217 protein-coding genes, 1 other RNA gene, 3 pseudogenes and 1 riboswitch (1 of these 222 only partly in view) are annotated in these 221833 nt (G+C 66.9%); of the genes and pseudogenes, 108 read left to right on the top strand and 113 right to left on the bottom strand.

Annotated features, from left to right (window positions below; translation table 11 throughout):
• The first annotated feature begins 107 nt into the window (after positions 1-107).
• The 7 genes from cpaB to ACWIEX_RS21100 all read left to right on the top strand — a co-directional run bounded on the left by cpaB (position 108) and on the right by ACWIEX_RS21100 (position 7886).
• Positions 108-881: a Flp pilus assembly protein CpaB gene (gene cpaB, locus ACWIEX_RS21070; RefSeq protein ID WP_454034910.1), complete on the top strand. Its 774-nt coding sequence runs from the start codon at positions 108-110 to the stop codon at positions 879-881.
• Positions 878-2317: a type II and III secretion system protein family protein gene (locus ACWIEX_RS21075; RefSeq protein WP_454034911.1), complete on the top strand. Its 1440-nt coding sequence runs from the start codon at positions 878-880 to the stop codon at positions 2315-2317. Before cpaB ends, ACWIEX_RS21075 begins: the two co-directional genes overlap by 4 nt.
• Before the next feature lie 34 nt (positions 2318-2351).
• Positions 2352-3098, top strand: a complete 747-nt coding sequence (locus tag ACWIEX_RS21080; RefSeq protein ID WP_454034912.1) for a CpaD family pilus assembly protein — start codon at positions 2352-2354, stop codon at positions 3096-3098.
• On the top strand, positions 3098-4363 hold the full coding sequence (locus ACWIEX_RS21085; RefSeq protein WP_454034913.1) for a CpaE/TadZ family protein: 1266 nt from the start codon (positions 3098-3100) through the stop codon (positions 4361-4363). The genes ACWIEX_RS21080 and ACWIEX_RS21085 overlap by 1 nt, the downstream gene beginning before the upstream one ends.
• 80 nt (positions 4364-4443) lie before the next feature.
• Complete coding sequence (locus ACWIEX_RS21090) at positions 4444-5895, top strand: CpaF family protein (RefSeq protein WP_454034914.1); 1452 nt, start codon at positions 4444-4446, stop codon at positions 5893-5895.
• A 27-nt stretch (positions 5896-5922) separates the two neighbouring features.
• On the top strand, positions 5923-6900 hold the full coding sequence (locus ACWIEX_RS21095) for a type II secretion system F family protein (RefSeq protein WP_454034915.1): 978 nt from the start codon (positions 5923-5925) through the stop codon (positions 6898-6900).
• Between the two features lie 8 nt (positions 6901-6908).
• Entirely contained in the window at positions 6909-7886 is a 978-nt protein-coding gene (locus ACWIEX_RS21100) for a type II secretion system F family protein (protein ID WP_454034916.1), read from the top strand.
• A gap of 194 nt (positions 7887-8080) precedes the next feature.
• Here the strand turns inward: ACWIEX_RS21100 and ACWIEX_RS21105 are convergent, their stop codons facing one another.
• A complete protein-coding gene (locus ACWIEX_RS21105) occupies positions 8081-8998 on the bottom strand; it encodes a tetratricopeptide repeat protein (RefSeq protein WP_454034917.1) in 918 nt (305 codons plus the stop codon).
• Between the two features lie 176 nt (positions 8999-9174).
• On the opposite strand from ACWIEX_RS21105, the gene ACWIEX_RS21110 reads away from it, so the two are divergent.
• The 3 genes from ACWIEX_RS21110 (at position 9175) to ACWIEX_RS21120 (ending at position 11940) form a co-directional block, all read left to right on the top strand.
• Complete coding sequence (locus tag ACWIEX_RS21110) at positions 9175-10545, top strand: leucyl aminopeptidase family protein (protein ID WP_454034918.1); 1371 nt, start codon at positions 9175-9177, stop codon at positions 10543-10545.
• 142 nt (positions 10546-10687) lie between these two features.
• Entirely contained in the window at positions 10688-11041 is a 354-nt protein-coding gene (locus ACWIEX_RS21115) for a MarR family winged helix-turn-helix transcriptional regulator (protein ID WP_061971679.1), read from the top strand.
• Positions 11042-11082: 41 nt separating this feature from the next.
• The gene (locus ACWIEX_RS21120; RefSeq protein WP_454034919.1) at positions 11083-11940 is read left to right on the top strand and encodes a C40 family peptidase; all 858 of its coding nucleotides are present in this window, start codon (positions 11083-11085) and stop codon (positions 11938-11940) included.
• Positions 11941-12101: 161 nt separating this feature from the next.
• Here ACWIEX_RS21120 and mutS read toward each other — a convergent pair whose 3' ends face one another.
• A complete protein-coding gene (gene mutS / locus ACWIEX_RS21125) occupies positions 12102-14825 on the bottom strand; it encodes a DNA mismatch repair protein MutS (RefSeq protein WP_454034920.1) in 2724 nt (907 codons plus the stop codon).
• Positions 14826-14928: 103 nt separating this feature from the next.
• Here mutS and ACWIEX_RS21130 point away from each other — a divergent pair, with 103 nt between their 5' ends.
• The 3 genes from ACWIEX_RS21130 (at position 14929) to ACWIEX_RS21140 (ending at position 20301) form a co-directional block, all read left to right on the top strand.
• Positions 14929-16761 carry a methyl-accepting chemotaxis protein gene (locus tag ACWIEX_RS21130; RefSeq protein ID WP_454034921.1) on the top strand — a complete coding sequence of 611 codons (1833 nt, stop codon included), beginning with the start codon at positions 14929-14931 and terminating at the stop codon, positions 16759-16761.
• Between the two features lie 122 nt (positions 16762-16883).
• A complete protein-coding gene (locus tag ACWIEX_RS21135) occupies positions 16884-19169 on the top strand; it encodes an NADP-dependent malic enzyme (protein ID WP_454034922.1) in 2286 nt (761 codons plus the stop codon).
• A 184-nt stretch (positions 19170-19353) separates the two neighbouring features.
• The gene (locus tag ACWIEX_RS21140; protein WP_061971670.1) at positions 19354-20301 is read left to right on the top strand and encodes a lysylphosphatidylglycerol synthase domain-containing protein; all 948 of its coding nucleotides are present in this window, start codon (positions 19354-19356) and stop codon (positions 20299-20301) included.
• A 217-nt stretch (positions 20302-20518) separates the two neighbouring features.
• Here ACWIEX_RS21140 and ACWIEX_RS21145 read toward each other — a convergent pair whose 3' ends face one another.
• A complete protein-coding gene (locus tag ACWIEX_RS21145; protein ID WP_454034923.1) occupies positions 20519-21268 on the bottom strand; it encodes a hypothetical protein in 750 nt (249 codons plus the stop codon).
• A 127-nt stretch (positions 21269-21395) separates the two neighbouring features.
• On the opposite strand from ACWIEX_RS21145, the gene ACWIEX_RS21150 reads away from it, so the two are divergent.
• Both ACWIEX_RS21150 and ACWIEX_RS21155 read left to right on the top strand, forming a co-directional pair.
• Positions 21396-22031, top strand: a complete 636-nt coding sequence (locus ACWIEX_RS21150; RefSeq protein ID WP_454034924.1) for a glutathione S-transferase family protein — start codon at positions 21396-21398, stop codon at positions 22029-22031.
• 148 nt (positions 22032-22179) lie between these two features.
• Positions 22180-23409, top strand: a complete 1230-nt coding sequence (locus tag ACWIEX_RS21155; protein WP_454034925.1) for a multidrug effflux MFS transporter — start codon at positions 22180-22182, stop codon at positions 23407-23409.
• Positions 23410-23612: 203 nt separating this feature from the next.
• On the opposite strand, the gene ACWIEX_RS21160 is transcribed toward ACWIEX_RS21155, so the two are convergent.
• On the bottom strand, positions 23613-23822 hold the full coding sequence (locus ACWIEX_RS21160; RefSeq protein WP_061971665.1) for a cold-shock protein: 210 nt from the start codon (positions 23820-23822) through the stop codon (positions 23613-23615).
• Between the two features lie 216 nt (positions 23823-24038).
• On the opposite strand from ACWIEX_RS21160, the gene ACWIEX_RS21165 reads away from it, so the two are divergent.
• Entirely contained in the window at positions 24039-24725 is a 687-nt protein-coding gene (locus tag ACWIEX_RS21165; protein WP_454034926.1) for a fumarylacetoacetate hydrolase family protein, read from the top strand.
• A gap of 128 nt (positions 24726-24853) precedes the next feature.
• Positions 24854-25783 carry a dihydrodipicolinate synthase family protein gene (locus ACWIEX_RS21170; protein WP_454034927.1) on the top strand — a complete coding sequence of 310 codons (930 nt, stop codon included), beginning with the start codon at positions 24854-24856 and terminating at the stop codon, positions 25781-25783.
• Positions 25784-25913: 130 nt separating this feature from the next.
• Here the strand turns inward: ACWIEX_RS21170 and ACWIEX_RS21175 are convergent, their stop codons facing one another.
• Both ACWIEX_RS21175 and ACWIEX_RS21180 read right to left on the bottom strand, forming a co-directional pair.
• On the bottom strand, positions 25914-26393 hold the full coding sequence (locus tag ACWIEX_RS21175) for a copper chaperone PCu(A)C (RefSeq protein WP_113586355.1): 480 nt from the start codon (positions 26391-26393) through the stop codon (positions 25914-25916).
• A gap of 110 nt (positions 26394-26503) precedes the next feature.
• Positions 26504-26881, bottom strand: coding sequence for a hypothetical protein (locus tag ACWIEX_RS21180; protein WP_454034928.1), 378 nt, complete (start codon positions 26879-26881; stop codon positions 26504-26506).
• A 413-nt stretch (positions 26882-27294) separates the two neighbouring features.
• Here ACWIEX_RS21180 and ACWIEX_RS21185 point away from each other — a divergent pair, with 413 nt between their 5' ends.
• From ACWIEX_RS21185 to ACWIEX_RS21205, 5 genes are read left to right on the top strand one after another with little or no spacing between them, the layout of a single operon-like run.
• Entirely contained in the window at positions 27295-27543 is a 249-nt protein-coding gene (locus ACWIEX_RS21185) for a hypothetical protein (protein WP_454034929.1), read from the top strand.
• A gap of 7 nt (positions 27544-27550) precedes the next feature.
• On the top strand, positions 27551-27724 hold the full coding sequence (locus ACWIEX_RS21190; protein WP_454034930.1) for a hypothetical protein: 174 nt from the start codon (positions 27551-27553) through the stop codon (positions 27722-27724).
• A gap of 7 nt (positions 27725-27731) precedes the next feature.
• Positions 27732-28850, top strand: coding sequence for a methionine ABC transporter ATP-binding protein (locus ACWIEX_RS21195; RefSeq protein WP_454034931.1), 1119 nt, complete (start codon positions 27732-27734; stop codon positions 28848-28850).
• Positions 28840-29505: a methionine ABC transporter permease gene (locus ACWIEX_RS21200; RefSeq protein WP_454034932.1), complete on the top strand. Its 666-nt coding sequence runs from the start codon at positions 28840-28842 to the stop codon at positions 29503-29505. The genes ACWIEX_RS21195 and ACWIEX_RS21200 overlap by 11 nt, the downstream gene beginning before the upstream one ends.
• 42 nt (positions 29506-29547) lie before the next feature.
• The gene (locus ACWIEX_RS21205) at positions 29548-30348 is read left to right on the top strand and encodes a MetQ/NlpA family ABC transporter substrate-binding protein (protein WP_454034933.1); all 801 of its coding nucleotides are present in this window, start codon (positions 29548-29550) and stop codon (positions 30346-30348) included.
• Positions 30349-30433: 85 nt separating this feature from the next.
• Here the strand turns inward: ACWIEX_RS21205 and ACWIEX_RS21210 are convergent, their stop codons facing one another.
• Together ACWIEX_RS21210 and ACWIEX_RS21215 are read right to left on the bottom strand one after the other, a co-directional pair.
• On the bottom strand, positions 30434-32635 hold the full coding sequence (locus ACWIEX_RS21210) for an esterase-like activity of phytase family protein (RefSeq protein ID WP_454034934.1): 2202 nt from the start codon (positions 32633-32635) through the stop codon (positions 30434-30436).
• Positions 32636-32705: 70 nt separating this feature from the next.
• A complete protein-coding gene (locus ACWIEX_RS21215) occupies positions 32706-33131 on the bottom strand; it encodes a hypothetical protein (RefSeq protein ID WP_454034935.1) in 426 nt (141 codons plus the stop codon).
• Between the two features lie 129 nt (positions 33132-33260).
• On the opposite strand from ACWIEX_RS21215, the gene ACWIEX_RS21220 reads away from it, so the two are divergent.
• Together ACWIEX_RS21220 and ACWIEX_RS21225 are read left to right on the top strand one after the other, a co-directional pair.
• Complete coding sequence (locus ACWIEX_RS21220; RefSeq protein ID WP_454034936.1) at positions 33261-34076, top strand: helix-turn-helix domain-containing protein; 816 nt, start codon at positions 33261-33263, stop codon at positions 34074-34076.
• Between the two features lie 78 nt (positions 34077-34154).
• On the top strand, positions 34155-34346 hold the full coding sequence (locus tag ACWIEX_RS21225; protein ID WP_454034937.1) for a CsbD family protein: 192 nt from the start codon (positions 34155-34157) through the stop codon (positions 34344-34346).
• 217 nt (positions 34347-34563) lie between these two features.
• Here the strand turns inward: ACWIEX_RS21225 and dnaJ are convergent, their stop codons facing one another.
• A complete protein-coding gene (dnaJ, locus tag ACWIEX_RS21230) occupies positions 34564-35697 on the bottom strand; it encodes a molecular chaperone DnaJ (RefSeq protein WP_454034938.1) in 1134 nt (377 codons plus the stop codon).
• 134 nt (positions 35698-35831) lie between these two features.
• The gene (dnaK, locus tag ACWIEX_RS21235) at positions 35832-37748 is read right to left on the bottom strand and encodes a molecular chaperone DnaK (RefSeq protein WP_454034939.1); all 1917 of its coding nucleotides are present in this window, start codon (positions 37746-37748) and stop codon (positions 35832-35834) included.
• Positions 37749-38081: 333 nt separating this feature from the next.
• Here dnaK and ACWIEX_RS21240 point away from each other — a divergent pair, with 333 nt between their 5' ends.
• Complete coding sequence (locus ACWIEX_RS21240; protein ID WP_454034940.1) at positions 38082-38942, top strand: hypothetical protein; 861 nt, start codon at positions 38082-38084, stop codon at positions 38940-38942.
• 209 nt (positions 38943-39151) lie between these two features.
• On the opposite strand, the gene ACWIEX_RS21245 is transcribed toward ACWIEX_RS21240, so the two are convergent.
• From ACWIEX_RS21245 to ACWIEX_RS21290, 10 genes are all read right to left on the bottom strand, one after another.
• Complete coding sequence (locus ACWIEX_RS21245; protein WP_454034941.1) at positions 39152-39892, bottom strand: hydroxyethylthiazole kinase; 741 nt, start codon at positions 39890-39892, stop codon at positions 39152-39154.
• Positions 39889-41766 (bottom strand): phosphomethylpyrimidine synthase ThiC, encoded by a 1878-nt coding sequence (thiC, locus tag ACWIEX_RS21250; protein ID WP_454034942.1) that lies wholly within the window; start codon positions 41764-41766, stop codon positions 39889-39891. The genes ACWIEX_RS21245 and thiC overlap by 4 nt, the downstream gene beginning before the upstream one ends.
• A 79-nt stretch (positions 41767-41845) precedes the next feature.
• A riboswitch (TPP riboswitch) is annotated at positions 41846-41950 on the bottom strand.
• A gap of 70 nt (positions 41951-42020) precedes the next feature.
• Entirely contained in the window at positions 42021-42218 is a 198-nt protein-coding gene (locus tag ACWIEX_RS21255; protein ID WP_454034943.1) for a hypothetical protein, read from the bottom strand.
• A 48-nt stretch (positions 42219-42266) separates the two neighbouring features.
• Positions 42267-42539: a hypothetical protein gene (locus tag ACWIEX_RS21260; protein ID WP_454034944.1), complete on the bottom strand. Its 273-nt coding sequence runs from the start codon at positions 42537-42539 to the stop codon at positions 42267-42269.
• A 173-nt stretch (positions 42540-42712) separates the two neighbouring features.
• Positions 42713-43795: an OmpA family protein gene (locus ACWIEX_RS21265; RefSeq protein ID WP_454034945.1), complete on the bottom strand. Its 1083-nt coding sequence runs from the start codon at positions 43793-43795 to the stop codon at positions 42713-42715.
• 1036 nt (positions 43796-44831) lie between these two features.
• A complete protein-coding gene (locus tag ACWIEX_RS21270) occupies positions 44832-45734 on the bottom strand; it encodes a polysaccharide deacetylase family protein (protein ID WP_061971631.1) in 903 nt (300 codons plus the stop codon).
• 11 nt (positions 45735-45745) lie between these two features.
• A complete protein-coding gene (locus ACWIEX_RS21275; protein WP_454034946.1) occupies positions 45746-47458 on the bottom strand; it encodes a dipeptide ABC transporter ATP-binding protein in 1713 nt (570 codons plus the stop codon).
• Complete coding sequence (locus ACWIEX_RS21280; protein ID WP_454034947.1) at positions 47455-48333, bottom strand: ABC transporter permease; 879 nt, start codon at positions 48331-48333, stop codon at positions 47455-47457. The genes ACWIEX_RS21275 and ACWIEX_RS21280 overlap by 4 nt, the downstream gene beginning before the upstream one ends.
• A complete protein-coding gene (locus tag ACWIEX_RS21285; protein WP_454034948.1) occupies positions 48330-49304 on the bottom strand; it encodes an ABC transporter permease in 975 nt (324 codons plus the stop codon). Before ACWIEX_RS21285 ends, ACWIEX_RS21280 begins: the two co-directional genes overlap by 4 nt.
• A gap of 22 nt (positions 49305-49326) precedes the next feature.
• Positions 49327-50028 (bottom strand): creatininase family protein, encoded by a 702-nt coding sequence (locus tag ACWIEX_RS21290; RefSeq protein WP_454034949.1) that lies wholly within the window; start codon positions 50026-50028, stop codon positions 49327-49329.
• 139 nt (positions 50029-50167) lie between these two features.
• Here ACWIEX_RS21290 and ACWIEX_RS21295 point away from each other — a divergent pair, with 139 nt between their 5' ends.
• From ACWIEX_RS21295 to ACWIEX_RS21315, 5 genes are all read left to right on the top strand, one after another.
• A complete protein-coding gene (locus tag ACWIEX_RS21295; protein WP_454034950.1) occupies positions 50168-50734 on the top strand; it encodes a MarR family winged helix-turn-helix transcriptional regulator in 567 nt (188 codons plus the stop codon).
• Entirely contained in the window at positions 50731-52323 is a 1593-nt protein-coding gene (locus ACWIEX_RS21300; protein ID WP_061971622.1) for an ABC transporter substrate-binding protein, read from the top strand. Before ACWIEX_RS21295 ends, ACWIEX_RS21300 begins: the two co-directional genes overlap by 4 nt.
• A 76-nt stretch (positions 52324-52399) precedes the next feature.
• On the top strand, positions 52400-53347 hold the full coding sequence (locus ACWIEX_RS21305) for an isoaspartyl peptidase/L-asparaginase family protein (protein ID WP_454034951.1): 948 nt from the start codon (positions 52400-52402) through the stop codon (positions 53345-53347).
• Entirely contained in the window at positions 53344-54381 is a 1038-nt protein-coding gene (locus ACWIEX_RS21310; protein WP_454034952.1) for a ketopantoate reductase family protein, read from the top strand. Before ACWIEX_RS21305 ends, ACWIEX_RS21310 begins: the two co-directional genes overlap by 4 nt.
• A complete protein-coding gene (locus ACWIEX_RS21315) occupies positions 54354-55109 on the top strand; it encodes an SDR family NAD(P)-dependent oxidoreductase (protein ID WP_454034953.1) in 756 nt (251 codons plus the stop codon). Before ACWIEX_RS21310 ends, ACWIEX_RS21315 begins: the two co-directional genes overlap by 28 nt.
• Before the next feature lie 311 nt (positions 55110-55420).
• Here ACWIEX_RS21315 and ACWIEX_RS21320 read toward each other — a convergent pair whose 3' ends face one another.
• From ACWIEX_RS21320 to ACWIEX_RS21335, 4 genes are read right to left on the bottom strand one after another with little or no spacing between them, the layout of a single operon-like run.
• Positions 55421-55855, bottom strand: coding sequence for a VOC family protein (locus ACWIEX_RS21320; protein WP_454034954.1), 435 nt, complete (start codon positions 55853-55855; stop codon positions 55421-55423).
• Positions 55856-55886: 31 nt separating this feature from the next.
• Positions 55887-56369, bottom strand: a complete 483-nt coding sequence (locus ACWIEX_RS21325; RefSeq protein WP_454034955.1) for a DUF1579 domain-containing protein — start codon at positions 56367-56369, stop codon at positions 55887-55889.
• 53 nt (positions 56370-56422) lie between these two features.
• On the bottom strand, positions 56423-56968 hold the full coding sequence (locus tag ACWIEX_RS21330; protein WP_454034956.1) for an SRPBCC family protein: 546 nt from the start codon (positions 56966-56968) through the stop codon (positions 56423-56425).
• A 40-nt stretch (positions 56969-57008) separates the two neighbouring features.
• Complete coding sequence (locus ACWIEX_RS21335; protein WP_454034957.1) at positions 57009-57356, bottom strand: ArsR/SmtB family transcription factor; 348 nt, start codon at positions 57354-57356, stop codon at positions 57009-57011.
• Between the two features lie 156 nt (positions 57357-57512).
• On the opposite strand from ACWIEX_RS21335, the gene ACWIEX_RS21340 reads away from it, so the two are divergent.
• A complete protein-coding gene (locus ACWIEX_RS21340; protein WP_454034958.1) occupies positions 57513-58967 on the top strand; it encodes an AMP nucleosidase in 1455 nt (484 codons plus the stop codon).
• Positions 58968-59092: 125 nt separating this feature from the next.
• Here the strand turns inward: ACWIEX_RS21340 and ubiB are convergent, their stop codons facing one another.
• Together ubiB and ubiE are read right to left on the bottom strand one after the other, a co-directional pair.
• Positions 59093-60649, bottom strand: coding sequence for a 2-polyprenylphenol 6-hydroxylase (gene ubiB, locus ACWIEX_RS21345; RefSeq protein WP_454034959.1), 1557 nt, complete (start codon positions 60647-60649; stop codon positions 59093-59095).
• Between the two features lie 16 nt (positions 60650-60665).
• The gene (ubiE, locus tag ACWIEX_RS21350) at positions 60666-61427 is read right to left on the bottom strand and encodes a bifunctional demethylmenaquinone methyltransferase/2-methoxy-6-polyprenyl-1,4-benzoquinol methylase UbiE (RefSeq protein WP_454034960.1); all 762 of its coding nucleotides are present in this window, start codon (positions 61425-61427) and stop codon (positions 60666-60668) included.
• 113 nt (positions 61428-61540) lie between these two features.
• Here ubiE and mutM point away from each other — a divergent pair, with 113 nt between their 5' ends.
• Positions 61541-62437 carry a bifunctional DNA-formamidopyrimidine glycosylase/DNA-(apurinic or apyrimidinic site) lyase gene (mutM, locus tag ACWIEX_RS21355; protein WP_454034961.1) on the top strand — a complete coding sequence of 299 codons (897 nt, stop codon included), beginning with the start codon at positions 61541-61543 and terminating at the stop codon, positions 62435-62437.
• Positions 62438-62471: 34 nt separating this feature from the next.
• Here mutM and ACWIEX_RS21360 read toward each other — a convergent pair whose 3' ends face one another.
• The 4 genes from ACWIEX_RS21360 to ACWIEX_RS21375 form a co-directional block, all read right to left on the bottom strand.
• The gene (locus tag ACWIEX_RS21360; protein ID WP_454034962.1) at positions 62472-62942 is read right to left on the bottom strand and encodes a hypothetical protein; all 471 of its coding nucleotides are present in this window, start codon (positions 62940-62942) and stop codon (positions 62472-62474) included.
• A 233-nt stretch (positions 62943-63175) separates the two neighbouring features.
• Positions 63176-63769, bottom strand: a complete 594-nt coding sequence (locus tag ACWIEX_RS21365) for a class I SAM-dependent methyltransferase (RefSeq protein WP_454034963.1) — start codon at positions 63767-63769, stop codon at positions 63176-63178.
• 177 nt (positions 63770-63946) lie between these two features.
• Complete coding sequence (locus ACWIEX_RS21370; RefSeq protein WP_454034964.1) at positions 63947-65140, bottom strand: HlyD family secretion protein; 1194 nt, start codon at positions 65138-65140, stop codon at positions 63947-63949.
• Complete coding sequence (locus ACWIEX_RS21375; protein ID WP_454034965.1) at positions 65137-65574, bottom strand: hypothetical protein; 438 nt, start codon at positions 65572-65574, stop codon at positions 65137-65139. Before ACWIEX_RS21375 ends, ACWIEX_RS21370 begins: the two co-directional genes overlap by 4 nt.
• Positions 65575-66071: 497 nt before the next feature.
• On the opposite strand from ACWIEX_RS21375, the gene ACWIEX_RS21380 reads away from it, so the two are divergent.
• The 12 genes from ACWIEX_RS21380 to ACWIEX_RS21435 all read left to right on the top strand — a co-directional run bounded on the left by ACWIEX_RS21380 (position 66072) and on the right by ACWIEX_RS21435 (position 81286).
• Positions 66072-66845 carry an enoyl-CoA hydratase gene (locus ACWIEX_RS21380; protein WP_454034966.1) on the top strand — a complete coding sequence of 258 codons (774 nt, stop codon included), beginning with the start codon at positions 66072-66074 and terminating at the stop codon, positions 66843-66845.
• Between the two features lie 300 nt (positions 66846-67145).
• Positions 67146-68126 carry a threo-3-hydroxy-L-aspartate ammonia-lyase gene (locus ACWIEX_RS21385; RefSeq protein ID WP_454034967.1) on the top strand — a complete coding sequence of 327 codons (981 nt, stop codon included), beginning with the start codon at positions 67146-67148 and terminating at the stop codon, positions 68124-68126.
• A gap of 181 nt (positions 68127-68307) precedes the next feature.
• Positions 68308-68574: a 30S ribosomal protein S20 gene (gene rpsT / locus ACWIEX_RS21390; RefSeq protein ID WP_061970750.1), complete on the top strand. Its 267-nt coding sequence runs from the start codon at positions 68308-68310 to the stop codon at positions 68572-68574.
• A 779-nt stretch (positions 68575-69353) separates the two neighbouring features.
• Complete coding sequence (gene dnaA / locus ACWIEX_RS21395; RefSeq protein WP_454034968.1) at positions 69354-70874, top strand: chromosomal replication initiator protein DnaA; 1521 nt, start codon at positions 69354-69356, stop codon at positions 70872-70874.
• 152 nt (positions 70875-71026) lie between these two features.
• Positions 71027-72142, top strand: coding sequence for a DNA polymerase III subunit beta (gene dnaN / locus ACWIEX_RS21400; protein WP_454034969.1), 1116 nt, complete (start codon positions 71027-71029; stop codon positions 72140-72142).
• 10 nt (positions 72143-72152) lie between these two features.
• A complete protein-coding gene (gene recF / locus ACWIEX_RS21405; RefSeq protein WP_454034970.1) occupies positions 72153-73280 on the top strand; it encodes a DNA replication/repair protein RecF in 1128 nt (375 codons plus the stop codon).
• Positions 73281-73354: 74 nt separating this feature from the next.
• Positions 73355-73969: a LysE family translocator gene (locus ACWIEX_RS21410; protein WP_454034971.1), complete on the top strand. Its 615-nt coding sequence runs from the start codon at positions 73355-73357 to the stop codon at positions 73967-73969.
• A 6-nt stretch (positions 73970-73975) separates the two neighbouring features.
• Entirely contained in the window at positions 73976-74329 is a 354-nt protein-coding gene (locus ACWIEX_RS21415; protein WP_454034972.1) for a hypothetical protein, read from the top strand.
• Between the two features lie 200 nt (positions 74330-74529).
• Entirely contained in the window at positions 74530-76368 is a 1839-nt protein-coding gene (recQ, locus tag ACWIEX_RS21420; RefSeq protein WP_454034973.1) for a DNA helicase RecQ, read from the top strand.
• Between the two features lie 284 nt (positions 76369-76652).
• Positions 76653-79091: a DNA topoisomerase (ATP-hydrolyzing) subunit B gene (gyrB, locus tag ACWIEX_RS21425; protein WP_454034974.1), complete on the top strand. Its 2439-nt coding sequence runs from the start codon at positions 76653-76655 to the stop codon at positions 79089-79091.
• A gap of 19 nt (positions 79092-79110) precedes the next feature.
• Entirely contained in the window at positions 79111-79584 is a 474-nt protein-coding gene (gene ybaK, locus ACWIEX_RS21430; protein ID WP_454034975.1) for a Cys-tRNA(Pro) deacylase, read from the top strand.
• A gap of 79 nt (positions 79585-79663) precedes the next feature.
• Positions 79664-81286 (top strand): ABC-F family ATP-binding cassette domain-containing protein, encoded by a 1623-nt coding sequence (locus ACWIEX_RS21435; RefSeq protein WP_454034976.1) that lies wholly within the window; start codon positions 79664-79666, stop codon positions 81284-81286.
• Between the two features lie 7 nt (positions 81287-81293).
• Here the strand turns inward: ACWIEX_RS21435 and ACWIEX_RS21440 are convergent, their stop codons facing one another.
• Complete coding sequence (locus tag ACWIEX_RS21440; RefSeq protein WP_454034977.1) at positions 81294-82223, bottom strand: glutaminase; 930 nt, start codon at positions 82221-82223, stop codon at positions 81294-81296.
• Between the two features lie 137 nt (positions 82224-82360).
• On the opposite strand from ACWIEX_RS21440, the gene ACWIEX_RS21445 reads away from it, so the two are divergent.
• Positions 82361-82876: a hypothetical protein gene (locus ACWIEX_RS21445; protein WP_454034978.1), complete on the top strand. Its 516-nt coding sequence runs from the start codon at positions 82361-82363 to the stop codon at positions 82874-82876.
• Positions 82877-82879: 3 nt separating this feature from the next.
• On the opposite strand, the gene ACWIEX_RS21450 is transcribed toward ACWIEX_RS21445, so the two are convergent.
• The 3 genes from ACWIEX_RS21450 to ACWIEX_RS21460 form a co-directional block, all read right to left on the bottom strand.
• Entirely contained in the window at positions 82880-84073 is a 1194-nt protein-coding gene (locus ACWIEX_RS21450; protein ID WP_454034979.1) for a GGDEF domain-containing protein, read from the bottom strand.
• Positions 84074-84216: 143 nt separating this feature from the next.
• A complete protein-coding gene (locus ACWIEX_RS21455; RefSeq protein ID WP_454034980.1) occupies positions 84217-85011 on the bottom strand; it encodes a class I SAM-dependent methyltransferase in 795 nt (264 codons plus the stop codon).
• Between the two features lie 120 nt (positions 85012-85131).
• Entirely contained in the window at positions 85132-85887 is a 756-nt protein-coding gene (locus ACWIEX_RS21460; RefSeq protein WP_454034981.1) for a Crp/Fnr family transcriptional regulator, read from the bottom strand.
• 183 nt (positions 85888-86070) lie between these two features.
• On the opposite strand from ACWIEX_RS21460, the gene ACWIEX_RS21465 reads away from it, so the two are divergent.
• Positions 86071-86352, top strand: coding sequence for a hypothetical protein (locus ACWIEX_RS21465; RefSeq protein WP_454034982.1), 282 nt, complete (start codon positions 86071-86073; stop codon positions 86350-86352).
• Positions 86353-86449: 97 nt separating this feature from the next.
• Here ACWIEX_RS21465 and ACWIEX_RS21470 read toward each other — a convergent pair whose 3' ends face one another.
• From ACWIEX_RS21470 to ACWIEX_RS21480, 3 genes are read right to left on the bottom strand one after another with little or no spacing between them, the layout of a single operon-like run.
• Positions 86450-88102 (bottom strand): histidine kinase dimerization/phosphoacceptor domain -containing protein, encoded by a 1653-nt coding sequence (locus ACWIEX_RS21470; RefSeq protein ID WP_454034983.1) that lies wholly within the window; start codon positions 88100-88102, stop codon positions 86450-86452.
• On the bottom strand, positions 88102-88716 hold the full coding sequence (locus ACWIEX_RS21475; protein ID WP_454034984.1) for a sigma-70 family RNA polymerase sigma factor: 615 nt from the start codon (positions 88714-88716) through the stop codon (positions 88102-88104). Before ACWIEX_RS21475 ends, ACWIEX_RS21470 begins: the two co-directional genes overlap by 1 nt.
• A complete protein-coding gene (locus ACWIEX_RS21480; protein WP_061970855.1) occupies positions 88703-88924 on the bottom strand; it encodes a NepR family anti-sigma factor in 222 nt (73 codons plus the stop codon). The genes ACWIEX_RS21475 and ACWIEX_RS21480 overlap by 14 nt, the downstream gene beginning before the upstream one ends.
• Before the next feature lie 237 nt (positions 88925-89161).
• Between ACWIEX_RS21480 and ACWIEX_RS21485 the strand changes: the two genes are divergently transcribed.
• From ACWIEX_RS21485 to ACWIEX_RS21495, 3 genes are all read left to right on the top strand, one after another.
• Positions 89162-89956, top strand: a complete 795-nt coding sequence (locus ACWIEX_RS21485; protein ID WP_454034985.1) for a response regulator — start codon at positions 89162-89164, stop codon at positions 89954-89956.
• 141 nt (positions 89957-90097) lie between these two features.
• Positions 90098-90262 carry a hypothetical protein gene (locus tag ACWIEX_RS21490; protein WP_162260137.1) on the top strand — a complete coding sequence of 55 codons (165 nt, stop codon included), beginning with the start codon at positions 90098-90100 and terminating at the stop codon, positions 90260-90262.
• A gap of 194 nt (positions 90263-90456) precedes the next feature.
• Positions 90457-91137, top strand: coding sequence for an extensin-like domain-containing protein (locus tag ACWIEX_RS21495; RefSeq protein WP_454035264.1), 681 nt, complete (start codon positions 90457-90459; stop codon positions 91135-91137).
• Positions 91138-91143: 6 nt separating this feature from the next.
• Here ACWIEX_RS21495 and ACWIEX_RS21500 read toward each other — a convergent pair whose 3' ends face one another.
• The gene (locus ACWIEX_RS21500) at positions 91144-91410 is read right to left on the bottom strand and encodes a hypothetical protein (RefSeq protein ID WP_454034986.1); all 267 of its coding nucleotides are present in this window, start codon (positions 91408-91410) and stop codon (positions 91144-91146) included.
• 145 nt (positions 91411-91555) lie between these two features.
• Between ACWIEX_RS21500 and ACWIEX_RS21505 the strand changes: the two genes are divergently transcribed.
• Positions 91556-91990 (top strand): DUF992 domain-containing protein, encoded by a 435-nt coding sequence (locus ACWIEX_RS21505; RefSeq protein WP_454034987.1) that lies wholly within the window; start codon positions 91556-91558, stop codon positions 91988-91990.
• 164 nt (positions 91991-92154) lie between these two features.
• Positions 92155-92535 (top strand): aminotransferase class I/II-fold pyridoxal phosphate-dependent enzyme, encoded by a 381-nt coding sequence (locus ACWIEX_RS21510; RefSeq protein ID WP_454034988.1) that lies wholly within the window; start codon positions 92155-92157, stop codon positions 92533-92535.
• A 10-nt stretch (positions 92536-92545) separates the two neighbouring features.
• Here ACWIEX_RS21510 and ACWIEX_RS21515 read toward each other — a convergent pair whose 3' ends face one another.
• The 5 genes from ACWIEX_RS21515 to polA all read right to left on the bottom strand — a co-directional run bounded on the left by ACWIEX_RS21515 (position 92546) and on the right by polA (position 99193).
• Positions 92546-93937: a sensor histidine kinase gene (locus ACWIEX_RS21515; protein WP_454034989.1), complete on the bottom strand. Its 1392-nt coding sequence runs from the start codon at positions 93935-93937 to the stop codon at positions 92546-92548.
• A 78-nt stretch (positions 93938-94015) separates the two neighbouring features.
• Positions 94016-94441, bottom strand: coding sequence for a hypothetical protein (locus ACWIEX_RS21520; protein ID WP_454034990.1), 426 nt, complete (start codon positions 94439-94441; stop codon positions 94016-94018).
• Positions 94442-94443: 2 nt separating this feature from the next.
• Positions 94444-94803, bottom strand: a complete 360-nt coding sequence (locus ACWIEX_RS21525; protein WP_454034991.1) for a glycine zipper domain-containing protein — start codon at positions 94801-94803, stop codon at positions 94444-94446.
• Positions 94804-94922: 119 nt separating this feature from the next.
• Positions 94923-96056, bottom strand: a complete 1134-nt coding sequence (locus tag ACWIEX_RS21530) for an AI-2E family transporter (RefSeq protein ID WP_454034992.1) — start codon at positions 96054-96056, stop codon at positions 94923-94925.
• Positions 96057-96148: 92 nt separating this feature from the next.
• Positions 96149-99193: a DNA polymerase I gene (gene polA, locus ACWIEX_RS21535; protein ID WP_454034993.1), complete on the bottom strand. Its 3045-nt coding sequence runs from the start codon at positions 99191-99193 to the stop codon at positions 96149-96151.
• A 94-nt stretch (positions 99194-99287) separates the two neighbouring features.
• Here polA and ACWIEX_RS21540 point away from each other — a divergent pair, with 94 nt between their 5' ends.
• Complete coding sequence (locus ACWIEX_RS21540) at positions 99288-99953, top strand: nitroreductase family protein (protein WP_454034994.1); 666 nt, start codon at positions 99288-99290, stop codon at positions 99951-99953.
• Between the two features lie 80 nt (positions 99954-100033).
• Here the strand turns inward: ACWIEX_RS21540 and ACWIEX_RS21545 are convergent, their stop codons facing one another.
• The 3 genes from ACWIEX_RS21545 to ACWIEX_RS21555 form a co-directional block, all read right to left on the bottom strand.
• Positions 100034-100972: an aldo/keto reductase gene (locus ACWIEX_RS21545; RefSeq protein ID WP_454034995.1), complete on the bottom strand. Its 939-nt coding sequence runs from the start codon at positions 100970-100972 to the stop codon at positions 100034-100036.
• Between the two features lie 140 nt (positions 100973-101112).
• Positions 101113-102936 (bottom strand): translational GTPase TypA, encoded by a 1824-nt coding sequence (typA, locus tag ACWIEX_RS21550; protein ID WP_454034996.1) that lies wholly within the window; start codon positions 102934-102936, stop codon positions 101113-101115.
• A 154-nt stretch (positions 102937-103090) separates the two neighbouring features.
• On the bottom strand, positions 103091-104392 hold the full coding sequence (locus ACWIEX_RS21555) for a TAXI family TRAP transporter solute-binding subunit (protein WP_454034997.1): 1302 nt from the start codon (positions 104390-104392) through the stop codon (positions 103091-103093).
• 197 nt (positions 104393-104589) lie between these two features.
• On the opposite strand from ACWIEX_RS21555, the gene ACWIEX_RS21560 reads away from it, so the two are divergent.
• The 3 genes from ACWIEX_RS21560 (at position 104590) to ACWIEX_RS21570 (ending at position 108483) form a co-directional block, all read left to right on the top strand.
• Positions 104590-105273 carry a phosphoribosylanthranilate isomerase gene (locus ACWIEX_RS21560; protein ID WP_454034998.1) on the top strand — a complete coding sequence of 228 codons (684 nt, stop codon included), beginning with the start codon at positions 104590-104592 and terminating at the stop codon, positions 105271-105273.
• The gene (gene trpB / locus ACWIEX_RS21565) at positions 105270-106487 is read left to right on the top strand and encodes a tryptophan synthase subunit beta (RefSeq protein ID WP_454034999.1); all 1218 of its coding nucleotides are present in this window, start codon (positions 105270-105272) and stop codon (positions 106485-106487) included. The genes ACWIEX_RS21560 and trpB overlap by 4 nt, the downstream gene beginning before the upstream one ends.
• Before the next feature lie 124 nt (positions 106488-106611).
• Entirely contained in the window at positions 106612-108483 is a 1872-nt protein-coding gene (locus ACWIEX_RS21570) for a glycosyltransferase family 2 protein (protein ID WP_454035000.1), read from the top strand.
• Here ACWIEX_RS21570 and ACWIEX_RS21575 read toward each other — a convergent pair.
• The 7 genes from ACWIEX_RS21575 to ACWIEX_RS21605 form a co-directional block, all read right to left on the bottom strand.
• A complete protein-coding gene (locus ACWIEX_RS21575; protein WP_454035001.1) occupies positions 108474-109073 on the bottom strand; it encodes an SCO family protein in 600 nt (199 codons plus the stop codon). The two genes, ACWIEX_RS21570 and ACWIEX_RS21575, sit on opposite strands and share 10 nt — an antisense overlap.
• 95 nt (positions 109074-109168) lie before the next feature.
• Positions 109169-109345, bottom strand: a complete 177-nt coding sequence (locus ACWIEX_RS21580; protein ID WP_156367053.1) for a hypothetical protein — start codon at positions 109343-109345, stop codon at positions 109169-109171.
• 118 nt (positions 109346-109463) lie between these two features.
• On the bottom strand, positions 109464-110897 hold the full coding sequence (locus ACWIEX_RS21585) for an amidohydrolase family protein (RefSeq protein WP_454035002.1): 1434 nt from the start codon (positions 110895-110897) through the stop codon (positions 109464-109466).
• 70 nt (positions 110898-110967) lie between these two features.
• Complete coding sequence (locus tag ACWIEX_RS21590; RefSeq protein ID WP_454035003.1) at positions 110968-112557, bottom strand: ABC transporter substrate-binding protein; 1590 nt, start codon at positions 112555-112557, stop codon at positions 110968-110970.
• Between the two features lie 42 nt (positions 112558-112599).
• A complete protein-coding gene (locus tag ACWIEX_RS21595) occupies positions 112600-113511 on the bottom strand; it encodes an ABC transporter permease (RefSeq protein WP_454035004.1) in 912 nt (303 codons plus the stop codon).
• An 11-nt stretch (positions 113512-113522) separates the two neighbouring features.
• Positions 113523-114464 carry an ABC transporter permease gene (locus tag ACWIEX_RS21600; protein ID WP_454035005.1) on the bottom strand — a complete coding sequence of 314 codons (942 nt, stop codon included), beginning with the start codon at positions 114462-114464 and terminating at the stop codon, positions 113523-113525.
• Positions 114465-114476: 12 nt separating this feature from the next.
• The gene (locus ACWIEX_RS21605) at positions 114477-116123 is read right to left on the bottom strand and encodes an amidohydrolase (RefSeq protein WP_454035006.1); all 1647 of its coding nucleotides are present in this window, start codon (positions 116121-116123) and stop codon (positions 114477-114479) included.
• A gap of 323 nt (positions 116124-116446) precedes the next feature.
• On the opposite strand from ACWIEX_RS21605, the gene ACWIEX_RS21610 reads away from it, so the two are divergent.
• From ACWIEX_RS21610 to ACWIEX_RS21635, 6 genes are all read left to right on the top strand, one after another.
• The gene (locus ACWIEX_RS21610) at positions 116447-117025 is read left to right on the top strand and encodes a cupin domain-containing protein (protein ID WP_454035007.1); all 579 of its coding nucleotides are present in this window, start codon (positions 116447-116449) and stop codon (positions 117023-117025) included.
• A gap of 132 nt (positions 117026-117157) precedes the next feature.
• Complete coding sequence (locus ACWIEX_RS21615; RefSeq protein WP_454035008.1) at positions 117158-118021, top strand: helix-turn-helix transcriptional regulator; 864 nt, start codon at positions 117158-117160, stop codon at positions 118019-118021.
• A 164-nt stretch (positions 118022-118185) separates the two neighbouring features.
• Positions 118186-120378, top strand: coding sequence for a TonB-dependent siderophore receptor (locus tag ACWIEX_RS21620; RefSeq protein ID WP_454035009.1), 2193 nt, complete (start codon positions 118186-118188; stop codon positions 120376-120378).
• An 8-nt stretch (positions 120379-120386) separates the two neighbouring features.
• Complete coding sequence (locus ACWIEX_RS21625) at positions 120387-121226, top strand: alpha/beta hydrolase (RefSeq protein WP_454035010.1); 840 nt, start codon at positions 120387-120389, stop codon at positions 121224-121226.
• A complete protein-coding gene (locus ACWIEX_RS21630; protein WP_454035011.1) occupies positions 121223-122335 on the top strand; it encodes an ABC transporter substrate-binding protein in 1113 nt (370 codons plus the stop codon). The genes ACWIEX_RS21625 and ACWIEX_RS21630 overlap by 4 nt, the downstream gene beginning before the upstream one ends.
• Positions 122336-122346: 11 nt before the next feature.
• Positions 122347-123453: a DUF2218 domain-containing protein gene (locus tag ACWIEX_RS21635; protein WP_454035012.1), complete on the top strand. Its 1107-nt coding sequence runs from the start codon at positions 122347-122349 to the stop codon at positions 123451-123453.
• 171 nt (positions 123454-123624) lie between these two features.
• On the opposite strand, the gene tam is transcribed toward ACWIEX_RS21635, so the two are convergent.
• From tam to ACWIEX_RS21680, 9 genes are all read right to left on the bottom strand, one after another.
• On the bottom strand, positions 123625-124410 hold the full coding sequence (gene tam / locus ACWIEX_RS21640) for a trans-aconitate 2-methyltransferase (RefSeq protein WP_454035013.1): 786 nt from the start codon (positions 124408-124410) through the stop codon (positions 123625-123627).
• A 53-nt stretch (positions 124411-124463) separates the two neighbouring features.
• Entirely contained in the window at positions 124464-125258 is a 795-nt protein-coding gene (locus tag ACWIEX_RS21645; protein ID WP_454035014.1) for a class I SAM-dependent methyltransferase, read from the bottom strand.
• Between the two features lie 3 nt (positions 125259-125261).
• Positions 125262-126044 (bottom strand): ABC transporter ATP-binding protein, encoded by a 783-nt coding sequence (locus ACWIEX_RS21650; RefSeq protein ID WP_454035015.1) that lies wholly within the window; start codon positions 126042-126044, stop codon positions 125262-125264.
• A gap of 3 nt (positions 126045-126047) precedes the next feature.
• Complete coding sequence (locus ACWIEX_RS21655) at positions 126048-127091, bottom strand: FecCD family ABC transporter permease (RefSeq protein WP_454035016.1); 1044 nt, start codon at positions 127089-127091, stop codon at positions 126048-126050.
• A 35-nt stretch (positions 127092-127126) separates the two neighbouring features.
• Complete coding sequence (locus ACWIEX_RS21660) at positions 127127-128263, bottom strand: ABC transporter substrate-binding protein (protein ID WP_454035017.1); 1137 nt, start codon at positions 128261-128263, stop codon at positions 127127-127129.
• 287 nt (positions 128264-128550) lie between these two features.
• Positions 128551-129588: a phosphotransferase family protein gene (locus ACWIEX_RS21665; RefSeq protein ID WP_454035018.1), complete on the bottom strand. Its 1038-nt coding sequence runs from the start codon at positions 129586-129588 to the stop codon at positions 128551-128553.
• A 4-nt stretch (positions 129589-129592) separates the two neighbouring features.
• On the bottom strand, positions 129593-130810 hold the full coding sequence (locus tag ACWIEX_RS21670; RefSeq protein ID WP_454035019.1) for an acyl-CoA dehydrogenase family protein: 1218 nt from the start codon (positions 130808-130810) through the stop codon (positions 129593-129595).
• An 8-nt stretch (positions 130811-130818) separates the two neighbouring features.
• Positions 130819-131565, bottom strand: coding sequence for an SDR family NAD(P)-dependent oxidoreductase (locus ACWIEX_RS21675; RefSeq protein WP_454035020.1), 747 nt, complete (start codon positions 131563-131565; stop codon positions 130819-130821).
• Positions 131566-131698: 133 nt separating this feature from the next.
• Positions 131699-131905 carry a CsbD family protein gene (locus ACWIEX_RS21680; RefSeq protein WP_454035021.1) on the bottom strand — a complete coding sequence of 69 codons (207 nt, stop codon included), beginning with the start codon at positions 131903-131905 and terminating at the stop codon, positions 131699-131701.
• Between the two features lie 134 nt (positions 131906-132039).
• Between ACWIEX_RS21680 and ACWIEX_RS21685 the strand changes: the two genes are divergently transcribed.
• Together ACWIEX_RS21685 and ACWIEX_RS21690 are read left to right on the top strand one after the other, a co-directional pair.
• Positions 132040-132381, top strand: coding sequence for a hypothetical protein (locus ACWIEX_RS21685; RefSeq protein ID WP_454035022.1), 342 nt, complete (start codon positions 132040-132042; stop codon positions 132379-132381).
• Between the two features lie 89 nt (positions 132382-132470).
• Positions 132471-132806, top strand: coding sequence for a GIY-YIG nuclease family protein (locus tag ACWIEX_RS21690; protein ID WP_454035023.1), 336 nt, complete (start codon positions 132471-132473; stop codon positions 132804-132806).
• A gap of 179 nt (positions 132807-132985) precedes the next feature.
• On the opposite strand, the gene lepA is transcribed toward ACWIEX_RS21690, so the two are convergent.
• Entirely contained in the window at positions 132986-134791 is a 1806-nt protein-coding gene (gene lepA / locus ACWIEX_RS21695) for a translation elongation factor 4 (protein ID WP_454035024.1), read from the bottom strand.
• A gap of 260 nt (positions 134792-135051) precedes the next feature.
• Between lepA and ACWIEX_RS21700 the strand changes: the two genes are divergently transcribed.
• Positions 135052-135651 (top strand): helix-turn-helix domain-containing protein, encoded by a 600-nt coding sequence (locus ACWIEX_RS21700; protein ID WP_454035025.1) that lies wholly within the window; start codon positions 135052-135054, stop codon positions 135649-135651.
• Positions 135648-136184 carry a GNAT family N-acetyltransferase gene (locus ACWIEX_RS21705; protein WP_454035026.1) on the top strand — a complete coding sequence of 179 codons (537 nt, stop codon included), beginning with the start codon at positions 135648-135650 and terminating at the stop codon, positions 136182-136184. Before ACWIEX_RS21700 ends, ACWIEX_RS21705 begins: the two co-directional genes overlap by 4 nt.
• A 147-nt stretch (positions 136185-136331) precedes the next feature.
• On the opposite strand, the gene ACWIEX_RS21710 is transcribed toward ACWIEX_RS21705, so the two are convergent.
• Both ACWIEX_RS21710 and hrcA read right to left on the bottom strand, forming a co-directional pair.
• Complete coding sequence (locus tag ACWIEX_RS21710; protein WP_061970923.1) at positions 136332-136580, bottom strand: DUF3297 family protein; 249 nt, start codon at positions 136578-136580, stop codon at positions 136332-136334.
• A gap of 88 nt (positions 136581-136668) precedes the next feature.
• On the bottom strand, positions 136669-137754 hold the full coding sequence (gene hrcA / locus ACWIEX_RS21715; RefSeq protein ID WP_454035027.1) for a heat-inducible transcriptional repressor HrcA: 1086 nt from the start codon (positions 137752-137754) through the stop codon (positions 136669-136671).
• 144 nt (positions 137755-137898) lie between these two features.
• On the opposite strand from hrcA, the gene rph reads away from it, so the two are divergent.
• From rph to hemW, 3 genes are read left to right on the top strand one after another with little or no spacing between them, the layout of a single operon-like run.
• Complete coding sequence (rph, locus tag ACWIEX_RS21720; protein ID WP_061970926.1) at positions 137899-138615, top strand: ribonuclease PH; 717 nt, start codon at positions 137899-137901, stop codon at positions 138613-138615.
• Positions 138616-138617: 2 nt separating this feature from the next.
• Positions 138618-139265: an RdgB/HAM1 family non-canonical purine NTP pyrophosphatase gene (gene rdgB, locus ACWIEX_RS21725; RefSeq protein ID WP_454035028.1), complete on the top strand. Its 648-nt coding sequence runs from the start codon at positions 138618-138620 to the stop codon at positions 139263-139265.
• Positions 139262-140461, top strand: a complete 1200-nt coding sequence (gene hemW / locus ACWIEX_RS21730) for a radical SAM family heme chaperone HemW (protein WP_454035029.1) — start codon at positions 139262-139264, stop codon at positions 140459-140461. Before rdgB ends, hemW begins: the two co-directional genes overlap by 4 nt.
• A gap of 131 nt (positions 140462-140592) precedes the next feature.
• Here the strand turns inward: hemW and ACWIEX_RS21735 are convergent, their stop codons facing one another.
• The 6 genes from ACWIEX_RS21735 to ugpB form a co-directional block, all read right to left on the bottom strand.
• A complete protein-coding gene (locus ACWIEX_RS21735; protein ID WP_454035030.1) occupies positions 140593-141672 on the bottom strand; it encodes a sn-glycerol-3-phosphate import ATP-binding protein UgpC in 1080 nt (359 codons plus the stop codon).
• Between the two features lie 7 nt (positions 141673-141679).
• Complete coding sequence (ugpE, locus tag ACWIEX_RS21740) at positions 141680-142528, bottom strand: sn-glycerol-3-phosphate ABC transporter permease UgpE (protein ID WP_454035031.1); 849 nt, start codon at positions 142526-142528, stop codon at positions 141680-141682.
• On the bottom strand, positions 142528-143286 hold the full coding sequence (locus ACWIEX_RS21745) for a creatininase family protein (RefSeq protein WP_454035032.1): 759 nt from the start codon (positions 143284-143286) through the stop codon (positions 142528-142530). Before ACWIEX_RS21745 ends, ugpE begins: the two co-directional genes overlap by 1 nt.
• Positions 143283-143813, bottom strand: a complete 531-nt coding sequence (locus tag ACWIEX_RS21750) for a hypothetical protein (protein WP_454035033.1) — start codon at positions 143811-143813, stop codon at positions 143283-143285. Before ACWIEX_RS21750 ends, ACWIEX_RS21745 begins: the two co-directional genes overlap by 4 nt.
• Entirely contained in the window at positions 143813-144694 is an 882-nt protein-coding gene (gene ugpA, locus ACWIEX_RS21755; RefSeq protein WP_454035034.1) for a sn-glycerol-3-phosphate ABC transporter permease UgpA, read from the bottom strand. The genes ACWIEX_RS21750 and ugpA overlap by 1 nt, the downstream gene beginning before the upstream one ends.
• A 70-nt stretch (positions 144695-144764) precedes the next feature.
• Positions 144765-146090, bottom strand: coding sequence for a sn-glycerol-3-phosphate ABC transporter substrate-binding protein UgpB (ugpB, locus tag ACWIEX_RS21760; RefSeq protein ID WP_454035035.1), 1326 nt, complete (start codon positions 146088-146090; stop codon positions 144765-144767).
• A 228-nt stretch (positions 146091-146318) separates the two neighbouring features.
• Between ugpB and ACWIEX_RS21765 the strand changes: the two genes are divergently transcribed.
• Both ACWIEX_RS21765 and ACWIEX_RS21770 read left to right on the top strand, forming a co-directional pair.
• Entirely contained in the window at positions 146319-147497 is a 1179-nt protein-coding gene (locus tag ACWIEX_RS21765) for a fumarylacetoacetate hydrolase family protein (RefSeq protein WP_454035036.1), read from the top strand.
• A gap of 143 nt (positions 147498-147640) precedes the next feature.
• Complete coding sequence (locus ACWIEX_RS21770) at positions 147641-149362, top strand: hypothetical protein (RefSeq protein WP_454035037.1); 1722 nt, start codon at positions 147641-147643, stop codon at positions 149360-149362.
• 133 nt (positions 149363-149495) lie between these two features.
• On the opposite strand, the gene ACWIEX_RS21775 is transcribed toward ACWIEX_RS21770, so the two are convergent.
• Positions 149496-150392 (bottom strand): methylated-DNA--[protein]-cysteine S-methyltransferase, encoded by an 897-nt coding sequence (locus tag ACWIEX_RS21775; RefSeq protein WP_454035265.1) that lies wholly within the window; start codon positions 150390-150392, stop codon positions 149496-149498.
• Positions 150393-150765: 373 nt separating this feature from the next.
• Between ACWIEX_RS21775 and ACWIEX_RS21780 the strand changes: the two genes are divergently transcribed.
• Positions 150766-151380, top strand: coding sequence for a class I SAM-dependent DNA methyltransferase (locus tag ACWIEX_RS21780; RefSeq protein ID WP_454035038.1), 615 nt, complete (start codon positions 150766-150768; stop codon positions 151378-151380).
• Here ACWIEX_RS21780 and ACWIEX_RS21785 read toward each other — a convergent pair.
• Positions 151365-151907 carry a DUF2244 domain-containing protein gene (locus ACWIEX_RS21785; protein ID WP_454035039.1) on the bottom strand — a complete coding sequence of 181 codons (543 nt, stop codon included), beginning with the start codon at positions 151905-151907 and terminating at the stop codon, positions 151365-151367. The two genes, ACWIEX_RS21780 and ACWIEX_RS21785, sit on opposite strands and share 16 nt — an antisense overlap.
• Before the next feature lie 20 nt (positions 151908-151927).
• On the opposite strand from ACWIEX_RS21785, the gene nth reads away from it, so the two are divergent.
• Entirely contained in the window at positions 151928-152629 is a 702-nt protein-coding gene (gene nth, locus ACWIEX_RS21790) for an endonuclease III (RefSeq protein ID WP_454035040.1), read from the top strand.
• Positions 152630-152632: 3 nt separating this feature from the next.
• Here the strand turns inward: nth and ACWIEX_RS21795 are convergent, their stop codons facing one another.
• The 9 genes from ACWIEX_RS21795 to ACWIEX_RS21835 form a co-directional block, all read right to left on the bottom strand.
• Complete coding sequence (locus ACWIEX_RS21795) at positions 152633-153577, bottom strand: 2-hydroxyacid dehydrogenase (protein ID WP_454035041.1); 945 nt, start codon at positions 153575-153577, stop codon at positions 152633-152635.
• Positions 153574-154899 carry a thymidine phosphorylase gene (gene deoA, locus ACWIEX_RS21800; protein WP_454035042.1) on the bottom strand — a complete coding sequence of 442 codons (1326 nt, stop codon included), beginning with the start codon at positions 154897-154899 and terminating at the stop codon, positions 153574-153576. The genes ACWIEX_RS21795 and deoA overlap by 4 nt, the downstream gene beginning before the upstream one ends.
• Positions 154899-155660, bottom strand: a complete 762-nt coding sequence (gene deoC / locus ACWIEX_RS21805) for a deoxyribose-phosphate aldolase (RefSeq protein ID WP_454035043.1) — start codon at positions 155658-155660, stop codon at positions 154899-154901. The genes deoA and deoC overlap by 1 nt, the downstream gene beginning before the upstream one ends.
• 3 nt (positions 155661-155663) lie before the next feature.
• Positions 155664-156473 carry a purine-nucleoside phosphorylase gene (locus ACWIEX_RS21810; protein ID WP_454035044.1) on the bottom strand — a complete coding sequence of 270 codons (810 nt, stop codon included), beginning with the start codon at positions 156471-156473 and terminating at the stop codon, positions 155664-155666.
• A gap of 36 nt (positions 156474-156509) precedes the next feature.
• A complete protein-coding gene (locus ACWIEX_RS21815; RefSeq protein ID WP_454035045.1) occupies positions 156510-156920 on the bottom strand; it encodes a cytidine deaminase in 411 nt (136 codons plus the stop codon).
• Position 156921: 1 nt separating this feature from the next.
• A complete protein-coding gene (locus ACWIEX_RS21820; protein WP_454035046.1) occupies positions 156922-157896 on the bottom strand; it encodes an ABC transporter permease in 975 nt (324 codons plus the stop codon).
• A 163-nt stretch (positions 157897-158059) separates the two neighbouring features.
• Positions 158060-159160, bottom strand: coding sequence for an ABC transporter permease (locus ACWIEX_RS21825; RefSeq protein ID WP_454035047.1), 1101 nt, complete (start codon positions 159158-159160; stop codon positions 158060-158062).
• Complete coding sequence (locus ACWIEX_RS21830; protein WP_454035048.1) at positions 159157-160695, bottom strand: ABC transporter ATP-binding protein; 1539 nt, start codon at positions 160693-160695, stop codon at positions 159157-159159. Before ACWIEX_RS21830 ends, ACWIEX_RS21825 begins: the two co-directional genes overlap by 4 nt.
• 265 nt (positions 160696-160960) lie before the next feature.
• Entirely contained in the window at positions 160961-161965 is a 1005-nt protein-coding gene (locus ACWIEX_RS21835) for a BMP family lipoprotein (RefSeq protein ID WP_454035049.1), read from the bottom strand.
• A 171-nt stretch (positions 161966-162136) separates the two neighbouring features.
• On the opposite strand from ACWIEX_RS21835, the gene ACWIEX_RS21840 reads away from it, so the two are divergent.
• Positions 162137-162928, top strand: coding sequence for a HesA/MoeB/ThiF family protein (locus ACWIEX_RS21840; RefSeq protein ID WP_454035050.1), 792 nt, complete (start codon positions 162137-162139; stop codon positions 162926-162928).
• Between the two features lie 47 nt (positions 162929-162975).
• Positions 162976-164691 carry a hypothetical protein gene (locus ACWIEX_RS21845; RefSeq protein WP_454035051.1) on the top strand — a complete coding sequence of 572 codons (1716 nt, stop codon included), beginning with the start codon at positions 162976-162978 and terminating at the stop codon, positions 164689-164691.
• Here the strand turns inward: ACWIEX_RS21845 and gshB are convergent.
• From gshB to rsmI, 3 genes are all read right to left on the bottom strand, one after another.
• The gene (gene gshB, locus ACWIEX_RS21850; protein WP_454035052.1) at positions 164688-165632 is read right to left on the bottom strand and encodes a glutathione synthase; all 945 of its coding nucleotides are present in this window, start codon (positions 165630-165632) and stop codon (positions 164688-164690) included. The genes ACWIEX_RS21845 and gshB overlap by 4 nt on opposite strands.
• Positions 165633-165812: 180 nt before the next feature.
• Entirely contained in the window at positions 165813-166208 is a 396-nt protein-coding gene (locus tag ACWIEX_RS21855; RefSeq protein WP_454035053.1) for a YraN family protein, read from the bottom strand.
• Entirely contained in the window at positions 166205-167116 is a 912-nt protein-coding gene (gene rsmI, locus ACWIEX_RS21860) for a 16S rRNA (cytidine(1402)-2'-O)-methyltransferase (protein ID WP_454035054.1), read from the bottom strand. Before rsmI ends, ACWIEX_RS21855 begins: the two co-directional genes overlap by 4 nt.
• A gap of 185 nt (positions 167117-167301) precedes the next feature.
• Between rsmI and ACWIEX_RS21865 the strand changes: the two genes are divergently transcribed.
• A complete protein-coding gene (locus ACWIEX_RS21865) occupies positions 167302-168510 on the top strand; it encodes a penicillin-binding protein activator (RefSeq protein WP_454035055.1) in 1209 nt (402 codons plus the stop codon).
• A 63-nt stretch (positions 168511-168573) separates the two neighbouring features.
• Here the strand turns inward: ACWIEX_RS21865 and ACWIEX_RS21870 are convergent, their stop codons facing one another.
• From ACWIEX_RS21870 to ACWIEX_RS21890, 5 genes are all read right to left on the bottom strand, one after another.
• Positions 168574-169209, bottom strand: coding sequence for a thioredoxin family protein (locus ACWIEX_RS21870; RefSeq protein ID WP_454035056.1), 636 nt, complete (start codon positions 169207-169209; stop codon positions 168574-168576).
• Between the two features lie 29 nt (positions 169210-169238).
• Positions 169239-171404: a protein-disulfide reductase DsbD family protein gene (locus tag ACWIEX_RS21875; protein ID WP_454035057.1), complete on the bottom strand. Its 2166-nt coding sequence runs from the start codon at positions 171402-171404 to the stop codon at positions 169239-169241.
• 253 nt (positions 171405-171657) lie between these two features.
• Positions 171658-172434, bottom strand: a complete 777-nt coding sequence (locus tag ACWIEX_RS21880) for an ABC transporter ATP-binding protein (protein ID WP_454035058.1) — start codon at positions 172432-172434, stop codon at positions 171658-171660.
• Positions 172410-173162 (bottom strand): ABC transporter permease, encoded by a 753-nt coding sequence (locus ACWIEX_RS21885; protein ID WP_454035059.1) that lies wholly within the window; start codon positions 173160-173162, stop codon positions 172410-172412. The genes ACWIEX_RS21880 and ACWIEX_RS21885 overlap by 25 nt, the downstream gene beginning before the upstream one ends.
• A 4-nt stretch (positions 173163-173166) precedes the next feature.
• Positions 173167-174192, bottom strand: coding sequence for an ABC transporter substrate-binding protein (locus ACWIEX_RS21890; RefSeq protein WP_454035060.1), 1026 nt, complete (start codon positions 174190-174192; stop codon positions 173167-173169).
• Between the two features lie 160 nt (positions 174193-174352).
• On the opposite strand from ACWIEX_RS21890, the gene ACWIEX_RS21895 reads away from it, so the two are divergent.
• The 3 genes and pseudogenes from ACWIEX_RS21895 to dut (ACWIEX_RS21905) form a co-directional block, all read left to right on the top strand.
• Complete coding sequence (locus tag ACWIEX_RS21895; protein ID WP_454035061.1) at positions 174353-174820, top strand: Lrp/AsnC family transcriptional regulator; 468 nt, start codon at positions 174353-174355, stop codon at positions 174818-174820.
• 92 nt (positions 174821-174912) lie between these two features.
• Complete coding sequence (locus tag ACWIEX_RS21900; RefSeq protein ID WP_454035062.1) at positions 174913-176187, top strand: phosphopantothenoylcysteine decarboxylase domain-containing protein; 1275 nt, start codon at positions 174913-174915, stop codon at positions 176185-176187.
• A 2-nt stretch (positions 176188-176189) separates the two neighbouring features.
• A pseudogene (dut, locus tag ACWIEX_RS21905) lies at positions 176190-176453 on the top strand (dUTP diphosphatase); the annotation flags it as partial.
• Between the two features lie 64 nt (positions 176454-176517).
• Here dut (ACWIEX_RS21905) and ACWIEX_RS21910 read toward each other — a convergent pair.
• The 7 genes from ACWIEX_RS21910 to ACWIEX_RS21940 form a co-directional block, all read right to left on the bottom strand.
• A complete protein-coding gene (locus ACWIEX_RS21910) occupies positions 176518-177948 on the bottom strand; it encodes an NAD(P)-binding domain-containing protein (RefSeq protein WP_454035063.1) in 1431 nt (476 codons plus the stop codon).
• A gap of 56 nt (positions 177949-178004) precedes the next feature.
• Positions 178005-178322: an ArsR/SmtB family transcription factor gene (locus ACWIEX_RS21915; protein ID WP_173043012.1), complete on the bottom strand. Its 318-nt coding sequence runs from the start codon at positions 178320-178322 to the stop codon at positions 178005-178007.
• A gap of 59 nt (positions 178323-178381) precedes the next feature.
• Complete coding sequence (gene arsB / locus ACWIEX_RS21920) at positions 178382-179434, bottom strand: ACR3 family arsenite efflux transporter (RefSeq protein ID WP_454035064.1); 1053 nt, start codon at positions 179432-179434, stop codon at positions 178382-178384.
• Positions 179435-179441: 7 nt separating this feature from the next.
• Positions 179442-179867, bottom strand: a complete 426-nt coding sequence (arsC, locus tag ACWIEX_RS21925) for an arsenate reductase (glutaredoxin) (protein WP_454035065.1) — start codon at positions 179865-179867, stop codon at positions 179442-179444.
• A complete protein-coding gene (locus ACWIEX_RS21930; protein WP_454035066.1) occupies positions 179867-180394 on the bottom strand; it encodes an arsenate reductase ArsC in 528 nt (175 codons plus the stop codon). Before ACWIEX_RS21930 ends, arsC begins: the two co-directional genes overlap by 1 nt.
• Complete coding sequence (locus tag ACWIEX_RS21935; protein WP_454035067.1) at positions 180387-180743, bottom strand: ArsR/SmtB family transcription factor; 357 nt, start codon at positions 180741-180743, stop codon at positions 180387-180389. The genes ACWIEX_RS21930 and ACWIEX_RS21935 overlap by 8 nt, the downstream gene beginning before the upstream one ends.
• A gap of 644 nt (positions 180744-181387) precedes the next feature.
• Positions 181388-182758: an MFS transporter gene (locus ACWIEX_RS21940; protein WP_454035068.1), complete on the bottom strand. Its 1371-nt coding sequence runs from the start codon at positions 182756-182758 to the stop codon at positions 181388-181390.
• Positions 182759-182849: 91 nt separating this feature from the next.
• Between ACWIEX_RS21940 and ACWIEX_RS21945 the strand changes: the two genes are divergently transcribed.
• Positions 182850-183746: a LysR family transcriptional regulator gene (locus ACWIEX_RS21945; RefSeq protein ID WP_454035266.1), complete on the top strand. Its 897-nt coding sequence runs from the start codon at positions 182850-182852 to the stop codon at positions 183744-183746.
• Positions 183747-184157: 411 nt separating this feature from the next.
• On the opposite strand, the gene ACWIEX_RS21950 is transcribed toward ACWIEX_RS21945, so the two are convergent.
• The 7 genes from ACWIEX_RS21950 to ACWIEX_RS21980 all read right to left on the bottom strand — a co-directional run bounded on the left by ACWIEX_RS21950 (position 184158) and on the right by ACWIEX_RS21980 (position 190857).
• On the bottom strand, positions 184158-184925 hold the full coding sequence (locus ACWIEX_RS21950) for an anti-sigma factor family protein (protein WP_454035069.1): 768 nt from the start codon (positions 184923-184925) through the stop codon (positions 184158-184160).
• Positions 184922-185437: an RNA polymerase sigma factor gene (locus ACWIEX_RS21955; RefSeq protein WP_454035070.1), complete on the bottom strand. Its 516-nt coding sequence runs from the start codon at positions 185435-185437 to the stop codon at positions 184922-184924. Before ACWIEX_RS21955 ends, ACWIEX_RS21950 begins: the two co-directional genes overlap by 4 nt.
• A 1-nt stretch (position 185438) precedes the next feature.
• Positions 185439-185879 (bottom strand): DUF305 domain-containing protein, encoded by a 441-nt coding sequence (locus ACWIEX_RS21960; protein WP_454035071.1) that lies wholly within the window; start codon positions 185877-185879, stop codon positions 185439-185441.
• A 12-nt stretch (positions 185880-185891) separates the two neighbouring features.
• Complete coding sequence (locus ACWIEX_RS21965; protein ID WP_454035072.1) at positions 185892-187277, bottom strand: YncE family protein; 1386 nt, start codon at positions 187275-187277, stop codon at positions 185892-185894.
• 766 nt (positions 187278-188043) lie between these two features.
• On the bottom strand, positions 188044-188919 hold the full coding sequence (locus ACWIEX_RS21970) for a flagellar motor protein MotB (RefSeq protein ID WP_454035073.1): 876 nt from the start codon (positions 188917-188919) through the stop codon (positions 188044-188046).
• A gap of 28 nt (positions 188920-188947) precedes the next feature.
• On the bottom strand, positions 188948-189805 hold the full coding sequence (motA, locus tag ACWIEX_RS21975; protein WP_454035074.1) for a flagellar motor stator protein MotA: 858 nt from the start codon (positions 189803-189805) through the stop codon (positions 188948-188950).
• Between the two features lie 488 nt (positions 189806-190293).
• Positions 190294-190857: a sigma factor-like helix-turn-helix DNA-binding protein gene (locus ACWIEX_RS21980; RefSeq protein ID WP_454035075.1), complete on the bottom strand. Its 564-nt coding sequence runs from the start codon at positions 190855-190857 to the stop codon at positions 190294-190296.
• Between the two features lie 101 nt (positions 190858-190958).
• Between ACWIEX_RS21980 and ACWIEX_RS21985 the strand changes: the two are divergent.
• A pseudogene (locus tag ACWIEX_RS21985) lies at positions 190959-191279 on the top strand (cupin domain-containing protein); the annotation flags it as partial.
• Positions 191280-191432: 153 nt separating this feature from the next.
• Here ACWIEX_RS21985 and ACWIEX_RS21990 read toward each other — a convergent pair.
• Positions 191433-192032 carry a hypothetical protein gene (locus tag ACWIEX_RS21990; protein ID WP_454035076.1) on the bottom strand — a complete coding sequence of 200 codons (600 nt, stop codon included), beginning with the start codon at positions 192030-192032 and terminating at the stop codon, positions 191433-191435.
• Between the two features lie 635 nt (positions 192033-192667).
• Here ACWIEX_RS21990 and ACWIEX_RS21995 point away from each other — a divergent pair.
• The 6 genes and pseudogenes from ACWIEX_RS21995 (at position 192668) to ACWIEX_RS22020 (ending at position 195852) form a co-directional block, all read left to right on the top strand.
• Positions 192668-192895 carry a helix-turn-helix domain-containing protein gene (locus ACWIEX_RS21995; RefSeq protein ID WP_454035077.1) on the top strand — a complete coding sequence of 76 codons (228 nt, stop codon included), beginning with the start codon at positions 192668-192670 and terminating at the stop codon, positions 192893-192895.
• A 99-nt stretch (positions 192896-192994) separates the two neighbouring features.
• Positions 192995-193489, top strand: coding sequence for a dUTP diphosphatase (dut, locus tag ACWIEX_RS22000; protein WP_454035078.1), 495 nt, complete (start codon positions 192995-192997; stop codon positions 193487-193489).
• Between the two features lie 184 nt (positions 193490-193673).
• Positions 193674-193895, top strand: a pseudogene (locus tag ACWIEX_RS22005) (dUTP diphosphatase); the annotation flags it as partial.
• Positions 193892-194344, top strand: a complete 453-nt coding sequence (locus ACWIEX_RS22010) for an RrF2 family transcriptional regulator (protein ID WP_454035079.1) — start codon at positions 193892-193894, stop codon at positions 194342-194344. The pseudogene ACWIEX_RS22005 and the gene ACWIEX_RS22010, both read left to right, overlap by 4 nt.
• Before the next feature lie 87 nt (positions 194345-194431).
• Positions 194432-195403 (top strand): cysteine synthase A, encoded by a 972-nt coding sequence (cysK, locus tag ACWIEX_RS22015; protein ID WP_454035080.1) that lies wholly within the window; start codon positions 194432-194434, stop codon positions 195401-195403.
• Positions 195400-195852: a GNAT family N-acetyltransferase gene (locus ACWIEX_RS22020; RefSeq protein WP_454035081.1), complete on the top strand. Its 453-nt coding sequence runs from the start codon at positions 195400-195402 to the stop codon at positions 195850-195852. Before cysK ends, ACWIEX_RS22020 begins: the two co-directional genes overlap by 4 nt.
• A gap of 7 nt (positions 195853-195859) precedes the next feature.
• On the opposite strand, the gene ACWIEX_RS22025 is transcribed toward ACWIEX_RS22020, so the two are convergent.
• From ACWIEX_RS22025 to ACWIEX_RS22035, 3 genes are all read right to left on the bottom strand, one after another.
• The gene (locus ACWIEX_RS22025; protein ID WP_454035082.1) at positions 195860-196732 is read right to left on the bottom strand and encodes a VOC family protein; all 873 of its coding nucleotides are present in this window, start codon (positions 196730-196732) and stop codon (positions 195860-195862) included.
• 119 nt (positions 196733-196851) lie between these two features.
• The gene (locus ACWIEX_RS22030) at positions 196852-198087 is read right to left on the bottom strand and encodes an NAD(P)/FAD-dependent oxidoreductase (protein ID WP_454035083.1); all 1236 of its coding nucleotides are present in this window, start codon (positions 198085-198087) and stop codon (positions 196852-196854) included.
• Complete coding sequence (locus ACWIEX_RS22035; RefSeq protein WP_454035084.1) at positions 198087-199136, bottom strand: YihY/virulence factor BrkB family protein; 1050 nt, start codon at positions 199134-199136, stop codon at positions 198087-198089. Before ACWIEX_RS22035 ends, ACWIEX_RS22030 begins: the two co-directional genes overlap by 1 nt.
• A 180-nt stretch (positions 199137-199316) precedes the next feature.
• Between ACWIEX_RS22035 and ACWIEX_RS22040 the strand changes: the two genes are divergently transcribed.
• Entirely contained in the window at positions 199317-200021 is a 705-nt protein-coding gene (locus tag ACWIEX_RS22040; protein ID WP_454035085.1) for an outer membrane protein, read from the top strand.
• A 127-nt stretch (positions 200022-200148) separates the two neighbouring features.
• Here ACWIEX_RS22040 and recR read toward each other — a convergent pair whose 3' ends face one another.
• The 4 genes from recR to ffs form a co-directional block, all read right to left on the bottom strand.
• On the bottom strand, positions 200149-200754 hold the full coding sequence (recR, locus tag ACWIEX_RS22045) for a recombination mediator RecR (RefSeq protein ID WP_454035086.1): 606 nt from the start codon (positions 200752-200754) through the stop codon (positions 200149-200151).
• Between the two features lie 162 nt (positions 200755-200916).
• Complete coding sequence (locus tag ACWIEX_RS22050; RefSeq protein WP_454035087.1) at positions 200917-201237, bottom strand: YbaB/EbfC family nucleoid-associated protein; 321 nt, start codon at positions 201235-201237, stop codon at positions 200917-200919.
• Between the two features lie 21 nt (positions 201238-201258).
• Positions 201259-203130, bottom strand: a complete 1872-nt coding sequence (locus ACWIEX_RS22055) for a DNA polymerase III subunit gamma/tau (protein ID WP_454035088.1) — start codon at positions 203128-203130, stop codon at positions 201259-201261.
• 87 nt (positions 203131-203217) lie between these two features.
• Positions 203218-203314, bottom strand: an RNA gene (gene ffs, locus ACWIEX_RS22060) — signal recognition particle sRNA small type.
• A gap of 244 nt (positions 203315-203558) precedes the next feature.
• Between ffs and rpmH the strand changes: the two genes are divergently transcribed.
• The 19 genes from rpmH to ACWIEX_RS22155 all read left to right on the top strand — a co-directional run bounded on the left by rpmH (position 203559) and on the right by ACWIEX_RS22155 (position 218297).
• Positions 203559-203693, top strand: a complete 135-nt coding sequence (rpmH, locus tag ACWIEX_RS22065; RefSeq protein ID WP_038364779.1) for a 50S ribosomal protein L34 — start codon at positions 203559-203561, stop codon at positions 203691-203693.
• Between the two features lie 54 nt (positions 203694-203747).
• Positions 203748-204176 carry a ribonuclease P protein component gene (gene rnpA / locus ACWIEX_RS22070; RefSeq protein ID WP_454035089.1) on the top strand — a complete coding sequence of 143 codons (429 nt, stop codon included), beginning with the start codon at positions 203748-203750 and terminating at the stop codon, positions 204174-204176.
• Positions 204177-204223: 47 nt separating this feature from the next.
• Positions 204224-206092: a membrane protein insertase YidC gene (yidC, locus tag ACWIEX_RS22075; RefSeq protein ID WP_454035267.1), complete on the top strand. Its 1869-nt coding sequence runs from the start codon at positions 204224-204226 to the stop codon at positions 206090-206092.
• A 52-nt stretch (positions 206093-206144) separates the two neighbouring features.
• Positions 206145-206777, top strand: coding sequence for a CatB-related O-acetyltransferase (locus ACWIEX_RS22080; protein WP_454035090.1), 633 nt, complete (start codon positions 206145-206147; stop codon positions 206775-206777).
• Positions 206778-206787: 10 nt separating this feature from the next.
• Positions 206788-207522 carry a GTP-binding protein gene (locus tag ACWIEX_RS22085; RefSeq protein ID WP_454035091.1) on the top strand — a complete coding sequence of 245 codons (735 nt, stop codon included), beginning with the start codon at positions 206788-206790 and terminating at the stop codon, positions 207520-207522.
• A gap of 5 nt (positions 207523-207527) precedes the next feature.
• Positions 207528-207899 (top strand): DUF423 domain-containing protein, encoded by a 372-nt coding sequence (locus tag ACWIEX_RS22090; protein WP_454035268.1) that lies wholly within the window; start codon positions 207528-207530, stop codon positions 207897-207899.
• 84 nt (positions 207900-207983) lie between these two features.
• Positions 207984-208880 carry an acetylglutamate kinase gene (argB, locus tag ACWIEX_RS22095; RefSeq protein WP_265057111.1) on the top strand — a complete coding sequence of 299 codons (897 nt, stop codon included), beginning with the start codon at positions 207984-207986 and terminating at the stop codon, positions 208878-208880.
• 176 nt (positions 208881-209056) lie between these two features.
• Positions 209057-209797 carry a pyrimidine 5'-nucleotidase gene (locus ACWIEX_RS22100; RefSeq protein ID WP_091857458.1) on the top strand — a complete coding sequence of 247 codons (741 nt, stop codon included), beginning with the start codon at positions 209057-209059 and terminating at the stop codon, positions 209795-209797.
• A gap of 116 nt (positions 209798-209913) precedes the next feature.
• On the top strand, positions 209914-211110 hold the full coding sequence (metZ, locus tag ACWIEX_RS22105; protein WP_454035092.1) for an O-succinylhomoserine sulfhydrylase: 1197 nt from the start codon (positions 209914-209916) through the stop codon (positions 211108-211110).
• Between the two features lie 187 nt (positions 211111-211297).
• On the top strand, positions 211298-211885 hold the full coding sequence (hisB, locus tag ACWIEX_RS22110) for an imidazoleglycerol-phosphate dehydratase HisB (RefSeq protein WP_454035093.1): 588 nt from the start codon (positions 211298-211300) through the stop codon (positions 211883-211885).
• A gap of 9 nt (positions 211886-211894) precedes the next feature.
• Positions 211895-212383 (top strand): DUF2628 domain-containing protein, encoded by a 489-nt coding sequence (locus ACWIEX_RS22115; RefSeq protein WP_454035094.1) that lies wholly within the window; start codon positions 211895-211897, stop codon positions 212381-212383.
• A complete protein-coding gene (hisH, locus tag ACWIEX_RS22120; RefSeq protein WP_454035095.1) occupies positions 212380-213036 on the top strand; it encodes an imidazole glycerol phosphate synthase subunit HisH in 657 nt (218 codons plus the stop codon). Before ACWIEX_RS22115 ends, hisH begins: the two co-directional genes overlap by 4 nt.
• Positions 213033-213779 carry a 1-(5-phosphoribosyl)-5-[(5-phosphoribosylamino)methylideneamino]imidazole-4-carboxamide isomerase gene (gene hisA, locus ACWIEX_RS22125; RefSeq protein ID WP_454035096.1) on the top strand — a complete coding sequence of 249 codons (747 nt, stop codon included), beginning with the start codon at positions 213033-213035 and terminating at the stop codon, positions 213777-213779. Before hisH ends, hisA begins: the two co-directional genes overlap by 4 nt.
• Complete coding sequence (hisF, locus tag ACWIEX_RS22130) at positions 213776-214540, top strand: imidazole glycerol phosphate synthase subunit HisF (RefSeq protein ID WP_454035097.1); 765 nt, start codon at positions 213776-213778, stop codon at positions 214538-214540. The genes hisA and hisF overlap by 4 nt, the downstream gene beginning before the upstream one ends.
• A 1-nt stretch (position 214541) precedes the next feature.
• Positions 214542-214862: a phosphoribosyl-ATP diphosphatase gene (locus tag ACWIEX_RS22135; RefSeq protein WP_454035098.1), complete on the top strand. Its 321-nt coding sequence runs from the start codon at positions 214542-214544 to the stop codon at positions 214860-214862.
• Positions 214863-214938: 76 nt separating this feature from the next.
• Positions 214939-215910 (top strand): type I pantothenate kinase, encoded by a 972-nt coding sequence (gene coaA / locus ACWIEX_RS22140; RefSeq protein WP_454035269.1) that lies wholly within the window; start codon positions 214939-214941, stop codon positions 215908-215910.
• Positions 215910-216356, top strand: coding sequence for a YqaA family protein (locus ACWIEX_RS22145; protein ID WP_454035099.1), 447 nt, complete (start codon positions 215910-215912; stop codon positions 216354-216356). The genes coaA and ACWIEX_RS22145 overlap by 1 nt, the downstream gene beginning before the upstream one ends.
• Before the next feature lie 128 nt (positions 216357-216484).
• Positions 216485-216835, top strand: coding sequence for a RidA family protein (locus ACWIEX_RS22150; protein ID WP_454035100.1), 351 nt, complete (start codon positions 216485-216487; stop codon positions 216833-216835).
• A 37-nt stretch (positions 216836-216872) separates the two neighbouring features.
• Positions 216873-218297, top strand: coding sequence for a hypothetical protein (locus ACWIEX_RS22155; RefSeq protein WP_454035101.1), 1425 nt, complete (start codon positions 216873-216875; stop codon positions 218295-218297).
• A gap of 18 nt (positions 218298-218315) precedes the next feature.
• Here the strand turns inward: ACWIEX_RS22155 and ACWIEX_RS22160 are convergent, their stop codons facing one another.
• Positions 218316-219464, bottom strand: coding sequence for an aminotransferase (locus ACWIEX_RS22160; RefSeq protein ID WP_454035102.1), 1149 nt, complete (start codon positions 219462-219464; stop codon positions 218316-218318).
• Between the two features lie 350 nt (positions 219465-219814).
• On the opposite strand from ACWIEX_RS22160, the gene ACWIEX_RS22165 reads away from it, so the two are divergent.
• Together ACWIEX_RS22165 and ACWIEX_RS22170 are read left to right on the top strand one after the other, a co-directional pair.
• On the top strand, positions 219815-221296 hold the full coding sequence (locus ACWIEX_RS22165; protein WP_454035103.1) for a cobyric acid synthase: 1482 nt from the start codon (positions 219815-219817) through the stop codon (positions 221294-221296).
• A gap of 174 nt (positions 221297-221470) precedes the next feature.
• On the top strand, positions 221471-221833 hold the 5' portion of the coding sequence (locus ACWIEX_RS22170; protein WP_454035104.1) for a TetR/AcrR family transcriptional regulator. Its footprint extends 234 nt past the window's final position; only the first 363 of its 597 coding nucleotides appear in the window; it begins with the start codon at positions 221471-221473; its stop codon lies beyond the right edge, outside the window.

Consider the following 221833-nt stretch of genomic DNA (forward strand, 5'->3'; position numbering starts at 1 on the left):
AACGGAAGCGAATTTCAAAAATATACGTCCAGTTAACCATAAGTTGACGTTTCCAGGCGACGATCCGGGACGAGAGCCAATCACGCTTGGCTGAGGGTCGACCGTCAATGAGTCCCGCACGCATCATCATTCTTGTGGTCGCGCTCCTGGCAGGGCTGGGTGCAGCGCTGCTTGTCCAGAGCCCCAAGGCTCCCGCACCCGTCGCTAAGATCCAGCCGGCGCCGACAGTGCCGGTCCTGGTCGCGGCCGCCGACATTCCCGTCGGCAATACGGTGACGGCCAACGACCTGCGCTGGCTCGACTGGCCGCTGGCCAGCGTACCGGCCGGCGTCATCCGCAAGGATGAAGCGCCCGAAGCCGAGAAGGAGATCATCGGGCAGGTGTCGCGCTACGCCACCCTCGGCGCCGAGCCGATCCGCCGCGAGAAGCTGATCAAGACGGACGGAACCGGCTTTCTCTCGGCCGTCCTGCCAGCGGGCATGCGCGCCGTCGCGATCTCGACCGACAGCCGCGGCGCCAACACTGCCGGCGGCTTCATCCTTCCCAACGACCGCGTCGACGTGATCTCCACCGAGCGCGGCGAAGCGGCGGGCGGCCAGGAATCCTACGCCAGCGAAGTCATCCTGCGGAATATCCGCGTGCTGGCCATCGGCCAGAACGTGCAGGAGCGCAACGGCGAGAAGGTCGTGGTCGGCGAAACCGCCACGCTGCAAGTCGAGCCCGGGCAGGTCGAGAGCCTGGTCCAGGCCCAGAAGACAGGCACGCTCTCACTCGCCCTGCGCAGCCTCAAGGATGCCAACGAAACCGCGCCGCCGACCCAGGCAGACAACTCCATGACGCTCGTGCGCTACGGTGTGACCTCGAAGAGCGTGAAGCCATGATCAGATCTTCTCTCCGCATCGCGACGGCTCTCGCGCTCGCCCTCGCCGCCGGCAGCGTCGCCGCCCAGTCGAGCAGGAGCGGCCCCGCTCCCGTCATCAATGTCGGCTCGAGCGAGAACGCGATCTCCCGCAAGCTCGACCTCTCGATCGGCCGCTCGCTCATCGTCGAGCTGCCGCGCGACGCCAAGGAGGTCTTCGTCGCCAACCCGAAGGTCGCCAACGCGGTCGTCCGGACGGCGCGCAAGCTGTTCGTGATCGGGATCGCCGACGGCGCGACCTCGATGTTCGTGATGGATGGCGACGGCCAGCAGATCACCGCGCTCGACATCAATGTCGGGCGCGACCTCAACGTTCTCAGGCAGACGCTGCGCACGGCGCTGCCGAACGCGCAGATCGAGATCAAGCCGGCGGGCGATTCGATCCTGCTCGTCGGGACAGTGCCCGATGCCTCGGATGCGACCCAGGCCGTCGACATCGCCAAGGCCTTCGTCGGCAGCGACTCGACAGGAAAGAGCGGGACGGTGATCAACTCGCTGACCATCCGCGACCGCGACCAGGTGATGGTGAAGGTCACGGTGTCCGAGATCTCGCGCAAGGCGATCAAGCAGCTCGGCATCAATTCCAGCGGCGAATGGAAGCTCGGCAACTTCTCCATCACGCCCTCGATCGACAACCCGTTCTCGCTCTCGCCGCAGGCCTTGTCCGCCTCGGCGATCGGCGCCGGCATCGGCAATTCCCAGAACTTCACGCTGCGCGCCCTTGAACGGGCCGGCATGGCGCGCGTCCTCGCCGAACCGACGGTGACCGCGATCTCGGGCGAGAGCGCGAAATTCACGGCCGGCGGCGAGGTCCCGATCCCGACCGGCTACACCTGCGACCCGTCCAAGGCCGTCTGCTCGCTCGGCGTCTCCTACAAGCCCATCGGCGTCGCCCTGAACTTCACGCCGATCGTGCTCTCGGCCAACAAGATCAGCATGCGCATCGCGACCGAGGTCACCGAACTCGACTTCGAGAACCAGATCGTGCTCCAGGGCGGCGCCGGCCAGCCGACCGTCACCGTCCCCGCCTTCCGCGTGCGCAAGTCCGACACCACGGTCGAGCTGCCATCCGGCGGCACGCTGGCCACCGCCGGCCTGATCCAGCGCGTCTCCAAGAGCTCGATCAACGGCCTGCCCGGCCTGATGAACCTGCCGATCATCGGCGTGCTGTTCCGCTCGCGCGACTACCAGCGCGAGGAGACCGAGCTGATGATCACGGTCACGCCCTACATCGCCAAGCCGATGCAGCCGACCGAGGTCCAGCGGCCCGATGACGGCTTCGTCGAAACGCACGACTCCCAGGCGATCCTGCTCGGCCGCCTGAACAAGATCTACGGCAGCGGCGGCGGCCCGATTCCCCAGGCCTACAAGGGCCGCGTCGGCTTCATCGCCGACTGAGCGCCCGGCGACAACGATGATGGATGGCCCGACCATGACGGTTTCCCACCGGAACGACTCGACAGGACCGCGCCTGATCGTCGCCGTGCTGGCGCTCGGCGCCATCCTCGGCGGCTGCGCCAAGCGAACGGCGGAGAGCGACACGCTCGCCTTCGGGCCGGACGACGTGCGCGAGCGGCACCCGATCGTCCTGCGCGATGCCCCCCGTTCGCTCGACGTCTTCGTCGGGCGTTCCGGCGGCAGACTCGATATCAGGCAGGCCGAGGATGTCGCCAGCTTCGCCCGCGAGTTCCGCCGCTCCGGCAAGGGTGGCCTGGTGGCCGAGGTCCCGACCGGCGCCCGCCGCGACCATGCGGCCCAGGAAACGCTGAACGGCATCCGGGCGGCCTTGTCGCGCGGCGGCGTCTCGCCCGGCATCCTCAGCGTCCGCAGCTACCCGGTTCAGGACCCGGGCCTGGCCTCGCCGATCCGCCTGACCTTCGCCTCGCTCCAGGCGAGCGTGCCGCATCGCTGCGGACAATGGCCGACAGACCTGGGCAGCTCCGAGTTCAGGTTCTCGTCCTCGAACGCACCCTACTGGAATCTCGGCTGCTCCTCGCAGGCGACGCTGGCCGCACAGGTGGCCGATCCGATCGATCTCGTCCGGTCGCGCGACGAAGGCCGCCCCGACATCGTCAAGCGCATGGGCGCCATCACGAAGATCCGCGAAGGCAAGGACCCCTCGACCCAGTACCGGCAGGCGACGCCTCAGATCAACTCCACGGTCGGAGGCGGCAACTGATGCATTCCGAAATCCGCGAGAATTCGGCGATCGAGCTGCCAAGCGACGAGACCATCGCGCCGTTGCCGCGCATCACGCTGCAGGCCTTCTGCGAAACGCCGGCGATTGCCGCGACCATGCAGGCCGCGGTCGCCGACCGGCGCATGGACAAGGCGCATGCCCGCGTCCAGATGGGCGGCCCGGCTGCCGCCGTCGAGGCCTTCCGCTCGGCCCCGACGCCCAACATCATCGTGCTCGAAGCCGTGGCAGACCCGGCGACGCTGGTCTCGCATCTCGAATCGCTGTCCGAAAGCTGCGACGCCGGCACCAAGGTCGTCGTGATCGGCCATGTCAACGACGTCCAGCTCTATCGCGACCTGATCCGGCGCGGCGTCAGCGAGTACCTGATCGCGCCGCTGGAGCCCCTCGACGTCCTGCGCACCCTATCGGAGCTCTATGTCGCCCCGGAGGCCCGCAATCTCGGCCGCGTCATCGCGGTGATGGGCGCCAAGGGCGGCGTCGGCGCTTCGACGGTCGCGCACAACGTCTCCTGGGCGATCGCCCGCAATCTCGACGCCTCGACCGTCATCGTCGATCTCGACATCGCGTTCGGCACGGCCGGCCTGAACTTCAACCAGGACCCGCCGCAAGGCATCGCCGAAGCCGTGTTCGCACCCGAACGCCTCGATTCCAACCTGCTTGACCGGCTGCTCTCGCGCTGCAGCGACAACCTCGCGCTGCTCGCCGCCCCGGCGGTGCTGGACCGGACGATCGATCTCGACGAGGAGGCGCTCGAACAGCTCCTCGAATTGCTGCGCGCCAGCGTGCCCTGCATCATCCTCGACGTGCCGCACCAGTGGGGCGCCTGGGTGAAGCGCACGGTGCTCAGCGCCGACGAGATCGTCATCGTCGCCGAGCCGGAGCTTGCCTCGCTGCGCAACGCCAAGAACCTGGTCGACCTGTCGCGGGCGACGCGGCCGAACGATGCCGTCGCCCGGCTCGTCCTCAACCGGGTCGGCGTCCCGAAGCGGCCGGAGATCAATGCCGGGGAGTTCTCGAAGGCGCTCGGCATCGATGTGCTCAGCACGATCCCGTTCGACGCCCACCTGTTCGGCACGGCCGCCAACAACGGCCAGATGATCGCCGAGGTACAGGCCGGGAGTAAGGCGACCGAGGCCTTCACCCAGATCGCCAGCGCCCTGACCGGGCGCGGCGAAGCCAAGCGGGGCCGGCGCAGCCTGCTCGAACCGTTCGTCGCGAAGCTGAAGCGCCGCAAGGCGTCGTGACGGGCAGGAACCAACGATGACGGGACGATGCCCGCTCACCAGGCAAGAGACCGGCCCGGACCGGGCGGGAGAGTGACGAGATGTTCGGCAAGCGATCCGCAGGCGCAGGTCACGCGCCCAATCTGAGCGCAAGGTCGCCCGCAGCCATGCCGGCTGCGCCGCGCAGCAAGCCCGAGCCGGTTCAGGCCGCCGCGGAAGACCGCAGGATCACGCCGGTCGCCGAGACGACCCCGCGATCCGAAGACTACTACCAGATGAAGAGCACGATCTTCGGGGCGCTGATCGAGGCCATCGATCTGTCGCAGCTCGCGAAGCTCGACGCCGAATCCGCCCGCGAGGAAATCCGCGACATCATCAACGAGATCATCTCGCTGAAGAATGTCGTTCTGTCGATCGCGGAGCAGGAGGAACTGCTCGACGACATCTGCAACGACGTGCTCGGCTACGGACCGCTCGAACCCCTGCTGGCACGCGACGACATCGCCGACATCATGGTCAACGGCGCCGGCCGGACCTTCATCGAAACCGCCGGCAAGATCCAGCTCACCAACATCCGCTTCCGCGACAACGCCCAGCTGATGAACATCTGCCAGCGCATCGTCAGCCAGGTCGGCCGCCGCGTCGACGAAAGCTCGCCGATCTGCGATGCGCGCCTCGCCGACGGCTCGCGCGTCAACGTCATCGCCCCGCCGCTGGCAATCGACGGCCCAGCCCTCACCATCCGCAAGTTCAAGAAGGACAAGCTGACGCTCGACCAGCTCGTCAAGTTCGGCGCGATCTCGCCGCCGGGCGCCGAGCTTCTCAAGATCATCGGGCGCGTCCGCTGCAACATCGTCATCTCCGGCGGCACGGGCTCGGGCAAGACGACGCTGCTCAACTGCCTGACCAACTATATCGACCATGACGAGCGGGTCATCACCTGCGAGGACGCCGCCGAGCTCCAGCTCCAGCAGCCGCATGTGGTGCGGCTCGAAACCCGCCCGCCCAATCTCGAAGGCACAGGCGCGGTGACGATGCGCGACCTCGTCAAGAACTGCCTGCGCATGCGCCCCGAGCGCATCATCGTCGGCGAGGTGCGCGGCCCCGAGGCCTTCGACCTGCTCCAGGCGATGAACACCGGCCATGACGGCTCGATGGGCACATTGCACGCCAACTCGCCGCGCGAGTGCCTGAGCCGTATCGAATCGATGATCACCATGGGCGGGTTCTCGCTGCCGTCGAAGACGCTGCGCGAGATGATCTGCTCGTCGATCGACGTCATCATCCAGGCCCAGCGCCTGCGCGACGGGTCGCGCCGCATCACGCACATCACCGAGGTGATGGGCATGGAGGGCGAGGTGATCACGACGCAGGACCTGATGCTCTACGATATCGTCGGCGAGGATGCCGCCGGCAAGCTCATCGGCCGGCACCGCGCCACCGGTGTCGGACGGCCGCGTTTCTGGGAGCGCGCGCGCTATTTCAACGAGGACCAGCGCCTCGCCGCCGCTCTCGACCAACTCGAAGACGCAGGCGTCAGCAATGCCGTCTGAGCGGAAGGCCTTACCGGGAGGCGGGGCATGAACACCAGCACGCTCGCCGTCGCCCTGCTCGCCATGTTCGCCGTCGGCGGCGTGGTCTATGCGCTTTTGTATCCGACGTTGAGCGGCCAGAAGCGCGCCGAAAAGCGGCGCAAGGAATTCGCCGGGCCGAGCATGGTTCGCGGCATCGACCGGGAGGCACAGGCGCGCCAGAAGCGCGGCCAGGTCGCGCAGAGCCTCAAGGAGCTCGAGGACCGCGAGAACGCGCGCAACAAGGTCCCGCTCGAGCAGCGCATCGCCCAGGCCGGACTGACCTGGACCGCCAGGAAATATTACGTGATCAGCGCGGGCGTCGCAGCCGTGCTCGGGCTCACGCTGTGGCTTGCGAGCGGAACCTGGGTCCTCGGTCTCGCCGGTCTCTTCATCGGCGGCTTCGGCATCCCCGCCTGGTTCCTGAAACGCTGCAAGATCAAGCGACTGAAGAAGTTCGGGGCCGAGTTCCCCAACGCGCTCGACGTCATCGTGCGTGGCATCAAGGCGGGCCTGCCCGTCAACGACTGCCTGCGCATCATCGCCAACGAGGCGGTGGAGCCGGTGAAGAGCGAGTTCAGAATGATCATCGAGGGACAGGCGCTGGGCCTGCCGCTGTCGGAGGCCACGGTCAAGCTGTTCGAGCGGATGCCCTGTGCCGAAGCCAATTTCTTCGGAATCGTCATCGCCATCCAGCAGAAGACCGGTGGCAACCTGTCCGAAACCCTCGGGAACCTCTCGCGCGTGCTGCGCGAACGCCGCAAGATGCGCGACAAAATCCAGGCCGTGTCGACGGAGGCGAAGGCCTCGGCGGCGATCATCGGATCGCTGCCCCCGATCGTGGCATTCCTCGTCTGGCTCACCACCCCGAAATATATCGAGCTTCTCTGGATCACCAATTCCGGCAAGGTCGCGCTGGTCGCGAGCGGCCTGTGGATGCTGATCGGCATCCTGGTCATGCGCAAGATGATCAACTTCGAGATCTGAGGCGGACGATGATTTCCCAGATCGCCAGCGCCGTCACCAATCCGCAGTTCATGCTGGGCCTGCTGGCGGCCATCGCGGCAGCCGCGACCGTGCTGACGATCGCGATTCCGCTGACCGAGGGCAACAGCCTCCAGAAGCGGATGAAGAACGTCGCAACGGAACGCGAGAAGATCCGCGCCCGCGAGCGCGAACGGCTCAACCGGCAGAACGAGAAGGTCTCGCTGCGTCAGGAGCCGAAAGCCTACATGCGGCGCATCGTGGAGCGGTTCAAGCTCGGCGACTGGCTCGGCACCGAAAACGCCAAGAAGCAGCTCGCCATGGCCGGCTATCGCGGCCCCCAGGCCGAGGTCACCTTCCTTTTCTTCCGCCTCGCCGTGCCGGTCGGGCTGTTCCTGCTGACACTGTTCTACGTCTTCGCCATCAACGGTTTCGGCCAGCCCTTCGCGGTCAAGATCGCCATGGCCATCGCCGGCGCCTATATCGGCATCAAGGCGCCGGAGGTCTTCCTGACGAACCAGGCCGGCAAGCGGCAGGCATCGATGCGCCAGGCCTTTCCGGATGCGCTCGACCTGCTGCTGATCTGCGTGGAAGCCGGCATGTCGATCGAGCATGCCTTCCGGAAGGTCTCGGGCGAGATCGGCAACCAGTCGGTTCCGCTGGCGGAGGAATTCGCGCTGTGCACCGCAGAGCTCTCCTATCTCTCCGACCGCCGCATCGCCTACGAGAACCTCGCGCTCCGCACCGGCCTCGAAAGCGTCCGCTCGGTCTCGACGGCCCTGATCCAGGCCGAGCGCTACGGCACGCCGCTGGGAACCGCGCTGCGCACGCTCGCACAGGAAAGCCGCGACCAGCGCATGAACGCGGCCGAGAAGAAGGCGGCCGCGCTGCCGCCCAAACTCACGGTGCCGATGATCCTGTTCTTCCTGCCGGTGCTGTTCGTCATCATCATGACGCCCGCGCTGATTCAGGTCTTCAAGTGGAAGTAAGGGCGACGCGGTCGCCATCTGTGCGACCTGGGCGCGCGGCGGCGATCCAGAACAATTCCTGGGATCCCGGAATTGCTCTGACCTCCCCGTTTCAGCATCGGGCCCGATGACGAAGAAGGCCGGAGCCCTGGGGCTCCGGCCTTCTTCGCTGCGGCGCGGATTTTGTCGAGCGCGCCGATCCCTAAAATGGCGGTTCAGGCGGACGGGGCTGCGGCCGGCGGCGAACCCGCTCCGCGCACCGGCGGCGGCTGCCTGGCGGGCGACTGGGCCTGGCCCGACTGGACTTGGCCCGACGGGGCCTGGCCATTCTTGCCACCCTTCAGCATCTCCCAGCTGTTGCGCTGGCTGACGCTGCGCTTGAGATAGGCGATCGTCTGGGCGGCTTCGGCCGGGCTCTGGTCGCGTCGCGCCCAGGTCTCCGCCTCCCCGAAGCGGCCCTGCAGGCCGAGGACCAGGACGAGGTTCTGACGGACGCGGGCATCGGCGCGCTCGGAGGCCGCGGCCTCGGCGAGGACGCGCTCGGCCTCCGGCAGGTTGCGCGAGAGGGCGAGCGACAGCCCGTAATTCGACATGATCGTCGGCTCGTTGGGCGCGAGCTTCAGCGCCGACTGGTAGATCTGCTGGGCGCGGGTGTGATCGCCCAACTGGTCGGCGACCGTGCCTTGCGCCGACAGGATGCGCCAGTCCGGACGCTCGGGCGAATGCGCGCGCGAGAGAACGTCGTCCGCCTCCCGCAGGCGCCCGTTATCGGCGAGCGAACGGCCATAGGCGCCAAGAAGCTCGCGATCGTTCTGGTGGATGAGGACGGCGCCCTGAAGCACAGCCAGGGCCTGCGCGTTCTGGTCGAGGCTGCGCAGCGCGCGCGCATAGTAGAAGGCGGCGTCCCGGGCCTTCGGATTGGCGTCGTAGCGCTTCGCCCAGGTTTCGCGCTCGGCCTGCCAGTCCGACGCGGTGCGCGGCTGGCTCGCCTGGCTGCGGCCGATCGAGCCGGTGATGTCGCCCGGGCCGCCGCGCCCCTGGCAACCCGCCAGGACGAGCGCCGCAAGACAGACCGCGAGGCCGAGGCCGGCCCGCGAGCCGCGACGGGCCTCGGGAGCGGACAGGGGCTGCACCGAGGCTGCAAGGCGGACTGAGGAATGGGGCCGTGCTGAAGAAGACATGGGCTGGATCGCCTCCCGAACACGGGTCGTCTGGATGGGTTTGTCTGGTCGATCCGGTGATAAAGCGTTAACCCTAATGCATTCTTAATCGCCGCCCCGATGCTCCCGCTCGAAATCGAACACCGCTCGTGCACAGCCTCCTGACCGCCACCGCCGCAGGCACTCCCGTTCACGCCGTCTCGACCGGCACATGGCCCACCCTTCAGGACCAGTTGTCGCCGGCCAACCGCAGCTTTGCCCTCGCCCAGGGTTTCGCCGGCCGTGCCGGCCAGCACTGCCTGCTGCCGGATCCGCAAGGGGCCATCGCGGCCGTCCTGCTCGGCGTCGACACCACCGGGCGCCGGCCCGATCCGTTCGCGCCGGGTCGCCTCGCCGCAGTGCTGCCGGCCGGCGACTACGCGCTGTCCGGCGCTATCGACGATCCGGCGCTGGCAACGCTGAGCTGGCTGCTGCAGGGCTACCGCTTCGACCGCTACCGCAAGCCGAATCCGGCGCGCGCCCGGCTGGTCGTGCCCGACGGCGTCGACGGCGAGGAGGTCAGCCTGATCGCCGAATCCGCGATGCTGGCACGCGACCTCGTCAATACCCCCGCCAACGAGCTGGGACCGGGCGAGATCGAGGCGGCAATCCGCGGGCTCGCGGCCGAATGCGGCGCGGCGGTCGCCAGCATCGTCGGCGACGACCTGATCGCCCGCAATTTCCCGATGATCCACGCGGTCGGCCGCGCCTCGACACGCGCGCCGCGGCTCGTCGACCTGGTCTGGGGCGACCCTGCCCATCCCAAGGTCACGCTCGTCGGCAAGGGCGTCGCCTTCGACACGGGCGGTCTCAACCTCAAGCCCGACGCCTCGATGCTGCTGATGAAGAAGGACATGGGCGGCGCGGCGGCGGCGATCGCGGCGGCGCGGATGATCATGCTGGCGAAGCTGCCGGTGCGGCTGCGGCTGCTGGTGCCGGCCGTCGAGAATTCCGTGTCCGGGAACGCCTTCCGGCCCGGCGACGTGCTGGCGAGCCGCAAGGGCCTCTCGGTCGAGATCGGCAACACCGATGCCGAAGGCCGGCTGATCCTGGCCGATGCGCTGACGCTGGCCGATGAGGAGGCACCCGAGCTGCTCGTCGATTTCGCGACGCTGACCGGCGCCGCACGGACCGCGCTCGGCCCGGACCTGCCGCCGTTCTACACGCATGACGAGAGCCTCGCCGCCGAGATCGCGCGCCTCGGCATGGCCGTGAACGACCCGGTCTGGCGGCTGCCGCTCTGGCCGCCCTATGACGGCCTGCTCGATTCCAAGATCGCCGACGTCAACCATATCTCCACTGGCGGCATGGCCGGCTCGGTCACGGCGGCCCTGTTCCTCAACCGCTTCGTCGAGAAGACGCAATCCTATGTCCATTTCGACATCTATGCTTGGAATCCCTCGGCCAAGCCGGGGCGGCCGGAGGGCGGCGAATGCCAGGGCGCGCGGCTGATCCATGCGCTGGTGAAACAGCGTTTTTGATCCCGCATCGGCTGGTCCGAAAACCGGTCTCCTCTTTTCGGGCCGATGCTTCATCCGCGCGGTTAAGGCTGATCGGCAAAGGCGATTGCGCGGCAGCCCCGCCGGGATAATGATACGGGTCCGTAACGATCTGGACCCGTTCATGCCCCTGGAGATCAGGCCTTCGCAGGCGCTCAAGCTGTGGCGGCAGGTGCATCTCGATCTGGTGCGGGATCACGATGCCGATCTCTCGGCCCGCCAGACCGCGATCCTGCTCACCGTCTATCTCGAATTGCCGCCGCATACGGTGCGAGGTCTCGCCCAGCAGCTCGGCGTGACCAAGCCAGTGATCACCCGCGCCCTCGATACGCTCGGCAAGCTCGGCCTGCTGACGCGCAAGCGCGACGAGGCCGACCGTCGCAATGTCGTGATCCAGCGCACCGTCGCCGGGGCGCTCGCCGTCGAGCGTCTGGCTGACCTCGTGACCGAGCATGCCAAGGAGATCGGCGGAAGCTGAGGCCTCTCCCGAACCGTCTCCCGCCACGCTAGATTGCCGCCATGACAGCGATTCTCGACCGCCGCATCCATGCCTTCCGTCCCGATCTCGCCGCGCGTGCGCTGACGGGCCAGGTGGAGGCCACCCGCTTCGCCGACCCGCAGGCGATGCGCATCGTCGCGGCCTCGGCCCCGGTGCGTCGCGAGCCGCGCCCGGACGCCGCGCTCGATACCGAGGCGCTCGCGGGCGAGCTGGTGCAGGTCTATGAGCGCGAGGAAGGCTGGGCGTGGGCACAGCTCGCCGATGACGGCTATGTCGGCTACATCCCCGACGATGCCTTGCGCCCCGACCAGCAGGCACCGACGCATCGCGTCGCGGGCTTGCGGACCTTCGTCTATCCCGGCCCCTCGATCAAACTGCCGCCGCTGACGGCGCTGTCGCTTGGCGCGAGCATCACTGTGGTCGAGAGCAAGGGCGATTTCGCCGTGCTGGCCGATGGCGGCCATGTCTTCGCCGCCCATCTCGCGCCGCTCGACCAGCCCGAGCCGGATTTCGTAGCGGTCGCTGAGCGCTTCGTCGGCGTGCCCTATCTCTGGGGCGGCAAGACCAGCCTCGGGCTCGACTGCTCGGGGCTGGCCCAGCTCAGCCTGGCGGCAGCCGGCATCGCCGCGCCGCGCGATTCCGACATGATGGAAGCGACGCTTGGCCGGCCGGTCGAACTGCGCGAGGACCTGTCGGGGCTCCAGCGCGGCGATCTCGTCTTCTGGAAGGGCCATGTCGGCATCCTGACAGCCCCTGACACGCTGCTCCATGCCAGCGGGCATGTGATGAGCGTCTATCGCGAGCCCCTGCGCGAGGCGCGCGACCGCATCCGCGCCAGGAGCTTCGGCGAGATCACCAGCATCAGGCGGCTGGCCTAGCATCCGGATCTACAAAAACGCCCGTCATCCCGGGCGTAGCGAAGCGCAGATCCGGGATCCATTCCTGAACCTTTATTGGAGGCGCTCCGGCATGGATCCCGGATCGGCGCCGCTATCGCGGCTTGTCCGGGATGACAGCCGCCCTTTGTAAGGCCTGAAATTCAGGCCATCCCCTTCAGACGATAAAGCGCTTCCAGCGCCTCGCGCGGGGTCATCTCGTCCGGCTCGATCCCTGCGAGCGCCTCGCGCAGGCCGTCCGGCTCGCCCTCGTCGACGACCGGCGCCGGCCGGCGCTGCGGCACGGCGAAGAGCGGGAGGTCGTCGACCAGCGAAGCCACCGGCTTCTCGCGCTCGGTCTTCTCCAATTCGCCGAGGATGGCACGCGCACGCTCGACCACCGCCGGGGGGAGGCCTGCGAGCTTGGCGACCTGGATGCCGTAGGAGCGATCGGCCGCGCCCGGCACGACCTCGTGCAGGAAGACGACCTCGCCCTTCCATTCGGTGACGCGGACGGTCGCATTGGCGACGCGGTCGAGCCGGTCTCCGAGCGCGGTCAGCTCGTGATAATGCGTCGCGAACAGGCTGCGGCAGCGATTGATCTCGTGGAGGTGCTCGATCGCCGCCCAGGCGATGGAGAGGCCGTCGAAGGTCGCGGTGCCGCGCCCGATCTCGTCGAGGATGACCAGCGCGCGCGGGCCGGCCTGGTTCAGGATCGCGGCGGTCTCGACCATCTCGACCATGAAGGTCGAACGGCCACGGGCGAGATCGTCGGCGGCGCCGACGCGCGAGAACAGCCGGTCGACGATGCCGATATGCGCAGAGGTCGCCGGCACGAAGGAGCCCATCTGGGCGAGCACGGCGATCAGCGCATTCTGGCGCAGGAAGGTCGACTTACCGGCCATGTTCGGACCGGTGATCAGGCAGATGCGCCCGCCCTTGGCCTCGCTGGCCGGCGGCGACAATTCGGTTTCGTTGGCGACGAAGGGTTTGCCGTCGCGCTTCAGCGCCGCCTCGACCACCGGATGGCGGCCGCGTTCGATGGTGAAGGCCACGCCGTCATCGACCTGCGGACGGCTCCAGCCCTCGCGGGTGGCGAGATCGGCCAGCGCGGCGGCGACGTCGAGCTCGGCCAGCGCCAGAGCGGCGGCCTTGATCGGCTCGGCCTGGGCGAGCACGGCCTCGCTGAGCGCGGCGAAGATCGCGAGCTCGAGCTTCAGCGCCCGATCGGCAGCGGAGGCGATCTTGGCTTCGAGCTCGCCGAGCTCGACCGAGGAGAAGCGCATCGCGTCCGACATGGTCTGGCGATGCACGAAGGTCGCGCGCCAGGGATCGCGCAGGAATTCCTCGCCGGCCGCCTGCGGCACCTCGACGAAATAGCCGAGCATGGCGTTGTGCTTGATGCGCAAAGTCCGGCAGTTGGTCTCGGCAGCGTAGCGCGCCTGCAATTGCGCGATGACCTTGCGCGAGTCGATCTGGAGCAGGCGCAATTCGTCGAGCGCGGCGTCAAAGCCCTCGCGCACGAAGCGGCCGTCGCGGCGGTTGAGCGGCAATTCGTCCGCTAGCGTCGCATTGAGGCGAACCGGCAGGTCGGGATCGCTTTCGCCGAGAGCCCGCATGGCGCGCGCAAGCTCGACCGGCAATTCGCCGCGCCGGACCAGCAAGGCGGCAATCGCGCGGGCCGCATCGAGCCCGGCGCCGAGCGCCGCGAGATCGCGCGGGCCGCCACGGTCGAGCGAGAGGCGCGCCAGTGCGCGGGCGACATCCGGCACCTTCTCCAGGGCGGAACGCAGATCCTCGCGTAAGCCGGCATCCGCGACGAGCAGCTCGACCGCATCATGACGCGCCGCGATGGCAGCGGGGTCGGTCAATGGGCCGGCGAGGCGTTCGGCCAAGAGGCGCGCACCGCCCGGCGTCACCGTGCGGTCGATCGTGGCGAGCAGGCTGCCCTGGCGCTCGCCGCCGAGCGTCCGCGTCAGCTCCAGATTGGCGCGGGTCGCGGCATCGATCAACATCGTCGCCGAGCCGGCATCGCGCACCGGGGCCGAAAGCGGCGGGCGGGCGCCGAGCTGGGTGCGCTCGACATAGGCCAGCGCCGCACCGGCCGCCGCGATCTCGGCCCGCGTGAAGGCGCCGAAGGCATCGAGCGTGGCGACGCCGAAGAACTCCTTCAGGCGGCGTTCGGCCGAGGCCGCATCGAGCCCGTCGCGCGCCAGCGGCGTCACCGGCACCGAAATCTCGCGCCAGAATTCCTTAAGCTCGGGATCGTCATGGATGGCATCCGGGCAGACGATCTCGCGCGGCTCCAGGCGGGAGAACTCGATTCCGAGCCGCTCCTGCGGCGTCTCCATCACGGTGAAGCGGCCGGTCGAGATGTCGATCGCGGCGAGCCCGTAGAGCGAGGCCGCCTCGCCGGTCTTGCGGCGCGCGACAGCGACCAGCAGGCTGGCCCGGCCGGGTTCGAGCAACCGTTCCTCGGTGATGGTGCCGGGCGTGACGAGGCGCACGACATCGCGCTTCACCACCGATTTGTTGCCGCGCTTCCTGGCCTCGGCCGGGTCCTCGGTCTGCTCGCAGACGGCGACGCGATGGCCGGCGGCGATCAGGCGCTGGAGATAGTCGTCGGCACGCTCGACCGGCACGCCGCACATCGGAATGTCGTCGCCCTGATGCTTGCCGCGCTTGGTCAGGACGATGCCGAGCGTGCGCGAGGCGATCTCCGCGTCCGTGAAGAACAATTCGTAGAAATCGCCCATCCGGTAGAACAGCAGGCAGTCCGGGTTGGCGGCCTTGATCTCGACGTACTGCGCCATCATCGGCGTGACGCGGTCGGCGGCCGCAGCCGGGGGGGCGGGACGGGCTGGTTCGGAAGAGGAATTCTGGCGCATTGCGCGGCACGCTAGCAAAATGCCCGGGCAAGGCCATCCGTTAGGACGGCTTTCAACAATTGAAAGCAATATTCAGGCGCCGAATCAGGCCAGGGCCTCCACATTGCTGCTGATCAATCTCGCCGAGAGCCTGTTCTTCCTGCTGCTGGCGGGATTGCTGCTGACCGTCGCCACGCCCCGGCTCGGCAATCGGGCCTGGCTGCGTCAGGTCATCGTCGGCATTCTGTTCGCGGCCGGCGCCCTGGTCAGCATGGGCAATCCTTTCGAGCTCCAGCCCGGGCTCGTGGTCGATTCCCGCAACAGCTTCGCGATCCTCGCCGGCCCGGTCGGCGGCCCGATCGCCTCCGTCCTGACGGCTGCGCCGCTCGTCGTGATGCGTTATCTCGGCGGCGGCGTCGGCATGGTGACGGGCATCACCGGCATCCTCGCCCGCGCCCTGATCGGCATCGCCTATGCGCTGTGGCTGGCGCGCCGCCGGCGGCCGCTCGGCATCAGTGACCTCGCCGCGCTGAGCGTCATCGACGCCCTCATCCTGATCGCCTCGGTGGGCTTCATCCCCGGCGCGGCCGGCGAACGCTTCCTGCGCGAAGCCGTTCCGGTGATGATCCTGGTCGGGACCATCGGCATCTTCCTGACCGGCATCATCGTCATCAACGACAGCGAAAGGCGGGAGACGGCCTATCGCCTGCGCACGCTGATCGACCGCGCCCCGGGCACGCTCTACCAGCGGGTCGTGCGGCCGGACGGCACGCTGACCTATCAGTTCGCCTCCTTCGCCATCGACAAGTTGCTCGGCATCACCAGGGAAGAGGTCGAGCGCGATCCCGAGACCTGGCTCGGCAAGCTCCTGCCCGAGGACCGGGCCCGCTTCGAGCAGCAGCGGCGCGACCAGCAGGACACCGAGACGCTCTGGCGCTTCGAGGGACGCTATCACGCGCCCGATGGCGGCATCGTCTGGCTGCGCAGTGAATCGACCAAACGCCGCCTGCGTGACGGAACGCTGGTCTGGGACGGCATCCTGCTCGACATCACCGCCGAAAAGACGCTGGAAACCCGCCGCGGTGAGATCGAGACGCTGCGCAAGACGACCCTCGACGCGCTGGCTGGCGATCTGGAGCGGACCGTCGGCAAGGCGCTCGGCGATGTCGGCGCCTCGCTGCGCGGCATGCATGAGGCTGCCGGCCAGATGGTCGAGAACGCCAACAAGACGACCCAGCGCGCCGAAAGCGTGACGCAGGAGGCCGGCAGCGCCTCGCGCCGGATCGGCAGCGTCGCGGTCGCGGCCGAGGAGATCGAGGCCTCGATCCGCGAACTGACCCAGCAGACCAGCCATGCCGACGACACCGTGCGCGCCGCCGCATCCTACGTCCGCAGCACGCGCAGCGACGTCGCCGGGCTGACGGAGGCCGCCGACAAGGTCCGCGCCGTGCTCGACTTCATCGAGGAGATCGCCGCCCGCACCAATCTGCTCGCCCTCAACGCGACGATCGAGGCGGCCCGCGCCGGGGCGGCCGGACGCGGCTTCGCGGTGGTGGCCGGCGAGGTCAAGACGCTGGCCGAGCAGACACAGAAGGCGACCCGCGACATCGCGGAGACGCTTGCCGATATCCGCGGCGCCGCGGCGACCGCCTTCGAGGCCGTCGCCCATATCGAGGGCACGATGACGACGATCGAGCAGACCTCGGGCGCGATCGCCGCCGTCGTCAGCCGCCAGGCCGGCATCGCCTCGACCATCGCCGCCGATGCGCAGGCCGTTGCATTGAGCGCCGATGCCGTCACCGTCAATGTCGGTGCCGTCGGTGTCGAGGCGCGCGTCACCGGCGATGCCGCGATCCATGTCGCCGATGCCGCCCGCAAGGTCGACGAGGAAACCGAGGCACTCGACCGCTATGTCGCGGATTTCGTGCGCAGCATGCGCACGGCCTCGCGCGCCTGACCCGCGCGGGATATCGTTCGGCTACGACAAGGGTTCTGTGAAGCACTCGCCGCTTGTGATCCCGGGCGCCGCCGCCTTATGGTCGGTACCCCTCGAGGAAACGCACAAGAAAAGACGCTTCGATGAACGACCGTCCGACGACCAAGCGCGCCCGCCCGACCTTCACCGACCAGGAGGCCCTGCTGTTCCACTCGCAGGGACGGCCCGGCAAGCTGGAAATCGTGCCGACCAAGCCGATGGCGACGCAGCGCGACCTCTCGCTCGCCTATTCGCCCGGCGTGGCCGTACCGGTGCTGGCGATCGCCGAGGACCCGTCGCGCGCCTATGACTACACGACGCGCTCGAACCTCGTCGCCGTGATCACCAACGGCACTGCGATCCTCGGCCTCGGCAATCTCGGCGCGCTCGCCTCGAAGCCGGTGATGGAGGGCAAGTCGGTCCTGTTCAAGCGCTTCGCCGATGTCGACTCGATCGATCTCGAGGTCGATACCGAGGACCCGGACAAGTTCATCGACGCCGTGCGCTATCTCGGCCCGTCCTTCGGCGGCATCAATCTCGAGGACATCAAGGCGCCTGAGTGCTTCATCATCGAGCAGCGCCTGCGCGAATTGATGGACATCCCGGTCTTCCATGACGACCAGCACGGCACCGCGATCATCGCCGCCGCCGGCCTGATCAACGCGCTCGACATCACCGAGCGCGACATCAAGTCGACCAGGCTCGTCATCAACGGTGCCGGCGCCGCCGCCATCGCCTGCATCGAATTGCTGAAGGCGATGGGCTTCAAGCCCGACAACGTCATCCTCTGCGACACCAAGGGCGTGATCTACCAGGGCCGCACCGAGGGCATGAACCAGTGGAAATCGGCCCATGCCGCCGTCACCGACCGGCGCACGCTGGCCCAGGCGCTGGACGGGGCCGACGCCTTCTTCGGCCTGTCGCAAAAGGGCGCGGTGACCCCGGAGATGGTGGCCTCGATGGCGCCGAACCCGATCATCTTCGCCATGGCCAATCCCGATCCGGAGATCACGCCGGAGGAGGTCCACGCCATCCGCGACGACGCGATCATGGCGACCGGCCGCTCGGACTATCCGAACCAGGTCAACAACGTGCTGGGCTTCCCCTTCATCTTCCGTGGCGCGCTCGACGTGCGCGCGACCACGATCAACATGGAAATGAAGATTGCGGCGGCCGAATCCCTGGCGATGCTGGCGCGCGAGGACGTGCCCGACGAGGTCGCCGCCGCCTATCAGGGCGCGCGTCCGCGCTACGGCAAGGACTACATCATCCCGGTGCCGTTCGATCCGCGCCTGATCCATGTCGTGCCGATGGCCGTCGCGAAGGCCGCGATGGATTCAGGCGTGGCCGGCAAGCCGATCGTCGACACCACCGCCTACAAGGCGCAGCTCTCGGCAAGGCGCGACCCGATCGCCGGCACGCTCAACCGCATCTTCGAACGCGTGCGGCGCTATCCCAAGCGCGTCGTCTTCGCCGAGGGCGAGGAGGAGCAGGTCATCCGCGCCGCGGCTTCCTTCGTGGCGCAGGGGCTTGGCCATGCCATCCTGGTCGGCCGCGAGGACCGCATCACCGAGGCCGCGACCTTCCTCGGCGTCGACCTCGAAGCCAAGGGCATCTCGATCCAGAATGCCCGGCTCTCGCACCGCAATGCCGCCTATGCGCAGTATCTCTACGAGCGGCTGCAGCGGCAGGGCTATCTGTTCCGCGACTGCCAGCGCCTGATCAACCAGGACCGCAACCATTTCGCCGCGGCGATGGTGGCGCTCGGCGATGCCGACGCGATGGTGACCGGCGTCACCCGCAACTACTCGATCGCGCTGGAAGAGGTCCGCCGCGTCATCGACGAGAAGCCGGGCCACCGGGTGATCGGCATCTCGGTCGTGATCTCGCGGGACCGCACCGTCCTCGTGGCGGATACCGCGATCACCGAGATGCCGACCGCGCGGCAGCTCTCGGAAATCGCGATCGAGGCCGCCGGCGTCGCGCGACGCCTGGGCTATGAGCCGAAGGTCGCGATGCTCGCCTTCTCGACCTTTGGGCATCCGGCCGGCGAGCGTTCCGAGAAGGTGCGCGAGGCCGTGGCGCTGCTCGACGGCCAGCGCGTCGATTTCGAGTATGACGGCGAGATGGCGGCCGATGTCGCGCTCAATCGCGAGGTGATGAGCCAATACCCGTTCTGCCGCCTCTCGGGGCCGGCGAACGTGCTGGTGATGCCGGCCTTCCACTCGGCCTCGATCTCGACCAAGCTGCTGCAGGAGCTTGGCGGCGCGACCGTGATCGGCCCGCTGATCGTCGGCCTCGACAAGCCGATCCAGATCGTGCCGCTCGGCGCCAAGGATTCCGACATCGTCAACATGGCCGCGCTCGCCGCCTTCAATATCGGCGGCTGACCGACGGACACTTCTGCCGGGTTCCTCATGGGGCCTATTCGCCGCAGCGGCTTGTGCATTGCCACTGAGGCGCTATCTGTCGGGCGGAGCTTGAACCCGAGCCCCGCCCGCCACCGCGCCGCCGCGACCCCGCAGCGTCGCGCAACCCCGAGAGCGCATGTCGTTCGGCCCGCATGAGCCAGGAATGCCCCTGCGCAAGCGCAGCCGCTGGTGGTGGCTCGGCCCGCTGGCGAGCTTCGTCATCTTCGGCGCCTCGCTGGTCGTGCTCTGGCATATCATCAGCGGGATGGAGCCGGGCCAGCTTGCCGGCGCCTTCGCCAATGCCAGCCTGCGCCAGCTCGGCCTCGCCGTCGCCTTCACCGCGCTGAGCTATCTGCTGCTGACCGGCTACGACAAGCTGGCGCTGCGCCGGCTCGGCCTCTCGATCCCCTATCGCACCACCGCGCTCGCCTCCTTCACCAGCTACTCCGTCTCGTTCACGCTCGGCTTCCCGATCGTGACCGGCGGCACGGTGCGCTACTGGATCTATTCGCCGAAGGGGGTGCGCGCCTCCGAGGTGGCGAGCCTGACCGTGATCGCCGGCATCACCTTCTGGCTCGGGCTCGGCGCCATCCTCTGCGCCAGCCTGATCTATTCGGCCGATGCGGTGGCGATGCTGGCCCGGACCTCGCCGCTGGTCGTCCAGATCGTCGGCGGGCTCGTGGGCCTCGGCATCCTCGGCTATCTCGCCTGGATCGCGACCGACGAACGCACGATCCGCGTGCGCGGCTGGAACCTGCACCTGCCCGGCCTGGGCACCACGCTCGGCCAGATGGCGCTCGGCGCCTGCGAGGTCTGCGCGGCCGCCGCCGTGCTCTTCGTGCTGCTGCCCGGCGGCTACGGCCTGGAATATCCGACCTTCCTGGCCGCCTATATCTTCGCCTGCCTGATCGGCATCGCCAGCCATGCGCCGGGCGGGCTCGGCGTGTTCGAGGCGACGATGCTCGTCGCACTCAACCGCTTCCCCTACGAGCATGTGCTGGGCGCGCTGCTGATCTTCCGGGTGGTCTACTACATCCTGCCCTTCATCCTGGCGCTGGTGCTGCTGGCGCTGAACGAGATGATCCGCCGCATCCGCCGCCACGAGCCCTAGGCGGTTGCCGGCTTGGTCCTGGCCAGCCCCTTTGTCATTCCGGGGCTTCGCGCAGCGAAGAACCCGGAACCCACGACTGGGTAGACCGCCTGCAACCCGACATTGGGTATCTCACCCAGTCGTGGGTTCCGGGTTCGCGCCTTCGGCGCGCCCCGGAATGACAACCGTTTCGCTCGAAACCGCTCCGATCAAACGGCCGCAGCACCCAGATGCTTCCCTACTTCACCGCCACGATGATCAGCAGGAAGGCCAGCATCAGCAGGAGCAGCCGGAAGCTCCAGTTGATTTTGCCAAGCTGCTCGGCAGCGGTTTCCGGCCAGTCATCCTCGGTCTCATGGGCGGGAGCCGGCACGGGATCGGGGGTCGGCGCGGTCTCGATGGCGACCGGATGTTCGCGAGGCCGCCACTCGATCGTCTCGATGAAGCCGTGCGCGGGCTGGGCCGAGCGCCCATCGGCGTCGAGGCCGAGATACCAGTCGAGCGGCTCGCCATTCCTGCGCCCGCGATCCTCCTCGCGGATCCAGAGGCTCGTCGTGGCGCTGAGCGAGATCTTCTGCGCCAATCCGGAAAGCAGGTCGGCTTTCAGCGCCTCAAACACGGCGGGTGCCAGAAAGGCCTCGGCGAAGGGCTGCGAGGCGCCGTCCTCGTCGCGATAGCCGAGCATCAGGAGGAGACGTGGCTGCTCGCCAGCCTGCGACAGCGGGCGCAAAGTCAGGGCGATCGGACCGGCCTCGCCCTCGAGTCCGGCGCGGCGCAGGCCGCCATCGACAACCGCAGCCTCGGCGAGGAAGCGCCGGCTTTCCTGCAGACGGCCGTCGCGGCTCTCGAAGCCGCCGACGAAACGCAGGCCCGAAGCCGTCAGGCGGAAGCGCCGCGCCGCATCCTGGACATAGCGGGTCGCCAGACCCTCGATCGCCATCCGCCCGTCGCTGACGGAGACGCTGCGCGCCACGCCTGATTCGTTCATGTTTCCGTCCTGTTTCGCCGCGACGATAACAGCTCAGACTGCCCGCGTCAGGCGACGGGCTCCTGACAGCGTCACGCCGATGCCGCAGGATAAATGCATCCTCGAACCATCACGGAGGCAAAAGACGATGGCCGACGAACTCGTGCTCTACACCAACCCGATGTCGCGCGGACGTATCGCCCGCTGGATGATGGAGGAGATCGGCCAGCCCTACCGCGCCGAGATCGTCGGCTTCGGCACGCCAATGAAGAGCGCGGACTACAAGGCCCTGAACCCGATGGGCAAGGTGCCGACGCTGGTCCATGGCGACACGGTCGTCACGGAATGCGCCGCGATCTGCGCCTATATGGCCGATGCCTTTCCGCAGGCCGGGCTCGCGCCCGCGCCGAACAGCCGGCTGCGCGGTCCCTATTATCGCTGGCTGTTCTTCGCTGCCGGACCTATCGAGGCTGCCGTCGCCAGTAAGGCCTTCGGCCTGGAAGTGCCACCCGACCGGGCGCGGGCTATCGGCTACGGCACCTATGCCGATGCGATGGACACGCTCGAATACGCGGTGACCCGCGGCGAGTACCTGGCCGGCGAGCGTTTCAGCGCCGCCGACGTCTATGTCGGCTCGCAGGTCCTGTGGGGGCTGCAATTCGGCACGATCGAGAAACGGCCGGCCTTCGAGGCCTATGGCGCCCGCATCTCCGCGCGGCCGGCGGCAAAGCGCGCCGTCGAAATCGACGATGCGCTGATGGCCGAGATGCAGAAACAGGGGTGAACGCGCCCGGTGCATGGCGCATGGCCGATTGGACCGGTTGCCGCGCGGGACCGACGGGGCTAATGCTGCGGGCAGAATCTCGCCCGCCGCCGCCGGATGACCGCAGCCGCCGGGTCTAGCAGCAAACCTCGCGATCGCCATGAATGACATGTCCGTCCCAGCCCGGCCGCGCCACGGCATGGGCTTCTACCCCTTCGTCGGCCTGACCGCCGCCTTGATGGCGACGAATGCGCTCGCCATCGATTCGATGTTGCCGGCCCTGCCGCAGATGGCCGAGGCGCTCGGCATCGCCGAGGCCAACCAGCGGCAATGGATCATTACCGCCTATCTGCTCGGCTTCGGCGTCTCGCAGATCTTCTACGGCACGATCTCCGACCGCTTCGGCCGGCGCCCGGTGCTGCTGACGGGTCTGGCGATCTACGTCATCGCCAGCATCGCTGCCGCCTTCGCCGGCTCGTTCGAAGCGATGATGGTGGCGCGGGTCGTGCAGGGCATCGGTGCCGCCGCGACGCGCGTGCTCGTCGTCTCGATCGTGCGCGACTGCTATTCCGGCCGTGAGATGGCGCGCGTCATGTCGCTGGCAATGATCGTCTTCCTGGCCGTGCCGATCCTGGCACCCTCGATCGGGCAGGCGATCCTCTGGGTCGCGCCCTGGCGCTGGATCTTCGGTGTGCTGACCAGCTTCGGCGCCATCGTGATGATCTGGGTCCTGCTCAAGCTGCCTGAGACCCAGCATCCGGAGGACCGCAAGCCGATCGAGCCGGCGAGCGTGCTCGCCTCCTTCCGGACGACGCTGACCAGCCGCATCGGTGTCGGCTACATGCTCGCCATGGCCTTCGTGCTCGGCGGGCTGTTCGGCTTCATCAACTCGGCGCAGCAGGTCTTCGTCGACGTCTTCCATGCGCCGGAATTGTTCACCACCATCTTCGCGCTGATCGCGATGTTCATGGCGGCGTCCTCGCTGCTGAATTCGCGCATCGTCGGCCGGCTCGGCATGCGCCGCGTCTCGCATGGTGCCTTGCTCGGCTATATCGCGCTGACCGGCATCCATGCGCTGGTCGCGCTGGCGGGCCATGAATCGCTCTGGAGCTTTGCGATCCTGCAGGGCGGGGCGATGTTCTGCTTCGGGCTGATCGGCCCGAATTTCGGGGCGATGGCGATGGAGCCGCTCGGCCATGTCGCCGGCACGGCCTCCTCGGTGCAGGGCTTCGTCACCACCGTGATCGGCGCGCTGCTCGGCTTCTATATCGGCCAGCATTTCAACGGCACGGTCGTGCCGCTGACGCTCGGCTTCGCGCTCTGCGGCATCGCGGCGCTCGTCGTCGTGCTGATCGTGGAGAGAGGCCGGCTGTTCCATCCGGCACCGGGCCGGGTCTGAGAAGGCCTTAGACCATTGTCATCGCATCCGGTTTTTCCGAAAAGTGGGATCCACTTTTCGGCCCGATGCTTTCTCCTTCTCACCGCCGCCTGCGGCGACGGGAATGCCTGGAATCCGCTTCGGTCCGACCTGGACCGAGAGCGGTCCGCCCTAGGCTCGGGAAAGGCGCCGCCACCGCCTTCCCGCAGAACGCAGAGACGCGCTCAGGTCGTCTGCAGGTTCACGGCCGAGTTCTTGCCGGTCTTGCGATCGGGCTCGAGATCATAGCTGACCTTCTGCCCCTCGTTCAGACCGCGCAGACCCGCGCGCGTCACCGCGCTGACATGGACGAAGACATCATTGCCGCCGCCATCCGGGGTGATGAAGCCGTAACCCTTGGTCTCGTTGAACCATTTCACGGTTCCCGTACTCACATGCCGTTCCTTCCATAGGCTCGCCGGTTCCCCCGGCGGGGTAATGTAAGGAGCAAATCGTTCCACTTGCAACGACGCGCCGCACAACCCGTGCCGCGCCTGCGAAAAGCGTGCCGCAATGCCTCTCGTGCAGGCCTGCCGCCGACGCAAGCCGCTTGCGGTCCGGGCGCCGCTCGCCCATGAACGGCGCAAGCTTGTGATCAAGGGAGCAGCAGGATGAGCAATTTTGTGATCGACCCGCCGGCCGTGACGGCCGTACCGGTCGCGGGTGGCGGCTCCTTCCCGGTGCGCCGCGTCTTCTGCGTCGGCCGCAACTATGCCGAACATGCCCGCGAGATGGGCCATGATCCCGATCGCGAGGACCCGTTCTTCTTCACCAAGCCGGCCGATGCGCTGCTGATCAACGGCGCCGACATGCCCTATCCGAGCAAGACCAGCGACCTCCACCACGAGATGGAGCTCGTCGTCGCCATCGGCACCGGCGGCAAGGACATCCCCGAAGCCGAGGCGCTGGCCCATGTCTACGGCTATGCCGCCGGGCTCGACATGACCCGCCGCGACCTCCAGAACGTCGCCAAGAAGGCCGGGCGCCCCTGGGACATGGCCAAGGGCTTCGATCTCTCCGGGCCGATCGGCGAGATCGTGCCGGCGAGCCATGCCGGCCATCCCAGCGCCGGCAAGATCGAGCTCACCGTCAACGGCGTCGTGCGCCAGACCTCCGACCTCGCCAAGCAGATCTGGAATGTCGAGGAGACGATCGCCTATCTCTCCGGCCTCGTCGAACTGAAGCCTGGCGACCTGATCTTCACGGGCACGCCGGAAGGCGTCGCCGCCGTCAGCAAGGGCGACGTGCTCGAAGGCGAGATCGCCGGCGTCGGCACCGTCCGCACCCGCATCGCCTGATAAGACAACTTAGAACACCGGACTGAACATAATTCAGCCCGGTGTTCTAAGATTTTGATTTTGCATCGGCTTTTTCCGAAAACCGCAATCCACTTTTCGGGCCGATGCGCTAGGACAAGGACCGCATCATGCGCTTGACCCCCGACGCTTCCGGCGTCTTCCCGATCGCGCCGACCCCGTTCAATCCTGATGGCAGCATCGACTGGGCCTCGGCCGACCGGCTGTTCCAGTTCTATCACGACATCGGCTCGGACGGCGTCACCGTGCTCGGCATCATGGGCGAGGCGCCCAAGCTCGAGCCCGAGGAATCGGTCGAGCTGGTCAAGCGCTGCGTCGCCCGGATGGGCGGAAAGCCGATCATCGTCGGCGTCTCGGCGCCCGGCTTCGCGGCCATGCGCTCGCTCGCCCGGCAGGTGATGGATCTCGGCGCCGGCGGCGTGATGATCGCCCCGCCGCCGTCCCTGCGCACCGACGACCAGATCACCGGCTATTATGCGCAGGCGGTCGAAGCGATCGGCAGCGACATCCCCTTCGTCATTCAGGACTATCCGCTGACGCTCTCGGTGGTGATGACGCCGGCGGTGATCCGCAAGATCGTCATGGACAACCCGTCCTGCGTGATGCTGAAGCACGAGGACTGGCCGGGGCTTGAGAAGATCTCGACGCTGCGCAAGTTCCAGAAGGAAGGCTCGCTGCGCCCGATCTCGATCGTGACCGGCAATGGCGGGCTCTTCCTCGATTTCGAGATGGAGCGCGGCGCCGACGGCGCCAATACCGGCTATGCCTTCCCGGAGCTGCTGATCGATGTCGTGCGCCTGCAGAAGGCCGGCAAGCGCGACGAGGCCCATGACATCTTCGACGCGCATCTGCCGCTGATGCGTTACGAGCAGCAGCAGGGCGTCGGCCTTGCCGTGCGCAAATACACGATGATGAAGCGCGGCATCCTCAGCCACGACGCCCAGCGCAAGCCGGGCGCGGCGCTCAGCGCCGCCGCCAAGACCGAGGTGGATTATCTGCTGTCCCGCATCGCCAAGCACGATCCGCGCGCGAAGCTCTGAGGGCGCCACCTGCCCCCTCTCCCCTTGGGGGAGAGGATTGGGGTGAGGTGTCTCGCAACGCTATCCGTCATCCGGCCCTTCGGGCCACCTTCTCCCGCAAGGGGAGAAGGGAAGAGTCGCCGCCTGAAGCTCAGTGCCCCTTGTGCTCGCCCTCGCCGCCCTTGGCGGCGATCGAATCGACCTTGAACTCGACATCGACGGTCCCGGCCTTCTCGAAGGTCAGCGTGCCCTTCATCATCTCGCCCTGCTTGAGCTGCTGCTTCAGGTCCATGAACATGATGTGGTAGCCGCCGGGCTTGAATTCGACCTTGGCGCCGGCCGGAACATCGACGCCATTATCCAGCGGGCGCATCGTCATGATGCCGTCCTTGACCGCCATCTCATGGACCTCCGCGCGGGCCGCGAAGGGAACGGACACCGAAACCAGCCGGTCCGCGACCGTGCCGGTGTTCTCGATCGAGAGATAGCCACCGCCGACCTTGGCGCCAGCCGGCGTGGCGCGCGACCAGGGATGGCCGATCTTGAGCGGACCCGCCTTGAATTCATGGGCGGTGGCGAAGCCGGCCGAGAGCAGGAGAGCCGCGGCGGCGAGCGAATAGGAAAGCTTCATGATGGATATCCTGGATGAACGGGGCGCTGACGCAGCCTCGTGAAGACGTGCCCTCGCTCCCAAACGAAGCGGACAGGCCGGAATTGGATGTGGATGGGCAGGCTGAGGTTTCAGCCCAGCGGCGGCGCGCGCGATTGCGCGAGCCCGGCCGCGAAACGATGCGGCAAACCCTCGCCCCATAGCTCGGGCGCGGCAAGACGCGTGGCGAGCCGCCCCGGCACCGGAGCAGCCTCGACCGGCGGACCCGCGAGAACCGGATTGAGCGGGCAGCCCTTGCAATGGATGAGATCGCCCAGTGGAACCGGCTGGCCATCGTCAGGAACCGGCGCACCGGAGCAAAGCACGACACCGTCATGGCCACTCAGCGTCGCCAAGGCCGGCGCCGGTGCGAGCGCCAGGGCCATGACGCAAAGCGCATAGGCCATCGCCAGCCAGGCTCCGAGCCCGGAGCGGCGAAGACGATCGAGAAGGGCGGCGCGAGCCTGCATAGGCGCAAATGGCGCCGCTTGCCCGGCTTCGTCAAGCCGCGCATTGCCGCATCCTTGGCCGGGCGCAAAGAGCGCGCGGAGAAAATTATTCTCTGCTGTTTGGTTTCTTTAAAAGAACGATCCGGTTGACAAAGAGGACGACCTCCATCAGATTGCAGATCGTTCCTTGAGCGATCGGGGAGCCGCGGAGATTTGAGCAGCAGCTTGCGCCGCGTCACCAAACGCTAAAGCGCCACGACTGGGTCGTGGGCTCCAGATCGAGGAGACTGACATGACCATCGCGAAAACGAGCCGAAGCCAATCCCGCTTCCGCCGAATGCACTGCCGCTGTCGACGCTGAGATCGCAAGGCCGAGAGGTCCTTCCAATCCGTTCGTTCCGACGCATGCCGCATAGGCGGCAGAAGGCAGTTCCATGTCCCAGATTCATTCCCTTCCCAGCCGGGCCCGCCCGGCGCAGCAAGCCTATGTCATCGAGCTCGGCGAGGCCCAGATCGGGCTGGTGAGCCGCCGCGCCGACGAGCGCGACTTTACCTTCGTCTCGGCCTCCGCCGCCTTCCGGGCGCTCGATGGGCAGCGTTTCGCGACGCCCGGCGCCGCCGAGACAGCCGCGCGCCGGCTGTCCCGCTCGCAGCGGCGCTCGCCGCTGCTGCTGGCTTCGTGAGGCGGCGATGCAGCTTCTTTCCGCTCTCTGGAACGGTATCGCGAACTGGTTCGCCCAAGCCGTCCCTGCCACTTTCGACCCGCTCGACGCCGCGACCACGGATGACCAGCGCCGCTCGGTCCATGACGTGACCATCGAGCAGCTCGGCATCGCCCACTGGTCCTGCCACACGCATTTCTGAGGACATGATGAACGCCCCCATCAGACCCGGCACGCTCAGTGCCGGCGTCACTTCTGTTTCCTTGCCCCTTTCGTTGCCCGATCCGGCGATCCGCTTCGAGCGCGTCGGCAAGACCTATCCGGGCCGCCGCGGCCAGCAGCCTGTCGGCGCGCTTGCCGGCATCGATCTCGACGTGCCCGCCGGCACCATCCTCGGCGTGATCGGCCGCTCCGGCGCCGGCAAGTCGACGCTGATCCGCCTCGTCAACGGGCTGGAACGCGCCACGGAAGGGCGCATCCTGATCGAAGGTCAGGACGTCACGGGCCTGACCGAATCCGGCTGGCGCCAGCAGCGCCGGCGGATCGGCATGATCTTCCAGCACTTCAACCTGCTGTCCTCGCGCACGGTCTTCGACAATGTCGCGCTGCCGCTGGAGATCGCGGGCGCTGGCAAGGCCGAGATCACCGCCAAGGTCGAGCGCCTGCTCGCGCTGGTCGGCCTCTCCGACAAGAGCGCGCGCTATCCAGCCGAGCTCTCGGGCGGGCAGAAGCAGCGCGTCGGCATTGCCCGAGCGCTCGCCACCGATCCCAAGGTGCTGCTCTGCGACGAGGCGACCTCGGCGCTCGATCCCGAGACCACGCGCTCGATCCTCGCCCTGCTGAAGCAGGTCAATCGCGAGCTCGGCATCACCATCCTGCTGATCACCCACGAGATCCCCGTGATCAAGGAGATCTGCGACCGGGTCGCGGTGATCGAGGGCGGGCGCATCGTCGAGCAGGGCGAGACCTTCTCCGTCTTCACCAACCCGCAGCATCCGACGACGGCGTGCTTCGTCGAGACAGTCACCGGCGTCGAACTGCCCGAACACCTCGCCCACCGCATCCGCAAAGACGCGCGCCCCGGCGACAATATCGTGCTGCGCATCACCTTCCTCGGCGAAAACGCGACGGCGCCGGTGATCAGCCGGCTCAGCGCCATCGTCGGCGTCGACGTCAACATCCTGGCCGGGCGGATCGACGCCATCGCCGGCCAGCCCTTCGGCAGCCTGCTCGTCTCGGTGCCCTCGCGCGCACCGGAAAGCGACGCGGTGCTCGGCGCCCTCAGAAGCCTCGGACTCAAGGCGGAGGTGATCGGCCATGTCTCCTGAAATCATCCGCCTGATCGCGCAGTCGACGCTCGACACGCTGGCCATGGTCGCGGTCGCGGCCGGCATCGGCACGCTGCTCGGGCTGCCGCTCGGCGTCTTCCTGGCCACCAGCAAACGCGGCGAATTGTTCGCCGCGCCGGCCGCCAACCTGCTCCTCGGCACGCTGGTCAACGCCACGCGCTCGACGCCCTTCATCATCCTGGTCGTCGCGATCATCCCGTTCACCCGCCTGATCGCCGGCACCTCGATCGGCACGGCCGCCGCGATCGTGCCACTCACCGTCGCGGCGACGCCGTTCATCGCCCGCCTGATCGAGGGCGCCGTGCGCGAGGTCGATCAGGGGCTGGTCGAGGCCGCCCGCGCCATGGGCGCCACGCCCGTCCAGATCGTACGGAAGGTGCTGGTACCCGAGGCGCTGCCGGCGATCGTGCTCGGCCTGACGCTGGCCCTGGTCAGCCTGATCGGCTTCTCGGCCATGGTCGGCGCGGTCGGCGGTGGTGGGCTCGGCGATCTCGGCATCCGCTACGGCTACCAGCGCTTCATGCCGGACGTGATGGCGGCGGTCGTCGCCGTGCTCATCGTCCTCGTCCAGCTCGTCCAGAGCATCGGCGACCGGCTCGCCCGCCATCTCAACAAGCGCCTGCGCCACGCCTGACGCTTCCAAATTCATCCCCATCCGACTGAAGGAAACGACATCATGACGACCATCTTCAACCGCCGCGCCGCGCTGCTCGCAGGCTTCGCCCTGACGCTCGCCGCCGTCCCCGCGCTCGCCCAGCAGAACCAGGTGATCCGCATCGGCGTCTCACCCGGCCCGCATGCCGAGATCCTGGAGAAGGTGAAGCCTGTCCTCGCCAAGAAGGGCATCGAGCTCAAGATCATCGAGTTCTCCGACTATGTCGTGCCGAACCAGGCGCTCGATGCCGGCGAGCTGGAGGCCAATTCCTTCCAGAACCAGCCCTATCTCGACAACCAGGTGAAGGATCGCGGCTTCAAGATCGAGAGCGCCGGCCTGACCGTGAACTTCCCGCTCGGCATCTACTCCGCCAAGTACAGGGACTGGTCGCAGGTGCCGGATGGTTCGACCGTCGCGATCCAGAACGACCCGACCAATGGCGGCCGCTCGCTGCTGCTGCTGCAGGACAAGGGCGTGATCAAGCTGAAGGACGGCGTCGGCTTCAAGCCGAGCCCGGCCGATATCGTCGGCAACCCGAAGAAGCTCAAGATCATCGAGATCGAGGCCGCACAGACCCCGCGCTCGCTGGCTGATGTCGCCGCCGCCGCGATCAACACCAACTACGCCGTCGATGCCAAGATCGATCCGGCCTCGGCGATCCTGCGCGAGGACGCCAAGGGCCCCTATGTCAACCTGATCGCCGTGCGCAGCGCCGACAAGGACAAGCCCTGGGTCAAGACGCTGGTCGAAAGCTACCACACGCCCGAGATCAAGGCCTTCGTCGCCGAGCGCTTCAAGGGCGCCGTCCTCGCTGGCTGGTAACCGCTCCTCCCACCTGGCTCTCCAATCTTAAGCCAGGCGCCTTGCCCCGGATGCGACCCGCATCCGGGGCTTTTCTTTGGCCTGATCAGCGCGGCAGCGGGCCGAAGGCGAAGAACTGGGTCTCGCCGGAGGAATCGTCGACGCCGTCATTATCGGTGACGACGAAGAGATGGCCGGCCTTGTCGACCGTCATGCCCTCGACCTTGTCGAGGCCGTAGCCGCCGGCCTTCATCAGGTCGGGCGTCAGGTCCCGCAGCAGGGTTTTGGTCACGGTCGGGATCTCCGCCGCACCGATCGCCGCCGGCTTCAGGCCCTTGACCGAGAAGGTCTGGAGCGTCTTCACCGCCTTGGCGCCGAAGCCGTTGTCGCGCTCGATCACGGCGAAGCGGTCATCCCCGAGGGAAACAAGCTCGGAAAGGCCCATCCAGAAGCCTGCGGCCGCTTGCGACAGCGGGTAGTGCAGCACGCCCCACTCCTTGGTCGCCGGCTTGTAGGAGAGGAGCTTGGCCTTGCCCTTGGGATCGTCCTTCCATTCGCGCTGCACGGCGAGCCAGACGGTCTCGTCCGCGCCCGTGCCCGTCACCGCCACGCCCTCGAAGCCGAAGCGGACCGCGTGCTTCGCCAGCGCTTCCGGCAGGCGAATCTCCTCCTCGACCTCGCCCTTGGCCGAGACGCGCAGCAGGATATCGGCGAGCGGCGCATCCTTCTTCTCGGGATTGCCCTCGGAAGCCAGCCAGAAGCCGCCGCCCTCGCGGGTCGCGATGCCCTCGAGATCGTAGGATGCGGGCTTGCCGTCCTTGGTCACGGTGATGGCGCCGGTGATCTTCACCGGCTTCTGCGTCGCGTCGATCTGAAGGAGGCGCGAGGGCGTATAGGCACTGTCGGTGATCGCGAAGAGATTGCCGGATGCCGCGCGATCGGCCGTGAGGCCCGAGAGCGCGCCCCAGCCGATCGGCAGGCCGTTCTCATCGGCGGACTGGATCGTCGGGTAGGCAGCCGCCTGCTCGGCGCGGCGATAGATCATCACGGCCGAACGCGCGCCACCCTTCTCGCCGACATCGGTCTCGGAGGCCGAGACGAAGAGGTCGCGCTGCGGGATGGCGAGCAGGCCTTCCGGGCCGATGCCGGTCGGCAGCGCCTGCAGGAAGCGTGGCGCTTTGCCTGCGCCCTCGTCCTTGTAGACCAGCACCAGCGAGGCGCGCTCCAGCCCGACGAAGATCAGGCGGTCGTTGCCATAGCTCGCAACCTCGATGCCCTCGGGCTCGCTGCCCTTCGCGCCCGAGCGCTTCTCGGGGTAATGGCCCAGCCGCATGGCAATGTGGTCGACGTTGGAGCCGGAATCGAACTCGACCGAGCCGTCCTTGCGGAAGATCGTGAAGCCGCGCGAGCCGCCCTTCCAGTCGCCCTCGTTTGCGGTGACGAAGCGGTCATTGTCGAGCCAGCGCAGGGCGTCGGGCTCGCGGGCGACGCTCTTCAAGTCCTCGGTCGGGCTGATCTTGCCGTCGCGGGTCTTGTCGATGTTCTTGAGATCGACAGAGCCTGCGGAAAAATGCGTCACGACCTTGCCGGTCCTGGAATCGACGATGGCGAGGTGGTTGTTCTCCTGCAGCGTCACCACGACGAGCCCGTCCTGGTTGACGTCGACGAATTCCGGCTCCGGATCGGTCGGCTCGACGGCGGCGATGCCGGTGAGCTCGACGACCTGGCGGGTGGCGCAGTCGATGGCGCCGTCCTTGATGCCGATCAGGGTGAGGTTGCCGGCAGGGAGCTGCGGCAGGGCGCCCTTGTTGAGCTTCTCGTCACGCTCGTTCTCGATGGCGATGACGATCTTGCCCTTGTCCTTGGTCAGCGTGACCGAGTCGGGCTGGCCGCCAAGATCGCATTTCGCCACGACCTGCTTGGTCTTGAGGTCGACGGTGGCGAGATGGCCGGCCGGTTCCTTGAAATTGTCGCCGGAGGTGACGACCGCGACGAAGGCCTTGTCGCCGAGGATGGTGACCGAGGTGGATTCGCCTTCGAGCGGCACGAAACCGGCGGGCTTGGGATGGGCGGGGTCGGCGATGTCGATGATCCCGAGCGCCTTCTGCTCCGCGTCGGTATAGGCGAGCAAGGTGCCGTCGCCATTGGCGGCGATGATCTCGGAGACGGTCTTCTTCTTGGGATCGCGATCGGCCGGCAGGTTCTGCGGCACGGAGAAGGTGGCGATCCGGTTGAAGAGCGGCTCGGCCATGGCCGTGCCGCTGAGCAGGACAGCGGCAAGAGCCGCGAGGACGAGAGGCTGGCGCATGGGATCTCACCGCTGACGGGAACAGAGACCCGTCGGCTAGTCAGCCCATGCGACAGTCAGATGACGGTTTTCACCGAAGGGCAGCCGCGTCGCCGGAAGGCAGGGCCGCGCCCGAGCGCTTGAAGCCGATGACTTCGAGTTCTGTCACGATCGCGACGGCCGCCGCCTGAGCCAGGACGAAGGCGATGCCGAGCCCGGTCGGCGCGAACCAGCCCATCAGCAGGATCGCGATGCTCTCGGCGATCCAGAGCAGGTTGACGCCGATCACGGCATAGACCGCCAGACGCGGCAGGGTCTTACGGCCTGCGAACCAGCCGAGCAGCGCCGCGCAAGGCAGCAGCACGAGGCCGGCGCCGCGCAGGAACTCCGCGGGCAGGCCAAGCGGGGCAGCGAGCGGCCCGGCCGCAGCGGCGAGGATGAGGCCCATACCGCCGCAAGCCGCGGCATCGAGGGCGAGAGCGTTGCGCAGCAGGGGCGAAGACTGGATGAGCGACATGGCATTCTCCTTGGCGGTTCTGGGCCTCAAGCCCGTTTCGATGAGGGGAATGCTGACGGAACCGCGTCGGCCGGTCGATTAAGCGGGAGGTAATTGGAACGGCCCGCCGGGATCGCTAGCTTCTCCGTCATGAACACACATCAACCTCCCCCGATCGGCGCATTGCTGCGCGACTGGCGCCAGCTCCGCCGCTTCAGCCAGCTCGATCTCGCGCTCGAAGCCGAGATCTCGCAGAAGCATCTCAGCTTCATCGAAAGCGGCCGCTCGCGCCCCAGCCGCGAGATGGTCCTGCTCTTGGCCGAGCATCTCGGCGTGCCGCTGCGCGAGCGCAACGCGCTGCTTCTGGCGGCCGGCTATGCCCCGATCTATCCGGAGCGCTCGCTCGAAGACCCCTCGCTCGACGCCGCCCGCAGCGCGATCGATCTGATCCTCAGGGGACACGAGCCCTATCCGGCCGTCGCCATCGACCGGCACTGGACGCTGCTGGCCTATAACAACGCAGTGACGCGATTGCTCGGTCTCGTCACCGACGCGCAACTGCTGAAGCCGCCCGTCAATGTGCTGCGCCTGTCATTGCATCCGCAGGGGCTTGCGCCCTTCATCCTCAACCTCGCGGAATGGCGCGCCCATCTGCTGGCAAGGCTGCGCCAGCAGGTCCGGGCGACAGCCGATGTGAAGCTCGGCGAATTGCTGGGCGAGCTGATGAGCTACTCCCATCCGGGCGCGGGCGCGCGCCATGAAGCCGAGACGGAGGCGGCCATCGTCGTGCCCATGCAGTTGCGGCTCGGCGAGACCACGCTGTCGCTGATCTCGACGACGACCGTGTTCGGCACGCCTGTCGATGTCACTCTCTCGGAGCTGGCGCTGGAGACTTTCTTCCCGGCCGACGCGGAAACGGCCGAAGCCTTGCGGGCGCTCGCCTCACCGGCAGAAGACGCGGCCTGAGAGCCGGAACCTTTCCCCGCCGTGCCGGTTCTTTCTGCGGAAAACGGCTGGGGGCCGACCTTTCAGGAGTCAAGCGCGATGGGCAGCACGACCGACAAGATCAAGGGCATGGCCAACGAGGCCGCCGGCAACGTCAAGCAGGCCGCCGGCAAGGCGATGAACAAGCCGGAGTGGGAGGCCGAGGGCAAGGTCCAGGAGCTGAAGGGCGAAGCCCAGCAGGCGCTTGGCAAAGGCAAGGACGCGGTCAAGAAGGCCGTCGACAAGGTCTGAGGCATCCGCCTCCATCGACATGGAAAGGGCCGCCCATCGGGCGGCCCTTTTTCATGTTTCAAAATGCGAAACCACGGTGTCATCCCGGAGGCAGCGAAGCGGAGATCCGGGATCCATTCCGGAGCGCTTCCGCGAGAGGTTCAGGCATGGATCCCGGGTCTCCCTCCGGTCGCCCGGGATGACCCGCGCTTGTTGGAGGGCTGGCCCCACCAAGGGCTCAGGCCGTGCCGCCGAAGCCGCCGAGGAAATCCTTGACCCGGCCAAAGAAGCCGGCCGTCTCCGGGTGGTTGTTGTGCGAGCTCTCGCGCTCGAATTCCTCCAGCAACTCGCGCTGGCGCGCCGTCAGCTTCTGCGGCGTCTCAACCACGACCTGGATGTAGAGGTCTCCGACATCGCGCGAGCGCAGCACGCTCATGCCCTTGGCCTTCAAACGGAACTGCTTGCCGGTCTGGGTGCCCTCGGGAATCTTGACCCGTGCCTGCTCGCCCGAAAGCGTCGGCACCTCGATCTCGCCGCCGAGCGCGGCGGAAGCCAGCCCGATCGGCACGCGGCAGAACAGGTCGGCGCCGTCGCGCTGGAAGATCGCGTGCGGCTTGATCGAGAGGAAGATGTAGAGATCGCCTGCAGGCCCGCCGCGCAGGCCCGCTTCGCCCTCGCCGGCGAGGCGGATGCGTGTGCCGTCCTCGACACCGGCGGGAATGTTGACGGAGAGCGTGCGCTCGCGGGTGACGCGGCCGGCGCCCTGGCAGTTCTTGCAGGGATCGTCGATGACCTCGCCGCGGCCCGAGCAGGTCGGGCAGGTGCGCTCGACCGAGAAGAAGCCCTGATTGGCGCGGACGCGGCCATGGCCGCCACAGGTCGGGCACTGGCGCGATTTCGAGCCGGGCTTGGCGCCGGCGCCGGAGCAGGAGTCGCAGGAGATCGAGGTCGGCACCCGGATCGACTCGTTCTTGCCGGTGAACGCCTCTTCCAGCCCGATCTCGAGATTGTAGCGCAGGTCGGCGCCGCGCTCGCGGCCATTGGCGCCGCGGGCGCCGCCACGCCGGGCATCGCCGAAGAAGGAATCGAAGATATCCGACATGAAGTCGGAGAAATCGGCATTGCCGCCGGGGCCACCGCCGCCGTTCTCGAAGGCCTGATGGCCGAAGCGGTCATAGGCCGAGCGCTTCTGGCCGTCCGAAAGGACCTGATAGGCCTCGTTGATTTCCTTGAACTTGATCTCGGCTTCCTTGTTGCCGGGATTCTTGTCGGGATGGTGCTGCATCGCGAGCTTGCGGAAGGAGCCCTTGAGCTCGACCTCCGTCACGGTTCGGCTGACGCCGAGAATCTCGTAGTAATCGCGTTTCGACATCGAAATGTCTGTCCCCGCAGCTTTGACGCGGCATGGCCGGGCAGCGAGCCCGGCCATCCGTACAGCATGCAATTCCCGGACGCGTTGGCCGGGTCAAGCCCGGCCAAAACGTCGCTTGCGTTACGAGCGCGCGATCACGCGCTCTTCTTCTTGTCGTCCGAGACGTCCTTGAAGTCGGCGTCGATGACGTCGTCCTTCTTGGCTTCCTCAGTCGGCTCGCCCTCGGCGGTGGCGGCGCCCTCGGCCTGGCTCGCCGCATACATGGCTTCGCCGAGCTTCATCGAAGCCTGCATCAGCTCGTTGGTGCGGGCCGTGATGGCCTCGGCGTCCTCGCCGGTCAGCGCGGTCTTGAGCGCCTCGACCGCGGTCTCGATCGCCGCCTTGTCGGCTTCGGAAACCTTGTCGCCATAGTCGTTCAGCGACTTCTCGGTCGAATGCACCAGGCTCTCGCCCTGGTTCTTGGCCTCGACCACCTCGCGGCGCTTCTTGTCCTCGGCGGCGTTCGCCTCGGCATCCTTCACCATCTTCTGGATATCGGCCTCGCTGAGGCCGCCCGAAGCCTGGATCTTGATCTGCTGCTCCTTGTTGGTGGCCTTGTCCTTCGCCGTCACGGAAACGATGCCGTTGGCGTCGATGTCGAAGGTCACCTCGATCTGCGGCATGCCGCGCGGCGACGGCGGAATCCCCATCAGATCGAACTGGCCGAGCAGCTTGTTGTCGGCGGCCATCTCGCGCTCGCCCTGGAAGACCCGGATCGTCACCGCGTTCTGGTTGTCCTCGGCGGTGGAGAAGACCTGGCTCTTCTTGGTCGGGATCGTGGTGTTGCGGTCGATCAGACGCGTAAAGACACCACCCAGCGTCTCGATGCCGAGCGACAGCGGGGTCACGTCGAGCAGCAGCACGTCCTTGACGTCGCCCTGCAGCACGCCGGCCTGAACCGCAGCGCCGATGGCGACGACTTCGTCAGGATTGACGCCCTTGTGCGGCTCCTTGCCGAAGAACTGCTTCACGACCTCCTGCACCTTCGGCATGCGGGTCATGCCGCCGACGAGGACGACCTCGTCGATCTGGCCCGCCGACAGGCCGGCATCCTTGAGCGCCTTCTTGCAGGGCTCGATGGTGCGCTGGATCAGATCGTCGACCAGGCTCTCGAACTTGGCGCGCGACAGCTTGATGGCAAGGTGCTTCGGGCCCGAGGCATCCGCCGTGATATAGGGCAGGTTGATCTCGGTCTGGGCCGTGGTCGAGAGCTCGATCTTGGCCTTCTCCGCCGCTTCCTTCAGGCGCTGGAGGGCGAGCTTGTCCTTCTTCAGGTCGATGCCCTGCTCGCGCTTGAACTCGTCCGCGAGGTACTCGACCAGGCGCATGTCGAAGTCTTCGCCGCCGAGGAAGGTGTCGCCATTGGTCGACTTCACCTCGAAGACGCCGTCGCCGATCTCGAGGATCGAGACGTCGAAGGTGCCGCCGCCGAGGTCATAGACCGCGATGGTGCCGGCCTGCTTCTTGTCGAGGCCATAGGCCAGCGCCGCCGCGGTCGGCTCGTTGATGATGCGCAGCACCTCGAGGCCGGCGATGCGGCCGGCATCCTTCGTCGCCTGGCGCTGGGCGTCGTTGAAATAGGCGGGAACCGTGATGACGGCCTGGGTGACGGGCTGGCCGAGATAGGCCTCCGCCGTCTCCTTCATCTTGGTCAGCGTGAAGGCCGAGATCTGCGACGGCGAATAGTCCTTGCCGTCGGCTTCCACCCAGGCGTCGCCCGAGGAGGCCTTCTTGATCTTGTAGGGAACGAGCTTCAGGTCCTTCTGCGTCATCGGATCGTCGAAGGTCCGGCCGATGAGGCGCTTGATGGCGAAGAAGGTGCGCTCCGGGTTGGTGACGGCCTGGCGCTTCGCAGGCTGGCCGACAAGGCGTTCGCCGTCATCCGTGATGGCGACGATGGAGGGCGTGGTGCGCGCGCCTTCCGAATTCTCGATGACCTTGGGCGTCGAGCCTTCCATCACTGCAACGCAGCTGTTGGTCGTGCCGAGGTCGATACCAATGACTTTACCCATGGATGGGATCCCTTTCGATTGAGCAGATCGCCGACCTGCGGCGCTTGTGCACCGCCTGCCGGCCCATGGACCGGATCGCCCCCGCTTCAGCGGCGAACGAAACCGGCATTCCACGTTTGACGGTGGTTAAACCGCCCCTTGGCGGCGTATATAGTGAGGGTGTTCCACCCCTTGCAAGACAGGCGAGCCGATTAAGCAACGGGGAGCACCGGCCGGGCGGCCCGCGAAACGCGCTTTCCGGCCGGGTGTGGCCTTCCCGTCCTTGTCTAACCCGGCTCGCGCCTGCATGCAGAAAGGCCGTTCAGGCTTCACTGGGCCGCCATGACACGACCGATGCGCCTCATCCTGGCCTCGATAGCCCTCGCCACAGCCGCAACCGTGGCGCATGCGCAGCCGCTGCAATTGCCCGGCGCCCAGCCGTTCAACGCGCCCGGAACCCAGCAGGCAGCGCCCTCCCGGCCCGGCGCCCCGACAGCGCCGCGCCCGCCCAGCATGTCCGCCATCAAGGTCGCCGGGGAGGATGCCATCATCGGCAAGACCTTGCACCGCCACGGCCATCACGGCGAGGCAGTCTTCTCGAAGACGGCGACCGGCTACGGCCTCAAGCTCAATCTCGACGGGTTCCAGAGCACCAATCTGGTCGAGCCCTGCGCCATCTCCTTCGGCGACGCGCCTCTCCCCGTCACGGCGCTCGGGCGCCCGGCCGGCGTGCCGCGCTACCGGCTGGAGGCGCCGATCTGCCCGATCGTCTTCGACGTGCTCGACGGCGCCTTCCTCGTGGTCGAACCGACGGAGCCCTGCGTCGTCCAGGCCGCGCAATGCCGGATCGACCCGCGCGGGCTGTGGGGCCCCGATGCGCGTACCGTTGCCGGGCAGGCCAAGGAGATCGAGAAGGCACGCGGCAGCGCCGAACGCGCCGTGCGCGAGGGCTACCGGACGCTGACCGCCAAATCCGACGCTGTCGAGCAGCGCGTGATCGCGCGCGAGCAGGCCGGCTTCTCGGCCGAGCGCGAGATGATCTGCCGGGATTTCCAGCGCGAGGGCCAGTTCGGCTTCTGCGGCGCGCGGGTGACGGAGGCGCGGGCCGCCTCGCTGCGCGCCCGGCTCGGCCTCAACACCGAGCCCAAGCCTGCCGCGGCCAGGCCGAGGCCACGCCCGAAGCCCGCGCCGCTCTCGCTGACGCCGACGCAGTAGCGGGGCAGAGCGCAGTCACAGAGCGCTGTCATCCCGTGCGCGCTGCGGCACGCAGTGCTGCTGCGCAGACACGGGACCGCATGACGAGAGGACGCCTTTTTTGACCGAAAGTGCGCGCCCTGCATGACAGGCGCCTCTTCTTGCGCACGGTCCCGTGTCTGCGTCGCAGCACTGCGTACTGCAACGCGCACGGGATGACAGCGCGAACCTCAGCCCATCCGGGTCGCGAGCGCGGCCTCGTCGAGCCCAGCCAACGCATCGACCAGATGCATCGCGAAGCTACCGGGACCGGCGGCACGCTCGGCCGCGATCTCGCCAGCGATGCCATAGGCGGTGAGCGCTGCCGCGGCCGCGATCACCGGATCGGGCTCGACCGCCCGGCACGCCGCGACCAGCGCGCTCGATGCGCAGCCGAGCCCGGTCACCTTGCTCATCCATTCATGGCCATGCGCGACCGACAGGCTGCGATCCTCCGTCTCGATGCGATCGACCGCGCCGGTGGTGACGCGCACAATGTCGCGCCTGAGCGCAAAAAGCGGCTCCAGTACCGCCATTTCGGTGGCATTGCCGCGCACCAGCACATCGAACAGCGCCAGCACGTCGCCGACCAGCCGCAGCCGCAAGGGCGAAAGCTCGACGAAGACCGGGTCGAGCACCAGCGGGATGCGGCGCTCGTGCGCGACGCCGACGAGCTTGGGAATGGCGCGCTCGCCTTCGAGGCTGAGCGTGCCGAGATTGATCAAGATCGCGCCCGCTCCGGCCGCAACGGCCTCGACCTCGTCGGGATGACTTGCCATCGAGGGTACGGCCCCGAAAGCCAGCAGCATGTTGGCGGTGACGTTCTGCGCCACCGTATTGGTCAGGCAATGAATGCGCGGGCGGCGCCGGGCCACCCGCGCGAGGATCGATGCGACGCTGGCCGCATCGAGCTTTTCGTCGAAACCGCTCATTCAGCAGCAGGTAGATAAATGCTGCCGCCCTTGTCGAGGAATTCCTTCGACTTGGCGGCCATGCCCTCGTCTGCAAGCGCTTCCAGCGCCTTGCGCTCGTTGTCGCTCATCGCCAGCACCTCGGCGCGCAGATCCTGCGTGATCTTCATCGAGCAGAATTTCGGCCCGCACATCGAGCAGAAATGCGCGACCTTGTGGGCATCCTTGGGCAAGGTCTCGTCGTGGAATTCCCGCGCCGTGTCGGGATCCAGCGCCAGATTGAACTGGTCCTCCCAGCGGAAGTCGAAGCGCGCACGGCTGACCGCGTCGTCCCGGATCTTCGCGGCCGGATGGCCCTTGGCGAGATCGGCGGCATGGGCCGCGATGCGATAGGTGATGACGCCGGTCTTGACGTCGTCGCGGTTCGGCAGGCCGAGATGCTCCTTCGGCGTGACGTAGCAGAGCATGGCGCAGCCATACCAGCCGATCATCGCCGCGCCGATGCCGGAGGTGATGTGATCGTAACCCGGCGCGATATCGGTGGTTAGCGGTCCGAGCGTGTAGAAGGGCGCCTCGCCGCATTCGCGCAATTGCTTGTCCATGTTCTCCTTGATCTTGTGCATCGGCACGTGGCCGGGCCCCTCGATCATCACCTGACAGCCCTTGTCCCAGGCGATCTTGGTGAGCTCGCCCAAGGTCTCCAGCTCGGCGAACTGCGCGCGGTCATTGGCATCGGCGATCGAGCCCGGACGCAGGCCGTCGCCCAGCGAGAACGAGACGTCGTAGCGGCGCATGATCTCGCAGATCTCGTCGAAGCGCTCGTAGAGGAAGCTTTCGCGGTGATGCGCGAGGCACCAGCGCGCCATGATCGAGCCGCCACGCGAGACGATGCCGGTGACGCGGTTCGCCGTCAGCGGCACGTAAGGCAGCCTCACCCCGGCATGGATGGTGAAATAGTCGACGCCCTGCTCGGCCTGCTCGATCAGCGTGTCCTTGAACACCTCCCAGTCGAGCTTGATCGGATCGCCGCCGACCTTCTCCAGCGCCTGGTAGATCGGCACGGTGCCGATCGGGACCGGCGAATTCCTGAGGATCCAGGAGCGGATGTTGTGGATGTTGCGGCCGGTGGAGAGGTCCATCACCGTGTCGGCACCCCAGCGGATCGCCCAGACCAGTTTCTCGACCTCCTCGGCCGCGCCCGAGGTGACGGCAGAGTTGCCGATATTGGCGTTGATCTTGACCAGGAAATTGCGGCCGATCGCCATCGGCTCCAGCTCGGGATGGTTGATATTGGCCGGGATGATGGCGCGGCCCCGCGCGATCTCGTCGCGGACGAATTCCGGCGTGACGAATTCCGGCACGCTCGCCCCGAAGCTCTCGCCATCGGCATGACGCTCCTTCGTGCCTTCCAGCATGGCGGCACGGCCGAGATTCTCGCGATGGGCGACATAGATCATCTCGGGGGTGACGATGCCGGCCTTCGCGAACTCGTACTGCGTCGTCAGCTGGCCCCGCTTCGCTTCGAGGATCGGGCGCTCGGCCGGGCAGGCGGGAACGAGCTGCGCTTCGCTGATATGGCCGTTATCCGCAGCCGTCACAGCGCGTCCGGGCACGGTCTGGAAGCCACGCGCATCGAGCCAGGCGCGGCGCGGCTGGGCGAGACCGGCATTCAGATCGATCTTCGCATCGGTCTCGGTGAAGGGGCCGGAGGGGTCGTAGAGGCGCACCGGCGGCTCGGCATCGGTCGTCAGCACGACCTCGCGGAAGGGCACGCGCATCTCAGGATGCTCGGGCGCCGCGACATAGATCTTGCGCGAGCCGATGATCGGCCCGGTCGTCACGCTCTGGGGAGCGGTCTTGACGCTGTTCTTCTGGGGTTTCGCGTGGGCATTCATAAGGGGATCTCCTCCTTGGTACAGGTCAGGAGATCCGGCGTCGAAGCGGTTCAAGCGCTGTGATGCGGGTGCAGGCCAAGGCTGCACCGCGTTCCAGTCCCTCCGCCGGTATGACCCGGATCAGGTTCGATGGGTTCAGCTTCGAAAGCCGTCTCAGCCCTTGCGGGCACCCCTCGGAACGCGGACGAGGTTAGGCGTAGCGCCGCCGCTTGGCAACGGGCTGTGCAAAGATCTGATCGGATAGGAAGGAAGGCTCAGACAGTCAGGTCGACCAACGCGCCCTGCCCGGCCGGCAGCGTCGCTTGCGTCTGCTCGGCGCTCTGCTGGAGCATGGCGACCAGAGCCTGATCGGCCTGTGCATTCTGCCTGAGCATCTCGACGGACAGCGCCTGCTGGGTCGAGGCGGCCTGCATCGTGACGATGCTCTGGGCAAGGGAAACGGTGTCGCTCATGGCGGGCACCCTAGCCGGGCAATCCTACCAAATCCTCAACCCGGTTGCTCAAGGTGCGATGATCGAGGGCACCGGCTTGGGCATCGGCGGATCGCGCTCCGGCCGGACCTGCGCCTTGTCCTCGCCGGTGCCGCGCTTTTCGTCGCGGGGCGCCACAGTGTTGGGCGTCGTCGGGCGAGCCGCCTCTCCCGATCGCGGCGCCGGCAGCACGCCGGGAGCCTGCGGCCTTGGCGGAGGCGGTACTGTCTGGGCCTGCGCCGACACTGCACCGGGCAGGCTGACGGCCAGCAATCCAGCCAGAACCGGAACGAACTTTCTCATGGCGACATCTCCCTTCGGCCTAGACCCTTGCTTGTCGCATTTTCTTCACGCGAACCGGTGCCCACTTCGCTCGAAAATGCTCTGTCCTCCGCCAATGAAACAGGCGCAGGGAACGGGTGTTCCCTGCGCCTGCGGAAGAGCGGGGCTGCCTGGAAAGCCGCCCCGCCCGCGTGTCACTGGTTCTGGCCGTTGAGCAGCGGCGTGATGCGCCGGAGCGTGACGCGCCGGTTCTCGCGCGAAGCCTCCTGCGTGTTCAGCTTGAGGTACTGCTCGCCATAGCCCTGGGTCGTCAGGTTCTCCGGCGGGATCTGGAAATCGCGCGTCAGGATTTCCGCGACCGACTGCGCCCGGCGATCGGAGAGCGAGAGATTGTCGACATCGGCGCCGACGGCGTCGGTGTGGCCCTCGACGAGGAAGACCTCGTTGGGCGAGCGCTGCAGGGCGCGCTTCACCGAATCCGCAAGCACGGAGAGACGCCGCGCCTGATCCTGCCCGACCTGCCAGGAGCCGGTCTCGAAATTGATCGTATCGATATCGACGCTGCGCATGCGGGCGCGCAGGTCCGGCGAGTAGCGCACCTCGTCCAGCGTGTAGCGGCGCGGGATCGCGGCGATCGGCGGCGCCGTGATCGTCTCGTAGATCAACGCCTCGTCAGCCTGGTCCGCGTCGACGATATAGCGCTCGCGCGGCATCGGCAGCGGCGGTGGCGGCAGCACGACGACATCGTCGGCGAAGCGCCCCGGACGGCCCCGCAGCGTGTTGTCGATGATGATCACCTCGCGGTCGTCGCGGTCGATGCGGGTGCGGCGGATCAGCCGGCCCTGCTCGTCCGTGACCGTGACGATCCGCGTGCCGTCGGGGCGCTCGAAGATCGTGCGGTTCTCGTCGCCACGGCGTTCGGAGCGGCCCTGCCAGCCGAGATCGCGGAAGCGCTGGTCCTCGTCGCGGCGGATGATGGCGCGGCCGTCATCGTCGCGGATGATGGTGCGGCCGGGCTCGCGGATGATGGTGAGGTCGCCCTCGCGCTGCTCCCGCCGCTCGCGGCGGATGTCGTCGAAGCGCTCGGCGCCCTGCGTCGCCATGATGCCGCCGAGGACACCGGCGCCGAGGCCGATCGCACCGGCCACGCCCGGCGAGATGCCGCCACGGCGGCCCTCACGCTGGGGCGGCTGGCCGGGAGGTCCGGCTGGCGGCTGGCCCGGAGCGGCGCCTGGCTGCGCCGGAGCGGCCGTTCCCGGTGCTCCCCCGGAAGGCATGCCGGGAGCCGTGCGTCCCGGTTGGGCCGGCGTGGCACCTGCGGGCGGCGTCGGGACGGCGGCGCCCGGCTGTGCGGGAACCGGAGCGCCCGGCGTTCCGGCCGGAGGCGTTCCCGGAGCCGGGCGCGAAGGCCGCGCCGGAGCAGCCCCTGCAGGCGGCGTCGGAACGGTCGCATCCGGCTGGACGGGAGTACCGGGCTGCGGCGCTGCTGCGGGCGGTCGTTGCCGGGAAGGCGAAGCCGAAGGCGGAACAGCCGGACCGCCACGCGGAACCGCAGAGGGCGGCGCGCCGGCGCCGGGCTGGGACGGAGCGGCCGGCGCCGTCGCAGGTGGCGTTCCCGGCGGGCGGGGCTGGGTCGGCGCAGCCGAGGGCGGAACAGCCGGGCCGCCACGCGGCGCGGCTGCCGGCGGCGCTGCAACCGGGGGCGCGGAAGGTTTGGGAGCCGCGCGCGGCGGCGCCGGCGCAGTCGGCTCGGCCGGCGGGCGCGGCGCTGTCGGGCGGGCGGCCGGGGCCTCCCGGGGAGATGGCGCGGCATTCGGCGCGGGGCGAGGCGCAGCAGGCGCCTCACGCGGCATCGCCGGGCGCTCGGGCTGCGGACGCGCGGCCGGCGGCTCGGCGCGCGGCGGCTGCGAAGGCATGGCGGGAGGCTGCGGCCGCGGTGCCGCCGGAGCGGGCTGCGTCTGCGGCGGGCGCGGTGCCTGTGGCTGGGCGGGGGCGCTCGGGGCAGCGGGGCGCTCCGGGCCACGCTGACCGGGCTGCGCGCCTGGCTGCTGCGGGCGCCGCGGCCCGCGCGGATCATCCTTGTCTCCCGCGGCGGGGGCCTGTGCGACCCGGTATCCGGCCTCGGCGAAGGCCTGTCCGGCTTGCGAAAGGACGAGGGCCGGCAGGACGGTCCCGACCAGCAACCAGCGTTTCGTGCGCATCTTTATTCCCGTCGTTCTGTTTCAACGTGCGGGTATCAGGCCCCTCATGGCCTGAACCCCCGATGAAGCGAAAACGGCAGGAATCGGGCAGCGGTTCCGCCGCCCTGCCGATTTAGATGCCGGCCTCAGCCTTCACATAGGCCGCGATCTCGGCATGGGTCGCGAACCAGCAATCGCCCTTCGCCTTGGCCAGCCGGACCAGCTCCTCGAGGATCCAGAAGCGTGAGCGATAGGTGATGACATGCGGATGCATGGTCAGCAGGAAGAGGCCGCCATCCGCATAGGCGCCCTCGAACTCGCGGCGGAAGATGTCGAAGACCGCTTCCGGCGACGTATAGGGCCGGAGCGCCTGGAAGCGGTTCATGCTGAGATAGGGTGCGTCGTCGCGGATCCACTCGACCGGCAGTTCGACGATGCCGGTCGCCTCGCCCTTCTCGACAATCTCGTAGGGATCGTCATCGGCGAAGAGCGAGCTGTCGTAGAGCAGGCCTAGCTCGCGCTCGATCGCGAGCGTCACCTCGGAAAAGTCCCAGGACGGGGTGCGCATGCCGACCGGGCGGATGCCGGTGATCTTCTCCAGCGTATCGGCCGAGCGCAGATGCAGTTCGCGCTCGTTTGCGGGCGGCACCGCCGTGTTGACCTCGTGAATCCAGCCGTGAAGGCCGATCTCATGGCCGGCGCCGACGATGCGGCGCTGCTCTTCGGGATAGAGCAGGGCGGTGACGGCCGGCACGAAAAAGCTCGCCGGGATATCGTGCCGCTTCAGCAGATCGAGGATGCGCGGCACGCCGACGCGGTTGCCGTACTGGCCCCAGGAGAGGCGCCCGACCGACTTGCCGCCATCGCGCAGCTCGTTGGTCTCGTGATCGACGTCGAAGGAGAGGGCGACGGCGCAGCGGGCGCCGTTCTTCCACCTGGCCGGCTTCAGGTTGCGGCCGGCGCGGACCTGCTCGACCTTGCCGCGCCAGATCTCTTCCGGCCATTGCCAGGGCAGGAGTTCGTTGGCGTCGGTCATGGCAGCTCTCCTCAGGTCGTAGCAGTGCCCGGCAGCACCGGCACCGCGGCGAGCAGGCGCTTGGTGTAATCGTGCTGCGGGTGATCGTAGACCGCGCCGGCCGGGCCGCTCTCGACGATCCGGCCGCGATACATGATCGCGACGCGGTCGCAGAGATGGCGGACGACCGAGAGGTCGTGCGAGATGAAGATCAGCGTCAGGTCGAGTTCCTGCCGGAGGCGGATCAGCAGGTTGATGATCTGCGCCTGGATCGAAACATCGAGCGAGGCGACCGGCTCGTCGCAGACGACGACATCGGGCTGCATCGCGAGAGCGCGGGCAATGGCGACGCGCTGGCGCTGGCCGCCCGAGAACTGATGCGGATAGCGGGCGGCGAAATCCGGATCGAGTCCGACCGCCGCCAGCCATTGCCGGACATAGGTCTTGGCCTGAGCGCGCGCGATCAAGCCATGGGCCAGCGGCCCCTCGGCGATGCTGTCGCCCACGGTCATGCGTGGGTTGAGCGAGGCGAAAGGGTCCTGGAAGATGGTCTGGACGCGGGTCGTGACCTTGTGCGGGTTGTCGCCCGCGCTCATCACGGCTGAGCCGTCGATGCGGACGAGACCCTGATCCGGGGCATAGATGCCGGCCGCGACGCGCCCCAGCGTCGACTTGCCCGAGCCGGATTCGCCGACGAGGCCGAGCGCCTCGCCGCGTTTCAGCACCAGCGTGACATCGTCGACCGCCTGCACCACGGCCGGCGCCTTGGACAGGCCGGCCTTCTGGGCCAGCTTGCGGAACAGGCCGGGCGTCTGGGTGAAGCGCTTGGCGACATGCTCGATGCGGACGTAATGCACGGGATCGGCGACGGCAGGCGGCGCCTGCCGGGCGAGGCGCGGCGGCGGCGCGATGTCGGAGCCGACGCCGCCGGCCAGCAATTTTCCGGGCTCGGAGCGCGAGGGCAGGGCGTCGAGCAGGGCTTGCGTGTAGGGATGCTGCGGATGGGTCAGCACCGTGAGCGTCGGCCCGGCCTCGACGATCCTGCCGTGGCGCATCACGCAGACATGGTCGGCGAGCGATGCGACGACGGCGAGGTCGTGGCTGATCCAGATCAGCGCCGTGCCGAGCTCGGCGACCAGCTCCTTCATCTCGGCGAGGATCTCGGCCTGCACGGAAACGTCGAGCGCGGTCGTCGGCTCGTCGCAGATGATCAGCTTCGGCCGGTGCAGCAGGGCAATCGCGATGGCGACGCGCTGGCGCATGCCGCCCGAGAACTGATGCGGGTAGAAATCGACCTTGGCTTCCGCGTCGGGAATGCGGACCTGCGCCAGCGCCGCGATAGCGCGGCGGCGCGCCTCGGCGCCCGAGACCGTCTCATGCGCTTCCAGGGCGAGCCTGATCTGCGTCCCGATGGTCAGCATCGGGTTCAGCGTCATCATCGGGTCCTGGAAGACCATCGAGATCTGCTTGCCGCGGATTTTTCGCAGATCCGATGGCGCCAGCCCGACGAGCTCGCGCCCCTCCAGCTTCACCGAGGAGCCTGCCTCGACGCGGCCCGGCTGGTCGATCAGCCCGATGATCGAGAAGCCGGTGATGCTCTTGCCCGAGCCGGATTCGCCGACAAGCCCCATCACCTCGCCGCGCTTCAGCGCAAAGGAGACGCCGTCGACCGCCTTCACCACGCCGGCGCGGGTGTGGAAATGGGTTGTGAGATCGGTCACTTCGAGGAGAGGCGCGTCGCTCATCGCTTCAGCCTCGGATTGACCTGGTCGCGGATGCGGTCGCCGACAAGGTTGATCGCGACGATCAGCACGATCAGCGCGATGCCGGGATAGATCGAGATCCAGTAGCGGCCCGAGAGCATGTACTGGAAGCCGTTCGCAATCAGCATGCCGAGCGAGGGTTCGGTCACCGGCAGGCCGACGCCGAGGAAGGAGAGCGTCGCCTCCAGTGCGATGGCGTTCGCCACCTGGACGGTCGCGACCACGATCAGGGGCGGCAGGCAGTTCGGGAAGATGTGGCGCAGGACGACGCGCCAGCCCGGCAGCGGCGTCGAGAGCACGGCCTCGACATAGTCCTTGCCGCGCTCGGCCGAGGCCGCGCCATGAGCGGTGCGGGCGAAATAGGCGTATTGCGCAGCGGCGAGCGCGACGATGAGCTGCATCTTGCCCTGACCGAGCGAAGCCGAGAGCACGAGCGCCAACAGGATCGCCGGGAAGGCGAGCTGCAGGTCAATGACGCGCATGATGAAGGCTTCCCAGCGCCCGCCGACATAGGCCGCGCCGATGCCGAGCGAGACACCGAGAACGAAGGCGAAGGCGCCGGCGACGAGCCCCATCTGCAGGGAGATGCGCAGGCCGTAGAGGATGGCCGAGAGCAGGTCGCGCCCCTGCGCATCGGTGCCGAGCCAATGGGTGTAGCCGCCTTCGCCGACGAAACCGGGCGGGCGGCGCGCATCGGACAGCGAGAGATTGGCGAGGTCGTAAGGGTCCTGCGGCGCGACCAGCGGCGCCAGCAAGGCGATGCCGATCATCAGGACGACGACGGCGAGCGCGATGACAGCGGTCCTGCTCTCGCGGAACTCGGCCCAGAAGCGGGCGGCGGGGGAAGCGTCCTTCATCGCGCGCCTCCCTTCCGCAGCCGCGGATCGAGCCCGACATAGGCGAGATCGACGAGGAAGTTGATGGTGATGAAGACGAAGGCGACGAGCATCAGGTAGGCGACCATCACCGGCCGGTCGAGCGACTGGATGGAGTCGATGATCAGCTTGCCGATGCCGGGCCAGGAAAAGATCGTCTCGGTGACCACGGCGAAGGCCAGCGTCGAGCCGAATTCGAGGCCGAAAACGGTGACGAGCGGGATCGCGATCAGCCTGAGCACATGGCGGCGCAGCACCGTCCATTCGGACAAGCCGGCGGCGCGGGCGAATTTCACGGTGTCGGAGAGCATGGTCTCGCGCGTGCCGGCGCGGGCGAGCCGCGTCATCAGGGCGAGCTTGAAGAAGGCGAGATTCAGCGCCGGCAGCAGCAGATGGCTCAAGCCGTTCAGAGTGAGGAAGCTCCACTCGACGCCGAAGAGCGAGACGGTCTCGCCGCGTCCGCCCGCCGGCAGCCATTGCAGTTCGACGGCGAAGGCCATGATCAGCACGAGGCCGATCCAGAAGGTGGGCACGGAAAAGCCGAGGATCGAGACCGTCATGATCAGCTTTGAGGCGACGCTGTCCGGCCTATAGCCGGCATAGATTCCAGCGGGAATGCCGATCAGCGCCGCGCCGCAGACCGCGGCCAGCGTCAGCTCCAGCGTCGCCGGCAGGCGCGACAGGATCAGGTCCATCACCGGCATGCCGAAGACGAAGGAGCGGCCAAAATCGCCATGCAGCACGCGGCCGAGGAAGGTCAGGTACTGCTCCCAGAGCGGCCGGTCGAGCCCGTAATGGGCGATGGTCTGGAGGCGCAGTTCCTGGCTGACATCGGGGCCGATCAGCACGTCGATCGGGTTGCCGATGGCGTAGACGCCGACGAAGACCAGCACCGACATGACGAGCATGACGACGAGCGCCTGCGCCAACCGGCTGGCGATGTAGCCTAGCATCGGTGAAGCTTTCGGCGCGGCATCACGGCCAGTTCTCGACCATCACGGCCCGCGTCTCCTCGACGCCGACCTGCCAAAGCTTCAGCATCTCCTCGTCCGGCCGCTGGTAGAGACCGTGGAAATTGCCGTCGCCGAGGATTTCGCGGCGCTTCGCGGGGCTCGCCGCCTGGTATTCGGCCGCGTTGAAGGGCGGCTTCAGCGTGTCCGGCATCGCAACGCCGGCGAGCCGCGTCCAGGGGAAGTTCTCCATCCAGGACGCGTGCGAAGCGGCCGGATCGACGGCCTTCACCGCCGCCTGGAATTGCGGCGCCGCCCACCAATTGTGCAGGCGGATGCTCGCATCGGGGTGCTTATCCAGCCATTCGGTGGCGAAGTTCAGGGCCGGCGAATTGCCGCCATGGCCGTTGACCAGAATGATGCGACGGAAGCCCGAGCGGTAGAAGCCGTCGAAGATGTCGCCGAGCAGGGCGGCATAGGTGCTCAACTTGAGTGAGATGCTGCCGGGGAAATTCAGGAAACCCGGCGTCAGGCCATAGGCGAGCACCGGAAAGACCGGAATGCCCAGGGGTTCGGCCGCCTCCTGCGCCACGCGCTCGGACAGGATCACGTCGGTCGCGAGGCTCAGGTAGGCGTGCTGCTCGACGCTGCCGAGCGGCAGCACGCAACGGTCGTCCCGCCTGGCCTGGGCCTCGATCTGCATCCAGTTCAAGTCGGCGACACGCACGGCGCGATCCTTGCTTCGTTCAGACAAGCGGTAGACAATCCCGGCAGGCGGCACGGGCTGCCCGCCACGGCCATCCTTGACTCCGGGGTCCGGGAGCGTCAAGTTCCATTTGGAACTAAATCCGCCGAGAGATTTCCTGATGCGGCGCGCGCCGACCTCTCCTTCCCGCGTCGACCCGGAGCGCGAAGCCGCGCTGGCCGATCTCGACCCGCTGACCGTGACCAAGCTCTGGGACAATCCCTGCTGGCTGTCCTTCCGGCTGAACTTCATCGCCTTCCGCTTCAACGACCCGGTCTATCGCTGGATCGAGACCCGCTACGGGCTCGTGCGCCCCGAATTCGTCGCGCTCTATGCGGTCGGCTTGAGGGAGGGCGTCGCCGCCAAGAACATCGTCGCCTCCTCCGGCCTGCCGAAGAACACGCTCTCGCGCGCGGTGCAGAAGCTGCTGCAGCGGCGGCTGCTCAAGCGCGAGACAGACCCGGCCGACCTGCGCAGCTACGTGCTCCATCTCACGCCGGCCGGCCGCAGCATCTTCGACGAGACCATGGGACCGATGACCGAGCACCAGACGACCATGCTCGCCGGGCTCAGCGGGGACGAGCAGCGGCAGCTCTGCGTCCTGATGGACAAGCTCGTCATCGCCTCGCCCACCTGGCCTCAGGAACTCCAGCCAGAACCACACAAAACAACAGGGGATCTCGCATGAAACTCGCACAAGGCTTCCGCCTCGCCGCCTTCGCCGCCCTGCTCGGCGCCGCCGTCTCGACCGGCGCGCTCGCCCAGACCCTGACCATCGGCGTCCGCGCCGGCCCGGAATCGATCGACCCGCATTACACCGCGACCGGCACCCATGCCGAAGCGCTGAAGCAGGTCTTCGACACGCTGATCTGGTCCGGCGACAAGCTGCAGCTCGAGCCGCGGCTGGCGACGAGCTGGAAGGCGGTCTCGCCCGATGTCTGGGAGTTCAAGCTGCGCCCCGGCGTCAAATTCCATGACGGCTCTGACTTCACGGCAGAGGACGTCAAATTCTCGATCGAGCGCATCCCGGTCGTCGCCGGCCCGAACCCGACGACGATCTATGTCCGCCGCGTCAAGGAGGTGAAGATCGTCGATCCGCTGACCGTCAGGGTCACCACCGACGGGCCGGCGCCGAACCTGCCGAACGACTTCATCCGGCTCTTCATCGTCTCGCATAAGGCGGCGGCCGGCCTGACCAAGGACAATGCCAACGAGGCCTTCAATTCCGGCAAGGCCGCGATCGGCACGGGCCCCTACAAGTTCGTCTCCTGGACGCCGAAGGACCAGCTCCTCCTCGAGCGCTTCGACGGCTTCTGGGGCGAGAAGGAGCCCTGGGCCAAGGTCGTGCGCAAGGAGCTGCCCAACGATGCCGCTCGCGTCGCGCAGCTCAAGGCGGGGCAGGTCGACATCATCGTGCGCGCACCGGCCTCGGACGTGCCGACGCTGAAGCGCGACCCGAAGCTTTCCGTCGCAACGGTCGAGACCGTCTACCTCTTCAACATGGAGCTCGACCTGCGCGACAAGCCCCCGCAGATCACCGCCAAGGACGGCTCCGCCCTGCCGAAGAACCCGCTGCAGGATGTCCGGGTGCGCGAGGCGATCGATCTCGCCATCAACCGGCCGGCGCTTGCTGAAATCGCCATGGAAGGGCTTGGCGCCGCCGCGAACCAGCTGGTCACTCCCACGATCGCCGGCTTCAACAAGGACCTGCCCGCGATCAAGGCGGATACCGCCAAGGCGAAGAAGTTGATGACGGATGCGGGATATCCCGACGGGTTCAAGGTCACCTTCTCCTTCACCAGCGACCGCCTGCCCGGCGACCGGCAGGTCGGCACCTCGATCGCCCAGATGCTCGCCCGCATCGGCATCGAGGCGGTGGCGAACGCCCAGCCGGCCGCCGTCTTCTTCCCGGCGCGCGCCCGTTCCGAATACTCGATGGCGATGTCGGGCTGGGGCACGCTGACCGGCGAGGCCAACTACACCCTCTCCTCGCTGGTCCACTCCAACGAGCCCGCCAAGAAGCTCGGCGCCTTCAACCTGCTCGGCTACAAGAACGCCGAGGTCGACAAGCTGATCGAGGACGCCTCGGTCGAGATGGACGAGGCGAAGCGCAACAAGATGCTCTCCGACGTCGCGGCGATCGTCGCCAAGGACAGGCCGCGCATCGCCGTCACCTCGATCGGCTCGGCCTGGGCGATGCAGAAGGACAAGGTGACGATCTCGCCGCGCGTCGACGAGGACACCCTCGCGATGGACATCAAGCCCGTTAAGAAGTAACGCGGCCGCCTTCCACGTCACGGCCGCTCGTCCGGCCGTGGCGGATCACGCTTTCAAGACCCGACAGGATACCGATATGACCCTCGCGCTTGCCATCCACGGCGGCTGCGGCACGCTGCCGAAGGCCGAGATGACGGAGGGCGAATGGGCCCAGGCCCGGTCCGACCTCGCCGGCGCGCTCCGCGCCGGCTGGGCGATCCTCAGCAAGGGCGGCGCGGCGGTCGACGCCGTGGAGGCGGCCGTGCGGGTGATGGAGGATTCCCCGGTCTTCAACGCCGGCCATGGTGCAGCCTTCAACAGCGAGGGCGAGCACGAGCTCGACGCCTCGATCATGGACGGGGCGACGCTGGCTGCCGGCGCGATCTGCGGGGCCAGGCGCATCCGCAATCCGATCAGCGCCGCCAAGGCGCTGATGCTGCGCGGCGACCCGCTGATGCTCGCCGGCCCCGCCGCCGACGACTTCGCCGAGCATGACGGCGTCGACACCGTCGAGAACGAGCATTTCTCGACCGAGCGGCGGCGCAAGAACCTCGCCTCGATGAAGCTGCGCGAGATCGTCGGCACCGCCGCCGAGGCGAGCGAGGCCGAGAAGCACGGCACGGTCGGCGCCGTCGCCTGCGACGCGCAGGGCCATCTTGCCGCCGCGACCTCGACCGGCGGCTATACCAACAAGCCGGTCGGCCGCGTCGGCGATTCCCCGATCATCGGCGCCGGCACCTATGCCCGCGACGGGCGCTGTGCCGTCTCCGGCACCGGCAAGGGCGAGTATTTCATCCGCTATTGCGTCGGCCACGAGATCGCGTCGCTGATCGCCTATAAGGGCCTCTCGCTGGAAGCGGCGACGGACGCGGTCCTGGCCGAACTGTCCGAGCACAGGATTGGCGCCGGGCTGGTCGCGGTCGGTGCCGACGGCACGGTCGTCGCGCCCTACAACACCGAGGGCATGTATCGGGGCTGGGTGACGGCGGACGGGCTCGTCCATGTCGCGACCCACGACCATGTCGAATTGGCGGGGCAGGCGTGAGCGAACCCATCCTGATCTGGGGCGCAGGCGCCATCGGCGGCACGCTCGGCGCCTATTGGGCGCGGGCCGGCGTGCCGGTCCTGCTGGTCGACATCGTGCCCGAGCATGTCGAGGCGTGCAGGACCAAGGGGCTCGCCATTTCCGGGCCGGTCGAGGCCTTTACGCAGGTTGTCCCGGCTGCGACGCCAGCCGAGTTGACCGGCCGCTACAGCCGCATCGTGCTCGCCGTGAAGGCTGGCGCGACGGAAGCCGCGCTCGCCGCGCTGAAGCCGCACCTGACTGACGACGGCTTCGTGCTCTCCGCCCAGAACGGCCTGAACGAACTCGCCATCGCCAAAGCGGTCGGCGAGCGGCGCACGATGGGCTGCTTCGTGAATTTCGGCGCCGACTGGCTCGGGCCGGGCGAAATCCTCTACGGCAATCGCGGTGCGACGGTCGTCGGCGAGCTCGACGGCTCGATCAGTGAACGCGCCGTCGAGATGCACCGGCTGATGAGGCTGTTCGAGCCGGACGCGATCCTGACCGACAACATCTTCGGTTATTTGTGGGGCAAGCTCGCCTATGGCGCCATGCTGTTCGCCACCGCCCTGACCGACGATTCCATGTCGGCGAACTTTTCGGACCCGGAACGGCTGCCGGTCTGGCTCGCGCTCGGGCGCGAGGTCGGAGCGGTCGCGGCCAAGCGCGGCGTGACCTCGCTCGGCTTCGGCGAGTTCGATCCGATGGTGTTCGCGCCGGGACGACCGGAAGGCCCCCAGGTCGAGACGATCCGCTGGCTCGCGCATTACACTTCGCAAACCGCCAAGACCCATTCCGGCATCTGGCGCGATCTCGCCGTGCGCAAGCGGAAGACCGAAGTCGATCCGCAGATCGGCGTCATCGCCACGCTCGGCCGCGAGGTCGGCATCGCGACGCCCGCGATCGAGACGCTGGTCTCGCTGATCCACGACATCGAGGACGGCCGTCGTCCGATGGCCTTCGAGACGCTCAAGGTACTGATCGACCAATGCAGATCCGCTTCGACAACCGCGTAGCCCTCGTCACCGGCGCAGCCCAGGGCATCGGGCGCGCGATCGCCGTCGCGCTGGCCGAGGCCGGGGCGCGGGTCCACCTCGCCGATATCGATGCGGCGGGGGTGCAGGCCACCGCGAAGGAGATCGGCGCGACCGGGCACGCGGCCGATCTCGGCTCGCCCGATGCGGCGCAGGCGCTGGTGCGCGCGATCGTGGCGGCCGATGGCAAGCTCGACCTTCTCGTCCATGCCGCCGGCGGCGTGCGCGGGCAGGTCGGCGGGGCGATCGAGGCGGTTTCCGAGGAAGACTGGCGCGTGATCTTCGCTGCCAATGTCGATGCGGCCTTCTTCCTGGCGCAGGCGGCAGCGCCCGTGATGAAGCAGGCCGGCTATGGGCGGATCGTGACGATCTCGTCGGGCGCGGGCCTGAGGCCGAGCCTCACCGGCATCCAGGCCTATGCCAGTGCCAAGCACGCGCTGGTCGGATTGACCAAGCAGCTCGCCTGGGAGTTCGGGCCGCACGGCGTCACGGTGAATTCGGTGGCGCCGGGCTTCGTGCGCTCCAACCCCGCGACCGAGCGGCAATGGCAGAGCTACGGGCCGGAAGGGCAGAAGAAGCTGGTCGAGAGCATCCATACCCGCCGGCTCGGCACGCCCCAGGATATCGCCAACGCCACGCTGTTCTTCCTGAGCGAGCAGGCCGGCTGGATTTCCGGGCAGGTGCTCTCGGTGGATGGCGGGCGGTCGTAGGGGAGGCGCCATTCGCGGAACGCCGCACCGACGACGAGAAAAGCGCGTCATCCCGTGCGCGCTGCAGCATGCCAATGCTGCTGCGCAGACACGGGACCGCCCTCGGAAAAGGGCGTCTTTTCTGCGCGCGCTCCAGAGAGGCGCCTTTTCCTGCACGCGATCCCGTGTCTGCGCAGCGGCACTGCGCGCCGCAGCGCGCACGGGAAGACAGCGGTGGTACGGCCGCCCGGTCGGCACTGGTCGAAGGACCTACACCTCACCCCTGCCCCTCTCGCTCTGATCTCGGCTGTTGCCGAGAGCCCCGAAAGCCGTCAGCCGCAGTTCATCTTGTCGGCCGGCATCTCGGCGCCGATCATCCAGCTCGTGCCGAAACGGTCGGTCAGCATGCCGAAGCGCGGCGACCAGAAGGTCTCGGCCATCGGCATCATGATCTTGGCGGCGCCTTCGGAGAGTCCGGCGAAGATGCGGTCTGCCTCTTCCGGCGTCGCAACGCCGACGCTGACCGAGACCGAGCGCATCGGCCCGTCCGAACGATCCGGCGGCGCGTCGGAAGCCATCAGCATCTGGCCCTCGATCTCCAGGCAGGCATGCAGGATCTTGTCCCGCCATTCCGCCGGGACATGCTCCTCGGCCGGCGTGCCCTTGTGGTCCATCATGGCGAGCATCCTGCCGCCCAGCACCTTCTCGTAATGGGTAAAGGCCTCGCGGCAATTGCCGTCGAACATCAGATAGGTCGAGAGTTTCATCGCGTGTCCTCCTGGATGCGGTGGAAAGCGTTCAGCGCTTGCGGTGGTATTGGGCGGCCATGAACTCGGCCCACTGGCCGTCGGGCCCAAGCACGCGCGAGGTCAGGGTGCGGTGGTCCGGCGACAGGAAGGTGATGACGTCCTGATACTTCGCCATCGAGCCGTCGCCCGCCATGCTGGGCCCCTCGGTGTCGAGGACCAGCGACTTGCCGTCTTCGGAAATGACACCATCATAGGTCCACATCATCGTCATCATCGAGGCGACGAAGCTGCCGACGAAGCGGCCCTTGGCCGGATCGAAGCCGAGCGTCATCAGGCTGGTGACCGGCTTGCCCTCAGGCCCTTCACCCTGCCCCTCGCCCAGCGTCCAGAGCCCGCCGAGCGAGCGCACGCTCTCCGTGCCCTTCGAGGCTGACGGCGGTTGATCCGGTCCCATCGAGCAGTTCATCTCGGCGGTCCAGTCACCGACCAGCTGGTGGAGCCACTCATGCTCCTTCTGCGGTTCGCCCATCATGGTTTCTCTCCTCTCGTGTTGTTGTTTTCGGGGATCGGGGTTGATGCGCCGCCTCAGGCGGCGCGCTCGGCCGCAGCCTTCATGGCCTTGAGTCCGGTCTCGAAATCGCCGCCGACCATGCGGTCCATATCCATGAAGACATGCATGATCTTGCCGATGAACGGGGTCGGGCCGGTCATGATCCAGGTCACGTTCGTCTGCTGGCCCTGCGGCGTCAGCGCGAAGACGACGTCGTTATGCGCCTCGAAGGGCTTGAGGAAATCGAGCTTGAGCGCGAGCTTGCCCGGCACTTGGGCCTCGGTGATGCGCATGCTGCCCTCGCCGACATTCTTGTCGCCGGCCCAGGCATAGGTCGCGCCGACGCCGGTCTCGGGGCCGCCGAAGGTGCGCTTCATCGCCGGGTCCTTCTTCTCCCAGGGCGACCAGGCGTTCCAAGCCCGGAAATCGGCGATCAGCGGATAGATGCGCTCCGGCGCGGCATTGATCGCGATGGAGCGGGTGACCTGGAAGGTATCGGGCTTGCGGGCGGCCAGGATGAGCACGACGACGATGCCGGTCGCGAGAAGGCCGAGCAGGCCGAGAAGAATGGTCTTGAGCATGACGAACACCTGAAACTGAATTGAAGGAATGGCTTTGGCGTCAAACGCCCGGCTTATCGGGTGGTTTCGCCTTGATCGCGCGGAGCATCTCGTCCAGCCGCCCCAGGCTCTGGTCCCAGAAACGGCTGTAATGCTCCAGCCATTGCGAGACGTCCTGCAGTGGGCCGGGGTCGAGCCGGCAAGGTCGCCACTGGGCTTCCTTCCCCCGCGTGATCAGCCCGGCGCGCTCCAGCACCTTCAGGTGCTTGGAGACCGCCGGCAGGCTCATCGCGAAGGGCTCTGCCAGCTCCTTCACGGAACTCTCGCCTTGCGACAGCCGGGCCAGGATGGCGCGGCGCGTCGGGTCGGCGAGGGCTGCGAAGGTCAGGCTGAGCGGGTCCGTCGACATCGTATGAAACCGATAAGTTAATTAACTGATCAGTTTACTAATCACATTCCTCCTGCCTGTCAACCGGGCTGGGCCACAAGCTGGCGCGGGCCACCGCCGGTTGTTGTCAGGAGCGCGGACACGCGGCTAGAACCGGAGAGAGAACGAGGAGGGTTCATGAGCTTCGAGACCGCAGCGACACCGGAAGCCGCCGTGGACCGGCTCGAACGGCTCTATGACGAGGCACGCTCGGCCCTGCGCGGCGATCTGCAGCGCTTCTTCGATACCGGCGAGGCGCCGACGGCGGATGACCGGGAGCGCTATCGCTACCCGATGCTGCGCGTGACCTACGAGCCGTCGAAGCTGCCGGCAGCAACGCGGCGCGGCTATGCCAAATTCGCGGTGCCCGGCATCTACTCGACCACGGTGACGCAGCCGGCGGAGTTCCGCGCCTATCTGCTCGACCAGCTCAAGCCGCTGGTCGCCGAATATGGCGCGACGATCGAGACCGGCGTCAGCACCCAGGAAATCCCCTACCCCTATGCGCTCGAAGGCGGCGACGAGCTCGGGCGCGGCAAGATCACCGCCGCCGAGCTGGCGCGCTATTTCCCGACGCCGCTGCTGGCGCTGGTCGGCGACGAGATCGCCGATGGCAGCTACGAGCTGATCGAGGGCGAGCCGCGCCCGCTCTCGCTGTTCGACGCGGTCCGGGTCGATTACTCGCTGCGGCGGCTGGTGCACTACACCGGCACGGACTGGCGGGCGGTGCAGCCCTGGGTGCTGCTGACCAACTACCACCGCTATGTCGACCAGTTCGTGCGGCTCGGCCTGGCCGAGATCGAGGCGGGCACGGCGGAGGCTCTGATCGCGCCAGGCGGCATTCGCATCGACCGTGACGGCATCGACGTCTCCGCCGCGGAGCGGGTGATGTCGGCGCCCTGGCACCGCTTCCAGATGCCGGCCTATCACCTGATCCGGACCGGCGGCGAGGGCGTGACGCTGGTCAATATCGGCGTCGGCCCTTCCAACGCAAAGAACATCACCGACCATCTCGCGGTGCTCCGGCCGAATTGCTGGCTGATGGTCGGCCATTGCGGCGGCCTGCGCCAGACCCAGATCATCGGCGACTACGTGCTGGCCCATGCCTATCTCCGGCAGGACCGCATCCTCGACGATCTCGTGCCGCCGGATATTCCGATTCCCGCGCTGGCCGAAGTGCAGGTCGCCTTGCAGCAGGCGGCAGCCGACATCACCGGCGAAAAGGGCGACCGGCTGAAGCAGCGCCTGCGCACCGGCACCGTCGTGACCCAGGACGATCGCAACTGGGAACTGCAATGGACCAAGGAGCGGCGGCGCATCAACCTGTCACGCGCCATCGCGGTCGATATGGAATCCGGCACGATCGCGGCTCAAGGGTATCGCCTCAGGGTGCCCTACGGCACCTTGCTCTGCGTCTCCGACAAACCGCTGCATGGCGAGATCAAGCTGCCGGGCGCGGCGAACGCGTTCTATGAGCGCGCGGTGGGCGAACATCTGCGCATCGGGCTCGACGCGCTGGAGAAGCTGAAGGTCACGGGCTCGGCGATCCATTCGCGCAAGCTCAGGAGCTTCGACGAGCCGCCGTTCCGGTAGATACTCGCCGTCATTGCGAGGAGCGAAGCGACGAAGCAATCCAGGGGGATTGAGCTGAAGCTCCCAACCCAGTCCCCCTGGATTGCTTCGCTACGCTCGCAATGACGGCTAGGGCGGCGCTCGCCTCAGCCGAAGACGCCGTAGGCCAAGAGCCCCGCGATCACCCAGAGCGCGATATTGCCCCAGCGGTTGCGCCGGGCTTCGGCCCGGCCGATCGCCTCGACGCTGCGCTCGTCGAGCGAGAAGCCGTGGCGCGAGGCGTCCTCGAGCTGGCCGAGCACGCGCTCGGCGCGGACGACGGTGTCCGGCAGCGTCGCGAGCGAGCCGAGCAGGGAGCGGGCGCCGCGCCCGGCTTCCTCCAGCCTGCCGATCGGGCCGAGATTATGGGTGATCCAACTCCGCACCACCGGATCGGCCGTGCCCCACATGTCGAGATGGGGATCGAGCGTACGGGCGACGCCCTCGACCACCACCATGGTCTTCTGAAGCATGACGAGCTCGGTGCGGGTCGCCATGTCGAACATGCCGGTGATCTCGAAGAGCAGGGTCAGGACCTTGGCCATCGAGATCTGGTCGGCGCTCTTGTCGTGGATCGGCTCGCCGACCGCGCGGATCGCCTGGGCGAAATCCGCGACGTCGTGATGGGCCGGGACATAGCCCGCCTCGAAATGCACCTGCGCGACGCGGGTATAGTCGCGGGTGATGAAGCCGAGCAGGATTTCGGCGAGGAAGCGCCGCTCCTTCAGGCCGAGCCGGCCCATGATGCCGCCATCGACCGCGACGAGGCGCCCCTCCGCATCGACGAAGAGGTTCCCGGGATGCATGTCGGCATGGAAGAAGCCGTCGCGGATCGCGTGCTTCAGGAAGGACTGGATGATGTTGCGCGCCAGCTCCGGCAGATCATGGCCGGCAGCACGCAGGCCCTCGACATCGGAGAGACGGACGCCGTCGATCCATTCGTCGACCAGCATTTCGCGCGCGGTGAGCTGCCAGTCCGGCTCCGGCACGCGGAAATCGGTGTCGCCTTTGGTATTCTCGGCAAATTCGGACAGCGCGGCGGCTTCGAGCCGGAGATCCATCTCCATCGCCACCGAGCGCGCCAGAGTCTCGACCACGCCGGTGAAGCGCAGGCGACGGGCCTCGGGTGAACGCGCCTCGGCCATCTCGGCACCGAAGCGCATCGCGGCGAGATCGCGGTTGAAGCGGTCGCGGATACCGGGGCGCAGTATCTTCACCGCGACCTCGCGGCCATCCTTCAGCCGGGCGCGGTGGACCTGGGCGATCGAGGCGGCGGCGACCGGCTCGCTGAATTCGGGGAACAGCGTCTCCAGCTTCACGCCATGCGCGGCTTCGACGATGGCGCGGGCTTCCGCCATCGGGAAGGCGGGCATGCGGTCCTGCAGGGCCGAGAGATCCTCCGCGATCTTCATGCCGACGACATCGGGCCGCGTCGCCAGGAACTGGCCGAACTTCACATAAGACGGGCCGAGCCGGGTCATCGCCGCCGCGAGGCGGGTCGCGGAAGAGCCGGCGCCGCGCCGCTCGATCAGGCGGCCGACGCGGATCAGCCCGCGCGCCAGCGGCGGCAGCACGGAGGGGTCGACCAGCGCCAGCGCCCCCTCGCGCGCCAGCACGAAGCCGACGCGCGCGCCGCGCAGCATGTGAAAGAAGGAGGAGATCATGCCGCCGCAGCCAGCATCACAGCTTCCAGCCGGAATGCAGCGCCACGACGCCGCCGGTCATCGGGGTAAACTTCGCCCGGCGGAAGCCGGCATCCTCGATCATCCCCGCGAAAGCCTGCGGCTTCGGGAACTTGCGGATCGACTCGACGAGATACTGGTAGGGCTCGGCCTCGCCGGTGACCATGCGGCCCATCGGCGGGATGACCTTGAAGGAATAGGTCTCGTAGATCTTGTCGAGCAAGGGCACGTCGACATGGCTGAATTCGAGGCAGAGGAAACGCCCGCCGCGCTTCAGCACGCGATAGGCCTCGGCCAAAGCCTTGTCGATGCGCGGCACGTTCCGGATACCGAAGGCGATGGTGTAGCAGTCGAAATGATTGTCGGGCAGGCCGAGCTCTTCGGCATTGCCCTGGACGAAGCGGATGCGATCATTGTCCGGGAAGCGCTTGTCGGCGCGCTCGCGCCCGACGCGCAGCATGTCGGCATTGATGTCGAGCACGGTGACATCGGTCTCAGGGCCACCGGCCTCCAGCACCGAGAAGGCGACGTCGCCCGTGCCGCCGGCCACGTCGAGATGATGGAAAGGCCGATCCTTCGCAGGATTGATCGCGGTCAGCAGCGCGCTTTTCCAGACCCGGTGCAGCCCGCCCGACATCAGGTCGTTCATCAGGTCGTAGCGGTTGGCGACCTTGTGGAAGACGTCGTCGACCTTGGCCTGCTTCTCGGCGAGCTTCACCGTCTCGAAGCCGAAATGGGTGGTGTCGGAAGCTGCTGTCACGGTCGGGCCGGCCTTGTGCAAATCTGTCTTGTATTCGCTTGTGCCGATCAATAGCCAAAGGCGGCGGGCTTGTCGCGGCCCGTCTCGACGCAGGCTTTACGAAGGTCGTTGATATGCCGGAGCTACCCGAGGTCGAAACCGTCCGGCGCGGGCTGGAGCCCGCCCTGCTGGGCGAGCGCTTCCAGCGCGTCGAGCTGCGCCGGCCGGACCTGCGCTTTCCCCTGCCCGAGCGCTTCGCCGAGCGGCTGACCGGGCGGCGAATCGAGGCCCTGTCGCGGCGGGCGAAATACCTGATCGCCGATCTCGACGACGGCGCGGCGCTCGTGATGCATCTGGGCATGAGCGGGCGCTTCATCGTCGAGGCGCCGGGCACGCCACCGACCGAGCCCGGCTCCTATTATAATGAGATCGGCCGGCACCTGATCCATGACCATGTCGTGTTCGAGATGGGGACCGGCGCGCGCGTCACCTATAACGACGTGCGTCGCTTCGGCTTCATGGACATTCTGCCGCGCAACGAGCTCGAGACCTGCAGACACTTCGCCGGGATGGGCATCGAGCCGCTCGGCAACGAACTCTCCGGCGAAACGCTGGCGAAGCTGTTCGCGGGCAAGTTCGCGCCCCTGAAGGCCGCGCTGCTCGACCAGCGGCTCGTGGCGGGCCTCGGCAATATCTATGTCTGCGAGGCCTTGTTCCGGGCCGGGCTGCATCCGGAAGCGGAAGCAGGGACGATCGCGACCCCGACGGGGCGGCCGCGCGAGACCGCGCATGAGCTCGCCCGCATCATCCGCGAGGTGCTGGAGGAGGCGGTCGCGGCCGGCGGCTCGACGCTGCGCGACTTCGCCCATGCCGACGGCTCGCTCGGCTATTTCCAGCACCGCTTCAAGGTCTATGATCGCGAGGGTGAGGTTTGCGTCACGCCGGGTTGCGGAAAGCTGGTGAAGCGGCTGGTGCAGTCGGGACGCTCGACGTTTTATTGCGAGAGCTGCCAGAAGCGGGCCGTTCGCTAGCAGTCCGATGTCCGCTTAGGGTCGCAAGCTGACATCACCGCATCGGTTCGGGCTTTGCGCGGAAAGGAAGCGTCAGGACCGCGCAGAGCATACTCCCCAACGCAAAGCAGGCGATCAGCTTTGGGCCCGCCTGAAACCAGAACTCGCTGTGGAAGATGTGAGGCCCTGGCAGCGGAAAAACTAGAGCTACAATTGCCCCGATTAAGCAAGAAGCACCTATATAAGCTGTATTTCTGACGATTGATGGCGAGAGAAGCGCGACAAAGCACCCCGCCAGCAGGGCATGAACAAAGCCGCCAAAATAAAATATGCTCAATCTTGCGACGAGAAGAACACCAAGCATTCCATACAATTCATGCGCATGTAGCAGCCAAGAAAAATTGAGCAATAAATCGTATGAGAATAATGTTAAAAGCGGTCCGAGCGCTGCATAAGTTGCAATCGTCAGTGCAGATCGGACGATTCTCATCCGAACGTGCCGGAAATCAATGGTGTCGTCAGGCATGCCGCTTGGCCAAGGTGAGGTTCAGCCTGACCCTAGACCGCAGATGATTTCACGACAATGCGAAGGGACACACAAGATTAACGGCGGATCGAGCGACGAAGTCCAACCTCGGTCGTCCGACGCGGTGCGGTCGCGGCCATGACAGTGCGGAATGTCCGCAACGGGTCGGGAGCGGAAGTCGATCGCAGCACCTACCCCTTCTCCGAGGACCTCATTTCCGAGGCACCCTGAGCTCACGATATCAACTTGTCGTAACCGACAAACGTGAACATGCGTTCGCCCAGCACGAGAGGGGAGGGCTTTCCCCGAAACTGGTGGACCCCGACTGCCAACTCTGTCTCGGGGGCAGATAGCCAATGTTGTTCGAAGTCTAGCCCTTCGAACCGTCGACAAATCATGGGCACCCGATCCGGCTTTCGGCGGTGGCGGGTCCAGATAACGCGCCCACCGGTTGCGCACAGATGCGGACAGCGGTCGATCGTGCGCTCGATATCACCATCATGGATGTTGCCGAACACGCCGCAGATCAGCACGAGATGCGCTGGCGTCATGCCGCGATAATGATCGCTGATCGACGCGTCAGCGGTCATGACCTCGATCTGATGAAGCCCGCTGGAGAAGGCGAGCCGCTCGGCAAACTCCGTATTTCGACGGTCCAGCTCGACAAGGCGGGCCTGAACGTCATTCCGGCGCGGATGACCCTGCAGGACCTCGAGCAAATCCCGGCCTTGGCCTGCGCATAGGCTGATTACGCGGATCGGACCCGGATCGCAGCTGTTGAGAGCAAGGTCGATTTGCGCTTGAACAGTCCGCAGTCGCTCGGCCATCCGTGAGTGGGGAGTGTCGTATTTGCTGTGCCAAGTTTGCCAATCCACAACGGCCTCGGGTCAAAACGTCGCCTCACACAGAGTAGCCCCTGTACGATGTCTGCAATGGGTCGGCAGCCGACATTGGCGTCCGCCCGGCAATGCACCAGCCAACGCTCGGGTCGACGCGAGCGTCGGCTAGTGGCCGCCTCCGGCAAGACCGATTCCGGCGATCAGTGCGCCCCACACCTTCAGGCGCAAGCCGACAGCCTTGATCACGCCTGTGGCCGCGATCAGGTGCCCCGTGAATCCGCCAAGATCGTTGGTGTAGGCCTGAACGATGCAGCCGGTACCGTCGACCATGATCTTCTCTTGTTCCTTATGCTCAAGCTCCAGATAGACCAGAAGCGATCCGCGCGGGGCTCGCTGACTGAGATCGATCAGTTGCCCTCCCGGCACGATCTGGCCGGCCGCTATCGCCGGCTGGATGTGACGGACCCGTGCGGGGAGGACCGTGTTGCTGAAGCTCAGGCCGATATTGGTGTCGCAGGAAATTTCCGCAGGCATCCCTTCGTAGAGGGATGTGCGCGCGACCTGGGGAAAGCCCGCCGTGATTCTGAGCGGAAGATCGTTCGGGCGGTCGGGAATGATCACCATGGCGGGGCTCAATATCAGCGTGGACGCGGGACTTCCCGCGCTCATGGCCAATTGGGTCACGACACCATCGGTGAACGAGCGCACCTCGGTCATCCCCAACGCAACCTTGGCGCTTTCCAGAGCAGCCTCGGCAGCTTTCCGCTGCGCCGGGATGGTTTGGGAAATCTCGGCCCGAGCCAGGCTTTGTTGCGCCTGCGCCGACGCCAGATTGGCCTCGCCGATCGCGACGGAAGACTCCGCCAGGCGCACGGCTTCCCTTGTACCGGAGTTCCTGGCGGCCAGAGCCTGCGCGTTTTCGAGGTCGCCTCTCAGCTTCTCCAGCGAAGCGCTCGACACGGCCACGCTCGCCTCCGCGACCTTCAGGGTGTCAGAGGCTTTGGCCGCGGCGGCCGTGATCTTGTCGAATTCGGCCTCCGCCTGCTTCAGCGCCGCCTTCTGGGTGTTGTTCTCGATCCGGAAAAGCAGATCGCCGACAGAAACCTTCTGCATGTTCCTGACGGCAACCTCCGTCACCGGGCCGCTCGTCTGCGCGACGATCGATACGGTGCGGTAAGGCAGGAGGCCGGAATAGGACTTCGGATGGAAATAGAAAATCGTGACGAACAGGAAGAATGCGAGCAAGGCCCAGAGGAACACCGCCGTGCGCATGTTCCAAACGGTCATGGCTTCGCCACGACGCTTCAACTGGTAGTAGCGGAAAATCGCCGGAAAGGAGGTCAGAAGGAGTTCGATCACTTCTGTCCCCCTTCGGCCGGAGCAGGGGCAGCGACGACCGCAACGTCGGAAGATCCCGCGCCGACGGCCACCGGCAAGACGACGGCTTGCTCGTCGCCCTCGCCTTCACCTTCGTGAATTCGCGGAACGTGGAAGCGTGACCAGTCCGCCATCAGGGCGAGAAGGATTGCGCTCAGCGGAAGGAGAACGTGGAAATGCTCGAGCGGAAAGACTTCGTAGAGCAGGGCGATTGCCAACAATGTCGGGATTGTCTTTGCAAGCGGGGTGCCCTTCGAGCTGTGTTCGGCCCAACGGTCGAATGCCGCATAGAGCGTCACGATCCCGTACAATGCGAGGCAGATGACGGCCAAAGCCACCCATGCCAACGTGTCCGTATCGCCCGGAGCGGTGAACCAGGATGGGCTTGAATGCCCGAGACTGGCTTCTGTCGCCATGGAACAATCCCTCAGCAAGTAATCAGCGGTAGCCTATCGGGCGTTCGTATACGAACTGCGAACTGTAAGCGCGTTGGGCAAGAACATGTCGAGGCTAGGTCACCAGCAGACATTGCCCGGAAACCAAGCCCCGCCCTTCATGCCGCCTTTATCCTCGTTCCACCTGATCCCGAGAACCCTTCTCCCCCTGCGGGAGAAGGTGGTCCGGCGTAGCCGGGACGGATGAGGGGTCTCGCGGTGCCTCGGCATGTCAATGTCTGACAAAGGGCAAACGATATCAGACAATGCGACCCCTCACCCCAACCCTCTTCCGCAGGGGAGAGGGGTGCCGCGAGGTTCTCGCACACCCTCCGCCACGAGATGACCGGAACAAGCCCGACCATGACGACAGGCGGCGGCGGGGAGGCAGCGCGAATGCGCGGATGCGTGCGACGCGCATGGACCACTCTCCCGCCGCCCGCTAAAGCTGGCGGCACAGGAGCATCCGGGAGGCCGCCATGGCTTATGAGACCATTCTCGTCGAGACGAAGGGCAAGGTCGGGCTGATCACGCTCAACCGCCCGCAGGCGCTGAACGCGCTGAACGGCCAGCTCATCGGCGAGATCAACCAGGCGCTCGACGGCTTCGAGAAGGATGCCGAGATCGGCTGCGTCGTCCTCACCGGCTCGGAAAAGGCCTTCGCCGCCGGCGCCGACATCAAGGAGATGCAGAGCCGCATCTTCCCCGGCACCTATCTCGACGACAAGTTCGAGGACTGGGACCGGATCGGCCGGCGCCGCAAGCCGATCGTCGCGGCGGTCGCGGGCTTCGCGCTCGGCGGCGGCTGCGAGCTCGCCATGATGTGCGACTTCATCATCGCCGCCGACAATGCGAAATTCGGCCAGCCCGAGATCAATCTCGGCGTCATCCCCGGTGCCGGCGGCACGCAACGCCTGACCAAGGCGGTGGGCAAGGCCAAGGCGATGGACCTGTGCCTGACGGGCCGGATGATGAATGCCGAGGAAGCCGAGCGCTCCGGCCTCGTCGCCCGCGTCGTGCCGCTGGCCGACCTCCTGACCGAGACGCTGAAGGCGGCCGAGGCGATCGCATCGAAATCGCTGCCCTCCGTGATGATGGCGAAGGAATCGGTCGAGCGCGCCTTCGAGGTAACCCTTCAGGAGGGGTTGCGCTTCGAGCGCCGCGTCTTCTCCTCGCTCTTCGCGACCGCCGACCAGAAGGAGGGCATGTCCGCCTTTGCCGAGAAGCGGAAGCCCGATTTCAAGAACGCTTGACAGGTTTGACGCGAGCCGAAAAGGCGCGGGGAACCCTCTCCCGGAGGGAGAGGGCAGGGTGAGGGGTCGGCCGCTCCCCGCGTTTGCCGTGAGGTGGTCGCTGCGCAACCGTGAGGCGATACCTTACTGGTCCAGGGGCCTACACCTCACCCCTACCCCTCTCCTTACAGGAGAGGGGATCCCGCGCAGATGGCTGCCATCGTCTCGTATTCGGAAACGCAACACCGGCCTGCTTCTGCAAGGCTTGACCATCGAGCGGGCGCGGACACCATGCCCGCAACGTAGCGCAGGATCCGCATCATGACCGCCAGCAGCCCCGCCCTCCCGACCTATGCCGATGTCGAGGCCGCGGCAGGGCGGCTCCAGGGCATCGCCCATCACACGCCGGCGATGAGCTCGGCCACCGCCAACCGGCGGACGAATGCCAGCCTCGTCTTCAAGCCCGAGAACCTGCAGCGCATGGGCGCCTTCAAGTTCCGCGGCGGCTACAATGCGATCGCTTCGCTCTCGGCCGAACAGAAGAAGGCCGGCGTCGTCACCTATTCCTCCGGCAACCATGCCCAGGCCATCGCCTATGCCGGCCAGCTCCTGGGCGTACCGACCACGATCATCATGCCGAACGATGCCCCGGCCGCGAAGGTCGCGGCGACCGAGGGCTATGGCGGGCAGGTCGTGCGTTATGACCGCTATAAGGAGAACCGGCTCGAGATCGGCAACAAGCTCTCCACCGAGCGTGGGCTGACGATCATCCCGCCTTACGACCATCCTGACGTCATCGCCGGACAGGGCACCGCGACCAAGGAGCTGATCGAGGATGCCGGCCCGCTCGACATCCTGCTCGTGCCGCTCGGTGGCGGCGGCCTGCTCGCCGGCGCGGCGCTCGTCGCCAAGGCGCTGAACCCGGGCTGCCGCGTCTTCGGCGTCGAGCCGGAGGCCGGCAATGACGGACAGCAATCCCTGCGCAAGGGCGAGATCGTCACGATCGGCGTGCCCAAGACCATCGCCGATGGCGCCCAGACCGCCTTCCTCGGCGACCTGACCTTCCCGATCATCCAGCGCGAGGTCGAGGATATCGTCACCGTCAGCGACGCAGCGCTCGTCGACGCGATGCGCTTCTTCGCCGAGCGGATGAAGCTCGTGGTCGAGCCGACCGGCTGCCTCGCCGCTGCGGCCGCCTTCACCGGCTCCGTGCCGGTCGCCGGCAAGCGGGTCGGCATCATCCTCTCCGGCGGCAATGTCGATCTGGCGAGTTTCGCGGCCTTCATCGCGCCGTCCGCCTGAGATCGGTAGGCTTGCGGCGATTCCGGCGTTGACGTAGCGCCGGCAAGCGACTATAGCCCCACCACTCGCGGCGGCCCGCGCAAGCTCGGCCGCCGCGCACGTTTTTCCAGCAAGGATGCGGCCAGCCCCGCCGGCAATGACGCCAGGCGACCGGTCGCGATGAAGAGACGAGGACGTTTCGATGGCCAATACGACGTCGGCCAAGAAGGCTACGCGCAAGATCGCTCGCCGCACCGAGGTCAACAAGGCGCGCCGCTCGCGGATGCGCACCTTCCTGCGCAAGGTCGAGGAGGCGATCGCCTCCGGCGACAAGGCCAGCGCTGCCGAGGCCCTGAAGGCCGCCCAGCCGGAAATCATGCGCGCCGCGCAGAAGGGCGTGGTTCACAAGAACACCGCCTCGCGCAAGGTTTCGCGCCTCGCGCACCGGATCGGCGCGCTGGCTTCCTGAGCCTAAAGTCTTAATCGTTTCGACGACGGAAAGCCCGGCCGCAAGGCCGGGCTTTTTCGTTGGCTTCGTGGCCTCTGTGGCGCCCTCGCCACAGGCTCCGACGGAACAAAACAAAGCTGCTTTCAAGCGATTTTCGCAAGCTTTCCACGGTCTTGCGTACTTGACTCTCGGGCGCCGTTCAGGGCGCGAAGTCGCCCTCCGAGGCGGACTTGGCCGCTCATAAAAAGATGTTATTTTTCATCATCTTAGCAGGCAAAGGATTTTGGAAGACGGAATCGCGGCGACTCTGTGGCGGGCTTTCCGGGGGCTTGTAAAAAAAGATTCGGCCGCCCGCGAAAGGGGGAGCGTGAAGAAAATCTTAAGTTCCCCAACCAATTGCGGCGGACTGCCCCATGGTCAGGAACAGCCGCCGCGCCGCGAGTCTCGGAAGCCGGCTGAAAGGGGTGTTGCAGCCCGTCGAGAGCGCCTTGTAAGGTCCCTCCATCGCCGGGCGGACAGCAATGACCGCCACGGGATTTCCAGAGATGATCAGCGTTTTGGCTCGCGACCATGGAGGTTGGAGGATGTGACCCTTTGTCTTTTGTGATCGAGATGAAGGGTGGCGTCGTCTCAAGGCGAGCCTTCCAAGCGTAATCAACATAAGCGGGACCGGAACCTGCCGCGGCGTCATGCGCCCGCCGGGACCGGAGCCATTTTGACCAGACAGCAGCGCCGGGACGGTGGCCAGGAGGCGACCGCCGAACCCGAGCTATGCACATTTTCAAAGAACGGGGCCATTGATGTTCGAGCGGCAGGATTTCGGAGACATGGTCGAGACGACGCCGGTGGTGGTGACGATCGCTGCGGAAGAGACCGCCGTCATCCGGGCGGAGGAGGCATCGATTCAGGACGCATGGGAGCGCGTGCGCCGGCGCCTGCGGGCGGAGCTCGGCGAGGATGTCTTCTCGAGCTGGTTCGGGCGGCTTGAGATCGCCGGCATCGTCGAGGGCGTGGCCTATCTCACGGTTCCCACCCGCTTCCTGAAGAGCTGGCTCGAGGCGCATTACACCGAGCGCCTGCGGGTGAACTGCATCGCCGAGCTGCCGGCCCCGAACGGCGTGCTGCTCTCGGTGCGCACCGTGTCGCGCGACCCTTCCGCCGTGCCGCAGATCGACGCCCTGCGCAGCCGCCCCACGGCCGCGGCCAGCCCGGCACCGAGCGAAGCCGGCCGCCCCGCCGTCGCGAGCCCTCCGCGGCCCGGTGATAGCGACCTCGTCGATGCCTGCGGCACCGGGCTCGACCGGCGCATGAGCTTCCAGAGCTTCGTCGTCGGCAAGTCGAACCAGCTCGCCTTCGCCGCGGCCGAGCGCATTGCGGCTGCGCCCGCGGGCCAGAGCCCCTATAACCCGCTCTACCTTCATGCCGGCGTCGGCCTCGGCAAGACGCATCTCCTGCAGGCGATCGCGCAGGATGCGCGCCGCCAGGGCAAGCGCGTCGCCTATTTCACCGCCGATCGTTTCATGTACGGCTTCGTCGCGGCGCTGAAGTCGCAAACGGCGCTCGCCTTCAAGGAGAAGCTGCGCGGCATCGACCTGCTCATCGTCGACGACGTGCAATTCATCCAGGGCAAGTCGATCCAGCAGGAATTCGGCCACACGATCAACGCCCTGCTCGATGCCGGCAAGCAGATCGTCGTCGCCGGCGACCGCCTCGCCGGAGAACTCGAAGCGCTCGACGAGCGCATCCGCTCGCGGCTCGGCGGCGGCCTGGTGGTCGAAGTCGGAGAACTCGACGAGACCCTGCGCGCCACGATCCTGTCCAGCCGGCTGGAGGCGCTGCAGGCGACCCACCCGAACTTCCGGGTCAGCCCCGACGTCGTCGCCTATGTCTCGCGCGTCGTCGCGACCAATGGCCGCGACCTCGACGGCGCCGCCAACCGCCTGCTCGCCCATGCCACGCTGTCCGGCCAGCTCGTGACGCTGGAGACGGCGGAAGCGGCCATCCGCGATCTCGTCCGCACCCGCGAGCCGCGCCGGGTCAAGATCGAGGATATCCAGAAGCTCGTTGCGACGCGCTACAATGTCAGCCGCGCCGACATCCTCTCGGAGCGCCGCACCGCGGCCGTGGTAAAACCGCGCCAGATCGCGATGTATCTGTCGAAAGCGCTGACGCCGCGCTCGCTGCCCGAAATCGGCCGCCGCTTCGGCGGGCGCGACCACACGACGGTGCTGCACGCCGTGCGGAAGATCGAGAAGGCGATCAGCGAGGACCGCTCGCTGCATGACGAGGTCGACCTGCTGAAACGCATGCTGCAGGAGTGAGCCTGGAAAGCGTTCGCCACGCCCGTGAAATGGTTGTGGTTGCCCGGGCGGGCAGGCCTTGCGCCCCCGCCCGGTGTCCTGCAATGTCGCTGGCCATTCATTCGGCTCGCGCCCTGGCGCGCGGGCGGCCAGCGCCAGAAGACTAGACAATCATGAAGGTCACGGTCGAACGTTCCACGCTGCTCAAGTCGCTCAGTCACGTCCATCGCGTGGTGGAGCGCCGCAACACGATCCCGATCCTGTCGAACCTGCTGCTCAGTGCCTCCGAGAACGGCCTGCGGCTGAAGGCGACCGATCTCGATATCGAGGTGGTGGAGACGATTCCCGCCGATGCGGCCGAGCCCGGCGCCACGACCGTTCCCGCGCATACCCTCTACGACATCGTCCGCAAGCTGCCCGATGGCGCCCAGGTCTCGCTGGAAACCACCGGCGATAGCGGCCTCGTGCTGCGCTCGGGCCGTTCGCGCTTCCAGCTCCAGACCCTGCCGGAAAGCGATTTCCCGGATATCACCGCGGGCGACATGGCCCATCGCTTCGTGCTGCCGGCCGGCGAGCTGAAACGCCTGATCGACAAGACCCAGTTCGCGATCTCCACCGAGGAGACGCGCTACTACCTCAACGGCATCTATCTCCACACCATCGATGTCGACGGCCGCCCGGTGCTGCGTGCGGTCGCGACCGACGGCCACCGCCTCGCCCGCGTCGACACCGCGGCCCCGCAGGGTTCGGTCGGCATGCCCGGCGTGATCGTGCCGCGCAAGGCCGTCTCCGAGATCCAGAAGCTGCTGGAAGACGGCGAGAGCGAGGTCGCGGTCGAGTTGTCCGGCTCGAAGATCCGCGTCGCCACCGCCGATGTCGTGCTGACCTCGAAGCTGATCGACGGCACCTTCCCCGACTACCAGCGCGTCATCCCCAGCGGAAACGACAAGCGGCTCACCGTCGACAGGGGCGATTTCGCCGCGTCGGTCGACCGCGTCTCGACGATCTCGTCCGAGCGCGGCCGCGCCGTGAAGCTCTCGATGGCCGAGGGGCGGATGACACTCTCGGTCACCAACCCGGATTCCGGCTCGGCGACCGAAGAGATCGAGGTCGATTACGAAGCGAGCCCGCTCGATATCGGCTTCAATGCCCGCTACCTGATGGACATCGCCGCCCAGCTCGACGGCGACACCGCCCTGCTCAAGCTCGCCGATCCCGGCTCGCCGACCGTGATCCAGGATCGCGAAGGGGCCTCCGCGCTCTATGTGCTGATGCCGATGCGCGTCTAGCAGCTGGCTCATGGCCGCCGTCGCGCGCCTGATCCTGCAGGATTTCCGTTCCTACGAGGCCCTAGATCTCCCGGTCGAGAGCCAAATCGTTGCGCTCGCAGGCGAGAACGGAGCCGGCAAGACCAATATCCTCGAAGCGCTCTCGCTGTTCACGCCGGGGCGGGGCCTGCGTCGCGCCGAGATCACGGCCATGGCGCGGCAGGGCGGTGACGGCTCCTTCGCCGCCTCGATAACCCTTGCCGATGAGGCGGGCCGGCTCGGCATCGGATTGGGTGCGCTCGATGCGGAGGGGCGCCGGCCGCGTCTTGCCCGGATCGACGGGGCCAATGTCGGCTCGGCGCTCGCCTTCAGCGATTATCTGCGCGTGGTCTGGCTGACGCCCGATCTCGACGGATTGTTCCGGGGCGCGGCCGGCGACAGGCGTCGCTTCCTCGACCGGCTGGTGCTGGCGATCGACCCGAGCCATGCGACGCGCTCGAACGCGCTGGAGCGAGCCTTGCGCTCGCGCAATCGCATCCTGGAAGAAAGCCCCAATCAGGGCCAATGGCTCGACGCGGTGGAGCGCGAGGTCGCCGAGCTGGGCGTCGCGGTTGCCGCCGCCCGAGCCGAGACCGTGGCGCGGCTTTCCGCGATCATCGCCGAGACGCGCGACGAGGCCTCACCCTTCCCCTTCGCCGATATCGCGCTCTCCGGCGAGCTCGACGCGCTCGTCGCCCGCCTGCCGGCCGTCGATGCGGAGGACACCTATCGCGACCTGCTGCGCCAGAGCCGCCATCGCGACCGGGCCGCGGGGCGCACGCTCACAGGACCGCAGGCTTCCGACCTCGAAGTCCGGCACGGGCCGAAGGATATCCCCGCAGGCCAGGGCTCGACCGGCGAGCAGAAGGCGCTGTTGATCGGGCTCGTGCTCGCCCATGCCCGGCTGGTCGCGGCGATGAGCGGGATCGCTCCGCTCGTCCTGCTCGATGAGATCGCAGCCCATCTCGATCCACGCCGGCGTGGCGCACTCTACGAAGGGCTGACCGGGCTCGGCTGTCAGGTCTGGATGACCGGAGCGGATGCCGCCCTGTTCGGCGACCTGCCGGCCGGCGCACAGCGTTTCGCGGTGACGCCGGGGCGGATCGATCCGCTCGATTGATCGGTCAGGCCACGGCTTGCGATGGGACGCCTGCCGGCGTTCCTGCTAATCTCCGGCATCTTCGGAGGCTTTCCATGGATATCTCCAGCCTTGCCCTGTTCGCCGGCGTGTATTTCCTCGCCGTCGCCTCGCCCGGACCGGCGATCGCGGCCCTAGTTGCGCGCTCGCTGTCCTCGGGCTTCCGGCGCTCGCTGCCCTTCCTCGCCGGCATCGTCGCGGGCGATCTGGTCTGGTTCACGCTCACGGCGCTGGGCCTCAGCGTCCTCATGCAGAGCTTCCACGGCGTCTTCGTCGCGATCAAATATGCCGGCTGCGCCTATCTCGTCTTCCTCGCCTACAAGGCTTGGACGGCGCCGGCCGAGGCGCCGAAACCTTCCGCTGCCGCGCGCGGCGAGGGCCTGCGCCTCTTCCTCGGCGGCATTGCGCTGACGCTCGGCAATCCCAAGGTCATGGTCTTCTTCCTCTCGATCCTGCCGCTGGTCATCGACCTCAACGCGATGAGCACGCTCGCCTTCGTCGAGGTTGCCGCACTGATCGCGCCGATCATCACGGGGACGCTGATGGCCTATGCCTATGCGGCCGACCGGGCGCGGCGCCTCGTCGCGAGCCCCCGCGCGATGCGCTGGATCAACCGGACGACCGGCGGCGTGATGGCGGGCGCGGCGGCCGCGATCGCGACGCGGAGCTGAGCGGCCTTGGCGCTGGCGGCGGGGCTCATCGATCTCGGCTTCGCGCTGTTCCATGCCGCGTTCCGGCGGCTGTTCGGCTGGCCGGAACGGCTGGCCCCCTCCGGCAGCCTGAACACGGCGATCACGCAGACGCTGAACGCGATGCTGATCTTCGTCTTCCTCGCCTATGGCGCGGCCTTGATCTGGCTGGCCGGGCAGGGAAGCGTGCATCCGGTATTGCCACTGGTAGGAGCCGCCTTCTGGGGTCTGCGGCTCGCGCTGCAATTCATCTGGTTCGACCTGAAGCCCTGGCCCTCGAAGCTGATCGCGGCGGTTTTTGCGCTGGCGATCGCGATCCATCTGCTCGCTATCAAAATCTGAAGCCCCGCAAACCTTCACGCTGTTATCCCGGACGCAGCGAAGCGGAGATCCGGGATCCATGCCTGAACCTTCTTCGGACGCGCTCCGGAATGGATCCCGGGTCAAGCCCGGGATGACGGCGTGTTTTCGTGGGGCATCGATACCGGCTTCAGGTCCGAAAGGCTGGCCAAGCGGCCCCGCCTGCGGCACATCCCTTGTTCATGTCGCCATCCCGCGAATCAGATGCCCGCGCGATCCTCAAATCGGTGTGGGGCTATGACGATTTCCGCCCCGGCCAGTGGGAGGTGATCGCAGCCGCATTGTCCGGCGAGGATGTCTTCGCGGTGATGCCGACCGGCTCCGGCAAGTCGATGTGCTACCAGCTCCCGGCGCTGGTCGCGGGCGGCCTGACGCTGGTCGTCTCGCCGCTGATCGCCCTGATGCGCGATCAGGTCGGGCAGCTCGTGCGAGCCGGTGTACCGGCCGCCTCGCTCAACTCGATGAATACGGAGGAAGAGGCGGCGCAGGCCTGGGACCGGCTGAACTCCGGCGATCTCCGGCTGCTCTTCGTCTCGCCGGAACGCCTGGCCGGCGAGGGGCTGGTTTCACGGCTGAAGCGCCTCGGCGTGAACCGGCTCGCCATCGACGAGGCGCATTGCGTCTCGCAATGGGGGCATGATTTCCGCCCGGAATACCGCCTGCTCGCCAAGACGCGCGAGGCGCTCGGCGGCGTGCCGGTGACGGCGCTGACCGCGACCGCCGACCGGCAGACCCAGGCCGATATCGCCCAGCAATTGTTCCCGCAGCCGCCGCATATGGTGGTGCATTCCTTCGACCGGCCGAACCTGAAGCTCGCCTTCGCGCCGAAGGAACAGCCGCGCCGGCAGATCGACGACTTCCTGCGCCGGCACCGCAACGGCTCCGGCATCGTCTACTGCTCCTCGCGCAGCAAGACCGAGCGCCTCGCCACCGCCCTGAGCGAAAAGGGCTGGAACGCCCTGCCCTATCATGCCGGGTTGGAACAGGAGACGCGCAACCGCAACCAGGACATCTTCCTGCAGGAGGACGGTGTCGTCGTCTGCGCCACCATCGCCTTCGGCATGGGCATCAACAAGCCGGATGTGCGCTTCGTCGTCCATGCCGATATGCCCGGCTCGATCGAGGGCTATTACCAGGAGATCGGCCGCGCCGGGCGCGACGGCCTGCCGGCGGATACGCTGACGCTCTACGGCGTCGACGACATGTCGCTCAGGCGCCGCCAGATCGACGAAAAGCAGATCGACGACGAGCGCCGGCGCATCGAGCACAAGCGCCTCAACGCGATGATCGATCTCTGTGAGAACGCGCTCTGCCGGCGCAGCGCGCTGCTCGCCTATTTCGGCGAGGAAACGCCGCCTTGCCGGCATGGCAACGCGCCGTTCCGCTGCGATCTCTGTAGCGCGGAGGCACCTGCCCTGCAGGACGCGACGCTCGATGCGCGAAAGCTGCTCTCGGCCGTGATCCGCTCCGGCCAGCGCTTCGGCGCGGGACATCTCGCCGATATCCTAACGGGGACGACGACTGAGGTCGTCCGCCGCCAGAACCATGATGGCTTGAAGACCTTCGGCGTCGGCTCCGACAAGCCGAAAGCCGCCTGGATGGGGCTGACGCGCAAGCTCTTCGCGGCGGGTGCGCTGGCCGAAGCCAGCGTCGAGCATGGCGGGTTCTGCCTGACAGCGAAAGGCGAGGACATCCTGTTCGGCCGCGAGAGCATCGCGCTGCGGGCCGATCCTTTCGCGGAGAAGCGTTCCCGCCGCTCCGAGCGCGATGCGGCCCGCGCCGACGGGCTCGACGAGGGCACCGCCGGCCTGTTCGAGCACCTGCGCAAGCTCAGGCTCCAGATCGCCCGCGAGGAGGGTGTGGCGGCCTATATCATCTTCACCGATCGGACCCTGATCGCGATGGCGCGCGAACGGCCGCTGGGCCTGGACGAGATGCGGGCGATCGAAGGCGTCGGCGAGCGCAAGCTCGCGCAGTACGGCGAGGCCTTCGTCGAGGCGATCTCGGAGTTCCGGGGGTAGGCGGACTGCTGTTCGTTCCCCGCGAGGTCATCCCGGCCGGAGCGAAGCGAAGAGCCGGGATCCATGCCTGAACCTTTTCGGGAATGCTCCGGCATGGATCCCGGGTCTCCCTTCGGTCGCCCGGGATGACGGCGTGGTTCCCATACCCCGACTTTGGAGTGTCAAAGCGACAGCTTCTCGCGCACGCACGCGTAGGCGCGTGAAAAAGCCATCGTCTCACCCTATATTGTCGTTTCGAATCAGGATCATCGCGGGCGCCGGCTCGCCCGTTCAGGAACCACTTCATGACCGATGCCGCGCTCAGCGCCCAGCCCGACGACTACGGCGCCGATTCCATCAAGGTTCTCAAGGGCCTGGACGCGGTGCGCAAGCGGCCCGGCATGTATATCGGCGACACCGATGACGGCTCCGGCCTGCATCACATGGTCTACGAGGTCGTCGATAACGCGATCGACGAGGCGCTGGCCGGCCATGCCGACCTCGTCACGGTGACGCTGAACGCCGAGGGTTCGGTCACCGTGACCGATAACGGCCGCGGTATCCCGACCGATATCCACAGCGAGGAAGGCATCTCGGCGGCCGAGGTCATCATGACCCAGCTCCATGCCGGCGGTAAGTTCGACCAGAACTCCTACAAGGTCTCGGGCGGCCTGCACGGCGTCGGCGTCTCCGTCGTCAACGCGCTCTCGGTCTCGCTCAAGCTGCGCATCTGGCGCGGCGGCAGCGAGCACTACATGGAATTCCGCCATGGCGACGCGGTTGCCCCGCTCGCCGTCGTCGGCCCGCAGGGCGACAAGCGCGGCACCGAGGTGACCTTCCTGCCCTCGCAGGAGACCTTCACCATGGTGGAGTTCGACTACAAGACGCTGGAGCACCGCCTGCGCGAGCTCGCCTTCCTGAACTCGGGCGTGCGCATCGTCCTGACCGATGCCCGCCATGCCGAGATCGTCCGCGAAGAGCTGATGTATGACGGCGGCGTCGAGGCCTTCGTACGCTATCTCGACCGCGCCAAGTCTTCCGTGATCGAGAAGCCGATCATGCTGACCTCGGAGAAGGACGGCATCACGGTGGACGTCGCGCTGTGGTGGAACGACAGCTACCACGAGAACGTGCTCTGCTTCACCAACAACATCCCGCAGCGCGACGGCGGCACCCACCTCGCCGGCTTCCGCGCCGCGCTGACGCGCCAGATCACCGGCTATGCCGAGAGCTCCGGCATCTCCAAGAAGGAGAAGGTCTCGCTCACCGGCGACGATTGCCGCGAGGGCCTGACCGCGATCGTTTCGGTCAAGGTGCCCGATCCGAAATTCTCCTCGCAGACCAAGGACAAGCTGGTCTCATCGGAAGTCCGCCCCGTCGTCGAGAACGTCGTCAACCAGGCGCTGTCGGAGTGGCTGGAGGAGCATCCGGGCGAGGCCAAGACCATCGTCGGCAAGGTGGCGGAAGCCGCCGCCGCCCGCGAGGCCGCCCGCAAGGCGCGCGACCTCACCCGCCGCAAGGGCGCGCTCGATATCGCCTCGTTGCCGGGCAAGCTCGCGGATTGCCAGGAGCGCGATCCCGCCAAGTCCGAACTCTTCATCGTCGAGGGTGACTCGGCCGGTGGCTCCGCCAAGCAGGGCCGCGCCCGCGAATACCAGGCCGTGCTGCCGCTGCGCGGCAAGATCCTGAACGTCGAGCGGGCGCGCTTCGACAAGATGCTCTCGTCGGACCAGGTCGGCACGCTGATCACGGCGCTCGGCGCCGGCATCGGACGCGCCGAGGCCGATCAGGGCGGCTTCAACCTGGCGAAGCTGCGCTACCACAAGATCATCATCATGACCGACGCCGACGTCGACGGCGCCCATATCCGGACCCTGCTGCTGACCTTCTTCTACCGGCAGATGCCGGAATTAATCGATGCCGGCCATCTCTTCATCGCCCAGCCGCCGCTCTACAAGGCGGCGCGCGGCAAGAGCCATGTCTATCTCAAGGACGAGCGGGCGCTGGAGGAGTATCTGGTCGACTCGACGCTGGACGGCGCGACCTTCCGCACCAGCGAGGGCGTCGAGCGCGGCGGCGCCGACCTGCGCGTCCTGATCGAGGAGGCCCGCAACGTCCGCAACGCATTGGCGCAACTGCATTCGCGCTATGACCGCCGCGTCGTCGAGCAGATGGCGATCGCCGGTGTGCTGCACCCGATCAGCGAGGACGACGAAGCCAAGGCGAGCGAGGCGGCGGCCACGATCGCGCGTCGGCTCGACGCGATCTCCGACGAGTTGGAGCGCGGCTGGGAGGGCAAGGTCAGCGAAGGCGGCTTCGTCTTCTCGCGGATGATCCGCGGCGTAAAGCAGGCCGCCACGATCGATGCCGGCCTGCTCGCCAGCGCGGAAGCGCGCAAGCTCGACGCCGCCGCAGCCTCTCTCCAAGAGGCCTATGCGAAGCCCGGCGTGCTCAGCCGCAAGGGCGATACCTTCACGGTCAACGGCCCGAGCGACCTGTTCGATGCGGTCTCGACCATCGGCAAGAAGGGCGTCTCGCTGCAGCGCTACAAAGGCCTGGGCGAGATGAACCCGGACCAGCTCTGGGAAACGACGCTCGACCGCGACGTGCGCTCGCTGCTGCGTGTCAAGAACGACCAGAACGACGAGGCCGACGATCTCTTCGTCAAGCTGATGGGCGATGTGGTCGAGCCGCGGCGCGAGTTCATCCAGACCAATGCGCTGAACGCGACGGTCGATATCTGATCGTCGCGGCCGCGGGACAATGGCCCAGACGACCCCCGCCACGCTGGCGCTGAAGCAGCTCGGAATCCGTTTCGAGCTGCACGGCTACACCTACGATCCGAATGCCGAGCGCGTCGGGTTGCAGGCGGCAGACGCGCTCGGCGAGCCGCCCCAGCGCGTGCTCAAGACATTGATCGCGCAGGTCGACGGCAAGCCGGTCTGCATCGTGCTCGCCTCCGATCGCGAGGCCAGCATGAAGAAGGTCGCGGCGGCTTTCGGCGGCAAGGCGGCGGCGATGATGCCGGTGCCCGATGCCGAGCGCCTGACCGGCTACAAGGTCGGCGGGGTCAGCCCCTTCGGGCAGAAGCGCAAATTGCCGACGATCGTGGACGAGCCGGCTTCTTCCGAGGCGCTGGTCTATGTCAATGGCGGCCAGCGCGGCTTGCAGATCGCGCTCGCGCCCGCCGATCTCCTGAGCGCGGCCAATGCCCGCAGCGCCGTCATCTCGGCCTGATACCAACCTTCCCGAGCTTTCCCGATACGCCCCGATGCCTTAGTGGCGCGGGAGCATTCCTCCAAGGTTCCCCATTTCCATGATCCGCCTCGAGAACATCAGCAAGCAGAACGGAAAGCAGATCGTCTTCATCGAGGCCTCGGCAGGGCTTCTGAAGGGCGAGAAGGTCGGGCTCGTCGGGCCGAACGGCGCCGGCAAGACCACGCTGTTCCGGATGATCACTGGCGAGGAGGCGCCCGACGAAGGCGTGGTCTCGACCGATCGCGGCATCACCATCGGCTATTTCAGCCAGGATGTCGGCGAGATGGCCGGGCGCAGCGCCGTCGCCGAGGTGATGGACGGGGCAGGCCCCGTCAGCACGGTCGCGGCCGAGCTCGCCGAGCTTGAAGCCGCCATGGTCGATCCCGACCGGGCCGACGAGATGGAAGAGATCATCACCCGCTATGGCGAGGTGCAGGGCCGCTTCGAGGAGCTCGACGGCTATGCTCTGGACGGCCGCGCACGCGAGGTGCTCGCAGGCCTCGGCTTCAGCGAAGAGATGATGGAGGGCGATGTCGGCGGCCTCTCCGGCGGCTGGAAGATGCGCGTCGCGCTCGCCCGCATCCTGCTGATGCGCCCCGATGCGATGCTGCTCGACGAGCCGTCGAACCATCTCGACCTCGAAAGCCTGATCTGGCTGGAATCCTTCCTCAAGAACTACGATGGCGCCGTGCTGATGACCTCGCATGATCGCGAGTTCATGAACCGCATCGTCGGCAAGATCATCGAGATCGATGGCGGCGCGCTGACCAGCTATTCCGGCGATTACGAGTTCTACCAGCAGCAGCGGGCGCTGGCCGAGAAGCAGATGCAGGCGCAGTTCGAGCGCCAGCAGGCGATGCTGGCCAAGGAGATCGCCTTCATCGAGCGCTTCAAGGCGCGCGCCTCCCACGCCGCGCAGGTGCAGAGCCGGGTCAAGAAGCTCGACAAGATCGAGCGCGTCGAGCCGCCGCGGCGGCGCCAGAGCGTTGCCTTCGAGTTCCAGCCGGCGCCGCGCTCCGGCGACGACGTCGTCAGCATCAAGAACGTGAACAAGGCCTATGGCAGCCGCAGCATCTATGACGGGCTGAACTTCCAGATCCAGCGCAAGGAGCGCTGGTGCGTGCTCGGCGTCAACGGCGCCGGCAAGTCGACCCTCCTGAAGCTCGTCACCGGCACGACCGAGGCTGACACCGGCACGGTCAATATCGGCGCCAGCGTCAAACTCGGCTATTTCGCCCAGCACGCCATGGAGGTGCTCGACGGCGAGCGCACCGTGTTCGAGACGCTGGAGGACCGCTTCCCGCAGGCCGGGCAGGGGTCGCTTAGGTCGCTGGCCGGCTGCTTCGGCTTCTCGGGCGACGATGTCGAGAAGCGCTGCCGCGTGCTGTCGGGCGGCGAGAAGGCGCGGCTGGTCATGGCGATGATGCTCTATGATCCGCCGAATTTCCTGGTGCTGGACGAGCCGACTAACCACCTGGATATCGCCACCAAGGAAATGCTGATCACCGCGCTCTCGAACTACGAGGGCACGATGCTCTTCGTCAGCCACGACCGGCATTTCCTCGCCGCGCTCTCCAACCGCCTGCTGGAGCTGACGCCGGACGGCGTGCACGCCTATGGCGGCGGCTATACCGAGTACGTCGCCCGCACCGGGCAGGAAGCGCCGGGGTTGCGGAGCTGACGCTCCGCTACCGCGCGAAGACCGACCAGCCCGTCGCTTCGGTCAGGCGCTCCAGCGCCAGCGTGCCGAGCAGGGAGTTGCCGTTGGCGTTGAGGCCGGGCGACCAGACCGCGATCGCGGCCTTGCCGGGCGCAATCGCCAGGATGCCGCCGCCGACACCGGACTTGCCGGGCAGGCCTACCCGGAAGGCGAAGTCGCCGGAGGCGTCGTAATGGCCGCAGGTCAGCATCAGCGCGTTGATGCGCCGCGCCCGCTGGCCTGAGACGACGCGCGGCCCGCCGGGCTCGTAATAGCCGCCATGCATCAGGAAGCGCCCGGCCATGGCAAGCTGGCGACAGCTCATCGCGATGGCGCATTGGTGGAAATAGACGCCGAGCGTCAGCTCCGGCGGATGGATGATGTTGCCGAAGGCCTTCATGTAATTGGCCAGCGCGATATTGCGGAAGCCGGTCGCCTGCTCGGCCCGCGCCACCGCCTCGTCGATGATGATGGTGTCGTCATCGGCGAGATAGCGCATGAAGCGCAGCAATTCGCCGATGGCGACGCGCGGCTCATGGCCAGCGAGGTTGATATCGGCGACGACGAGGGCGCCGGCATTGATGAAGGGATTGCGCGGCACGCCCTCCTCGCGCTCGAGCTGGACGATCGAATTGAACGGCGTGCCGGAGGGCTCGCGCCCGACCCGGCGCCAGAGCGTGTCGCCGACCTTGCCGAGCGCCTGGGTCAGCGCGAAGACCTTCGAGACGCTCTGGATCGAGAAGGGCTCCTCGCTGTCGCCGGCGGCATGGACCTCGCCGTCCGCCGTCACGACACAGAGCCCGAACTGGCGCGGATCGATGCGGGCGAGCGGCGGGATATAGGTCGCGACCTCGCCGCGCTCCTCGGCGCCGCGCATCTCGTCAGCGATGTCGCGGACCAGCCGCCCGATATCCGTCACGCTTCCCGCCCTGGCTGTTCCATCCCGGCGCGACAGCCAAGCCCCAGCGCGCGCTCGCGGTCAAGCACCGAGCGAAAACCGTTGCAACCTGCCTGAAACTGCGGTGACCTGAGGCTCCGAAGCCGGGGACCCTCAGAATGCGCCGCGCCGCCGTCGTTTCCGCCCTGCTGGTCGCCGCCCTGCCGGCCACCGCCCGGCCGCTCGAAAGCGAGCTTCCCCCGAAGCGGGACGCCTGCTGGGAGCGCTCTTACGACGAGGCCCATCTCAGGGCGCATCCGCAGCAGAAGGTCGCGAAGATCCGCCTGGTCCACAAGCCCGGCAACTGGCAGGCCGAGCCGCATGCGGCGGTCTATGTCGTGCTCTATTTCAACCTGAGGCAGCGCACGACCACGCACCGCTTCGACTACCAGCTCGGCGGGTTCTGCAAACAACAGAGCAAGGGCCTGCGCTGCGTGCCGGAATGGGATGCCGGAAGCTGGCGCCTGGAGAGCGGGCCGCAGGGCGCGCTCGATATCCGCAATGGCGGGATCACCGCCAACCCGAACCCCTACGATGCCGAGGAGATCGCCGACGGCGCGGTGAAAATCCCGGCGAAACCCGATGACGGGCTCTGGCGCCTGATGCCCGCGAGCGACGCCTGCGAAATCGAATAGGCCCTACTGCAACCGCGGATGGCGCCCGCTCGAAACGCGCGCATCCAGGACGGAGCGCTGCCCGGCGATGACGCAGAGCGACTTGCCGCGCGACTTCGCCTGGTAGAGCGCCGCATCGGCCGCCGACATCAGGCTGTTCATGTCGCGGCCATGCTCGGGCGCAAGCGCAATGCCGACCGACGCGCCGATGGTGAGCTGGTGGCCGCTGTCGAGCTCATAGGGCTCCGAAATCTCGCGCACGATCCGCTCGCCGAAGCGCTGAAGCTGCGTCCGCTCGGTCTGTTCGGAGAGCACGACGAATTCATCCCCGCCGATGCGCGCCGCGATATCCGAACTGCGGACGAGGCCGCGCAAGCGCTCGGCGACGAGCTGGAGCAAAGCATCGCCCGCCATATGGCCATGATTGTCGTTGACCGCCTTGAAACCATCGAGATCGAGATAGACCAGTGCGAGCCCGCGCGGCGCCGTCTCGCTCTCGAAGCGCGTCGTGAAGGCCTTGGCCAGGCCGGCCCGGTTCGAGAGGCCGGTGAGCACGTCATGGCGCGCGTGAAAGGCGTTCTCGCGCTCGGCCCGCATGGTCGAGATCAGCATGGCGTTCAGCTTGTAGGCCGCGACCGCCATGCTGAAGAGATAGAAGGGAATCTGCATGAAGGTGATCAGCATGATCGGCTCGGACAGGAACGGTGCCGCGAGCACGCAAGGCCCCAGCGTCAACCCGATCATCAGGCCGGCCATGCGCGGCGCGGCGAAATTCCGGAAGCAGATGCCGCCGACCATCGCGGCGGCGGAAAGGCAGGCCAGCGTGGCCACGACCCAGTCGCCACTCGTCAGGCTGAGGAAGGTGCCGGCGCCGATGCCGGCCGCCCAGGCGACCCCGAGCAGGAGATAGAGATCGGTCGGCGTCGAAGCACCGCGCGCGGCCCGGCGGCGGGCGTAGATCAGGACGACCAGGCGGATACCGCAGCAGAGCACCTCGAAGGCGCACCAGAGGGCAAATGGCAGGGTCGGGATGCGCCAGGCGATCAGGAAGGAGACCGCGAGCGAGTTGATGACGCCGCCGGCGAAGATCGGCAGCGTGCCGTAGAGACTGGCGATCAGCGCGACCCGAATATCGGGCGGGACATCCGGGCCGGCATCCGCCAGCCAGCGCGTCACGCGCCAGCGGGGCAAACTGTAACGGAGGACGGCGCCACTCATCGGCTGTTAGGCTCCTCGCTGGCGAGCAAGCCGGCAGGCACCTGATCGCGAGCGCTGCCTAACAGGGAGGTCTTACGATTTCGTGTGGAAACGGCCGAAATCCGCGGCACATCGCAATGACGTAGCGTCAACAACGCCAAAAATCAGCGAATCTGGCGATAAACCCAGACTCGCGCCGGTGGGATGTTGCGGAGCACCCAGTCGGACACGAAGGCCTTGAGTCCGGAACCCTTGCGCGGGATCGGCGAGATCACCGAATAAGTGAACTGAATGAAGGGAGCGCCCTCGACCAGAAGCGGAAAGGCTTCGCGCGCCAGCGCCGAACGGGTCGCCGGCGGGCGGTTGAACAGCGGCAGGCTGGAGACCAGTGCGATCGCCTTTTCCGGAAGGTGGCCTGACAGCGTTGCCGACAGAGCATAGGCGTCGCCCTGCACCACCGTCGCCCGCGGGAAGCGCTTGCGCAGCAACTCGCAGAATTCGGGGCTGTATTCGACCAGGATCAGCCGGCTCTCGTCGATGCCGCGCTCGATCAGCGCTTCAGTGACCGGGCCGGTGCCGGGACCGATCTCGACGACCGGGCCAGGCTGCGCGGGATCGACGAAAGAGGCCATGCGCCGGGCGAGCGCCGGGCTCGACGGCGTGACCGAGCCGGTCCGGCGGGGATCGTCGATCCAGGACTTGATGAAGCGCGCCTCGTCGCCGAGCTTCGCCTTGGCGTCACTGACGCGGCTTTTGAATTTCTCCGCCGTGCTGCGGACCTCGCCCTCGACCTTGTAGCGGACGGCGGCGACCTTGAGCTTCGCCTCGGCCACGCAATCGACGAGATCGGCGGCGGTGACGCGCACCTCGCCCTCGATCCGCGTCGCGACGCGGGACTGCCCGAGACGGGCCGCCAGCGAGGCGGCTCGCGGTGGGCGATGACGAATCGTCGAAGACATGACACCCCTTGAACGCCGCGGAGACGACGCGTCTGACGCAAATCACGTTACCTGCGCGGCATATGGGGTCAAGAGCAGGCTCTCGCCAAGCCCTTTCCGCATCGGTCACAAGCAAAGCCGTCAGATCAGCGGCCTCGGCGCCGTGATCTGTTCGTAAGCCGCAGCCATCCGCGCGGTCAGACGGGGGTTCAGCAAGGTCAGCCTCCCTCCCGACAGCGCGAACAATCCCTCCCGGCGCAGGCGCGACCAGGTCTTGCTGGTATGGACGAGCGAGAGGCCGAGCGCATCGGCGAGCTGCTGCTGCGAGAGCGGAAAGGCGAAGCTGTCATTGGTGACCAGGCCGAGCGCGTCGATGCGGTGATAGAGCGAGATGATCAGCGCGGCGAGGCGCTCGCCGGCGCTGCGCTGCCCGACCGAGGTGAGATTGTCGTCGATCATGCATTCCTCGCGCGAACCGAGCCAGGCCACCTCATAGGCCAGCGTCGGCATCCGCTCGAAGAGATCCCAGAGGCGCTTGCGCGGGAAGACACAGAGTTCGACATCCGTCAGGGCCTCGATGCCGTGCTCGGCGGCCGACAGCAGCGAAGCCTGCAGCCCGACGAGATCCCCCGGCAAGAGGAAGTTGAGGATCTGGCGGCGCCCGTCCGGCAGGGATTTGTAACGGAAGGCCCAGCCGGAATAGAGGGTGTAGAGTTCGGCATCCTCCTGGCCGGGGTGAATGATGTCGGCTCCGGCGCGCACGGACCGGTGATCGATCTTCATCGTCTGGATGAAGCGGATCTCATCATCGGTCTTGTCCCTGAAAGCCGGCTTCAGCCGCAACGGACAGGCAAGACAGGGCGTGCCGAGGCGCCCGGGCCGGCTGACGATGTTCATGGTCGAATTGATCCCCCGATCGCCGGCAGGGAGCCGGCTTCGAGTCAACGCGGCAAGGGCGCTCCCCGTTCCGTAAAGGCCGGGCTGCCTGCTGGCTGGGCGCGCCAGACGGGAACCGAGGGGCGTTTCCGGCGTTTCCCTCTCGAAAGCCGGTCAGTCGACCGGTCAGCCCTGGAGACATCCATGCCGAAGTCCAGCCTTGCGCCGGCCATGCGCGCCATCGTCTTCTTCGGCCTCATGGGCACGGCCGTATCGGGTCTGACCCTGGGCGCCCGGCTTCAAACGCCTGATGACCAGAGTTCGACCACCATTGCCCTCGCCAGGGGCGAGCGCGGCTATACCGACAGCCTGCAGCTCGCCGCCGTCGACCGCGCCGATCGTTCGCGCAGCGCCGCCAAGCGCGCGATCGCCTCGCCGTCGCAGCAGGCGATGGCCGGCGGACCGGTCACGCATATCGTTCGCTGAACAGTATCGATTCCAGGCAGGACAGCGCCGCCACCCGGCACGCCGCGCCAGCGCGGGCCGGGTGACGGCGCAATTTTTTCATCAGGACGCCGGCGCTTCAGGAGCTGTGGGCGATCCGCCACCGGCCGAGGGTCCGGCCATGAGGCTCCTGCGTCTGTACCGCCTCTATCTGGGTGAGCAGTCCCGCGAAAAGTCGCGGCGGCGCGCTGTGCTGGATGTCCCGATCCGCCACCAGCCCGACTTCGATCGCGGAAGCGTCGACATCGACGACCTCCACGACGATCCGGAGGCCAGGCGTGCTCCGCAGGGCGCGGGATGCAACATCCGCCACGAGAAAGCCGAGCGGGATGATGCGGTCGACGGACAGCGACGCTGCCGTCTCGATCCGGCTCGTCACCCATTGGTCGCGACCGCGGATCAGGTTGGAAATCATGGTGACGACATCGTCGAGGAAGAGGTCGACGCGGACCGGCTGCATCTCGCCGTCGGCGAGGGTGAAGCGATAGGCGGCCGATAGCACGTGCACCCGGCATTCGGCATCGGCCAAAGCCAGCCTCGCCTCGTCGCGGTGATCGCGTTTGCTGAGGCCGATATAGCTCTGAACGACCTGCAGGCTGTTCTTGACCCTGTGATGCAGCTCACGGACGAGGAAGCGGTTGTCGTCCAGTGCGGTCTGGAGGCGGCGCTGACGAATCTCCTGCTCCTCGACCATGTCGTTGAAGGCCTCCGCGACGCTGCGGATATCGCTGGGCATGCCCTCCCCGACCGAGGCCCGCACACGGTTGTTCGAGGTTCTCGACCGGGCGGCAGCCTCGATGCCGCGCAGCCAGCGCAGGCAGTGCCTGTCGATCGCCCGCAGGCAGACCAGACAGAGCAGGGCGAGCGTCAGGAGCGGAGCGAGCAGCAGCACGATGAATTGCAGCCGTGCCGCCTCGACCGGCCGCTCGTCGAAGCTCGCGACGATATAGAAATCCGGCTCGGCGACCATGCGCGCGACGAAGGCGCTGTCCTCTCCGGCCCGGTTCGGCGCCACCCAGCGCGCGAACGTCCCCGGCATGCGATCCGTGCGCGGCAGCCAGGACAGGTCGCGGCCCTCTCCCCGGCTGGCGATGACGCCGGCATCGCGCCCGATCAGCGCGACGTTCAGCGCCTGGCCGTCTTCGCCGAGGTCGAAGACGTTCTCGAGCAGTTCCGGGTCTGTCAGGACGAGCGCCTGCTGCAATCCGCCGTTCGCCGACGGGGGAACCGATGCCAGAACGGCAAGATAGCGCCTGGCTCCGACCGTCACCTGATCGTAACGCATCCGGCCGAGATCAGCGCCGTTCCACATCCCGGTCGAAGGCCGGCCGGCAAGCTGCCGGGTTATGGCTTCCAGCGCCTCGCGGGTGAGGGCGGCATCGAGCGAGCCGGTGCAGACCCGCCCATCCGCATGACGCAGCAGGAAAGCGCGGAAGCCCCCGGCGCGTTCCATGGCCTTGGCGCCGGCATCCGGGCATCCGGCCGTATCGAGCCCAAGCTCGCTCGCCATGGTGCCGAAGGCGAGCAGGGCACGTGACGTGCCGCGATACCAGACGCGGGTGCGCACCGCAAAATCATCGACGGCGCGCGCCTGCGCCGATTCGATCGCGACGACCGCCGACCGATAGGTGGCGTAGGCGGCGAAGGCCGAGGCGCAGGCGATCGGAACGGCGATCGCGACCAGCACAGCCAGCAGGCGGGTCCTGACAGTGCTGAAACGCCGCAACCGCATCAGGAGCCAACGGGTTCGGAACCAACTCTCTGCATCGCAGCCGCACTGGTTCGGCCCGGCCCGAGGTCATCGACGCTGCCGATGGACAACAGTTCCGCCAGTTTCGTGCGAGCGCGATTGACCCGGCTCTTGATCGTGCCGATCGCCACGCCGCAGATCTCGGCGGCTTCCTCATAGGAAAGCCCGGTGGCGCCGACCATGATCAGCACTTCGCGCTGCTCCTCCGGGAGCTTCGCCAGCGCCTTGCGGAAGTCGGCTAGATCGAGATGGCTCTCCTGGTTGCCGTGCGTCGCCATGCGCTCGGCATAGGTCCCTTCGCTGTCCTGAACCTCGCGACCGCGCTTGCGGTACAACGAGTAATAGGTGTTGCGCAGGATGGTGAAGAGCCAGGCACGCAGGCTGGTGCCGGGTTCGAACTTGTCCGAATTGCCCCAGGCCTTCAGCAGCGTGTCCTGCACGAGATCGTCGGCCAGTTGCATGGAGCCCGAGAGCGAAGCGGCGAAGGCGCGCAGATTGGGGATCTCGCGGATCAACCCATCCTTGAAGTCTTCGGTCCTGCGTTCCCGCGCCAGCGCTTCGGTCTGGTTCGCGGGCGCAATATCACTGAGACTCATCGCGCGACACTCCAGCTGCACGCTGCTCGGTCGCCTCAAGCTGCGCGAGCAGCACGAGAAACTTGTCGGGCACGGGCGCGTTCACGATGTCGTCGTAATGGGCCTTGAGGGAGCGGCCTATGGATTCCTGCACCTTCGGATCCAGAACCAGTTCGAAACCTTCGTCGGGATCGTCCGGTTCAGTCATCGCTGCGTCCAACCTGCTCATGTCAGCCCTCGTGCCACCATCGGGCCGGCTTTTCCAGCCGGTCCCGCATAATCCAAATCCTGCCGTCTCTGGCTTGCCATTCCTTGCCGACGATGCCGAAGCCACGCCGCGATAGCGACACCAATACGCCTTAACAACAGGTACCCCGATCAAAGGTTCCATGTCCCGGCAAAAATAAATTCCTTGTTTCCCGCGCGTCCTAAGCCATTATTCCGGCACGCTAAAAGGGACGCGTTCATGTCGATTGCAAAAGAAATTGCGCCTCATCTTCCATACCTGCGCCGCTTTGCGCGGGCGCTCTGCGGCAGCCAGCCAAGCGGCGACGCCTATGTCGTCGCCATGCTGGAAGCCCTGGTCGCTGATCCCTCGGGATTCCCGCGCGACACCGATCCGCGCATCGGCCTGTACAAGACCTTCCTGAAGCTCTGGTCCTCGGCCAGCGTCGATGCGGCCGCCCCGGTCGTCGAACTGTCGCGCGCGCCGGCCGAGCGCAATCTCGAGGCGCTGACCCCGCGCCCGCGCCAGGCCTTCCTGCTGCGGACGGTGGAGGGCTTCCCGCTCGACGACGTCGCCAAGATCATGGACATCACGGCGGCGGATGCCTCCACGCTGATCCAGACCGCCGGGCAGGAAATCGCCGAGCAGGTCGCGACCGAGGTGCTGATCATCGAGGACGAGCCGATCATCGCGCTCGACATCGAGACGATGGTCGAGGAGCTCGGCCACACCGTCACCGGCGTCGCCCGCACCCAGCGCGAGGCGATCGCGCTCGTCGCCAAGAAGCGGCCCGGCCTCGTGCTCGCCGACATCCAGCTCGCCGATGGCAGCTCGGGCCTCGATGCCGTCAACGAGATCCTGTCCTCGATCGACGTGCCGGTGATCTTCATCACCGCCTATCCCGAACGGCTCCTCACGGGGGACCGCCCGGAGCCGGCCTTCCTGATCACCAAACCGTTCCAGCCGGAGGCCGTGAAGGCCGCGATCAGCCAGGCCCTGTTCTTCGACCGCCGCGCCGGCCGCAAGGCTGCCTGACGCTTCGATCCCATTCGAAGACGATCGAGGCTCGCGGCTGACATCTGCGGGCCTTTTTTCTTGCCAATCGGGAACCCGTGCGGAGATGATGCGTTCCGCGTGGAATGACAGTTTCGTTTGCAGTTGGGGAGGGCGTGGATCATGGCGACGACCTGCTTCTCGGCCGCTATCGCGGCACTATCGATCGGGGCTGCATTGTTCACCGGGATCGTGCAACCGGGGGCACCGAGCGCGGAAATCCTCTCGCTCGCGCTTGCCGGCCTGACCGGCATCACGATCGCCAGCGCTTCGGCCCTGGACAGCTAGCCGGCTCTCCGCCCCGCTTCCGCGCGACGCCATTACCGGCCCTCCATCAGGCGCGCCGGGCAAGGCGGAGTCTGGCGACCGCACTGGTTGCCATCGGCCTCGGCCTCATGCCGGGCCTGGGCCTGGCTGCCCCGGTCACGGCGCCGTTCTCCGGGCAGCGTCCACCGCCACGACCGCCTGAACTGCGCCCGTCCATGCCCGACGGAGCTGGAAAGACCGAAACGCGGAGCGCAGTGCCTGCCCCCGCCGCAGTGCCCGCCCCTGCCAAGGCCGACAGCACGCCGTCAGCGGCTGGGCAGAGCTCCTGTCTCTCCGCCCTGGCCGCCATTCCCGGCAACCGGGTTACGCCCTCCGCCCCCGCCACACAGAATAGCGATCCGGCCTGCCAGATCAGCGAGCCCGTTCGGGTCGAGGTCCTCGCCACCCGGGGGCCGGACGGAGCCTTAGCCGTGTCCTTCGAGCCGCCGCCCCTGCTGAGCTGCGCCATGGCCAGGACGCTGGCCGATTGGCTCGACCGCAGCGTCCAGCCACTGGCGCGCGGGCATTTCGAGCGCGACCTGGTGAGCCTGCGGGTCGGCGGGGGCCATGAATGCCGGCGACGAAACCGCGCGACGGCGGGCCCGGTCAGCGAGCATGCCACCGGCAAGGCGCTGGACATCTTCGCCTTCAAGCTGGGGAATGGAAAAGACGCGTTGCAGATCGGGGTCGAGAAGCCGAAGGGCCTGGCAGAGAACCGTTTTCTCGACGCCGTCAGGCAAGCGGCCTGTGGGGCCTTCATGACCACGCTGGGGCCAGGCTCGGACGCGGCCCATGCCAATCACCTGCATGTCGATATTCAGGAGCGCCGCTCGCGCGCCTCCCGCTTCTGCCAGTAGCCGAATTCAGTGAGAGAGATCGGCCGGACCGAAATGCAGCAGCAGGCTCTGCCCTTCAGGGCGCTCTGCGTCGGCCTCGACGAGGCGGGGACCGCTGCGCCGCGCTGCCATCACCGCAAGTGCCGCTGCGCGATCGAGCCCCGTGGCAAGAAGGTCCTCGAGTTCCCAGAACGGCGGCAGCGCCGTCGGGAAATCCGGATCGATTATTGTGGGGGTTTCTCCCCGTGGACGACTCACTGACATCGACATTCCCATGCCAAGATGAAACGCCAACGCTACAAACTCGCCGTGGTTCCCTAGCGTGGAACTGTGGGTTTCTTGGGGCGTTCGTCCCGCCAGTTCACCAGGAGCATTCGCGATGAGCCGAGGGCATTCCCGATCCTGCCTAGCCGCCCTCGCCTTCGCCGGCCTCATAGGAATGCATGAGCCCGCGGCGGCGCAGATCGCGGGTCCGCCGACAGGGCGTCTGTCCTGCACCGTGGGCAGCAATTTCGCCGCCATCGTCAAGTCGCAGCGCCCGACCGAATGCCGCTTCAGGCCGCGCCGCGGACCGACGCAGCATTATACGGGGATCGTCCGCAGCTTCAGCCTCGGCCTCGGTTCGGTCAGGAGCGCGGCCATGGTCTGGCGCGTCTACGGACCCTATGCGCGCGCGCCGCTGGGCGCGCTGAGCGGGTCCTACAAGAGCGGCAGCACGACCGCTCCGTCCACGGTCGGCAATGCGCTCTCGGGCGGCAAGGACAATGAGGCAACGCTGCTGCCGCTGCCGTTCCAGGGCAATCGCGGCATCAATGTCGCTGTCGGTGTCACCGCTCTCGAACTGACGCTCATTGCGCCGGGCCGGCGGCGCTGAAGCCGCGAGGGAGAGACAGAATTACCTTTTGCTAACCTTGACGGCTCAAAATCGACTCAAATCCTGCGCTTTCAGCCATGATAAGGCGCCAGAGCAGGAACATCGCCAATCCTGTCACGTTGAAATCGCGTAACAGAGATTGCAGTGAGTGAGAGAGCCGGTCGATGGCTGATATCCGCGTACTCATCGTCGAAGACGACCCGTTCATCGCGATGGACATCGAAAGCGCCGTGGCCGATCAGCTCGGCGACGGAGTTGAACTGATCGTCGTCCAATCCGTGGCCGAGGCCCGGCGGATGACGGCGAAGCGGCTTGCCTGTGCCCTGCTCGACATCGACGTCGTCGGCGGCAAGACCTTCGATGTCGCGAGCGCGCTGCAGGAAACCGGAACGCCCTTCGCCTTCGTCTCGGGATCGGCGCCGCATGAGGTGCCGGCTGCCCTGCGCAACGCCCGCTTCCTGCGCAAGCCGTTCTCAACCCGTGAGGTCGCGGCCTTCGTGAAAAGCGCCATCGGCACGGCGGTCCTGAAGACCGCGCCGGCCTGATATCGCGGCTTCAGGCCTGAGCCGGAAGACTTTCCCGTTTCGGAAACACGATCGTCACCCGCGTACCCGTACGCCCGGCCTGTTCGGGATGAACCGGCTCGGAGTTCAGGGTCGCCCGCATGCTGCGCAGCAGGCTGGCGATCACGGTCTGGCCCAGGCCCTTGCTCGCGGTTTCCGCGGGCATGCCGACCCCGTCATCCTCGATCGACATGGCAAGGGCGGGTTCCCCTTCGTCCTCTGTCCAGGCGAAGCGGATGACGATCCGCCCCGCCATGCCATCCGGAAAGGCGTGCTTGATGGCGTTGGTGACGAGTTCGTTGACGATGACGACAAAGGACACGGCATCGCGCCCAGGCAACCGGATCGATTCCATATCGAGCTCGATCCGGATCGGCCGGCCCTCGGCCGTCTTGCCGATCTCGGCCAGCAGGTCCTCCATATAGGGGCGGGCGTCGATCTCGTCGGTCTCGATATCGAGGCGCAGGCGTCTCTGGCCGGCCGCGATCGCCTGGATGCGCGACTGAGCCTGCGCCAGCGCCGTCTTGACCGCCGGCTCGCGCGCCTGCCGGCTCTGCACGTTGAGCAGCGCCGAGACCATGGCTAGATTGTTGCCGACGCGGTGATTGACGTCGCGCAGCAGCGCCTCGATGCGCTGGCGCTCGCTTTCGAGCTGGCGGGTGCGCTCGCTCACGATCTGCTCGAGCTCGGCATTGCTGATCGCCAGGGCATTGCTGCGGCGCTGGCGGCGGCGCAATTGCTGCCAGGCGGCGAAAGCCAAGCCCGCCAGCGCGACGACGATGCCGGTGCTGCCCCAGAGGCGGCGGCGCTCCTCCCGGCTGTAGAGCGACCTCAGGCGGATGTTCTCGCTCTGCTGGATCGCCTGGACGGTGTCGCGCAGCCGGTCCATCGCGGCGATGCCATCCTCGCTCCTGACCAGCGCCAGAGCCTCCGGCCTACGGCCTGCGCGCTCCAGCGCGATCGTCCGGTCGAGTTCCGAGAATTTCACGTCCATGTCCGCGCGCAGCTTCGCGACCCGCTCCTTCTGAACGGGATCGGCATCGGCAAGCGCCGCGAGGATGTCGAGCTCAGGCCCGGCAGCGCCCCTGCCCTCGGTGAAGGGGTCGAGATAATCGGCCTGCCCGGTCAGCAGGAAGCCGCGCTGCCCGGTCTCGGCATCGCGCATCCGGCCGAGGAAGCGCTCCGCCCGCTCGCGGATCTCGATGGCGTGGGAAACACGGTCCGCCGTCTGCCGCGCCTGCTGGTTGATCCAGGCCGCCAGCACGACCGCAACCGCGACCACCCCGATCGCGATGATCGTGGTCGTCGCCGAGCGAAGGCGCGCGCCGAAGATCGGAAAAACCGGCAACGGAAAGCGGCTACGGGGCCTCACCTGAGCAGACATGCAGATCTTGTTACGGGACGCATGACGACATCCCTATGTAAAAAGACATGCCTCGTAAATGCCGCCATCTGGCGTGGATCAGGCTTCCGCATCGTCATCGGAGCCGCCCGCGACGATCTGGCGGCCCAGAATTGCGCCGAGGACGACGATGCCGCCCGCGGCCGCCATGCGCCAGCTCAGGCGCGACCCGATGAGCTTGGCGGCAAGCGGCGCGGCGGCCAGAGCCGCGGTTGCGGCGGGGCGCGGCGGCCGGCGGCGATTCTTGACGATCAATGCCATACCCAACGCCAGCAAGGCCGCGAGGAAAAGGCCACCGGCAATCCAGAGGCTGGCGGCGACCGCGCCATAGCGCAGCGCCAGGACGGTATGCAGCGCGTTCAAGGCATAGCCGCCGGCGCAGAGCATGAGCAGCGCCGCGAGGCCGAACAGGCCGTAGACGGTGACATTGCGCCTCACCACCCCGGAGACCTCCGCGGTGATGAAGGATCCGATCCCCCCGAACATGATCAGCGCGCCGACAGGAAGCCGACGAACAGGCCAACCGCCGCCGCAAGGCCGAGCGCACGCAACGGTCGCTCACGGATCTCCGCCTCGATCAGCTGCTGCAATTCGGTGGCCTGCTCCTTGGCGACGTCGACCATCTTGTCGGTGTCGACACCGACGGCGCGCAGGCGCTCGCTGACGGTGGCGGCGATATCCTCGGCGCTGCGCGTCAGGGTATCCTCCAACACGCTCGCCTGGCGCTTGGCGCGGGCTCCGGCCTGACGCGCTTCCGCCGCGACATCCTCGGCGCCGGCCTCGACCCCGGCCTTCGCACGCTTGGCAGCGGCGGCAGCCTGACGTTTCGCGGATGTCGTGGTGGCCATGGCGGTATCGTCCTGTCGCTGATGGAAATTCGGATGGTGGCGAGAAGAGCCGGCAGCCGCAAGGGCCACCGCATGATCGGGCAACGCGGCCGCTCCCGTTCTGTTCCGGGCGCGGACGCTCAGGCAGCCTCGGCTTCGCCGGCCTCTTCGGCCTCCGTCTTGGCTTTCTCGCGGCGATAGCGCGCGAATTCCTCCTGCGCCACCATGGCGACGATGACGATCGGCGTCGAGAGCACCGCGCCGACCGGGCCCCAGAGCCAAAGCCAGAAGATGAAGGCGATGAAGACGAGGAAAGGCGAGATCGTCAATCGGTTGCCGACGAAGACCGGCGTGACCGCGTTGCCCTCGATCAGGTGCAGGACATAATAGGCCGCCGCCGGCCAGAGCGCCGCGAGGATCGAGGGCGCATCGAGCAGCGCGCCGGCCAGAAGCATGATCGCGACGATGATCGGGCCGATGAAAGCGAGGTAGTTGAGCAGGAAGGCGAGCGCCCCCCAGAACACCGGGAAGGGCAGGCCGGCGACCCAGGCGATCGCCATGGTGAGGACGCCCATGCCGAGATTGATCATCGTCACCAGCGCGAAATAGCGCGCCACCCGCGACTCGATCTCCTCGAAGAAGGAGCCGGCCGAGCGGCGAGCGCCCCGGCCGAGGCAGAGCCGGAGCACCCGTGCCTTGAGATGGCGGCGCGTCGCCAGCCAGAAATAGATCGTCGCGACGAAGATCAGCAGGCCGCCAGCCGCCGTCGAGGAGGACATGGCGATGTCGAAGAGCGGATTGCCCTGGGAGACGCTGAGCTCGGCGCCCTTGCCGGTGATCGAGGCGATGCCGCGCTTGAACTCGGCCATGAAGGCGAAGACGCCAGCGAGCTTGCTCTGAAGCGCCGCCATCATGGCCGGAGCCTGGTCGCTCCAGCCCGCAACCGGCACGGCGAGGATGGCGATCGCGCCGAAAAGCAAGCCGATGAAGAGCAGCACCACCAGCGCCGCAGCCGCGTGCTGCGGCACCCGGTGCCGCGCCAGCACGTCGACGAGCGGCCCGAGCACGAGCCCGAAGATCACGCCGGCCGTGACCGGCATGGCGATGACCTTGGTCAGCGCCAGCGAGGCCGTCGCCAGGATGAGAAAGATGCCGACAATGGCATAGCGGACGATGAGATCATGCTCATAGGGCGTGACCTCTTCGGTTTCCTCCGCCGATTCCGGTTCCGCCATATAGCGCGGAAACGGCCGCCAGGCCGATGAGCTGAGCATGGGATGTTTCCAACGCGCGAACCGCGCCCCCCTGGCGCGTCGGAGATAGCAACGCCGGAAGGATCGGCCGGGTTCCGGTTGGTCAGCGGCTCCTAGTGCGCCTCGTCCCAGTTGCCGGCGGCGCGGGCCTCGACCGCGAGTGGCACGCGCAGTTGCACGGCCGGGTGTGGCGCCTCGACCATCACCTTCTCGATGATCGGCAGGGTCTTCTCGACCTCCGCCTCCGGTACCTCGAAGACGAGCTCGTCATGGACCTGGAGCAGCATGCGGGCGCCCAGCCGATTGGCGGCGAGCGCGGCATCCATCCGGATCATCGCCCGGCGGATGATGTCGGCGGCCGAGCCCTGGATCGGCGCGTTGATCGCCTGGCGCTCGACGAAGGCGCGCTCGGACGGATTCTTCGAGGCGACAGCGGGGAAATGGCAGACGCGGCCGAAGATCGTGGTGACCTGAGCATGGGCGCGCACATGGGTCTTGGTCTGGTCCATATAGTCGCGGATGCCGGGAAAGCGCTCGAAATACTTGCGGATATAGGCGCTGGCCTCCTCCCGGCCGATGCCGAGCTGGTTGGCGAGACCGAAAGCCGAGATGCCGTAGATGATGCCGAAATTGATCGCCTTGGCGCGGCGGCGCACCTCGCTTGGCATGCCCTGGACCGGCACCCCGAACATCTCGGACGCCGTCATCGCATGGATGTCGATACCATCGGCAAAGGCTTGCCGGAGCTGCGGGATCTCGGCGATATGGGCGAGCAGGCGCAGTTCGATCTGGCTGTAGTCGGCCGAGACCAGCTTGAAGCCCTTTTCCGGCACGAAAGCGGTGCGGATCTTGCGGCCGGCCTCGGTGCGGATCGGGATATTCTGAAGGTTGGGCTCGGAGGATGAGAGCCGGCCCGTCGTCGTCGCCGCCAGCGCATAGGAGGTGTGAACCCGGTTGGTCTGAGGGTTCACATAGCCCGGCAATGAATCGGTATAGGTCGATTTGAGCTTGGCGAGCTGACGCCATTCCAGAATTTTCGAGGGCAGCGCATGGCCCTGCTCGGCGAGTTCTTCGAGCACGCCGGCACCCGTCGCCCATTGGCCGGTCGCGGTCTTCTTGGCGCCTTCCAGCCCCATCTTGCCGAACAGGATGTCGCCAAGCTGCTTCGGGCTGCCGATCGTGAACTTCTCGCCGGCGGTTTCGTAGATCTCGTCTTCCAGCCGCGCCAAGCCTTGCGCGAAATCGCCGGAGAGGCGGGAGAGGATCTGCCGGTCGATCGCGATGCCGCGCCGCTCCATCCGCGCCAGGACCTCGACCATCGGCCGTTCCAGCACCTCGTAGACCGCGGTCTTCTTCTCGGCGGCGAGGCGGGGTTTCAGCGCAAGCCAGAGCCGGAGCGTGACGTCGGCATCCTCGGCGGCATAGTCGGTGGCGCGGTCGAGCGGCACCTTGTCGAAGGTGACCTGCGCTTTGCCGGTGCCGGCGACCTGCGCATAGGGAATCGTCTCGTGGCCGAGATGCAATTCCGAGAGCCTGTCCATGCCGTGACTGTTGCTGCCGGCATCGAGCGCGTAGGAGATCAGCATGGTGTCCTCGACCGGGGACACGCTGAGCCCGTGGCGCTCCAGCACCAGCAGGTCGTATTTCAGGTTCTGGCCGATCTTGAGCACGCCGGCATCGGCGAGCAGCGGCTTCAGGGCGGCGACAGCCTGCGTCAACGGAATCTGGTCGGCCAGCAGCCCCTCGTCGAAGAGCCCGCCATCTCCGGCGCGATGCTGGAGCGGGATGTAGCAGGCCCGGCCCGGCGCGACCGCGAGCGAGATACCGACGAGATCGGCCTGCATCGCGTCGAGCGAGTTGGTCTCGGTGTCGAGAGCGACATGGCCGACTTCGGAAGCCCAGCCGATCCAGCGCTCGAGATCGGCGAGCGTACGGACACATTCGTATGTGGAGCGGTCGATCTTGCCGGCGATCGCTTCGTTCTTGCGCGCGGCAGCCAGATCGCCCGGCTTCAGCCAGCCGTCCTCGCCATCGGGCGCTCCTGAAGCAGCGGCGGCCGGCGCGGGAGATGCGGCGAGGGCCAGGCCGGGAGCGGCATCCTCGGCGGCATCGGCACCGACATAGAGCGCCTTGAGCTCGGCTGCGCGCGCCCCGCCCGGCGCCAGATCCGGATCGGCGTCGACGGCGCCGACATCGGCCTCGTAGGCCTCGGCGACGCGCTTGGTGATGGTGGTGAACTCCATCGCCTTGAGGAAGGCGATGAGCTTCGCCGGATCGGGCTGCTCCAGCGTCAGGTTCTCCAGCGGCGTCTCGACCTTCACGTCGTCGACGAGGCTGACGAGCTTGTGGGAGATGCGGACCTTCTCGATCACCTCGGGATTGGTCAGCGTCTCCCGGCGCTTCGGCTGCTTGATCTCGCCGGCGCGCGCCAGCAGGGTTTCGAGATCGCCATATTCGCCGATAAGCTGGGCCGCCGTCTTGATGCCGATGCCCGGCGCGCCCGGCACGTTGTCGGTGGCATCGCCGGCCAGCGCCTGAACGTCGGTGACCTTGTCCGGCATGACGCCGAAATACTCGACGACCTCGGGCTCGCCGATGCGGCGCTCGGCGCGGAAGCCGGCGCCCTTCTTCTGGTCGCCGGAAGCTGGATCGTACATCGCGACGCCCGGCTTCACGAGCTGCATCAGGTCCTTGTCGGCGGAGACGATCAGCACGTCGGCGCCGGCCTCGCGGGCCTGTTTCGCATAGGTCGCGATCAGGTCGTCGGCTTCGTAGACATCCTGCTCGACCGGGATCAGCCCGAAGGCGCGCACCGCCTCGCGCATCAGCGGGAACTGGGGGATGAGATCGGGCGGCGGGTCTGAGCGGTTGCCCTTGTAGGCAGGGTAGATCGCCTTGCGGAACGAATTCTCCGACTTGTCGAAGACGATGGCGAGATGGGTCGGCCGGACACCGAGGACGCCCTCGCGCACGAACTGGAAGAGCTTCGTCGCGAAAAGCCGAACCGCGCCGGAGGGCAGCCCGTCGGAGCGGGCATTGTATTTCCGGTCCTGGTTGATCGACTGGAAATAGGCCCGGAAAATGAAGTTCGAGCCGTCGACCAGGAAGAGGTGGTCGCCGGGCTTCAGGGCGGGGGCGGTGGTGGCTTTATCGCTCATGGCGCGGACCATAAGCGGGCGGGCGCGAGCGGTCCATTGCGCCAAGGCTGCAATTCGCAGCAAGCTGGCCAAAACACGTCAGGAGCGAAACGCCGTGAGCCCGTATGTCACCATGCCCCTCGTCTTCGAAGGCGTTCCGGAAGCCGAGATGCAGGGCCGCGCCGATGCCTTCCTCACCCGCATGCGCAAGCGCCGCACCGTGCGTGACTTCTCCGACAGGCCGGTACCGCGGGAGTTGATCGAGACGGCGGTGCGCGTCGCCGGCACGGCTCCCTCCGGCGCCAACCAGCAGCCCTGGAGCTTCGTCTGCATCGCCGATCCCCAGCGCAAGACGCTGATCCGCGAGGGCGCGGAAGAGGAGGAACGCGCCTTCTATGCCGGTCGTGCCGGCGAGGAATGGCTCGATGCGCTTGCCCATCTCGGCACGGACGACCAGAAGCCGTTCCTGGAGACCGCCCCCTGGCTGATCGCGATCTTCGCCCAGCGCTGGGGCATCGATGCCGAGGGCAACCGGATCAAGCACTATTACGTGCCGGAATCGGTGGGCATCGCTACCGGCTTCCTGATCGCGGCGTTGCACGATGCCGGGCTGGCGACGCTGACGCATACGCCGGCGCCGATGAACTTCCTGAACGCGATCTGCGGGCGGCCCGACAACGAGAAGGCGCTGATCCTGCTCGTCGTCGGCTATCCCAAGGAGGATTGCCGCGTCCCCGCCATCGGCAAGAAGCCGCTGGAGGAGATCGCGACCTTCCTGTGAGGTACGCGCTTCAACAAACGCGCCGTCATCCCCGGTCAAGCCCGGGATGACGGCGCGGTTCCGAGAAAACTCGGCACGCCTTACGCGGTGATCTTGTCGATCTCGGCGAGGTCTTCGGCGCTCAGCGCCCAGTCGGCGGCCTTGACGTTGGCCGCGACCTGCTCCGGCTTGGTCGCGCCCGCGATGACGCTGGAGACCACGGGCTGAGCCGCCAGCCAGGAGAAGGCGAGTTCGACAAGGGTATGGCCGCGCTGCTCGGCGAAGGCGGTCAGGCCCTCGATGCGGCGCCAGTTGTCTTCGCTGAAGATCTCGTCGGCGCGCTGCGGCAGCTTGCTGAGGCGCGCGCCTTCCGGCATCGCCGCGCCGCGCTTGTACTTGCCGGTGAGCGCTCCATTGGCGAGCGGGAAATAGGGCAGCAGGCCCACGCCGTAATGGGCGATGGCCGGGATCAGGTCCTTCTCGGCGCCGCGCTTCAGCAGGCTGTACTCGTCCTGCGCCGAGGCGAAGCCGGGAATGCCGAGATCGCGCGCCGTCCAATGCGCATCGGCGACCTGCCAGGCGACGACGTTCGAGCAGCCGACATAGCGGACCTTGCCCTGGCGGACGAGATCGTCGAGGGCGCGCAAGGTCTCGTCGATCGGGGTCAGCGGGTCGGGCCGGTGGAGCTGGTAGAGGTCGAGCCAGTCGGTCTTGAGACGCCGCAGCGAATCCTCGACGGCGTTCATGATGTAGCGGCGCGAGCCGCCCTTCTTCACGCCCTCGGCATCCATGTCCATGCCGAACTTGCTGGCGAGCACGATCTGCTTGCGGCGCGCGCCCAGCACTTCGCCCAAAGCCGTCTCGGAGCCGCCGCGCTCGCCATAGATGTCGGCCGTGTCGAACAGGGTGATGCCATGCTCGATCGCGGCATCGACGACCTTGCGCGTCGCGTCGAGATCGATGCGGCCGCCGAAATTGTTGCAGCCGAGCCCGACGAGCGAGACGCGCAGGCCGGAGCGGCCGAGATTGCGGAATTGCATGGTGGTGATCCTTCCCCTGAGATGCCGGCAGAGGATCAGAGCGCACGCGCAAGGACAATCGGCCGATGCATCATCCGCGGGCTGCGCCCAGCGCAGACCCGGAAACGAAAATGCCCGGGCTCTCGCCCGGGCATCTGAACTCAGGCCACTTCGGCCTTCTGCTTCTGCGAGCGCTTGCGCTCGTTCGGGTCGAGGATGCCCTTGCGCAGGCGGATCGACTTCGGCGTGACCTCGACCAGCTCGTCGTCGTCGATCCAGGCGAGCGAACGCTCCAGCGTCATCCGGATCGGCGGCGTCAGGCGCACCGCCTCGTCCTTCGAGGTCGTGCGGATGTTGGTGAGCTTCTTGCCCTTGAGCACGTTCACCTCGAGATCGTTCTCGCGGGTGTGCTCGCCGACGATCATGCCCTGATAGACCTTCCAGCCCGGCTCGATCATCATCGGGCCGCGATCCTCGAGGTTCCAGAGCGCGTAGGCGACGGCTTCGCCGGTCTCCATCGCGATCAGCACGCCGTTGCGGCGCCCGCCGATCTCGCCCTTGTAGGGCAGGTAGTCGTGGAACAGGCGGTTCATGATCGCGGTGCCGCGCGTGTCGGTCAGCAGTTCGCCCTGATAGCCGATCAGGCCGCGCGTCGGGGCGTGGAAGACTAGGCGCAGGCGATTGCCGCCAGACGGACGCATCTCCAGCATGTCGGCCTTGCGCTCCGACATCTTCTGCACGACGACGCCGGAATGCTCCTCGTCGACGTCGATCACGACCTCTTCGATCGGCTCCAGGAGCTGGCCGTCCTCGCCGCGCTTCAGCACGACGCGGGGACGCGAGACGCCGAGCTCGAAGCCCTCGCGACGCATCGTCTCGATCAGGATCGCGAGCTGCAATTCGCCGCGGCCGGAGACGATGTAGCTGTCCTTGTCGCTAGCCTCTTCGATCTTCAGCGCGACATTGCCCTCGGCCTCCTTGAACAGACGGTCGCGGATGACGCGGGTGGTGACCTTGTCGCCCTCAGTGCCGGCGAGCGGGGAATCGTTGACCATGAAGGTCATCGACACCGTCGGCGGGTCGATCGGCTGGGCCTTGATCGGGTCGGTGACGGCGGGGTCGCAGAAGGTGTCGGCGACGGAACCCTTCACCAGGCCCGCGATCGAGACGATGTCGCCGGCAACCGCTTCCTCGATCGGCTGGCGCTCGAGGCCGCGGAAGGCGAGGATCTTCGAGATGCGGCCGGTCTCGACGGTCGAGCCGTCGCCGGAGAGCACCTTGATCGTCTGGTTCGGCTTGGCCGTGCCCGAGGTGACGCGGCCGGTGATGATACGGCCGAGATAGGGGTTGGCCTCCAGCAGCGTGCCGATCATGCGGAACGGGCCTTCCTCGACCTTGGGCTCCGGCACGTGCGAGAGGATGAGGTCGTACATCGGCGCGAGGCCGTTATCCTGCGGACCTTCCGGGGAATGGGCCATCCAGCCCTGCTTGCCCGAACCGTAGAGGATCGGGAAGTCGAGCTGCTCGTCGGTGGCGTCGAGCGCGGCGAAGAGGTCGAAGACCTCATTGATGACTTCGGTCGTGCGAGCGTCCGGCTTGTCGACCTTGTTGATCGCCACGATCGGGCGAAGGCCGAGCTTCAGCGCCTTGGAAACCACGAACTTGGTCTGCGGCATCGGGCCCTCGGCCGCATCGACCAGCACGATGGCCGAGTCGACCATGTTCAGGATGCGCTCGACCTCGCCGCCGAAATCGGCGTGGCCGGGGGTGTCGACGATGTTGATGCGCGTGTCCTTCCAGACGACCGAGGTCGCCTTGGCCAGGATGGTGATGCCGCGCTCCTTCTCGAGGTCGTTGGAATCCATCACGCGCTCGATGACGCGCTGGTTGTCGCGGTAGGTGCCGGACTGCTGCAAGAGCTTGTCGACGAGCGTGGTCTTGCCATGGTCGACGTGCGCGATGATGGCGATGTTGCGCATGGACATGCGGGTCTGGGCCTTGCTTTCAAGGCCACGAGCCGGTCTGGAGCGATGCCCCGCCGGCGCAGCCTGTTTCACGTGAATCTGGAATTCGTTGCGCTGCACATAAACGCTGGCGGGCTTTTCGGCAACCGCAGACACTGCCGAAAAGTAAATGCGTTCAAGCTTCCGCCAGCGCCCGCTGCCGTTCGGCGACGGCCCGGCCGACCTGATCGATGACGAGGCGATAGGCTGCGAGCGCCGCCGTATCGAGGTCACCCTTGGCGTAGTCGGCCAATACGCGCGTCAGGATGTGGTCGGCCTCGCGGCCGAGCCGGGTCAGTTCGGCCTCGTCCTCGCAGGCGCGGATCACGGCCAGAAGCTCCAGCAATTCGTCGAGGCCCGACATGGCGCGCCGGCGCCGGTTGGCGCTCTCGCACCCGAGCAGCGCAGCGCCGCCCGTGCCCACTGCCGAGAGCGCCATGGCCCCGATATAGAACCAGTCGCCATAGCGATCGAAGAAGGTCTCCTGCTCGCCATCGATATAGGCGGCGGCACCCGAATGGACCGGCAGCGGCGCGTCCTTGTCGGTCGAGGGCGTCTCCAGCGCTTGCACGGCCGGCAGTTCCGCCGCCAGCGTCAGGCGCAGTCCGAGGATGTCCTTGGTCAGCTCGCCGACGAGATTGTCGTCGAGGCTCTGCGCTGCGACGAGGCGCGAAGTGATCGCGATGGTCGGCAGGCTCTCGGCCGGGCGCGGCGGGTCGCCGCCGAGCGCGCCGCGCACGATCTCGCCGGATTCGATGGCACGGTAATGCAGGGCGAGCGCGTCGGCCTCGCGAACCGGGATCAGGACGGGATCGTTGCCCCAGGCTTCGCGCAAACGGCGCAGGCCGCCATTATTGGTATGGGAGCCGACGGCGCTGATCGAGAAGAAGACGTCGATGCGCTTCTCTCTCGCCACCGGCACGATCTCCTCCTGGGTCAGGCCGAGAATCTCGACCTCGTCGGGCCGGACCTCGTATTGCGCCAGCACCCGTTTCAGCAGCGCGACGTTGCCGGCAGGATTGCGTGCGACGCCGATCCTGCGGCCGCGCAGATCGGCGATACGGCTGATCGCGGTCTCGGCCCTGGTGATGAAGAAGGGATAGGTCCGGCGGGTGATCAGCACCGTATCGGCGGTCGAGGGCATGGCAATGTCGGCGCGCAGCATGGCGAGATCGGCCTGGCCTGCATCGATCCGCCTGGCGCTGTCCTCGGAACCTTCCGTCAGGACGAGCCGCAGGCGCACGGAGGCCTTGTCGCGGTTGAGGCCCTGCACGAAGGCCGCGGCCATGCGCGCATCCTCGGAGCCGAGCGGCCCGACGGCGAGGCGCAAGGTCCGCGGCTGGCCGACATAATAGAACGCCGCCGCGACGAGGCCGGAGACGGCGAGCAGCCCCGCCACCATCGCCAGCCCGCGCCTGCCCATGCCAAGCCGGATCAATCAACAGCCCCCTTGTTCGCCCCTGCCAGCATGGCTTCCTTCGCCATCATGTCGCAAGTACGGCATGCACCGGCGAACGGAGCGCTACAGTATCGGACCGGACAGCATCCGGTCCGATACTGTAGCGCTTTGATTTTCCATCGGCTTTCCCGAAAACCGCATTCCACTTTTCGGGCCGATGTTGTAAACGCCGGGCCATGTCCAATGGTTCGCCCTTCCTGATCAAGATCTGCGGTCTCTCGACGCCCGAGACGCTGGAGGCTGCGCTCGCGGCCGGCGCCGACATGATCGGACTCAATTTCCATCCCAAGAGCCCGCGCTATGTCACGCTGGAGCGCGCCAGGGAACTCGCGGAGATCGCGCGCGGCAAGACGGAGATCGTGGCGCTCGTCGTCGACTGGAGCGAAGGGGACGCGGCGGAGCTCGCCGAGGCGCTCAGGCCCGACTGGCTCCAGTTCCACGGTCGCGAGACCCCCGAGCAGACCGCGGCGCTGCGCCGTGCGGTCGGCCGGCCGGTGATGAAGGCGCTCGGCATCGCGACCGCCGAGGACCTGAAAGGCGTCGCCAACTATCGCGATGCCGCCGATCTCATCCTGCTCGACGCCAAGCCGCCGAAGGACGCGGCCTTCCCCGGCGGGCACGGCAAGCCCTTCGACTGGAGCCTGCTCGCCGGCCTCGACCCCTCGCAGCGCTTCATGCTATCGGGCGGGCTCGATCCGGCGAATGTCGCGGAGGCGATCGGCATCGCCAGGCCGGCCGGCGTCGACGTCTCCTCGGGCGTCGAAAGCGCGCCGGGGGTCAAGGACCCCGCCCGGATCGCGGAATTCATCGCGGCGGCCCGCAAGGCCGCGGCGGCAGGACAGGAAAGCTTGAGCGCATGAACGCCCCCGCGAACCCGAACAGCTATCGCAACGGCCCGGACGAGAACGGCCGCTTCGGCCTGTTCGGCGGCCGCTTCGTCGCGGAAACGCTGATGCCGCTGATCCTCGAGCTGGAAGAGGCCTATAATGCGGCCAAGGCCGACCCGGCCTATCACGCCGAGATGACCAGCGGGCTGAAGCACTATGTCGGCCGGCCCTCGCCGCTCTACCTTGCCGAGCGCCTGACCGACCATTTCGGCGGCGCCAAGATCTACCTGAAGCGCGAGGAGCTGAACCATACCGGCTCCCACAAGGTGAACAACGTGCTCGGCCAGATCCTGCTGGCGCGGCGCATGGGCAAGAAGCGCATCATCGCCGAGACCGGCGCCGGCCAGCACGGCGTCGCCACCGCGACGCTCTGCGCCCGCTACGGGCTCGAATGCATCGTCTATATGGGTGCGGTCGACGTCGCCCGGCAGGCGCCGAACGTCTTCCGCATGCAGATGCTCGGTGCCAAGGTGGTGCCCGTCGAATCCGGCACCAAGACGCTGAAGGATGCGATGAACGAGGCGCTGCGCGACTGGGTGACCAATGTCGCGACGACCTTTTACTGCATCGGCACGGTCGCCGGCCCGCATCCCTACCCGGCGATGGTGCGCGACTTCCAGTCGATCATCGGCAAGGAAACCCGCGAGCAGATGCAGGAGGCCGAAGGCCGTCTTCCCGATTCGCTGATCGCCTGCATCGGCGGCGGCTCGAACGCGATGGGGCTGTTCCACCCCTTCCTCGACGACGCATCCGTCGAGATCTACGGCGTCGAGGCGGCCGGCCACGGCATCCCGAGCGGCCAGCATGCGGCCTCGCTGACCGGCGGACGACCCGGCGTGCTGCACGGCAACCGCACCTTCCTGCTGATGGACGACGACGGGCAGATCAAGGACGCCCATTCGATCTCGGCCGGGCTCGACTATCCCGGCATCGGGCCGGAGCATTCCTGGCTGCACGATGTCGGCCGGGCGACCTATCTCTCCGCCACCGACGAGGAGGCGCTGGAGGCGTTCCAGCTGATCTCAAGGTTGGAAGGCATCATTCCGGCGCTGGAGTCCGCGCATGCGCTCGCCCGCGTCGCCGATCTCGCCCCGCAGAAGCCGAAGGACCATCTGATGGTGGTCAATCTCTCCGGCCGCGGCGACAAGGACATCCCGCAGGTCGCGGAGATTCTTGCGGCGCGCTGACGCTCGCATGGACACCTAAAGTTCCAGGCACGCGGCTCTCGACTCTCTGCTCCATAGCAGCAACCATGGGTTGCTTCCGGCGCATCCGCGCCGGGCATCGTCGCATGGAGCGGGACCGGGGCCAGTGGGGGGCAGCGGTAACGACGGCTGTCCGATCGAGCGCGGGCCTGCCTCCGCCGGCCTGCCGATCGAACTCGCCTTCCTGACGCGGCATGGCCTGGCGCCCTCGCTTCTCGCGCGGGCGGCCGAAACGTCCCGCCGCAACCGCAGCGAGCCCGCCCGCGAAGCGATCGCGCTCGGCCTGATCGGCGAAGCCGAGCTTTATCGCGCGCTCGCGGCCGAGCTGGGCCTCGCCTTCCTGTCGCAGCCGCCGCCCCTGCGGCCCGGCGGCGGGCATGATGCGATCCTGCGCCAGGGCATCGCGCCGACCGTCGACGACAGGCGCTTCCGCTTCATCCTCGCGCCCGAGGGCCCGGCGCTGCGGCGGATGCTCGAAGCCGGGCCACGCCATCGCGGCGATATCGCGGTGACGACACCGCGCCGCTTCGCCGGAGCCCTGCGCCACAGCAATGCCGAAACCCTGGCGGAGCATACCGCCGGGCTCGACCCTGCCGGCCTCGCCCGTGAGAGCGCCCGGACCGGCGCCAGTCGCGGCCAGGTGATCGCAGCCGGCGGCGGTGTCGCCGCTGCCGCGCTCGGCGGCATCTTCGCCCCGCTCGAAACCTTTTTCGGGCTCGCGCTCCTGCTCGGCCCGTTCTTCCTCGGCCTCATCCTGCTGCGTCTTGCGACGGCGATCGAACGCGCGGCGCCCGATCTCTGGCGCAGCCACCGCTGGCGGATCGACGAATCCCGCCTGCCCGCCTACACCGTCGCGGTGCCGCTCTACCACGAGCTTTCGGTGCTCCGGCAATTGACGGATGCGCTCGGCGCCCTCGACTACCCCGCAGCCAAGCTCGATATCCGCCTGCTGATCGAAGCCGACGATATGGGGATGCGCAGCACGCTGGCGCGGATGGCGCTACCGCCGCATTTTTCCGTGACGATCGTTCCGCCGGGCTTTCCGCGCACCAAGCCGCGTGCGCTCAACCTCGCCCTGCTCGAAGCGCGCGGCACGTTCTTCACGATCTTCGACGCCGAAGACATCCCCGATCCGCAGCAACTGCGCATGGCAGCGGCGCGCTTCCTCGGTGGCCCGCAGGAACTCGGCTGCCTGCAGGCCAGGCTCGTGATCGACCATGCCGAGGAAGGCGTGCTTCCCGCCCTGTTCGCGCTGGAATATGCGGGGTTGTTCGATGTGCTCAATCCCGGCCTGCTGCAATTCCGGTTGCCGATCATGCTGGGCGGAACCTCGAACCATTTCCGCACGGCGGCGCTGCGCGCGGTCGGCGGCTGGGATGCCTGGAACGTGACGGAGGATGCCGATCTCGGCTTCAGGCTGGTGCGCGCCGGCTATCGCATCGGCGACCTACCCTCGAACACCCGCGAGGAGGCACCCGTCACCATCCCGGCCTGGCTCAAGCAGCGCTCGCGCTGGATCAAGGGCTATATCCAGACGCTGGTGACGCATTCCCGCGCCCCTTTCCGCCTGATGCGCGAAGCCGGCCCGGCTGCGACCTTCGCCTTCCTGTCGCTGGTCTTCGGCACCGTCGCCACGGCGCTCGGCTATCCCGCCTTCGCCGTCGCCGCGCTGATCGCCTATTGGGACGGCTCCCTGTTCGAGCCGGTGGGCACGGTCGCCACCCTGACCTCGACCATCGCGCTCGGCATCTGGATTCTGGGCAGCGTCGCGCTGTTCGTACCGCCGATCGTCGGAGCCCTGCGCCGGGGCGCTCCGGGCCTATTGCTGCTCGTGCCGCTGCTGCCGCTCTATTACGCGCTGGTCTCGGCGGCGGCCTGGATGGCGCTCTACGAGTATTTCAACCACCGTTTCGCCTGGAACAAGACCGAGCACGGGCTGGCGCACCGGCCCGCGCCCATCGAAGCCAATCAGGAGTGACGCAGCCATTCCGCCGCCGCCTGCGCCGGAGGCTGCTCGATATTGAAGGCACCGACGAAACTGCCGTCCTTGCCCATCAGATAGACCAGGGCGGTATGGTCCATCGTGTAGTCGCCGTCCTTGAGCGGCACCTTCTTGGCATAGGCGCGATAGGCCTTGACCACGGCGTCGATCGCCGGGCGATCGCCGCTCAGGCCGACGATGCGCGGATCGAAGGAGCCGAGATAGCTCTTCATCGCATCCGGGGTATCGCGCTCGGGATCGACCGTGATGAAGAGCGCTTTAAGCCCCTTCGCCTTGGCGCCGTCGCCGGCTGCGCGCAGGGCCTCCGAAATCTCGAAGAGTTTTGTCGGGCAGATATCCGGGCAATGGGTGAAGCCGAAGAAGACCAGGAAGGGAGAGCCCTTCAGGTCGGTGTCGGAGAGCGGCTTGCCTTCCTGCGTCGTCAGCGTGAACGGACCGCCGACGCTGGCCGTGCCGCTGCCGCCACTGCCCTGGCGGCCGGGCGAGAAGGTCAGGATCGCGGCGGCTGCGAGCGCGAGCGCCCCGGCCAGGAAGACGACGAGGGGCAGGACGAGACGGCGGTTCACGGAAATATTCCCAGCAGGCGGCCGCAGCCGCGATAGATCGTTTTTCTGCGCATCGGCTGGGTCCGAAAACCGGTTCCCACTTTTCGGGCCGATGCCTAGAAACAAGCCACGATGGCGGCGATCAGCCCGTCGGTGAAGAGCCGGTCGCCTTCGCGCCACCAGAGCAGCAGGCCGGTGAGGAACAGGGCGAAGAAGCCTCCGCCGATCAGCATGAGGCCGAGACGGCTCGAAGAGCCGGCCTCCGTCTGCGTTGTCTCGTCTGCCTGCGACATGAGGCTAACCTAACGCCAGATCACGCCGCCCGGAAGCGGGCGCCGTGACGCAGGGTCTCACGATGCAGCGATGCGCCCCGGGTTGGGCACATCACGGAATTGGCCGGTGCTCAGGGGCTCACTTCACCGGGAAGGTCAGCGGGGAATAATCCGTGACCGGGCGTTTGATCCAGTCATTGCCGGGCGCCGCCGCTTCCGTCCGCTTCTGGCCCTCGTGAAGGCGCAAAGCCGCGGCGGGATAGTCCATCGTCTGAACGGTGCCGTCGCGCACGACGAGCCTGCCGTCGACATAGACGCGGTCGACGGCGCGTTCGGCGGCGGCATAGACCATGCTGCGCACGGGATCGCGACGCGGCTGCATCATCGGGTGCTTGAGGTCGACCATGACGAGGTCGGCCTTGCAGCCCGCTTCCAGCCGCCCGATATCGTCGCGGCCGAGCGCGGCGGCGCCGGCCGTGGTCGCGGCCTCGAAGATGTCGGTGGTGGTGAGCGTGCGCGGGTTCTCCGCCATCATCCGGGCGACGTAGCCGACATGGCGCATCTCCTCAAGCATGTTGTGCGGATAGGTGTCGGTGCCCATGCCGATCCGGACGCCGGCGCGGCGATAACGCCCGAAATCGTCGAGCGCGATGCCGCGGCGCATGAAGACCGTCGGGCAATGGGCGACGACCGTGTCGGTCTCGGCCAGCAGTGCGAGATCGCGGCGGCTGTGCCAGGCGACGCGCGGGTAGTCGTCGAGGAAGATGCCGTGACCAACGATGCTGGTCGCGCCGAGTACGCCGAGCTTCTCCAGCCACTGGATCGGCGTCACGCCATGACGGCGGGTGATCTCGTGAAACTCGACCGTCGACTGGGCCGCATGGATCTGCCAGGGCAGGCCACGGCGTTTGGCTTCGGCAAAGCTGTCCTTGATCAGGCCTTCGCTGCAGGTGTCGATCTGCGCCGGACAGACCATGCCGAAGAGACGGCCTGACGGATGTTTCTGGGCCTGCTCGATGACGTCGAATGCTGTCGCCATGGCCGCGGCGCCAGCCTTCTCGTCCCACTCGTATTCGACGACATGGCCGTTCTTGGTGTACCAGCGGGCCGAGCGGAACATCGGCGAGACGCAGACGCGCAGGCCGCTATTGGCGGCAAGGTCGAGCCAGCCGGGATGGGCGACCGAGAGATCGGCGAGCGTGGTCACGCCGGAGAGCAGCAGTTCCGAATAGGCGACCTGCACGCAGTCCGGCACCGCCTCGGCATCGGGCCGCAGGATCGGCATGAATTCGTAGAGCGAGGAGTTATAGAGCGCAGGCGAGCCGAGCTCGTCGAGAAAGCCCTTGTTCAGCGCCTCGCTCGAGGGGTGAGAATGGATATTGACGAGGCCGGGCATGACCATGCGCCCGCTGCCGTCGACGGTCTCGTCCGCCTGCCCCTCGTAGCGGGGTCCGACGAAGCGCAGCGTGCCGTCCTCGAAGGCGACATCGGCTCCGTGCAGATAGACGTGCCGGGAGGCCTCGGCGTCCCAGGCGACAACGATGTCGGCATTCTTGATGACCGTGATCGTCATGATGTTTCCCTTCCTCCCACAGGCATAGAAAAAGCGCCGCGCGGCTCACACCGCGCGGCGCCCAAGAAACTCAACGCTTCAGCTTGAGATCGAGCCCCTTGTAGAGGCCGGCTCCATACAGGCCGTGGGCACGCACGCCCTCGACCCGGTCGGTCGCGACGACCCAGAGCGGCTGCGAGACCAGCGGCACCCAGACATTCGCTTCGGTGAGCTGGGTCTGGACCTCGGCCAGGGCCTGCTTGCGCTTGTCAGCGTCGGTCGCCGTCGCCGCAGACTTGAGCAGCTCGTCCGTCTTGGGGTTCTTCCAGTTCATCCGGTTCGGCGTCGGAACCTGCTGGCTGCGGAAATAAAGGCTCATCGCCTCCGTCGCCGTCACATAGGGGTAGGACATCAGGAAGGCGTCGAATTCCTGCGTCGCCAGCTTGCCCCAGGCGACGGTCGCGTCCCAGAGCTGGATCTTCATGTCGATGCCGACCTTGCGCAGATCCGCCTGCATGGCCTCGGAAATGCGCGGGTTGGAATCGTTGCGGATGCCGTAGACGGTGAAGGTCGCCTTCTGGCCGTCCTTCTCGCGGATGCCGTCGGCGCCCGGCTTCCAGCCGGCCGCGTCGAGCAGCTTGACGGCGCCGGCCGGGTCATATTTCGGCATCTTGTCGGCCGAGGACTTGTCGTAATCGAGCACGGCCGGGTTCAGCAGCGAAGGCAGGGTCTGTCCCTTGCCGAAGAAGATCGCCTTGGCGATCGCCTCCTTGTTGGTCGCCATGTTGGCGGCCTCGCGGATGGCCTTGTCCTTCGCCACGGGCTTGTCGACCTTGAAGCCCATGAAGACGTCGTAGATGTAGTTGTCCTGCCGCTGCACCGTCATGCCGGGGATGCGCTGCATCGTGTCGAGCGCGATATAGGGCATGTAATAGGTCACGTCGGCCTGCTTCGCCTGGATCGCAGCCATCAGCGTGTTCGACTCGGGGATGACCTTCCAGACGATCTCGTCGATCTGCGGCTTCGGGTCCTTGTAGATCGGCGGGCCCCAGGAATAGTGCGGATTCTTCTTGAGCACGAGTTCCTGGCGCGGGGTCCATTTCGACCAGCAATAGGGGCCGGTGCCGTTGAAGCCCTGGACGCCGAAATTCGGGCCGAGCTTCTCGACGGTCGCCTTGTCGACCACCGAGGCGAAGGAGAGCGCGAGCTGGAACATCAGGTCGCTATAGGGCTCCTTCAGCTCGTAGATCAGCGTGGAATCGCCGTCGGCGCGGATGTCCTTGACCGGGCCGGCGCGGAAGGAGACCGGCGACTTGCTGGCCGGATCGATCCAGCGCTTCAGCGAATAGACGACGTCGTCGACCGTCATCGGCCGGCCGTCGCAGAACTTGACGTCCTTGCGCAGCTTGAAGGTGTAGGTCTTGCCGTCAGGCGAGATCGTCCAGCTCTCGGCCAGGCCGGGCTTGATCGTCTTCATGTCGAAATCGACCGTCACCAGCGTGTCGGCGAGCATGTACATGACCTCGGCCGCCGCGGTCGCGGTCGAGCGGATCGGGTCGTAATTATCGGCATCGATGATGCGCAGGATCGTGAGCGGCGCCTTCTGCTGGGCGACCGCGGGCGCCGTGGCAAAGGTCGCAGCGGCCGCGCCGGCGAGAAGCAGAGTTGACAGTTTCAGCATCGAGCAAATCCCCTTTTTTCGCTTCTTGGTTGATATCCGCTGCTATTTGCGCAGCTTCGGATCGAGGGCGTCCCGCAGGGAATCGCCGAGCACGTTGAAGGCGAGCACCACCGCGAAGATCACCAGGCTCGGCAGGACCGAGACATGCGGCGCGAAGAACAGGAAGTTGCGCCCGTCCGCCGCCATGGCTCCAAGCTCGGCCGTCGGCGGCTGGGCGCCCAGGCCCAGAAAGGACAGCGCTGCACCGAGCAGGATGACCTGGCCGAAGCGCAGGGTGATGAAGACGAACATCGCCGAGAGGCAGTTCGGCAGGACATAGCGCAGGATGATGCGCAGATCGCTGAGACCGAGCGAGCGCGCCGCCTCGATATAGCCCTGCTGCAGCACGACCAGCGCCGAGCCGCGCACCACGCGCGCCATCAGCGGCACGGTCGCGATCGTCAGCGCGATGATGACCGCCGGCAGGCCCGGCCCGAAGATCGCGGCGATGGCGAGGCCGAACAGGATCGCGGGGAAGGACAGCAGGATGTCCATGAACCGCATCAGCACGCCCGACGCCTTCGGATAATAGGCGGCGGAGAAGCCGATGACGCCGCCGATCGTGCAGCCGAAGACGACCGAGGCGAGGCCCATCAGCAAGCTCGTGCGCAGTCCGAAGAGCAGGCGCGTGATCATGTTGCGGCCCTGCCCGTCGGTGCCGAGCAGGCCCATCTCGCCCGGCGGCTTCAGCGTGTTGGCGAGGTCGTTGCCGAAGGGGTCGGTCGGCGCGAGCCAGGGCGCGAAGGCCGCACAGAGGATGGCGAGGACGACGAGCGCCAGCGCGACGCAGGAGCCGGCATCGGAGAGCAGCATCCGGAACACGGTCTTCCGGCGAACGGGCGCGGCGGCGGCAACGCTCACGGCGGCCTCGACCGTCCTGGCGCCGGGCTGGAGCGCATCGCGTTCGAGCTTCATGGGAGAGCCCATCAGGTGCCCCTCACGCGCGGGTCGAGCACGGCATAGAGGACGTCCACCGCGAGATTGACCAGGATGAAGCCGAGCGAGAGCATGATGATCGTGCCCTGCGCCATCGGCAGGTCGCTCGACAGGATGGCGCCGACCGCGAGCCGGCCGATACCCGGCCAGGAGAACACGGTTTCGGTGACGACGGCGCCGCCGAGCAGGAAGCCGATCTGCAGGCCGATCAGCGTGACGACCGGGACGAGCGCATTGCGCAGGGTGTGACGCAGCACGACCCTGGCCTCGCCGAGCCCCTTGGCGCGGGCGGTGCGGACATGATCGGCGCCGAGCTCGTCGAGCACCGAGGTGCGGGTCATGCGGGCGACCGGGCCGACGAAGACGCCGCCCAGCGTGATCGCCGGCAGGATGATCCCCTGCAGCCCTTCCCAGGTCCAGAGCGGGCCCATGCGACCGGTGAAGGGCAGGATCGGGTATTTGAAGCCGAAGAGCCAGATCAGCCCGAGGCCGAGGAAGAAGACCGGCAGCGAGACGCCGGCAACCGAGACCGCCATGATCGCGCGGTCGATCAGCGAGCCCCGGTAATAGGCGCCGACGGTGCCGAGGAACATGCCCAGCGGAATCGCCCAGACCAGCGAGGCCAGCATCAGCTCGAGCGTCGGGCCGATGGTGTTGCCGAGTTCCTGCGTCACCGGGACATTGTTGATGATGGAGACGCCGAGATCGCCCTGCGCCAGGCGCCCGATATAGATCGCGAACTGCTTCCAGAGCGGTTCGTTGAGCCCCAGCTCCTGACGAATGGCCTCGACCACGTCCTGGGTCGCGTTCGGGCCGGCACGGACCTGGGCCGGGTCCGTCGGCACCACCTGCATCAGCAGGAAGCCGATCAGCAGCACGCCGAACAGCACCGGCAGGACCAGCAGCAGCCTTTGCAGCGTATGCCGCAGCATGAGGGCGCCTCCCTATTGCGCGGCGGCTGCGAGCTGGCCGTGACGGTCGAAGACCACCGCACCGCCGAGCAAGGTCAGGTCGCAACGCACGTCGTTCTCGACCTCACCGACAGGGATCGCGAAGATATCGTGCGAGAGCACCGCGATGTCGGCGAGTTGGCCCGGAACGAGCCGGCCGACCCTGTCCTCGGCAAACTGGGTATAGGCGCCGAGCAGCGTATAGGCGTGCACGGCCTCTTCCATGCTCAAGCGCTCCGTGCCGCCGATCTCGGTATGGCGCTTGGTCCGGCGGGTGACCATGGTGAAGAGGTTCTTGAACGGATCGGTGGCGCAGACGGGGGCATCCGAGCTCGCCGCCGCATGCAGGCCGCCATCGAGCCATTTGCGCATCGGATAGGAAGCGCCGGCGCGCTCCTCGCCCAGATTGATCACGTAGAGATCGCCGAATTCGTAGATGAAGGCCGGCTGCGGCACCGGGTCGATGCCGGCGGCAGCCATGCGCGCGAGCTGGCCGTCGGTGAGGAAGCCGCAATGCTCGATGCGGTGGCGGCGCCCCTTGATCGGATGCTCCGGGCTGTCGGCCTTCTCCATGCCGGAGAGCACCTGCTCGATCGCGGCATCGCCGATCGCATGGATCGCGAGCTGGTAGCCGAGCTCGTGGTAGTGCCGGAGATAGCGATGCATGTCGGCATCGGAATAGATGAAGATGCCGCGGTTATCGGGATCGCCGACGCGGTAGGGCTCGCTCATCGCCGCGGTCAGGCCGCCGGCACTACCGTCGCCGAAGACCTTCATCGCGCCATAGCGCAGCAGGCCGGTCTCGCGGCCGAAGCGATAGCCGGCCGCATGGGCCTCGTCGCCGATCCCGTCGGCATTGCCGTAGATGCAGACCCAGGTGCGGACCGGCAGGGTGCCGGCACGCGCGACCTCCTCATAGGCCTCAATCTCGGCCATACCGGCGCCCATGCCGACGCCGGCATCCATCACGCTGGTGAAGCCCTGCGCGAGCATGTAGTGCCCGGCCTTTTCGATCGCGGCCTTCAGTTCGGCAGCGCTGGGGCGCGGCATCGCCTGGACGATCAGGCGCATGGCGCTCTCGGCGAGCAGGCCGGTCAATTTGTTGTCGCGACGCTCGATCAGGCCGCCATCGGGGCTCGGCGTATTGTGGCCGATGCCGGCCGCCGCCATGGCCCGGCTGTTGACGACACCGACATGGCCACAGGTGCGCTTGATATAGACGGGATTGTCCGGCGAAACGCGGTCGAGTTCTTCCGCCGTCGGGTGGCGGGCCTCAGCGAGTTCGTTATGGTCGTAGCCCCGGCCGGTGACCCATTCGCCGGGCCTCTTGCCCTTCACGGCGGCGGCGATGCGGCGCAGGACCTCGTCGATGCTGTTGACGCCCTCCTCGGGGCGCAGATTGACCTCGCTCATGGCGAGACCGAGCGGCAGCAGATGCATATGCGCGTCGTTGAGGCCGGGAATGGCGACGCGGCCGGCGAGGTCCACGACCTTGGTGTCCGGCCCCTGGAATGCGGCGATCTCGGCGGCAGAACCCGCCGCCAGCACCTTGCCGCCACCGATCGCCAGGGCTTCCGCGAAGCCTTCCGCCAAACCGCAGAAGATGCGGCCATTCAACAAAACAGTTTCGGCTTGCGTCATCGACCCGGCTTACCTTGCTTTCCCTGTTGAATTCTCGCCGCGGGGCATTGGCGAAGCGATAGTGTTCGGCAAGCATCTCCCGTCACACGGAAACGGAACACCGCTTCCCTGCAGCCCTATCGTATCGAATGGGGATTTTAGTCTGAACGGTGCGCTCTGATCGCGAAAACTATGCCACTCCGCCAGTTCCCCATGACACTATTTTCTTATGGCTTTCCGGCAGCATTGCTCAGAATATTGAACATGGCAAGGGCCGCGAACAGGCGCGCCCTGCATAACGCGCAGGAAAGACAAGGCGCGCAGAATGGGGAAACGGAGCGACAATGAGTTTTGATGTCGGCGGAAGGCTAAAGGAAATCAGGCTTACGGCCGGGCTTTCCCAGCGCGAACTCGCGGCGCGCTCCGGCGTGACCCATAGCCTGATCTCGCTGATCGAGCAGAACCGGAACAGCCCGTCGGTTGCATCCCTGCGCAAGATCCTCGACGGGATTCCGATGACCATGGTCAATTTTTTTGACGAGGAACGGACGCCGCGCGACAAGGTCTTCTTCGAGGCCTCGGACCTGCTCGACCTGACCTCGCGCCTGCATCAGGTCAATGGCGGCGAGAGCCGGGGCCAGATGTCCTTCCGCCAGGTCGGAGACGCCCAGGCCCATAACCTGCAGATCCTGCACGAGTCCTACGATCCCGGGGCCGATACCGGGGCCGCCATGCTCAAGCATGAATCCCATGAGGGCGGGGTGGTGCTGGCCGGGGAGCTCGAGATCACCGTCGGCGACCAGATCAAGGTGCTGAAACCGGGCGATGCCTATCTCTTCGACAGCCGCATCCCGCATCGCTATCGCAATATCGGGACGGAACGCTGCATCGTGGTCAGCGCCTGCACCCCGCCCTATCTTTGAAATGGCGGCGGCACAGGCTTGCCGATACTTGCGCGGCGATACCGCATGAACCTTAGAATTCATTTAAACTATTGATATTGCTTGATTTTTACTGCAGTGTCGGTTAGGCTTCGCAGCTCAACAGAGGTCGCGATGCACGCCGGTTCCAGCTCAGCCCAGAAATCCGCCACGAGCCTGGAGCTGTTCTCGCGCAATCTCTCGCTCTCGGCCGGCACCTTCCTGATCCAGGAAGGCGAGCGGATCGTCGGGCCGATGCGGCCGGGACTCAAGGTCGCGGTCATGCTCGAAGGCCGTCAGGCGCTGGAGCTCGACGATCGCCCGGCCGTCGTTCTCGACGGACCGGCCGTCCTCATCGCCGCCAATGGCGGCGAGCACATGCAGCAGCGCACCGGCCTTGCAGACGGCACCCTGCGCTGCGCGCTGATACAGTTCGACTTCGATTTCGTCGCGCGCGAATTCGGCCCCCACGTCGCAAAGGCCGCGCGTCTTGCCTGCTCCGACGGGGCGGGTTTCTGGGTGCGCCCGGCCGATGCTCCGATCCGGTCGCTGGCGCTCCAGATGGCGGAATGCCAGGTCGGCGAGGCGCTCCGCCCGCTCTATCTCGCCGGCAAGGCGCTGGAACTCGGCGCGCTTGTGCTGGACCGGATGCTCGGCGAGCGCCCCACCCGCCCGGCCCGGCTCAGCCCGCGCCTGCGCGAGCAGGTCCATGCCGCCCGCGACCGGCTGCTCGAGACCCTGCGCGAACCGCCCGGCCTGGCGGAGTTGGCGCGCGAAAGCGGCCTCAATCCGACGAAGCTCACCTCGGCCTTCCGGGCGGAATTCGGCGCCAGCGTCTTCGAATACCTGCAGGAGCAGCGCCTGCAGCAGGCCTATGCGATGATCGCGAGCGGAGAGACCAGCATCGCCGTCGCAGCCTTCCAGGTCGGCTACAGCCCGGCGCATTTCTCCGGGCTGTTCCGCAAGCGTTTCGGCATCGCGCCCAGCGCCCTGCGCTGATTCCGGCGATGAATCCGCCCTCCCGTTCTTGCTTGGACGCGTTCGAAACGCGACCGAAAGAAATACTGCCGCGATCGAAAGCCAAGCGCGTTGCCGGCTCGACAGCCTTCCTGAAAGAACCCCGGAGACGAGGGTGCGCAGGCGCCAGGGGCAGGATTACGGGCATGATCGGGATCAACGGCAGCAATCGCGCGATGTGGCGGACCGGCGTGGCTTTGGCCGCGCTCGTCGTCGGCGGAGCAGGCACGGCACTGGCGCAGAACGCCGCGCAGCCGGCCAATACGGCGATCGGCCTCGACACCATCGAGGTCCAGGGCGAGCGCGCCAGCGGTCCGGTCAACGGCTATGTCGCCCGCCGCAGCGAGACCGCGACGAAGACCGACACGCCGATCATGGAGACGCCGCAATCGATCACGGTCGTCACCCGCGACCAGATGGACGACCAGGGCGCGACCACGGTCAGCCAGGCCCTGCGCTACAGCGCCGGCGTGCTCGGCGAGACGCGCCTGTCCTCGGGCGGCCGCTATGACAGCGTCTTCATCCGCGGCTTCGGTGGCGCCGGAACCGGCGCCGGCTTCGTCAACAATCTCGACGGCCTGCGCTACCTGCGCGGCGTCAACTTCCTCGTGCCGTCCTTCGAACCCTGGGGGCTGGAACGGGTCGAGGTGCTGCGCGGCCCGTCCTCGGTGGTGTTCGGGCAGGTCAAGCCCGGCGGCCTGATCAACATGGTCAGCAAGCGCCCGCGCGACGAGAAGCACGGCGAGGTCCAGTTCCGCTTCGGCGACCGGCAGCGCGCCGAGATGGCCTTCGATGTCGGCGGGCCGATCGACCCGCAGAAGACCTGGCTCTATCGCGTGGTCGGGCTCGGCCGGACGGCCGACACGCAGGTCGACTACACGCAGGACCAGCGCATCTTCATCGCGCCCTCCCTCACCTACCGGCCCAACGGCGCGACGAGCTTCACGCTGATGGCCTCGTTCCAGCGCGATCCCGAAACCGGCTTCTACGGCTTCATCCCGGCGGTCGGTACCGTCCTGCCGAGCCGAGCCGGCCGCATTCGCAGCGAATTCTTCCCCGGCGAGCCGCGTTTCGAGGGCTATAGCCGCAACCAGGCCAATCTCGGCTGGGCCTTCGAGCATCGCTTCAACGACATCTTCAGCTTCCGCCAGAACGTCCGCGTGTCCGATCTCGAATCGCGGTTCCGGACCGTCGCGGTCGGTGGCATCGCGGCCGACCAGAAGACGTTGACGCGCCGCGTGACGATGTCGAACGAGAAGGCGCGCACCGCCGGCATCGACAACCAGCTCCAGGCCGATTTCCGCACGGGACCGCTGACCCACAAGGTCCTGTTCGGCGTCGACGGCTACTGGACTGATGGTACCGCCTTCACCGGCGCCGGCGGCACGGTGCAGACGCTCGATTTCACCAACCCGATCTATGGCCGCCTGCCCTTCGCCCTGCCCGCGCTGGCCGGCACGAAGCAGACCACGGCCCAGTACGGCATCTACCTGCAGGACCAGATCAAGCTCGACCGGCTCTCGCTGGTCGTCGGCGGGCGCTTCGACCGGGCCGAGGCCCGTACCCGGGCGATGAGCACGGGCGTGCTGACCAAGCAGGACGATACCGCGCGCACCGGCCGCGTCGCGCTGATGTACAATTTCGACAACGGCTTCGCGCCCTATGCCAGCTATTCGACCTCGTTCGATCCGCAGGCAGGCACGACCTTCGCGGGCACGCCGTTCAAGCCGACCGAGGGCGAACAGTTCGAGGCCGGCTTCAAATACGAGCCGCCGGGCGCGAACGCCTTCCTGCAGGCCTCGGTCTACCAGCTGACCCAGACCAATGTTCCGACGACCGACCTCGCCCATCCGACCTTCCAGATCCAGACTGGCGAGGTCCGCGCGCGGGGCATCGAGGTCGAGGCGCGCGCGACCGTGTTCGAGAATCTCGATCTCGTCGCGGCCTATACCTATACCGATGCCGAGGTGACCAAGAGCAGCGGCGTCGACCTGCACAAGCGCCCGACCGTCGTGCCGCGCCATACCGCAGCGCTCTGGGGGCATTACACCTTCCGGACGGGCCTGCTCTCGGGCCTCGGCCTCGGCGCGGGCGTGCGCTATGTCGGCAGCGGCGCCGGCGACCCCGCCAACACCTTCTCGACGCCGGCCTACACGCTGGTCGATGCCGCGATCAGCTACGATCTCGCCGCGGCCAGCCCGGCGCTCAAGGGCTGGAAGGTGCAGGTCAACGCCCAGAACCTGTTCGACAAGGAATATATCTCCGGCTGTTACGGCACGACGCAGTGCTCCTTCGGTCTGCGCCGCACGGTCCTCGCGACATTGTCCTACCGCTGGTGAGGTCGCCGATGCAGCCGGAAAGCCCTCCCGATATCGGCTTCGCTCCCGTCACGCTGCCGCAGGCCTGGCAGCGCGACTTCGAGGCAGGGGACGGCTCACGCTACCGGCTGCTGATCTCCGTGCCGGAAGGCCCTGCACCCGCACGCGGCTTTCCAAGCCTCGTGCTGGTCGACGGCCACGCGCTGTTCCCGGTGGCCGCCACGGCCGCCCGCCTGCAGGCGCAGCGCCCGGAAGCGACCGGCCTCGGTCCCGCCGTCGTCATCGGCATCGGCTATCCCGATGAACGGCCCTTCGATGCGGAGCGGCGCCAGCGCGACCTCCTGCCCGTCACTGGCGGCGCCGACCGCTTTCTCGACATGCTCGTCGGCGAGATCCTGCCTGCCGTCGCGCGGATCGCGCCGCTCGACCCGGCAAGGCGCGCGCTCGCCGGCCATTCCTATGGCGGCCTGTTCGTGCTGCACGCGCTGTTCACGCGACCCGGCCTGTTCGAGGCCCATGTCGCCGGCAGCCCGTCGATCTGGTGGCAGGATCGCGCCATCCTGGCGAGCGAAGAAGCGTTCCGGCGCGGCGGTTCGGCTCCCGCCGGGCGGCTCCTGATCACGGTCGGCAGCCATGAGCAGGTACCCATCCTCGCCGTAACCCCGCAGCGAGCCGAGCGCCTCGCGCGGGCTCGGATGCGTGACAATGCCGCCGAAATGGCGGAGCGCCTGCGGGCCTCGGGCCGCGTCGCCTGCAGCTTCACCGAATTCCCGGGCGAGAACCATGTCTCGGTGATCCTGCCGATGCTCTCGCGCACTGTCGCCTTCGCGCTCGCCGGTACGGCTCAGGACAAGGCGGCGGCAGCATGATGCTCGACAGACGCTCGCTGATCCTGGGCGGCTTGAGCCTGCCGATCCGACCGGCCATGGCCGCCGCGCCGGTCGTCGCCACCGATGTCCTCGGCCGCACCGTCAAGCTCGCCGCGCCGGCCAGGCGTATCTTGCTGGCGCAGGGCCGCCAGCTCAACGCGCTCGGCCTGATCCATCCCGATCCCGTCAGCATCCTCGCCGGCTGGGGCAGCGATCTCGAACGGCAGAACCCGGACGGGCTTGCCCGCTACCGGGCGCGCTTCCCAGCGATCAATGCGCTTCCTCTCGTCGGCGACGGCGGGACGGCTGCCGGGTTTTCGCTGGAAAAGGCGATCGCGCTCGGGCCGGATCTCGTCGTGCTCAGCAAATCGCTCGCCGGCACGCGCCGTGGCCCCGGCGATCTCGTCGAGAAGCTGGAAGCCGCGGGTATCCCGGTCGCGGTCGTGGATTTCTTCCTGGAACCGCTGCGCGACACCGTGCCGAGCCTCAGGGCACTCGGCATCCTCACCGGGCAGCAAGAGCAGGCGGAAAAGCTGATCGCCTTCTATGAAGAGCGGATGAAGCGGATCGCGGGCCGGGTCGCCGACGCGAAACGCCCCTCCGTCTTCATCCACGCCCATGCCGGTGGCTACGATTGCTGCATGACGGCCGGGCAGGGCACGTTCAACGAATTCATTCAGGCCGCGGGCGGGCGCAACATCGCCGCCGCGATGCTGCCGGGCGCGACCGGGCAGATCGGTCTCGAACAGCTGATCGGCGCCGACCCGGACGTCTATATCGCGACCGGCGGCACGCATCTCGCCAAGCTCGGCGGGCTCGTGCTCGGCCTCGGCGTCAGCGAGACCGACGCGGCCGCGAGCTTCGCCAAGCTTCTCTCCACGCCGTCGCTCAAGATGCTCAGCGCTATCGAGAAGCGCCGCGCCTTCGGCTTCTGGCATCTGTTCAACGACACCCCGCTGCATGTCGTCGCGATCGAGGTCCTGGCGAAATGGCTCCATCCGGAGCGCTTCGCCGATATCGACCCCGCCGCGACGCTTGCCGAGGGCGCCCGCTTCTCGGCGATCCCGCTGGACGGGACGCTCTGGATCGCGGCGGCGCCAAAAGCCTGACGGAGACCAGCATGCTCGCTACCTCGACCCGGATCGCGCTCGCCGACCCCGCGGGCGTCCTGAAGCCACTCTGCGAACACCTCGTCGAGCATGAGGCCGTCATCACGGAACAGGGTGGCACGACGCTCATCGCTCTCGACGGCAGCCACGCGCGGATCGAGCTCACGACAGCCGCGCTCGATGTCCATGTCGAGGCGCCTGATCTCTCCACCCTGCTCGGCATGAAGCGGGCCATCGCCAGCCATGTCATCGAGTTCGCCCCGAAGGACGCTGCACCGGAGATGCGCTGGACCGGCGACGGCACCGGTCCTGCCCTGCCACCCGAGTTCCGCATCCTGACGGTCACCGGCGTCGAGCGGATCACGCCGCATATGGCCCGCATCCGCTTCGTGGCTGAGAACCTCGCGCGCTACGATCAGATCGACGCGCTGCATGTGCGGCTCTTCATCCCGCCCGAGGGCGTGGCCGAGCCGAGCTGGCCGATGGTGGGCGATGACGGTCTGCTGCTGCCTTCGCCAGCCGAAACCAAGCCGCTGGTACGCAAATACACGATCCGCGAGATCGACGTCGCTGCGGGCACGCTCGCGCTCGATTTCGTGCTGCATGAGGATGCCGGACCGGGCTCGGCCTTCGCGTTCCGGGCCAAGGTCGGCGACCGGATCGGCATGGCAGGACCCGGCGGACGCGGCCTCAAGCCGGCCGAGCGCTATGTCTTTCTTGCCGACGAGACCGGATTGCCGGCCGTGGCGCGGATGCTGGAGAACCTGCCGGCGGAGGCCAAGGGACAGGTCTTCATCGAGATCGCCGATGCCAGCGAGGAACAACCCCTGCGCCACCCGGCCGGCATGATGCTGACCTGGCTACATCGTGGCGCGGCGGCGCCGGGCAGCCTGCCGCTGCTGCAGGACGCCTTCGCGACGATCGACTGGCCGGCGGACGGGCCCTCGACCTATCTCTGGGCGGCAGCCGAGCATGCCACGTTCAAGGCGATCCGGGCGGCGTCGCGCGGCAAGCTCAGGCCGGAGCGCGACCAGAACCTCGTCGTCAGCTACTGGCGCGCCGGAGCCTCGGACGAGGAGCATGTCGCGGCCAAGAAGGCGGAAGCGGCCCCAAGCTGACCGCTCGGAGCTTGGATATCCTGATTTGACTCGGAACCACGCGGGGTCATCCCGGGCTTGACCCGGGATCCATGCCGGAGCGCTTCCGATCAAGGTTCAGGCATGGATCCCGGATCTCCGCTTCGCTACGTCCGGGATGACTCCGCGTTTCAAAGCAAAAAGTTGCAGGTCCTAGCCTTCGCGCACCACCACGATGAACAGCCGCGGGAAGCGCAGCAGCACCTTGCCGTCACTCTCGACCGGGTAATGCGGCGCGATGCGCTCGAGATAGCGGGCGAAGAAGTCCTTCTGCTCCTCGGCCGCCAAACGGTCGAGATAAGGCTTCAGGCCGGTGCTCTTGAACCATTCGGCGATGGCTTCGCGATTGGCGAGCGCATGGACATAAGTCGTCTGCCAGATATCGACGCGGCAGCCGGCTTCGCCCAGCCAGCGCCGGTAATCGCCGAAGGAGCCGATCGTGGCACGCTCGGCCTTTGCGTTCGCGAGCTTCTCCGCCCAGGGACCTTCGGCCGCGACCTCGCGCATCGCGATATGCGAGGGCTCGTTGAGATTGTTCGGCATCTGTACGGCCAGACAGCCGCCGGATGTCAGCGAGCGCGCCAGACGCGGGAACAGCGCGGCATGATCCGGCAGCCATTGCAGCACGGCATTGGCGAAGATCACGTCGTAGCCCGCCGCATCGGACCATGTGTTTACATCACCAAGGATGAAGGAGAGGTCGGGCAGGCGCTTGCGCGCCTTCTCCAGCATGTCCGGCGAGGAATCGAGGCCTTCATTGACCGCATCGGGGTAGCGGGCCGCGACCAGCTCCGTGCTGTTGCCGGGGCCGCAGCCGAGATCGATGCAGCGCCTGGGCTGGCTCAGCGGCACGCGCGCGAGAAGGTCGGCAGGCGGGCGCGTGCGCTCGTCCTCGAAGCGCAGATATTGCGTGGCGTCCCAATCCGGCTTGGCATTCATCGCTCGCTCCTGTCTCGCAACCCGCGCTGAGAGCAGCAGGCTATCGATCTCTCCTAGCGCGAAACGACTGCGTCGGCAGGCTTGCGCGCAAGGAGAGCGAAACGGGTCGAGGAGGCCAGCCTGATCGCGTCATGCAGCGGCGCCGCGCGCTGCTGCTCGCGCACGACCTGGATGTAATCGGCCGGGACGATGTCGGTGAAGCCGGCGGCCGTCAGCATCGCTTCGAGCTGCTGCCGGCTCAGGCCATCCTTGAAATAGAAGCGGCTGGTGATCGAGGCATGGGTGTCGGCGTCGATCTGGTGGACGGCCGCGCCGCGCTTCGCGCGCAGCCAGGTGCCGAAGCGGTTGACCAGCGCCTGCCAGCGCGTGCGGTTGACCCAGTCGCCATCGATGACCAGCAAGCGGCCGCCGGGACGCAGCACGCGGAACCACTCATTGAGGGCCGCTTCCGGATCGGTCAGCGTCCAGACGAGATGGCGGGTGATCGCTGCGTCGTAGCTCGCGTCCTCGTCGAGCAGGCGCTCGGCATCGCCGAGGCGGAAGCGGGCGGCCTTGCCATGCTTGGCGCGGGCGCGTTCCAGCATCGCCTCGGAGAAGTCGAGCGCGGTGACGCGGTGCTTCAGCGAGAGCAGGGCACGGGTGATCTCGCCGGTGCCGCAGGCGAGATCGAGCACGTCGAGAGGGCCGGGACCGAAGGAATCGCCGATCAGGCGCTGAAAGGCCTTCAGCTCGCGGTCCGATTTGATCGCGTGGCCGAAGGAGAGATCGAAGCTCTCGGCCCGCGCCGACCAATAGGCGCGAATCTCTTCCTTCAGGGTGAAATTGTCATGCGAGGCGGGCGCGGACATCGCTCAGACCTGAATATAGGGCTCGACCAGAAGCGTGCCCCGGGCCGAATGCTCCAGATGCACGCCGACCGCATATGTCTCCGAGACCGCCGGATGTGCAAGCACATCTGCAGGCGCGCCGGCCTGCGCGATGCGCCCGGAGTTCATAACAAGCACCCGGTCGGCAAAGCGCGCCGCGAGCGAGAGATCGTGGATCGCCACCACCGTGACGATGTCGCGCCGGCGCGTCGCCTCGCGGATCGTCGCCATGACGTCGAGCTGGCGGCGCACGTCGAGCGCGCTGGTCGGCTCGTCGAGCAGGAGCACGTCGGGCTCGCGCACCAGCGCCTGGCCGATCGCGGCGAGCTGGCGCTGGCCGCCGGAGAGCGTGGCGATATCGCGCGAGGCGAAGGGCGCGAGGCCGAGCTCCTCGATCACCGCCTCGACGGCGCGGGTGTCCTCCGGAGACGCCGCGAGCGCATAGCCGCGATGCAGGCTCTTGCGGGCGAGCAGGATGATGTCGAAGACCGAGAGCGCGACGCGCGCGCCTGTGTCCTGTGCGAGATAGAACACCTTGCGGGCCCGCTCGCGCTGCGAAAGCACTGACAAGTCATGGCCGTCGAGCGCGACCGTGCCCCTCTCGGCCCGCAGCAGGCCGGCGGCGCAGCGGAACAGGGTCGACTTGCCGGAGCCGTTGGGGCCGACCAGCGCAGCGAGCTCACCGCGCGGCAGGGCTTCGGTGCCCAACCCCTGCAGGATCGGCGTCGCGCCATAGCGGAAATCGAGATCGCGAAGCTGCAATGCCATCGCTCAGACTCCCCGTCCGCGGATCGACATGACCAGGCTGATGAAGAAGGGCACGCCGATCAGCGCCGTGATGATACCGATCGGATAGATCACGCCGGGCGTGATGACCTTGGAGACGGTCGAGGCGAGCGACAGCAGCACGGCGCTGGCGATCGTCGCAGTCGGCAGGAAGAAGCGCTGGTCCTCGCCGACGAGCAGCCGCGCGATATGCGGGCCGACGAGGCCGATGAAGCCGATGCCGCCGACGAAGGAGACCGAGACCGCCGCAAGCAGCGAGGTCGCGACGAGGATTTCCAGGCGCAGGCGATCGACACGGACGCCGAGGCTCTCGGCCCGTTCGTCGCCGAGGCGGAGCGCCGTCAGCGCCCAGCCGCGCATCAGGAAGAACGGCAAGGCGAGCGCGATCAGGAGCGCGGCGACGCCGACCTTCTCCCAGCTCGCGCGGGCGAGGCTGCCCAGCGTCCAGAACACGATCTGGGTGAGCTGCACTTCGTTGGAGCGGTATTGCAGCAGGGCGGTGATGGCGTTGCAGGTGAAGAGCAGGGCGATGCCGACGAGGATCATCGTCTCGGGGCTGACGCCGCGCAGCTTGGTCATGAAGAACAGCACGAGCGAGGCCGACAGCGCGAAGACGAAGGCATTGGCGGTGACGATATAGGGGCCGGCGCCGGGGATGACGCTCCAGCCGAAGACGATCGCTACGGAGGCGCCGACCGTCGCGGCGGCGGAGACGCCGAGCGTGAACGGATCGGCCAGCGGGTTGGCGAGGATGGTCTGCATGCCGGCGCCGCTCAAGCCCAGCATGGCGCCGACGGCCATCGCCATCAGCGCGATCGGCAGGCGCAAATCCCAGACGATGACGGCAAGCCGCGGCGTCGCCGATTGCGGATCGACCAGCGTGCGCAGGACATCCCCGAGCGGGAGATTGCCGGGCCCGATCGAGACATCGAGCGCCAGCGCGACAGCGAGCGCCACGACGCCGATGAGGACGAGCTTCAGCCGGCGCGCATTGCGCCGGCGATAGTCTCCGGTGGCGGTTGCCGTCATGGGCAGGGTTGCGGCCATCGTCGCTCAGGCCAGCGTCACTGGAGCCTGGCCCAGAACACGCCGGAATAGGAGATCGGCAGGAATTTTTCGTGGAACTCCTTGAAGACCGCTTCCGGATCGACGTCCTTGAACCGGTCCGGATAGAACTCCTTCGCCATGGCGAGCTCGGCGATGAAGTAATAGGGCATGTCGTAGAACTGATGGTAAAAGGCCATCACCTTCTTGCCCTGTACGGCCTTGAGCTGCTGGAAGCCCGGGCGGTTCATCAGCGCCACCAGTTGCTTCTGCACCTGCTCCGGCGTCGCGTCATAGCCGAGCGCAACCGCGCTGCTGCCGGGATTGCTGCCGTACCAGTTCGCACCGGTGAGGAAATAGACGTCCGGGTTGTCGGCGAGCACCTTTTCCTGCGCGGCCTGCGCCTGGAAGGCCGAGAAGAACTGGCTGCCCCAGTTGCGCCCGCCGGCCTCCTCGATATAGCGGCCGAAATTGAACGGACCGAAGGTGGCGCAGCAGGGCAGCAGGCCGGCGGCGCGCTCGACGAAGACCATCGGCTTCTGCTTGTCGGGGATCGAACCGACGCGGGCATAGATGCTGCGGGTCTGGCGCAGATAGTAATCAGCGAAGGCGTTCGCCTCCTTTTCGCGGCCGAGGATGCGGCCGAGGAGCTGCACGCTCGGCAGCACGTTCTGGGTCGGGTCCTGGCGGAAATCGACGAAGACCGTGGTGATGCCGGCTTTCTCGAGCTTGGCGAGCAGGCCCGTCTCCTGCGCCTTGAAGTAGTTGGAGAGGTCGAGGATATAGACCTCGGTGCCGAGCGAGGCGATCTTCTCCATGCTGACATCGGCGGCATAGGGGTTGCCCATGTTCGCGACGTCCTTGGCCTTCGGGAACTTCGCGAGATATTTCTGCCAGGCGCCCGGATCGTTCTCGATCAGGTCGTTGCCCCAGCCGACGACGCGCTTGAACGGGTCCTCGCGGTCCAGCATCGCCAGCGTATAGAGCTGGCGGCCTTCGCTGAGCACGATCTTCTGGGGGTCGCGCGTGACATTGACGACGCGGCCGGCGAGATCGGTGACCTCGATCGTCTCGGCGGCGGCGGCGCCGGCAAACAGCATGGATGCACCGAACAGGACGGCGGAAGACAGACGGGCAAGCCAAAGGGGAGCGGGCATCGGAAGAGCATCCTGCCGGGGAAGATGCCCTCGCGCTAACACAGCCCGTCTTGGGACGGCAAAGCAATTCTAACTGTTTTGAATCGATCTAAATTGGAGTTATTTTAGAATAGAGACAGACTTCAAAACAAACAGCTTGTCTTGAACTTACTAAGCCCGGTCAGATCGCGGCGTCATCCCGGACAAGCTGCACAGCAGCGCCGATCCGGGATCCATCATAGAGCGCAGCGCCCTCCGATGGATTCCGGGTCAAGCCCGGAATGACGGCGCGGCTTCGCAGCGGACTCTCAGGACAGCCTCTCCGCGCCCTCCATCGCCTCTCGCGCCCGGATTGCGAAACGGCGGGCGAGCGGCGCGACTTCGGCCGCATTGGCGGCGGCGGCCGTGCCCGTGCGGACCCGATCGGCGATGCCGACGAAGATCACGGCGAAGCGGAACAGCGCGAAGACGAGGTGGAAGCGCAGCAGCGGCGCCGTCGGCACGGCATGGGCATAGTAATGCGCGAGGAATTCGGCCTCGGCGGGAATGCCGAGCGCGGCACGGTCGAGCCCGAGGATGCCGCCATATTCGTCGGGCGCCGTGTGCCAGGGCATGGCGCAATAGCCGAGATCGGCGAGCGGGTGGCCGAGCGTCGACAATTCCCAATCGAGGATGCCGATCACTTCGGACTTCTCGGGATGGAAGAGCAGGTTGCCGAGCCTGAAATCGCCATGGGCGATCGAGACCTGGCCGTCATCGGCCGGCAGATGCGCCGGCAACCACTGGGCGACCGCTTCCAGCTCGGGGATCGGCTCGCCCGGCGATTCCCTGAGCTGCTTGGTCCAGCGCGCGATCTGGCGCTCGAAATAATTGCCCGGCCGGCCGAAATCGCCGAGGCCTACCTCATCGGGCTTCACCGCATGGAGCTTCGCCAGCGCCTCGGCCATGCCGAGATAGAGGCCATGACGCTCGCTCGCCGCGAGACCGGGCAAGGCAGCGTCATGGAAGACGCGGCCTTCCAGCCGCTCCATCAGATAGAAGGGCGTGCCAAGCGGCTCCGGATCGGCATGGAACAGCACGGCGCGCGGCACCGGCACTTGCGTCTGCGACAGGGCTTCGAGCACACGGAACTCGCGGTCGATCGCATGGGCGCCGCGCAGGATCGGCCCGGCCGGCTGCTTGCGCAGCACGAGGCGCCGCGTCCCCCAATCGACGAAATAAGTCGGGTTGGACTGGCCGCCGCCGATGCGTTCGAACTTGAGATCGCCCACACCGAAGCGCTCCCGCAGGAGGTTCGACAAAGCGGCCGGATCGAAATCGATCGAGGCAGGCGCCGGCGCTGCCATCGCCTCAGCCCTGCGCCTCACCGGCCACGGGCCAGTGCCAGAAATCCCGGCCTTCCTGCGTGAGGAAGCGGTTCAGCACCATCTTGTGGACCTCGTCGGCGCCGTCGACCAGGCGGGCCTGCCGGGCGTAGCGGTAGATCCATTCCAGCACGGTGTCCTTCGAATAACCGCGCGCGCCGTTGACCTGGATCGCGACATCGGCGGCGTCGTGCAGGACATTGGCGACCTGGACCTTGGCCATCGAGACCTCCTTGCGGGCGAAGCCGCCGCGATCGAGCTCCCAGGCCGCCTTCATCACCAGGAGCCGGCCGATCTCGATGCGCATGGCGAGGTCACCGAGCTTGAGCTGAATGCTCTCGCGATCGGCAAGGCGCTGGCCGAAGCCGTAGCGCTCGGCGGCATAGGCCTGGGCGATCTCGATGCAGCGTTTGGAGAGGCCGAGCCAGCGCATGCAATGGGTCAGGCGGGCCGGGCCGAGGCGGACCTGCGTCACCTTCATGCCCTTGCCTTCGCCGGCCAGCACGTCCGCGACGGGGATTTCGAGCCCGTCGAATTCGATCTCGCAATGGCCGCCATGCTCCTCCGGCCCCATGATCTCGATGCGGCGCAGGATGCGCCAGCCCGGCTGGTCGGCATGGAAGAGGAAGGCGGTGAGGCCGTTGCGCGGATCGTCCGAGGTGCGGGCGACGAGGATGAAGTGCTTGGCCTCCTCCGCGCCGGTGATGAACCATTTGCGGCCGCTGATCACATACTTGTCGCCGCGCCGCTCTGCCTTCGTTTGGATCATCGAGGGATCGGAGCCGCCGCCCGGATGCGGCTCGGTCATGGCGAAGGCGGAGCGAACCCTGCCCTCGACGATCGGCTTCAGCCAACGCTCCTTCTGATCGGGCGTGCCGAGAGCTTCCAGCACCATCATGTTGCCGTCGTCGGGCGCAGCCGAGTTGAAGACGACCGGGCCGAAGATCGAACGGTTCATCTCCTCGTAGCAAACGGCCATACCCCTCTTGCCCAAGCCTGCGCCGCCGGTTTCGGGCTTGAGCTGCAGGCACCAAAGCCCTGCGACACGCGCCTTGGCGCGCATGGTATCGAGCAGAGGCAGCGCGATATTGCCATGGGCGTCGTAGGAGGACTGGTCCGCTTCGAGCGGCAGGATTTCGCGTTCGACGAAGGCGGCGATCCGCGCGCGATAATCCTCGATGCGGGGAGAAATCTCGAAATCCATGGCCGTGCTCACAGGGACGAAACGAGGTGGCCGCCATCGACCTCGATGGTGGAGCCGGTGATGTAGCTGCCGGCGCTCGATGCAAGCAGCAGCAGGGCGCCGTCGAGTTCCTCCGGCTGTCCGAGCCTGCGCTGCGGGATGCGCTTGATCAGTTGCAGCCCGGCTTCGGTCGCGAAGAAATCGCGATTGATGTCGGTCTCGATATAGCCGGGGCAGAGCGCGTTGACGCGGATGCGATCCCGCGCCCATTCCAGCGCCAGCGCCTTGGTCAACTGGATCACGCCCGCCTTCGAGGCCGCATAGGCGCTGACGCCGCCGGCGACGCGGTGGCCGAGGATCGAGGCGATGTTGACGATGGCGCCACCCTTGCCACCCTCGCGCATACCGCGCGCCACGGCCTGGGCGACGAGGAAGACGCCCTTCAGATTGGTGTCGAGCACCGCATCCCAATCCGCTTCCGAGAGAACAGCGGCAGGCCCGGCGCCGCTGACGCCGGCATTGTTGATGAGGATGTCGAAATGCCGGCCGTCGAGCGCCTCCGAGATCGAAGCGGCATCGCCGACGTCCACCTGGATGGTTTTCGCCGCACCACCCGCTGCGGCGATCTCCGCGCTCGCCTCATCCAACGCGGATTGCCGGCGCGCCGCGAGCGTGACCTCGACACCATGATGCGCGAGCAGCTTCGCGAAATGCAGCCCCAGCCCACCGGACGCCCCCGTCACCAGGGCGCTCTTTCCCGAAAGATCCTCGAACATCAGGCATCCCGCTTCGAACAGCCGTAACTGTCGGCCGGTTACCGCCTGCGATCAAGGCGCCCGCCATGCAAAAAGCCCGGCGCATCGCGCCGGGCTTCTTCCGATTCATGACGAACGGTCGACGGCCGCCCTGTTACTGCCAGGTCTGGCGGCCGTACCAGTCATCGACATCGCTGCGGGCCTTGTCCTTGGCGAGGCCGTAGCGCTCCTGAATCTTACCTTCGAGCTGGTCGCGCTTGCCGGCGATGACGTCGAGATCGTCATCGGTCAGCTTGCCCCACTGCTCCTTGACCTTGCCCTTGATCTGCTTCCAGTTTCCTTCGACGCGGTTCCAGTCCATCGAGACCTCCTCATGCGAGTGTGGATTCTCTAGAACAACGCGCCGGCGGCGCGATTGTTCACCGATCGCCTCATCAGAACGGCGGATGCGCGGCAGAGCGGACGCGATCGATGATGAAGCGAAGGAGATGATCCATGCGCTTCCTCGCCCTGATTTCGCTGGCCGCGACGCTCGCGGGCGGCCTCGTTCCCGCCGCGACCCAATCCCAGCAGCAGCAGAACGTCATGACCCATATCGGGCGTGCCGTGGCGCTCAACAACAAGTGCCCGGCGCTCAAGCCCAACAACCTCATCATCGGCATGGTGACGCGCCAGCACGGCATCGCCATGAACCGCGCGCCCTATAGCGACATCATCGTCGCCAAGGGCGCCGAATACGCCCGCGAGATCGCGGCGCTCGACCGGCAGGCGGCCTGCGATCTCGGGCGGAAGCTCTACGGCCCGCAAGGTGAGAAGGTGCCGAATTTCCTGCGCTGAAGCGGCATCTCATAAACACCCGGATAAAAATCTTGCTTTATTAAAATCCGGGTATTATTAAGCCCCATCGAACAGGATGGGTTGCACCGATGCAGATCGCGGACAGGAAGGCGGCAAGGGCCGCCTACAAGGAGCGGAAGACGGTGGCGGGCATCTTCGCCTTCCATTGCGAGGCGGCCAGGCTGACGTGGGTGGGGCAGGCGCCCGATCTTTCAACGATCGAGAACCGCCTGCGCTTCACCTTGCGCCATGGCAGCCACCGGCAACGCTCCTTGCAAGCCGCCTGGAACGCGCATGGCCCAGAGGCCTTCCGCTTCGAGGCCCTGGAAAGGCTGGAAGACGAGGATATCGCCTATGTCCTGGATCGCGTGCTGAAGGAGCGCCTCACCCATTGGCAGGCGAAGCTCGGCGCGGAAGCGCTTTGATCGAGCACAACTTGCCCCATCCCGCAGGTCATCCCGGGCGGAGCGAAGCGCAGACCCGGGATCCATTCCGGAACGGTTCAGGCATGGATCCCGGATCGGCGCCGCTCACGCGGCTTGTCCGGGATGACCGTACCTTTTCCTGAAGAAAGCAGAGGTGCGGAGGGGCGGCCGCCGTCCGCTCAATCGTCCATCTTGAGGGCGGCGATGAAGGCTTCCTGCGGGATTTCGACCTTGCCGAACTGCCGCATCTTCTTCTTGCCTTCCTTCTGCTTCTCCAGAAGCTTGCGCTTGCGGGTCGCGTCGCCGCCATAGCATTTGGCGGTCACGTCCTTGCGCAGCGCGCGGATGGTCTCGCGGGCGATGATCTTGCCCCCAATGGCCGCCTGAACCGGAATCTGGAACATATGCGGCGGGATCAGCTCCTTGAGCTTCTCGCACATGGCGCGGCCACGGGCGTCAGCACGCGAGCGGTGGACCAGCATCGAGAGCGCATCGACCGGCTCGGCATTGACCAGGATCGACATGCGCACGAGGTCGCCCTCGCGATAATCGGTGATGGCGTAGTCGAAGGAGGCATAACCCTTCGAGATCGACTTGAGCCGGTCGTAGAAATCGAACACCACTTCGTTCAGCGGCAGATCGTAGACGACCTTGGCGCGCGAGCCGACATAGGACAGGTCGGTCTGAATGCCGCGGCGATCCTGGCAGAGCTTCAGGACGGAACCGAGATATTCGTCGGGCGTGAAGATCGTCGCCTTGATCCAGGGCTCCTCGATGAACTCGATCTTCATCACGTCCGGCATGTCGGCCGGGTTGTGCAGCTCCAGCGTCGTGCCGTCGCGCAGCTTGAGATGGTAGACCACCGAGGGTGCGGTCGAGATCAGGTTGAGGTTGAACTCGCGCTCCAGCCGCTCCTGGATGATCTCCAGATGCAAGAGCCCGAGGAAGCCGCAGCGGAAGCCGAAGCCGAGCGCGGCCGAGGTCTCCATCTCGTAGGAGAACGAGGCGTCGTTCAGCCGCAAACGGCTCATGGCTGCGCGCAGCACCTCGAAATCGGCAGCGTCGACCGGGAAGATGCCGCAGAACACCACCGGCTGCACCGGCTTGAAGCCCGGCAGCGGCTCGGCGATCGGCTTCTTCTCGTCGGTGATGGTGTCGCCGACGGCGGTATCCGCGACCTCCTTGATCGAGGCGGTGAAGAAGCCGACCTCGCCGGGGCCGAGCTGCTTGACCTCGGTCATCTTCGGCTTGAACACGCCGACGCGATCGACGCCATAGGAGGCGTTGGCCCGCATCATCCGGATCGTCATGCCCTTCTTCAGCACGCCGTCGATGACGCGCACCAGCACGACGACGCCGAGATAGGCGTCGTACCATGAGTCGACCAGCAGGCACTTGAGCGGCGCATCGGGATCGCCCTTCGGCGCCGGCAGCTTCTCGACGATCGCCTCCAGCACGCCCTCGATGTTGAGGCCGGTCTTGGCCGAGATCGGCACGGCCTCGGAGGCATCGAGCCCGATCACGTCCTCGATCTGCTGCTTGATCCGCTCCGGCTCGGCGGCCGGCAGGTCGATCTTGTTGAGGACGGTGACGATCTCGTGGTTGGCGTCGAGCGCCTGATAGACGTTGGCGAGCGTCTGCGCCTCGACGCCCTGCGAGGCGTCGACGACCAGGAGCGAACCCTCGCAGGCCGCGAGCGAACGCGAGACCTCATAGGCGAAGTCGACATGGCCGGGCGTGTCCATCAGGTTGAGGACATAGTCCTTGCCGTCCTTGGCCCGATAGTCGAGCCGCACCGTCTGCGCCTTGATGGTGATGCCGCGCTCCTTCTCGATATCCATCGAGTCGAGGATCTGGTCGCTCATGTCGCGGGCGGCGACGGTGCCGGTCTGCTGGATCAGACGGTCGGCCAGCGTCGACTTGCCGTGGTCGATATGGGCAACGATCGAGAAGTTGCGGATATTGTCGATGGAACGGGTGCTCATGCGCGCGCCATAGCAGTGAAGGGGCGCGGCGCCAAGCGGTTGCGCGTTCCGAAGCCCGACGGACGACCATTAAACTCTCCTGTCATCCCGGGCGCAGTGCAGCGAAGACCCGGGATCCATTCCGGAACCCTTCCGATAACGGTTCAGGCATGGATCCAGGATCGGCGCCGCTTCGCGGCTTGTCGGGGATGACAGGGAGGTTCTGCCGGTTCTTAAAATCCAACTTGCAATTTCCAATATCTGAGAATTATTCTTCATTCATGGAGTTCGAACACGACACCGAGATCGACCGCGTGCTCGGGCAGCGCCTCAAGGCGGCCCGCCAGCGCCATGGCCTGACGCTCGACGCGCTGGCCGAGCGCAGCGGCGTCAGCCGGGCGATGATCTCCCGCGTCGAGCGTGGCGAATCGAGCCCGACGGCGGCACTGCTGGTCCGGCTCGGCTCCGGACTCGGCCTCTCGCTCTCGGCCCTGCTGGAGGAGAATGCAGGAAGCGGGCCGCTAGCGCGCCGCGACGCCCAGCCGGTCTGGCGCGATCCGGCGAGCGGCTATCTGCGCCGCAACGTCTCGCCGCGCGGGACCGGGTCGGGCTTCGAGATCGTCGAGGTCGAATTGCCTGGTGGAGCCGAAGTGCGGCTCGACAATGCGACCGGAGCGGCGGCGCTCGACCAGCAGGTCTGGGTGCTGCGCGGACAACTCGACCTGATGGTCGAAGGCATCCGCCACGACCTCGCCGAGGGCGACTGCCTGCAGATGCATCTGCGCGGCCCGATCATCTATCGCAATCCGGGCGACGCGCCCGTCCGCTATGCCGTCATCCTCGCCGCGGGAAGCGGCGCCTTTCCGGGACATGTCGCATGAATGCGCACGCTTTCACCCTCGCCATCGAGACGCTCGATGCCGTCGCTGCCGAGGCCGCCATTCCGGCACTGGCCGAGATCCTACGCGACAGCGTCACCAACGGCGCCTCGGTCGGCTTCATGAACTGGAACACATCAGACGATTACGAGCGCTTCTGGCGCGACGTCGCTGCCGGCGTCACGAGCGGGCAGGTCATCCTGCTCGCCGCGCGAAACGAGGACGGCCTCGTCGGCACGGCCCAGCTCCACCTGATAGGAAAGCCGAACCAGCCGCACCGGGCCGAGATCGCCAAGGTGCTGGTCCATTCCCACGCGCGACGGCAAGGCATCGGCGAGGCCTTGATGCAGCGTGCCGAGGCGATCGCGCGGGAGAAGGGGCGCGACCTGCTGGTGCTCGACACGGACGAGCATGGCGCAGCGCGCCGGCTCTATAACCGGCTGGGCTGGACCGAAGCCGGCACGATCCCACGCTATGCGCTGATGCCTGATGGAGCCGATTGCGGCTCGACGTTTTTCTACAAGAGCCTGACTTGAACCACCGTTGTCATTCCGGGGCGCGCCGGAGGCGTGAACCCGGAACCCACGACGGGGTGAGGCATTTGATATCCCACAACGAGCGGCTCGCCCGGTCGTGGATTCCGGGTTCTTCGCTGCGCGAAGCCCCGGAATGACAAGGAAGGCTCAGCCCTCGGCGCTGCCGCGGATGTAGGGCTCGACCGGGCCCTTGAGCGTGATCGTCATCGGGCGGCCGAAGCGGTCCTTGGCGTTGCCGGCGGAGACCTTCACCCAGCCCTCGGAGACGCAATACTCCTCGACATTGGTCTTCTCGACGCCCTTGAAGCGGATGCCGATATCGCGCGCCAGCACCTCTTCATTGTAGAAAGGGCTGTCCGGATTGACAGACAGACGGTCGGGAAGCTGCTCGGACATGGGTCGCACCTGAATTGCGGAAAGTGTTGCTTTGCCCGCTCGATAGCCGCTTCCGCCGGCAAAGCCAACTCAGGGCCTTGGCCAACGCCTAGCGGCTGCCATCGAGCAGGCGACCGACGACCTTGGCGGTATAGTCGACCATCGGAACGATGCGGGCATAGTTCAGGCGCGTCGGGCCGATGATGCCGACGACGCCGACGATGCGCTGCTCCGCGTCGCGGAAAGGCGCGGCGACCATCGAGGAGCCGGACATCGAGAACAGCTTGTTCTCCGAGCCGATGAAGATGCGCACGCCGTCGCCATCCTCGGCCCGGGAGAGCAGATCGATGACGTCGGTCTGCGTCTCCAGATCGCCGAAGAGCATGCGGATGCGTTCGAGATCCTCCTGCGCCCGGAGATCGTCGAGCAGATTGGCCTGGCCGCGCACGATGAGATGGCGGTCGCTGCCGGGGCCGGCCTGGGTCGCGATGCCGCTTTCGACGAGCCGTGCCGTCAGGGCGTCGAGCTCGCGTTCCATCAGGGCGCGCTGCCCGCCGATCTCGCCGCGCAGTTCGGCCAGCGTCTTGCCGAGGATGCGGGCATTGAGGAAGTTCGCGGCCTCGCTCAGCGCCGAGGCCGGCAATCCGGGCGGCAGCGCCAGCAGGCGGTTCTCGACCGTGCCGTCCTCGGAGACCAGCACGACCAGCGCGCGCAGCGGATCGAGCCGGACGAACTCGATATGCTTCAGCCGGACATCGGTCTTGGTGGTGACGACGACGCCGGCGCCCCGCGACAGGCCGGAGAGCAGCGCCGAGGCCTCGGTCAGCGTCTGGTCGAGATTGCGGTTGCTGGCGGCGACCCTGATCTGGGCCTCGATGCGCGAGCGCTCCTCGGTGGTGAGATTGCCGACCTCCATCATCGCATCGACGAAGAAGCGCAGGCCTCTTTCTGTCGGCAGGCGCCCGGCCGAGGTGTGCGGCGCATAGATCAGCCCGGCCATTTCCAAGTCGGTCATGACATTGCGCACCGTCGCCGGCGACAAGGCCATCGGCAGCAGGCGGGCGATGTTGCGCGAGCCGACGGGCTCGCCAGTGGTCAGATACCCGTCGACGATCTGACGAAAAATCTCGCGCGAGCGCTGGTCGGTCTCGACCAGGCCACTGATCGTCTCGGGGCGGGGCGTATGGGCGCTCATGAACCTTTTTCAGGCGAAATGTCGTTCTTGTCCTATTGTCGTCATGCCGGAGGCGCGGATCAAGGGGCAAGCCCGGCCGGCGCCTTGCCGCGCGCGGCGCAAGCGCCTACAAGCCGCCACTTCCCCGCAAGACAGGACAGTTTCATGCGACCCTCCAAACGCGCCGCCGACGAGATGCGCAAGGTCACGCTCGAACGCGGCGTGGTGCGCTATGCCGAGGGCTCCTGCATGGTGACGTTCGGCGAGACCAAGGTGCTCTGCGCCGCGACCGTCGAGGAAAAGGGGCCACCGTGGCTGCGCGGCACCGGCAAAGGCTGGGTCACCGCCGAGTATTCGATGCTGCCGCGCGCCACCCACGAGCGCACGCGCCGCGAGGTCACCTCCGGCAAGCCGTCGGGCCGCACGCAGGAAATCCAGCGCCTGATCGGCCGCTCGCTTCGCGCCGTGGTCGACCTGACTGCGATCGGCGAGCGCCAGATCGTCGTCGATTGCGACGTGCTGCAGGCCGATGGCGGCACCCGCACGGCCTCGATCACCGGCGCCTGGGTCGCGCTGCACGATGCGCTGAAATGGATGGAAGGGCGCGGCCTGCTCAAGGGCACCAACCCGCTGAAGGACCATGTCGCCGCGATCTCCTGCGGCATCGTCGCCGGCAACCCGGTGATCGATCTCGACTATGTCGAGGATTCCGGCGCGCAGACCGACGCGAATTTCGTCATCACCGGCTCGGGCGGCATCGTCGAGGTGCAGGGCACGGCCGAGGGCGCGCCCTTCTCGGAAGAAGAGCTGCTCGCGCTGCTCAAGCTCGCCAAGGGCGGTGTCGCCAAGCTCGTCACGCTGCAGAAGGCGGCGGTGGCCTGAGCATGAGCCCGCATCGCCTTCTCACCGGCAAGGTCGTGATCGCGACCCATAACCAGGGCAAGTTGCGCGAAATGCGCGAGTTGCTGGCGCCCTACGGCATCGAGCTCGTCTCGGCCGGGGAGCTCGGCCTGCCCGAGCCGGTCGAGGATGGCTACATGTTCTCGGAGAACGCGGCGATCAAGGCGGTCGCCGCGGCGAGCGCCAGCGGGCTACCGGCGCTCTCCGACGATTCCGGCATCTGCATCGACGCGCTCGACGGCGCGCCCGGCCTGTTCTCGGCCAACTGGGCGGGGCCGGGCAAGGATTTCGCCCCCGCCATCGGGCGCGTGCAGATGGAATTGGCCAAGCGCGGCGCCACCACGCCCGAGACGCGCAAGGCGCATTTCGTCTCGGCGCTGGTGATCGCCTGGCCGGACGGGCATCAGGAGCTGTTCGAGGGCCGTGTCTTCGGTACGGTGACCGAGCAGGCGCGTGGCGCCGGCGGTTTCGGCTACGATCCGATCTTCCTGCCTGATGACCACGACAAGACCTTTGGCGAGATGACGGCACAGGAGAAGCACGGCATTCCGGCCGATGGCTCGCCCGGCCTGTCGCATCGCGCCCGCGCCTTCCATGAGCTGGCAGCCGCCTGCCTGAGGAAGCCGGCGTGAGCGCCCCGGCCGCCCTTGCAACGCGGCCTTCGATCCTGCATCCGACCGCGGATGCGGGCTTCGCCGTCTATGTGCATTGGCCGTTCTGCCTGGCCAAATGCCCCTATTGCGACTTCAACAGCCATGTCCGGCTGCAGCCGCCGGACCAGCAGCGCTATATCGCCGCCTTCCGCCGCGAGATAGCCCATCGCGCCGCGCTGGTGCCCGGCCGCACAGTCTCCTCGATCTTCTTCGGCGGCGGCACGCCCTCGCTGATGGAAGGCAGCACGGTCGGTGCGATCCTCGATGCGATCGGCGAATACTGGGCGGTCGATCCCAATTGCGAAGTCTCGCTGGAGGCCAACCCGACCAGCGTCGAGGCCGGGCGCTTCCGCGATTTTCGGGCGGCCGGGGTCAACCGCGTCTCGCTCGGCGTGCAGGCGCTGAACGATGCCGATCTCAAGGCGCTGGGACGGATGCATTCCGCCGAGGAGGCGCTCGCCGCCGTCGCGATCGCGCGCCAGTATTTCGAGCGCTATTCCTTCGACCTGATCTATGCCCGCTCGCCCCTGCAGACGCCCGCCTTGTGGCGCGCCGAGCTGGAACTGGCGATCAGCCATGCGGCCGAGCATCTCTCGCTCTACCAGCTCACGATCGAGCCCGGGACCGCGTTCGAGCGCCTGTTCCGTTCCGGCAAGCTCGCCATTCCCGATCATGATGCCGGCGCCGCGCTCTACGAGACGACGCAGGAGATCACGGCGAAGCACGGCCTGCCGGTCTACGAGATCTCGAACCATGCGCGGCCGGGTGCCGAGTGCCGACACAACCTCGTCTACTGGCACTATGGCGAGTATGCCGGCATCGGGCCGGGCGCCCATGGTCGGCTGGTGACGAGTGAAGGCCGCATGGCGCATTCGACCGAGAAGCGGCCGGAGGTCTGGCTGGAACGCGTCGAGGCCGAGGGCCATGCGCTGGTCGAGAACGATCGGCTAACCGAAGAAGCGCAGGGCGACGAATATCTGCTGATGGGGCTGCGTCTCGTCGAGGGCATCGATCCCGGCGTGTTCAGGGCACTGGCCGGGCGCCGGCTCAACGCCAGGCGCGTCGGCAGCCTGATCGAGCAGAAGCTGCTGATGGAACGGGCAGGCGGGCGGCTCGCGGCAACGCCTGATGGCGCGCTGCTGCTCGATGCGCTGGTGGCCGATCTGGCGGCTTGAACTACGCGGAGCTTACAGCGTCATGCTCGCCCTCGTGGCGAGCATCCACGTCTTGAACACGATCTTCGACGAGTGAAGACGTGGATAGTCGGGACAAGCCCGACTATGATGAAGAGCGCGAAATAAATCGCTCAGCCCTTACCTAACCGCGCCCCGGTCTTCGGATCGAAGATGTGGATCTTGTCGGGATCGACCGTGATCCAGAGCCGGCCTTCCTGCGCCGCGACCTCGCCCGTCGCCGCCTGCATCACGAAGGGCTGGCCGGCGAGCTTGCCGTGGAAGAGCTGGGTCGCGCCGAGCTCCTCGATGAACTCGACGTCGAAGGGCAGCGAACCGGCCTGGCCTTCTGAGGCGATCTCGACATCCTCGGGGCGTAAGCCCACCTCGACCGGGACTTGGGCCGCCAGATCCTCGCGGAGATCGCGCACCTCGATGATCGCGTCGCCGAGCGCGACGATGCCGGGGCCGTCGACCATGCCGGGCAGGATGTTCATCGGCGGCGAGCCGATGAAGGTCGCGACGAACTTGCTCGCCGGCTTGCGGTAGACCTCGGCGGGCAGGCCGATCTGCTCGACCTGGCCGGCATTCATCACCACGAGCTTGTCGGAGAGCGTCATCGCCTCGACCTGGTCGTGCGTGACGTAGATCGCGGTGACGCCGAGCGCGCGCTGGAGCTTCTTGATCTCGACGCGCATCTGCACGCGCAGCTTGGCGTCGAGGTTCGAGAGCGGCTCGTCGAAGAGGAAGACCTGCGGCTTGCGCACGATGGCGCGGCCCATGGCAACGCGCTGACGCTGGCCACCGGAGAGCTGGCGCGGCCGGCGCTCCAGGAAGGGCTCGATCGCGAGGATGCGGGCGGCTTCCCGCACGCGCTTGTCGATCTCGTCCTTCGGCGTGCCGCGATTGCGCAGGCCATAGGCCATGTTGTCGTAGATGTTCATATGCGGGTAGAGCGCATAGTTCTGGAACACCATGGCGATGTCGCGGTCGGCCGGCTCGATCTGGTTGACGACGCGGCTGCCGATCGAGACCTCGCCCGACGAGATCGTCTCCAGACCGGCGACCATGCGTAAAAGCGTGGACTTGCCGCAGCCGGAGGGGCCGACGAGCACGCAGAAGCCGCCGTCGGGGATGTCGAAGGAGACGCCCTTCACGGCCTCGACGCCGCCGGCATAGACCTTCTTGACGTTGGTGAGGGTGACCTGAGCCATTCGCGGGTTACTTCTCGGTTTCGACCAGGCCCTTCACGAAGAGCCTCTGCATGGCAATGACGACGAGGACGGGCGGCAGCATCGCCAGCATGGCGGTGGCCATGGCGAGCTGCCATTCCGTCAGGGCGTCGGCGGTGACGATCATCTTCTTGATGGCGATGACGATGGTCTGCATCGAGTCCTTCGTCGTCACCAGCAGCGGCCAGAGATACTGGTTCCAGCCATAGATGAACTGGATCACGAAGAGCGCCGCGATCGTCGTCATCGAGAGCGGGAGCAGCGTGTCCTTGAAGAACCTGAACGGGCCGGCACCGTCGATCTTCGAGGCCTCCAGCAATTCGTCCGGGATCGTCATGAAGAACTGGCGGAAGAGCAGCGTGCCCGTCGCCGAGGCGATCAGCGGGATGGCGAGGCCCTGATAGGTATCGAGCATGTTGAGATCGGAGACGATCTTGAAGGTCGGGAAGATGCGGACCTCGACCGGGAGCATCAGCGTGATGAAGATGATCCAGAACGCCGCCATGCGGAACGGGAAGCGGTAATAGACCACCGCATAGGCCGAGAGCACGGAGATGAAGATCTTTCCGAGCGCGATCGTCATCGCCATGATGAACGAGTTCAGCATCATGTGGATGACCGGCTCGCGCGTCGTGCTCGACGTGCCCACGAACAGGATGCGGTTGTAGTTCTCGAAGAAGTACGGTCCGGGATAGAGCGGCATCTGGCCGTTGATCACGGTCGCGGCGTCCCAGGTCGAGGCGACGAAGGTCAGCCAGACCGGGAAGGCGACGATCAGCACGCCGATCGTCAGGATGACATAGGCGATCAGGTCGCCCAGGCGGCGGTCCTCGACCATCAGGTGGCCCTCTCCATCGCGCGCAGCAGATCGGCCAGCGCATCGGCGCAGGCATCGAGACAGGCCTGGCCCTTCTGCAGCGTGGCGCGGCGGGCATCGCCGACCACGCCGGTCTCGGTCATCTCCCGGAAGGAGCGGTGGCGCGAGACGACCTGCCGACGGGGCGCGCGGTCCAGCGCGCCGAAGGCTTCGGACAGGCGCGGCTCGCGGACCGAGCCCGGCGCCAGCACCATCATCATCGAGGTCTCGACCTCGCAGGCATGCTGGACGCCCTTCTGGTCCTCCAGGAGAGGGCCGAGCGCCGTTTCGGCCAGCATGAAATAGGTGGTCGCCTCGACATGCAGCCGCGTCTCGCGGGCGAAATCGGGCAGGAAGGCGGTGAGCGCTGCAATGTTACCGCCATGGCCGTTGACGATCAGCACGCGGTGGAAGCCATGGCGCTCGATGCTCTTCAGGAAAGACAGCAGCACCGCACGATAAGTCGGGATGTCGAAGGTGAAGGTGCCGCCGAAGGCCATGTGGTGCTCGGCCATGCCGCACCACAGGGTCGGTGCGACGACGACGTCGACATCGTCGGCGCGCTCAGCCGCCGCCTTGCAGACGCCACCGCACAGGATGGTGTCGACACCGACGGGCAGATGCGGGCCGTGCTGCTCGATCGAGGCGACGGGAAGGACGACGATCGCGTCGCCCGCCGCCTTGGCGCGCAGTTCCTCGGCGGTCAGGTCCTGCCAGAGTACGGAAGAGGTTCGGGTCACGGCGCGGGCCTCAGGAGCGGAAAGAAGAAAGCTTCGGTCAGCGTCTTTGCCAGGAAGGGCGCGCGCGCTGCCGCCTCGCCTTCGTTGACGATGATCATCGGCGTATGGTTGAGCACCTTGTAGAGACCATCCTTGCGGCGCGCGGCGAGCGAGCCCTCGGTCAACGAGCGCAGGACGAGGGTGAGATCCCGGCTCTTCAGGCTGCCGGTCGGTGGCGAGACGTCGAAGCGCACATGCAGAAGCCGGAACATGTCCAGCCCCTCGTCCGACGCCCGACGGTCCAGCGTCGCATCGTCGGCGAAGACCGGGACCGCGACGAAAGCGACCTTCGCCTGCTCGGCCTGGCTGCGCATCTCGCCGATCAACCGACTGCAGATGCGCTCCGCCCAGGCCAGCGTCGTGCCCGGCCCGCAGTTGAGCACGATGCCGGACCAGGCATCGATCCGGCGCGCCTGTGCGCCCGCAACTGCCGGGAGCAGCAGGAGGCCGACAACCGCGACGGCAAAGGCGCTGGCCGGCCACGCCATCAGTAGCTCACCTTGCGCTCGATGAAGCGGAACTGCACCGCGGTCAGTCCGATCACCATGATCAGCAGCAGCACCGATTGCGCCGCCGAACCGCCGAGATTGGAGCCGCCCTTGCCGTCGGAGAAGACCTTGTAGACCAGCGTCTCGGTCGCGCCCGAGGGGCCGCCGCCGGTCATGGTGTCGATGATGCCGAAGGTGTCGAAGAAGACGTAGACGATGTTGACGACGAGCAGGAAGAAGGTCGTCGGCGAGAGCAGCGGGAAGACGATGGTCCAGAACCGGCGCATCGGCCGGGCGCCGTCGATCACCGCCGCCTCGATCACGCTCTTGGGGATCGATTGCAGGCCGGCGAGGAAGAACAGGAAATTGTAGCTGATCTGCTTCCAGGTCGCGGCGAGGATGACCAGCAGCATGGCGTGGTTGCCGTTGAGGCGCGGATTCCACGGGATGCCCAGCGATTGCAGGCCACGCGCGAGCATGCCGAGCGAGGGATCGAACATGAAGAGCCAGAGCACGCCGGCGATGGCGGGCGCCACCGCATAGGGCCAGATCAGCAAGGTCTTGTAGATCTCGGCACCGCGGATCTGCCGGTCCGCCATCACGGCGAAGAGCAGCGCGATCGAGAGCGAGAGAACGCAGACGAAAGTGGAAAAGATGGCGGTGTTGATGAAGGCCTTGAGATAGCCGGGATCGGCAAAGAGCGCCTGGTAGTTCTCGAACCAGACGAACTGCGTCGAGATGCCGAAGGCATCCTCGAGCAGGAAGCTCTGCCAGACCGCCTGGCTCGCCGGCCAGTAGAAGAACACGATGGTGATCGCGAGCTGCGGCAGAAGCAGCAGGAAGGGGATCGTCAGCCCCTTGAAATATGCGTTCTTCTGCATCGGCTTCCCTGGAACGAAACGGCCATCCCGAACACATCTGTCCGGGATGGCCTTGGATATGCAAGCGCTATCAGCGGGCCGCGGTGCGCTCGAACTGGCGCAGCATCTGGTTGCCGCGCTCGACCGCGGCGTCCAGCGCCGCCTGCGGCGACTTCTGGCCGTTCAGCGCCGCCTCCAGCTCCTCCGACCAGATGTCGCGGATCTGGACGAGGCTGCCGTAGCGCAGGCCCTTCGAGTTGTCGGTCGGGGGCTTGTTGGTCAGCTCGAGGATCGGGGTCTCGAGATAGGGCTTGTCCTTGTAGAAGCCGGACGCCTTGACCTTCTCATAGGCTGCCTTGGTGATCGGCAGGTAGCCCGACTCGGTATGCAGCTTCACCTGGCGGTCGACATTCGAGAGGAAGGTGAAGAACTTGGCGACGCCCTTGTATTCGTTCGCCTTCTTGCCGCCCATCACCCAGAGCGAAGCACCGCCGATGATCGAGTTCTGCGGAGCGCCCTGCACGTCGGGATAGTACGGCATCGCGGCGTTGGCCCAGTCGAACTTGGCGTTCGCCTTGACGTTTCCGAAGAAGCCGGAGGAGGTCAGGAAGATCGGGCATTCGCCCGAGGTGAAGCGGCCTTCGCCATTATTGGTGCGGCCGGAATAGTCATAGGTCTTGTCCTTCTGCAGCTCGACCAGGTTGGTCCAGTGCTTCAGGAAGGCCGGGCTCTTGTTGAAGTTCAGCACGGCATCGGCGCCGGCCATGCCGTTGACCTTGGTCGAGAGCGCGATGTTGTGCCAGGCCCCGAACTGCTCGATATTGGCCCAGGGCGCCCAGGCGTTCGAGACGCCGCATTTGTCGTAGCCGGCGGCCTTCAGCTTCTTGGCGGCCTCGAAGGTCTCGGGCCAGGTCTTCGGCGGCTTCTCGGGGTCGAGGCCCGCCTTCTTGAAGGCGTCCTTGTTGTACCACATCACCATCGACGAGGAGTTGAACGGCATCGAGAGCATCTCGCCCTTGGCCGTCGAATAATAGCCGCTGATCGCCGGCAGATAGGCGCTCGGATCGAATTTCTCGCCGGCTTCCTTCATCATCTCGTGGACCGGCTTGATCGCGCCCTTGGCCGACATCATCGTGCCGGTGCCGACCTCGAAGACCTGCAGGATATGCGGCGCCTGGCCGGCGCGGAAGGCGGCGATGCCGGCGTTCAGCGTGTCGGGATAGGAGCCCTTGTAGACCGGAACGACCTTGTAATCCTTCTGCGAGGCGTTGAAATCCTCGGAGAGCTTGACGACGACGTCGTTATTGGCGCCGGTCAGCGCGTGCCACCACTGGATTTCGGTCTGCGCGAGGGCCGGCGAGGCGCCGGCCAGCGCAAAGGCCGCGACCGACATCAGGATGCGCGATTTGATGCTCATGGAATATCTCCCTTCCGCGGGCGGGCGCCGCCGCGGTTCTTGTCGTTGGTGCGCAAGCTAGCATGAAGCGCAGGCGACATTTCAATGACAAATCGATGACGACCCGCGCAATCCGCCTATGGTCTCGGTCGGAGGTCCGGCATCGACCGTGACGGCCTCTCGCTTGCACATTCCGACGGAACCGGCTGATCTGCGCTCCCCGATCCGAATCCGCCTGTGGATGCCGCCATGCCCAGCCTCGACCTTGCCGTGACCACGACCCTGCCCGCGGATGCCGAGGCCGCCGCGCTCGCGGGCCGCGTCTGGCGTCCCGATCTCGGCGGGCCAGCCGTAGTGACGCTGCGCGGCGGGCAGGTGATCGATGTCACCGCGAGCTTCGCGACCAGCCGCGACCTCTGCGAGGACGCCGATCCGGCGGCGGCGCTGCGGGCGGCCCAGGGCGAGGCGATCGGTTCGCTCGCCGACATCCTCGCCAACACGCCTGTGGACGGCCGCGACCTTACGCGGCCCTGGCTGCTCTCGCCGCTCGACCTGCAGGCGGTGAAGGCGGCCGGCGTCACCTTCGCGGTCTCGATGCTGGAGCGCGTGATCGAGGAGAAGGCGCGCGGCAACCCGGCCGCCGCCGCGACGATCCGCGAGGAGATCGGCAAGCTCATTGGCGACGATCTCTCCAAGCTGAAGCCCGGCTCGCCCGAGGCGATGCATCTCAAGGAGGTGCTGATCAAGCAGGGCGCCTGGAGCCAGTATCTCGAAGTCGGGATCGGGCCGGATGCCGAGATCTTCACCAAGGCGCCGCCGATGTCGACGGTCGGCACCGGCGCGGATGCCGGCCTGCATCCGGCCTCGAGCTGGAACAATCCCGAGCCGGAGATCGTGCTGATCGTCGCCTCGGATGGACGGATCGTCGGCGCCACGCTCGGCAACGACGTCAACCTGCGCGATGTCGAGGGCCGCTCGGCCCTGCTGCTCGGCAAGGCCAAGGACAACAACGCCGCCGCGGCGGTCGGCCCCTTCATCCGCCTGTTCGATGCCGGCTTCACGCTCGACCATGTCCGCCGGACGACGGTGACGCTGACGGTCGAGGGGCAGGACGGCTTCCGGCTGGAAGGCACCTCCTCGATCGCGAAGATCAGCCGCGACCCGGCCGATCTCGCCGCCCAGATGATCGGCCCGCATCACCAGTATCCGGACGGGGCGGCGCTCTATCTCGGCACCATGTTCGCGCCGATCAAGGATCGCGATGCGCCCGGCGGCGGCTTCACCCATAAATACGGGGACATCGTCACCATCGCCGCGCCCGAGCTCGGCAGCCTGATCAACCGGATGAAGCGCACCGATGAATGCGCACCCTGGACCTATGGCGCCTCGCATCTGATGCGTTACCTCGCCGGGCGCGGGCTGCTCTGACCTGGCGCCGGAACGGGCGAACTGACAGCAAGGAAGCAGCGGAACCGAGGGTTCTTACCGAAATTCGGCGAGAACCTGCCTTTCCGTCAGGCAGCTGGTAAGTTTTTTCTGCCACAGAGCGGGCTGGACCAGGAGGGTTCGGCGTGGCGATGAGCGAAATCGGGAGAGAGAACTCCCCAATCGACGGCAAGGATTTCATCGGCAAGGGAGCAGCGATGCGCTTGGCCAGCTCGCCCCTCGCCTGGATCGTGGCCTTCGCCGCATTGGCCGCCGCGGCACTGATCCTGCCGCTGCGCCTGCCGCTCGGGCCCAATGCCTGGGATACGGTCGTCTATCTCGACGCGATCCAGCGCATCGGTCTCGGGCAGGTCCCGACCATCGATTTCTTCGCGCCGATCGGCCCGCTCGGCTTCTATTTTGCCGCCGGGCTCGACGCCATCTTCCCCGATGCGCAGCCGATGCTGCTGATCAACTGGGCGCTGCTGCCGATCATGCTGCCGGTGCTGGCCCTGCTCGCCGGCGAGGTTGCCCGGCGCTCCCGCCCGCAGGCGCTGGCGCTGGTGCTGCCCTTCCTGCTGTTCGCGGCGCTGCCGATCAACCTGCACGGGCTCTATCCGTCGCCCGGCTTCGACGGGTACGGCTTCTACAACCGCCATGTCGCCTTGCAGCTCTACCTGCTGATCGCGGTCCTCTTGTTCGTGCCGCGGCGCAGCTTGCAGATCGCGCTCGTCGCCGTGCTGATGCTCGCGCTGTTCCTGACAAAGGTCACGGGCGCCGTCTCCGGCACGCTTCTCGTCGGCTATGCCACGCTGAGCGGGCGGATGCGCTTCCGCGATGCGATCATCGCCGCCGGGCTCGTCATCCTCGCACTGGGCGTGCTGGAACTCGCGACCGGTTTGAGCTCGGCCTATCTCATCGACATCCTGACGCTGCTCGGCCTCAACACCGGTACGCTGCTGCCGCGCTTCCTGACCGTGGCCTCGGTCAAGTTCAATGTGATCGGCCCGTCGCTCATCCTGCTCGCCGCGCTCGCCTACGCCTCCTGGCGCGACGGTCTGCCGACGACGCTCGCCGGCTGGCGGGCGCTGGCCGATGCCCCGATCGGCTGGTTCGCAGCCGGCCTGTTCGCGCTTGCCTTCTTCGAGACGCAGAATACCGGCTCGCTCGAATTCATCGGCCTGTGGCCGATCCTCCTGCCGCTGATCCTCGACTGGTGGGAGCGGCGCGACGACCGGATGCGGCCGGTGGTCCTCGTCCTGGCGCTCGCGGTCTCGCTGCCGAGCGCCGTGATCTGCATGGAGCGCGGGATGCGCGCGGTGATGGGTGGAGCGACCTATGTCGCACTCGACGTGCCCGATCTCGGGCCGCTTGGCCGGGTCAGCGTGAAGCCGGACATCGCCGCACGCGCCGCCGCGATGCTCGATCATTACGCGACGCAGCCCGAGGGCTATCGCGACCTGATCCGGCGCGACATCCTGCCGTCCTACATCCTCTATTCGGAGATCGACTATCAGGCGACCTGGATGCTCGAGATCCAGCAGGCGGTGACCGCGATCAAGGCTTGGGAAGCCAACAACAAGCGCGAGCTCAACGGCTTCTTCACCTTCGATTTCGTCGATCCGCTGAACGTCCTGCTGCAGCGCACGCCGCCGCGCATCGTGCCTGTTGGAGTCGATCCCGGCCGCAGCACGCCGGACCTGCAGCCGGGCACCATCGAGGCCCTCAGGCAGACCGACGCGCTCCTGATGCCGAAATGTCCGGTCACGACGCCGCGCGAGATGATCCGCAGCCATTTCGCCGCAGCGCTCGAAGGGCGCGAGCGGATCGCGCTCGCGCCCTGCTGGGACATGTATCTGAGGAAATAAGACCGCTCTGGATCGAGCCAGATCGAAAGCCGTCATTGCGAGGAGCAAAGCGACGAAGCAATCCAGGGGGACGTAGAGCTCTGCCGCCCCTGGATTGCTTCGCTACGCTCGCAATGACGACCGTGCCGACGACTCAGCCGGCCGCCGTCTGCCCGGCTTCCCAGCCGAGGATGGCGCGCTTGCGCGTCAGACCCCAATGGTAGCCGGTCAGCGCGCCGGACTTGCCGATGACGCGGTGGCAGGGCACCACGAAGGAGATCGGGTTCTTGCCGACCGCCATGCCGACGGCCCGCGCCGCGCTGGGCTTGCCGATATGGTTGGCGACCTCGCCATAGGTGGTGGCGCAGCCCACGGGAATCCGGAGCAGCGTCTCCCAGACCCGCACCTCGAAATCGGTGCCGATCAGGACGACACGCAAAGGCGTCTCCGCCGACCAGGCCTTCGGCTCGAAGATGCGGCCGGCATAGGGCGCCGTCAGCATCGGATCGTAGTGATAATCGGCATGGGGCCAGCGCCGCATCATGTCGGCCAGCGCCTCGGCCCTTCCGCCGACGACCTTGCCGCCATCGGCGCTGTTCGAGACCCAGCCGAGACCGGCGAGGCCGCGCTCCGTGATCACCACCAGCGCCTCGCCGAAGGGCGAAGCATGGAAGCCATAGGAGAGCTTCAGCCCCTCGCCGCCGGTCTTCCATTCGCCGGGCGACATCGCCTCATGCGTCACGAAGAGATCGTGCAGGCGACCGGGGCCCGAGAGGCCGACCTCGAGCGCCGTGTCGAGAATGCTGGCCGAGGAGGACAGCAGCCCCTTGGCATGGTCGAGCGTGATCGCCTGCAGGAAAGCCTTCGGCGTCAGGCCGCACCAGCGGCGGAAGAGGTGATGGACATCGGTCGGGGTCGCGCCCGCAGCTTCGGCGATCGCCTCGATCGTCGGCTGCTCGCGCCAGTTATGGGTGATGAAGGAAAGGATACGCCGGACGGTATCGTAGTCCGAGCCGGGCGCGACAGCCGGGAAATCGGCCTCGCTCGGCATCGCATCGGTGGCGCGCGCCAGCACCGCATTGGAGAAGCGCGTCGGGGTCATCGCCGTTTTCATCGGAGCATGAGCGTTCATTGGAACCTCGCATCATCAGTCATGATGCGAATCTAGGGTGCCCACCATGCCGTTCCCACCCGAAAGCTGGCAAGGGCAGGCTTGCGCAGCGCCGCCAAGCATCCGGGATGGAATATCCTATCGAGAATGTGCCGTCATTCCGGGCTTGACCCGGAATCCATCGTAGGATGTCGCGCTTTATGATGGATTCCGGATCGGCGCCGCTGACGCGGCTTGTCCGGAATGACGGCAATGGTTTTACCTCGACCCACAGCGCTCCGGCAGGAGCGACAGATCGTAGAGGCGAATGCGCATGACCTCCCCCGCCGATGCCATCATCGATCTCTACGACCGCCACGCCGCCACCTATGACGGCTTGCGCGGCAAGATACTGATGGAAGGCCCGTGGCTCGCGCGTTTCCGGGCCCTGCTCGCGCCCGATGCCACCATCCTCGATATAGGCTGCGGCACCGGTCAGCCGATCGCCCGCCATTTCATCGAACACGGCCATGCCGTCACCGGCGTCGATTCCGCCCCAGCGATGATCGCGCTGTGCCGGTCGCGCTTTCCGGAGGGCGATTGGCATGTCTGCGACATGCGCCGCCTCGCGCTCGGCCGTCGCTTCGGCGGACTGATCGCCTGGGACTCGTTCTTCCACCTGACGCCGGAGGATCAACGCGGCATGTTCAAGGTCTTCGCGGGCCATGCCGCCCCGGGCGCGGTCCTGATGTTCACCAGCGGCCCGGCGCATGGCGAAGCGATCGGCAGCTTCGAAGGCGAGGCGCTCTATCATGGCAGCCTCGATCCCGGGGAATACCGGGCCCTGCTGGCGGAGAATGGCTTTTCCGTCGTCGACCATGTCGTCGAAGACCAAAGTTGCGGCGGCCATACGATCTGGCTCGCCAGAACGGCTCAGGGCGCGCCGTAATCCGGCCCGCGGCGGGCGCTCGACAGGGCCGAGCCCAGCGCATCGGCGAAGCCGGAACGCTCCTGCGGCGAGAGCGCGGAGGCGATCGCGACGCTCTGCCCGCGCGAGACCAGCGTCAGGCCGAGCAGGCCGTAATCCTCGTCCGTCCGGCGTTCGAGCCGGGTCCAGGCCGGATTGAAGCGCCAGACCGCCTCGCGGCCGTGATGCGAGACCTTGCGCAGGAAGACTTCGAGCGGCGTCACCACGATGCGCTCGAAGGCGCGCGCATGCCGGAAATTGACGTGGAAGGCGACGAAGAGCGCGACGATGTCGAGCCCGAAGAAGCCGGCGACCGGCCAGGCACCGAGCACGACAAAGGGGATCGAGGAGATCACGCTGGCAAGGCAGACCAGCGTCATCACGATGCGGAAGCCGTTCTGGCCGAGCGATCGGTGCGGCGTGATCGTGGCATCGAAGACCGGCCGCTGCGACGCGTCCGCGATCTCGCTGCCAAAGCTATCACTGCCGAGGCTATTGCCGGGTGTCATGCGACGATTATAACGCCGTCATGGATCAGCGGAACAGGCCCCCTCGCACGGCTGCGCCGGCAAAGCGCATCACGTTGCCGCGCGCGCGCAAGCCGGCGGAGATCCGCGAGATCTTCAGCCGCTTTCAGGCCGCCAATCCCGAGCCCAGGGGCGAGTTGGATCATACCAACGCCTTCACGCTGCTGGTCGCCGTCGTGCTGTCGGCGCAGGCGACCGATGCCGGCGTCAACAAGGCCACCCGCGCCCTCTTCGCCATCGCCGATACGCCGGAGAAGATGCTCGCGCTCGGTGAGGAGACGGTGCGCGAGCACGTCAAGACGATCGGGCTCTACCGCACCAAGGCGAAAAACGTGATCGCGCTCTGCGAGAAGCTGATCGCCGAATATGGCGGCGAGGTGCCGGCGACCCGCGAGGCATTGGAGAGCCTGCCCGGCGTCGGCCGCAAGACCGCCAATGTCGTGCTCAACATCGCCTTCGGCGAGATCACCCATGCGGTCGACACCCACGTCTTCCGCATCGCCAACCGCCTGCGCATCGCGCCCGGCAGGAACGTGCTGCAGGTCGAACTCGGGCTGGAGAAGGCGGTGCCGCCCGAATTCGGCCGGCACGCCCATCACTGGCTCATCCTGCACGGGCGCTATACCTGCAAGGCGCTGCGGCCCGAATGCGTCCGCTGCATCCAGAACGACCTCTGCGATTCCGCCGACAAGCGGATCGCCTGAGGCTCAGTAGCCCCGCGCCGGATCGACCAGGTTGAGCAATGGCTCGCCCGCCTCCAGCCGGCCGATCTGCTGGGCAACCGCGGTGGCGATCGCCTCGGGTTCCGACATCGCCGAATTATGCGGCGTCACCGTCACGCCCGGATGGCTCCAGAGGGCCGAGTCCACAGGCAGCGGCTCGGTCTCGAAGACATCGAGCGTCGCGCCCTTGAGCATGCCGGCGTCGAGCGCGGCGAGGATGTCATCCGCGACCTGCAGGCCGCCGCGCCCGGCATTGATCAGGAACGGCCCGCCGAGGCGCCCGCCCTGCGCAAGGCCCGAAAGCAGCGCGGCATTGATGATGCCCCGCGTATCCGGCGTCAGCGGCAGCAGGCTGACGAGGATGTCGGTGCGGGCAAGAAAGGCCTTCATGCCGTCCTCACCGGAGAAGGTCTGCAAGCCCTCGATGGTCTTGGGCGAGCGGCTCCAACCGGCGACGTCGAAACCGATGACGGCTAGCTTGCGGGCCGCGTCCTGACCGAGTTCGCCCAGCCCCATGACGCCGACGCGGACCGAGCGAGCGGCCGGCTGGTTGCGGTCGTCGTCCCAGATCGCCTCGCGCTGCTGGCGGTCGTAACGGCGCTGCTGGCGCAGATAGATCAGGCAATGCAGGACGATATATTCGCTCATCCGCGTCGTCAGGTCCGGATCGACGATGCGCGCGATCGGTGCCGCCGGCAATTTGTCATCGGCGAAGAGGAAATCGACGCCGGCCCCGAGCGAGAAGATCGCGGCGAGGTTGGGCAGACCGGTCAGGCTGCCGGGCGGGTGCTTCCAGCTCGCGACGTAATGCACGGCGCGGCGGTCGAAGGGCTCGCCGAGGACGACGACGGGCATATCCGGCAGCAGCGCCTGGAAGCGCGCGCGCCAATCCTCGACATGCCAGCCGGTCATGGCCAGAAGCAAACTCATCCCGACGCCCTCTCCGTAATCCGTTCAGCGACCAGCGGGCCGCGCGCCGCACCCTCTCCGATCCGGTAGGCCTTGCGCAAGCGCTCGCTTGCCGCAGCATAGCCGGCGTCGTTGCGGGCATGGACGATGCCGAGCGGCCGGTCGGGCCCGACATCGTCGCCGATACCTGCCAGCGCGACGACGCCAACGGCATGGTCGATCGGGTCCTGCGGCCGCACCCGGCCGCCGCCGAGCGCGACGACGGCAAGCCCGATCGCGCGCGTGTCGACGGAAGCGACGGTTCCGGCCGTTTCGGCATAGACCGGCTTGACGACCGGAGCGGCAGCAAGATGCTTCTGCGGCGCCTCCAGCAGATCGGCCGGGCCGCCGAGCGCCACGACCATCCGGGCGAAGCGCTCCGCCGCTGCGCCGGAGGCGAAGGCCTGCTCGATCTTCGTACGGGCGGTGTCGAGATCCGGGGCGAGCTTGCCGAGCAACAGCATCTCGGCGGCGAGCGCGACCGTGACCTCGTGGAAGCGGGGCTCGCGCCGGCGCCCGGTCAGATGATCGAGCGCATAGGCGACCTCGAGCGCGTTGCCGGCGGCAGAGGCGAGCGGTTCGCTCATGTCGGTGAGCAGCGCATTCGTCGGCAGGCCGGCGCCGTTGGCGACGCCGACCAAGGCCTGCGCCAAGGCCTGCGCCTTGCCGTAATCCGGCAGGAAGGCGCCGGAGCCGAATTTCACGTCCATGGCGAGGCCGTGCAGGCCGGCAGCGAGCTTCTTCGACAGGATCGAGGAAACCAGCAGCGGAATCGTTTCGACCGTCGCGGTGACGTCGCGGATCGCATAGAGGCGCTTGTCGGCCGGGGCGAGATCGGCGGTCTGGCCGATGATGGCGCAGCCGGCTTCCCGCACCACCTTGCGGAAAAGGTTGATGCCGGGCTGGGTGACATAGCCCGGTACGGCGTCGAGCTTGTCGAGCGTGCCGCCGGTATGGCCAAGGCCGCGGCCGGAGATCATCGGGACATGGCCGCCGCAGGCCGCAACCGCCGCCGCCAATGGCAGGCTGACCGTATCGCCGACGCCGCCGGTCGAGTGCTTGTCGAGAGCGGGCCCCGGCAGGTCGTCCCAGCGCAGCACCGTTCCGGAATCCCGCATGGCGAGCGTCAGCGCGACGCGCTCGCGCTCGCTCATGCCGTTGAAATAGACTGCCATGGCGAAGGCCGCGGCCTGCCCCTCGCTGACAGAGCCATCAGGCAAGCCGGCGATGAGCTGGCGGATATCGGCGTCGGACAGTTCCGCACCGTCGCGCTTGGCGGCGATGATCTCCTGGGTCAGGCGCATCAATAGCCCCCACGCGGCGCGGCATCGGGCGCGACGCCATCAATGGCCTCGACGAGCGCGCCATAGAGGCCGCTGGCGCCGAAGCGGAAGGTCGTGGGCGTCGCCCAATCCTCTCCCATGATTGCATCGGCGAGATCGAGATAGCGCGTGGCGTCGGCCAGCGTCCTGATTCCGCCGGACGGCTTCAGCCCGACGGGGCGGCCCATTTCCGCGATGACGCTGAGCATCACGCGCGCTGCCGGAATGCTGGCCGAATTCGCGGTCTTGCCGGTCGAGGTCTTGATGAAATCGGCGCCAGCGGCGATGGCAAGCTCTGCCGTCGTCCTGACCTTGTCGAGATTGGGATATTCGCCGGTTTCCAGAATGACCTTCAGCCGCCTTTCGCCGCAGAGCGATTTGACGTTGCGCACCATCGCGGTCGCAGCCGTCGTCTGCCCGGCGAGAACGGCCCGCCAGGGCAGGACGAGGTCGATCTCGTCGGCACCGGCGGCGAGCGCCTCCTCGGTCTCGCGCATCGCCGGGGCGATCGGTGTGTCGCCATCGGGAAAGTTCACCACGGTCGCGATGCGGACGGGGCCGTCGCCGAGCTCGGCCCGCGCCGTCGCGACGAAGCGCGGCCACAGGCAGATCGCCGCGACCGGCACGGGGCCGGAGACGGCGCGCCGGCAGAGATCGCGGGTGCCTTCTTCCGTGGCATCGTCGGCAAGATCGGTCAGGTCGAGCAGGGCGAGCGCGCGCCTGGCGAGATCGGCATCGGACATGGCTCACAACTCCGACAGGAAGGCGCGCAGCAGGCGCCTGAGCGCCCCCGCCGCAAGGGATGCGACATCGCGGGTTTCGGTATGGTGCGGCGTGCCGCCGTGCAGGCCTGCCCCCATATTGGTGACGATGGACAGACCGGCGACACGCAGGCCGTGGCGTCGCGCCAGGATCACCTCCGGCACGGTCGACATGCCCACGAGATCGGCGCCGAGGATTTTCGCCATGCGGATCTCGGCCGGCGTCTCGAAGCTCGGCCCGGTGAACCACATGTAGACGCCTTCGCCGAGCGATAGCGCCGCCTTTTCGGCCGCGCGCTTGAAGCGGCCGCGCAGATGCGGGTCATAGGCATCGACCATCGGCACGAAACGGCCATCGCCGGTTTCGCCGATCAACGGATTGGGGCCGTTCAGGTTGATATGGTCGGTGATCAGCGCAAGGCTGCCGGGGCGCATCTCCGCCGAGAGCGAGCCGGCTGCATTGGTCAGGACAAGCGGCGGCGAGCCGAAGGCGGTCAGCACGCCGAGCGGAATACGCATCACCGCGGGGTCGCCGCCCTCGTAGTAATGGGCGCGACCCTGGTAGATCAGCACCTTGCGGCCATGCAGCGTGCCATAGCAGAGCTGGCGGGCATGGCCGGAAACCGCGCCGCGCGGAAAGCCGGGCAATTCGGCATAGGGGATGCGGATCGCGTCCTGGACATCCTCGGCGACGGCGCCGAGGCCGGTGCCGAGCACGATCGCGCAGTCGATCACATCGACGCCCCGGTCCGCCAGGATGGACGCCACCTCGTCGAAGGCCGGATCGGCCGCCATGCATGCTCTCCCCTGGCCGCAGCGGACGGCCCCAAATCACCGCGGCAAATTGGCCGGTCCGAAGGAGGCTGGCAACAGCTCGTCCAGCGTGAAATGCGCCCGGATGCCTTCGGGGCCGGCGATCGCGATCGGCGTCTCCGGCGCGGCGAATTCACGGATGCGCTGGCGGCAGGCGCCGCAGGGCGTGACCAGCTCGCTCCCCTCGCCGAAAACAAGGATGGCGCGGATCGCCTTGCCGCCGGCCGCGATCATCGCCGCGATCGCGCCGGCCTCGGCGCAGGAGCCGACGGGATAGGCGGCGTTCTCGACATTGCAGCCGACATGGACGGCGCCGTCGTCCGCTAGCAGCGCTGCACCGACCTTGAAGCGCGAATAGGGCGCATAGGCGCGCCGCTGGATGGCGGCGGCGGCGGCGAACAGGGCCTCGAAATCGGGATCGGCCGACAAATCAGCGTTCCTTGACATAGGGCAGGCCGGAGGCCTTGGGCGGCGTCGACTTGCCGATGAAGCCGGCGAGCAGGACGATCGTCATCACATAGGGCAAGGCCTGGATCGCTTCCACCGGAACGAGGCCGATACCGGGCAATGTCACGCCCTGGAGCCTGATCGCAACCGCGTCCAGCAGGCCGAAGAGCAGGCAGGCGCCGAGCGCGGGCCAGGGCCGCCAATTGGCGAAGATCACGGCTGCAAGCGCGATGAAGCCGCGTCCCGCCGTCATATGCGGCAGGAAACCGGCGGATTGCGCCACGGCGAGATAGGTGCCGCCGATGCCGCAGAGCACGCCACAGATCGCGACCGCGCCGTAGCGCAGGCCGGCGACCGAGATGCCGGCCGTGTCGACCGCTGCCGGATTCTCGCCGACGGCGCGGATGCGCAGGCCGAAGCGGGTGCGCTTCAGGACGAAGGCCGTGACGACCACGCAGAGGAAGGCGAGATAGGCCGGGGCGGCATGGCCGGAAACGACCTCGTCATAGATCAGGCCGAGCCCCGGGACGTGCTCGCGCGCCCAGCGGGCGAAAGGCAGGGTGAGATCGCCGAAACGGGCCGGTCCTTCGAGCGAGGGCGTGCGGCCGCCCTGCCCGTACCAGGCATTGCCGAGCACGACCGTCAGCCCCGCCGCCAGCATGTTGATGGCGACGCCGGAGACGATCTGGTTGCCGCGCCAGGTGATCGCGGCGAAGCCATGGACCAATGCCAGCGCCAAAGCGGCGAGGATGCCGGCGCCGAGCCCGATCCAGGCCGAGCCGGTGACGAAGGCCGCGACCGCCGAGGCGAAGGCGGCGACCAGCATCTTGCCCTCGAGGCCGATATCGACGACGCCGGCCCGCTCCGACCACAAGCCCGCCATCGCCGCGCAGATCAGCGGGACCGACAGCCGGATCGTCGAATCGAGGATGACGGCAAGGAGCTGGAGCAGGTCCATCGTCACTCGCTCCCCCTTGTCATTCCGGGGCTTCGCGCAGCGAAGAACCCGGAACCCACGACTGGGTGTGCGCTTTCAAAACGACGACAGACAACCTCACCCGGTCGTGGGTTCCGGGTTCGATCCTGCGGACCGCCCCGGAATGACAAAGGGGCTCGCGCCGTCATGAGCTCCGCCCCATTCCCAGCACGGTCGCAATGACCCGGCGGAACAACCCGTCCAGCGCGCCGGCGAAGAGCACGAGCACGCCGCCGATGACCACGACCATGTCGCGGGTGATGGCCGGCTTGTCGAAGGAGAGCTCGGCCCCGCCCTGGTAGAGCACGCCGAAGAGCAGGGCGGCGAGTCCGACGCCGGCCGGGTGGCCACGGCCCATCAGCGCGACCGCGATGCCGACGAAGCCGTAGCCGGCGGTGAAATCGAGCACCAGCCGATGCTGGACGCCGAGCGCCTCGTTGACCGCGAGCCCACCGGCGAGCGCGCCCGAGATCGCCATCGCGATCATGGTCACAGTGGCGGGCGAGATGCCGGCATAGGCGGCGGCGCGCGGATTGGCGCCGACGGTGCGGATCGCATAGCCCAGCCGCGTCCGCCAGATCAGCAGCCAGACGGCGGCGAGCGCCATCAGGGCGAGGAAGAAGGCGCTGTTCAGCGGCGTCGAGGGCAGCTTCAGGCCGAGCGGCGCGAGCAATTGATGCATCGGCGTCAGGATGGCGCCGGCCGGGAAATCCGGCGTCTCGGGCTGCATCGAACCGGGCTTCCCGATGACCTCGCGCAGGAGATAGACGATCAGCGTCGCCGCGACGAAGTTGAGCATGATCGTGGTGATGACGACATGGCTGCCGCGCTTCGCCTGGAGCCAGCCGGGAATGAAGGCCCAGAGTGCGCCACCCGCAGCCGCCCCGAGGATCGCGAAGGGTGCGGCGATGAAGCCGGGCAACGTGGGAACCGCGAGACAGGCGATCGCCATGGCGATGCCGGCGACCGTCGCTTGTCCCTCGCCGCCGATATTGAACAGGCCGGCATGGAAGGCGACGGCGACCGCAAGCCCGGTGAAGATGAAGTTCGTGGCGTAGTAAAGCGTGAAGCCAATGCCCTCGGCGCTGCCGAGCGCGCCGCGCAGCAGCAGGGCCGTCGCCTCCAGCGGGTTCTCGCCGATGCCGACGACGACGAGCCCGGCGACCAGCAACGCCGCCGCGACCGAGACCAGCGGCACCAGCGCGACATCGGCCCAGCGCGGCAGTTCGACGGGCGCGGCGCTCATGCGGCCTCGTCGGTCACGCCGGCCATGAGCAGGCCGAGATCGCGCTCGTCGGCCGCTTCGGCGGCGCGCTCGCCGGTGATCCGGCCGCCGCACATCGCGATGATCCGGTCGGAGAGCGCCATCACCTCTTCCAGCTCGACCGAGACGAGCAGGATCGCGACGCCCTGATCACGCAAAGCCACCAGGCGGCGGTGGATGAACTCGATCGCGCCGATATCGACGCCGCGCGTCGGCTGGCCGACGAGCAGGACTTTCGGGCCGCGCTCGATCTCGCGGGCGAGCACGATCTTCTGCTGGTTGCCGCCGGAGAATTTCGCCGTCTTCAGCGCCGGATCGGGTGGGCGCACGTCGTAAGCGGCGAAGGCTTCGCGGGCATGCGCCTCGATGCGAATGGGCGAGAGCAGCGGGCCGGCACCGAAGGCCGGATCGTGCTGGTAGCCGAGAATGGCGTTCTCGGCGGCCGAGAAAGCGGTGACAAGGCCGCTGCGATGGCGATCCTCGGGAATATGCATCAGGCCGCGAGCGCGCAAGCGTGCCGGATGGCGATCGGCTGCCGCCAGGATTTGCCCGCCGAGCCGGATCACGCCGCGGCTCGGCTGGATCAGGCCGGCCAGCACCTCCAGCAATTCGCTCTGGCCATTGCCGGCGACCCCGGCGATGCCAACGATCTCGCCTTCATGGAGCGTGAGGTTCACATCCTTCAGGGTCTCGGTGCCACGCCCGTCGCGGCAGGTGAGGCCTACCGCTTCCAGCACCGGTGCGCCACGCTGGCGCGGCTCCTTCTCGACGCGCAGCAGCACGCGCCGCCCGACCATCGCCTCGGCCAGGGCCGGCGGCGAGGTTTCGGCTGTCGCGACATGGGCGACCATCTCGCCTCGGCGCATCACCGAGACCCGGTCGGTCACGTCCATGATCTCGCGCAGCTTGTGGGTGATCAGGATCACCGTCTTGCCCTGCGCCTTCAGCGCCCGGAGCAGGGCGAAGAGCTGGTCAGCCTCGGCCGGGGTCAGGACGGCGGTCGGCTCGTCGAGGATCAGGATCTCGGCGCCACGATAGAGCGCCTTGAGGATCTCGACGCGCTGCTGCAGGCCGACGGAAAGCTCGCCGACGATGGCATCGGGATCAATCGCGAGGCCGTAATCCCCAGAGAGCCTGGCGAGCGCGGCCCGCGCCTTGCCGACGCCGCCCTTGAGCAGCGCTCCGCCTTCGGCGCCGAGCACGACGTTCTCGACGACGCTCAGCGTCTCCACCAGCATGAAATGCTGATGGACCATGCCGATCCCGGCCGCGATCGCATCGGCCGGGGAGCGGATGCGGCGCGGCGCGCCGGCGATCCTGATCTCGCCGGCATCGGCCTCGTAGAAGCCGTAGAGGATCGACATCAGCGTCGACTTGCCGGCGCCGTTCTCGCCGACGATGCCGTGAATCGAACCGGTCGCAACCGAAAGGGATACGTCCCTGTTGGCCGCGACCGGGCCGAAGCGCTTGGAGATGCCGGCGAGCGCGATGGCGGGCGGCGGCGCTTTGATCGTCATGACGCGGGAAACGCGACGCAGAACCCCTCTCCGGCATCGAAGTCGGCTGTTGCCGACTTCGACACTTTACGATGCCCATCTCGGGCAAGCCCGAGATGGGTGAGAGGGGCAGGGGTGAGGTGTAGGCCCCTGGACCAAGAAACCGCAGCCTCACCGCTACGCAGCGACCACCTCACAGCCAACACGGTGAACGGCCGACCCCTCACCCTGCCCTCTCCCTCCGGGAAAGGGTTCCCCGTGCCCTGATCTGCACGCTTGAGCCAACTCACATCGTGCATTTCTGGTCGGACATGTAGTCGTGGACCTTGACGGTGCCGGCGATGATGTCGGCCTTGGCCTTGTCGGCGGCGGCCTTCATCTCGGGCGTGATCAGGCTCCGGTTGTTGTCGTCCAGCGCCCAGTCGATGCCGCCTTCCTTGAGGCCCAGCACGGAGATGCCCGGCTTCCAGGAACCGTCCTGCGCCGCCTTGAACGAGTTGTAGGCGGCGATGTCGACGCGCTTCAGCATCGAGGTCAGCACCTTGCCGGGATGCAGGGCGTTCTGGTTGGAGTCGACGCCGATGCCGAGCTTGCCGGCATCCGCCACGGCGCGGAGCACGCCGATGCCGGTGCCGCCGGCGGCGTGATAGACCACGTCGGCACCGCGATCGATCTGCGACTTGGCGAGCTCGCCGCCCTTGACGGGGTCGTTCCAGGCGGCCGGCGTCGAGCCGGTCATGTTCTGGAAGATCTCGGCATCGGCCTTGCCGGCCTTGACGCCCTGGACATAACCGCAGGCGAACTTCCGGATCAGCGGGATATCCATGCCGCCGACGAAGCCGACCTTGCCGGATTTCGAGGCCATCGCCGCGAGAAGACCGACGAGATAGGAGCCCTCATGCTCCTTGAAGACGACCGACTGCACGTTCGGCAACTCGACCACCATGTCGATGATCGTGAATTTCAGGCTCGGAAACTCAGCCGCGACCTTCTGCAGGGCGGTGGCCTGCGAGAAGCCGACCGCGATGATCGGCGAATGGCCGTCGCGGGCGAAGCGGCGCAGGGCCTGCTCGATCTGGGCGTCGTTGGTCGGCTCGAAATCGCGGAATTCGACGCCGGTTTCCGTCTTGAACTTCTCGGCGCCGATGAAGACGCCCTCGTTGAAGGATTTGTCGAACTTGCCGCCCTTGTCGTAGACGACCGCGGGCTTGATCGGCTGCGGTTGCGCCAAGGCCGCGACAGTCGAAAGCGCCACGCCGGCGAGCGCCGCCGCAAAAGAACCCAAACGCATGGAAGCGATCCCCTGTTGCAGCCGGGCGCCGTTGTCCGGCCCTCGATAGCGGCACGATGACATGGCGCGACGGCGCGGCCAAGCTGGCGAAAGGTCATGTTCATCACGACGGCATGATCGTGCAGGCATGGCGATTGCCGAGGGGCCTCTCCCGGCCTTAGGCTGCCAGCGATGATGCTGAACGACGACGAGATCGAGCGCTATGCGCGCCATATCGTCCTGCCCGAGATCGGCGGGCCGGGCCAGCAGCGGCTGAAGAACGCGCGCGTGCTGGTGGTCGGGGCCGGTGGGCTCGGCGCGCCACTGCTTCAGTACCTGGCCGCCGCAGGGGTGGGGAAGATCGGCATCGTCGACGACGACATCGTCTCGCTCTCGAACCTGCAGCGCCAGACCATCTTCACGAACGAGGATATCGGCGCGCACAAGGCGGTGGTCGCCGCGCGCTTCGTGCGCAACCTCAACCCGAATGTCGTGGTCGAGGAGCATGTCACACGGCTCGATCCGCATAATGCCCGCGCGCTGATCGCCTTCTACGACGTCGTCGCCGAAGGTTCCGACAATTTCGCGACACGCTATGCCGTCTCCGATGCCTGCTTCCACGAGCGCAAGCCGGTGGTGATGGGCGCGCTCGGGCGCTTCGACGGTTCGCTGACCACGATCCGCGCCCATGAAGCCGGGCCGGACGGGCGGCCGAACCCGACCTGGCGCTGCCTCTTCCCGGAAGCCCCGCCGCCCGGCGCGATCCCGACCTGTGCGGAAGCAGGGGTTCTCGGCGCCCTGCCCGGCGTGATCGGCTCGCTGATGGCGCTGGAGGTCGTGCGCGCCATCACCGGCTTCGGCGAGCCGCTCGTCGGCAAGCTCCTGCTGGTCGATTCCCTGACGATGCGCTTCGAGACGCTGCGCTATGGCTGGGACGAGGCCAATCCGCTGAACGGGCACATCCTGGCCGAAGGCCGATCTTAACCCGCATCTGCTAGCCAATCCCCGTCGAAAGCACGGGGAAGGGCACAATGCAGGCCGGCGGCACGATCGAGGCGGGAGTTACGACCGAAGCGCGGTGGCTTCCGAGCCTGCCGCTCATCCTGCTCGGCGCCGCTGTCCTGATCTGTGCCCTGCTGTTGGCGCAGCCCCTGACGCTGCCGCTCGGGCCGATGTACTGGGACCTCGTCCTCTATCTCGACGCCGCCAACCGGATCGGCGACGGCCAGGTGCCGCTGATCGATTTCATCGCACCGGTCGGACCGCTTGGCTACTGGCTCTTCGCCGGGTTCGATGCGCTGTTTCCGCGCGCTCATCCGCTGCTCACGGCACAATGGTGCCTGTTCGCGGTGACGGCGCCGGCCATGGCGCTGATCCTGCACAAGGTCGACCGGCAATCGCGCGCCAAGGCGCTGGCGCTGCTCCTGCCCTATCTCGTCTTCCAGATCCTGCCGATCAATGTCGAGCACTACTCCTTCTTCCCCGGCACGGACGGGTTCGGCATCTACAACCGGCATGTCAGCATCGTGCTCTACGTGCTGGTCTCAGGCCTCGTCTTCCTGCGCGGCCCCGCGCTCGGCGCCGTCATCGGCTGGACGCTGACCGCGCTGTTCCTGATCAAGATCACCGGCTTCCTCGCCGGCGGCCTCGTCACGGCCTTCGCGCTCGCGGCCGGGCGGATCGGCTGGCTCCAGAGCCTGCTGATCGCCGCCGCTGCCGGGCTGGGGATGCTCGGGTTCGAACTCGCGACCGGCCTCGTCAGCGCCTATTTCGACGGTATCCTCGCGCTGATCGCGATCAATGCCGGCGGCATCCTGCCGCGCTTCGTCCAGGCCGCCTCGTTGCATCTCGACATCGTCGGCGCCGGAACAGCGCTCGGACTGGCCCTGCTCTGGCTGGACCGACGCGACATCATCGATGCCGCGCTTGCGCTGCGCCGCCAGCCTTCCGCCGCCGGCTTCGCCCGCCTGATCGACCGCGATGTCGCCTGGCTCGGTGCCGTTCTCGCCGCAGGGCTGTTCTTCGAGACCCAGAACACCGGCGGGCAGGCCTTCATCTTCATCTGGCCGGTGCTGCTGGTGATCCTGTCACGCTGGCTCGGCAGCGGCCGACGCGGTGCGCTCGTCGTCTGCGGCCTCGTCGCCGCCACCGCGATCCCGCCGGCCGAAACGGTGCTCCAGCGCGGCGCACGCGCGCTGATGGCGCAGGCAGGCTACGCCGCCCTGCCGAACCAGCATCTCGGCCAGTTGGGGCAGGTCTCGCAGCATGCCGACGTCATGAACCGCGCCAGCGCGATGCTCGACATCTACGCCAACCATCCCGCAACCTTCCGGGAATTCACCGCGCGCGAGATGCTGCCGTCACCGCAGCTCTATTCCGAGCTCGACTTCCAGGCCTCCTGGCTGATGGCGGTGGACGAAGGCGTCTCGGCGATCCTGGCGCATGAGCAGGCGAGCGGGCGCCGTTTCGGGACGATCATGAGCCTCAATTTCGTCAACCCGTTCCCCGCCGTGATGGGCCGCAGCGCCCCGCGCGGCATCGCCATCGGCGCCGACCCGTTTCGCGCCGTGCCGAAGCCGGATTCCGAGGAGATCGCGCTCGCCCGCGAGGCCGATCTGGTGCTCTATCCGCTCTGCCCGATCACGGTCGCGAACGAGGCCCTGCGCCGGATCTACGCGCCGGTCCTGACCGGCCGGCGGGAAATCACCCTCGGGCGCTGCTGGAAGGGTTATGTGAAGCCAGCTTAGCGCCCGCGCTTCGCCTCGATCACGTCGAAGAGCTGCGCCGCGAGGTCCGGGCCACCGAGCTTCTTGATCGCGCGCACGCCGGTCGGCGCAGTGACGTTGATCTCGGTGAGCTTGCCATGGATCACGTCGATGCCGACGAGAAGCAGGCCGCGCTCGCGCAAGGTCGGGCCGATCGCCTCGCAGATCGCCAGCTCCTGCTTCGACAGATCGGTCGGGCGGGCGGCGCCGCCGCGCACCATGTTGGCGCGCAGATCGCCGACCGCCGGGACGCGGTTGACGGCACCGGCCGCCTTGCCGTCGATCAGGATGATGCGCTTGTCGCCCTCGGTGACCTCCTTGATGAAGCCCTGCACCACCCAGGGCTCGCGGAAGAGGTTGCTGAACAGGTCGAAGAGCGAGCCGAAATTCGGGTCGTCCTTGCCGGTCTTGAACACGGTTGCGCCGCCATGGCCGTAGAGCGGCTTCATGACGATCTCGCCATGCTCGTCCCGGAAGGCCTCGATCTCCGCCCTGTCGCGGGTGATCAGCGTCGGCGGCATCAATTCGGGGAAATGCGTGACGAGGATTTTTTCCGGCGCGTTGCGCACCGAGGTCGGATCGTTGACCACCAGCGTCTTCGGGTGGATGCGCTCCAGCATATGGGTCGTGGTGACATAGGCCATGTCGAAAGGCGGGTCCTGCCGCAGCAGCACGACATCCAGCGTCGACAGGTCGACCTTCTCCTCGGTGCCGGCGGTGAAATAGTCGCCCTCGGCATCGCGCACCTTCACCGGGCGCATCGGCGCGGTGACCTTGCCGTCGCGCATCGAGAGCTTGTCGGGCGTGTAGGTGTAGAGCGTGTGGCCACGCGCCTGCGCTTCCAGCATCAGCGCGAAGCCGGTATCCCCGGCGATCCGGATGCGCTCGATCGGGTCCATCTGGATGGCGACGTTGAGGCTCATGACAGGCTTCCTGTTGCAGGCCGTTCTTATCGGGCCGCTGGCGGGGTTCCTGCAAGTGGGGCGGATCGACCACGTCGCCTTCTGACGGAATCGTCAGAAGGCGAAAACGTGATCGATTCCAGAAGCTTGGAGCATTGTTTCAGCAAAAACCGGTACCCACTTTTGCACAATGCTCTTGCATCACAGGACAAGCGCGAAGGCGGCCGGCACATGGCGCGGCCGGCGCCAGGGCGCCAGGAACACCGCGTCGGCGCGCAAATGATGGCCGGCGGCCCAGGGATTGCGGGAGAGCCAGTGCCGGATGCGCCGCTCAATGAGGCGCTGCTTTTCCGGGGTGATCGCGAGCATGGCGTCGTCGAGCCGGCCGCGCGCCTTCACCTCGACGAAGGCGATAGTGCGGCCGCGCTTCATCACGAGGTCGATCTCGCCGCCCTTGCCGCCGAAGCGCCGCTCCAGCAAGCGGTAGCCTTTCGCCATCAGCCAGAGGATGGCGAGCCATTCGGCACGGCGCCCGGTCAGGCCGGAGCGCTGCGCTTTAAGGCTGCGCCCGCCCGGATCGGCACCTGCCTTGCTCACGGATCGTCGCGGGTCAGTTCGAGCGCGCGGGCATAGACCTTGCGCCGCGGCTGGCCGGTCTCGGCGGCGACTTGCGCCACGGCTTCCTTCAGCGAGACCTTGGCCATCGCCGTACGCAAACGCTCGTCGATCGCCTCGTCGGAGGTCGCGAGATCGGCGGCGCCGGGCGGGCCGATGATCACGACGATCTCGCCGCGTGCTTCCTCCTCGCCATCGTAATGGGCGGCGAGTTCCGGAAGCGTGCCGCGCCGGACCGTCTCGTAGAACTTGGTGAGTTCGCGCGCGACGGCGCCGGGCCGGGCGCCGAGCACGGCAGCGGCGTCAGCCAGCATCTCGGCGAGGCGGCGGGGCGATTCGAAGAAGACCAGCGTGCCCGGAATGGCGGCAAGCTCGGTCAATCGCGTGCGGCGCCCGCCCGATTTCGGCGGCAAAAAGCCCTCGAAGAAGAAGCGGTCCGTCGGCAGGCCGGCGAGCACCAAGGCGGCCAGCACGGCAGAGGGACCGGGAATGCCGGTGACGGGCAGGCCTTCCGCCACCAGCTCGGCGACGAGCTTGTAGCCGGGATCGGAGACGAGCGGCGTGCCGGCATCCGAGATCAGCGCGAGCTTGCCGCCCTCGCGCAGCTTCGCCAGCACCTTCGGCCGCATCTGCGCGGCATTGTGCTCGTGATAGGGCAGGAGCGGCGTCGCTATCCCGTAATGCGCCAGCAGCGTTTTCGAGGTCCGGGTATCCTCGGCCAGGATCGCATCGGCGGCGGCGAGCGTCGCCAGCGCCCTGAACGAGATATCACGCAGATTGCCGATCGGCGTCGCGACGATGTGGAGGCCCGGCGCCAGCGGCTCGGCCTCGGCTCTCAGGCCGAAGGCGGTATAGCTGGGAGCGCGGGGGGTGGCGGCAGTGTTCGACATCGCGCCACGCTGCCACAGCCGCCGCAGCGGCGCCATGGCGGGGAACGCCCGCGCCTGTGCAACCCATAGTTAACAACTTGAAAATAGGCTTCCGCACTGGCACGAGAGGTCCGGGGGCATATCGGTTCCACAGGACTCATCGCCAGGCCGCGTTTCGCCGGCCCGGTCACGACTGGAGATCGCCCGTGTTCCATCATCGGCATATCGCACCGATCCTGCGGTTCAAGGCACAGGCCTTCGCGATCCTGCTGCCGCTCGCGCTCGCCGCCTGCGGCGGCGGCACCTCCGGCCTGCCGGGCTTCGATTCGGGCACGCCGGCAGCGGGAGGCGCCGCGCCGAGCGGCCAGACCATCGGCACCGGCAAGGTCAAGGTCGGCCTGATCCTGCCGCTGACCGCCGAGGGCCAGGGCGCGGTCGTCGGCAACTCCCTGAAGAACGCCGCCGAGATGGCGCTCGGCGAATTCCCCAACGCCGACCTCACATTGCTGGTCAAGGACGATCGCGGCACGCCGGAGGGCGCCCGCGCCGCCGCGCAGGAAGCCCTCTCCGAAGGGGCCGAGCTGATCGTCGGCCCGCTCTTCGCCCCCTCGGTCCAGGCTGCGGGACAGGTCGCGCGCGGCGCCAACAAGCCGGTGATCGCGTTCTCCAGCGATTCCAACGTCGCCTCGCGCGGCGTCTACCTGCTCTCGTTCCCGCCCGAGAACGACGTCAACCGCGTGATCGGCTATGCCGCCCAGCAGGGCCGCAAGTCCTTCGCCGCGCTCGTGCCGGACACCGCCTATGGCAAAGTCGTCGAGGCCGCCTTCCAGCAGGCCGTCGCCAGCCGCGGCGCGCGCGTCGCCGCGATCGAACGCTTCAGCTCGGACCCGGCTGCGATGAAGGCCGCGATCCAGCGCCTGATGCCCTCGCTCGCCCAGGCCGATGCGCTGTTCGTGCCGGCCGCCGCCGATACGATGCCGACGCTCGGCCAGCTCCTGCAGGAGGCCAGCTACAACCCGGCCAAGGTCAAGCCGCTCGGCACCGGCGTCTGGAACGATGCGGGGATCGCACGCGTGCAGGCGATCCAGGGCGGCTGGTTCGCCTCGCCCGATACCGCCGGCTTCAACGCCTTCGCCGGGCGCTATCAGCAGCGCTTCAACAGCTCCCCAACCCGCACTGCGACGCTCGCCTATGACGCGGTCTCGCTGGCGGCGGCGCTGGCGCGCACGCAAGGATCGCAGCGCTTCTCGGAAGCCGTGCTGACCAACGCCTCGGGCTTCGCCGGGGCGGACGGTGTCTTCCGCTTCCGTCCGGACGGGCAGGTCGAGCGCGGGCTCGCCGTGCTGGAACTGCGCAACGGCCAGATCGTCACGGTCAACGCCGCGCCGCGCGATCTCGGGCCGCGCTCACAATAGACCCGCAAACGAAAACGGCCGGGCAAGGCCCGGCCGCTTCCTGATCGCGTTGGGTTACAGGCCTCAGCTCAGCGGGGCGTATTTCACGACGCAGCCATAGGCCTTGGTGCTGGCTTCCGAGACCGGCTTGCCGGCCTTGAGCTCGGCGACGGCCTGGCGGACATAGCTCTTCGCGCCGTCGAGGCTCGACGCCGCCGAGGTCGGCTTGTCATCGATCGCGCCCATATAGGCGAGCGTGCCCTTGGGATCGATGATGTACATATGCGGCGTGGTCTGCGCGCCATAGGCCCGCGCCATCTTGCTGTTCGGATCGAGCAGGATGCCGGCCGGCGCGGCGTTGCGCTGGACCGTCAATTCCTTGGCCTTGGCGGCATCGACATGGCCCTGCTCGCCCTGTGGCGAGGAGATCACCGAGAGCCAGACCACGCCGTCCTTGGCCATGTCCTTCTGCAGATTCTGCATGGTCGCGCTGTTGTAGTGCTTCCGGACATAGGGGCAGTCATGGTTGGTCCATTCGAGGATCACCGTCTTGCCGGCGAACTCGGACAGATTGCGGGTCTTGCCCTCGACATCGACCGCCTGGAAGGCGGGGGCGGGGGCCCCGACCTTGGCCGTGCCTTGCGCGAAGGCAGCGGCCGGGACGGCGAGGGCCGCGAGGGTAAGGCCGGCGATGAAAGTCTGTCTGGTCAGGCTTTGCATGTCTGTCTCCCTTGGTTGACGTCGAAAACCTACGGCAATGCCGCCGTCTTTGCGTTGCGCCCGGCAGCCCGCTCGGCCGCTTCGACCAGCGTATCGACCGTCAGGAGCTGCGGCAGGATCTCGGCCTGCGCCTCCTTGCGGGCGGGATAGAACAGATAGAGCGGCACGCCGGCGCGGCCCTGCTCCGCCAGCGCCCTGGCGATGCGGCTGTCGCGATTGGTCCAGTCGGCCTTGAGATAGACGACGCCGAGCCTGGCGAAGGCGTCCTTCACCTCCTGCCGGGAAAGCGCGACGCGCTCGTTCGCAATGCAGGTGATGCACCAGGCCGCGGTGAAGTTCACGAAGACCGGCTTGCCCTGCGCCTGCAAGGCCGCGACACGCTCGGGCGACCAGGCCTCGATATCGCCGGCTCGCGCCTCGGTCGCCGCACCGGGTATGGCGTTCTGGACGGTGAACCAGCCGGCGCCGAGCACGACCAGCGCCGCCAGTACCGAGCCGAAGACGCGGCGCGCGAAAGAACCACGCGTCACGCCGACCAGCCAGACGGCGAAACCCGCCGCCAGAACCGCGACCAGCGCCGCGAGCACACCCTGCGGACCGCTCTGCACCGCGGCAACCCAGATCAGCCAGATCGCGGTCGCGAACATCGGGAAGGCGAAGGCCTGCTTCAGCACCAGCATCCAGCGGCCGGGCTTCGGCAGCAGGCGCAGGAGGCTAGGCGCGAAGGAGAGCGCAACCACCGGCAGCGCAAAGCCAAGCGCCAGTGCCATGAAGACGGAGAGGGCAACCGCTGGTGGTTGCGTCACCGCATAACCCATCGCCGCGCCCATGAAAGGCGCCGTGCAGGGCGTCGCGACCACGACCGCGAGCACGCCGGTCATGAAGGCGCCGAGGCGCCCGCCGCGGCTGGCGAGGCCATCGCCGAGGCCGGTCACGGAGGTGCCGATCTCGAAGGCGCCGAGCAGATTGAGGCCGATCAGGACCATCACCACCGCAAGCGCGATGACGAGCGGCGGGGACTGGAGCTGGAAACCCCAGCCGACGCTGCTGCCCAGCGCCCCCAATGCAATCACCGCGCCGGCCAGCACCATGAAGGTAACGAGCACGCCGCCCATGAAGAGCAGGCCCTGCTCCCGCACCTCGGAGCGGCTGCGATGGGCGAGCTGCGCGAAGCCGAGCGCCTTGATGAACAGCACCGGCAGGACGCAGGGCATCAGGTTGAGGATCAGGCCGCCCGCAAAGGCAAAGGCCAACGCCGCCCAGAGCGTCAGGTCGGCGCCCTCGGCCGGCATCGGAATCCGCACGACGGCCGGGCGCGTTTCCGGCGCGGCGGCTCCGCTGGCCGCCATCAAAGCAGGATCGGCATCGGCGAGCAGCGTGACGGCCCTCGGCGCCCCTCCCTCAGTAAAGGTGAGAACGCCAGAGATTTCAGGGTTCGCCAGCTTGAAGGCGCTCGAACGGGTCAGCGTCAGGGCGGGCTTGTCGCCGGCTGCGAGGGGCTGATCGGCGGCATGCTCGATCAGCGTGTCGGAAACCGGGAAGAAGCGCAGATCGGCGGCACCTGCCGGCAGGCCGGGCAGATCGAGAATGAGCTTGCCGGCATCGTCGCGGAGCTTGCCGCGGAACGAGGCCGGCTTCGGCAACGCCGCGATCGCGGCATCGATCCGCGCCTCGGCGGCCTGATCGACCGTGCCTGCAGCGGCGATGGGGAGATCAAGCGAGAAGGACCCCTCTTCGGGAATGCAGATCTTCTCGCAGACCAGCCAGGTCGCCTCGGCCTTCAGCGCAAAGCTCTCGCCGGGCTTCGCATCGGCGGGGACCGTGATCTCGAGCGGCAGCAGCACCGTGCCCTCGAAACCGAAATTGACGAGAGGATCGACGCGGATCGCCTGCGGCGCCGGCCACTGGATCTCGCCGGCGGAGGCGCCGGCCGGCAGGTCCCATTTGATCTGGGTCGGCTCGCCGGAATCGCCGGGGTTGAGCCAATAGGTATGCCAGTGCGGCGCGAGCTTCTGGACGAGCGCGAGCTTGAAGCGTTCACCGGGCGCGACCGCATCGCGGCTCGACAGCAGGGTCGCGGTGACGCGCGGCGAGGTGACGGCGGCGGATTCGGCCGCGAGCGCAAGTCCCGGAGCCAGCAGCCCCAGCGCCAGTACCACCTTGGGCAGGAAACACTTGCCGAAATGCCGCTGCATGATGCCGTCGCAATCCCTGAACATCCCGACCCCATGCCTCATTCCGCCCTCACCTGCCAATGACAAGGCAGTGAGGCGGGGTCGCAGGCATTCTGGGCGATCCGCCTTCGGGAGGCAGCGTGCCACGATGTCGCCGCCGTTGCCGTCATTGCGAGCGCAGCGAAGCAATCCAGGGGGATTGGGCGGAACACCCTCCCCCAGCCCCCTGGATTGCTTCGTCGCTACGCTCCTCGCAATGACAGCAGGGAGGCGATCAGATCGCGGCGCCGTCCGTGACGGTGTCGGCGCCGAGGCCCTGGCGAACCGCGCGCACGATCTCGGCTTCCGCCTCGGCACCACGCCGGCGTGGACGGCTCGCGTCGATGCGGTGCTCGGCGATGATCTGGCCCGGCGCGCCCGAGAGAACGACGACGCGGTCGGCGAGATAGGCGGCCTCGTCGATATCGTGGGTGACGAAGAGGACAGTCTTGCCGGTGCGCTGCCAGACGCGGATCAATTCTTCCTGCAGGGTCTCGCGGGTCAGGGCATCCAGCGCCGAGAAGGGCTCGTCCATCAGCAGGATTTCGGGCTCGACGGCAAGCGCACGCGCCAGCGAGACACGCTGGCGCTGGCCGCCGGAGAGCTGATGCGGCCAGCGCTGGGCCAGCGGCGCGAGGCCGACCAGATCGAGCATCGCCGCAGCCTTGGCGAGGCGCTCGGCACGGGACGCGCGGCCTTCGAGCCCGAAGCCGACATTGGAGACAACCTTGCGCCAGGGCAGCAGGCGCGAATCCTGGAAGACCAGCGCGACCGGGCGGCGCGCTTTGTCCCGGGAATTGATGACGACCTCGCCGCCGCTCGGCTTCGCCAGGCCGGCGATGACCCTGAGCAGGGTCGATTTGCCGACGCCGGAGGGGCCGACGATGGCCAGGAATTCGCCGCGCCCGACCGAGAGGTCGAGCTTGCGCAGGACTTCGGTCTCTTCGCCGTCGCGCTTGAAGGTCAGCGACAGGCTCTTGATCTCGATCACGCTTTCCAACGCAGCACCCATTTCTGGAAGGCGACGAAGCCGGTGTCGAGCAGGCCGTAGAGCGCCGCCATCGTCAGCATGTAGACCACGACGATATCGGTCGCGAGCAGGCTCGAGGCCTGCATCATGCGCTGGCCGACACCGGCGACGCCGAAGATCTCGGCCGCGACCACCGCCATCCAGGCCTGGCCAAGTGCGGTCCGGATACCGACGAGGATGCCCGGCAGGGCCGCTGGCAGCAGGATCTTGAACAGGCGCTGCCATGGGGAGCGGAAGCCGAAGGCATCTGCGACCTCGATGAGATCGCGGTCGACGCCGCGGATAGCGCCCTGCGCCGCGAAGAAGACGATCCAGAACACGCCGATGGCGATGATGAAGACCGCCGCACCCGGCGTGACGCCGAACCAGATAATGGCGAAGGGCACCCAGGCGAGGCCGGGAATCGGGCGTAGGACCCGGACGACCCAGGCCGTCGCCTCCTCGGCGATACGGGACATACCGATCAGCACGCCGAAGGCGATGCCGAGCCCGGCGCCGACGAACAAACCGACGAAGTAGTGCCAGAGCGAACCGAGTATGGCCGAGAACCAGGCCCCGGAGGAGAGTTCCCGCATGAAAGCCTTCGGCAGGGCGCTCGGCCCCGGCAGGAAGGCCGGATTCACCCATCCGAAGAAGGGCATCGCCTCCCAGAGCAGGAGGAAGGCGACGAGGCCCAGAAAGGCAAGGGCCGGAGCCCGCAGTCTGGTCACGATCTCAGCCGCCCGCCTTGACCGCACGCTCGTAGTACTGGGTTTCGAACAGCCCGTCGAAGGGGAGTTCCTTCTCCAGCGAACCGAGCTTGACCTGGTAGGCCTGCATGGCGCGGGCAGGCTCGATGATCTTGCGCGGATCGATCTCGAAGCGGCTCGCCGGCGAGACCAGCGCCTTCCGGATCAGTTCGGGATCGACGATGCCCTTGCCGAGCGCGGCGCCGACATGGGGGGCGGCCTTGGTCGGATCGGCCTTGATCAGAGCCGCCGCCTTGACGAGGCCGGAGACGAGGTTCTGCACGGCTTGCGGGTTCTTGGTGGCGAAGGCGCCGGAGACGGCGACGACCGTGCCGGGCTGTCCCGGGAAGACCTCCTCGCCCTCCGCGATGAGCTTGATCTGCGGGTTGCGGGTCTGGAGGATCGTCAGCGCCGGCTCGCGGACGCTGCCGCCATCGACCGCGGCGGCCAGGATCGCCTGCTGGGTCGCATCGATGCCCATCGGCACGATCTCGACATCGGCCTTGTCGACCTTCGCGACCTCCCAGAGCCAGTATTGCAGCGTCGTGTTGGGCACGGAGCCCGCCGGCTGGGTCGCGAGCCGCGCCGCCTTGCCGTTGGCAGTGCGGAAGGCCTTGAAGGCGGCAGCCGCATTCGTGCCTGGCGTGAAGAACTTGGTGAGCGAGGGCGCGCTGACCACGACGTTCTCGCCGATCGCGGTCGAGGCGACGACGCGGATGTCGACGCCGCGCGAACGGGCGACGGCCAATGGCGCGACGTCGGCGACATAGACGTCGATCGTGCCCGAGGCGAGCGCCTGGATCATGTTCGGGCCGGATTCGAACACCGTGATCGCGGTCTCGATGCCGCCCTGCTTCAGCCAGCCCTCGCCATTGGCAACGAAGAACGGCGCCGTACCGACGACCGGAATATAGCCGGCGCGCGCGACGACACTCTGGGCCCGGGCCGGGCCGGCGAGGGGCATGGCCGCCGCGAGGCTCGACCCGGCGATGAGGAACTGGCGGCGATCCATCGTTCAAATCCTTCTCGAAAACAGGGCGGAACGAGCCCCCATTGACAGATTGAGAAAAGGATTTTCTATCTAGATGCAATAGATCAGCTAGAAAAAGATATTCCATCTCTTTCCTGCGAAATCTGCGAAATGAATTTCTTCAGATAGCGAGCTTGAGAGAATGGACGCCATCGACCGCAAGATCCTCACCGTGCTTCAGGCGGACGCGAATATCTCGATCGCGGAGTTGGCCGACCGCGTCGGGCTCTCGCAGACCCCGTGCTGGAAGCGCATCCAGAAGCTCGAACAGGCCGGCGTGATCCTGAAGCGCGTCGCGCTGGTGGCGCCCGAGAAGATCGGGCTCGGTCTCACCGTCTTCGTCCAGATCGAGACGGCGGATCATTCCGGCCCGTGGCTCGACAAGTTCGCCCAGATGGTCGCGGCGATGCCGGAGGTGATGGAGTTCTACCGGATGGCGGGGGATGTCGACTACATGCTGCGCGTCGTCGTCGCCGACATGGCCGCCTATGATGGCTTCTACAAGAAGCTGATCGAGACGATCCCGCTCAAGAACGTCACCTCGCGCTTCGCGATGGAGCGGATCAAGGCGACGACGGCCTACAAGGTGCCTGACCTGCCCCGCAACTGAGGAAGACGGGGCAACGCGCGGCGCATGACAGCGCGGCGCGGCGGATGCTAGGTAACGGACAGTTCGACCGTCGCGCTGCCCGAGGAGCCGTCTTGTCCGCTTCCCGCTCCGTCCTGCTGATCATCGGTGGCGGCATCGCCGCCTACAAGATGCTCGAAGTCATCCGCCGGTTGAAGGATCGCGGCATCGCCTCGCGCTGCATCGTAACCAAGGCCGGCGAACAGTTCGTGACGCCGCTCACCGTCTCGTCGCTCGCGGGCGAGCGCTGCTTCACCGACATGTTCTCGCTGACGGACGAGGCCGATATCGGCCATATCCAGCTCTCGCGCTCGACCGATCTCGTGGTGGTGGCGCCCGCGACCGCCGATCTGATCGCCAAGATGGCGAACGGGCTCGCCGACGACCTCGCCTCGACCGCCCTGCTCGCCACCGACAAGCGCGTGTTGATCGCGCCGGCGATGAACCCGCGCATGTGGCAGCACCCGGCGACGCGGCGGAACATGGCGCAGCTCGAAAAGGACGGCATTCTGGTCGTCGGTCCCAATGTCGGCGCCATGGCCGAGCGCGGCGAGAGCGGACCTGGCCGCATGGCCGAGCCGCCGGAAATCCTCGCCGCGATCGAGCTGGCCCTTGCCGGCGAGAAGCCCAATGCCCAGCGCGCCATCGGCTTCCTCGGCCGGTTGCCGGGCGGCGAACACGCGACCGGCGCGCTCGCCGGGCAGCATGTGCTGATCACCTCGGGGCCGACGCATGAGCCGATCGACCCCGTGCGCTACATCGCCAACCGTTCCTCCGGGAAGCAGGGCCATGCCATCGCTGCCGCGGCAGCCGCGGCCGGCGCGCGGGTCACGCTGGTCAGCGGGCCGGTCAGCCTGCCCGATCCCGCGGGGGTTGAGACCATCCATGTCGAATCGGCCCGCGAGATGCTCAACGCCGTCGAGACGGCGCTGCCGGCCGATATCGCGATCTTCGCCGCCGCCGTCGCCGACTGGCGCGTGGCGGATGCCGCCTCCGACAAGCTGAAGAAGGACGGCAAGGCACTGCCGCCGCTCTCGCTGGTCGAGAACCCCGACATCCTCGCCACCGTCGCGCATCGCAGGAGCGGGCGCCCGCCTCTGGTCGTCGGCTTCGCGGCGGAGACGCAGAACGTGATCGACTACGCTCGCGCCAAGCTCGCCAGGAAGGGCTGCGACCTGATCGTCGCCAATGATGTCGGCGGCACCGGCGTGATGGGCGGCGACGCCAATACCGTGCATCTGGTCACGGCATCGGGTGTCGAGACCTGGCCGACCCTGCCGAAGGGCGAGGTCGCGGCGCGGCTGATCGCCCACATCGCGGGGCTGGCGCCGGTCCGGCAGGCGGATTGACGATGGTCACGGTCCTGCTGCAACGCCTCCCGCATGGCGCCGACCTGCCCTTGCCCGCCTATGAGACGGCAGGCGCGGCCGGGCTCGACCTGCGCGCTGCCATCGGCGAGAGCGTTACACTTGCACCCGGTGCGCGGACGCTCGTGCCGACGGGGCTGTCGATGCAACTGCCGGCAGGTTTCGAAGGGCAGGTCCGGCCGCGTTCGGGGTTGGCGCTGCGCCATGGCGTCACCGTGCTGAATGCGCCGGGCACGGTCGACAGCGACATTCATACCACCCGACTCAGCAAGGTGAACTCGTCCATCTGGCCTGCTTGCGACGCTCCGCGGTTTAAGAGGCAGCGCGGCGCAGCTGGCTAGGGTTGCGCAGCCGCGCTGACTCTGGGTCCAGCTTCGTACCGACGTATGGCGGCGGATTGGCTTTGTCGTCGGCCTTCGCCGCGGCATCATCGACGCAGCAGGCATCCGCTTCAGCCGGTGCGGGACCTCCGCAGCATCCTGCGGCTGCCGCCGGCGCTGCGGTGCATACGCCCGTTTCCGGTAAGACGAGCCTGACATCGTCGGCCTCGGCCAGATCGCCCGCGATCGCCGCCACCACCGACCGAACCTGCTCGAAGCCCGTCATCATCAGGAAGGTGGGTGCGCGCCCGTAACTCTTGATCCCGACGGTGTAGAACCCGGGTTCGGGATGCGAGAGTTCGCGGTGCCCATGCGGCGGAACGGATCCGCAGGAATGGAGGTTCGGGTCGATCATGGGCCCGAGCGCCCGGGCGCTTTCGAGCCAGGGGTCGAACTCGACCCGCAGCTCCCGGGTCAGCGAAAGATCGGGCCGCTGTCCCGTGCAGGCCACGATGCGGTCGATCGGTCCGATGGTTCTGCCGACACCGCCGACCTCGCCATGTACGACGATCCCCACCCCTTCCTGGCGAAGACCCGAAATGGCGAAGCCGGAGACCAATTCGATGCGACCTGCCGCGACGAGACGGCGCAGGCGCTGCCCAAGATCTCCCCGGGCGGCGAGCTGGTCGTTCGAGCCCCCGCCATAGACACGGGAGAGATCCCGGCCGCGCGTGACCCAGATCGCCTTCGTCGCGCTGTCCCGAGCCGAAAGCTCATCGAGGTCGAGCAGTACGTTCGCGGCCGAGTGCCCGGCGCCCACCACCAACGTCGTTCGGCCGACATAGTCGGCTCGGTCACGGCCGAGGACATCGGGGATGCCGTAAGCGATCCGATCGGCCAGCGTTTCCTCGCCTTCCGCGGTCACGCCGCTGGCGCTCACCGGGTTCGGGGTCCTCCATGTTCCGGAAGCGTCGATTACCGCCCGGGCCTGGACGTGGCTCACCGCGCCGTCGCGACCCACGACGGTCAATTGGAACGGGCGCAGCTCGCGGTCCCTGCTCACCACCTTGTCGATGCCAAGGCGGCTGATCGCAACGACGCGGACCCCATAATCGATGACGGAGGCCAATTCGTTCGTCGCCGCCAAGGGTGTGAGGTAGGTTTCGACGAGCTCGTTCCCGGTCGGATAGCTTCCGGCTTCGGGCTCCTTCCAACCGGCGGCCTCAAGCAGGACCCGGCTGGCCGGATCGACATTGAACTCCCAAGGCGAGAACAGTCGGACGTGACCCCAGTCCCGGATGTTGGCGCCGGCCGCGTCGCCTGCCTCGAGCACCTTCACCGGGACACCTCGCATCACGAGGTTCGCTGCGGCCGCGAGTCCGATCGGCCCGGCCCCGATGACGACGACGGGAAGCTCCTTCATCTGGATATCCTCCACTCCTGCTAGAAACATGGAATTAAGTGGCAAATGAAAAGCGCTCAAGCGGCCTTTCCGGAAGCCTCCGAGCAGCCTTCCTCGATGCAGCATTCGTCGGCGAGGAAGCCGAGAAGTGCATCCATGGCGGGATAGACCGCGCGGCAGATCAGGGTGGTGGCCTGTCGCTCCTGCGTGACGAGACCGTTCCGGATCAGCCGCTGAAGATGGTGGGACAGGGTCGAAGCCGGGATCCCCAGGCGTTCCTGCACCTGATTGACCGGGAGGCCGCCGTGACCCGCGCGGACCAAGGTTCGATAGAGCTGGAGGCGCGTCGGATTACCGAGCGCTTCGAGCTGCTTCGCTGCTTCTTCGACGTTCATGGAAATAGGTAGGCACGGACGGGATTACTCCGTCAAGCCTTATTTCCACGAACATCGAATTACTCCGCTGCCTGCACCTTCCGCACGCTGTCGCCGCGTTCGTACCAACCCTTCGACCGGTTCACGATCCAGACGACGGTCAGCATCACGGGCACCTCGATCAGGACGCCGACCACGGTTGCGAGCGCTGCTCCGGAGTTGAAGCCAAACAGGCTGATCGCCGCGGCGACGGCGAGCTCGAAGAAGTTCGAGGCGCCGATCAAGGCGGACGGCCCCGCGACGCAATGCTGTTCGCCGGCGATCCGGTTCAGGAGATAGGCCAACCCGGCATTCAGATAGACCTGGATCAGGATCGGCACCGCCAGCAGAGCGATCACCATCGGTTGGGCGAGGATCTGCTCGCCCTGAAAGCCGAAGAGCAGGACGAGCGTGGCGAGCAGCGCGACCAGAGAAACTGGCCCGAGGTGGCGGAGCAGCCTGTCGAGCGCGGCCTGTCCGCCCTTCGCCAGAACGCTGCTGCGGACGAGCTGCGCGACGATTACGGGAATGACGATGTAGAGGACGACCGAGAGGGCGAGCGTTCCCCACGGCACGGTGATCGCCGACAGGCCGAGCAGCAGGCCGACGATCGGCGCGAAGGCGACGACCATGATGGCGTCGTTGAGCGCGACCTGGCTGAGCGTAAAGTGCGGCTCGCCCCTCGTCAGGTTCGACCAGACGAAGACCATCGCCGTGCAGGGCGCGGCCGCCAGGATGATGAGACCGGCGATGTAGCTGTTGATCTGGTCGGCCGGGAGCCACGGCCGGAACAGCCAGGCGATGAAGAACCAGCCGAGCGCCGCCATCGAGAAGGGCTTCACCGCCCAGTTGATGAAGAGCGTGACGCCGATCCCACGCCAGTGCCTGCCGACCTGTCCGAGCGCCGAGAAGTCGATCTTCAGCAGCATGGGGATGACCATCAGCCAGATCAGGACTGCGACGGGCAGATTGACCTTGGCGACCTCGGCCGAGCCGATGGCGTGGAAGACGCCCGGCATGACATGGCCGAGCGCGATCCCGGCGACGATGCACAGCGCGACCCAGATGGTCAGGTAGCGTTCGAAGGTGGACATCATGACCTCAGGCGAGAGCAGTCGGGCGGCCGGAGGCATCCACGACGAGCTCGCCATCCTCCTTGCGGAATTCGCCGCGCTGCGGCAGCAGGAGCGGCAGCACGGCCTCAGACGGGCGGCACAGCCGAACGCCCTTGGGCGAAACGACCAGCGGGCGATTCATCAAGATGGGATGGGCCTCGATCGCATCGAGCAGGGCATCGTCGGAAAGGCTCGGGTCACCGAGGTTGAGTTCGGCGAAGGGCGTTCCCTTCTCGCGCAGGATGTCCCGGACGGTCAGCCCGGCGCGCTCCAGAAGCTGCTTCAGCAGCGTCCGGCTCGGCGGCGTCTTCAAGTATTCGATGACATGCGGCTCGACGCCCGCATTGCGGATCAGCGCGAGCGTGTTCCGGGACGTCCCGCAGACAGAGTTGTGGTAGATGATCACGTCCATCAGGCGACCTCCGGGCGGCGACCGCTCGCGCCTTCGAGGCCCCCGATCCGCCGAACCTGCTGAGCCAACGCCATCTCGTCGAGGCTGGCGACGGGCAGCGACAAGAGGACGTTGATCCGGTTCCTGAGATAGCGCAGCGCCGTCACGAAGGCTCGCTCGCGCTCGATCTCGCTACCCTGGACGTTGGACGGGTCTTCGATGCCCCAATGCGCCGTGGTCGGTTGCCCCGGCCAATGCGGGCAGGCCTCGTCCGCCGCCTGGTCGCAGACGGTGATCACGAGATCCATGACGGGCGCGCCGGGCTGCGCGAAGACATCCCAGGTCTTCGACGAGAGGCCCTCGCTCGGGATGCCTTCGGCATCCAGCACCTTGAGCGCCATCGGCTTCGGCCCGGGACCGCCTTCGCTGCCAGCGGAGAAGGCTCGAAAGCGCCCTTCCCCGAGATGGTTGAGCAAGGCCTCGGCCATGATCGAGCGGGCGGAGTTGTGCGTGCAGAGGAACAGCACGTTGTGGATGCGATCAGGCATCGGTCGTGACCTTCGGTGGGCAGCAGGGCGTGAGCTCAGCCAGAAGCGGCGCGCAGATCTCAGCGCGGCCACCGCAGCAATCCTTCAGGAGGAAGGCGATGGCCGATCGAAGCGCGTCGAGATCAGCCCGGTAGACGATCGAGCGGCTGAAGCGCTCGGAACGGACGAGCCCCGCCCGGCTGAGGATGCTCAGATGGGACGACATGGTGTTGTGGGGAACGGCGAGGCGCCGGGCCACCTCGCCGGCAGGCAATCCCTCCGGCTCCGCGGTCACCAGCAAGCGGAAGACGTCGAGACGGGTCCCCTGTGCCAGCGCCGCCAAGGCGAGAATGACTTGTTCATTTTCCATATGTCGAGACTTATCGATATGAAGCCTTCAAGGCAAGCGGAAATGACATTCTTGCGGTTCTGTAGGCGGCCCAAACCGCCGTTCAAAGCATCAAGTTGGGTCCACCTTGGTTCAGGTCATCCGCTTGATCTCGGCATAGGCGCCGTTGGTCTTCAACGTGATCGTCACGTCCTTGGAACCGCGATTGCGCCAGAACCAGCCAACCACCTCGGTCTCGACAGAATCGCTCCGTCATAGGCGGCCTTGGCCGCTTATGACGGAGCGGTGCTGGTGATCAGCCACGACGAGGCGTTCATCGACGCGATCAAGCCGCACCGAACAATTCATATGAGAGAATGACCGAGCTCCCGATCTGCCCGCGATTGACAGGGGCTCGTCAAGTTTTCGACAGAACTCGGCCTGAAGCCGCGGCTGAATTCCTACCGATAGCGTCTCGGCATTGAACCAAGCCGTTCTTTTGCGGCTACGGTCGACTGGCGCCACGAGCCGACATTCAGCAGCCACTTGGGAACAGACGTTCGGCCGCTCACCATCGCGACGCTAGTCCAAGCAGCCTCGCCAATCCGCGCCGTATATCCATCAAGATGGGCCACTTGCGTGGCTGGCTTATGTTCCAGCCGGCGAGCGAACCAACGTGACCTGTCTCAGCCTGCAGCCTCGTGGCGCACGCGCGCAAGGCTGACGATTGTGGCGAAGCCGGCGAAGGCCGCGGCCAGCACCAGCGCAACCTCCGGCGCGGCGGAAAGCGGGGCGCCCTCGAAGATGGCGGCCATCGCAACGGCGCCGAGGGTCTGGCCGGTCAGCCGTGCCGTGCCCTGCATGGCGCCGGCAGCGCCGCTGCGCGCCTTGGGAGCCGACAGGAGCAGGATGCGGTTGTTCGGGGTTTGGAAAAGCCCGAAGCCGAGGCCGGCAATCACCGTGCCGGCGAGGAAGGTCGCTCCGTGCGGCCCGGCTGGCAACAGGCCGACACTGGCAAGTCCGATAGCCAGCAGGGTGCTCCCCGCGGTGCAGAGCCAGGCCGTCTTGATGCGGTTGGCGAGCCAGCCGGACATCGGCGCGATCAGCGCAACCGCCGCGGGCCAGGGCATCATGTAAAGGCCCGTCTGGGTCGCCATCATGCCGAGCCTTTGCTGGAGATAGAAGGGCAAGGCGAGCAGCCCCAGCATCTGGCCGGTAAAGCAGCAGACCGATGCGATGACGGAGAAGCGGAAGGCCGCTGCGGCGAAAAGATCGGTCGGCAGGAGCGGCGCCGCGCTCTGGCGCTCGATCCGCAGCAGAACGACCAAGCAGGCCATTGACGCAGCGATCAGGAGGCTGCCCGTCACCGGCGATTGCGCGACGCGGTCGGCACCAAGGAAAAACAGGACGAACATCAGGCTGTTGGCTGCTATCGCCCTGCTATCGAGCCGGCGCGCCACGCCCGCCGCCCGGACCAGAACGGCACCGGATGCCAGCACGACGATGCCGAGCGGCACGTTGACGGCGAAGAGCCAAGGCCAGTTCGCCACCGCGAGGATAGCGCCCGCAATACCCGGTCCTGCGGCCGAGGCGATCGCGATCGTCATCGCATTGACCCCGATGATCGTGCCGAGGAGGCGCTGCGGGACGCAGAGCCGCAAATTCGTCACGCCCAGAGCCATCACCGCGCCGCCGCCGAGACCTTGCACGAACCGCGCCGCCACCAGCATGGGCAGGGTGCCTGAGAAGGCGCAGGCCGCCGACGCCAGCGTGAAGAGCGCAACGCCTGCGAGGAAGACCCGCCGAGGCCCGACCATCTCGCCGATGGCGCCACAGGGCAGCAACGCGACCAGGACCGCGAACTGGTAGCTCGAAACGACCCAAACCGCATCGCCCGGGCTGGCGTGCAGCGAAGCGGCGATCGAGGGCAGGGCGACATTGGCGATGGCGCCGTCGAGCACGACCAGCACCAAGGTCAGGAGGAGGACGGCTATCGCGAAATAGCGGCGTGGCGCCGGCAGACCGTCGGCATGGAGATCGAGAGCAGGTTGCGGCATGGGAGCTTTCCGAGTTGGTTCCATTCTGGTATGCCGCAGCCCGAGCTTGCACCAGACGCAACAAACTCAATTGACATTTGCGCAGAGCGCCATGCGTGACATCGATCTGAACCTGTTGAACGCCCTCGATGTCCTGCTTCAGGAACGCAGCGTGACGCGGGCTGCGCTCAGGCTTGGGCTCAGCATCTCCGCGATGAGCCGCACCCTGTCACGGCTCAGGGAGGCGCTCGGCGACCCGATCTTGGCGCCGGCCGGCCGCGCGCTGGTGCTTACCCCCCATGCCGAGGTCATTGCCGAACAGGTCCACACGCTGCGCCTGGGCGCGCAGGCGGTGTTGCGGCCGCCGCTGCCGATCGACCCCCGAAGCATGGAGCGCGAGTTCACCATCCGCGCCAACGATGCCTTCACGCAGCTCTATGCGGCAAAGCTGAGCGCGGCGGTGTCCGCCCTGGCACCCGGCGTGCGGCTGCGCTTCGTGACGAAGCCCGACAAGGATATCGGGCCTCTGCGGGACGGGACGGTCGATCTCGAGATCGGGGTGATCTCCGAGAATGGCGGCGAGCTTCGTGTCCAGACCCTCTATCGCGATGCCTATGTCGGCATAGCCCGGGCCGGCCATCCGCTCCTCGATGCGCCGGTCACGCCTGAACGCCTGTGCGCCTGGGGCCATGTGGTGTTCGCGCGGCGGCGGGGCCGGTCCAGCCCGGCGGACGAGGCGCTGGCATTCCACGGGCTTTCCCGTCGGGTGGTCGTCATCGTTCCGGGCTTTCCGGCGGTGATCGCAGTGGTCTCGGCCTCAGATCTCCTGGGTCTCGTCCCGCGCTCGGCTTGCCTGGCCTTGGCGGGATATGACACGGCGCTGTTCGATCTGCCGATCCCGATGCCGGAGATCGTCGTGTCGCAGATCTGGCACCCGCGGATGGATGCCGATGCCGGCCATCGCTGGCTCCGTGCGCAGGTGTTCGAGGCGTTCCGCGATGGCCCATGACCGCCCGCGAAGTTGGCAACCGCGGCAAGATGATCTTATGCCCGACGATCAGCGTCCGCGCTTCTTGTAATTCTCTCAGGACGGCTAGCGCCACAACCAGACATTGGGCCAATGCCCGGAATCGGACTTTGCCGGCTCTGGTCCAAATTAGCGGCTCGCGACCCACGTCGCACACTGGCCGCCCAACGACACAGTTGTCGAGAATGGCCATGCCGACGCCGGGAATGTCGGGTTCCGGGCAATTAGGTCTGACAAACGGAGCTCACGATCGAGTTCGCGAGACCAAATGGAAGAGCAGGCCGTTCGGTCGCTCGCGAGACGCGGCGCCATCGCCTGTGCGACGAGGTAGCGAGAGCCCTGGAGACGCGGCAATATGCGACCCACAGAAGGTTGCCATGGCTCAGCACCGCTTCATGAGGTGTTGCTCAACTGCTCGGCTGCCCGTTTGACGAAGGTCGAGCCGGGAACGCCGAGCACCGCGTAGCCGAGCGCGCCTGTGAACCAGAAATAGGCGACGAGATCGCCGTCCTGCCGCGATGCCAGCGCCGCCTTGCGCGGGCTGGCGAGCGTCTTCACATAGAGCGCGACCTGTCCCCCGGCCGGCTCGTCATAGACGAACATGCCGCCCGGGCCCTCGTCGCTCGCGAGCAGCCGTCCGCCGCGAAACACCAGGCCGAGCCCAGACAGGTCGGGTATGACGACATCCTGCCTGAGGTGATGGGACATCATCCGCTTCAACGCGGCGGTCTGGGCTGCGGGGACTTCGACCGCGTCGCCGGCGCGCCCGGCGAAGGCACGGAACGCGACGACCGCATCGGTCATCTGGGGGCGTGCCGTCGGTGGTTCCGCGTTCTGCCGAGGGAGGGCCATACCCAGCACGGCACCAAGGGCGAAGATGCAGATGCCAGCGGCCAGCCGCCGGTGGAACGCGACGGTCCGCGCCGTGCGCCGCCGCCGCACCTCGCTCAGCCGCAAGGAGGCGGGAATCGGCTCGGGGCGACGAAGCTGCGCCGCTGCCCGCAGGGTCTCAGCATCCGCCCGGAATTGCTCGGCGCGGCTTCGCAACGCCGGCTCGGCTGCAAGGAAGGCCTCGACCTCCCGCTGGCGGGCCGGCGCGAGCCGTCCGTCGATGAAGGCCTGGATGTCGTCGTCGCCGATCGGGCGCGAGCCGGGCGTCATTTCAGCCTCCGCAGCCGGGTGACGTTGCCGCCCTCGAGCTCGGTCCGCAGGCGCTCGCGGGCGCGGCTCAGGCGCGACATCACGGTTCCGATCGGCACTTCGGTCACCTTGGCGACCTCCTCATAGGTCATGTCTTCCATCGCCACGAGCTCCAGCGCGATGCGCTGATCCTGCGGCAACCGTGCCAGCGCCGAGAGCGCATCGCCGAGATGCAGCCCCTGCGCCGGATCGCCGGACGGGTCGGGATGGTCCGCACCGTCCTCGTCGGTGAAGCGGGCGAGGTCGCGCTGGCGCCCGCGCCCCCTGGTGCGGTGGAAATTGAACAGGATCTGGAACAGCCAGGCCCTGACGCTCTCCGGTCTGCGCAGCTGCCGCCAGCGCGAGAGCGCCTGCAGCAGCGTGTCCTGCACCAGCTCGTCGGCATCGTCCGGGTTGCGCGCGAGCGAGCGTGCGAACCGTCGCAATGCCGGGATCTGGGCCTCGATCTCGAGGTCGGACACGCTGCCGAACATGTCACGGTCCCCGGTTGCCGCTCAGCGAGGGGTAGTCGTCGCCGCCGCGGCGCAAGGCCTCGAGGCGTCCGCGCATGCCCTGCATCTCCGTCTGCTGCCCGGCGAGGATGGCCTCGGCGATCTCGCGGACGATAGGGTCCCGCCCGTCGCGCAGCACCAGCCGCGCCATCTCGACCGCTCCCCAGTGATGGGGAACCATCATGGCGAGGAAATCGATATCGGGATCGCCTGAGGGCGGGTCGGCGTGCATGTCCCGCATCATCTTCTCCATGCCGACATGCATGTCGCTGAGATAGGCATCATAGCCCTTCGGCGCAGCGGCCGTCGCAGCCGCGGTTTTGTCAGGCGAAGGCGGCATCGTCCCGCCATGATGGGAATGATCGTGCACCGGCACGGCTCGCCCGGCGACTCGGGCCAACATGGCGTCCAGAGAAAATCTCATCTTCCCCTCCCGTCACGCCGTCTCGCTGCGCGCGCCCGGGCGCACATAGACCAGGTTGATCGACTTCTTGTTGCGCAGCTTGCCGGATGGCAGGTCGAGCGTGCCGAGTGGGATCTGCCTGATGAAGCGCGGCTGCAGGGGATCGCTGATATCGAACGCGCTGCAGACGGTCTGCCCGGCATGAGGCGCGCCGGGCAGCTCGTCGAGCTCATGGGCGACATAGAGCTTGGTGTTGGAGGGATCGGTCCAGATGCCGTGCGCCTCGCGGCCATGGCTGAAGAAGTGGCCGACGACGCGCCGCTTCCCGACCGGCGCCGAGCGGTCGATGATGGCGATCCGGCTGGAGGTCCGGCCCTCCGGCCCATCATCGTCGACCCGGGCGAAAGTGGCGTAGGCCACGCTGCCGCGCGCGTTCTTGACGAACTCGACATGGTTGGGCCGGGCCTTTTCGCCCAGCGGCACGTGGTCGAGCAGCCGGTGCTCGGCGCTAGCTTCATAGACCGAGAGGCAATCCGCCAGCTTCTGGGAAACCCAGAACTCGCGCCCGTCCGGTGTGATCTTGACGAAGGGCGCGAAGCCGAAGCGGTCCTGCGCGGTGGTGTCGATCGTCGTCTTGCGCTCGGTCGTCGAGAAGCCCTGCGCGTCGTATTTGACGTCGTAGACCTCGATCCGGGGCAGCTTCTGCGAGATCAGGAAGGCAGTCTCGCCGCCGGCCGAGAACCAGATCATCGCCGGGCCGGGCAGGACAGGCATGAACCGGCGGATCGCCGCGCCGCGCGGCAGTTCGCCGGAGGATTCGGCCTTGGCGCGCTGCACGTCGATCACGGCGATCTTGCTCTCGCCGCGCAGCGCGACCCAGACTTCCTTGCCGTTGCGGGTGAAGGTCGGCTCATGCGGCTCGCGCCCGACCAGGATGCCGGAGGTCAGGATATCCGGCGATGTCGTCGCGCCGGCTTGCGGGTTCGGCTGATTGCCGATGACCTTCAACTTGGCCGTGTCGACGAGATAGAGGTTGCTCGTGCCGCGGCCGGCCGTCGCGAACATGCTGGAATCCGGCGACGGCACGCAGCCATGGATCGAGATCGCACCGTGATAGAGCGGTTTCTGCACCATTTCGCCATGGGTCGGGGTGACGTTGCCCGTCACGAAGCGGAAGGGAGGGCGCGGATCCTCGTCGAAGCTGGTCAGATTGACCGTCGGCAGGAGCTCGTCCGTCACCGGATCGATCACGCTTAACGTGTTGGAATCTTCGTTGGTCAGGAAGACCCGGTCGCCTGCGCGTGGCCCCGTTTCCGCGGATTTGCCCTGCGCCCTGGCGATCGTCGGGCTCAACGCGACCGCCGCGGCTCCCTGAAGCACTGTGCGACGGCTCGGCGCGATCGGATTTCTGCTGGACATGCCCTGCTCCTCGTTGAGCAGGTGAGATGCGTCACGGCACCGATTATTCCGCCGCCGGTCGAGGCCTCACGCTTCCGTGACCACGACAGTCTAGTCCCCCACCCCAAATTCGAATCGTAAGCAGCCAACGATAGGCGTCTCGCCGCCGGAGGTTTGTGACACCCCAGACGTACATATCCACATACTCACCAGGCGGTAGCTAAGCGGGACGTATAGCCGGTTTGAAACCCACCTACGGTCTCTGCAGTCGCCGCGAGATTCTGCCTCTGGCCTTCTCACTGGTGTGAATCAGCGCGGGGTCCTGGCGCCGATTGGCATCTCAACCCTCTGGAATTGTTGGCCGGACCGGGGTCCCATCAGCAAGCCGATTAACAATCATGACCGCGCGAAAGGCCTCGACGTGAGAAAACCGCACTCCTTCGCGCTCCCTCAAAGCACTCGGCATCCGAATCTGCCCGTCCTTGGCGACATGGTCCCAAGCGCGCATGGCCGGCCGAGTGGAACCGCGCTCGCTGGGCAACGCCTCCTCGGGCTTAAGCGGGCAAGGCGGCTAGCGCTTACGAACCGGAAAGGCTTCGAGAGTCTTATCGACACCATAGGTCGCAGAGCGGACCTGTCGATGACTGCTCGCGGCGCGCCGTCCGTAGCTTCGCGCAGCACATCGACATCTCCGAGGCCTTGATCCACATCGCGATGGTCGCCTCTTGTGAGTCAGCCACCGAGCTCAATCTCAAACGGTCCCTGAGGCGGCCGACGCGCCTTGCCGTCAGGGAAAGGCGCCGGGGGGCAGCGGTGGCTCCGCATTGAGGAGCGTGATCGTCACCCGTCGGTTCGACGGGCTATAAACATTGTCGACGAAGAGCGGCTCGGTGTCGGCGTGTCCCACCACGGAAGCGAAGCGGTTGCTGGGCAGCCCGGCACCCGACAGAATCTCGCGCACGGCGATCGCTCGCCCGGCGGTGAGGGCCCAGGAATCACTGGCCTGCACCGAGCCCGGGCGCGCGGCGGCCGTGTGGCCGGCGACAGACAGTTGGTTGGGCAGCCGGCGCAGGGTGGGCGCGAGCGCCTCCAGCACGAGACGGGTGCGCTCGTAGGGCTGGACCGAGCCTTCGGGGAACATGGAGCGGCCGTACTCGTCCACGAGGGAAACGTTCAATCCCTCCTTGGTCGGCTCGATCACGATGTTGCGCGACAACTCGGAAATTTCGGGCATTTTCTGGAGCGCCTGCCGCAGGCTGGCTACGGCGCTGTAGTTGGCCTGCATGTCGGCGGCCGGGCGGCTGGCCTCACGGTCGCTGGCGCGGCCCGAGCTTGTCGGGCGCGCTTTGTCGTCCTGCCCGGAAGTCCCCCTCGCCGCGTCGCGGGGCACCGAGGGCCTGTTGCCTGACTTGTCCAGGGCACTACCCATCAGGACGCCACCAGAGCCGCTGGTCGTCGGACTCACAGATGCCGGCGCAAAGTATTCCGCCAAGCCGATCTTCTGCTCTTGCGTCGTCATGCTGATCAGCCACATCAGCAGAAAGAACGCCATCATGGCGGTTACGAAATCCGCATAGGCGATCTTCCAGGCCCCACCGTGGTGCGCATGAGAGGCCTTCTTGACCTTCTTGACGATAATCGTCGGCTGGGCGGGCTTAGTCATCGAGTCTCTGCCGGAGATTGGATCAGATCTAGGCGGGAAGGTCGGCGGTTGCCGCTTCCACTTCGTTGAACGTTGGGCGGACGTCGCTCATCAGGGCCTTGCGGGCAAATTCTACGGCCATCACCGGCGGCTGGCCGCCGATATGGGCGAGGAGACCCGCCTTGAGTGAAAGAAAGTATTTGGATTCCGCCTCGAACGTGCCCTTGAGCGACTGCGCCATGGGCCCGAAGAAGCCGTAGGCGACGAAGACACCGAAGAAAGTACCTACGAGCGCGCCGCCGATCAGATGTCCCAGCACCTCCGGCGGCTCGGTGATCGCCCCCATCGTCTTGATCACGCCGAGCACGGCGGCGACGATGCCGAGCGCCGGTGTACCGTCGGCGAGCGATTGCATTGCCGCAACCATACGCTCCTGCTCCTGATGGTGCGTCTCAAGTTCCTCGTCCATGAGAGCGTCCATCTCGTGGACATTGTTGGCGCCCATTGTCAGCATTCGCATGTAGTCGCAGACGAACTCGACCGCATGATGGTTCGCTGCAAAAGTCGGGAAGGCATTGAACAGCGTCGAATCACTCGGATTTTCGATGTGATCCTCGACCGCGAGCATGCCTTTCTGCTTTACAAATTTGTACAAGGAATACTGCATCCCGAGCAGTTCGACATAGCATTCCTGCTTGTACTTGGGACCCTTCATGAGCGTGCCGAGCATGGCGGGCACAGCCTTGAGCACCGGCGCAGGGTTGCCGATGACGAAGGCACCAATCGCTGCACCGAGGATGATGACAAACTCGAACGGCTGCCAAAGCACCTCGAGGTGGCCGCCCATCGCCGCATAGCTGCCGAAGACGCAGACGAAGACGATAATTGCACCGACGATCAGCCGCATGGTCTGCCACCCTCGCGCCGCAGCAGGTACAGCCCGCGCGAAGCCACTAATTAGCCCAACGAACTGACCGATTAAGGTTAAGGGCGAGTTTATGACCAGTGGCCAGCAGGTTTGTAAGCGTCGTCCTTCGGCCACGGGTTTCAAGCTTGGGGTGGTAGGGAAAGTCCGGAAAGAAATCGGGGAGCAACGAGTCTCCACCGATGCCAGCTATCGGCGTCCAATGGAAACCGTTTCCGGGGATCATCTACACTGGGCCGCATTGTTGTGGTGCGGCGAGGCTGAAGACGACGCGGGTGGGCGATCAGGAGCGCCCGGATTTTGAGCATTGAGATCGAGCCGGCAGGTCTCGGCGAACGTCAGCAATCGACTCAAGCCGGTCATTCTCAGAGCGGCGGATGTTGGAGGCCGCTGTGCGCCAACAGCCAAAGTTGGCTCGCTGTCCGGGAGCGGACATTCAAGAAGGCAACCGATCCGCGGCCGCGCGGCGGCTATTGGCTTGCCCGCACAGACTGAGATGGCTCGTCCGGCAGCATTGCGAGATCGAGCCGTGCAAGGCGTTCTGGATCCGCCAGCGCTCGTATCTCGACGATCTTTCCATGCTTGAATGAGAGATGAAAAACGGCACGCGTCCGCTCGTCGGGCGCTATGATAAAACCAAAGCCTCCATCCACGCGCGCTGGCATCGCGGCCACTGCGCGACCTTTGAAGGCTTCCGCCACCGCATTGGCACCATGAATTTCAGGAACAGAACCGAGCCGTATGGTGTCCTTGTCGGCCCGGAAAACGACATCTGGATCGAGCACTGAGAGAAGCCCGTCGAAGTCGCCGCCCCGCGCCGCTTCGAGGAAGGCTTCAACCAGTTTCCGCTGCTTGGCTCGATCGGTATTTTCAAAGATGGGCGGACCTTGCACGCGGCGGCGCGCGCGGCTTGCGAGTTGGCGCGTTGCCTCGACGGAGCGGCCAACGACGGGAGCGATCCCCTCATAGGATACGGCAAAGACGTCGTGCAAAACGAACGCCAGCCGCTCAGCCGGAGCCAGTTTCTCGATCACGACGAACAGAGCAAGGCCGATCGAATCCGTTGCTGCGATTTGATCCTCTGGGCTTCGGGCTTCTTCGTGGGCGACGGCGGAGCTGAATTCGACCCTGTCGAACGGCTCTGCACGTCCATCGCGTGCAGGAGGAGACCTTCTATGTCCTCGATGGCGACTGCGAATGGCATGTCGGTGGCGAGATCGTTCGCGCGAGCCCGGGAACCTTCCTGTTCATTCCGCCGGGCGTGCCGCACAACATCACGAATGTGAGCGAGACTCCAGCGCGCGTGCTGATGACCGTTTCGCCGCCCGGGCACGAACACTATTTCGAGGAACTTGCGAAACTTGCCGCCCAGGGCGCCCCCGATCCGGCTGTGCTTGCCGATCTCCGGGACCGCTATGACACCGACCAGCTGTCGACGCTAACCTCTAGAGCGTAGGCTGAGTTTTACGCGCCCGGTCAGGCACGCGCCAAGAGCTGAACTTGGCGCGGTGCCCGAAACCAGACATTTCTCAGCAGTGGGTGTTCTCGGCTGGCAATAAGGTTCTCGGGCTGGCTAAACCAAAGCGGTTCCGGATATGGTGTCTTCAGATCAGGGCTGCGTCGAGCCGCTGGCAGGAAGCAGCGTAAGTTCCCGGAACGAAAGTATCCGGCCTTGTTCGGTGCCGCTCGAGTCGATCTGGACGCCCATCTCGACCTTCACCGAGACCTGCCTCCCCATAAGCCCCCGCGGCATCGCGGCTGCCTTGTTCCAAGGAGCGCAGGCAGGCGCGACACATAAGCCGTCGTGCTTCTTCCCGAAGTCGTCGACGACTGTGAGGTAGCAGTTGTCGCCGCAGACGAACTCGGCGATTCTCCCATTGAGTGTATCGGGGGCACTTGCCTGAGGCTGCGGCAGTGGTCTCGACGAAAACCGATCGGCGATCGCCGAAAGCCAGCGCGCCCCAAACTGCGTCTTGAAGTCGTCCGACGTCAGCACCGACCCGAGATATCGAAACTGGAGGTCGGAGAACTGGAAATAGTGTGAACCGACCGGGCCTTCCTCGTTGAACTGTCCCGAGAGGACGATCAACGAACTACCGAGGCGGTATTCGGCGGCCTTGAACTTGGGATCGACTAGCCCCCAGCCCGACACTGAGCCGGGAAGGAAGGCGACGCCCCCGGTCTGTAGGTCGACCACGGCAGCCGTCATGCAGGACGTCCCGCACCCCCATTCGGCGACGGCGAGGCGCCCGGCGAAGTTCGGCCCTCCATTCGCGGCGGTACGGAGCCGGGTGCGATAGGCGCGCTTGTCTGGCGTGTCGAGAACGGGGGCGGCACGCGCTCCGTTGAACGCGGCCGCGGCCGGATACTCGGCGAACGTTCCGGGTGGGGATCGAACGGGACGGGTGTCGGGGGCGGATGGGGGAGCGCTTTGTCCCGGAGGCGTGCTCGGCAGGGGTGGGGTCGATGGCGCAGGCGTGACCGGTGGCCGGGTCGATGCCGTCTCCGGCGCCTTTCCCGAGGAACCCGGGTCGAACTAAGCTTCATGCGCTCGGAAAGCTCCCAGCGCCGTGTGACATTATCGAACACACGCATCCCAGAGCAGCTCAGGCGGACCCGCCCCTCGTCCGTTGGTTCTTTCATCCAAGGCCCCTTCGAGATTTCGACCAAGGCTCAATGCGGACCCATTGCGTTCGAGAACTGGACCTCGACAGCTGACGTCACGGCGAGCCGTCCGACGCGGCAGAACAAAAACTGCGGAACGTGCGATAAAGCGCAACGCGTTAAAGCGCAACGCCCTAAACCGCGTCGCGGTAAATCGCTCGCTAGCCTTACCAGTGATGCATGGATATTCGTATGGTGATCGCGGCCAATGCGCGCGCGCTGCGGCTGGCGAAAGGGCTGACACAGGCACAAGTTGCGCAGCGGCTAGGTGTGGACCGTGCCCACGTCAGCGCTTTGGAGATGGGGCAGCGAAATCCCACCGCGGTCAGCCTCTGGGAAATTGCCCAAGCCCTCGAAGCGACCGTTAGTGATCTAGTTGCAGAACCGAAGGAACCTGCTCGCGAATAAAGCGGATACGGCACCGAGGCTGCCGCAGCTCAAGGAGGCCTTCCTTATTCAGGTGGCTAGCCGCACCTACTTTGCTTCCCCATCAGCGAGCACCAAACCATGAGCGTGGAATTGACCAGAGTCCTGAAAAATCCGGTATTTGAACTTAAAGTCCTGGATAAAAGAATTTTCGAATGGGGACTTCCCAGCTATCAGACAGATCAATCTGCAGGAATAGATCTTTTTGCATGCATCGAGACTCCCATAAAGATTGAACCCCAAGCGCCGGCTACCTTAATTCCTTCCGGCATCGCCGTGCAAATGAATGATCCTAATGTAGCTGCATTTCTTCTTGCAAGATCCGGCCTTGGTCATAAGAAAGGCCTCATTCTCGGGCAAAGCGTTGGCACGATTGACGCTGATTATACTAATCAGATATTTATCAGCGCTTGGCTTCGAACCATTCCAGGCAGTAACCCTTTAATTATTACCCCAGGCGACCGGATAGCGCAATTAGTATTCTTACCTATACTTCGACCAGATTTTAAAATTGTTGAAGAATTTTCGGCATCGACTAAAAGAGGCCATGGCGGCTTCGGTTCCACGGGGATTTAGGCAAAATGGCTTTTATCAGTTTGACAAGACAGCGCTGCAAGGTCCTCGCCGACGCGTTCTAATGATGCAGCGCTTGGAACACATCCTGGTAAACCGGTCCGCCAAGGCCGCTGTCTTCACCCAAACGAGTGTGGTGATGTCACCAAATCGGCTGCCCAGCCCTGAGTTCACCCTGCACCGCGTCATGAACAGCGACTACCGGGGCGAGGTCTCGGTCGTGCTGATCCACCATGGCAGCGAGGATTTCACGGTCACGCGCGGCGATCGCATCGCCCAGCTCGTCATCGCTCCGGTCAGCCATGTCCGGCTTTCGGAAGTCGAGACGCTCGATGAGACCGCGCGCGGCGCCGGCGGCTACGGCTCGACGGGCGTCAGCGGCGGTGCCAATGCGGAGAGCCGGCCATGATCCTGCTCTCGCGCCGCAGCCTGCTCGCCATCGCCGCCGTGGTCGATATCGCCTTGCATGCAAGGCCGCAGCCGGTCGCGGCCAAGCTGCTCGCCGCGCGCCATGCCCTGCCGCCGCGCCATCTCGAAACCCTGCTGCAGACGCTGGTGCGCGTCGGCATCCTCAAGGGCGTGCGCGGCCCGCGCGGCGGCTACGAGCTTGCCCGCGAGCGGCGCAAGATCACGGCCGGCGACATTGCCCGCGCCGCGATGCAGGAAGCGATCGAGGAAGGGCTCGGGCCAGAGCCGCAATCGCGATTGGTCGACGAGGTCATCGGGCCCGAGGTCGCGCAGGCGTCGGCTGCGTTCCTCGCCGCGCTCGACACGGTCACGGTCGAGGAACTGTGCCAGCGCGCGCAGGCGAAAGCCGTCTTCGGCGAGCCCGGCAAGAAATCTGATTTCACAATTTAGACGTGTTATTTATTTCTTTAATCGACAATTTCTGTGAATTGATCTAGCGTTGGAGCTGAGCGTTCTCTCGTCCAGAGGAGTCATGTCATGGCCGAAGCACAGAAATCGACGAAGGCCCCCGGACGCGGACGCGTCTACAACTCGATCACCGACACGATCGGCGACACGCCGCTGGTCAGGCTCAATCGTTTGCCGGCCGAGCGCGGCGTCAAGGCGACGATCCTGGCCAAGCTCGAGTTCTTCAACCCGATCTCGAGCGTGAAGGACCGCATCGGCGTCAACATGATCGATGCGCTGGAGGCCTCCGGCGCGCTCAAGCCCGGCGGCACGCTGATCGAGCCGACCTCCGGCAATACCGGCATCGCGCTCGCCTTCGTCGCCGCGGCGCGCGGCTATCGCCTGATCCTGGTCATGCCGGAGACGATGTCGCTGGAACGGCGCAAGATGCTGCTCCTGCTCGGCGCCGAGCTCGTCCTGACGCCCGGCCCCGGCGGCATGCGCGGCGCCATCGCCAAGGCCGAGGAGCTCAGGAACGAGATCCCGGGCGCGATCATCCCGCAGCAGTTCGAGAACCCGCACAACCCCGAGATCCACCGCAAGACCACGGCCGAGGAGATCTGGAACGACACCGATGGCGGCGTCGACATCATCGTCTCCGGCGTCGGCACCGGGGGCACCATCACCGGCGTCGGCCAGGTGCTGAAGCCGCGCAAGCCCGGCCTCAGGATGGTCGCGGTCGAGCCGGAGGATTCTCCGGTGCTGTCGGGCGGCCAGGCCGGCCCGCACAAGATCCAGGGCCTCGGTGCCGGCTTCGTGCCGGGCATCCTCGACCAGGGGATCATCGACGAGGTCGTCACCGTCGGCAACCAGACCGCCTTCGAGACCGCCCGCGCGCTCGCCAAGAGCGAGGGCATCCCGGCCGGCATCTCGTCCGGCGCGGCGGTCGCGGCGGCGCTCGAAATCGGCGCCAAGCCGGAGAATGCCGGCAAGACCATCGTGGTGATCATCCCCTCCTTCGCCGAGCGCTACATTTCCAGCGCCCTGTTCGAGGGTCTGTGACCGCAACGACCATCCAGATCGTCCGGCTGGCGGACAGCCTGCCGGACGATTTCGAGGCCTTGCGCCAGGAAGCGAGCGCCGAAAGCTACCGTTTCATCGAAGGGCTGCGCGAGGAATGGCTCGCCGGCCAATACGGCAGCGCGGACGCGCGCTTCGTCACCTTCGCCGCCTTCCATGACGGCGAACTCGCCGGCATCGGCGCCTTGACGCCCGACCCTTACGATCCCGCGCCGGATCTGCTGCGCGTCCGGCATGTCTATGTCCGGCCGCTGCATCGCGGCGCCGGCATCGGGCGGATGCTGGCCGCCGCGCTGATACAGCAGGGGCTGGATCTGGCGCCGCGGCTCTCGCTACGAGCCGCCGATCCCCGCGCGACCACCTTCTGGGAAGCGAACGGCTTCCATCCGGACACGAGCGGAACGCGCCGCTCGCATCTGCTGACGCGCTGAGCGCGCCTCAGCGCACCAGAACCAGCCGGTTGTTCCAGGGATCGGTGACCGTCGGCACGCCGTCGGGCTCACTGCCTCCCGCGGCCATGATGCGCTGGCGCATCGCGGCGAAATCCGCCTCATCACGCGCGACCAGTTCGAAACGGTCGAGCCCTGCCTCGCCCGGCTGACGCGGGCCGGCGCCGCGGCTGCCCCAGATATTGCCGGCGATATGATGGTGATAGCCGCCGCTGGCGAGGAAGCTCGCGCCGGGATAATGCACCATCAGGTCGAAGCCGAGCAGGTCGCGATAGAAGGCTTCCGCCGCCGCCGTGTCGCCGACGCGCAGATGGATATGGCCCATCCCCGTGCCTTCTGGCATGCCGGCATAAGCCGCGGCGTCGGCTTCGCCGAGCAGCTTGTCGAGATCGAGCCGCTCGGTCGCCATGGCGATGCCGCCATCGGGCTTGCGCGGCCATTCCTCACGCTTGCGGTCGCGGTAAATCTCGATGCCGTTGCCCTCGGGATCGGAGAGATAGAGCGCCTCGCTGACGAGATGGTCGGAGGCGCCTTCGAGTTGAATGCGCGTCACGGCGGCATGCTTCAGCCAGTTGGCGAGATCGCGACGCGATGGCAGCAGGATGGCGAGATGGAACAGGCCGGCGGCCGAGGTCGGCCGGGCCGCGCCCGCCACCAGTCTCACGAGCACCTGCCCGCAGACGCCGAGTTCGGCGCTCGTCGCATCCTGGCGGATCAGGCCGAGGCCGATCGCGTCGCGATAATAGGCTGTGAGAGCCGGGAGGTCGTGCACCCGCAGCGTCACCGCACCGATGAAGACCGGCGCCTTGTGCGCTTCGAGAGTGGCGGCGGCCGGGGCCGTCCGTTCGGCAGTTGCGACCATGGGACATCCTTTCGCGGCGGCCATTCAAGCTGTCGCCCTATAAAATGGTGCTTCCGCCCGATCTTGTCGCCCATCCGGCCGGCAAGGCCGCGATTGCAAGGCTGCAATGAGCTTCGTGCTCAGCCGGGACGCGGCCGATCGATGGCGAAATGGCGGAACCAGCCTTCCTCGCGTCCCTCGACCAGCGCCCCGATCAATCGTGAGGCCAGGAAACTGAAGGTGATGCCGTTGCCGCCATAGCCATAGGCCGCGAGCAGGCGCGGCTGGCCGGGCACGCGCCCGATCAACGGCAAACCATCCTCGGTCTGGCCGAAGGCTCCCGACCAGGCATAGCCAAGGTCGAGGCAGGCCTGCGGGATCAGGGCGTGCAGCCGCGCCTGGAGCGCCTTCACCTTTTCCGGGCCGAGAGCTTCGCGCCGCTCGGGATCGTCGAAATCCTCGTCCTCGCCGCCGAAGACGATGCGGCCATCCGTGGTCGTGCGGCAGTAGCAATAATCCTCCGATGCCTCCCAGACGAGCGCCGGGCCGGGCCAGAGCGCCTGCGGCGCTTGCGGAACCGTCGCGATCGCCCAGCTCGACGCGACGCGGTGCAGGTCGTCGCTGACGATATCGGGCATGACATAGCCGGTGGCGAGCACGATCCGGCCGGCCTCGACGACCCGCCCGCTGGCGAAGGTGACGGCCGCCGAGCGGCCGGCACCGTCGAAGCCCACCGCCTCGTCGCGGATCAGCCTCGCTCCCCGCTGCACCGCTGTCGCGATGAGCCCATGGCAGAGGCTGAGCGGATCGGCCTCGGCCGAGCCCGGCGAGACGATGGCGGCCCCCCGGTCGAAGCCGAAGGCCGCGCGCAACGCCGCGTGCTCGACGAAGCTGCCCGGAAGGCCGGCGCGCTCGCGTGCCGTCATCTCTTCCAGCAATTCGCGCGAACCACTCTCGCCCGCTGCGAGGTAGACGGTCTGGCGGGGCGCGAAGCCACAGGGCAGCGCAAGTTCGCCGACCAGATCGCGCAAGCCCTCGACGGCCTGGAAACTCAGGCGATAGACCTCGGCGGCGGCAGCAAAGCCGTAAAGCGCCGCAAGTTCGGACAATCTGAGATCGATCTCCCATTGCAGCATCGCGGTCGATGCCGCCGTGCTGCCGAAGCCTTCGCGCTCGCGATCGATCAGGACGACATCGCAGCCCATCGCCGTGAGGTGCTCGGCGGCCAGCGCGCCCGTGATGCCGCTGCCGACGATCGCGACATCGCACCGCGTATCCGCTTCAAGCTCTCGTCCCGTGGGGCGTTGCAGAAGCGGGCGCCACGGCCCCTTGCCGGTGCGCAGATCGTCCTGGCGCGTGGTCTGGGGATCGAGCATCACTCCGCCCTTGCCGGGCCGACGCGGTCGGCCATCGTGGCGCCGCGCTGGCCGAGCGGCTTCGGCCGCCCCGTGGTGGTATCATGCTCCGTCTGGTGTTCGAGCTCGGCATTGAGCTCGGCCCCCGCCAGCACGATCGTCGCCGAGAGCCAGAGCCAGGTCATGAACACGACGACGGTCGCAAGCGAGCCATAGGCCGCCGTGTAGTTGCCGAGCGTCGAGACATACCAGGAGAACAGGTAGGAGGCCGCGCCCCAGAGCAGGGCCGCGGCGATCGCGCCGGGCATGACCCAGATGAAACGCATGCGCTCGCGGCTCGGGCCGATCCAGTAGAGAACCGCGATCGAGAGCGTCGCCATCACGAAGAAGGACGGCCAGCGGACGAGGCGGATCAGCCGTTCGAGCTCGGAATGGAAGGGGAAGAGCGCGGTCACCACCGGCAGGCTGGCGATGGCGATCAGCGCGGCCGTCAGCAGCACGACGCCGCTGACCGTGGTGAACAGCGAGATCGCGTTGAGCTTGAGGAAGCTGCGCTTCTCGGCCTCGCGATAGATGATGTTCAACGCATCGAAGAGCGCCTTCACCGCGGCGTTGGCCGACCAGGTCGCGACGCCCAGGCTGACATAGAAGGTCAGCGACAGACCGACGCCGGACTGGGTCGAGAGCCGCATCGCCTGCTCGTGGATGAGCTCGCGCGCGGCTTGCGGAAACATCGTCGTGACCGTGTCGAGCTGCTCGGCGATGGTCGCGGGGTCGGTGAAATAGCGGTAGATCGTGACCAGCAGCGACAGGGCCGGCACGAGCGAAAGCAGGGTGAAGAAGGCGACCGCGCCGGCAAGCGACGAGAGGCGGTTCTCGGCGACATTGCCGATGAAGCGCAGGAGCACGTCCTTCCAGCCGAGCCAGGTCATCTGCAGCGGCGTCTTCGCCAGCCGGCCGCGCACCGCTTCCGCCCGACGGCGCCCGAGCTTGTCGGCCAGCACGCCCGACAGATAGCCGAGCGCGACCCCGATCCCGGCCGCGCCCGTGATCCGTTTGAGGAAAGCCATGTCGGGATTCACGCTCCGCCAGTGTTGCCATCGCAGCTTGAGGGCAACCGGCCGCGTCCGCAATCGTTCCGGCAACAGGCCGGTCAAGGGGCGGCTTAGCCGATTGTTAACCTTAATGCTTCGTTATGACGGGGCGCGGCCGCGAGCGGCCGACGCTGTTTCCATCCAGCGGAAAGCCCGATGACGAAGCTCTTCAGAACCGGCCTGACGGCCCTCGCGATCCTGCTGTCGGGCGCGGCCGGAGCGGCCGACCTGAGCAAGGTCGCGCTGCCGCCGGCCCCGGACCTGCCGGCGCTCTATTCCTGGACCGGTTTCTATGCCGGTCTCCAGGGTGGCTATGCCTGGGGCGACAGCCGCGTGCGGATGAGTGCACCCGGAGGGGCCTTCGCACCCGTCAGCTTCCGCGTCGGCGCGGATTCGGCTTTCGGCGGCGCCCATGCCGGCTTCAACTACCAGCTCGGCGGCATCGTGCTGGGCATCGAGGGCGATGTCGAAGCGCTGAACAGCCGCAGCCGGTTCGACGGGATCGGCCTCTCCGCCCGCGTCAGCCAGGACTGGCAGGGCTCGGCCCGCGCCCGTCTCGGCCTCGCGTTCGACCGCTGGATGGTCTACGGCACCGGCGGCGTCTCCTTCACCGAATACGAGCGGCGCATCTTCGCGCCCGGCGCAGGCTTCGGCGAACGGCTGACCAGCGCCCGCACCGGCTGGAATGTCGGCGCCGGCGTCAATTTCGCCTTCACCGACCATCTGATCCTCGGTGCCGAATACCGCTACACCGATTTCGGGCGGAACCGCTTCGCCAGCTCCGGCGCCTTTGCCGGCCTGACCGGCTCGCAGGAGCTGTCGAGCCACAGCGCCCGCGCCAGCGTCGCCTACAAGTTCTGAGAAACCCCTTCCCGTCATTGCGAGGAGCGAAGCGACGAAGCAATCCAGGGGGATTGGGTGAGACGTTCAACCCAGCCCCCTGGATTGCTTCGCTGCGCTCGCAATGACGGAGAGGGCCGCGAAGGTCTCAGAACACCGTGCGCTGGCGGATAGCGGCGGCCAGCGTGCCGTCGTCGAGATAGTCGAGCTCGCCACCGACCGGCACGCCATGGGCGAGCCTCGTCACCTTCACCGGCAGATGCGCCAGGAGATCGGTGATGAAATGCGCCGTGGTCTGGCCGTCGACCGTGGCGCTGAGCGCGAGGATGACCTCCTTCACCAACGGATCGGACGCACGCGCCACCAGTGCGTCGAGCGAAAGATGCTCGGGCCGGACGCCGTCGAGCGCCGAGAGCACGCCACCGAGCACATGATAGCGGCCGGACACCGCACCCGAGCGCTCCAGCGCCCAGAGATCGGAGATATCGGCGACGACGACGATGAGACCGTCGTCGCGGCGCGGATCGGTGCAGAGGCCGCAGGGGTCGCTGGTATCGACATTGCCGCAGCGGGCGCAGACGACGATGCGCTCGCGCGCGACCGCCATCGCCTCGGAAAGCGGGCCGAGCAATTGCTCGCGCTTCTTGACCAGATGCAGCGCCGCGCGCCTTGCCGAGCGCGGCCCGAGCCCCGGCAGCTTGGCCAGGAGCTGGATCAGCCTTTCGATCTCGGGACCGGCAATGGCCCGGGGCATGGCGCTACCTTGTCATTCCGGGGCGGCCGCAGGCCGAACCCGGAACCCACGACCGGGTGAGCCCGGCAAACAGCGTCGCCAAAACCGGCGCAGCCCCGTCGTGGGTTCCGGGTTCTTCGCACTGCGAAGCCCCGGAATGACAGCCGTTGGTCCGCAATATGCTCAAAACAGCTTCATGCCGGGCGGGATCGGCAGGCCCTTGGTGACCTCGGCCATGCGCTCGTGCATGACGCGCTCGCCGCGGCTGCGGGCATCGTTGGCAGCGGCGACGATCAGGTCCTCGAGAATCTCGCGCTCGTCCGGCACCATCAGGCTCGGATCGATCTTGACGCCCTTGAGCGCACCCTTGGCCGTCATCGTCACCGTGACCATGCCGCCGCCGGCCCCGCCCTCGACCTCGATATTGTCGAGCTCGGCCTGCATGTCGGCCATCTTCTGCTGCATCTGCTGCGCCTGCTTCATCAGGCCCATCATGTCGCGCATCGGAAATCCTCCTCGGAATCGTCAGAAATCGATGCCGTCGAAATCCGGTTCGGAATCGTCGAACAGGGGCTCGGCATCGGGCAGGTATTCGTCTTCGGTCGGCGCCGCTGCCGCCATTTCGGCCGCAGCGAGCGCGCGCGGATCGCGGACATCGACGATGCGCGCGCCGGGGAAGCGCTCCAGCACCGCCTTGACCGACGGGTGAGCCGCCGCGTCGTTCTCGCGCTGGTCCTTCGCCGCCGCCGCCTGCTCGCGCATGGTGGCGCCGCCCTCGTCATTGACGACAGCGACCATCCAGGTCTGGCCGGTCCATTCCTTGAGGCGGCGGGAGAGGTCCTGCGCGAGGGTGCGCGAGGCGCCGTCGGCGAGCGAGAATTCGATGCGGCCGGGCTCGAAACGCACGGGCCGGATATCGCGCTCCAGCGCGATCTTGAGGGTGATATCGCGGTGCTGCGAGGCGAGCGCGACGACATCCTCCAGCGTGGCGACGATCGCCATGGGCGCGGCGGCAGTCCGCGCGACCGGCGTGGGGGCGGGATTGGCGCTGGCGAGGATCGGGCGAGCCGCAAGCGCGGTATTGCCGCCACCGGAAGGCGGGCGCGGCATGCCCATACCATTGCCGCCGCCATTGCCGGCAGGGACGGAGCCCATGCCGTCGCGCAGCATCTTCAGCGCTTCGTCCGGCGTCGGCAGATCGGCAGCGTGCGCAAGGCGAACGAGGACCATCTCGGCGGCCATCACCGGCCTGTCGGCCTGCTTCACCTCGGCAATGCCCTTCAGCAGCATCTGCCAGGCGCGGGCGAGGATGCGGACCGAGAGGCGCTGGGCGAAATCGCCGCCGCGCACGCGCTCGGCCTGGGCGAGGCTGTTGTCCTTGACCGCCTCGGGCACGAGCTTGAGGCGCGTCACCAGATGGGTGAATTCGGCGAGGTCGTTCAGCACCACGACCGGATCGGCGCCGGCATCGTATTGCGCGCGCAATTCGCCGAGCGCCGCAGCGATGTCGCCCTTCATCACCGCTTCGAAGAGATCGATGACGCGGGCCCTGTCGGCGAGGCCGAGCATCGAGCGGATATCGTCGAGTGTGATCCGGCCGGCCGCATGCGCGATGGCCTGGTCGAGGATCGAGAGCGAGTCACGGACCGAGCCCTCGGCAGCGCGGGCTATCGCCGCGAGCGCCTCCTGCTCGGCATCGACGCTTTCGGCCCGGCAGATATTGGCGAGATGGTCGACCAGCATGTCGGATTCGACGCGGCGCAGGTCGAAGCGCTGGCAGCGCGACAGCACCGTGATCGGCACCTTGCGGATTTCCGTCGTCGCGAAGATGAACTTCGCATGCGGCGGCGGCTCCTCCAGCGTCTTCAGAAAGGCGTTGAAGGCGCCGGTCGAGAGCATGTGCACCTCGTCGACGATATAGACCTTGTAGCGCGCCGAGACCGGCGCATAGCGCACGGCGTCGTTGATCTGGCGGATATTGTCGACGCTGTTGTTGGAGGCCGCGTCGATCTCCATCACGTCGATATGGCGGCCCTCGATGATCTCGCGGCAATGGATGCCGAAATCGCGCAGGTCCGTGGTCGGGGCGCCCTGACCATCGGGCGTCTGGAAATTGAGGGCGCGCGCGAGGATGCGGGCGGTCGTGGTTTTGCCGACGCCGCGCACGCCGGTCAGCATCCAGGCCTGCGGGATGCGGCCGGCCGCGAAGGCATTGGTGAGCGTGCGCACCATCGCTTCCTGGCCGATCAGGTCGCCGAAATGCGCCGGCCGGTACTTGCGAGCAAGCACGCGATAGGGCGCGGGCGCCCCGCTGGCAGAAGCTTGCGGCACGGGCGCCGGATCGAACCCGGCGAATCCCGGTTCGTCAGCAGAGGCGGCGTCGATCTGGTCGGTCATGCGGACTGGTTTCGCCAATCGGGAGGCGAGGGTCAATGGCGCCGCGCCGGTCCCGCGCTTCGGTCCGGCGCTTTATCGGGCGCATGAGGTGGGAGGCTGGACGAAGACCCGTTCGGTCTCGTTAGGGCTGCTTCCTTCCGGACCTGACCCGGTTGGCGAGTGAGACGTCCCTCGCCAACCTCCCGCCCGCTATATCGGGGATGTCTCGGAGAATCGCAAGCCGGCATCGCAGAGACCGCGAAGCTTCGTCGCAGCCGGTATCGGACCTGCCAGTTTGGCGTTGACTTGGTGTCGTCCATCCGTCATAAGCCCGCCACCTGCGCAGCCGAAAGGCGGCGCCGACCCTTATCGCATGACAGGCTCGGTTGGCCATGCTTTCCCTGGGAAAGCCGCGGCCGTCGTGCTCATAAAGGCCCCGGAGACGGACCGTGAAAAGAACCTATCAACCCAGCAAGCTGGTTCGCAAGCGCCGCCACGGCTATCGCGCTCGCATGGCGACCAAGGGTGGCCGCAAGGTCATCGCCGCTCGCCGCGCCCACGGCCGCAAGCGCCTGTCGGCCTGACGAGCCCTGGCGCGTGACGACAGCGCGCGGGTTCGGGAAGACGGGCCAATCGCCATGCGCCTCGCCCGCCTGACGCAACGCAAAGAATTCCTGGCGGCGGCCGAACACGGCCGCCGTTTTCGTTCGTCCGCCTTCATGGCGCAGGTGCGCGACGCCGCGCCCGATGAGCCCCGCAAGGATGGCGAACCCGTGGCCTTGAGGCTCGGCCTCACCGCCTCGCGCAAGACCGGCAATGCCGTGAAGCGCAACCGCATCCGCCGGCGCCTGCGCGAAGCGGCCAAACAGGCGCTCGCCAGCCAGTCCGAACGCCCCTGCGACATCGTGGTCGTCGCGCGCTCCGACGTGCTGACCGCGCGATTTAAGACGCTCGTCGCCGATCTTTCGATTGCCATCGACCGGGCAAAGCCTCACAAGCCGCGTGAAGCAACCTTTGCCGACAGGCGCCGCCCGCATCCCAAGCGCGGCACGCCTGCGCAAGCCTGACCCCGTCGCGCTCCTGCCGGACCAAGCGAGATCTGTTTCCGACCATGATGAAAGAAGACAACCGCAATCTGCTTCTCGCGATCGTCATGTCCGTGGTCGTGCTGCTCGGCTGGCAGTTCTTCTACGGCGTGCCGCAGATGGAAAAGCAGAAGCAGGCCGCGCAGCATAGCCAGCAGGCCCAGAGCCAGCAGGCGCCCGCGACCGGCACCGCCCCGGCCCCTTCCACGCCCGGCCAGCCCGCAGGCTCGGCCGCGCCCGGCGTTGCCGCGACGCAGTCGATCGGCACCCGCGAGCAGGCGCTGGCCGCGAGCCCCCGCATCAAGATCGATACGCCCAAGATCGCCGGCTCGATCTCTCTGACCGGCGCGCGCATCGACGACGTCTCGCTCAAGGCCTATCGCGAGACGGTCGACCCGAAGAGCCCGATCATCGTGCTGCTTTCGCCGGTCGGCGGCCCGGACGCCTATTATTCCGATTTCGGCTGGGTCGCTGCGCCCGGCACGACGGTCACGCTGCCGAACGCCACGACGGTCTGGACTGCCGACAACCAGACGCTGACCTCGGCCAAGCCGGTGACGCTGAGCTGGGACAACGGCCAGGGCCTGACCTTCAAGCGCGTCATCAGCGTCGACGACAATGCGATGTTCACGATCCGCGACGAGGTCGAGAACAAGGGCGCCGCCGCCGTGACCCTGTTCCCCTATGGCCAGATCGTCCGCCAGGGCAAGCCGCATACGCTCGGCTATTATGTGCTGCACGAGGGCCTCGTCGGCTATCTCGGCGAGCAGGGCCTGCAGGAATACACCTACGACAAGCTCGACAAGGAGCCGCTGCTCTCGCCGGGCACGACCGGCAAGACCTGGAAGGATGCCGTCGGCGGTTTCATCGGGATCACCGACAAGTACTGGGCCGCCGCGGTCGTCCCCGACCAGCAGCGCAAGTACGAGGGTCGCTACTCCTCGGTCCAGACCGGCACCGGCCGCACCTATCAGGCCGATTTCCTCGGCGAGGGCATCGCCGTCGCGCCGGGCGCCACGGCCTCGTCCAATGCCCGGCTGTTCGCCGGTGCCAAGGAAGTCGCGGCGATCAACGGCTATGAGGAAAGCCAGCAGATCAAGCGCTTCGACCTGCTGATCGACTGGGGCTGGTTCTATTTCTTCACCAAGCCGCTCTTCTTCGTGCTCGACTGGATCTACAAGCACATCGGCAATTTCGGCGTCGCGATCCTGATCGTCACGGTGCTGCTCAAGGGCCTGTTCTTCCCGCTCGCCAACAAGTCCTACGCCTCGATGGCGAAGATGAAGGCGATGCAGCCGGAAATGACGGCGATCCGCGAGCGCTACGCCGACGACAAGATGAAGCAGCAGCAGGCTCTGATGGAGCTGTACAAGACGCAGAAGATCAACCCGGTCGCCGGCTGCTGGCCAGTGCTGCTGCAGATTCCGGTGTTCTTCGCGCTCTACAAGATCCTGTTCATCACCATCGAGATGCGGCACGCGCCGTTCTTCGGCTGGATCCACGATCTCGCGGCGCCGGACCCGACGAACCTGTTCAACCTGTTCGGGCTTCTGCCGTTCACGCCGCCGACCATGCTGCATCTCGGCGCCTGGCCGCTGATCATGGGCGTGACGATGTTCATCCAGATGAAGATGAACCCGGAGCCGCCGGACCCGGTGCAGAAGATGATGTTCACCTGGATGCCGGTGTTCTTCACCTTCCTGCTCGGCTCGTTCCCGGCCGGCCTGGTGATCTACTGGAGCTGGAACAACCTGCTCTCGGTGACCCAGCAGGGCTACATCATGAAGAAGAACGGGGTGAAGATCGAACTGTTCGACAACCTCAAGGGCATGTTCGGCAAGAAGAAGCCGGCGACTGCCGGCGGCGCGCCCAGCCCCGCCAATACCAACAAGAAGTGAGAGATCGAAGGGCGGGGTTTCCCGCCCTTCGCTTTTGAAGGTCCTCGACCCGATGCCATTGCCCGATCCGAACACGCGCCACCCGATCCCCGGCTGGAAGGGCACGGCCTTCCTGAAGGCGGTGGTTGACCATCCGCTGATCGCGGTCGGCGACTACAGCTACTACGACGACTCGCGCGGGCCGGAGCATTTCGTCGCCCGCTGCGTGCGCTACCATTTCGACTTCATCGGCGACCGCCTGATCATCGGGAAATTCGTCGCGATCGCGCAGGCCGCACAGTTCATCATGAACGGCGCCAACCATCCGATCGGTGGCTTCTCGACCTATCCCTTCCAGATGTTCGGCCTCGGCGATCCCGAGAGCCTGAAGCGCCCCGGCCCGAACAACCGCGGCGACATGGTGATCGGCAACGATGTCTGGATCGGGCGCGAGGCGGTGATCATGCCGGGCGTGACGATTGGCGACGGCGCGATCATCGGCACGCGGGCACAGGTGACCAAGGACGTGCCGGCCTATGCGGTGGTCGCCGGCAATCCCGGCCGCGTCGTGAAGATGCGTTTTGCGCCGGAGATCGTCGCCAAGCTGCTGGCGATCCGCTGGTGGGACTGGGACGCCGACAGGATCGCGCGCCATATCGACGCGATCCAGGGTGCAAACATCGACGCGCTCAGCGCAGCCGTGTAGGCAGGTTTCCATGACCACATCCACGACAAAACCCTATGACGCCGAGGAGATCGAGGCCGCCCGCAAGCTCTTCGAAGGGCCGTGGGACTTCGTCTGGGCCTCGACCAGGATCGATGACCTGCCACCGATGGTCGGCCAGGAGATCGCCTTCGCCGGGCGCTCCAATGTCGGCAAGTCGAGCCTGATCAACGCGCTGACGCGGCGCAACGCGCTGGCGCGGACCTCGCATACGCCCGGCCGGACGCAGCAGCTCAACTTCTTCCGCCAGGTCGAGCACGAGGAGCCCGCCGGGGCGGGATCTCAAGGCAGCAAGCGCTCGCGCGAAAAGCCGGTTCCGGTTTATTCTCTCCATGCGCCGACCATCGTCGACATGCCCGGCTACGGCTATGCCGCCGTCGGCAAGGAAAAGGTCGCGGCCTGGACCCGGCTGATCCACGACTATCTGCGCGGCCGCGCCAACCTGATGCGCGTCTATGTGCTGATCGATGCCCGCCACGGCATCAAGGATGTCGACGGTGCCGTGCTGGAGACGCTCGACAAGGCGGCCGTGTCCTACCAGGTCGTGCTGACCAAGGGCGACGCCCTGAAGCCGGCCGACCAGACATTCATGACCGAGGCCACGTTCGACGAGATCAAGCGCCGCCCGGCCGCCTTCCCCGAGGTGCTGCTGACCTCCAGCGAGACCGGCGCCGGCATGCCGGAATTCCGCGCCGCGATCGGCCGGGTTCTGGCGGAGCGCGCTTGAACGCCATGACCGCGACGCGCATCCATCTGGCCCTTGCTGCCCTGATGGGCTTCGCCGGCGTCGCCTTGCTGGCGGCTGCGGCTCATGTCGCGGTCGATCCCGGCCACGTGCAGACCGCCGGCCAGATGCTGCTGTTCCATGCTTCCGTCGTCATCGGCGCGACCGCGGCACGCAAGAGCGGGCATCTCCATGACCTGCTGGCGCGGATCGCACTCTCGGCGATCATGGTCGGGGCGGCCCTGTTCGCGGCTGATCTCGCCCGGCGCGGCTTTGGCGGCGAAGCGCTATTTCCGCGGGCGGCGCCAACCGGCGGCTGGTTCATGCTCGGCGGCTGGCTCGGGCTTGCGGTTGCCGCCGTGATGGCGAAGCGCAGCTGAACGGCGTCAGCGTTCTTCCGCGTCGGGAAAACTTCCGCTAGAAGCGCCCGCATCTGTCCTTGCGGCCGCGCGGAGCCTGCCCGAATGACCGACCATCCCAACCTGACGCCGTCGCAATCCGCCGAGCTGCTGGTCCAGGCGCTGCCGCATATGCAGCGCTACGACCAGGAGATCATCGTCATCAAGTATGGCGGCAACGCCATGGGCGACGCAGCCACCGCCGAGGACTTCGCCGAAGACATCGTGCTGCTCGAGCAGTCCGGCCTCAAACCCGTGGTCTGCCATGGCGGCGGGCCGCAGATCGCGGCGATGCTGAAGAAGCTCGGCATCCAGTCCGAGTTCAAGCAGGGCCTGCGCGTCACCGACGAGGCCACCGTCGAGGTCGTCGAGATGGTGCTGGCCGGCTCGGTCAACAAGGAGATCGTCGGCTACATCACCCGCGAGGGCGGGCGCGCCATCGGGCTCTGCGGCAAGGACGGCAACATGGTCACCGCCCGCAAGGTGACGCGCACCGTCGTCGACCCCGATTCCAAGATCGAGGAGGTCCTCGACCTCGGCTTCGTCGGCGAGCCCGAGAAGGTCAACACCACCGTGCTCGACGCGGTGCTGAAGGCCGAGCTGATCCCGGTGCTGGCGCCGGTCTGTGCCGCCGCCGACGGCCAGACCTACAATGTCAATGCCGATACCTTCGCCGGCGCCATCGCGGGGGCGCTCAACGCCAAGCGCCTGCTGCTGCTCACCGATGTGCCGGGCGTGCTGAACAAGGACAAGCAGCTCATCCCGGAGCTCACGGTCGAGGAATGCCGCCACCTGATCGCCGACGGCACCATCTCCGGCGGCATGATCCCGAAGATCGAGACCTGCATCTACGCGCTGGAAAAGGGCGTCGAGGCGGTCGTCATCCTCGACGGCAAGGTGCCGCATGCCGCGCTGATCGAGCTCTTCACCGATACCGGCGCCGGCACGATCATCCGGCGTTGATCTCCTCCCGTCATTGCGAGGCGCGAAGCGGCGAAGCAATCCAGGGGACGTAGAGCTCTACCGCCCCTGGGATGCTTCGCTCCGCTCGCAATGACGGCAGAGCGTTGCCCTTTACCGATTAAGCCCCCGCCAAGCACTTGCGGCGCAGACTCCGGCTCGCCACATCACGGAGTCCCATGACAATTCTTGCCGACACCCCTGCCGCGACCCCGCCCCTGACGGCGGAAGGCTTCGCCCATGTCGATCACTGGATCTTCGATCTCGACAATACGCTCTATTCGCATGAGAGCCGTGTCTGGCCGCAGGTCAACGAGCGCATCACGCTGTTTTTGCAGGACCTTTTTGGGCTCGACGGCCTGTCGTCGCACGCCCTGCGGCAGTATTATTACCACCGCTACGGCACGACGCTGAAGGGGCTGATGGAAGAGCATCAGATCGACCCCGACCGGTTCCTCGATTTCGCCCATGATATCGACCTGACGCTGCTCGAGCCGGACCCGGCCCTCGGGGCGGCGCTCGCGGCGCTGCCGGGCCGCAAGCTGATCCTGACCAACGGCTCGGTCGGCCACGCGAAGAACGTCGCCGGAAAGCTCGGCATCCTCGACCAGTTCGAGGATATTTTCGACATCGTCCATGCCGGCTTCCTGCCGAAGCCCGAGCGCGCGACCTATGAGAACTTCCTTGCCAAGCATTCCGTCGATCCCGGCCGTGCGGCGATGTTCGAGGATATCGAGAAGAACCTGATCGTGCCGAGCGCATTGGGCATGAAGACCGTGCTGATCATCCCCAAGACGCCCGATCCGTTCCGGGAAGCCTGGGAGCAGGCCGCCATCGATGCCGGGCATGTCCACCATGTCACGGCCGATCTCACCGGCTTCCTCAGGCCGCTCGGACGCCTCGGCGACGGGCACGGCTGAGCGAGAGGCATTTCCTCCGGCTCAGGTTCCTTCCAAAGGAAATTTCGTTCTTCTTTACGAACCCTCTGGGAGCTGATACTGCTCCTGTCCGTTATAAAGAACGGATCGAGAGTTCCATGCCGGCACCGGACAAAGCCGCAGCCAAGCTGCATCCCGAGACCCGCCTCGTCCATGACGGCATCCTGCGATCGCAGTTCGGCGAGACGTCGGAAGCGCTGTTCCTGACGCAGGGCCATGTCTACGATAACGCCGCGCAGGCCGAGGGCCGCTTCCTGAATACCGATCCCGGTTTTCAGTACGGCCGGCTCTCCAATCCGACCACGTCGATGCTCGAGGAGCGCATGGCCTCCTTCGAGGGCGCCGAGGCCTGCCGCGCCACCGCGACCGGCATGGCGGCCGTAACCGCGGCGATGATGGCGCCGGTGCGGGCCGGCGACCACGTGGTCGCGGCGAGCGCGCTGTTCGGCTCCTGTCGCTACATCATCGAGGATCACCTGCCGCGCTACGGCGTCGAGACCACGCTGGTCGAGGGTTCCGATATCGAGGCCTGGCGCAGGGCGGTCCGGCCCAATACCAAGCTGTTCTTCCTGGAATCGCCGGCCAACCCGACGCTCGAAGTGCTCGACATCGCGGCCATCGCAAAGGTGGCGAAGGAGGCTGGCGCCAGGCTTGTCGTCGACAATGTCTTCGCCACGCCGCTCTTCCAGCGCCCGCTCGAGCTCGGCGCCGACATCGTGGTCTATTCCGCGACCAAGCATATCGACGGCCAGGGCCGCTGCCTCGGCGGGCTGATCCTCGGCTCGAAGGAGTTGATCGAGGCCGATATCCAGAACTACCTGCGCCAGACCGGACCGGTGCTCTCGCCCTTCAATGCCTGGGTGATGCTGAAGGCGCTGGAGACGCTGCCTTTGCGCGTCGGCAAGCAGGCTGAGAACGCGACCAAGGTCGCCGACTGGCTGGCGGCGCAGAGCAAGCCGACCAAGGTGATCTTCCCGGGCCACAAGAGCCATCCGCAGGCCGAGATCATCGCGCGCCAGATGAGTGGCCCCTCGACGATGATCGCCTTCGAGGTTCCCGGCGGCAAGGCCGGCGCCTATCGCCTGCTCGACGCCTGCAAGCTGATCCGCATCTCGAACAATCTCGGCGACGCCAAGAGCCTGATCGTCCATCCCGCGACGACGACGCATCAGCGCTTCACGCCGGAGGTGCGCGCCGCGATGGGCGTCAGCGACGGGCTGATCCGCCTCTCGATCGGGCTGGAGCACCATGACGACCTGATCGCCGACCTGGAGCAGGCACTGGCGAAGGTTTGAACCACGGCTTTCCGTCATGGTCGGGCTTGTCCCGACCATCCACGTCTCCGCTGTTCGAAGGTCGTGTTCAAGACGTGGATGCTCGCCACAGGGGCGAGCATGACGGCGGAATTCCCACCCCTGTGGTCATCCCCGCCCGCCCCTGCTAAAGCGAAGCCGTTTTCCCGCCAAGGCTTGAGAGGCCAGCATGCGTTCGGGCGAAGTGAAGCGCCGCACCAACGAGACCGATATCGCGGTCTCGCTCCTGATCGACGGCACCGGCAAGGCCGATATCGCCACCGGCGTCGGCTTCTTCGACCATATGCTCGACCTGTTCGCCCGCCATTCGCTGATCGATCTCAGGGTCAAGGTGAAGGGAGACACCCATATCGACGACCACCACTCGGTCGAGGACGCCGGCATCGCCATGGGCGAAGCGCTTAAAGCAGCGCTCGGCACCAAGAAGGGCATCCGCCGCTATGCCGACGTGCATCTGCCGATGGACGAGACGCTGACGCGCGTCGCCGTCGACGTCTCCGGCCGGCCGTTCCTGGTCTTCCGTACGGAATTCAAGGCGCAGAAGATCGGCACATTCGACACCGAGCTGGTGCGCGAGTTCTTCCAGGCCTTCGCGATCAATGCCGGCATCACGCTGCATGTCGAGACGCTCTACGGCGACAACGCCCACCATATCGCCGAGAGCTGCTTCAAGGGGCTGGCGCGGGCATTGCGGCAGGCGCTCGATGTCGATCCGCGCGAAGGCGACCGCATTCCCTCGACCAAGGGCGCTTTGTAGGAGGCGACCATGGCATTCTACACCGTCATGACCCCGCCGCCCGATGGAAGCGACCGGCGCGAGGAGATCGAACAGGCACGGCTCGTTCCCGAGCGTTTCGCCTGGGGCGCCTTCCTGTTCACCGGCCTGTGGCTGCTGGGCAAGCGGCTCTGGCTGGCGACGCTGCTGTTCGTGCTGGTCTGGGGCCTGTTGACCTGGCTGAAAAGCCGCTTCGGCCTGCATGCCAGCGCGCTCTCGCTGATCTACTGGTCGATCGCGCTGTTCCTCGGCATCGAGGGCCACAACCTCGTCGTTCGCAAGCTGACCCGCCAGGGCTGGCGGCTCACCGATGTCGTCGAAGCCCGCAACCTGGCCGAGGCCGAGCGCCGCTATTTCGAGCGGGCTCTGGCCGGCGAAGCGGCGCTGCCGCGCGTCGAGGCAGCGCCGGCCGCGCCCGCTATGCGGCCGAGCGGCCCGCTGCCGATCATCGGGCTGTTCCCGGAGGCCCGGGGACGATGAGCCAGAGCGTCGCGATCATCGATTACGGCTCGGGCAATCTGCACTCGGCTGCGAAAGCCTTCGAGCGGGCGGGACTTGAGGCCGGCATTCCCTCGACCATCCATGTCACCAGCGACACCGCCGTCGTGCGCGCAGCCGACCGGATCGTGCTGCCGGGCGTCGGCGCCTTCGCCGATTGCAGGCAGGGGCTCGATGCCGTGCCCGGCATGGTCGAGACGCTGGAAGAGGTGGTGCGGGGCAAGGGCCGGCCCTTTCTCGGCATCTGCGTCGGCATGCAGCTCCTCGCCTCGCGCGGGCTGGAATACACCGTGACTGAAGGCCTCGGCTGGATTCCGGGCGACGTCACCCTGATCAAGCCGACGGACGACGCCCTTAAGATCCCGCATATGGGCTGGAATACCCTGCACAAGCAGGATGAGCACCCGCTGCTCGACGGCATCGAGACCGGCCCGCGGGGCTTGCACGCCTATTTCGTCCATTCCTATGCGCTGGCGGCGCAGCGCCCGCAGGACGTGCTGGCCCTGACCGAGCATGGCGGGCCGGTCACCGCGATGGTCGCGCATGGCAATGTCGCCGGCACGCAATTCCACCCCGAGAAGAGCCAGAAGCTGGGGCTGAAGCTCATCACGAATTTCCTGAGCTGGGCACCATGATCCTCTTCCCCGCGATCGACCTGAAGGAAGGCCGCTGCGTCCGGTTGAAGCAGGGCGACATGGCACAGGCCACGGTCTTCAACGATGACCCGGCGGCACAGGCCGCCGCATTCGAGGGCCAAGGCTTCCAATGGCTGCATGTCGTCGATCTCGACGGCGCCTTTGCCGGCAAGCCGATGAACGCGGCAGCAGTCGAGGCGATCCTGAAGCGCGTCGCCTTCCCGGTGCAGCTCGGCGGCGGCATCCGCGACATGAAGACGGTCGCGGGCTGGCTCGATAAGGGCATCCGCCGCGTCATCATCGGCACGGCGGCGGTGCGCGATCCCGGCTTCGTGCGCGAGGCGGCGAAGGCCTTTCCGGGCCGGGTCGCTGTTGGAATCGACGCGCGCGACGGCTTCGTCGCTGTGGAAGGCTGGGCCGAAACCTCCTCGCTCGCGGCAGCCGATCTCGGCAAGCGCTTCGAGGATGCCGGCGTCGCCGCGATCATCTACACCGACATCGCCCGCGACGGCATGCTGGGAGGTATCAACTGGGAGGGCACGATCGCGCTGGCGCAGGCCGTGTCGATCCCGGTCATCGCCTCCGGCGGCCTCGCCTCGATGGCCGATATCGAACGGCTCTGCGCCGACGACGCCGCGATCCTCGAAGGGGCGATCACGGGCCGTGCGCTCTATGACGGGCGCATCGATCCGGCGGCGGCGCTGAAGCGGCTGGCGACGGCCGGCACGGGAGCGGCGGCATGACGCTCAAGACCCGCATCATCCCCTGCCTCGACGTCAAGGACGGCCGCGTCGTCAAGGGCGTGCAATTCCTCGATCTCGTCGATGCCGGCGATCCCGTCGAGGCCGCCAAGGCCTATGACGCGGCCGGCGCCGACGAGCTCTGCTTCCTCGACATCACCGCGAGCCATGAGGATCGCGGCATCCTGTTCGACGTGGTCACGCGCACGGCCGAAGCCTGCTTCATGCCGCTCACCGTCGGGGGCGGGGTGCGCAAGGTCGAGGATATCCGCGCGCTGCTGCTGGCCGGGGCCGACAAGGTCTCGATCAACACGGCCGCCGTCACCAACCGCCAGTTCGTCAAGGAAGCGGCCGAGAAATTCGGCGCGCAGTGCATCACGGTCGCGATCGACGCCAAGCAGGTGACGCCCGGCCGCTGGGAGATCTTCACCCATGGCGGGCGCAATGCCACCGGCATCGAGGCCGTCGGCTTCGCGCGCGAGGTCGTCTCGCTCGGCGCCGGAGAGCTGCTGGTGACCTCGATGGACCGCGACGGCACCAAGGTCGGCTATGATCTCGGCCTGACGCGGGCGATCGCGGATGCGGTCTCCGTCCCGGTCATCGCGTCCGGCGGCGTCGGCGATCTCGACGATCTCGTCGCCGGCGTCGCGCAAGGCCATGCCTCGGCCGTGCTCGCCGCCTCGATCTTCCATTTCGGCACCTACACGATCGGCCAGGCCAAGGCGCATATGGCGGAAGCCGGCCTCAGGATGAGGCTGGACTGAGATGACGACCTTCACCCTCTCCGATCTCGAAGCCCGCATCGCCGAGCGTGCGAGCGCCTCGCCGGAGGAGTCCTGGACGGCCAAGCTCCTGGCCGCCGGCCCCGAGCGCGCCGCCAAGAAATTCGGCGAGGAGGCGGTCGAGGCCGTCATCGCCGCCGTGAAGGGCGACCGGGCCGAGCTGATCGCCGAGAGCGCCGACGTGCTTTATCATCTTTTGGTCGTGCTCAAGGCTCGTGATGTTGCATTGCGGGACGTCTTGAGCCAGCTTGAAGCCCGCACGGCTCGCTCCGGACTGGCGGAAAAAGCGGCCAGACCCCGGTAGCTTGCCAGTTGAGTATCGCGAGGACCGCCAGGATGCCCCTCCCTTGAACCTCGAAGCCTGGATTGCGGGCCGCGTCATGGACCAGCGCCTCATCCCGACACCGGAGCGCGACCTGGTCTCGCCCTATCGGCTGTTCTCGCGCGACGAGTGGGCACATCTGCGCGCCGACCAGCCGCTGACGCTTTCGGTCGACGACCTGACCAAGCTGCAATCGATCAACGACCCGATCTCGCTCGACGAGATCGTGGCGATCTACCTGCCGCTGTCGCGGCTGCTCTCGCTCTATGTCGCGGCGACACAAGGGTTGTTCAAGGCGACGCAGCGCTTCCTGATGGCCGAGGCCGAGCCGAAGGTGCCCTATGTCATCGGCGTCGCCGGCTCGGTCGCGGTCGGCAAGTCGACCACGGCGCGCGTGCTCAAGGCGCTGCTCTCGCGCTGGCCGAACACGCCGAAGGTCGAGCTCGTCACCACCGACGGTTTCCTGCTGCCCAATGCCGAGCTCGAGCGGCGCGGGCTGATGCAGCGCAAGGGCTTCCCGGAGAGCTATGACGGCGCGGCGATCCTGCGCTTCCTCTCGGACGTCAAGGCCGGCAAGCCGCAGGTGAGCGCGCCGGTCTACTCGCATCTCGTCTACGACGTCGTGCCCGGCGAGACGGTGACGGTCGAGCGGCCGGACATCCTGATCCTCGAAGGGCTCAATGTCCTGCAGCCGAGCCGGATGCCGAAGGACGGCACGGTCATCCCCTTCGTCTCCGATTATTTCGACTTCTCGGTCTATCTCGACGCCGACGAGAACGACCTGCACCGCTGGTATGTCAACCGCTTCATGACGTTGCGCCAGACGGCCTTCCGCGACCCGCGCTCGTTCTTCCGCAAATATGCGGAGATCGGCGAGGAGGAGGCGCTCGCCATCGCCGAGAAGCTCTGGACCGGGATCAACCTGCCGAACCTGCAGGACAACATCCTGCCGACGCGGCAGCGTGCCAGCCTGATCCTGACCAAGGGCGCGAGCCATCGCATCCAGCAGGTCGCACTGCGGCGGCTTTGATGGGAGCCCTTGGTGCGCTCGCCGCCATGGCGGGCGCGGCCTTCGTCGCCGCAACCCTGCTGCCGGCGCAGTCGGAAGCGGTCTTCGTCGGGCTGCTCGCGGCAAAATGCGTCGATCCGCTCGCGTTGTTCCTGACCGCCAGTCTCGCGAACACCGCCGGTTCGATCCTGAACTGGTGGCTTGGCCGATTGATCGCGCGCCATGGCGTCGACAGGTTGCCGGCGCGCCTGCGGCCCGATCCGAAGCGCTTCGCCCAGGCGCAGGACCTGTTCGCCCGCTTCGGCTGGCCGTCCCTCCTGCTCGCCTGGCTGCCGCTGGTCGGCGACCCTCTGACCTTCGCGGCGGGCACCCTGAACTATCCGTTCTGGCGTTTCTCCGGACTCGTCCTGATCGGCAAGGCCGCGCGCTATGCGACGCTCTGGGCGGGCTGGGCGAGCCTCGCCTGAGCCAGGCTCATCTGCGCGCATGTCATTTTTGAAAGCGGCTCGCGCCTTTCGAAAATGACACAGCTAGCATTTGCGAAACCAGCCGGGCCGGGCTACCAGCGAAGACGTTCGTTCAAGGAGATTTGACTATGAGCATTCAGCGTATCGGCGTCGGCCCGCGTATGTCCAAGGCCGTGGTGCATGGCAACACCGTCTATCTGGCCGGCCAGGTCGCGGCCAACGCCGCCGGCAAGAGCGTCGGCGAGCAGACCGCCGACATCCTCGACATCATCGACGGCATCCTGGCCGAGGCCGGCACCGACAAGACGAAGCTGCTGATGGTCAACATCTGGCTCTCCGACATCTCGACCTTCGCCGAGATGAACGCCGTCTGGGACAAGTGGGTCGTCGCTGGGGCCACGCCGGGCCGCGCCACGGTCGAGGCCAAGCTGGCTGCGCCGCAGTTCACGGTCGAGATCGCGGTCATCGCCGCCAAGTAAGCCATTCCGGAACGCCGCGCGTCCATCCGGGCGCGCGGTGCTCCCTTTCTCCGGACCGGAGCGGGAGGCAACCATCAGCCAGACCGACCAGATCGCTCCGCTTCTCGCCCGCGTCGCCGGGCGCCGCGGCATCGCACCGATGGCTCTGGCAGCGATGATTGCGGATTGGCTGCGCCGCCCCGGCTCCAACCCGCCGAGCGAAAACCTGCTCGACCGCAAGGCAGCCGACTTCGCTGCGTTGGTGAAGCGCCTTGCGATGCCGCTGGGTGACGCGGAAATCAGGCGGCTGCGGAGCGAGGCGGCAGGCGCCATCGCCGCCGGCCGCTTCGCCGAAGCCGACAAGAGCCTCGCCGAAGCCGAACTGCATGCCATCGGCGGTTCCACCGACCTGTCGGCTCTCCCGCTCGAGCGCCGGCTGCTGATCGGCGAGAACCGCGCCGACCGGGCCGCGCTCAGCTTCCTGCGCACGACGGCCGAGGCCTATCGCGAAGCCGCCGCGCGCTATGGCGAGGCCTCTGCCCTGATCGGCCTCGCCGCTGTCGACCGCAGCCGCGACGCCGCCCTGGACCAGGCGAAGGCCATGGCCCGGATCAGCGAGGATTTCGGCGGACGCGACGGCTATGACGCGGCCATAGCCGCCCTGCGCCGATTGCTCGAAGGGCTGGACAGCCTGGCCGATACCGTCGCCTTCGCCGGAGCCCAGGAAGCGCTGGCCACCGCGCTCGACAGGCTTGCAACCCTCAACGGCGACGCCAGGCTGCTCGACGAAGCCCTCGCCCATTGCCGGGCCGGGCTCGAGGATCTGCGCCATGACGAGGCACCCGCCCTCTGGCGCGCCCTGAAGCTGCGCTTCGGCAAGCTCGCGGTCATGCTCGGCGTTTCGCAGAAGGACGACAACCTGCTGGAGGAAGCGGTCGCTACCTACGCCACCGCGCTCGCCGTCTGGCAGCGCAGCGACGACGAGGCCCACTGGCTCGAAGCCGAGCACATGATTTCCCGGGCTCGCGCCACGCTCGGCCGGCGCCGCAACGACCTGTCCCTGCTCGAGCGGGCCTTCAACGGCCTCAACCGCGTCTCCAAGGCGATCGATCGCAGCCGCGATCCCCTGCGCTGGGCCGAGCTCCAGGACCAGATGGGCGGCGTCCTGGCCGCGATGGGCGAGCGCTACAGCGAGCCCGTCGTGATCGAGGAGGCGATCGCCGCCTTCGCCGCCGCGCTGGAGGAGTATCGCCAGGAGCGCGCGCCGCTGCTCTGGGCGCAGACATCGGCCAACCAGGCCGAAGCCGTGCTCCAGCTCGCGCGCCGCAACAAGGACAAGCCCCTGGCACAGCAGGCGCTCGCCCAGCTGATGGCGGCAACCGAAGCCGCTCGACAGGCCGCGAACGGCGCCACGCTCGCCGCCGATCTGCAGAAGCGGCTCGGGGCCGCCGGCGCGCTCGCGACCAAACTGATCGCCGGCTGATTCGGCCGATCCTCTGCCTCAGCGCGGGCGGCGCGCAGCCAGCCGCTCCAGCGCCGCATCGAGCGTCGCGTCACGCTTGGCGAAGCAGAAGCGGACGACATTCCTGACCGCGCCTTCGGCATAGAAGGCGCTGACCGGAATCGCGGCGACGCCATTCTCTGTCACCAGCCTGCGGCAGAAATCGACGTCGTCGCTCTCGCCGAGCGGGGCGATGTCGACATTGAGGAAATAGGTGCCGGCGCTCGGCAACACCGCGAAGCCGAGATCGCGCAGGCCGGCTGCGAAGCGGTCGCGCGAGCGCTGGAAATCGGCGCGCATGCCCTCGTAATAGCCGTCATCCTTGCCGAGGCCATAGGCCACCGCGGCCTGCAGGTTCGGCGGCGTCGTGAAGGTGAGAAACTGGTGGGCCTTGGACAGCACGCGCATGATCGCCGGCGCCGCCATGACGAGCCCGACCTTCCAGCCGGTCAGCGAGAAGATCTTGCCGGCGGACGAGATCTTGACGGTACGCTCGCGCATATCCGGCCGCCCGAGCACCGAGGCGTGGCGGTGCCCATCGAAGACGACATGCTCCCAGACCTCGTCGCAGACCACGATCGCATCATGGCGGATGCAGAAATCGGCAAGCAGGTCGAGATCGGCCTTGCCGAAGATCGTCGCCGTCGGGTTCAGCGGGTTGTTGAACAGCACGACCCTGGTCTTCGGCGAGAAGGCCTTGGCCAGCGCCTCCTCGGTCAGGCCGAAATGCGGCGGGGTCAGCGTCACGAATTTCGGGATGCCCCCGGCGCGCCGCACCAGCGGCAGATAGGCGTCGTACATCGGTTCGAACAGCACGACCTCGTCGCCGGGCGTGATCAGGGCCATCAATGCGCCGGCGATGGCCTCGGTCGCGCCCGAGGTCACCATGATCTCGCTGCCCGGATCGAGATCGAGGCCCTGCCAGTGCTTGTAATGCTTGGCAGCGGCCTCGCGCAGCTCCGGCAACCCCATCATCGGCGGATACTGGTTCCAGCCGTCGACCACCGCTTCGGCCGCCTTCTGGCGGACATCGAGCGGGCCGGGATCGTCCGGGAAGCCCTGGCCGAGATTGACTGCGCCGGTCTCGCGCGCGAGCTGCGACATCACCTCGAAAACGGTGGTGGGAAGGGCGGAGAGGATCGGATTCATTGCGGTCGGATCGGCTCGGCAAGGGCAGGAGCCTTGGCTGTAGCACGCCGTAAAGGGCCATGCATCCAGTCGGAAGCCGGCTTCAAAGGTCCTGCGAAAAATAGCGAATGATGAATGTTGACATTCGTCAGTGTTCAGTATCTATTGAGTCTCAGCCGGTCCTCGGCGGACGCCTGTTGCGACTTCGCCCCTTTGGCGCAGCAGGATGCCGCAGTGGACCGGCGAACCTTGTCAGGATGATGCAAACCGCCTCCCGACCCGCGCAGTCCGCGCCAAACTTTCCCACTCTCCTTGCGTGAAGATTGCCGCCGCCGGTTTCCGCACCTATGCGAACCGCGCTAAGCAGGCGCATGGCCCGCCCCCCCGTCCCCGCGATCATGATCCTCGGCACCGGCTCGAATGTCGGCAAGTCGCTGATCGTCGCGGGCCTATGCCGACTTTTTGCGAATCGCGGGCTGAAGGTGCGACCGTTCAAGCCGCAGAACATGTCGAACAATGCCGCTGCGACCGGCGCCGGCGAGATCGGCCGGGCGCAGGCTTTGCAGGCACGCGCCGCCCGGATCGCCCCCCATCCCGACATGAACCCCGTGCTGCTCAAGCCGGAGGGCGAGCAGGGCAGCCAGATCATCCTGCAAGGCCGCGTCGCCGGGCGCCTCTCCTCGCGCGACTTCGCCCGGCGCGGCGATTTCCTGCCGCAGGTGCTCGACAGCTTCGAACGCCTGAGCGAAGGCGCCGATCTCGTCATCGTCGAGGGCGCGGGCTCACCGGCCGAGACAAACCTGCGCGCCCGCGATATCGCCAATCTCGGCTTCGCCCGCGCTGCCAACGTTCCAGCCGTGCTGATCGGCGATATCGACCGCGGCGGCGTGATCGCAAGTCTCGTCGGCACTCATGCGGTGCTTGACGCGGACGACCGGGCGATGATCCGCGCCTTCGCGATCAACCGCTTCAGGGGCGCGGTCGAACTGTTCACGCCCGGCGTCGCGACGATCGAGCAGGCCACGGGCTGGCCCAGCCTCGGCGTCGTGCCCTGGTTCGCCGAGGCGGTCCGGTTGCCGGCCGAGGACGGGCTCGACATCCGCTCGGGCCGGAAAGCCGGAGCCCGGATCAGGATCGCCGTGCCGGTCCTGCCGGGCATCGCCAATTTCGACGATCTCGACCCGCTCAAGCTGGAAGCCGATGTCGATCTCGCCATGATCGGGCCGGGCGAGCCTTTGCCGGGCGATGCCGATCTCGTCATCCTGCCGGGCTCCAAGACGACGCTACGCGACCTCGCGGCTCTGCGCCGGGAAGGCTGGGACATCGATCTCCTCGCGCATCGCCGCCGGGGCGGGCGCGTGCTCGGACTCTGCGGCGGCTACCAGATGCTGGGCCATGTCGTGCGCGATCCGCTCGGGCTGGAGGGACCGCCGGGAGAAGCGCCGGGCCTCGGCCTGCTCGATGTCGGGACCACGCTCGACGCCGACAAGACCGTCCGCGAAGTCGATTTCGTCGATGCCGCGAGCGGAACCGAGGGCCGGGCCTACGAGATCCATCTCGGCCGGACCGAAGGCGCCGACACGGCCCGCGCGCCCTTCCGGGTGGAGGGCCGCGCCGAGGGTGCCGCGAGCCCGGACGGACGGGTCGCCGGCAGCTATCTGCATGGTGTCTTTGCGTCGGACGCGGTGCGCGGCGCCTGGCTCAAGGCCGTCGACAAGGAGCGAGCTGCGTCGGAGCTGCTCTATGAAGATGCGGTCGAAGCGACGCTCGATGCGCTCGCAGCGCATCTGGATGATCATTTCGACACGGAAACCCTGCTCGATCTGGCCCGGACGCGTATTTCCGCTGGGTAAGCGATTTCGGGAACCTCGGCTGCCTTCGCCTGTTCTCCCGGTGCGGCTTCGCGGGAGGATTGATGCACATCAAGGCAAAAGTCTTTATTCGCCATTATGTTGACGAATGATGAAATTCGTCATAACGATCAATTCTTCATCGCCTTCGTTTGAAACAACCCAGCCAACGGCGCCGTGAGCAATCCCGAACGCGATACCAGGCAGATCATCGTCGACACCGCCGAGCGCTTCTTTCGCGATATCGGGTACCAGAAGACGACCGTAGCGGACATCGCCAAATCCCTGCGGATGAGCCCCGCCAACGTCTATCGTTTTTTCGACTCCAAGAAGTCGATCAACGAGGCCGTGCTCGAGCGCTACAAGCGCGAGCAGGAAGAGGCCATCGCGACGATCGCCGACGAAGATAGGCCGGCAGCCGAGCGCCTGCGCGACATCCTCGCGACCTCCTATCGCCTGAACGCGGCCCGCTTCGCCGGCCATGCCCGGATGCAGGAAATGGTCTGCGCCGCGATGGAGGAGAGTTGGGATGCGATCATC

This window comes from Allobosea sp. NPDC055353 (assembly GCF_053644975.1).

What these genes read in the sequence shown, in the direction of transcription:
- cpaB (WP_454034910.1), top strand. Translation starts at nt 108, where the DNA reads ATGAGTCCCGCACGCATCATCATTCTTGTGGTCGCGCTCCTGGCAGGG.
- ACWIEX_RS21075 (WP_454034911.1), top strand. Translation starts at nt 878, where the DNA reads ATGATCAGATCTTCTCTCCGCATCGCGACGGCTCTCGCGCTCGCCCTC.
- ACWIEX_RS21080 (WP_454034912.1), top strand. Translation starts at nt 2,352, where the DNA reads ATGACGGTTTCCCACCGGAACGACTCGACAGGACCGCGCCTGATCGTC.
- ACWIEX_RS21085 (WP_454034913.1), top strand. Translation starts at nt 3,098, where the DNA reads ATGCATTCCGAAATCCGCGAGAATTCGGCGATCGAGCTGCCAAGCGAC.
- ACWIEX_RS21090 (WP_454034914.1), top strand. Translation starts at nt 4,444, where the DNA reads ATGTTCGGCAAGCGATCCGCAGGCGCAGGTCACGCGCCCAATCTGAGC.
- ACWIEX_RS21095 (WP_454034915.1), top strand. Translation starts at nt 5,923, where the DNA reads ATGAACACCAGCACGCTCGCCGTCGCCCTGCTCGCCATGTTCGCCGTC.
- ACWIEX_RS21100 (WP_454034916.1), top strand. Translation starts at nt 6,909, where the DNA reads ATGATTTCCCAGATCGCCAGCGCCGTCACCAATCCGCAGTTCATGCTG.
- ACWIEX_RS21115 (WP_061971679.1), top strand. Translation starts at nt 10,688, where the DNA reads ATGCCCCTGGAGATCAGGCCTTCGCAGGCGCTCAAGCTGTGGCGGCAG.
- ACWIEX_RS21120 (WP_454034919.1), top strand. Translation starts at nt 11,083, where the DNA reads ATGACAGCGATTCTCGACCGCCGCATCCATGCCTTCCGTCCCGATCTC.
- mutS (WP_454034920.1), bottom strand. Translation starts at nt 14,825, where the DNA reads ATGCGCCAGAATTCCTCTTCCGAACCAGCCCGTCCCGCCCCCCCGGCT.
- ACWIEX_RS21135 (WP_454034922.1), top strand. Translation starts at nt 16,884, where the DNA reads ATGAACGACCGTCCGACGACCAAGCGCGCCCGCCCGACCTTCACCGAC.
- ACWIEX_RS21140 (WP_061971670.1), top strand. Translation starts at nt 19,354, where the DNA reads ATGCCCCTGCGCAAGCGCAGCCGCTGGTGGTGGCTCGGCCCGCTGGCG.
- ACWIEX_RS21145 (WP_454034923.1), bottom strand. Translation starts at nt 21,268, where the DNA reads ATGAACGAATCAGGCGTGGCGCGCAGCGTCTCCGTCAGCGACGGGCGG.
- ACWIEX_RS21150 (WP_454034924.1), top strand. Translation starts at nt 21,396, where the DNA reads ATGGCCGACGAACTCGTGCTCTACACCAACCCGATGTCGCGCGGACGT.
- ACWIEX_RS21155 (WP_454034925.1), top strand. Translation starts at nt 22,180, where the DNA reads ATGTCCGTCCCAGCCCGGCCGCGCCACGGCATGGGCTTCTACCCCTTC.
- ACWIEX_RS21165 (WP_454034926.1), top strand. Translation starts at nt 24,039, where the DNA reads ATGAGCAATTTTGTGATCGACCCGCCGGCCGTGACGGCCGTACCGGTC.
- ACWIEX_RS21170 (WP_454034927.1), top strand. Translation starts at nt 24,854, where the DNA reads ATGCGCTTGACCCCCGACGCTTCCGGCGTCTTCCCGATCGCGCCGACC.
- ACWIEX_RS21175 (WP_113586355.1), bottom strand. Translation starts at nt 26,393, where the DNA reads ATGAAGCTTTCCTATTCGCTCGCCGCCGCGGCTCTCCTGCTCTCGGCC.
- ACWIEX_RS21180 (WP_454034928.1), bottom strand. Translation starts at nt 26,881, where the DNA reads ATGCAGGCTCGCGCCGCCCTTCTCGATCGTCTTCGCCGCTCCGGGCTC.
- ACWIEX_RS21185 (WP_454034929.1), top strand. Translation starts at nt 27,295, where the DNA reads ATGTCCCAGATTCATTCCCTTCCCAGCCGGGCCCGCCCGGCGCAGCAA.
- ACWIEX_RS21190 (WP_454034930.1), top strand. Translation starts at nt 27,551, where the DNA reads ATGCAGCTTCTTTCCGCTCTCTGGAACGGTATCGCGAACTGGTTCGCC.
- ACWIEX_RS21195 (WP_454034931.1), top strand. Translation starts at nt 27,732, where the DNA reads ATGAACGCCCCCATCAGACCCGGCACGCTCAGTGCCGGCGTCACTTCT.
- ACWIEX_RS21200 (WP_454034932.1), top strand. Translation starts at nt 28,840, where the DNA reads ATGTCTCCTGAAATCATCCGCCTGATCGCGCAGTCGACGCTCGACACG.
- ACWIEX_RS21205 (WP_454034933.1), top strand. Translation starts at nt 29,548, where the DNA reads ATGACGACCATCTTCAACCGCCGCGCCGCGCTGCTCGCAGGCTTCGCC.
- ACWIEX_RS21210 (WP_454034934.1), bottom strand. Translation starts at nt 32,635, where the DNA reads ATGCGCCAGCCTCTCGTCCTCGCGGCTCTTGCCGCTGTCCTGCTCAGC.
- ACWIEX_RS21215 (WP_454034935.1), bottom strand. Translation starts at nt 33,131, where the DNA reads ATGTCGCTCATCCAGTCTTCGCCCCTGCTGCGCAACGCTCTCGCCCTC.
- ACWIEX_RS21220 (WP_454034936.1), top strand. Translation starts at nt 33,261, where the DNA reads ATGAACACACATCAACCTCCCCCGATCGGCGCATTGCTGCGCGACTGG.
- ACWIEX_RS21225 (WP_454034937.1), top strand. Translation starts at nt 34,155, where the DNA reads ATGGGCAGCACGACCGACAAGATCAAGGGCATGGCCAACGAGGCCGCC.
- dnaJ (WP_454034938.1), bottom strand. Translation starts at nt 35,697, where the DNA reads ATGTCGAAACGCGATTACTACGAGATTCTCGGCGTCAGCCGAACCGTG.
- dnaK (WP_454034939.1), bottom strand. Translation starts at nt 37,748, where the DNA reads ATGGGTAAAGTCATTGGTATCGACCTCGGCACGACCAACAGCTGCGTT.
- ACWIEX_RS21240 (WP_454034940.1), top strand. Translation starts at nt 38,082, where the DNA reads ATGCGCCTCATCCTGGCCTCGATAGCCCTCGCCACAGCCGCAACCGTG.
- ACWIEX_RS21245 (WP_454034941.1), bottom strand. Translation starts at nt 39,892, where the DNA reads ATGAGCGGTTTCGACGAAAAGCTCGATGCGGCCAGCGTCGCATCGATC.
- thiC (WP_454034942.1), bottom strand. Translation starts at nt 41,766, where the DNA reads ATGAATGCCCACGCGAAACCCCAGAAGAACAGCGTCAAGACCGCTCCC.
- ACWIEX_RS21255 (WP_454034943.1), bottom strand. Translation starts at nt 42,218, where the DNA reads ATGAGCGACACCGTTTCCCTTGCCCAGAGCATCGTCACGATGCAGGCC.
- ACWIEX_RS21260 (WP_454034944.1), bottom strand. Translation starts at nt 42,539, where the DNA reads ATGAGAAAGTTCGTTCCGGTTCTGGCTGGATTGCTGGCCGTCAGCCTG.
- ACWIEX_RS21265 (WP_454034945.1), bottom strand. Translation starts at nt 43,795, where the DNA reads ATGCCTTCCGGGGGAGCACCGGGAACGGCCGCTCCGGCGCAGCCAGGC.
- ACWIEX_RS21270 (WP_061971631.1), bottom strand. Translation starts at nt 45,734, where the DNA reads ATGACCGACGCCAACGAACTCCTGCCCTGGCAATGGCCGGAAGAGATC.
- ACWIEX_RS21275 (WP_454034946.1), bottom strand. Translation starts at nt 47,458, where the DNA reads ATGAGCGACGCGCCTCTCCTCGAAGTGACCGATCTCACAACCCATTTC.
- ACWIEX_RS21280 (WP_454034947.1), bottom strand. Translation starts at nt 48,333, where the DNA reads ATGAAGGACGCTTCCCCCGCCGCCCGCTTCTGGGCCGAGTTCCGCGAG.
- ACWIEX_RS21285 (WP_454034948.1), bottom strand. Translation starts at nt 49,304, where the DNA reads ATGCTAGGCTACATCGCCAGCCGGTTGGCGCAGGCGCTCGTCGTCATG.
- ACWIEX_RS21295 (WP_454034950.1), top strand. Translation starts at nt 50,168, where the DNA reads ATGCGGCGCGCGCCGACCTCTCCTTCCCGCGTCGACCCGGAGCGCGAA.
- ACWIEX_RS21300 (WP_061971622.1), top strand. Translation starts at nt 50,731, where the DNA reads ATGAAACTCGCACAAGGCTTCCGCCTCGCCGCCTTCGCCGCCCTGCTC.
- ACWIEX_RS21305 (WP_454034951.1), top strand. Translation starts at nt 52,400, where the DNA reads ATGACCCTCGCGCTTGCCATCCACGGCGGCTGCGGCACGCTGCCGAAG.
- ACWIEX_RS21315 (WP_454034953.1), top strand. Translation starts at nt 54,354, where the DNA reads ATGCAGATCCGCTTCGACAACCGCGTAGCCCTCGTCACCGGCGCAGCC.
- ACWIEX_RS21320 (WP_454034954.1), bottom strand. Translation starts at nt 55,855, where the DNA reads ATGAAACTCTCGACCTATCTGATGTTCGACGGCAATTGCCGCGAGGCC.
- ACWIEX_RS21325 (WP_454034955.1), bottom strand. Translation starts at nt 56,369, where the DNA reads ATGATGGGCGAACCGCAGAAGGAGCATGAGTGGCTCCACCAGCTGGTC.
- ACWIEX_RS21330 (WP_454034956.1), bottom strand. Translation starts at nt 56,968, where the DNA reads ATGCTCAAGACCATTCTTCTCGGCCTGCTCGGCCTTCTCGCGACCGGC.
- ACWIEX_RS21335 (WP_454034957.1), bottom strand. Translation starts at nt 57,356, where the DNA reads ATGTCGACGGACCCGCTCAGCCTGACCTTCGCAGCCCTCGCCGACCCG.
- ACWIEX_RS21340 (WP_454034958.1), top strand. Translation starts at nt 57,513, where the DNA reads ATGAGCTTCGAGACCGCAGCGACACCGGAAGCCGCCGTGGACCGGCTC.
- ubiB (WP_454034959.1), bottom strand. Translation starts at nt 60,649, where the DNA reads ATGATCTCCTCCTTCTTTCACATGCTGCGCGGCGCGCGCGTCGGCTTC.
- mutM (WP_454034961.1), top strand. Translation starts at nt 61,541, where the DNA reads ATGCCGGAGCTACCCGAGGTCGAAACCGTCCGGCGCGGGCTGGAGCCC.
- ACWIEX_RS21360 (WP_454034962.1), bottom strand. Translation starts at nt 62,942, where the DNA reads ATGCCTGACGACACCATTGATTTCCGGCACGTTCGGATGAGAATCGTC.
- ACWIEX_RS21365 (WP_454034963.1), bottom strand. Translation starts at nt 63,769, where the DNA reads ATGGCCGAGCGACTGCGGACTGTTCAAGCGCAAATCGACCTTGCTCTC.
- ACWIEX_RS21375 (WP_454034965.1), bottom strand. Translation starts at nt 65,574, where the DNA reads ATGGCGACAGAAGCCAGTCTCGGGCATTCAAGCCCATCCTGGTTCACC.
- ACWIEX_RS21380 (WP_454034966.1), top strand. Translation starts at nt 66,072, where the DNA reads ATGGCTTATGAGACCATTCTCGTCGAGACGAAGGGCAAGGTCGGGCTG.
- ACWIEX_RS21385 (WP_454034967.1), top strand. Translation starts at nt 67,146, where the DNA reads ATGACCGCCAGCAGCCCCGCCCTCCCGACCTATGCCGATGTCGAGGCC.
- rpsT (WP_061970750.1), top strand. Translation starts at nt 68,308, where the DNA reads ATGGCCAATACGACGTCGGCCAAGAAGGCTACGCGCAAGATCGCTCGC.
- dnaA (WP_454034968.1), top strand. Translation starts at nt 69,354, where the DNA reads ATGTTCGAGCGGCAGGATTTCGGAGACATGGTCGAGACGACGCCGGTG.
- dnaN (WP_454034969.1), top strand. Translation starts at nt 71,027, where the DNA reads ATGAAGGTCACGGTCGAACGTTCCACGCTGCTCAAGTCGCTCAGTCAC.
- recF (WP_454034970.1), top strand. Translation starts at nt 72,153, where the DNA reads ATGGCCGCCGTCGCGCGCCTGATCCTGCAGGATTTCCGTTCCTACGAG.
- ACWIEX_RS21410 (WP_454034971.1), top strand. Translation starts at nt 73,355, where the DNA reads ATGGATATCTCCAGCCTTGCCCTGTTCGCCGGCGTGTATTTCCTCGCC.
- recQ (WP_454034973.1), top strand. Translation starts at nt 74,530, where the DNA reads ATGTCGCCATCCCGCGAATCAGATGCCCGCGCGATCCTCAAATCGGTG.
- gyrB (WP_454034974.1), top strand. Translation starts at nt 76,653, where the DNA reads ATGACCGATGCCGCGCTCAGCGCCCAGCCCGACGACTACGGCGCCGAT.
- ybaK (WP_454034975.1), top strand. Translation starts at nt 79,111, where the DNA reads ATGGCCCAGACGACCCCCGCCACGCTGGCGCTGAAGCAGCTCGGAATC.
- ACWIEX_RS21435 (WP_454034976.1), top strand. Translation starts at nt 79,664, where the DNA reads ATGATCCGCCTCGAGAACATCAGCAAGCAGAACGGAAAGCAGATCGTC.
- ACWIEX_RS21445 (WP_454034978.1), top strand. Translation starts at nt 82,361, where the DNA reads ATGCGCCGCGCCGCCGTCGTTTCCGCCCTGCTGGTCGCCGCCCTGCCG.
- ACWIEX_RS21450 (WP_454034979.1), bottom strand. Translation starts at nt 84,073, where the DNA reads ATGAGTGGCGCCGTCCTCCGTTACAGTTTGCCCCGCTGGCGCGTGACG.
- ACWIEX_RS21455 (WP_454034980.1), bottom strand. Translation starts at nt 85,011, where the DNA reads ATGTCTTCGACGATTCGTCATCGCCCACCGCGAGCCGCCTCGCTGGCG.
- ACWIEX_RS21460 (WP_454034981.1), bottom strand. Translation starts at nt 85,887, where the DNA reads ATGAACATCGTCAGCCGGCCCGGGCGCCTCGGCACGCCCTGTCTTGCC.
- ACWIEX_RS21465 (WP_454034982.1), top strand. Translation starts at nt 86,071, where the DNA reads ATGCCGAAGTCCAGCCTTGCGCCGGCCATGCGCGCCATCGTCTTCTTC.
- ACWIEX_RS21470 (WP_454034983.1), bottom strand. Translation starts at nt 88,102, where the DNA reads ATGCGGTTGCGGCGTTTCAGCACTGTCAGGACCCGCCTGCTGGCTGTG.
- ACWIEX_RS21475 (WP_454034984.1), bottom strand. Translation starts at nt 88,716, where the DNA reads ATGAGTCTCAGTGATATTGCGCCCGCGAACCAGACCGAAGCGCTGGCG.
- ACWIEX_RS21480 (WP_061970855.1), bottom strand. Translation starts at nt 88,924, where the DNA reads ATGAGCAGGTTGGACGCAGCGATGACTGAACCGGACGATCCCGACGAA.
- ACWIEX_RS21485 (WP_454034985.1), top strand. Translation starts at nt 89,162, where the DNA reads ATGTCGATTGCAAAAGAAATTGCGCCTCATCTTCCATACCTGCGCCGC.
- ACWIEX_RS21490 (WP_162260137.1), top strand. Translation starts at nt 90,098, where the DNA reads ATGGCGACGACCTGCTTCTCGGCCGCTATCGCGGCACTATCGATCGGG.
- ACWIEX_RS21495 (WP_454035264.1), top strand. Translation starts at nt 90,457, where the DNA reads ATGCCCGACGGAGCTGGAAAGACCGAAACGCGGAGCGCAGTGCCTGCC.
- ACWIEX_RS21505 (WP_454034987.1), top strand. Translation starts at nt 91,556, where the DNA reads ATGCATGAGCCCGCGGCGGCGCAGATCGCGGGTCCGCCGACAGGGCGT.
- ACWIEX_RS21510 (WP_454034988.1), top strand. Translation starts at nt 92,155, where the DNA reads ATGGCTGATATCCGCGTACTCATCGTCGAAGACGACCCGTTCATCGCG.
- ACWIEX_RS21515 (WP_454034989.1), bottom strand. Translation starts at nt 93,937, where the DNA reads ATGTCTGCTCAGGTGAGGCCCCGTAGCCGCTTTCCGTTGCCGGTTTTT.
- ACWIEX_RS21520 (WP_454034990.1), bottom strand. Translation starts at nt 94,441, where the DNA reads ATGTTCGGGGGGATCGGATCCTTCATCACCGCGGAGGTCTCCGGGGTG.
- ACWIEX_RS21525 (WP_454034991.1), bottom strand. Translation starts at nt 94,803, where the DNA reads ATGGCCACCACGACATCCGCGAAACGTCAGGCTGCCGCCGCTGCCAAG.
- ACWIEX_RS21530 (WP_454034992.1), bottom strand. Translation starts at nt 96,056, where the DNA reads ATGCTCAGCTCATCGGCCTGGCGGCCGTTTCCGCGCTATATGGCGGAA.
- polA (WP_454034993.1), bottom strand. Translation starts at nt 99,193, where the DNA reads ATGAGCGATAAAGCCACCACCGCCCCCGCCCTGAAGCCCGGCGACCAC.
- ACWIEX_RS21545 (WP_454034995.1), bottom strand. Translation starts at nt 100,972, where the DNA reads ATGCAATTCCGCAATCTCGGCCGCTCCGGCCTGCGCGTCTCGCTCGTC.
- typA (WP_454034996.1), bottom strand. Translation starts at nt 102,936, where the DNA reads ATGTCCATGCGCAACATCGCCATCATCGCGCACGTCGACCATGGCAAG.
- ACWIEX_RS21560 (WP_454034998.1), top strand. Translation starts at nt 104,590, where the DNA reads ATGTCCAATGGTTCGCCCTTCCTGATCAAGATCTGCGGTCTCTCGACG.
- trpB (WP_454034999.1), top strand. Translation starts at nt 105,270, where the DNA reads ATGAACGCCCCCGCGAACCCGAACAGCTATCGCAACGGCCCGGACGAG.
- ACWIEX_RS21580 (WP_156367053.1), bottom strand. Translation starts at nt 109,345, where the DNA reads ATGTCGCAGGCAGACGAGACAACGCAGACGGAGGCCGGCTCTTCGAGC.
- ACWIEX_RS21585 (WP_454035002.1), bottom strand. Translation starts at nt 110,897, where the DNA reads ATGACGATCACGGTCATCAAGAATGCCGACATCGTTGTCGCCTGGGAC.
- ACWIEX_RS21590 (WP_454035003.1), bottom strand. Translation starts at nt 112,557, where the DNA reads ATGCTGAAACTGTCAACTCTGCTTCTCGCCGGCGCGGCCGCTGCGACC.
- ACWIEX_RS21595 (WP_454035004.1), bottom strand. Translation starts at nt 113,511, where the DNA reads ATGAAGCTCGAACGCGATGCGCTCCAGCCCGGCGCCAGGACGGTCGAG.
- ACWIEX_RS21600 (WP_454035005.1), bottom strand. Translation starts at nt 114,464, where the DNA reads ATGCTGCGGCATACGCTGCAAAGGCTGCTGCTGGTCCTGCCGGTGCTG.
- ACWIEX_RS21605 (WP_454035006.1), bottom strand. Translation starts at nt 116,123, where the DNA reads ATGACGCAAGCCGAAACTGTTTTGTTGAATGGCCGCATCTTCTGCGGT.
- ACWIEX_RS21610 (WP_454035007.1), top strand. Translation starts at nt 116,447, where the DNA reads ATGAGTTTTGATGTCGGCGGAAGGCTAAAGGAAATCAGGCTTACGGCC.
- ACWIEX_RS21615 (WP_454035008.1), top strand. Translation starts at nt 117,158, where the DNA reads ATGCACGCCGGTTCCAGCTCAGCCCAGAAATCCGCCACGAGCCTGGAG.
- ACWIEX_RS21620 (WP_454035009.1), top strand. Translation starts at nt 118,186, where the DNA reads ATGATCGGGATCAACGGCAGCAATCGCGCGATGTGGCGGACCGGCGTG.
- ACWIEX_RS21625 (WP_454035010.1), top strand. Translation starts at nt 120,387, where the DNA reads ATGCAGCCGGAAAGCCCTCCCGATATCGGCTTCGCTCCCGTCACGCTG.
- ACWIEX_RS21630 (WP_454035011.1), top strand. Translation starts at nt 121,223, where the DNA reads ATGATGCTCGACAGACGCTCGCTGATCCTGGGCGGCTTGAGCCTGCCG.
- ACWIEX_RS21635 (WP_454035012.1), top strand. Translation starts at nt 122,347, where the DNA reads ATGCTCGCTACCTCGACCCGGATCGCGCTCGCCGACCCCGCGGGCGTC.
- tam (WP_454035013.1), bottom strand. Translation starts at nt 124,410, where the DNA reads ATGAATGCCAAGCCGGATTGGGACGCCACGCAATATCTGCGCTTCGAG.
- ACWIEX_RS21645 (WP_454035014.1), bottom strand. Translation starts at nt 125,258, where the DNA reads ATGTCCGCGCCCGCCTCGCATGACAATTTCACCCTGAAGGAAGAGATT.
- ACWIEX_RS21650 (WP_454035015.1), bottom strand. Translation starts at nt 126,044, where the DNA reads ATGGCATTGCAGCTTCGCGATCTCGATTTCCGCTATGGCGCGACGCCG.
- ACWIEX_RS21655 (WP_454035016.1), bottom strand. Translation starts at nt 127,091, where the DNA reads ATGACGGCAACCGCCACCGGAGACTATCGCCGGCGCAATGCGCGCCGG.
- ACWIEX_RS21660 (WP_454035017.1), bottom strand. Translation starts at nt 128,263, where the DNA reads ATGCCCGCTCCCCTTTGGCTTGCCCGTCTGTCTTCCGCCGTCCTGTTC.
- ACWIEX_RS21665 (WP_454035018.1), bottom strand. Translation starts at nt 129,588, where the DNA reads ATGGCAGCGCCGGCGCCTGCCTCGATCGATTTCGATCCGGCCGCTTTG.
- ACWIEX_RS21670 (WP_454035019.1), bottom strand. Translation starts at nt 130,810, where the DNA reads ATGGATTTCGAGATTTCTCCCCGCATCGAGGATTATCGCGCGCGGATC.
- ACWIEX_RS21675 (WP_454035020.1), bottom strand. Translation starts at nt 131,565, where the DNA reads ATGTTCGAGGATCTTTCGGGAAAGAGCGCCCTGGTGACGGGGGCGTCC.
- ACWIEX_RS21680 (WP_454035021.1), bottom strand. Translation starts at nt 131,905, where the DNA reads ATGGACTGGAACCGCGTCGAAGGAAACTGGAAGCAGATCAAGGGCAAG.
- ACWIEX_RS21685 (WP_454035022.1), top strand. Translation starts at nt 132,040, where the DNA reads ATGCGCTTCCTCGCCCTGATTTCGCTGGCCGCGACGCTCGCGGGCGGC.
- ACWIEX_RS21690 (WP_454035023.1), top strand. Translation starts at nt 132,471, where the DNA reads ATGCAGATCGCGGACAGGAAGGCGGCAAGGGCCGCCTACAAGGAGCGG.
- lepA (WP_454035024.1), bottom strand. Translation starts at nt 134,791, where the DNA reads ATGAGCACCCGTTCCATCGACAATATCCGCAACTTCTCGATCGTTGCC.
- ACWIEX_RS21700 (WP_454035025.1), top strand. Translation starts at nt 135,052, where the DNA reads ATGGAGTTCGAACACGACACCGAGATCGACCGCGTGCTCGGGCAGCGC.
- ACWIEX_RS21705 (WP_454035026.1), top strand. Translation starts at nt 135,648, where the DNA reads ATGAATGCGCACGCTTTCACCCTCGCCATCGAGACGCTCGATGCCGTC.
- ACWIEX_RS21710 (WP_061970923.1), bottom strand. Translation starts at nt 136,580, where the DNA reads ATGTCCGAGCAGCTTCCCGACCGTCTGTCTGTCAATCCGGACAGCCCT.
- hrcA (WP_454035027.1), bottom strand. Translation starts at nt 137,754, where the DNA reads ATGAGCGCCCATACGCCCCGCCCCGAGACGATCAGTGGCCTGGTCGAG.
- rph (WP_061970926.1), top strand. Translation starts at nt 137,899, where the DNA reads ATGCGACCCTCCAAACGCGCCGCCGACGAGATGCGCAAGGTCACGCTC.
- rdgB (WP_454035028.1), top strand. Translation starts at nt 138,618, where the DNA reads ATGAGCCCGCATCGCCTTCTCACCGGCAAGGTCGTGATCGCGACCCAT.
- ACWIEX_RS21735 (WP_454035030.1), bottom strand. Translation starts at nt 141,672, where the DNA reads ATGGCTCAGGTCACCCTCACCAACGTCAAGAAGGTCTATGCCGGCGGC.
- ugpE (WP_454035031.1), bottom strand. Translation starts at nt 142,528, where the DNA reads ATGGTCGAGGACCGCCGCCTGGGCGACCTGATCGCCTATGTCATCCTG.
- ACWIEX_RS21750 (WP_454035033.1), bottom strand. Translation starts at nt 143,813, where the DNA reads ATGGCGTGGCCGGCCAGCGCCTTTGCCGTCGCGGTTGTCGGCCTCCTG.
- ugpA (WP_454035034.1), bottom strand. Translation starts at nt 144,694, where the DNA reads ATGCAGAAGAACGCATATTTCAAGGGGCTGACGATCCCCTTCCTGCTG.
- ugpB (WP_454035035.1), bottom strand. Translation starts at nt 146,090, where the DNA reads ATGAGCATCAAATCGCGCATCCTGATGTCGGTCGCGGCCTTTGCGCTG.
- ACWIEX_RS21765 (WP_454035036.1), top strand. Translation starts at nt 146,319, where the DNA reads ATGCCCAGCCTCGACCTTGCCGTGACCACGACCCTGCCCGCGGATGCC.
- ACWIEX_RS21775 (WP_454035265.1), bottom strand. Translation starts at nt 150,392, where the DNA reads ATGCCGAGCGAGGCCGATTTCCCGGCTGTCGCGCCCGGCTCGGACTAC.
- ACWIEX_RS21780 (WP_454035038.1), top strand. Translation starts at nt 150,766, where the DNA reads ATGACCTCCCCCGCCGATGCCATCATCGATCTCTACGACCGCCACGCC.
- ACWIEX_RS21785 (WP_454035039.1), bottom strand. Translation starts at nt 151,907, where the DNA reads ATGACACCCGGCAATAGCCTCGGCAGTGATAGCTTTGGCAGCGAGATC.
- nth (WP_454035040.1), top strand. Translation starts at nt 151,928, where the DNA reads ATGGATCAGCGGAACAGGCCCCCTCGCACGGCTGCGCCGGCAAAGCGC.
- ACWIEX_RS21795 (WP_454035041.1), bottom strand. Translation starts at nt 153,577, where the DNA reads ATGAGTTTGCTTCTGGCCATGACCGGCTGGCATGTCGAGGATTGGCGC.
- deoA (WP_454035042.1), bottom strand. Translation starts at nt 154,899, where the DNA reads ATGCGCCTGACCCAGGAGATCATCGCCGCCAAGCGCGACGGTGCGGAA.
- deoC (WP_454035043.1), bottom strand. Translation starts at nt 155,660, where the DNA reads ATGTCCGATGCCGATCTCGCCAGGCGCGCGCTCGCCCTGCTCGACCTG.
- ACWIEX_RS21810 (WP_454035044.1), bottom strand. Translation starts at nt 156,473, where the DNA reads ATGGCGGCCGATCCGGCCTTCGACGAGGTGGCGTCCATCCTGGCGGAC.
- ACWIEX_RS21820 (WP_454035046.1), bottom strand. Translation starts at nt 157,896, where the DNA reads ATGGACCTGCTCCAGCTCCTTGCCGTCATCCTCGATTCGACGATCCGG.
- ACWIEX_RS21825 (WP_454035047.1), bottom strand. Translation starts at nt 159,160, where the DNA reads ATGAGCGCCGCGCCCGTCGAACTGCCGCGCTGGGCCGATGTCGCGCTG.
- ACWIEX_RS21830 (WP_454035048.1), bottom strand. Translation starts at nt 160,695, where the DNA reads ATGACGATCAAAGCGCCGCCGCCCGCCATCGCGCTCGCCGGCATCTCC.
- ACWIEX_RS21835 (WP_454035049.1), bottom strand. Translation starts at nt 161,965, where the DNA reads ATGCGTTTGGGTTCTTTTGCGGCGGCGCTCGCCGGCGTGGCGCTTTCG.
- ACWIEX_RS21840 (WP_454035050.1), top strand. Translation starts at nt 162,137, where the DNA reads ATGATGCTGAACGACGACGAGATCGAGCGCTATGCGCGCCATATCGTC.
- ACWIEX_RS21845 (WP_454035051.1), top strand. Translation starts at nt 162,976, where the DNA reads ATGCAGGCCGGCGGCACGATCGAGGCGGGAGTTACGACCGAAGCGCGG.
- gshB (WP_454035052.1), bottom strand. Translation starts at nt 165,632, where the DNA reads ATGAGCCTCAACGTCGCCATCCAGATGGACCCGATCGAGCGCATCCGG.
- rsmI (WP_454035054.1), bottom strand. Translation starts at nt 167,116, where the DNA reads ATGTCGAACACTGCCGCCACCCCCCGCGCTCCCAGCTATACCGCCTTC.
- ACWIEX_RS21870 (WP_454035056.1), bottom strand. Translation starts at nt 169,209, where the DNA reads ATGCAAAGCCTGACCAGACAGACTTTCATCGCCGGCCTTACCCTCGCG.
- ACWIEX_RS21875 (WP_454035057.1), bottom strand. Translation starts at nt 171,404, where the DNA reads ATGCAGCGGCATTTCGGCAAGTGTTTCCTGCCCAAGGTGGTACTGGCG.
- ACWIEX_RS21880 (WP_454035058.1), bottom strand. Translation starts at nt 172,434, where the DNA reads ATGGGTGCTGCGTTGGAAAGCGTGATCGAGATCAAGAGCCTGTCGCTG.
- ACWIEX_RS21890 (WP_454035060.1), bottom strand. Translation starts at nt 174,192, where the DNA reads ATGGATCGCCGCCAGTTCCTCATCGCCGGGTCGAGCCTCGCGGCGGCC.
- ACWIEX_RS21895 (WP_454035061.1), top strand. Translation starts at nt 174,353, where the DNA reads ATGGACGCCATCGACCGCAAGATCCTCACCGTGCTTCAGGCGGACGCG.
- ACWIEX_RS21910 (WP_454035063.1), bottom strand. Translation starts at nt 177,948, where the DNA reads ATGAAGGAGCTTCCCGTCGTCGTCATCGGGGCCGGGCCGATCGGACTC.
- ACWIEX_RS21915 (WP_173043012.1), bottom strand. Translation starts at nt 178,322, where the DNA reads ATGAACGTCGAAGAAGCAGCGAAGCAGCTCGAAGCGCTCGGTAATCCG.
- arsB (WP_454035064.1), bottom strand. Translation starts at nt 179,434, where the DNA reads ATGTCCACCTTCGAACGCTACCTGACCATCTGGGTCGCGCTGTGCATC.
- arsC (WP_454035065.1), bottom strand. Translation starts at nt 179,867, where the DNA reads ATGGACGTGATCATCTACCACAACTCTGTCTGCGGGACGTCCCGGAAC.
- ACWIEX_RS21930 (WP_454035066.1), bottom strand. Translation starts at nt 180,394, where the DNA reads ATGCCTGATCGCATCCACAACGTGCTGTTCCTCTGCACGCACAACTCC.
- ACWIEX_RS21935 (WP_454035067.1), bottom strand. Translation starts at nt 180,743, where the DNA reads ATGGAAAATGAACAAGTCATTCTCGCCTTGGCGGCGCTGGCACAGGGG.
- ACWIEX_RS21940 (WP_454035068.1), bottom strand. Translation starts at nt 182,758, where the DNA reads ATGCCGCAACCTGCTCTCGATCTCCATGCCGACGGTCTGCCGGCGCCA.
- ACWIEX_RS21945 (WP_454035266.1), top strand. Translation starts at nt 182,850, where the DNA reads ATGCGTGACATCGATCTGAACCTGTTGAACGCCCTCGATGTCCTGCTT.
- ACWIEX_RS21950 (WP_454035069.1), bottom strand. Translation starts at nt 184,925, where the DNA reads ATGACGCCCGGCTCGCGCCCGATCGGCGACGACGACATCCAGGCCTTC.
- ACWIEX_RS21955 (WP_454035070.1), bottom strand. Translation starts at nt 185,437, where the DNA reads ATGTTCGGCAGCGTGTCCGACCTCGAGATCGAGGCCCAGATCCCGGCA.
- ACWIEX_RS21960 (WP_454035071.1), bottom strand. Translation starts at nt 185,879, where the DNA reads ATGAGATTTTCTCTGGACGCCATGTTGGCCCGAGTCGCCGGGCGAGCC.
- ACWIEX_RS21965 (WP_454035072.1), bottom strand. Translation starts at nt 187,277, where the DNA reads ATGTCCAGCAGAAATCCGATCGCGCCGAGCCGTCGCACAGTGCTTCAG.
- ACWIEX_RS21970 (WP_454035073.1), bottom strand. Translation starts at nt 188,919, where the DNA reads ATGACTAAGCCCGCCCAGCCGACGATTATCGTCAAGAAGGTCAAGAAG.
- motA (WP_454035074.1), bottom strand. Translation starts at nt 189,805, where the DNA reads ATGCGGCTGATCGTCGGTGCAATTATCGTCTTCGTCTGCGTCTTCGGC.
- ACWIEX_RS21990 (WP_454035076.1), bottom strand. Translation starts at nt 192,032, where the DNA reads ATGACGGCTGCCGTGGTCGACCTACAGACCGGGGGCGTCGCCTTCCTT.
- ACWIEX_RS21995 (WP_454035077.1), top strand. Translation starts at nt 192,668, where the DNA reads ATGGATATTCGTATGGTGATCGCGGCCAATGCGCGCGCGCTGCGGCTG.
- dut (WP_454035078.1), top strand. Translation starts at nt 192,995, where the DNA reads ATGAGCGTGGAATTGACCAGAGTCCTGAAAAATCCGGTATTTGAACTT.
- ACWIEX_RS22010 (WP_454035079.1), top strand. Translation starts at nt 193,892, where the DNA reads ATGATCCTGCTCTCGCGCCGCAGCCTGCTCGCCATCGCCGCCGTGGTC.
- cysK (WP_454035080.1), top strand. Translation starts at nt 194,432, where the DNA reads ATGGCCGAAGCACAGAAATCGACGAAGGCCCCCGGACGCGGACGCGTC.
- ACWIEX_RS22025 (WP_454035082.1), bottom strand. Translation starts at nt 196,732, where the DNA reads ATGGTCGCAACTGCCGAACGGACGGCCCCGGCCGCCGCCACTCTCGAA.
- ACWIEX_RS22030 (WP_454035083.1), bottom strand. Translation starts at nt 198,087, where the DNA reads ATGCTCGATCCCCAGACCACGCGCCAGGACGATCTGCGCACCGGCAAG.
- ACWIEX_RS22035 (WP_454035084.1), bottom strand. Translation starts at nt 199,136, where the DNA reads ATGGCTTTCCTCAAACGGATCACGGGCGCGGCCGGGATCGGGGTCGCG.
- ACWIEX_RS22040 (WP_454035085.1), top strand. Translation starts at nt 199,317, where the DNA reads ATGACGAAGCTCTTCAGAACCGGCCTGACGGCCCTCGCGATCCTGCTG.
- recR (WP_454035086.1), bottom strand. Translation starts at nt 200,754, where the DNA reads ATGCCCCGGGCCATTGCCGGTCCCGAGATCGAAAGGCTGATCCAGCTC.
- ACWIEX_RS22050 (WP_454035087.1), bottom strand. Translation starts at nt 201,237, where the DNA reads ATGCGCGACATGATGGGCCTGATGAAGCAGGCGCAGCAGATGCAGCAG.
- ACWIEX_RS22055 (WP_454035088.1), bottom strand. Translation starts at nt 203,130, where the DNA reads ATGACCGACCAGATCGACGCCGCCTCTGCTGACGAACCGGGATTCGCC.
- rnpA (WP_454035089.1), top strand. Translation starts at nt 203,748, where the DNA reads ATGCGCCTCGCCCGCCTGACGCAACGCAAAGAATTCCTGGCGGCGGCC.
- yidC (WP_454035267.1), top strand. Translation starts at nt 204,224, where the DNA reads ATGAAAGAAGACAACCGCAATCTGCTTCTCGCGATCGTCATGTCCGTG.
- ACWIEX_RS22080 (WP_454035090.1), top strand. Translation starts at nt 206,145, where the DNA reads ATGCCATTGCCCGATCCGAACACGCGCCACCCGATCCCCGGCTGGAAG.
- ACWIEX_RS22085 (WP_454035091.1), top strand. Translation starts at nt 206,788, where the DNA reads ATGACCACATCCACGACAAAACCCTATGACGCCGAGGAGATCGAGGCC.
- ACWIEX_RS22090 (WP_454035268.1), top strand. Translation starts at nt 207,528, where the DNA reads ATGACCGCGACGCGCATCCATCTGGCCCTTGCTGCCCTGATGGGCTTC.
- argB (WP_265057111.1), top strand. Translation starts at nt 207,984, where the DNA reads ATGACCGACCATCCCAACCTGACGCCGTCGCAATCCGCCGAGCTGCTG.
- ACWIEX_RS22100 (WP_091857458.1), top strand. Translation starts at nt 209,057, where the DNA reads ATGACAATTCTTGCCGACACCCCTGCCGCGACCCCGCCCCTGACGGCG.
- metZ (WP_454035092.1), top strand. Translation starts at nt 209,914, where the DNA reads ATGCCGGCACCGGACAAAGCCGCAGCCAAGCTGCATCCCGAGACCCGC.
- hisB (WP_454035093.1), top strand. Translation starts at nt 211,298, where the DNA reads ATGCGTTCGGGCGAAGTGAAGCGCCGCACCAACGAGACCGATATCGCG.
- ACWIEX_RS22115 (WP_454035094.1), top strand. Translation starts at nt 211,895, where the DNA reads ATGGCATTCTACACCGTCATGACCCCGCCGCCCGATGGAAGCGACCGG.
- hisH (WP_454035095.1), top strand. Translation starts at nt 212,380, where the DNA reads ATGAGCCAGAGCGTCGCGATCATCGATTACGGCTCGGGCAATCTGCAC.
- hisA (WP_454035096.1), top strand. Translation starts at nt 213,033, where the DNA reads ATGATCCTCTTCCCCGCGATCGACCTGAAGGAAGGCCGCTGCGTCCGG.
- hisF (WP_454035097.1), top strand. Translation starts at nt 213,776, where the DNA reads ATGACGCTCAAGACCCGCATCATCCCCTGCCTCGACGTCAAGGACGGC.
- ACWIEX_RS22135 (WP_454035098.1), top strand. Translation starts at nt 214,542, where the DNA reads ATGACGACCTTCACCCTCTCCGATCTCGAAGCCCGCATCGCCGAGCGT.
- coaA (WP_454035269.1), top strand. Translation starts at nt 214,939, where the DNA reads ATGGACCAGCGCCTCATCCCGACACCGGAGCGCGACCTGGTCTCGCCC.
- ACWIEX_RS22145 (WP_454035099.1), top strand. Translation starts at nt 215,910, where the DNA reads ATGGGAGCCCTTGGTGCGCTCGCCGCCATGGCGGGCGCGGCCTTCGTC.
- ACWIEX_RS22150 (WP_454035100.1), top strand. Translation starts at nt 216,485, where the DNA reads ATGAGCATTCAGCGTATCGGCGTCGGCCCGCGTATGTCCAAGGCCGTG.
- ACWIEX_RS22160 (WP_454035102.1), bottom strand. Translation starts at nt 219,464, where the DNA reads ATGAATCCGATCCTCTCCGCCCTTCCCACCACCGTTTTCGAGGTGATG.
- ACWIEX_RS22165 (WP_454035103.1), top strand. Translation starts at nt 219,815, where the DNA reads ATGGCCCGCCCCCCCGTCCCCGCGATCATGATCCTCGGCACCGGCTCG.